This is a genomic window from Sphingobium sp. AP49, from assembly GCF_000281715.2.
In the GTDB taxonomy this organism is placed as follows: domain Bacteria; phylum Pseudomonadota; class Alphaproteobacteria; order Sphingomonadales; family Sphingomonadaceae; genus Sphingobium.
Map to the genome: position 1 here is coordinate 3,985,686 of NZ_CP124576.1, position 227,941 is coordinate 4,213,626.

213 protein-coding genes, 2 tRNA genes, 2 pseudogenes and 1 riboswitch (2 of these 218 only partly in view) are annotated in these 227,941 nt (G+C 64.4%); of the genes and pseudogenes, 103 read left to right on the forward strand and 114 right to left on the reverse strand.

Annotated features, from left to right (window positions below; all coding sequences use genetic code 11):
- The 3 genes in view from PMI04_RS18805 to PMI04_RS18815 are tightly spaced (at most 10 nt apart) and all read left to right on the forward strand, a layout consistent with a single transcriptional unit that may run on beyond the window.
- Positions 1 to 424, forward strand: partial view of a penicillin acylase family protein gene (locus PMI04_RS18805; protein WP_037486526.1) — the end only. Its footprint begins 1,751 nt before the window's first position; 424 of the gene's 2,175 nt are visible here — the last part of the coding sequence; its start codon lies beyond the left edge, outside the window; the stop codon is at positions 422 to 424.
- A 10-nt stretch (positions 425 to 434) separates the two neighbouring features.
- Positions 435 to 1,799, forward strand: a complete 1,365-nt coding sequence (locus PMI04_RS18810) for an amidohydrolase family protein (protein ID WP_007710583.1) — start codon at positions 435 to 437, stop codon at positions 1,797 to 1,799.
- Positions 1,796 to 2,920 carry a membrane dipeptidase gene (locus PMI04_RS18815; RefSeq protein WP_007710581.1) on the forward strand — a complete coding sequence of 375 codons (1,125 nt, stop codon included), beginning with the start codon at positions 1,796 to 1,798 and terminating at the stop codon, positions 2,918 to 2,920. The genes PMI04_RS18810 and PMI04_RS18815 overlap by 4 nt, the downstream gene beginning before the upstream one ends.
- Here PMI04_RS18815 and PMI04_RS18820 read toward each other — a convergent pair.
- Positions 2,893 to 3,801 carry a LysR substrate-binding domain-containing protein gene (locus PMI04_RS18820; RefSeq protein WP_007710580.1) on the reverse strand — a complete coding sequence of 303 codons (909 nt, stop codon included), beginning with the start codon at positions 3,799 to 3,801 and terminating at the stop codon, positions 2,893 to 2,895. The two genes, PMI04_RS18815 and PMI04_RS18820, sit on opposite strands and share 28 nt — an antisense overlap.
- Positions 3,802 to 4,121: 320 nt before the next feature.
- Here PMI04_RS18820 and PMI04_RS18825 point away from each other — a divergent pair, with 320 nt between their 5' ends.
- The 4 genes from PMI04_RS18825 to PMI04_RS18840 are packed head-to-tail and all read left to right on the forward strand — an operon-like array spanning position 4,122 to position 10,696.
- Positions 4,122 to 7,316, forward strand: coding sequence for an efflux RND transporter permease subunit (locus PMI04_RS18825; protein WP_007710579.1), 3,195 nt, complete (start codon positions 4,122 to 4,124; stop codon positions 7,314 to 7,316).
- Positions 7,309 to 8,514, forward strand: coding sequence for an efflux RND transporter periplasmic adaptor subunit (locus tag PMI04_RS18830; RefSeq protein ID WP_007710578.1), 1,206 nt, complete (start codon positions 7,309 to 7,311; stop codon positions 8,512 to 8,514). Before PMI04_RS18825 ends, PMI04_RS18830 begins: the two co-directional genes overlap by 8 nt.
- Positions 8,504 to 9,910, forward strand: coding sequence for an efflux transporter outer membrane subunit (locus tag PMI04_RS18835; RefSeq protein WP_007710577.1), 1,407 nt, complete (start codon positions 8,504 to 8,506; stop codon positions 9,908 to 9,910). Before PMI04_RS18830 ends, PMI04_RS18835 begins: the two co-directional genes overlap by 11 nt.
- Before the next feature lie 39 nt (positions 9,911 to 9,949).
- Positions 9,950 to 10,696 (forward strand): SDR family NAD(P)-dependent oxidoreductase, encoded by a 747-nt coding sequence (locus PMI04_RS18840; protein WP_007710576.1) that lies wholly within the window; start codon positions 9,950 to 9,952, stop codon positions 10,694 to 10,696.
- Here PMI04_RS18840 and PMI04_RS18845 read toward each other — a convergent pair.
- The 8 genes from PMI04_RS18845 to PMI04_RS18880 form a co-directional block, all read right to left on the reverse strand.
- The gene (locus PMI04_RS18845; RefSeq protein ID WP_007710575.1) at positions 10,693 to 11,745 is read right to left on the reverse strand and encodes a HoxN/HupN/NixA family nickel/cobalt transporter; all 1,053 of its coding nucleotides are present in this window, start codon (positions 11,743 to 11,745) and stop codon (positions 10,693 to 10,695) included. The two genes, PMI04_RS18840 and PMI04_RS18845, sit on opposite strands and share 4 nt — an antisense overlap.
- A complete protein-coding gene (locus tag PMI04_RS18850) occupies positions 11,742 to 13,241 on the reverse strand; it encodes a PepSY domain-containing protein (protein WP_007710574.1) in 1,500 nt (499 codons plus the stop codon). The genes PMI04_RS18845 and PMI04_RS18850 overlap by 4 nt, the downstream gene beginning before the upstream one ends.
- 2 nt (positions 13,242 to 13,243) lie before the next feature.
- Positions 13,244 to 15,232, reverse strand: a complete 1,989-nt coding sequence (locus tag PMI04_RS18855) for a TonB-dependent receptor (protein ID WP_037486566.1) — start codon at positions 15,230 to 15,232, stop codon at positions 13,244 to 13,246.
- 189 nt (positions 15,233 to 15,421) lie between these two features.
- A riboswitch (cobalamin riboswitch) is annotated at positions 15,422 to 15,667 on the reverse strand.
- Between the two features lie 62 nt (positions 15,668 to 15,729).
- Entirely contained in the window at positions 15,730 to 16,602 is an 873-nt protein-coding gene (locus tag PMI04_RS18860) for a copper resistance protein B (RefSeq protein ID WP_007710571.1), read from the reverse strand.
- On the reverse strand, positions 16,599 to 18,338 hold the full coding sequence (locus tag PMI04_RS18865; RefSeq protein WP_007710570.1) for a copper resistance system multicopper oxidase: 1,740 nt from the start codon (positions 18,336 to 18,338) through the stop codon (positions 16,599 to 16,601). Before PMI04_RS18865 ends, PMI04_RS18860 begins: the two co-directional genes overlap by 4 nt.
- A gap of 6 nt (positions 18,339 to 18,344) precedes the next feature.
- Positions 18,345 to 18,920, reverse strand: coding sequence for an RNA polymerase sigma factor (locus PMI04_RS18870; RefSeq protein WP_007710568.1), 576 nt, complete (start codon positions 18,918 to 18,920; stop codon positions 18,345 to 18,347).
- Positions 18,917 to 19,351: a periplasmic heavy metal sensor gene (locus PMI04_RS18875; protein ID WP_007710565.1), complete on the reverse strand. Its 435-nt coding sequence runs from the start codon at positions 19,349 to 19,351 to the stop codon at positions 18,917 to 18,919. Before PMI04_RS18875 ends, PMI04_RS18870 begins: the two co-directional genes overlap by 4 nt.
- 2 nt (positions 19,352 to 19,353) lie before the next feature.
- Positions 19,354 to 19,614, reverse strand: coding sequence for a hypothetical protein (locus PMI04_RS18880; RefSeq protein ID WP_007710562.1), 261 nt, complete (start codon positions 19,612 to 19,614; stop codon positions 19,354 to 19,356).
- Between the two features lie 134 nt (positions 19,615 to 19,748).
- On the opposite strand from PMI04_RS18880, the gene PMI04_RS18885 reads away from it, so the two are divergent.
- The 3 genes from PMI04_RS18885 to PMI04_RS18895 all read left to right on the forward strand — a co-directional run bounded on the left by PMI04_RS18885 (position 19,749) and on the right by PMI04_RS18895 (position 24,562).
- On the forward strand, positions 19,749 to 20,123 hold the full coding sequence (locus PMI04_RS18885) for a copper resistance protein CopC (RefSeq protein WP_007710561.1): 375 nt from the start codon (positions 19,749 to 19,751) through the stop codon (positions 20,121 to 20,123).
- 85 nt (positions 20,124 to 20,208) lie between these two features.
- Positions 20,209 to 21,228 carry a fatty acid desaturase family protein gene (locus PMI04_RS18890; RefSeq protein ID WP_007710559.1) on the forward strand — a complete coding sequence of 340 codons (1,020 nt, stop codon included), beginning with the start codon at positions 20,209 to 20,211 and terminating at the stop codon, positions 21,226 to 21,228.
- A 910-nt stretch (positions 21,229 to 22,138) separates the two neighbouring features.
- Positions 22,139 to 24,562 carry a glycoside hydrolase family 2 TIM barrel-domain containing protein gene (locus PMI04_RS18895; protein WP_007710557.1) on the forward strand — a complete coding sequence of 808 codons (2,424 nt, stop codon included), beginning with the start codon at positions 22,139 to 22,141 and terminating at the stop codon, positions 24,560 to 24,562.
- Here the strand turns inward: PMI04_RS18895 and PMI04_RS18900 are convergent.
- Entirely contained in the window at positions 24,559 to 24,762 is a 204-nt protein-coding gene (locus PMI04_RS18900; RefSeq protein WP_007710555.1) for a hypothetical protein, read from the reverse strand. The genes PMI04_RS18895 and PMI04_RS18900 overlap by 4 nt on opposite strands.
- A 91-nt stretch (positions 24,763 to 24,853) precedes the next feature.
- Positions 24,854 to 27,355 carry a TonB-dependent receptor gene (locus tag PMI04_RS18905; RefSeq protein ID WP_007710553.1) on the reverse strand — a complete coding sequence of 834 codons (2,502 nt, stop codon included), beginning with the start codon at positions 27,353 to 27,355 and terminating at the stop codon, positions 24,854 to 24,856.
- 426 nt (positions 27,356 to 27,781) lie between these two features.
- Between PMI04_RS18905 and PMI04_RS18910 the strand changes: the two genes are divergently transcribed.
- From PMI04_RS18910 to PMI04_RS18940, 7 genes are all read left to right on the forward strand, one after another.
- A complete protein-coding gene (locus PMI04_RS18910) occupies positions 27,782 to 28,744 on the forward strand; it encodes a LysR family transcriptional regulator (RefSeq protein WP_238535920.1) in 963 nt (320 codons plus the stop codon).
- 86 nt (positions 28,745 to 28,830) lie between these two features.
- Complete coding sequence (locus tag PMI04_RS18915) at positions 28,831 to 29,940, forward strand: ABC transporter substrate-binding protein (protein ID WP_007710549.1); 1,110 nt, start codon at positions 28,831 to 28,833, stop codon at positions 29,938 to 29,940.
- 64 nt (positions 29,941 to 30,004) lie between these two features.
- On the forward strand, positions 30,005 to 31,975 hold the full coding sequence (locus tag PMI04_RS18920) for a TonB-dependent receptor (protein ID WP_007710541.1): 1,971 nt from the start codon (positions 30,005 to 30,007) through the stop codon (positions 31,973 to 31,975).
- Positions 31,976 to 32,111: 136 nt separating this feature from the next.
- Positions 32,112 to 32,792, forward strand: coding sequence for a DUF3313 family protein (locus PMI04_RS18925; RefSeq protein ID WP_007710539.1), 681 nt, complete (start codon positions 32,112 to 32,114; stop codon positions 32,790 to 32,792).
- 168 nt (positions 32,793 to 32,960) lie between these two features.
- The gene (locus PMI04_RS18930) at positions 32,961 to 33,359 is read left to right on the forward strand and encodes a hypothetical protein (RefSeq protein WP_157178123.1); all 399 of its coding nucleotides are present in this window, start codon (positions 32,961 to 32,963) and stop codon (positions 33,357 to 33,359) included.
- A complete protein-coding gene (locus PMI04_RS18935) occupies positions 33,356 to 34,579 on the forward strand; it encodes a hypothetical protein (RefSeq protein WP_007710528.1) in 1,224 nt (407 codons plus the stop codon). The genes PMI04_RS18930 and PMI04_RS18935 overlap by 4 nt, the downstream gene beginning before the upstream one ends.
- Positions 34,580 to 34,592: 13 nt before the next feature.
- Positions 34,593 to 35,144 (forward strand): hypothetical protein, encoded by a 552-nt coding sequence (locus PMI04_RS18940; protein ID WP_007710525.1) that lies wholly within the window; start codon positions 34,593 to 34,595, stop codon positions 35,142 to 35,144.
- 94 nt (positions 35,145 to 35,238) lie between these two features.
- Here PMI04_RS18940 and PMI04_RS18945 read toward each other — a convergent pair whose 3' ends face one another.
- The 9 genes and pseudogenes from PMI04_RS18945 to PMI04_RS18985 all read right to left on the reverse strand — a co-directional run bounded on the left by PMI04_RS18945 (position 35,239) and on the right by PMI04_RS18985 (position 47,399).
- Positions 35,239 to 36,414, reverse strand: coding sequence for a molybdopterin molybdotransferase MoeA (locus PMI04_RS18945; protein ID WP_007710522.1), 1,176 nt, complete (start codon positions 36,412 to 36,414; stop codon positions 35,239 to 35,241).
- Positions 36,411 to 37,196, reverse strand: coding sequence for a uroporphyrinogen-III C-methyltransferase (gene cobA, locus PMI04_RS18950; RefSeq protein WP_007710511.1), 786 nt, complete (start codon positions 37,194 to 37,196; stop codon positions 36,411 to 36,413). Before cobA ends, PMI04_RS18945 begins: the two co-directional genes overlap by 4 nt.
- Positions 37,183 to 39,795: a nitrate reductase gene (locus PMI04_RS18955; protein WP_007710509.1), complete on the reverse strand. Its 2,613-nt coding sequence runs from the start codon at positions 39,793 to 39,795 to the stop codon at positions 37,183 to 37,185. Before PMI04_RS18955 ends, cobA begins: the two co-directional genes overlap by 14 nt.
- A complete protein-coding gene (gene nirD / locus PMI04_RS18960) occupies positions 39,792 to 40,133 on the reverse strand; it encodes a nitrite reductase small subunit NirD (protein ID WP_007710504.1) in 342 nt (113 codons plus the stop codon). Before nirD ends, PMI04_RS18955 begins: the two co-directional genes overlap by 4 nt.
- The gene (gene nirB, locus PMI04_RS18965; protein WP_007710502.1) at positions 40,130 to 42,658 is read right to left on the reverse strand and encodes a nitrite reductase large subunit NirB; all 2,529 of its coding nucleotides are present in this window, start codon (positions 42,656 to 42,658) and stop codon (positions 40,130 to 40,132) included. Before nirB ends, nirD begins: the two co-directional genes overlap by 4 nt.
- A gap of 207 nt (positions 42,659 to 42,865) precedes the next feature.
- On the reverse strand, positions 42,866 to 44,071 hold the full coding sequence (locus tag PMI04_RS18970) for a hypothetical protein (RefSeq protein ID WP_007710499.1): 1,206 nt from the start codon (positions 44,069 to 44,071) through the stop codon (positions 42,866 to 42,868).
- Between the two features lie 74 nt (positions 44,072 to 44,145).
- Positions 44,146 to 45,393, reverse strand: coding sequence for a nitrate/nitrite transporter (locus PMI04_RS18975; RefSeq protein ID WP_007710497.1), 1,248 nt, complete (start codon positions 45,391 to 45,393; stop codon positions 44,146 to 44,148).
- Positions 45,394 to 45,607: 214 nt separating this feature from the next.
- Positions 45,608 to 46,821: pseudogene (locus tag PMI04_RS18980) on the reverse strand (CmpA/NrtA family ABC transporter substrate-binding protein).
- The gene (locus tag PMI04_RS18985; protein ID WP_007710493.1) at positions 46,818 to 47,399 is read right to left on the reverse strand and encodes an ANTAR domain-containing protein; all 582 of its coding nucleotides are present in this window, start codon (positions 47,397 to 47,399) and stop codon (positions 46,818 to 46,820) included. The pseudogene PMI04_RS18980 and the gene PMI04_RS18985 overlap by 4 nt, the downstream one beginning before the upstream one ends.
- Positions 47,400 to 47,623: 224 nt before the next feature.
- On the opposite strand from PMI04_RS18985, the gene PMI04_RS18990 reads away from it, so the two are divergent.
- The 4 genes and pseudogenes from PMI04_RS18990 (at position 47,624) to PMI04_RS19005 (ending at position 51,895) form a co-directional block, all read left to right on the forward strand.
- Positions 47,624 to 49,243, forward strand: coding sequence for an ATP-binding protein (locus tag PMI04_RS18990; protein ID WP_007710492.1), 1,620 nt, complete (start codon positions 47,624 to 47,626; stop codon positions 49,241 to 49,243).
- Positions 49,240 to 49,820, forward strand: a pseudogene (locus PMI04_RS18995) (response regulator). Before PMI04_RS18990 ends, PMI04_RS18995 begins: the two are co-directional and overlap by 4 nt.
- Before the next feature lie 360 nt (positions 49,821 to 50,180).
- The gene (locus tag PMI04_RS19000; RefSeq protein WP_007710488.1) at positions 50,181 to 51,191 is read left to right on the forward strand and encodes a DUF1311 domain-containing protein; all 1,011 of its coding nucleotides are present in this window, start codon (positions 50,181 to 50,183) and stop codon (positions 51,189 to 51,191) included.
- 32 nt (positions 51,192 to 51,223) lie between these two features.
- The gene (locus PMI04_RS19005; protein WP_157178122.1) at positions 51,224 to 51,895 is read left to right on the forward strand and encodes a hypothetical protein; all 672 of its coding nucleotides are present in this window, start codon (positions 51,224 to 51,226) and stop codon (positions 51,893 to 51,895) included.
- Between the two features lie 107 nt (positions 51,896 to 52,002).
- Here PMI04_RS19005 and PMI04_RS19010 read toward each other — a convergent pair.
- Positions 52,003 to 52,092, reverse strand: a tRNA-Ser gene (locus PMI04_RS19010).
- 135 nt (positions 52,093 to 52,227) lie between these two features.
- Between PMI04_RS19010 and hspQ the strand changes: the two genes are divergently transcribed.
- The 6 genes from hspQ to PMI04_RS19040 all read left to right on the forward strand — a co-directional run bounded on the left by hspQ (position 52,228) and on the right by PMI04_RS19040 (position 60,892).
- A complete protein-coding gene (gene hspQ, locus PMI04_RS19015) occupies positions 52,228 to 52,599 on the forward strand; it encodes a heat shock protein HspQ (protein ID WP_007710481.1) in 372 nt (123 codons plus the stop codon).
- Entirely contained in the window at positions 52,556 to 53,332 is a 777-nt protein-coding gene (locus tag PMI04_RS19020; protein WP_037486511.1) for a GDSL-type esterase/lipase family protein, read from the forward strand. The genes hspQ and PMI04_RS19020 overlap by 44 nt, the downstream gene beginning before the upstream one ends.
- Before the next feature lie 90 nt (positions 53,333 to 53,422).
- Complete coding sequence (locus PMI04_RS19025) at positions 53,423 to 55,387, forward strand: oligopeptide transporter, OPT family (RefSeq protein ID WP_007710477.1); 1,965 nt, start codon at positions 53,423 to 53,425, stop codon at positions 55,385 to 55,387.
- A gap of 142 nt (positions 55,388 to 55,529) precedes the next feature.
- Entirely contained in the window at positions 55,530 to 58,334 is a 2,805-nt protein-coding gene (locus PMI04_RS19030) for a TonB-dependent receptor (protein ID WP_007710472.1), read from the forward strand.
- A 75-nt stretch (positions 58,335 to 58,409) separates the two neighbouring features.
- Positions 58,410 to 59,810, forward strand: a complete 1,401-nt coding sequence (locus PMI04_RS19035; protein ID WP_007710470.1) for a metallophosphoesterase family protein — start codon at positions 58,410 to 58,412, stop codon at positions 59,808 to 59,810.
- A gap of 8 nt (positions 59,811 to 59,818) precedes the next feature.
- The gene (locus PMI04_RS19040) at positions 59,819 to 60,892 is read left to right on the forward strand and encodes a phytase (protein WP_007710468.1); all 1,074 of its coding nucleotides are present in this window, start codon (positions 59,819 to 59,821) and stop codon (positions 60,890 to 60,892) included.
- 37 nt (positions 60,893 to 60,929) lie between these two features.
- Here the strand turns inward: PMI04_RS19040 and PMI04_RS19045 are convergent, their stop codons facing one another.
- The 3 genes from PMI04_RS19045 to queF form a co-directional block, all read right to left on the reverse strand.
- On the reverse strand, positions 60,930 to 61,337 hold the full coding sequence (locus PMI04_RS19045; RefSeq protein ID WP_007710466.1) for an NUDIX domain-containing protein: 408 nt from the start codon (positions 61,335 to 61,337) through the stop codon (positions 60,930 to 60,932).
- Between the two features lie 49 nt (positions 61,338 to 61,386).
- Entirely contained in the window at positions 61,387 to 64,035 is a 2,649-nt protein-coding gene (locus PMI04_RS19050) for a M1 family metallopeptidase (RefSeq protein WP_007710464.1), read from the reverse strand.
- A 182-nt stretch (positions 64,036 to 64,217) separates the two neighbouring features.
- Positions 64,218 to 64,670, reverse strand: coding sequence for a preQ(1) synthase (gene queF, locus PMI04_RS19055; RefSeq protein WP_007710462.1), 453 nt, complete (start codon positions 64,668 to 64,670; stop codon positions 64,218 to 64,220).
- A 109-nt stretch (positions 64,671 to 64,779) separates the two neighbouring features.
- Between queF and PMI04_RS19060 the strand changes: the two genes are divergently transcribed.
- The 6 genes from PMI04_RS19060 (at position 64,780) to PMI04_RS19085 (ending at position 71,095) form a co-directional block, all read left to right on the forward strand.
- Positions 64,780 to 66,105: a hypothetical protein gene (locus PMI04_RS19060; RefSeq protein ID WP_007710460.1), complete on the forward strand. Its 1,326-nt coding sequence runs from the start codon at positions 64,780 to 64,782 to the stop codon at positions 66,103 to 66,105.
- A 79-nt stretch (positions 66,106 to 66,184) separates the two neighbouring features.
- The gene (gene sseA, locus PMI04_RS19065; protein WP_007710456.1) at positions 66,185 to 67,033 is read left to right on the forward strand and encodes a 3-mercaptopyruvate sulfurtransferase; all 849 of its coding nucleotides are present in this window, start codon (positions 66,185 to 66,187) and stop codon (positions 67,031 to 67,033) included.
- On the forward strand, positions 67,030 to 68,238 hold the full coding sequence (gene metC, locus PMI04_RS19070; RefSeq protein ID WP_007710454.1) for a cystathionine beta-lyase: 1,209 nt from the start codon (positions 67,030 to 67,032) through the stop codon (positions 68,236 to 68,238). Before sseA ends, metC begins: the two co-directional genes overlap by 4 nt.
- Positions 68,235 to 69,488 carry a mechanosensitive ion channel domain-containing protein gene (locus PMI04_RS19075; protein WP_007710452.1) on the forward strand — a complete coding sequence of 418 codons (1,254 nt, stop codon included), beginning with the start codon at positions 68,235 to 68,237 and terminating at the stop codon, positions 69,486 to 69,488. Before metC ends, PMI04_RS19075 begins: the two co-directional genes overlap by 4 nt.
- 254 nt (positions 69,489 to 69,742) lie before the next feature.
- Complete coding sequence (locus tag PMI04_RS19080) at positions 69,743 to 70,504, forward strand: TorF family putative porin (RefSeq protein ID WP_007710451.1); 762 nt, start codon at positions 69,743 to 69,745, stop codon at positions 70,502 to 70,504.
- 93 nt (positions 70,505 to 70,597) lie between these two features.
- Complete coding sequence (locus PMI04_RS19085) at positions 70,598 to 71,095, forward strand: sterol desaturase family protein (RefSeq protein WP_007710449.1); 498 nt, start codon at positions 70,598 to 70,600, stop codon at positions 71,093 to 71,095.
- A 2-nt stretch (positions 71,096 to 71,097) separates the two neighbouring features.
- On the opposite strand, the gene PMI04_RS19090 is transcribed toward PMI04_RS19085, so the two are convergent.
- Genes PMI04_RS19090 through PMI04_RS19110 form a run of 5 tightly spaced genes read right to left on the reverse strand, consistent with a single transcriptional unit; the run spans position 71,098 to position 77,263 of the window.
- The gene (locus PMI04_RS19090; protein ID WP_007710447.1) at positions 71,098 to 72,744 is read right to left on the reverse strand and encodes a class I adenylate-forming enzyme family protein; all 1,647 of its coding nucleotides are present in this window, start codon (positions 72,742 to 72,744) and stop codon (positions 71,098 to 71,100) included.
- Complete coding sequence (locus PMI04_RS19095) at positions 72,741 to 73,934, reverse strand: MaoC family dehydratase N-terminal domain-containing protein (RefSeq protein WP_007710445.1); 1,194 nt, start codon at positions 73,932 to 73,934, stop codon at positions 72,741 to 72,743. Before PMI04_RS19095 ends, PMI04_RS19090 begins: the two co-directional genes overlap by 4 nt.
- A gap of 9 nt (positions 73,935 to 73,943) precedes the next feature.
- A complete protein-coding gene (locus PMI04_RS19100; RefSeq protein WP_007710443.1) occupies positions 73,944 to 75,269 on the reverse strand; it encodes an aromatic ring-hydroxylating dioxygenase subunit alpha in 1,326 nt (441 codons plus the stop codon).
- A gap of 13 nt (positions 75,270 to 75,282) precedes the next feature.
- Positions 75,283 to 76,269, reverse strand: a complete 987-nt coding sequence (locus PMI04_RS19105; RefSeq protein WP_007710441.1) for an AraC family transcriptional regulator — start codon at positions 76,267 to 76,269, stop codon at positions 75,283 to 75,285.
- Between the two features lie 13 nt (positions 76,270 to 76,282).
- Positions 76,283 to 77,263, reverse strand: coding sequence for an enoyl-CoA hydratase/isomerase family protein (locus PMI04_RS19110; protein WP_007710439.1), 981 nt, complete (start codon positions 77,261 to 77,263; stop codon positions 76,283 to 76,285).
- A 124-nt stretch (positions 77,264 to 77,387) separates the two neighbouring features.
- On the opposite strand from PMI04_RS19110, the gene PMI04_RS19115 reads away from it, so the two are divergent.
- Complete coding sequence (locus tag PMI04_RS19115; RefSeq protein WP_007710437.1) at positions 77,388 to 78,437, forward strand: AraC family transcriptional regulator; 1,050 nt, start codon at positions 77,388 to 77,390, stop codon at positions 78,435 to 78,437.
- Here PMI04_RS19115 and PMI04_RS19120 read toward each other — a convergent pair.
- The 8 genes from PMI04_RS19120 to PMI04_RS19155 form a co-directional block, all read right to left on the reverse strand.
- Positions 78,434 to 79,531 (reverse strand): glycosyltransferase, encoded by a 1,098-nt coding sequence (locus tag PMI04_RS19120; RefSeq protein ID WP_007710435.1) that lies wholly within the window; start codon positions 79,529 to 79,531, stop codon positions 78,434 to 78,436. The genes PMI04_RS19115 and PMI04_RS19120 overlap by 4 nt on opposite strands.
- The gene (locus PMI04_RS19125) at positions 79,528 to 80,619 is read right to left on the reverse strand and encodes a sugar-transfer associated ATP-grasp domain-containing protein (RefSeq protein WP_007710434.1); all 1,092 of its coding nucleotides are present in this window, start codon (positions 80,617 to 80,619) and stop codon (positions 79,528 to 79,530) included. Before PMI04_RS19125 ends, PMI04_RS19120 begins: the two co-directional genes overlap by 4 nt.
- A gap of 3 nt (positions 80,620 to 80,622) precedes the next feature.
- Complete coding sequence (locus PMI04_RS19130) at positions 80,623 to 81,429, reverse strand: NTP transferase domain-containing protein (RefSeq protein ID WP_007710433.1); 807 nt, start codon at positions 81,427 to 81,429, stop codon at positions 80,623 to 80,625.
- The gene (locus tag PMI04_RS19135) at positions 81,429 to 82,460 is read right to left on the reverse strand and encodes a phosphoribosylglycinamide synthetase (protein WP_007710432.1); all 1,032 of its coding nucleotides are present in this window, start codon (positions 82,458 to 82,460) and stop codon (positions 81,429 to 81,431) included. Before PMI04_RS19135 ends, PMI04_RS19130 begins: the two co-directional genes overlap by 1 nt.
- A gap of 118 nt (positions 82,461 to 82,578) precedes the next feature.
- Positions 82,579 to 84,201, reverse strand: a complete 1,623-nt coding sequence (locus tag PMI04_RS19140; RefSeq protein WP_007710431.1) for an NAD(P)/FAD-dependent oxidoreductase — start codon at positions 84,199 to 84,201, stop codon at positions 82,579 to 82,581.
- Between the two features lie 33 nt (positions 84,202 to 84,234).
- Entirely contained in the window at positions 84,235 to 85,518 is a 1,284-nt protein-coding gene (locus PMI04_RS19145) for a PepSY domain-containing protein (RefSeq protein WP_007710430.1), read from the reverse strand.
- Complete coding sequence (locus tag PMI04_RS19150) at positions 85,518 to 87,533, reverse strand: TonB-dependent receptor (RefSeq protein ID WP_007710429.1); 2,016 nt, start codon at positions 87,531 to 87,533, stop codon at positions 85,518 to 85,520. Before PMI04_RS19150 ends, PMI04_RS19145 begins: the two co-directional genes overlap by 1 nt.
- 68 nt (positions 87,534 to 87,601) lie before the next feature.
- Complete coding sequence (locus PMI04_RS19155) at positions 87,602 to 88,006, reverse strand: DUF2946 family protein (RefSeq protein ID WP_007710428.1); 405 nt, start codon at positions 88,004 to 88,006, stop codon at positions 87,602 to 87,604.
- Positions 88,007 to 88,114: 108 nt separating this feature from the next.
- On the opposite strand from PMI04_RS19155, the gene PMI04_RS19160 reads away from it, so the two are divergent.
- Both PMI04_RS19160 and PMI04_RS19165 read left to right on the forward strand, forming a co-directional pair.
- Positions 88,115 to 88,522, forward strand: coding sequence for a MerR family DNA-binding transcriptional regulator (locus PMI04_RS19160; RefSeq protein WP_007710427.1), 408 nt, complete (start codon positions 88,115 to 88,117; stop codon positions 88,520 to 88,522).
- A 57-nt stretch (positions 88,523 to 88,579) separates the two neighbouring features.
- The gene (locus PMI04_RS19165) at positions 88,580 to 90,382 is read left to right on the forward strand and encodes an acyl-CoA dehydrogenase C-terminal domain-containing protein (RefSeq protein WP_007710426.1); all 1,803 of its coding nucleotides are present in this window, start codon (positions 88,580 to 88,582) and stop codon (positions 90,380 to 90,382) included.
- 105 nt (positions 90,383 to 90,487) lie between these two features.
- Here the strand turns inward: PMI04_RS19165 and PMI04_RS19170 are convergent, their stop codons facing one another.
- A complete protein-coding gene (locus tag PMI04_RS19170) occupies positions 90,488 to 91,351 on the reverse strand; it encodes a DUF3617 family protein (protein WP_238535919.1) in 864 nt (287 codons plus the stop codon).
- 149 nt (positions 91,352 to 91,500) lie between these two features.
- Here PMI04_RS19170 and PMI04_RS19175 point away from each other — a divergent pair, with 149 nt between their 5' ends.
- On the forward strand, positions 91,501 to 92,799 hold the full coding sequence (locus tag PMI04_RS19175; RefSeq protein WP_007710411.1) for an amino acid permease: 1,299 nt from the start codon (positions 91,501 to 91,503) through the stop codon (positions 92,797 to 92,799).
- Between the two features lie 18 nt (positions 92,800 to 92,817).
- Here the strand turns inward: PMI04_RS19175 and dnaJ are convergent, their stop codons facing one another.
- Together dnaJ and dnaK are read right to left on the reverse strand one after the other, a co-directional pair.
- On the reverse strand, positions 92,818 to 93,951 hold the full coding sequence (gene dnaJ, locus PMI04_RS19180; protein ID WP_037486559.1) for a molecular chaperone DnaJ: 1,134 nt from the start codon (positions 93,949 to 93,951) through the stop codon (positions 92,818 to 92,820).
- Positions 93,952 to 94,054: 103 nt separating this feature from the next.
- Positions 94,055 to 95,953, reverse strand: a complete 1,899-nt coding sequence (gene dnaK, locus PMI04_RS19185; RefSeq protein ID WP_007710407.1) for a molecular chaperone DnaK — start codon at positions 95,951 to 95,953, stop codon at positions 94,055 to 94,057.
- Between the two features lie 174 nt (positions 95,954 to 96,127).
- Between dnaK and PMI04_RS19190 the strand changes: the two genes are divergently transcribed.
- The 4 genes from PMI04_RS19190 (at position 96,128) to PMI04_RS19205 (ending at position 99,087) form a co-directional block, all read left to right on the forward strand.
- A complete protein-coding gene (locus PMI04_RS19190; protein WP_007710405.1) occupies positions 96,128 to 96,604 on the forward strand; it encodes a copper chaperone PCu(A)C in 477 nt (158 codons plus the stop codon).
- A complete protein-coding gene (locus tag PMI04_RS19195) occupies positions 96,601 to 97,065 on the forward strand; it encodes a hypothetical protein (RefSeq protein ID WP_007710403.1) in 465 nt (154 codons plus the stop codon). Before PMI04_RS19190 ends, PMI04_RS19195 begins: the two co-directional genes overlap by 4 nt.
- An 89-nt stretch (positions 97,066 to 97,154) precedes the next feature.
- Positions 97,155 to 98,021: a prolipoprotein diacylglyceryl transferase gene (gene lgt / locus PMI04_RS19200; RefSeq protein WP_007710400.1), complete on the forward strand. Its 867-nt coding sequence runs from the start codon at positions 97,155 to 97,157 to the stop codon at positions 98,019 to 98,021.
- Entirely contained in the window at positions 98,011 to 99,087 is a 1,077-nt protein-coding gene (locus tag PMI04_RS19205) for an SAM-dependent methyltransferase (protein WP_007710398.1), read from the forward strand. Before lgt ends, PMI04_RS19205 begins: the two co-directional genes overlap by 11 nt.
- A gap of 10 nt (positions 99,088 to 99,097) precedes the next feature.
- Here the strand turns inward: PMI04_RS19205 and gmk are convergent, their stop codons facing one another.
- Positions 99,098 to 99,763 (reverse strand): guanylate kinase, encoded by a 666-nt coding sequence (gene gmk / locus PMI04_RS19210; protein WP_037486506.1) that lies wholly within the window; start codon positions 99,761 to 99,763, stop codon positions 99,098 to 99,100.
- A gap of 75 nt (positions 99,764 to 99,838) precedes the next feature.
- On the opposite strand from gmk, the gene PMI04_RS19215 reads away from it, so the two are divergent.
- Positions 99,839 to 100,390: a DUF2585 domain-containing protein gene (locus tag PMI04_RS19215; protein WP_037486504.1), complete on the forward strand. Its 552-nt coding sequence runs from the start codon at positions 99,839 to 99,841 to the stop codon at positions 100,388 to 100,390.
- Here PMI04_RS19215 and PMI04_RS19220 read toward each other — a convergent pair.
- Entirely contained in the window at positions 100,387 to 100,749 is a 363-nt protein-coding gene (locus tag PMI04_RS19220) for a hypothetical protein (protein WP_007710377.1), read from the reverse strand. The two genes, PMI04_RS19215 and PMI04_RS19220, sit on opposite strands and share 4 nt — an antisense overlap.
- Before the next feature lie 48 nt (positions 100,750 to 100,797).
- Positions 100,798 to 102,183: a class II fumarate hydratase gene (gene fumC, locus PMI04_RS19225; protein ID WP_007710364.1), complete on the reverse strand. Its 1,386-nt coding sequence runs from the start codon at positions 102,181 to 102,183 to the stop codon at positions 100,798 to 100,800.
- A gap of 137 nt (positions 102,184 to 102,320) precedes the next feature.
- Between fumC and PMI04_RS19230 the strand changes: the two genes are divergently transcribed.
- Entirely contained in the window at positions 102,321 to 102,683 is a 363-nt protein-coding gene (locus tag PMI04_RS19230) for a hypothetical protein (RefSeq protein WP_007710362.1), read from the forward strand.
- Positions 102,684 to 102,704: 21 nt separating this feature from the next.
- On the opposite strand, the gene PMI04_RS19235 is transcribed toward PMI04_RS19230, so the two are convergent.
- Complete coding sequence (locus tag PMI04_RS19235; RefSeq protein ID WP_007710361.1) at positions 102,705 to 103,181, reverse strand: ClpXP protease specificity-enhancing factor SspB; 477 nt, start codon at positions 103,179 to 103,181, stop codon at positions 102,705 to 102,707.
- 97 nt (positions 103,182 to 103,278) lie between these two features.
- Between PMI04_RS19235 and hisB the strand changes: the two genes are divergently transcribed.
- The 8 genes from hisB to PMI04_RS19275 all read left to right on the forward strand — a co-directional run bounded on the left by hisB (position 103,279) and on the right by PMI04_RS19275 (position 107,816).
- Positions 103,279 to 103,866: an imidazoleglycerol-phosphate dehydratase HisB gene (gene hisB, locus PMI04_RS19240; protein WP_007710360.1), complete on the forward strand. Its 588-nt coding sequence runs from the start codon at positions 103,279 to 103,281 to the stop codon at positions 103,864 to 103,866.
- A 28-nt stretch (positions 103,867 to 103,894) separates the two neighbouring features.
- Positions 103,895 to 104,182, forward strand: coding sequence for a YciI family protein (locus tag PMI04_RS19245; protein WP_007710359.1), 288 nt, complete (start codon positions 103,895 to 103,897; stop codon positions 104,180 to 104,182).
- The gene (gene hisH / locus PMI04_RS19250; protein WP_007710356.1) at positions 104,179 to 104,793 is read left to right on the forward strand and encodes an imidazole glycerol phosphate synthase subunit HisH; all 615 of its coding nucleotides are present in this window, start codon (positions 104,179 to 104,181) and stop codon (positions 104,791 to 104,793) included. The genes PMI04_RS19245 and hisH overlap by 4 nt, the downstream gene beginning before the upstream one ends.
- 28 nt (positions 104,794 to 104,821) lie before the next feature.
- Positions 104,822 to 105,559, forward strand: a complete 738-nt coding sequence (gene hisA / locus PMI04_RS19255) for a 1-(5-phosphoribosyl)-5-[(5-phosphoribosylamino)methylideneamino]imidazole-4-carboxamide isomerase (RefSeq protein WP_007710354.1) — start codon at positions 104,822 to 104,824, stop codon at positions 105,557 to 105,559.
- 37 nt (positions 105,560 to 105,596) lie between these two features.
- Positions 105,597 to 106,361 carry an imidazole glycerol phosphate synthase subunit HisF gene (hisF, locus tag PMI04_RS19260; RefSeq protein WP_007710352.1) on the forward strand — a complete coding sequence of 255 codons (765 nt, stop codon included), beginning with the start codon at positions 105,597 to 105,599 and terminating at the stop codon, positions 106,359 to 106,361.
- Between the two features lie 172 nt (positions 106,362 to 106,533).
- On the forward strand, positions 106,534 to 106,791 hold the full coding sequence (locus PMI04_RS19265; RefSeq protein ID WP_007710350.1) for a PEP-CTERM sorting domain-containing protein: 258 nt from the start codon (positions 106,534 to 106,536) through the stop codon (positions 106,789 to 106,791).
- A gap of 42 nt (positions 106,792 to 106,833) precedes the next feature.
- Positions 106,834 to 107,154 carry a phosphoribosyl-ATP diphosphatase gene (locus tag PMI04_RS19270; protein WP_007710348.1) on the forward strand — a complete coding sequence of 107 codons (321 nt, stop codon included), beginning with the start codon at positions 106,834 to 106,836 and terminating at the stop codon, positions 107,152 to 107,154.
- Between the two features lie 83 nt (positions 107,155 to 107,237).
- Positions 107,238 to 107,816 carry a hypothetical protein gene (locus PMI04_RS19275; RefSeq protein WP_007710347.1) on the forward strand — a complete coding sequence of 193 codons (579 nt, stop codon included), beginning with the start codon at positions 107,238 to 107,240 and terminating at the stop codon, positions 107,814 to 107,816.
- On the opposite strand, the gene PMI04_RS19280 is transcribed toward PMI04_RS19275, so the two are convergent.
- Entirely contained in the window at positions 107,817 to 108,716 is a 900-nt protein-coding gene (locus tag PMI04_RS19280; protein ID WP_007710345.1) for a histone deacetylase, read from the reverse strand.
- Positions 108,717 to 108,773: 57 nt separating this feature from the next.
- On the opposite strand from PMI04_RS19280, the gene PMI04_RS19285 reads away from it, so the two are divergent.
- Genes PMI04_RS19285 through PMI04_RS19295 form a run of 3 tightly spaced genes read left to right on the forward strand, consistent with a single transcriptional unit; the run spans position 108,774 to position 111,298 of the window.
- A complete protein-coding gene (locus PMI04_RS19285) occupies positions 108,774 to 110,234 on the forward strand; it encodes a L,D-transpeptidase family protein (protein ID WP_007710343.1) in 1,461 nt (486 codons plus the stop codon).
- Positions 110,235 to 110,238: 4 nt separating this feature from the next.
- Positions 110,239 to 110,562, forward strand: coding sequence for a hypothetical protein (locus tag PMI04_RS19290; protein ID WP_007710342.1), 324 nt, complete (start codon positions 110,239 to 110,241; stop codon positions 110,560 to 110,562).
- A 52-nt stretch (positions 110,563 to 110,614) separates the two neighbouring features.
- Positions 110,615 to 111,298, forward strand: a complete 684-nt coding sequence (locus PMI04_RS19295) for a murein L,D-transpeptidase catalytic domain family protein (RefSeq protein WP_007710339.1) — start codon at positions 110,615 to 110,617, stop codon at positions 111,296 to 111,298.
- Positions 111,299 to 111,339: 41 nt separating this feature from the next.
- Here the strand turns inward: PMI04_RS19295 and PMI04_RS19300 are convergent, their stop codons facing one another.
- From PMI04_RS19300 to PMI04_RS19330, 7 genes are all read right to left on the reverse strand, one after another.
- A complete protein-coding gene (locus PMI04_RS19300; RefSeq protein WP_007710338.1) occupies positions 111,340 to 112,065 on the reverse strand; it encodes a hypothetical protein in 726 nt (241 codons plus the stop codon).
- A gap of 98 nt (positions 112,066 to 112,163) precedes the next feature.
- Positions 112,164 to 112,859, reverse strand: a complete 696-nt coding sequence (locus tag PMI04_RS19305; RefSeq protein WP_007710336.1) for an ATP12 family protein — start codon at positions 112,857 to 112,859, stop codon at positions 112,164 to 112,166.
- Positions 112,856 to 113,110, reverse strand: a complete 255-nt coding sequence (locus tag PMI04_RS19310; RefSeq protein WP_007710334.1) for a hypothetical protein — start codon at positions 113,108 to 113,110, stop codon at positions 112,856 to 112,858. Before PMI04_RS19310 ends, PMI04_RS19305 begins: the two co-directional genes overlap by 4 nt.
- A complete protein-coding gene (locus tag PMI04_RS19315) occupies positions 113,107 to 113,766 on the reverse strand; it encodes an HAD-IA family hydrolase (RefSeq protein ID WP_007710333.1) in 660 nt (219 codons plus the stop codon). Before PMI04_RS19315 ends, PMI04_RS19310 begins: the two co-directional genes overlap by 4 nt.
- A 9-nt stretch (positions 113,767 to 113,775) precedes the next feature.
- Complete coding sequence (locus PMI04_RS19320; RefSeq protein WP_007710332.1) at positions 113,776 to 115,119, reverse strand: RluA family pseudouridine synthase; 1,344 nt, start codon at positions 115,117 to 115,119, stop codon at positions 113,776 to 113,778.
- The gene (crcB, locus tag PMI04_RS19325) at positions 115,116 to 115,502 is read right to left on the reverse strand and encodes a fluoride efflux transporter CrcB (protein WP_007710331.1); all 387 of its coding nucleotides are present in this window, start codon (positions 115,500 to 115,502) and stop codon (positions 115,116 to 115,118) included. The genes PMI04_RS19320 and crcB overlap by 4 nt, the downstream gene beginning before the upstream one ends.
- A 44-nt stretch (positions 115,503 to 115,546) precedes the next feature.
- Positions 115,547 to 116,509, reverse strand: a complete 963-nt coding sequence (locus tag PMI04_RS19330) for a DMT family transporter (RefSeq protein WP_007710330.1) — start codon at positions 116,507 to 116,509, stop codon at positions 115,547 to 115,549.
- Here PMI04_RS19330 and PMI04_RS19335 point away from each other — a divergent pair.
- Positions 116,508 to 117,089, forward strand: a complete 582-nt coding sequence (locus PMI04_RS19335) for an Lrp/AsnC family transcriptional regulator (protein WP_037486500.1) — start codon at positions 116,508 to 116,510, stop codon at positions 117,087 to 117,089. The two genes, PMI04_RS19330 and PMI04_RS19335, sit on opposite strands and share 2 nt — an antisense overlap.
- A 105-nt stretch (positions 117,090 to 117,194) precedes the next feature.
- Here PMI04_RS19335 and PMI04_RS19340 read toward each other — a convergent pair whose 3' ends face one another.
- From PMI04_RS19340 to PMI04_RS19360, 5 genes are all read right to left on the reverse strand, one after another.
- Complete coding sequence (locus tag PMI04_RS19340; protein ID WP_007710323.1) at positions 117,195 to 119,519, reverse strand: arylsulfatase; 2,325 nt, start codon at positions 119,517 to 119,519, stop codon at positions 117,195 to 117,197.
- 332 nt (positions 119,520 to 119,851) lie between these two features.
- Positions 119,852 to 120,766 (reverse strand): LysR substrate-binding domain-containing protein, encoded by a 915-nt coding sequence (locus PMI04_RS19345; RefSeq protein ID WP_007710317.1) that lies wholly within the window; start codon positions 120,764 to 120,766, stop codon positions 119,852 to 119,854.
- A gap of 86 nt (positions 120,767 to 120,852) precedes the next feature.
- Positions 120,853 to 121,107 (reverse strand): hypothetical protein, encoded by a 255-nt coding sequence (locus PMI04_RS19350; RefSeq protein ID WP_007710314.1) that lies wholly within the window; start codon positions 121,105 to 121,107, stop codon positions 120,853 to 120,855.
- Positions 121,097 to 121,462, reverse strand: a complete 366-nt coding sequence (locus tag PMI04_RS19355; RefSeq protein ID WP_007710312.1) for a hypothetical protein — start codon at positions 121,460 to 121,462, stop codon at positions 121,097 to 121,099. The genes PMI04_RS19350 and PMI04_RS19355 overlap by 11 nt, the downstream gene beginning before the upstream one ends.
- Before the next feature lie 142 nt (positions 121,463 to 121,604).
- Positions 121,605 to 122,351, reverse strand: coding sequence for a hypothetical protein (locus PMI04_RS19360; protein WP_007710309.1), 747 nt, complete (start codon positions 122,349 to 122,351; stop codon positions 121,605 to 121,607).
- A 161-nt stretch (positions 122,352 to 122,512) separates the two neighbouring features.
- Here PMI04_RS19360 and PMI04_RS19365 point away from each other — a divergent pair, with 161 nt between their 5' ends.
- Together PMI04_RS19365 and rarD are read left to right on the forward strand one after the other, a co-directional pair.
- Positions 122,513 to 122,734 carry a hypothetical protein gene (locus tag PMI04_RS19365; RefSeq protein WP_007710305.1) on the forward strand — a complete coding sequence of 74 codons (222 nt, stop codon included), beginning with the start codon at positions 122,513 to 122,515 and terminating at the stop codon, positions 122,732 to 122,734.
- A 44-nt stretch (positions 122,735 to 122,778) separates the two neighbouring features.
- The gene (rarD, locus tag PMI04_RS19370) at positions 122,779 to 123,645 is read left to right on the forward strand and encodes an EamA family transporter RarD (protein ID WP_037486554.1); all 867 of its coding nucleotides are present in this window, start codon (positions 122,779 to 122,781) and stop codon (positions 123,643 to 123,645) included.
- 6 nt (positions 123,646 to 123,651) lie between these two features.
- Here rarD and PMI04_RS19375 read toward each other — a convergent pair whose 3' ends face one another.
- On the reverse strand, positions 123,652 to 124,983 hold the full coding sequence (locus PMI04_RS19375; protein WP_007710299.1) for a dihydroorotase: 1,332 nt from the start codon (positions 124,981 to 124,983) through the stop codon (positions 123,652 to 123,654).
- Between the two features lie 69 nt (positions 124,984 to 125,052).
- On the opposite strand from PMI04_RS19375, the gene PMI04_RS19380 reads away from it, so the two are divergent.
- Positions 125,053 to 125,790, forward strand: a complete 738-nt coding sequence (locus PMI04_RS19380; RefSeq protein WP_007710296.1) for a folate-binding protein YgfZ — start codon at positions 125,053 to 125,055, stop codon at positions 125,788 to 125,790.
- Positions 125,787 to 126,533: a glutaminyl-peptide cyclotransferase gene (locus tag PMI04_RS19385; protein ID WP_007710293.1), complete on the forward strand. Its 747-nt coding sequence runs from the start codon at positions 125,787 to 125,789 to the stop codon at positions 126,531 to 126,533. The genes PMI04_RS19380 and PMI04_RS19385 overlap by 4 nt, the downstream gene beginning before the upstream one ends.
- Before the next feature lie 71 nt (positions 126,534 to 126,604).
- Here PMI04_RS19385 and PMI04_RS19390 read toward each other — a convergent pair whose 3' ends face one another.
- From PMI04_RS19390 to coxB, 11 genes are all read right to left on the reverse strand, one after another.
- Entirely contained in the window at positions 126,605 to 126,955 is a 351-nt protein-coding gene (locus PMI04_RS19390; RefSeq protein ID WP_007710283.1) for an endonuclease domain-containing protein, read from the reverse strand.
- Positions 126,956 to 127,047: 92 nt separating this feature from the next.
- On the reverse strand, positions 127,048 to 127,917 hold the full coding sequence (locus PMI04_RS19395) for a class I SAM-dependent methyltransferase (protein ID WP_007710282.1): 870 nt from the start codon (positions 127,915 to 127,917) through the stop codon (positions 127,048 to 127,050).
- 42 nt (positions 127,918 to 127,959) lie between these two features.
- On the reverse strand, positions 127,960 to 129,360 hold the full coding sequence (gene thrC / locus PMI04_RS19400; protein ID WP_007710279.1) for a threonine synthase: 1,401 nt from the start codon (positions 129,358 to 129,360) through the stop codon (positions 127,960 to 127,962).
- Positions 129,361 to 129,404: 44 nt separating this feature from the next.
- On the reverse strand, positions 129,405 to 130,046 hold the full coding sequence (locus tag PMI04_RS19405; RefSeq protein WP_007710277.1) for an SURF1 family protein: 642 nt from the start codon (positions 130,044 to 130,046) through the stop codon (positions 129,405 to 129,407).
- Complete coding sequence (locus PMI04_RS19410) at positions 130,043 to 130,426, reverse strand: DUF983 domain-containing protein (RefSeq protein WP_007710276.1); 384 nt, start codon at positions 130,424 to 130,426, stop codon at positions 130,043 to 130,045. The genes PMI04_RS19405 and PMI04_RS19410 overlap by 4 nt, the downstream gene beginning before the upstream one ends.
- A 10-nt stretch (positions 130,427 to 130,436) precedes the next feature.
- Complete coding sequence (locus PMI04_RS19415; RefSeq protein ID WP_007710260.1) at positions 130,437 to 131,267, reverse strand: cytochrome c oxidase subunit 3; 831 nt, start codon at positions 131,265 to 131,267, stop codon at positions 130,437 to 130,439.
- 43 nt (positions 131,268 to 131,310) lie between these two features.
- Complete coding sequence (locus PMI04_RS19420) at positions 131,311 to 131,886, reverse strand: cytochrome c oxidase assembly protein (RefSeq protein WP_007710258.1); 576 nt, start codon at positions 131,884 to 131,886, stop codon at positions 131,311 to 131,313.
- Complete coding sequence (locus tag PMI04_RS19425; RefSeq protein ID WP_007710257.1) at positions 131,886 to 132,029, reverse strand: hypothetical protein; 144 nt, start codon at positions 132,027 to 132,029, stop codon at positions 131,886 to 131,888. Before PMI04_RS19425 ends, PMI04_RS19420 begins: the two co-directional genes overlap by 1 nt.
- Complete coding sequence (locus tag PMI04_RS19430; protein WP_007710255.1) at positions 132,026 to 132,946, reverse strand: heme o synthase; 921 nt, start codon at positions 132,944 to 132,946, stop codon at positions 132,026 to 132,028. Before PMI04_RS19430 ends, PMI04_RS19425 begins: the two co-directional genes overlap by 4 nt.
- Before the next feature lie 130 nt (positions 132,947 to 133,076).
- Complete coding sequence (gene ctaD, locus PMI04_RS19435; protein WP_007710253.1) at positions 133,077 to 134,756, reverse strand: cytochrome c oxidase subunit I; 1,680 nt, start codon at positions 134,754 to 134,756, stop codon at positions 133,077 to 133,079.
- Between the two features lie 18 nt (positions 134,757 to 134,774).
- Entirely contained in the window at positions 134,775 to 135,782 is a 1,008-nt protein-coding gene (coxB, locus tag PMI04_RS19440; RefSeq protein WP_007710251.1) for a cytochrome c oxidase subunit II, read from the reverse strand.
- A 275-nt stretch (positions 135,783 to 136,057) separates the two neighbouring features.
- Between coxB and pyrE the strand changes: the two genes are divergently transcribed.
- The 6 genes from pyrE (at position 136,058) to PMI04_RS19470 (ending at position 140,219) form a co-directional block, all read left to right on the forward strand.
- A complete protein-coding gene (gene pyrE, locus PMI04_RS19445) occupies positions 136,058 to 136,639 on the forward strand; it encodes an orotate phosphoribosyltransferase (protein ID WP_007710249.1) in 582 nt (193 codons plus the stop codon).
- Positions 136,640 to 136,643: 4 nt separating this feature from the next.
- Positions 136,644 to 137,378: a pyridoxine 5'-phosphate synthase gene (locus PMI04_RS19450; protein ID WP_007710240.1), complete on the forward strand. Its 735-nt coding sequence runs from the start codon at positions 136,644 to 136,646 to the stop codon at positions 137,376 to 137,378.
- Positions 137,379 to 137,391: 13 nt separating this feature from the next.
- Positions 137,392 to 137,793 (forward strand): holo-ACP synthase, encoded by a 402-nt coding sequence (gene acpS, locus PMI04_RS19455; protein WP_007710239.1) that lies wholly within the window; start codon positions 137,392 to 137,394, stop codon positions 137,791 to 137,793.
- Positions 137,794 to 137,828: 35 nt separating this feature from the next.
- Positions 137,829 to 138,713: a signal peptidase I gene (gene lepB, locus PMI04_RS19460; protein ID WP_007710237.1), complete on the forward strand. Its 885-nt coding sequence runs from the start codon at positions 137,829 to 137,831 to the stop codon at positions 138,711 to 138,713.
- 29 nt (positions 138,714 to 138,742) lie between these two features.
- Positions 138,743 to 139,825, forward strand: a complete 1,083-nt coding sequence (locus PMI04_RS19465) for an AI-2E family transporter (protein WP_007710235.1) — start codon at positions 138,743 to 138,745, stop codon at positions 139,823 to 139,825.
- A gap of 67 nt (positions 139,826 to 139,892) precedes the next feature.
- Positions 139,893 to 140,219 (forward strand): hypothetical protein, encoded by a 327-nt coding sequence (locus tag PMI04_RS19470; protein WP_007710234.1) that lies wholly within the window; start codon positions 139,893 to 139,895, stop codon positions 140,217 to 140,219.
- Between the two features lie 57 nt (positions 140,220 to 140,276).
- On the opposite strand, the gene PMI04_RS19475 is transcribed toward PMI04_RS19470, so the two are convergent.
- Together PMI04_RS19475 and rpsU are read right to left on the reverse strand one after the other, a co-directional pair.
- Positions 140,277 to 140,858, reverse strand: coding sequence for an FKBP-type peptidyl-prolyl cis-trans isomerase (locus tag PMI04_RS19475; protein WP_007710229.1), 582 nt, complete (start codon positions 140,856 to 140,858; stop codon positions 140,277 to 140,279).
- Positions 140,859 to 140,941: 83 nt separating this feature from the next.
- On the reverse strand, positions 140,942 to 141,148 hold the full coding sequence (gene rpsU / locus PMI04_RS19480) for a 30S ribosomal protein S21 (protein WP_004208618.1): 207 nt from the start codon (positions 141,146 to 141,148) through the stop codon (positions 140,942 to 140,944).
- A 233-nt stretch (positions 141,149 to 141,381) separates the two neighbouring features.
- Here rpsU and PMI04_RS19485 point away from each other — a divergent pair, with 233 nt between their 5' ends.
- Positions 141,382 to 142,140 carry a class II aldolase/adducin family protein gene (locus tag PMI04_RS19485; RefSeq protein ID WP_007710228.1) on the forward strand — a complete coding sequence of 253 codons (759 nt, stop codon included), beginning with the start codon at positions 141,382 to 141,384 and terminating at the stop codon, positions 142,138 to 142,140.
- 48 nt (positions 142,141 to 142,188) lie between these two features.
- Here PMI04_RS19485 and PMI04_RS19490 read toward each other — a convergent pair whose 3' ends face one another.
- Positions 142,189 to 145,770, reverse strand: coding sequence for a hydantoinase B/oxoprolinase family protein (locus PMI04_RS19490; RefSeq protein ID WP_007710227.1), 3,582 nt, complete (start codon positions 145,768 to 145,770; stop codon positions 142,189 to 142,191).
- A 90-nt stretch (positions 145,771 to 145,860) separates the two neighbouring features.
- Between PMI04_RS19490 and PMI04_RS19495 the strand changes: the two genes are divergently transcribed.
- Positions 145,861 to 146,319, forward strand: a complete 459-nt coding sequence (locus PMI04_RS19495; RefSeq protein WP_157178120.1) for a hypothetical protein — start codon at positions 145,861 to 145,863, stop codon at positions 146,317 to 146,319.
- 7 nt (positions 146,320 to 146,326) lie between these two features.
- Here the strand turns inward: PMI04_RS19495 and PMI04_RS19500 are convergent, their stop codons facing one another.
- Positions 146,327 to 147,478, reverse strand: coding sequence for an FAD-dependent oxidoreductase (locus PMI04_RS19500; RefSeq protein ID WP_007710226.1), 1,152 nt, complete (start codon positions 147,476 to 147,478; stop codon positions 146,327 to 146,329).
- 129 nt (positions 147,479 to 147,607) lie between these two features.
- Here PMI04_RS19500 and PMI04_RS19505 point away from each other — a divergent pair, with 129 nt between their 5' ends.
- The 6 genes from PMI04_RS19505 (at position 147,608) to PMI04_RS19530 (ending at position 154,561) form a co-directional block, all read left to right on the forward strand.
- Positions 147,608 to 149,470 (forward strand): CHASE3 domain-containing protein, encoded by a 1,863-nt coding sequence (locus PMI04_RS19505; protein ID WP_007710225.1) that lies wholly within the window; start codon positions 147,608 to 147,610, stop codon positions 149,468 to 149,470.
- Positions 149,471 to 149,538: 68 nt separating this feature from the next.
- The gene (locus PMI04_RS19510) at positions 149,539 to 150,780 is read left to right on the forward strand and encodes a putative DNA modification/repair radical SAM protein (protein ID WP_007710222.1); all 1,242 of its coding nucleotides are present in this window, start codon (positions 149,539 to 149,541) and stop codon (positions 150,778 to 150,780) included.
- Positions 150,781 to 150,862: 82 nt separating this feature from the next.
- Positions 150,863 to 151,219 carry a hypothetical protein gene (locus PMI04_RS19515; RefSeq protein ID WP_007710219.1) on the forward strand — a complete coding sequence of 119 codons (357 nt, stop codon included), beginning with the start codon at positions 150,863 to 150,865 and terminating at the stop codon, positions 151,217 to 151,219.
- A gap of 61 nt (positions 151,220 to 151,280) precedes the next feature.
- Complete coding sequence (locus tag PMI04_RS19520) at positions 151,281 to 151,751, forward strand: hemerythrin domain-containing protein (protein WP_007710214.1); 471 nt, start codon at positions 151,281 to 151,283, stop codon at positions 151,749 to 151,751.
- A gap of 10 nt (positions 151,752 to 151,761) precedes the next feature.
- Entirely contained in the window at positions 151,762 to 153,168 is a 1,407-nt protein-coding gene (locus tag PMI04_RS19525) for a UdgX family uracil-DNA binding protein (protein WP_007710212.1), read from the forward strand.
- Between the two features lie 67 nt (positions 153,169 to 153,235).
- Positions 153,236 to 154,561, forward strand: a complete 1,326-nt coding sequence (locus PMI04_RS19530) for an amidohydrolase family protein (RefSeq protein ID WP_007710210.1) — start codon at positions 153,236 to 153,238, stop codon at positions 154,559 to 154,561.
- 18 nt (positions 154,562 to 154,579) lie between these two features.
- Here PMI04_RS19530 and PMI04_RS19535 read toward each other — a convergent pair whose 3' ends face one another.
- Together PMI04_RS19535 and mgtE are read right to left on the reverse strand one after the other, a co-directional pair.
- Positions 154,580 to 154,978, reverse strand: a complete 399-nt coding sequence (locus PMI04_RS19535) for a DUF1489 domain-containing protein (RefSeq protein ID WP_007710206.1) — start codon at positions 154,976 to 154,978, stop codon at positions 154,580 to 154,582.
- Positions 154,979 to 155,001: 23 nt separating this feature from the next.
- Positions 155,002 to 156,453, reverse strand: coding sequence for a magnesium transporter (gene mgtE, locus PMI04_RS19540; protein WP_007710203.1), 1,452 nt, complete (start codon positions 156,451 to 156,453; stop codon positions 155,002 to 155,004).
- Positions 156,454 to 156,636: 183 nt separating this feature from the next.
- Between mgtE and PMI04_RS19545 the strand changes: the two genes are divergently transcribed.
- Positions 156,637 to 157,089: a peptidylprolyl isomerase gene (locus tag PMI04_RS19545; RefSeq protein WP_004208636.1), complete on the forward strand. Its 453-nt coding sequence runs from the start codon at positions 156,637 to 156,639 to the stop codon at positions 157,087 to 157,089.
- Between the two features lie 89 nt (positions 157,090 to 157,178).
- On the opposite strand, the gene PMI04_RS19550 is transcribed toward PMI04_RS19545, so the two are convergent.
- Both PMI04_RS19550 and PMI04_RS19555 read right to left on the reverse strand, forming a co-directional pair.
- Positions 157,179 to 157,865 carry a hypothetical protein gene (locus PMI04_RS19550; protein ID WP_007710197.1) on the reverse strand — a complete coding sequence of 229 codons (687 nt, stop codon included), beginning with the start codon at positions 157,863 to 157,865 and terminating at the stop codon, positions 157,179 to 157,181.
- Positions 157,866 to 157,879: 14 nt separating this feature from the next.
- Positions 157,880 to 158,581, reverse strand: a complete 702-nt coding sequence (locus PMI04_RS19555; RefSeq protein ID WP_007710194.1) for a hypothetical protein — start codon at positions 158,579 to 158,581, stop codon at positions 157,880 to 157,882.
- Between the two features lie 313 nt (positions 158,582 to 158,894).
- Here PMI04_RS19555 and PMI04_RS19560 point away from each other — a divergent pair, with 313 nt between their 5' ends.
- Positions 158,895 to 159,449, forward strand: coding sequence for an outer membrane beta-barrel protein (locus tag PMI04_RS19560; protein ID WP_007710192.1), 555 nt, complete (start codon positions 158,895 to 158,897; stop codon positions 159,447 to 159,449).
- 113 nt (positions 159,450 to 159,562) lie between these two features.
- Here the strand turns inward: PMI04_RS19560 and adhP are convergent, their stop codons facing one another.
- A complete protein-coding gene (adhP, locus tag PMI04_RS19565; RefSeq protein WP_007710190.1) occupies positions 159,563 to 160,594 on the reverse strand; it encodes an alcohol dehydrogenase AdhP in 1,032 nt (343 codons plus the stop codon).
- Between the two features lie 458 nt (positions 160,595 to 161,052).
- On the reverse strand, positions 161,053 to 163,755 hold the full coding sequence (gene ppc / locus PMI04_RS19570; RefSeq protein ID WP_007710188.1) for a phosphoenolpyruvate carboxylase: 2,703 nt from the start codon (positions 163,753 to 163,755) through the stop codon (positions 161,053 to 161,055).
- A 114-nt stretch (positions 163,756 to 163,869) separates the two neighbouring features.
- On the opposite strand from ppc, the gene PMI04_RS19575 reads away from it, so the two are divergent.
- Together PMI04_RS19575 and PMI04_RS19580 are read left to right on the forward strand one after the other, a co-directional pair.
- Positions 163,870 to 165,318, forward strand: a complete 1,449-nt coding sequence (locus PMI04_RS19575; protein WP_007710185.1) for an ATP-binding protein — start codon at positions 163,870 to 163,872, stop codon at positions 165,316 to 165,318.
- Complete coding sequence (locus PMI04_RS19580) at positions 165,318 to 165,779, forward strand: low molecular weight protein-tyrosine-phosphatase (RefSeq protein WP_007710182.1); 462 nt, start codon at positions 165,318 to 165,320, stop codon at positions 165,777 to 165,779. The genes PMI04_RS19575 and PMI04_RS19580 overlap by 1 nt, the downstream gene beginning before the upstream one ends.
- Positions 165,780 to 165,791: 12 nt before the next feature.
- Here the strand turns inward: PMI04_RS19580 and PMI04_RS19585 are convergent, their stop codons facing one another.
- From PMI04_RS19585 to PMI04_RS19600, 4 genes are all read right to left on the reverse strand, one after another.
- The gene (locus PMI04_RS19585; RefSeq protein WP_007710179.1) at positions 165,792 to 166,172 is read right to left on the reverse strand and encodes an OsmC family protein; all 381 of its coding nucleotides are present in this window, start codon (positions 166,170 to 166,172) and stop codon (positions 165,792 to 165,794) included.
- Positions 166,173 to 166,183: 11 nt separating this feature from the next.
- Positions 166,184 to 167,080, reverse strand: a complete 897-nt coding sequence (locus PMI04_RS19590; protein WP_007710176.1) for a pirin family protein — start codon at positions 167,078 to 167,080, stop codon at positions 166,184 to 166,186.
- A 27-nt stretch (positions 167,081 to 167,107) separates the two neighbouring features.
- Positions 167,108 to 167,428, reverse strand: coding sequence for a hypothetical protein (locus PMI04_RS19595; protein ID WP_007710173.1), 321 nt, complete (start codon positions 167,426 to 167,428; stop codon positions 167,108 to 167,110).
- A gap of 145 nt (positions 167,429 to 167,573) precedes the next feature.
- On the reverse strand, positions 167,574 to 168,272 hold the full coding sequence (locus PMI04_RS19600; RefSeq protein WP_007710171.1) for a pirin family protein: 699 nt from the start codon (positions 168,270 to 168,272) through the stop codon (positions 167,574 to 167,576).
- A gap of 122 nt (positions 168,273 to 168,394) precedes the next feature.
- Here PMI04_RS19600 and PMI04_RS19605 point away from each other — a divergent pair, with 122 nt between their 5' ends.
- Positions 168,395 to 169,324 carry a LysR family transcriptional regulator gene (locus PMI04_RS19605; protein ID WP_007710168.1) on the forward strand — a complete coding sequence of 310 codons (930 nt, stop codon included), beginning with the start codon at positions 168,395 to 168,397 and terminating at the stop codon, positions 169,322 to 169,324.
- On the opposite strand, the gene PMI04_RS19610 is transcribed toward PMI04_RS19605, so the two are convergent.
- From PMI04_RS19610 to PMI04_RS19645, 8 genes are all read right to left on the reverse strand, one after another.
- On the reverse strand, positions 169,321 to 170,016 hold the full coding sequence (locus PMI04_RS19610) for a YoaK family protein (protein WP_283184818.1): 696 nt from the start codon (positions 170,014 to 170,016) through the stop codon (positions 169,321 to 169,323). The two genes, PMI04_RS19605 and PMI04_RS19610, sit on opposite strands and share 4 nt — an antisense overlap.
- Positions 170,017 to 170,050: 34 nt before the next feature.
- A complete protein-coding gene (locus PMI04_RS19615) occupies positions 170,051 to 171,409 on the reverse strand; it encodes an alginate export family protein (protein WP_007712948.1) in 1,359 nt (452 codons plus the stop codon).
- The gene (locus tag PMI04_RS19620) at positions 171,402 to 171,824 is read right to left on the reverse strand and encodes a DoxX family protein (RefSeq protein ID WP_007712950.1); all 423 of its coding nucleotides are present in this window, start codon (positions 171,822 to 171,824) and stop codon (positions 171,402 to 171,404) included. Before PMI04_RS19620 ends, PMI04_RS19615 begins: the two co-directional genes overlap by 8 nt.
- Positions 171,825 to 171,829: 5 nt before the next feature.
- On the reverse strand, positions 171,830 to 172,729 hold the full coding sequence (locus PMI04_RS19625) for a hypothetical protein (protein ID WP_007712952.1): 900 nt from the start codon (positions 172,727 to 172,729) through the stop codon (positions 171,830 to 171,832).
- Between the two features lie 129 nt (positions 172,730 to 172,858).
- Positions 172,859 to 174,784, reverse strand: coding sequence for an amidohydrolase (locus tag PMI04_RS19630; protein WP_007712954.1), 1,926 nt, complete (start codon positions 174,782 to 174,784; stop codon positions 172,859 to 172,861).
- The gene (locus PMI04_RS19635; RefSeq protein ID WP_007712956.1) at positions 174,781 to 175,029 is read right to left on the reverse strand and encodes a XapX domain-containing protein; all 249 of its coding nucleotides are present in this window, start codon (positions 175,027 to 175,029) and stop codon (positions 174,781 to 174,783) included. The genes PMI04_RS19630 and PMI04_RS19635 overlap by 4 nt, the downstream gene beginning before the upstream one ends.
- A 23-nt stretch (positions 175,030 to 175,052) precedes the next feature.
- On the reverse strand, positions 175,053 to 175,892 hold the full coding sequence (locus tag PMI04_RS19640; RefSeq protein WP_007712957.1) for an alpha/beta hydrolase: 840 nt from the start codon (positions 175,890 to 175,892) through the stop codon (positions 175,053 to 175,055).
- Between the two features lie 102 nt (positions 175,893 to 175,994).
- A complete protein-coding gene (locus PMI04_RS19645) occupies positions 175,995 to 176,654 on the reverse strand; it encodes a hydrolase (RefSeq protein ID WP_007712958.1) in 660 nt (219 codons plus the stop codon).
- Between the two features lie 162 nt (positions 176,655 to 176,816).
- Between PMI04_RS19645 and PMI04_RS19650 the strand changes: the two genes are divergently transcribed.
- Positions 176,817 to 178,322, forward strand: coding sequence for an AcvB/VirJ family lysyl-phosphatidylglycerol hydrolase (locus PMI04_RS19650; RefSeq protein WP_157178173.1), 1,506 nt, complete (start codon positions 176,817 to 176,819; stop codon positions 178,320 to 178,322).
- Positions 178,323 to 178,728: 406 nt separating this feature from the next.
- Here the strand turns inward: PMI04_RS19650 and PMI04_RS19655 are convergent.
- From PMI04_RS19655 to PMI04_RS19715, 13 genes are all read right to left on the reverse strand, one after another.
- Positions 178,729 to 178,804: transfer RNA gene (locus tag PMI04_RS19655), tRNA-Phe, on the reverse strand.
- A gap of 52 nt (positions 178,805 to 178,856) precedes the next feature.
- Complete coding sequence (yacG, locus tag PMI04_RS19660; RefSeq protein ID WP_037486940.1) at positions 178,857 to 179,051, reverse strand: DNA gyrase inhibitor YacG; 195 nt, start codon at positions 179,049 to 179,051, stop codon at positions 178,857 to 178,859.
- The gene (locus PMI04_RS19665) at positions 179,041 to 180,030 is read right to left on the reverse strand and encodes a hypothetical protein (protein WP_007712960.1); all 990 of its coding nucleotides are present in this window, start codon (positions 180,028 to 180,030) and stop codon (positions 179,041 to 179,043) included. The genes yacG and PMI04_RS19665 overlap by 11 nt, the downstream gene beginning before the upstream one ends.
- 109 nt (positions 180,031 to 180,139) lie before the next feature.
- A complete protein-coding gene (locus tag PMI04_RS19670) occupies positions 180,140 to 180,712 on the reverse strand; it encodes a nucleoside triphosphate pyrophosphatase (protein ID WP_007712961.1) in 573 nt (190 codons plus the stop codon).
- A gap of 13 nt (positions 180,713 to 180,725) precedes the next feature.
- Positions 180,726 to 180,944, reverse strand: a complete 219-nt coding sequence (gene infA, locus PMI04_RS19675; protein ID WP_003049127.1) for a translation initiation factor IF-1 — start codon at positions 180,942 to 180,944, stop codon at positions 180,726 to 180,728.
- Between the two features lie 58 nt (positions 180,945 to 181,002).
- Complete coding sequence (locus tag PMI04_RS19680) at positions 181,003 to 182,292, reverse strand: adenosylmethionine--8-amino-7-oxononanoate transaminase (protein ID WP_007712962.1); 1,290 nt, start codon at positions 182,290 to 182,292, stop codon at positions 181,003 to 181,005.
- A gap of 32 nt (positions 182,293 to 182,324) precedes the next feature.
- Entirely contained in the window at positions 182,325 to 182,948 is a 624-nt protein-coding gene (locus tag PMI04_RS19685; protein ID WP_007712963.1) for an OmpA family protein, read from the reverse strand.
- Positions 182,945 to 184,777, reverse strand: a complete 1,833-nt coding sequence (locus tag PMI04_RS19690) for a sodium:proton antiporter (protein ID WP_007712965.1) — start codon at positions 184,775 to 184,777, stop codon at positions 182,945 to 182,947. The genes PMI04_RS19685 and PMI04_RS19690 overlap by 4 nt, the downstream gene beginning before the upstream one ends.
- 114 nt (positions 184,778 to 184,891) lie before the next feature.
- Entirely contained in the window at positions 184,892 to 185,293 is a 402-nt protein-coding gene (locus PMI04_RS19695; RefSeq protein ID WP_007712971.1) for a DUF4168 domain-containing protein, read from the reverse strand.
- Positions 185,294 to 185,497: 204 nt separating this feature from the next.
- Positions 185,498 to 187,546: a M13-type metalloendopeptidase gene (locus tag PMI04_RS19700; RefSeq protein ID WP_007712973.1), complete on the reverse strand. Its 2,049-nt coding sequence runs from the start codon at positions 187,544 to 187,546 to the stop codon at positions 185,498 to 185,500.
- Between the two features lie 107 nt (positions 187,547 to 187,653).
- Positions 187,654 to 188,286 carry a dethiobiotin synthase gene (gene bioD / locus PMI04_RS19705; protein ID WP_007712975.1) on the reverse strand — a complete coding sequence of 211 codons (633 nt, stop codon included), beginning with the start codon at positions 188,284 to 188,286 and terminating at the stop codon, positions 187,654 to 187,656.
- Complete coding sequence (locus PMI04_RS19710; RefSeq protein ID WP_007712978.1) at positions 188,283 to 189,407, reverse strand: aminotransferase class I/II-fold pyridoxal phosphate-dependent enzyme; 1,125 nt, start codon at positions 189,405 to 189,407, stop codon at positions 188,283 to 188,285. Before PMI04_RS19710 ends, bioD begins: the two co-directional genes overlap by 4 nt.
- A gap of 168 nt (positions 189,408 to 189,575) precedes the next feature.
- Positions 189,576 to 190,250: a DUF2490 domain-containing protein gene (locus PMI04_RS19715; RefSeq protein WP_007712981.1), complete on the reverse strand. Its 675-nt coding sequence runs from the start codon at positions 190,248 to 190,250 to the stop codon at positions 189,576 to 189,578.
- Between the two features lie 271 nt (positions 190,251 to 190,521).
- Between PMI04_RS19715 and PMI04_RS19720 the strand changes: the two genes are divergently transcribed.
- Positions 190,522 to 192,636, forward strand: a complete 2,115-nt coding sequence (locus PMI04_RS19720; protein ID WP_007712983.1) for a TonB-dependent siderophore receptor — start codon at positions 190,522 to 190,524, stop codon at positions 192,634 to 192,636.
- A 24-nt stretch (positions 192,637 to 192,660) separates the two neighbouring features.
- Here the strand turns inward: PMI04_RS19720 and PMI04_RS19725 are convergent, their stop codons facing one another.
- The 7 genes from PMI04_RS19725 to mnmA all read right to left on the reverse strand — a co-directional run bounded on the left by PMI04_RS19725 (position 192,661) and on the right by mnmA (position 201,513).
- Positions 192,661 to 194,400, reverse strand: coding sequence for a site-specific DNA-methyltransferase (locus PMI04_RS19725; protein ID WP_007712985.1), 1,740 nt, complete (start codon positions 194,398 to 194,400; stop codon positions 192,661 to 192,663).
- 139 nt (positions 194,401 to 194,539) lie between these two features.
- On the reverse strand, positions 194,540 to 196,663 hold the full coding sequence (locus PMI04_RS19730; protein WP_007712987.1) for a sodium-translocating pyrophosphatase: 2,124 nt from the start codon (positions 196,661 to 196,663) through the stop codon (positions 194,540 to 194,542).
- A 227-nt stretch (positions 196,664 to 196,890) separates the two neighbouring features.
- Entirely contained in the window at positions 196,891 to 197,808 is a 918-nt protein-coding gene (gene thiL / locus PMI04_RS19735; RefSeq protein WP_007712991.1) for a thiamine-phosphate kinase, read from the reverse strand.
- A 71-nt stretch (positions 197,809 to 197,879) separates the two neighbouring features.
- A complete protein-coding gene (gene nusB, locus PMI04_RS19740) occupies positions 197,880 to 198,326 on the reverse strand; it encodes a transcription antitermination factor NusB (RefSeq protein ID WP_037486957.1) in 447 nt (148 codons plus the stop codon).
- A 100-nt stretch (positions 198,327 to 198,426) separates the two neighbouring features.
- Positions 198,427 to 199,713, reverse strand: a complete 1,287-nt coding sequence (hisD, locus tag PMI04_RS19745) for a histidinol dehydrogenase (protein WP_007712996.1) — start codon at positions 199,711 to 199,713, stop codon at positions 198,427 to 198,429.
- A complete protein-coding gene (hisG, locus tag PMI04_RS19750) occupies positions 199,703 to 200,365 on the reverse strand; it encodes an ATP phosphoribosyltransferase (RefSeq protein ID WP_007712999.1) in 663 nt (220 codons plus the stop codon). Before hisG ends, hisD begins: the two co-directional genes overlap by 11 nt.
- 41 nt (positions 200,366 to 200,406) lie before the next feature.
- The gene (gene mnmA / locus PMI04_RS19755) at positions 200,407 to 201,513 is read right to left on the reverse strand and encodes a tRNA 2-thiouridine(34) synthase MnmA (protein WP_007713002.1); all 1,107 of its coding nucleotides are present in this window, start codon (positions 201,511 to 201,513) and stop codon (positions 200,407 to 200,409) included.
- A gap of 126 nt (positions 201,514 to 201,639) precedes the next feature.
- Between mnmA and PMI04_RS19760 the strand changes: the two genes are divergently transcribed.
- The 3 genes from PMI04_RS19760 (at position 201,640) to PMI04_RS19770 (ending at position 202,801) form a co-directional block, all read left to right on the forward strand.
- On the forward strand, positions 201,640 to 201,936 hold the full coding sequence (locus tag PMI04_RS19760; protein WP_037486944.1) for a hypothetical protein: 297 nt from the start codon (positions 201,640 to 201,642) through the stop codon (positions 201,934 to 201,936).
- 107 nt (positions 201,937 to 202,043) lie between these two features.
- Complete coding sequence (locus PMI04_RS19765) at positions 202,044 to 202,343, forward strand: DUF1153 domain-containing protein (RefSeq protein ID WP_007687284.1); 300 nt, start codon at positions 202,044 to 202,046, stop codon at positions 202,341 to 202,343.
- 200 nt (positions 202,344 to 202,543) lie between these two features.
- Complete coding sequence (locus PMI04_RS19770; RefSeq protein ID WP_007713007.1) at positions 202,544 to 202,801, forward strand: GlsB/YeaQ/YmgE family stress response membrane protein; 258 nt, start codon at positions 202,544 to 202,546, stop codon at positions 202,799 to 202,801.
- A 68-nt stretch (positions 202,802 to 202,869) separates the two neighbouring features.
- Here the strand turns inward: PMI04_RS19770 and PMI04_RS19775 are convergent, their stop codons facing one another.
- Entirely contained in the window at positions 202,870 to 203,118 is a 249-nt protein-coding gene (locus tag PMI04_RS19775) for a GlsB/YeaQ/YmgE family stress response membrane protein (RefSeq protein WP_007713009.1), read from the reverse strand.
- A 220-nt stretch (positions 203,119 to 203,338) separates the two neighbouring features.
- Between PMI04_RS19775 and PMI04_RS19780 the strand changes: the two genes are divergently transcribed.
- The 3 genes from PMI04_RS19780 to PMI04_RS19790 all read left to right on the forward strand — a co-directional run bounded on the left by PMI04_RS19780 (position 203,339) and on the right by PMI04_RS19790 (position 209,100).
- The gene (locus PMI04_RS19780) at positions 203,339 to 204,511 is read left to right on the forward strand and encodes an efflux RND transporter periplasmic adaptor subunit (protein ID WP_007713012.1); all 1,173 of its coding nucleotides are present in this window, start codon (positions 203,339 to 203,341) and stop codon (positions 204,509 to 204,511) included.
- An 88-nt stretch (positions 204,512 to 204,599) separates the two neighbouring features.
- Positions 204,600 to 207,764 carry an efflux RND transporter permease subunit gene (locus tag PMI04_RS19785; RefSeq protein ID WP_007713015.1) on the forward strand — a complete coding sequence of 1,055 codons (3,165 nt, stop codon included), beginning with the start codon at positions 204,600 to 204,602 and terminating at the stop codon, positions 207,762 to 207,764.
- Positions 207,765 to 207,834: 70 nt separating this feature from the next.
- Positions 207,835 to 209,100: a DUF445 domain-containing protein gene (locus PMI04_RS19790; protein WP_007713018.1), complete on the forward strand. Its 1,266-nt coding sequence runs from the start codon at positions 207,835 to 207,837 to the stop codon at positions 209,098 to 209,100.
- Between the two features lie 107 nt (positions 209,101 to 209,207).
- Here PMI04_RS19790 and PMI04_RS19795 read toward each other — a convergent pair whose 3' ends face one another.
- A complete protein-coding gene (locus PMI04_RS19795) occupies positions 209,208 to 209,792 on the reverse strand; it encodes a hypothetical protein (RefSeq protein ID WP_007713032.1) in 585 nt (194 codons plus the stop codon).
- Between the two features lie 187 nt (positions 209,793 to 209,979).
- On the opposite strand from PMI04_RS19795, the gene PMI04_RS19800 reads away from it, so the two are divergent.
- From PMI04_RS19800 to ribH, 6 genes are all read left to right on the forward strand, one after another.
- Positions 209,980 to 210,669: an energy transducer TonB gene (locus tag PMI04_RS19800; protein WP_007713034.1), complete on the forward strand. Its 690-nt coding sequence runs from the start codon at positions 209,980 to 209,982 to the stop codon at positions 210,667 to 210,669.
- 60 nt (positions 210,670 to 210,729) lie between these two features.
- On the forward strand, positions 210,730 to 211,224 hold the full coding sequence (locus tag PMI04_RS19805; RefSeq protein ID WP_007713035.1) for a hypothetical protein: 495 nt from the start codon (positions 210,730 to 210,732) through the stop codon (positions 211,222 to 211,224).
- A 35-nt stretch (positions 211,225 to 211,259) separates the two neighbouring features.
- Positions 211,260 to 212,213 carry a bifunctional diaminohydroxyphosphoribosylaminopyrimidine deaminase/5-amino-6-(5-phosphoribosylamino)uracil reductase RibD gene (gene ribD, locus PMI04_RS19810; protein ID WP_052028098.1) on the forward strand — a complete coding sequence of 318 codons (954 nt, stop codon included), beginning with the start codon at positions 211,260 to 211,262 and terminating at the stop codon, positions 212,211 to 212,213.
- A gap of 36 nt (positions 212,214 to 212,249) precedes the next feature.
- Positions 212,250 to 212,858 carry a riboflavin synthase gene (locus tag PMI04_RS19815; RefSeq protein WP_007713038.1) on the forward strand — a complete coding sequence of 203 codons (609 nt, stop codon included), beginning with the start codon at positions 212,250 to 212,252 and terminating at the stop codon, positions 212,856 to 212,858.
- A gap of 73 nt (positions 212,859 to 212,931) precedes the next feature.
- Positions 212,932 to 214,212, forward strand: coding sequence for a 3,4-dihydroxy-2-butanone-4-phosphate synthase (gene ribB, locus PMI04_RS19820; protein ID WP_007713039.1), 1,281 nt, complete (start codon positions 212,932 to 212,934; stop codon positions 214,210 to 214,212).
- Between the two features lie 11 nt (positions 214,213 to 214,223).
- A complete protein-coding gene (ribH, locus tag PMI04_RS19825; RefSeq protein ID WP_007713040.1) occupies positions 214,224 to 214,646 on the forward strand; it encodes a 6,7-dimethyl-8-ribityllumazine synthase in 423 nt (140 codons plus the stop codon).
- A 76-nt stretch (positions 214,647 to 214,722) separates the two neighbouring features.
- Here ribH and PMI04_RS19830 read toward each other — a convergent pair whose 3' ends face one another.
- Positions 214,723 to 215,814 carry an alkene reductase gene (locus PMI04_RS19830; RefSeq protein WP_007713041.1) on the reverse strand — a complete coding sequence of 364 codons (1,092 nt, stop codon included), beginning with the start codon at positions 215,812 to 215,814 and terminating at the stop codon, positions 214,723 to 214,725.
- A gap of 68 nt (positions 215,815 to 215,882) precedes the next feature.
- Between PMI04_RS19830 and PMI04_RS19835 the strand changes: the two genes are divergently transcribed.
- The 11 genes from PMI04_RS19835 to PMI04_RS19885 form a co-directional block, all read left to right on the forward strand.
- Entirely contained in the window at positions 215,883 to 216,764 is an 882-nt protein-coding gene (locus tag PMI04_RS19835; protein WP_007713042.1) for a DMT family transporter, read from the forward strand.
- 9 nt (positions 216,765 to 216,773) lie between these two features.
- On the forward strand, positions 216,774 to 217,439 hold the full coding sequence (locus tag PMI04_RS19840) for a COQ9 family protein (protein WP_007713045.1): 666 nt from the start codon (positions 216,774 to 216,776) through the stop codon (positions 217,437 to 217,439).
- Positions 217,440 to 217,514: 75 nt separating this feature from the next.
- Positions 217,515 to 217,772 carry a FeoA family protein gene (locus tag PMI04_RS19845; protein ID WP_007713047.1) on the forward strand — a complete coding sequence of 86 codons (258 nt, stop codon included), beginning with the start codon at positions 217,515 to 217,517 and terminating at the stop codon, positions 217,770 to 217,772.
- A complete protein-coding gene (locus PMI04_RS19850; protein WP_007713050.1) occupies positions 217,769 to 219,625 on the forward strand; it encodes a ferrous iron transporter B in 1,857 nt (618 codons plus the stop codon). Before PMI04_RS19845 ends, PMI04_RS19850 begins: the two co-directional genes overlap by 4 nt.
- 87 nt (positions 219,626 to 219,712) lie before the next feature.
- The gene (gene ssb, locus PMI04_RS19855; RefSeq protein ID WP_007713052.1) at positions 219,713 to 220,312 is read left to right on the forward strand and encodes a single-stranded DNA-binding protein; all 600 of its coding nucleotides are present in this window, start codon (positions 219,713 to 219,715) and stop codon (positions 220,310 to 220,312) included.
- A 285-nt stretch (positions 220,313 to 220,597) separates the two neighbouring features.
- Complete coding sequence (locus PMI04_RS19860; RefSeq protein WP_007713053.1) at positions 220,598 to 222,676, forward strand: PQQ-dependent dehydrogenase, methanol/ethanol family; 2,079 nt, start codon at positions 220,598 to 220,600, stop codon at positions 222,674 to 222,676.
- Positions 222,677 to 222,746: 70 nt separating this feature from the next.
- Positions 222,747 to 223,454 (forward strand): carbon monoxide dehydrogenase subunit G, encoded by a 708-nt coding sequence (locus PMI04_RS19865; RefSeq protein ID WP_007713054.1) that lies wholly within the window; start codon positions 222,747 to 222,749, stop codon positions 223,452 to 223,454.
- Positions 223,451 to 224,320 (forward strand): FAD binding domain-containing protein, encoded by an 870-nt coding sequence (locus PMI04_RS19870; protein WP_007713055.1) that lies wholly within the window; start codon positions 223,451 to 223,453, stop codon positions 224,318 to 224,320. The genes PMI04_RS19865 and PMI04_RS19870 overlap by 4 nt, the downstream gene beginning before the upstream one ends.
- Positions 224,317 to 224,814, forward strand: a complete 498-nt coding sequence (locus tag PMI04_RS19875; protein WP_007713057.1) for a (2Fe-2S)-binding protein — start codon at positions 224,317 to 224,319, stop codon at positions 224,812 to 224,814. Before PMI04_RS19870 ends, PMI04_RS19875 begins: the two co-directional genes overlap by 4 nt.
- The gene (locus PMI04_RS19880) at positions 224,811 to 227,567 is read left to right on the forward strand and encodes a xanthine dehydrogenase family protein molybdopterin-binding subunit (RefSeq protein ID WP_007713058.1); all 2,757 of its coding nucleotides are present in this window, start codon (positions 224,811 to 224,813) and stop codon (positions 227,565 to 227,567) included. Before PMI04_RS19875 ends, PMI04_RS19880 begins: the two co-directional genes overlap by 4 nt.
- Before the next feature lie 66 nt (positions 227,568 to 227,633).
- A protein-coding gene (locus tag PMI04_RS19885) for an NAD(P)-dependent oxidoreductase (RefSeq protein WP_007713060.1) crosses the window boundary here: on the forward strand, positions 227,634 to 227,941 show its start. Its footprint extends 646 nt past the window's final position; only the first 308 of its 954 coding nucleotides appear in the window; the start codon lies at positions 227,634 to 227,636; the stop codon falls past the right edge of the window.

The following is a 227,941-nucleotide window of genomic DNA, read 5'->3' on the forward strand; positions in this document are numbered from 1 at the left end:
GCTGCGCGAGGCGGTCGAGCGGCTGACCGCCGATTTCGGCAGCATCGCCGTGCCCTGGGGCGAGATCAACCGCTACCAGCGCAATGACGGCGCGATCGTCCAGACGTTCGACGATGCCAAGCCCAGCACCCCCATCCCCTTTGCCTCGTCGCAATGGGGATCGCTCGCTGCCTTCGGCGCGGTGCGCTATCCGGGGACGAAGCGCTATTATGGCACGAAGGGCAACAGCTTCGTCGCGGCGGTCGAGTTCGGGCCGAAGGTCGTCGCCCGCGCGGTCAGCGCCGGCGGCGAGAGCGGCGATCCCAAGTCGCCCCATTTCGCCGACCAGGTCGACCTCTATGCCAGGGGCGATCTGCGCCCGGTCTATTTCTACCCCGAAGATATCAAGGCCCATGCCGTCCGCAGCTACCGGCCCGGCGAATAAGGACATGATGATGAAGACTGCCCGCCTTGCGGCGCTGATTGCCTGCACCCTGCCCTTCGCCGCGATGGCCCAGCCGCCCAAAGCGGCGGAGGAAGCCGTGCTCTACAGCGGCGCGACCATCATCGACGGCACCGGCGCGGCGCCGCGCGGCAATCAGGACATGCTGGTGCGCGGCGAGCGGATCGTCGCGCTGGCGCCGCATGGCAGCCTGCCCGCCGCCGATGTCGCGGGCGCGCGGCAGGTCGATCTGGCCGGCCGCTATGTCATCCCCGGCCTGATCGACAGCCATGTCCATATGGCAACCCCGCCCAACGCCACCCAAGCCAAGGCGATGCTGCGCCGCAATCTCTATGGCGGGGTGACGGCGGTGCGCGACATGGCCGACGATCTGCGCTCGGTCGGCGAACTGGCACGCGAGGCACGGATGGCGGAGATTCCTGCGCCCGACATCTATTATGCCGCGATCATGGCCGGCCGCCCCTTCTTCGCCGATCCGCGCGTCGCTGCCGCCAGCCAGGGGGTGACGCCGGGCACCGCGCCCTGGATGCAGGCGATCGACGACAAGACCGATCTCAAGGAAGCCATCACCCTGGCGCGCGGCACATCGGCCAGCGCGATCAAGGTCTATGCCGACCTCACCCCGCGCCAGGTGAAAGCCGTGACCGCCGCCGCCCATCGCCAGCATATGCTGGTCTGGGCGCATAGTGCAGTCTTCCCCACGCGCCCGGCCGACGTGATCGCCGCCGGGCCGGACGCGATCAGCCATGTCTGCTATCTCGCCTATCAGCGCGAGCCGGTGATGCTGGCGGCGTATGAGGACCGGACGCCGGTGCATGAAAATCTGCTGGCGCCGGGCGATGATGATCCGGTGATGGCCGACCTGTTCCGCGCGATGCTGAAACAGGGCACGATCCTCGACGCGACCGGCGCGCTGTTCGTGAAATATGAGGCGAAGCGCAAGGCCGATCCCAAGGCCAAGCCGCTGCGCTGCACCGGCGACCTCACCACCCGCCTCACCCGCCAGGCGTGGAAGATGGGCGTCCCCATCTCCACCGGCACCGATTTCGTCGGCGAGGTCGACGAGCAATGGCCGTCCGTCCATGAGGAACTGTTCTTCCTTGCCCGCAATGTCGGCATGCCGCCGGTCGAGGTTATCCGCGCCGCCACACTGGTCGGCGCGCAGGCCGCGGGTCAGGGCAAGGAGATGGGATCGATCGAGACGGGCAAGCTCGCCAATTTCGTGGTGCTGAAAAGCGATCCCATCGCCGACATCGCCAATATCCAGACGATCGAGACGGTGGTGAAGCGCGGCAAGGCCTATGCGCGCACCGCCTATGTACCGGTGACCAAGGAAGAAATGGGGGACGACGAATGAAGCTCGATCGGCGCAATTTCATGGGCGTGTCGGCCGCGATGCTGGCGGCGAGCGGCGCGCGCGCGACAGGCGCGGACGCCGACCCGATCAAGGACATGATCGTCATCAATGCGCTCGGTGGCCTGGGCGATCCCAACCAGCCCGCCGACACGCTGGTCCCGCAGTTCAGCCCGCGCGTGCTGGCGGAAGCCCATGCCTCCGGCCTGACCGCCGTCAACATCACCATCGGCTATGTCTCCGGATCGGACGACCCGTTCGTACAGAGCGTGCGCGAAGTCGCAGAAACCGATGCGCAGGTGCGCGCCAACAGCCGCGACCTCCTGAAGATCCTGACCGCCGCCGACATCCGCCGCGCCAAGGCGGAGGGCAAGGTCGGCCTGATCTATGGTTTCCAGAATGGCGCGATGATGGGCCAGGATGCCAGCCGGGTCGACATTTTCGCCAATCTGGGCGTGCGCATCTTCCAGCTAACCTACAATCCCGCCAACCAACTGGGCGACGGGTCAATGGCGCCGGGCAATCGCGGCCTCACCCCGTTCGGGCGCGAGGTCGTTGCGCGCTGCAATGCGCAGCGGGTGATGGTCGACCTGTCGCACAGCGGCGAGCAGACCTGCCTGGAGGCCGCACGCATTTCCAAACAGCCAATCTCGATCAATCACACCGGTTGCCGTGCGGTCACCAACCTGCCGCGCAACAAGACCGACGCGGAACTGAAACTGGTCGCCGATCGCGGCGGCTTCATCGGCATCTATTTCATGCCCTTCCTCGACCTGTCGGGCCATGCCCGTGCCGAGCATGTCGTCGCCCATATCGACCATGCAGTGAAGCTGTGCGGCGAAGATCATGTCGGCATCGGCACCGACGGCACTGTGACGCAGATCGATGACCTCAAGGCCTATGAGGCGGTGCTGGCCAAGGAGATTGCGCGGCGGCAGGCGGCCGGGATCAGCGCCAAGGGCGAACGGCCCGACACCTATCCCTTCGTCGTCGACCTGCGCGGCCCGGACCAGTTCCGCAAGCTCGCCGGGCTGCTGCGCGCCAAGGGCTATTCGACGGCCCGTATCGAGAAGATATTGGGCGGCAATTTCCTGACCTATGCCGAGACCATCTGGGGTAGCTGATCGTCCAGAACGGTCTTGCGAAAGACCTGCCCCGTCACCGACAACTCGCGATGATGGATCATCCATAGCGAGCTGGTGACGGGAGTGGTGAAGCGGCGGTTGACGACATTGTCGACATGCAGCCGCGCCATTGAGCGCGCGATCACCGTCGGGCCGAAACCGGCCGAGACGAGGCCCAGCAAGGTCGCCAGACTGCGCGCCTCATGCGCGATCCGCGGCACAAAACCGGCCGCTTCGCACTGGGCGAAAAAATGTTCGGTGAAGCCCGCCCCATTGGGCGCGCCGTAGAGGACCAGCGGCTCGCCGGCGAGGTCCGTGATGTTCGGGTCCTCCGTCCGCAGCGCCAACGGATGATCGTCGCGCAGCGCCAGCAGCATATCCTCGGTCAACAGACAGTGCGACACCATGTCTTCAGGCAGCGCTGGCGGCAGGAAATCGCGGACCAGGCCGATGTCTAGCTGGCGGTTGCGCACATTCTCGATCTGCTCGTCGCGTCCCTGTTCGCGCAGGATCAGCTCGACATGGGGATAGGCCTGGCGAAAGCGGTAGAGGGCGCTCGCGATCTGCGGTACGAACGGGCCGGATGCGGTGAAGCCCAAGCCCAGATGGCCGATCTCACCCCGTTGCGCCCGGCGCGCGGTCTGGCTGGCGCGATCGGCCTGCTGCAACGTCGCCCGTGCCTCCGGCTCGAACAGCCGCCCCGCTTCGGTCAGGCGGACGCGGCGGCTGGTGCGGTCGAACAGGCGCACGCCCAGTTCCTCCTCCAGCGACCGGATCTGCTGGCTGAGCGGCGGCTGCGAAATGCCCAGGCGCAGCGCGGCACGGCCGAAATGCATTTCCTCGGCAACGGTCAGGAAATAGCGGAGATGGCGGAGGTCCATTGATCCATTCGTTTGATGTATCGATCATGCCATATTATATATTAGACGCAGAATGTCCAAGGGCGCATGGCCCAGCGCGGATGTGGCGGTGGTCCTCATCGTCCCATGGCATTGTGCGCGGATTCGCCCCCGATCCCGCTGCGCAAACAGGCTTGCTGGATTGCCGTCACATTCATGAATGCCCTTCATAGGCTCATGCCGCCTGATGCTCTGGCAACCTGGCTGCAGAACCCGTAAACTAGGGGCATTCCTTCAGGAGAGGCGCTAAATTTTCGCACCCCCGGTATCGTTCCGCCGGGCGTTGCGCCCGGGAGTCGTGAATGATCGGTATCGTCAAGGTTGCCCTGCATCGCCCATTGACCTTCATTGTCATGGCGATCCTGATCGCGATCGTGGGCATCCTGTCCGCCGCGCGCACCCCGGTCGACATGTTCCCCAATATCCGCATCCCGGTGATCGCGGTCGCCTTCCAATATGCCGGCCTGTCGCCCGAAGACATGTCGACCCGGATCGTCGGCCCCTATGAGCGCGTGCTGACCACCACGGTCAACGATATCGAGCATATCGAAAGCCAGTCGCTGCAGGGCATTGGCGTCATCAAGATCTATTTCCAGCCCGGTGCCGACATCCGCACCGCCACCGCGCAGGTGACGTCGATCTCGCAGACCGTGCTGCGCCAGATGCCGCCGGGCGTCACCCCGCCGCTGATCCTGAACTATAGCGCATCGACGGTGCCGATCCTGCAGCTGGCGCTGTCGGGCAAGGGCCTGTCCGAACAGCAATTGTTCGACCTTGGCCAGAACCAGATCCGGCCGCAGCTGGTGACCATCCCGGGCCTTGCCATGCCCTTCCCCTCGGGCGGTAAGCAGCGTCAGGTGCAGATCGACCTCAACCCGCTGGCGCTCCAGTCCAAGGGGCTGTCGGCGCAGGATGTCGGCAACGCCATCGCCGCGCAGAACCAGATCAACCCCGCCGGCTTCGTCAAGATCGGCGCGACCCAATATAGCGTCCGCCTGAACAACGCACCGGAATCGATCGCCGCGCTCAACGACCTGCCGGTCAAGGTGGTGAACGGCGCGACCATCTACATGCGCGACGTCGCCTATGTCCGCGACGGCGCCGGCCCGCAGCAGAATATCGTCCATGTGGAAGGCAGCCGTTCGGCCCTGCTGACCGTGCTGAAAAATGGCAGCACCTCCACCCTCGCCATCGTCGATGGCGTGAAGCAGGCGCTGCCGAAGATTTCGGCCACCCTGCCAGACACGCTCAAGATCCTGCCGATCGGCGACCAGTCGCTGTTCGTGAAGGCCGCAGTCGAGGGCGTCATCCATGAAGGCGCGATCGCCGCCGCGCTCACCTCGCTGATGATCCTGCTATTCCTGGGTTCGTGGCGCTCGACCGTCATCATCGCGCTCTCGATCCCGCTCGCCATCCTGGCGGCGATCGCGGCACTGGCGATGTTCGGCCAGACCCTCAACGTCATGACGCTGGGCGGCCTCGCTTTGGCGGTCGGCATCCTGGTCGACGACGCGACCGTGACGATCGAGAATATCAACTGGCACCTGGAACAGGGCAAGGGCGTGATCGAGGCGATCCTGGACGGCGCGGCACAGATCGTGACGCCGGCCTTCGTCTCGCTGCTGTGCATCTGCATCGTGTTCGTGCCGATGTTCTTCCTGCCCGGTGTCGCCGGCTTCCTGTTCGTGCCGATGGCGCTGTCGGTGGTGTTCGCGATGATCGCGTCCTTCATCCTGTCGCGCACCCTGGTGCCGACCATGGCGATGTATCTGCTCAAGCCGCACCATGTCGGCGACGAGGACGAGCATCTGGCCGGCACGGCGACATCGAAAAACCCGTTCATCCGTTTCCAGCGCGGGTTCGAGTATCGGTTCGAGAAGATCCGTACCGCCTATGTCGGGCTGCTCCACCGGGCGCTGGGCGCGCGCAAGCCCTTCCTGCTGGGGTTCGTGGCGGTAGTGCTGCTGTCCTTCGGCCTGCTGCCGTTCCTGGGCAGCAATTTCTTCCCCTCGGTCGATTCCGGTCAAATCGCCATGCATATCCGCGTGCCGGTCGGCGCCCGGATCGAGGATACCGCCGCCCGTTTCGACCAGATCGGGCGGGAGGTGCGCAAGATCATCCCGGCCGGCGAGCTGGGTTCGATTACCGACAATATCGGCCTGCCGGTCAGCTCGATCAACACCGTCTACAACAACAGCGGCACCATCGGCCCGCAGGACGGCGACATGCTGATCGCACTCAACCATGGCCATCGGCCGACCGATGAATTCGTCTCGCAGCTGCGCCGCGAACTGCCGCGCCGCTTCCCCGGCACGACCTTCGCATTCCTGCCGGCCGACATCACCAGCCAGATCCTGAACTTCGGTGCGCCCGCGCCGATCGACATCCAGATCGCGGGCAAGGATGCGGAGGCGAACCGCGCCTATGCGCAGAAGCTGCTGGCCAAGATTACGACCATCCCCGGCCTCGCCGACGCCCGCATCCAGCAGCCCGGCCGATCGCCGCAGTTGGATGTCGATGTCGACCGCTCGCGCGTCGGCCAATATGGCCTCACCGAACGCGACGTCACCACCAGCCTCGCCAACTCGCTGGCCGGCACTTCTCAAACCGCGCCGGTCTTCTTCGTAAACCCGCAGAATGGCGTGCAATATCCGGTCGTCGCACAGGCACCCGAATATCTGGTGGGATCGATGAGCGACCTGTCCAACCTGCCGATATCGGGGGCGAACGCCAGTGCCGCGCAACAGCTGGGCGGCCTGGCCACCATCGTCCGGTCCAATACCGTACCGGTCGTATCGCACTATAATATCGCGCCGGTGCTCGACATCTTCGCGACCACCCAGGGCCGTGACCTGGGCGCGGTGGCGGGCGACATCGATCGGGCGATCAAGTCGCTGAAGGCGGAGGAGCCCAAGGGCGCCACCATCACCATTCGCGGCCAATATGCGACGATGAACACCGCCTTCTCTGGCCTGGGCTTTGGTCTCGCCGGCGCGATCGTGCTGATCTACCTGCTGATCGTCGTCAACTTCCAGAGCTGGGTCGACCCGTTCGTCATCATCACCGCCCTGCCTGCGGCGTTGGCCGGCATCGTCTGGATGCTGTTCATGACCGGCACCACCCTGTCGGTGCCGGCGCTGACCGGCGCGATCATGTGCATGGGCGTGGCGACGGCCAACTCGATCCTGGTCGTCAGCTTTGCCCGCGAACGGCTCGCCGAACTGGGCGATGCGACCAAGGCCGCGCTGGAGGCCGGCATGGTCCGCTTCCGTCCGGTGCTGATGACCGCGCTTGCCATGATCATCGGCATGGGGCCGATGGCACTGGGCCTGGGCGAAGGCGGCGAACAGAATGCCCCGCTGGGCCGCGCCGTCGTCGGCGGCCTGATCTGCGCCACCATCGCCACCCTCTTCTTCGTTCCCACCATCTTCGCCTTCGTCCACGGCCGCAAGGCGGGGAAGGCCAACACCATGGAAATGCAGCCGAGCCATGTCTGACCATAACAGCATCGAAAATCCCGAGCAGGCCGGCCCCGACAGCGGCACGCTGAAGAAGATCGGCATCGGCGCGGCCGTGGTCGCGCTCGTCGTGGTCGGCGTGGGCGTCGCGTCGCGCATCAGCGCCACCAACGAACTGCGCGAAACCGCCGCCGACGCATCGGTGCCGACCGTCGCGGTGGTGACGCCAACGGTGAATGGCGAGGGCAACGACCTGGTCCTGCCCGGCAATGTGCAGGCCTATAACAGCGCGGCCATCTATGCCCGCACCAATGGCTATGTCAGCCGCTGGCTGGCCGATATCGGCGACCGGGTGCGCGCGGGCCAGCCGCTCGCCATTCTCGATGCACCCGACCTCGACCAGCAGGTCGCCGCCGCACAGGCCGATTATCAGACCGCGCTGGCCAACCAGCGCCTCGCCGAAACCACCTCGAAGCGCTGGAGCGCGATGCTGGCGCAGGACGCCGTCTCGCGTCAGGAAGCCGACGAGAAGGCCGGCGACCTTGCCGCCCGCACCGCCGTCTCCAACGCCGCGCTCGCCAATGTGAAGCGGCTGAAGGCCCAGCAGGGCTTCACCCGCCTCGCCGCCCCGTTCGACGGCGTCGTCACCAGCCGATCGGCCCAGATCGGCGCGCTGGTGGTGTCCGGCAATGCCGCCGCCCAGCCTTTGTTCACCGTGTCCGACATCCATCGCATGCGCATCTATGTCCGCGTGCCGCAGGGCTATTCCGCCTCGGTCCGGCCGGGCATGGGCGCGACCCTGACCCTGCCCGAATATCCCGGCCGCAGCTTTACTGCGACGCTGACCAGCAGCTCGGGCGCGGTCGATGCGCAGTCCGGCGCGGTGCTGGTCCAGTTGCAGGCGGAAAATCCCGACGGCGCATTGAAGCCCGGCGCCTTCGCGCAGGTCAGCTTCAAGGTTGGCGCGGGCCAGGGCAATGGCATGACCCTGCCGGGCAGCGCGATCCTCTACAGCAATGACGGCCCCAGCGTCGCGGTGGTGGGCGCGGACAACCGCGTGACGCTGAAGTCGGTCGCCATCGCCCGCGACGAGGGTGCGACGGTGCAGATCGCCAGCGGCCTTGGCCCCAATGACCGGATCGTCGACACCCCGCCTGACGCGATCCGCACCGGCGACACGGTGAAGGTGCAGGCGACGGCGCCTGCTGCCGGGAAGGGCGCGACGCATGCGCGCTGACCGCCGGATCGGCGGCGCGGGCGTGACATTGGCGGCGGCCCTGCTGGCCGGCTGTTCCATGGCCCCCGCCTATCAGCCGCCCCAGACCAGCGCGCCCGCCGCCTACAAGGAAGTGGCGGGCTGGACCGCGGCCCAACCCGCCGACGCGACGCCGCGCGGCAATTGGTGGGAGGCGTTCAACGATCCCGTCCTTAATGACCTGGAGACCCGCGCCGCGCAGGCCAGCCCGACGCTGGCTGCTGCGCTCGCCCGCTATGACCAGGCGCTCGCTGCCGCACGGGTGGAAAATGCCGACCTGTTCCCGCAAGTGAGCGCAGGCGCCGATGCCGGCCGCCGCCGCGTGTCGGGCAACCGCTTCCAGGGCAATGGCAATGCCGTCACCTATAATGACTATGTGGTGGGCGGCAGCCTCGACTATGAACTCGACCTGTGGGGCCGCATCCGCAACAGCGTGAAGGCGGCGCGGGCCGACACCGACGCCAGCAACGCCGATCTCGCCTCCGCCCGGCTCAGCCTGCAGGCCGCCGTCGCCGACGCCTATGCGCGGCTGCGTGGGCTGGATGCGCAGGCCGAACTGCTCAATCAGACGGTCGAGGCATTCGGCAAGGCCTATGACCTGACCGACCGGCGCCACAAGGGCGGCGTGTCGTCGGGCATCGACGTCAATCGCGCCAAGACGGTGCTGGACAATGCGAAGGCGGATATCTCCGCCATCGCCAATGAACGCGCCGCGACCGAGCATGAGATCGCCGCGCTGGTCGGCGCGATCGCGTCGGACTTCAGCATCGCATCGCGCACGCAGGATCTGGCTGCGCCGGAAATGCCGACCGGCGCGCCCTCGCAACTGCTGGAACGGCGCCCCGACATCGCGGCGGCCGAACGGCGGATGTTCGCCGCCAATGCGCAGATCGGCGTCGCCAAGGCGGCCTTCTTCCCGTCACTGACGCTGGGCCTGACCGGCGGCTGGGAAACCACCCATGGCGACCTGTTCAGCGCGCCCACCAGCTTCTGGGGCCTTGGCCCGGCGTCGGCGCTGCTGACATTGTTCGATGCGGGCAAGCGCAACGCCCAGGTGAAGATGTCGCGCGCGCAATATGAGGAACTGGCCGCCGACTATCGCGACACGGTGCTGACCGCCTTCCGACAGGTGGAGGATGCGATCGCCGCCAGCCATCACCTGTCCGACCAGATCGGCCACCAGCGCAGCGCCGCCGATGCCGCGCAGCGCACCAGCGACCTGGCGCTGACCCGCTATCGCGACGGCGCGTCGGATTATCTGGAGGTGGTGACGGCCCAGACCGATGCACTCGATGCCCAGCGCGCGGTGCTGATCGCCCAGACCCAGCGGATGCGCGCCAGCGTCGCGCTGGTGAAGGCGCTGGGCGGAGCCGCCTGACCACGCTATTGGGCTGACGACAAAAGACAGGAGCGCCCCATGACCAAAACCGTCCTCATCACCGGCGCGACCGCCGGTATCGGCGAAGCCGCCGTCCGCGCCTTTGCCGCCGATGGCTGGCAGGTGATCGGCACCGGCCGCCGCGCCGACCGGCTCGAAAAGCTGGCCGCCGAAATCGGCGACGCCTTCTGCCCACTGGTATTCGACATGCGCGACGAAGCCGCGATCGATGCGGCGCTGGCCAGCCTGCCCGAAGCGTTCCGCGCGATCGACATGCTGGTCAACAATGCCGGCCTGGCGCTCGGCACCGCACCGGCCCAGTCGGCCGACCTCGCCCAGTGGCAACAGATGATCGAGACCAACATCACCGGCCTCGTCACCGTCACCCACAAGCTGTTGCCCGGCCTGGTCGCGCGCAAGGGCGGGATCATCAATCTGAGTTCGGTCGCGGCGACCTATCCCTATGCCGGTGGCAATGTCTATGGCGGCACCAAGGCGTTCGTGCATCAATTCTCGCTCGGCCTGCGGTCGGACCTGCACGGCACCGGGGTGCGCGTCACCTCGATCGAGCCGGGCATGGTCGAGACCGAATTCACGCTGGTCCGCACCGGCAGCCAGCAGGCGTCCGACACCCTCTATGGCAATGCCAATCCGATGACCGCGGACGACATCGCCGCCACTCTGCTGTGGGTCGCGAACCAGCCGCCGCATCTCAACATCAACACGCTGGAACTGATGCCGGTCAGCCAGTCCTTCGCCGGCTTCCAGGTCGCGCGCGAGGGTTAAGCCCGCACATCCCCGGCCGGGGCGAGTTCGATCGCGTCATAGCCCTTCCAGCGATAGAAGAGCGCGCTGGCGATCCAGCAGGCGATGAACAGGCCGATGATCGCGAAGCCGAGATCGTTGAAATGCTCGCCCAGCGTGGCGGCGACATCCCAGATGCCGCCGCTTAGCCCCAGCTTGTCGCCGAGCAGCGCCAGCGTTTCGATCGTGCCGATGCAGATCGCCACCGCCGCCGACAGGGCGGTGATGACGATGTTGTAGTAGAGCTTGCGCAGCGGCTTCACGAACGCCCATTGATAGGCGCCCATCATCAGCATGCCGTCGACCGTATCGACCAGCGCCATGCCGGCGGCAAACAGCAAGGGCAGCACCAGCACCGGCCCCAGCGCGAAGCCGTCGCTCGCTTGCGCGGCGGACAGGCCCAATATCGCCACTTCGGTCGCGGTGTCGAAGCCCAGGCCAAAGAGGAAGCCGAGCGGCGCCATCTGCCAGGGGCGCGAGATCAGGCGGAAGACCGGACGGAACAGGCGCGACAACGGCCCGCGCCCGCCAGTCAGCATGTCGAGATCCGCCTCCACATAGCTGCCACCCGCCTGCACCCGGCGGAAGGTGACCCAGACCTGGCGCAGGATCACCAGATTCATGATCGCGATGGCGAACAGGAAGGTAGCGGAAATCAGCGTCGCGACCACGCCGCCGGCAGCACGGAACCGCTCCAGCCCGGCGAGCGCACTGACCGCATAGGCAAGGCCCAGCGCGGCGACCAGCACGATCGCGCTATGGCCGATCGCGAACCACAGGCCCACGGTCAACGGCCGCTGCCCATCCTGCATCAGCTTGCGCGTCACATTGTCGATCGCGGCGATATGATCGGCATCTACCGCATGGCGCAGGCCGAGGCCCCAGGCGAGCAGGGCCGTGCCCATCATCACCGGCCGGTCGCCGAACAGGGCGAAGGCCCAGCCCCAGACCGCAAGATTGGCAAGGACGAGCGCCGCGATCAGCGGCACGCTGCGGCGCCGAAGAGACGCCTGCAAAGGGGTGGCGGTCATGCGGTTTCTCCGATCAGGGGCCGTAAAGCGCGGGCGCGCCGACGGCGATTGCGGACACGGCGCAGGTCGCGCCGCAGCTTGGAAAGGCCCATCCATGTCCCCGTCCCGCAGACGAGCGTGACCATGGCGAGCAGCGGCAGGACAATGATGTCCCACCAAGGGCGGGTGCGCAGCAGCGGAAAATCGAGCCGGTGCAGCCCGTCCTGCAGCCAGCGGAAGGCCCGGCCATTGCGGTCGAAGGCGCGGATCAGGCGGCCGGACGCGGGATCGACATAGAGGCGCGTCCTCTGGTCATCGGCCAGGATGACGCGCCACACCGGCAGGGCGACGCTGGCCTTGTGGCCATAATAATAAGCGTCTTCTTGGCGCAGCAGGTCGAGCGAGGCGATCGGTGGACCGTCACGCAGCGCGGCGCGCAGGCCCGCTTCGGACAAAGTGGCCGGTCGTCCAGCAGCGTCGAAGCGCTGCGCCTTGCCGGCGCGGTCGATCGCCACCAGATGGACGGCACCGGCAAAGGGTACCGCCTCCAGCCGGACGACGCCCGTCGGCAGGGTGGGCAGCGCCGTGATCGCCCGGCGCGCATCACCCCAGGCGAAGTCGCCGTTCAGCCGCTGGCGCTGCGTCATCATCGCCTCGCTGTCGAGCAGCCCCCAGGGGTTCATCGACAGCAGCCCGCTCGCCACCCAGCTCAGCGTCACTATGCCGAAGAACAGCCCGGCCATATGATGCCACCACCACAGGCCCCGATAGGGCGATCCGATGCTGCCGTCGCGGCGACGGCGCAACCGGGCGATGCCGACCCACAGGCCGGTGATGGTCAGGAAGCAGCCGATCAGCGAGGTCCAGATGACGACCTGGCTCCACAGCGCGCCATCCTGTCGCAGGATCGTGGGATAGAGCCAGTGCGGCACCGCGCCGAGCCAGCCCCAGAAGCGCTGGAAGCGGGTGGTCAGCTGCACCACCTCCCCGCTCCTGCCCGAGACATAGGCCTGCGTCCCCGCCGGATCGGCATAATCGACGCGGTAGAGCGGCGCATTGCGGCGCCAGGTCTGGACCGTCCACTGGTCCATCTCCGTCTGCGCTACCTGCCCGACCGGGCCGGCAATAGCGCTGTTGCGGCCGAACTCGTGCGCCACCCTGTGGATAAGGTCCGGATCGACCTGCTCGACCGGTTTCCCCGATGCCCAGTCATGGGTGCCGACGGACACCCGCATCTGCGGGATGGTCCGCGTCGGATCGAGCGCCGGGGTCACCCGCAGCACGGGGCGCCCGGCCATCATCTCGATCCGGGCGGCGGACAGCATCATGGCGTCGGACAGCGTCCCCGCCTGCCCCGGCGACAGCTTGAGTGGCGTGAGCCCCCCAAGCTGCGTGGCCGGTGTCAGGCGCGGATAGTCGACATAGAGCATCACGAAGCCGGACAGGCACCACAGCGTCATGACGGCGCCGATGATGATGCCCAGCCAGCGATGCAGCAGCAGGACCGGCCGCATCATCGTCAGAAGCTCAGGCCATAGCTGACCCGCAGCGTGCGCGGCACGCCCCGGTAGAAATAGAGGAAGCGGCTGTTGCTGCCGTCCAATACCCCCGCATCGCTGACCGCCGAGCGATAGCCGGTGGAGGCGTAATCGCGGTCGAACAGATTCTCGACATTGATGCCGAACCGGTTGCGCCGCGCCTGGTCCAGCCACAGATGGGCACCTGCATCGACCACGGCATAATTGCCATAGTTCATCCGGCCAAAGCCCGATGCGGTCGACCAGACATCGCCCACCCAATTGGCCGACAGATTGGCGCCGAAGCGGCCCGTTTCCGGCGCATAGACGATCGCGGCGCGGCCATATTGCTCCGGATTGCGATCCCGCTGCACCGAACTGCCCTGATTGCGGACACGCGAATAGGTGTAGCTGGCCGACAGGCCCCAGCCGCCGCTGAGGTTCGCATTCAGTTCCAGCTCGGCGCCCTTGGCCCGCACCTTGTCGCTGACGTTGATATAGGTGCCCTCGGGGAAGCCCGGATCATCATAGGTCGTGTCGATCAGGTCGGTGATGCGCCGGTTGAAATAGGTCGCCTTCCAGCGGATCGCACCGCCGGCCAACGCGCCACCCAGCGCGGCGTTGAGGTTCAGGCTCTCCTCTGGCTTCAGGTTCGGATTGCCGACCTCGCAACAGGGATCATTGCCATAGAGCTGCGAGGCGTCGGGCAGCACAAAGGAGGTGCCGCCATTGGCCTCCACGAACAAGGCGTCGCTGACATCATAGCGCCCCGAGACGTTCCAGATCGTCTTTTCCGATCCCTTCGCCTTGTTGTAGCGCAGGCCCGCGGCGATCCGCCCCTTGCTCGACAGGTCGTCATTGGTGCGCAGCTGGAAGATGCCGGCATGGACCTGTTCGTCGGTCGGCGCGATCAGCAGGACGTCGTCGCGGCCGTTGAAGCTCTGGAAATCATAGCCGATCAGCGTGTCGATGCCGCGCAGCATGTTGAGCTGCACCACCGCGCTGCCGCCATAATCCTGATAGCCCCAGAAGGTGCCGGCCGGGTAGATGATCTGCGGCGGTCCCGCCGGAATGGGATTGCGGATCTGGACATAGGCGGTCTTCCAGTCGTGGAAATAACCCTTGAGAAAGAATTGCACGCCATCCTCGCCGGTATAGTCGAGGCGCAGGCTGGCCACTTCCTCATTGCGGTCGTTGCGGCTCTCCTTCGTCCGCGTCGCGCTGATATTGTCGAGATCGGCCTTGGTGTGCTGGTAAAGCGCGCTCAGGCGCAGGTCCGGCGCGATATCATATTGATATTTGATGCCCGCCGACCAGAGATCATAGCCGCGCGCGCGATCGGTGGCGCTGGGCTGCATCACGTCATAGGGACGATAGCCGTCCGACTGGCTGCGATTGGCCCAGACCACGAAGCGATGTTGGCCGATCGCGCCGCGCAGATAGCCATCCAGGCTGGTGCCGGCATAGCTGTCGAGGCTGGCATTGACCTGGCCGCCCAGATCGTCGCTGAAATCGCGGGTGACGACATTGATGACACCGGCCGCCGCCTGGGTGCCGTAGAACAGGCTTTCGCCCCCTTTCAGCACCTCGATCCGCTCGATCATGCTGGCGGCCATGGTGTCGTTGGGTGACGTGCCGCCATAGAGACGGTTGTTGAGGCGGATACCGTCCATCGTCCACAGCACGTCCTTGGTGCGCGACCCCTGCAGCGCGATGTCGACATAGCTGAACGGCCCGGACTGCGACCGGATGAACAGGCCCGGCACCGCTTCGAGCGCGCGGGCGGTGTCGATCGCGGCGGCATCGCGGATCTGCGTGTCGGTGACGATCTCAATGGCATGGCCATAGCGCGACAGCTGCTGCGGCAGCGTCTCTTCCAGGCTGGTGCCGGTGACGGTGATGCTGTCGCCTTCGACTTCATCGGCAAATGCCGGCGATACGATGGCAAGCGAAAGGGCCAGAGCGGCCCGTGAAACGATATTGGACTTCATATATTCCCCCATCCGGCGCCGCGTTCGACGGGCGGGGGCAACCTTCACGAGCGGCACGCGCGCGAACGTCCGACACACGCGCCGGCCGGGCGCCCAAGGGCAACCGACGCGCGTCGTCGCAGCGGCCCCAGCCGCTCGTTCGTCGCTCAGACGGAAGTTACCGTGCCGCGGCCATCCCCTGGACCAAGGCAAGAGCGACCAGACGCCGGCAGGTCTCCTGGCTCACGGGTCATCGCTTGATGCACGGCCTTCCCAGGCCTCGCAGGATTTAGCGTCCGGCCCAGTGGCTGGCGGATCGGGCATTCTGCCGTCCGCACATGTACATCGCGCTCACCGCTTACAGTTGCAGGGACAGCTGCGGATTTGGACAGTCACCCGTCCGCACCGCATTCCCTATTAAGCCCCTTTCGGGACACCGGCGCGATCATGATCCCATGCCTTGCGGCGCGGGATCGGCGGGATCGATAATCGAATATCAGGCGGGCTGCAAGCCAGTCTCAAAACCAGGCGCGCAGGCCGATCACCAGGCTGGTGGCCGACGGCTTGTCGCCTGCGGCACGGGCATAATCGGCCGTATCGCCCAGCTTGCGCTCCCAATTGACGCCGACATAGGGCGCGAATTCGCGGGCAATCTCGTAGCGCAGCCGCAGCCCCAGCTCGATATCGGACGGACCGGCGCCGATTCCCAGTTCGGGCACATCCTGCGCCGCCAGATTGAACTCGGCGGCGGGCTGCAGGATCAGCCGCTGGGTGAGGCGCTGGTCATAGCTCGCCTCCAGCCGCAGATGGGCGTCGCCCCTGGTCGACAGGAAGGCTTCGGCCCCGACCTCGAACCAGTAGGGCGCCAGGCCGTCGATGCCGATCACCGCATAGCTGCGGTCCGGCCCTTCGCCGAAATCCTGCCGCACGCCCGCCTGCAGGTTGAACCAGGGATCGATCGCCCGGCTGTAGAGCGCCTGCACCTCGGCCCGTTCGAGCGATCCGCCAAACCTCCCCTCGCCCTCGCTCTTGACCGCGAAGCGGTTGATGTCGCCACCGATCCAGCCCTCGCCCTCCCAGGCATAGCCATCCGCGCCCTTGCCGGCGCGATATTCCAGCCGATCGAGCATCCATTGCGAATAGGTCATGCCGCCCCCTTCCGCGATCATCGCCGCGCGGGCGCGGGCCATGGCGGCGGGATCATAGAGCGCGTCGGCGGCATGATCGGTCGGCACTGGCGGTGGCGTGCCCTGCGGGATCGCGGCGTCGGCAGCCGGCGCCATTGGATTCTGGGCATGACCCATTGCCCCATGATCCATTTGGCTGTGATCGACAGTCTGGGCCTGCGCCGGCGCGGCGGCGGCGAGCAGCAGGAGCGCGATCAGCCTCATGCCGCGTCCTCCCCATGGCGGACCGTCACCACCCGCATCATCCCGGCATGCATGTGCATCAGCATATGGCAGTGGAAGGCCCAGTCGCCCAGCGCATCGGTGGTAAGGTCGAAGCTGAGCTTGCCGCCGGGCAGCACATTCACCGTATGCTTGCGCGGATTATGCGCCGCCTCGCCGGTCACCAGTTCGAAGAAATGGCCGTGCAGATGGATGGGATGCGGCATCATCGTGTCGTTGATGAGCGTCACGCGCACCCGCTCCATATGGCGGAAGGCGATCGGCTCGGCCCCTTCCGACAGCTTCACCCCGTCGAACGACCACATATAACGTTCCATGTTCGCGGTCAGGTGGATGTCGAGCGATCGGCTCGGCGGGCGCAGGTCGGCGTTCGGCGTCAGCGACCGCAGATCGGCATAGGTCAGCACGCGATGGTCGACATGCTCCAGCCCCGTCGGCCGGTCGGCGGTGCGATCGGCCGGCATCGGCGACAGGGTGGCGACGCCCGGCCCCATTTTCACGCCCGGCGCGACCGACTTGTCGCGCATCTTCATGCTGTGGCCGCTCATGGCGTCATTGGCTGGCTGACTGAGGTCGATCACGCCACCGTGGCCCATGTCCATGCCGCCCATGTCCATGCCCATGTCCTTCATGCCCAGCAGCGGCCGGGCGCGCCGGGCCGGCACGGGCGCGACCATGCCGAGCTGCGGCGCCAAGGTGGCGCGGACCAGGCCGGACCGGTCGATCGCCTCGGCAATCAGGGCATAGGGCCTCGCCTCGCCGGGCTGGACGATCACATCATAGGTTTCGGCAATGCCGATCTGGAACTCGTCGGTCTCGACCGGCTGGACATCCTGCCCGTCGCACTGGACGATAGTCATCGGCAGGCCGGGCAGGCGAACATTGAAATTGGTCATCGCCGACGCGTTGATGATGCGCAGCCGCACCCGCTCGCCCGGCACGAACAGACCGGTCCAGTTTTCGGCCGTGCCCATGCCGTTCACCAGATAGCTGTAGGTCGCGCCGGTGACGTCGGAAATATCGGTCGGGTCCATGCGCATCTCGCCCCAATCGATCCGGTCTTTGAGGGCCTGGTCCTTGCCCGCCAGCAACCCGGCCAGCGTCTGGCGCTGCATGTTGTAATAGCCGCCCGATTGCTTCAGCCTTTGCAGCAGCTTGTGCGGATGAACCGGGCTCCAGTCGGCGAGCAGGATCACATGCTCCCGGTCATAAGCCACCGGATCGGGATTGGCCGGATCGATGATGATCGGCCCATAAAGGCCCATCGCCTCCTGCATGCCCGAATGGCTGTGATACCAGTAGGTGCCGGCCTGCCGCACGGGGAAGCGATAGATGAAGGTTTCGCCCGGCGCGATACCGGGGAAGCTGATGCCCGGCACGCCGTCCATCTGGAAGGGCAGGATCAGCCCGTGCCAGTGGATCGAGCTATCCTCCTTCAGTCGATTGGTGACAGCGATGTTGACAGCCTGCCCCTCGCGCAGGCGGATGAGCGGCGCGGGCGTGCCGCCATTGACGCTGATCGCATGGGCCGATCGGCCACCGGTCGCAAAATGCCCGTCGCCGATGCTGAGCGCGATCGTCTCGCCCGACAGCGCGCCCTGCGCGGCGCCATGCGTGCCGGTGGCGGCCCAGCCGGGCAAGGTCTGGGCCATCGCGAGGGCGGCGCCACCCCGGATCAGGCTGCGGCGGTCGAGGGAGAAGCAGGGCGTATCGGTCATATCCGCTTATACGCGCGCCGCGTCGCTTTCCCTCAACATGTGCTGCAATTGCTTGCGGGCGCGATAGAGGCGGGTTTCCACCGCCTTTTCGCTGATGTCCAATATCGTCGCGACCTCGGCCTGGCTCATGCCCTCGATCCCGCGCAGCAAAACCACCTCGCGCAGCGCCACCGGCAGCGCCGCCACCGCCGCCCCGATCCGGGCGACCCCGGCGCGCGACTGCGCTGCCTGTTCGGGATCGGGCGCCGCGTCGGCGACATGGGCCGCATCCTCGATCGGCCGGGCGAAACTGAAGAAGCGGCGGACGGCACGGCGGCGCGCCCAGTCATGGCATTTGTTAATCGTGATCCGTGCGATCCAGCCGCGAAAGGGCCGGCGCCCATCATAGCGGGCGAGCGCGGCAAAGGCGGCGACGAAGCTTTCCTGCACGATGTCCATTGCCGCGTCGGCATCGCCGACATGGCCGCGCGCCAGCCGATAGACGGCATCGCGATGCCGCCGCATCAGCGCGCCATAGGCCGCCTGTCGCCCGGCCAGCGCCTGCGCCGCCAGCGTGGCATCATCGGGATCGTCGGCTATCACCCGACAGGCTGGGTCAGCGCCTTGACCACCGCCGCGTCGAACAGCGCGGCCTGATCGGGGCGCAGCACGCCACGCATCGCGAAGATGTGCTTCAATGTCTCCTTCTGCAATTCCCCCATCACCTGGTGCGACCGGTCGACCGCCCGGGCGACGCGCGGGCCATAGCCATGTTCGGCGGCGATCGCGGCGGCCAGCCGCTGATTATCGGCCCGCATCTCCGCGTCGAGCGCGGCCTTGCGCTGCGCGAAGGCGGCTTCCAGATCGGCGATGCGCTGCTTCTGCCCCGCGTCGAGCGTCAGCCGCTCATGCAACAAGGCATGCACCTCATTCTCCACCGGCGGCGCGGGCGCGAGCCAGATGCGCGCGACCAGCACGGCCGCCAGCGCCGCGGCAAAGGCGACCAGCGCCACCAGCCAATAGCGTCTGCCCATCCTTATCGTTCCAGCAGGCGCGAGGGCGCATAGTCGGACATGCCGATCAGCACGGGCGCGGCCTGCGCCGGCTGCGCGGGAACGGTGCTGCCGATCCAGCCGATGCCGATCGCCATCACGCCGGCCAGCATCAGGCTGCGCCGCGCGACGCTGCGTTCGCGGCGGCGGTCCAGCCCCTGCATCACCGCCTCCTCCAACCCGTCGAAGCGCGCCGTCGCCGGTGCATCGCGCAGCCCGGCCAGCCTGTCATCCAGATCGTCCATGGTCCCGTCCTTCCTGTCCTGCCTGACGATACGCATCGGGCCGGCCCATCCCTCAGACAAAATAGCGTGAGGAATGAGGGATGCGACAGGACAATGCGTATTCCTCTTCAAATGCGCCTTTTTCGGAGATGCCGATGTTCCGCCTGCCCCTGTTCGCCCTTGCCCTCGTCGCGTTGCCGGGTGCCGCGCTGGCCCAGCCTCAGCTCGTTGCCGCCAGCCCCGCCGCCAATGCCAGCGTCGCCAAGCCGATGAAGCTGACCCTCGCCTTCTCCGAAGCGCTGCAGGCCGATCATAGCAGCATCACCCTCACCATGACCGGCATGCCGGGCATGGCCGATCATCCGCCGATGCCGATCAAGGGCTTCACCACCGCCCCGGCCGCCGACGGGAAGGGGCTGGTCGTCACTCTGCCCCGCGCGCTGCCGAGCGGCAGCTATGACCTTAGCTGGAGCGTGATGGGCCATGACCATCAGACGGTCAGCGGCCAATATAGCTTCACGGTGCGATAGGTCACAGCGGGGCGATGCTTGACGCCGGTTCGCGCCAATCATAGCATTGGCGGCGGACTGGCGCGGCATTCGGAGACAGGTTTCCATGGTAGACACCGCCCAGGAGCGTGCGCCTGGCTATCGCTATTCGCGGCGCGGCACCCTGCCGCTGATCCGCGACCTGTCCGTCGTCCCCAACCGCCGCAACGCGCTGCTGCTGCTGTTCCAATGGATCGTGATGATCGCCGCCTGCGTGATCGCGATCCGGGTCGATCGGTGGCCGGTCTATCTGCTCGCCGGGGTCGTCATCGGCACGCGCATCCAGTGCCTGGCGGTGATGATGCACGAAGCCTGCCACAATATGCTGTTCAGCAATCGCCGCGCCAATGACCTGATCGGCGACCTGTTCGTCGCCTATCCGCTGGCGCTGAGCGTCGACCTGTATCGCGTCGCCCATATGGTGCACCATCGCCATACCAATACGGTCCGCGATTTCGACTATCGCGTCCAGCGCAAGGATCCCGACCAGCATTTCCCCAAGGACGGGCGCGGCATGCTCGTGCTGTTGCTGCGCAGCGTGACCGGTCTCAATTATTATCGCGTCGCCCGGGCCGGCCGGATCTGGGCGCCGATCGCCAATTTCCACAATCCGATGCGCTTCGGCTTCGACTATCGGCTGGCGCTGCGCATCCGGTACGTGGTCTGGGCCGTGCTGGTCTATGGCCTGGTCCTCTGGTCGCCCTGGCGCTGGCAGATATTGGGCCTGTTCCTGATCCCGCAATTCATCTGGGTCAATGTCTTCAACCGGATCCGGGCGGCGGCCGAACATAATGGCATCACCGACGAGAAGGAGATCAGCGGCACCCGCACGGTCATCCCGACCCTGCTCGACCGGGTGCTGATCGGCCCGTTCAATGTCAGCTATCATCTGGAACATCATCTGTTCCCGTCGGTGCCGGGGCATAATCTGCGCCGGTTGCACCTGCATCTGATGACCGACCCGACCTATGCGGCGGGCGCGCATATCACGCGGGGCTATTGGGGCGTGATCAGGGAACTGATGGCGCCGACCGAGGCCAGCACCGCCACCACCCCGCTCGCCGCCCGTTCCGAAGCACAGCCCTGACCGTTGGCAGGGCGGGTGATGGTGGGAGATTCGGCAATGGCCAGTTTTCTACCGTCATGCCAGCACAGGCTGGGATGACGGAGTTGGGTGGATTGCGGACTGCCTGCTAAAGGCTCCGTAGAGCGTGTTAGCCGACTTCCTCTAATTGAATGTATCGCTCAAAATGATCCAGTATGTGCCCCTGCGCATCAGGTCGCCATTGTAAGCGGATATGCCACTCAGATTTTCCATCCGGCGAAACGAAAAGTGATTGGCCATCGTCATAGGGTAGGTAGCTGGCACCAAGAAAGGTCCATGCCTCGCCTTCTCTGTGAACGTGTCCGTCAAAATCGACAAACTCTGAAACAACCATATATCGACGATTAGCTGCCAAGTGCTGGAGTGCTGACTTACAGCCTGCGCCTGTCCAATGTCCCAAGGGATGCGGTCCAATCATGAGGCTGAATTATGCTGCCGCGCCCATGTCCGCAATCGGGATTAGAACTGGATCGTCTAAGCGGCAACAAATGATCGCTTCCCGCCATAGCCTTTCCTACTCCGGCTTTCTCTGATCTACCCTGTCGGATGGCCCTGCCTCCCCCCTTGTCGCGTTACGGCAGCCCCACCGACGCTTCACTGTCGCTTCACTGTCGCTTGGCTGTCGCGTCGGCGGCGCGTCCGGACACGCGTCATCGTGACCCGACCGTCGCGTCGCTGTCGCGTGGCGGACGCGTCACCGGTGCGCGGACGGCGCATTTCGCCCAAATCGGCCGACGACACTGTGAACTTCGGGGTCGAATCTATTGTCGCGTCGCCCTGCCCCGCGCCCCATGCCAAATGGGCTTGGCATCAGCCTGTCGCTCCTGTAGCCAATGATCCACATATAATTACCAAGTTCCATATAGTGGGCATATTCAGGAGAGAGGCCGATATGGCGAGCGAACGGGGCAAGCGGGTTCGGGGTCTGATCGGGCGGAGCGCCGCAGGGCTCGCCCTGGCTCTGCTGATCGCGGTCGGTGGCCCGGTCGTCGCCTTCGCCCAGCCGACCGGCGCCGAGAATTTCGATGCCGGCTGGCGCTTCCATCAGGGCGATGTCGCGACCGCCGAGCAGCCCGGTTTTGCTGATACCGGCTGGCAGTCGGTCGACCTGCCGCATGACTGGGCGATTGCCGGGCCGTTCGACGAACATGCGCCCGCAACCGGATCGGGCGGCTTCCTGCCCACCGGCGTCGCCTGGTATCGCAAGCATTTCACCCTGCCGCCCGCCAGCGCCGGCCAGCGCGTCTTCGTCGAGTTCGACGGCGTGATGGAGCGGTCGGGGGTGTGGATCAACGGCCAGCATGTCGGCCATCGGCCGAGCGGCTACGCCAGCTTCCGCTACGAGATCACCCAACATCTGAAACCCGCTGGGCAGGAGAATGTGCTGGCCGTGCGGGCCGACACTTCCTCCCAGCCGGCCTCGCGCTGGTATGCGGGCGGCGGCATCTACCGCCATGTCCGCATCCTCACCCTGGGCGATGTCCATGCCGAAACATGGGGCAGCACTGTGCGTGTAGCAAAGCTGGACGCGAAGAGCGCCGACCTTGCCATCGGCAGCAGCGTGATGAACCAGGGCAGTGCCCCGGTCGAGGCGCGGCTGGAGGCGGTGATCGAGGGGCCGGATGGTCGCAGCCTCGCGACCTTCACCGGCCAGACGATCAGCCTGCCCGCCGGCCGCGCGACGCAGATGGATGTCGGCGGCACCCTCGCCGATCCACGCCGCTGGGATATTGGCGACCCGGCGATGCACCAGGCGCTGCTGCGCGTCCGCGCCACCGACGGCCGGCTGCTCTATGAGGAACGCGTCCCCTTCGGCATGCGCGACGCCCGGTTCGAGGCGGCGAGCGGTTTCTGGCTCAACGGCCGCAACATCAAGCTGAAGGGCGTGGCGATCCATGCCGATGGCGGGCCGTTCGGCATGGCGGTGCCGCTGGCCGTCTATGAACGGCGGCTCAAGGGGCTGATGGCGCTCGGCGTCAATGCGGTGCGCACTGCCCATCATCCTTTCTCGCCCGAATTTCTCGACCTGTGTGACCGGCTGGGCCTCATCGTCATGAACGAGGGCTTCGACATGTGGACGGTGGCGAAAAATCCGCAGGATTATCATCTCTATTTCACCGACTGGTCGTCGATCGATGCGCGCGATTTCGTGCGGCGCGATCGCAACCATCCCAGCATCGTGATCTGGTCGATCGGCAACGAGATTCACGACACGCCCTATCCGCTGGTAGCGCAGTCGATCATCACCCGCTTGCAGGATATCTTCCATGCGGAGGATCCGACCCGGCCGGTGACGATGGCGCTGTTCCGCCCCAACACCACCCATGATTATGAGAATGGCACTGCCGACCTGCTGGACGTGGTGGGCCAGAATTATCGCGAGAATGAACTGGCCAAGGCGCATGCCGACAAGCCCAGCCGCAAGATCATCGGCACCGAAAACAGCAAGAACCGGTCAAGCTGGCTCGTGGTGCGCGACGACCCGGCCTATGCCGGCATGTTCCTGTGGACCGGGGTCGACTATCTGGGTGAGGCGGACCGGGCCGGCTGGCCGGCGATCAGCAACCCGTCGGGCCTGGTCGACCGGGTCGACGGGGTGAAGCCGATCGGCTGGGAACGGGCGAGCTGGTGGTCAGAAAAACCGGTGGTGAAGCTGGCCCGGCGCGTAACCGAGGTGATCGACATCAGCGAAATGCCCACCATGGTCGGCATCGCCCTGCCCCAGCCCAAGGGGCCGGGCGCGCTGACCGACTGGTCGCCCGACAATCGCGCGGCGCACAAGGAAAAGGTCGAGGTCTACAGCAACAGCGACGAGGTCGAGCTGTTCCTCAACGGCAAGTCACTGGGACGCAAGCCGCGCAACGCAGACGACAGCGCGATCACATGGGATGTCGATTATGCGCCGGGCGAGTTGCGCGCGGTCGGCTATCGCGGCGGCGCCAGGATCGCGGAGGACGTGCTGCGCAGTGCCGGCGCGCCCGCCGCGATCCGGCTGGTGCCGGAGGCCAGGGCCGTCGGCGGCGGCTTTGACGATGTCGTCGCGGTGCGGGCCGAAGTGGTGGATGCCAAAGGCGTGCTGGTGCCCGGCGCGACGTCGATGCTGACCGCGACGATCTCCGGACCGGGCCGCGTGGTGGCGTTCGACAATGGCAGCGTCACCGATCACACTGCCTTTGGCGCGCTGCAGCGCGCAGCGATGGGCGGCAAGGCGGTCGCCTTCCTGCGTGGCACCGGCAAGGCGGGTGCGATAGACCTGCAGATCAGCGCGCCGGGGCTGAAACCCGGCCGCATCAGCCTGCAAGGCGAGAAGGATTAGGCCGGTCGTCGCCCGGTCGCGTCGATGCAGGGAACCGCGCCGCTGGACAGCGACAGGGCGCGGACCTTGTAGCGCAGCGCCAGTTCATTGTGCGCAGCAATCACGCACACCGCATCGCCGCGCGCACGGGCTTCGTCGGCTTTGCGCGTCTCGTCGCGCGACCGGCGAAACAGATAGGCAGCATCCGTGATCACGTCCATCGAACCGACTCCGCTTGATTGGCATGCAATCTACCAGCCGCCGGAAGCGCCGTCCTAGATCTGGATCAAATATCCCTTCGTCAGCGCTCGCTCATCCCCCAAAGCGGAATCGCACACGGGCACCGTACATTTGCGGCTCGCCCAGGGTTGCGGTCTCGAAGTTGACGCTCGGCGACCCGAGGCCCGCGACAAAGCTATAATATTTTTCCTTGGTGACGTTGGTCATGAAGAAGGACAGGTCGACCGGCGCACCAGCGACATTGTTCCAGCTGGCATTAAGGTTGAGCAGGTCCAGCGGCGCCAACGTGCTGAGCGCAGCAATCGCCGGATCGGGATTGGTCCGGTCGGTATAGTTGACCAGCATGCTGGATCGGTGGGTGAAATTGCCGCCAAAGGAAATCTGGCCGATACTTTCATCCAACGGCAGTGTGTAGGTCGCGCCGATCGTGAATTTATGCTTGGGCGACAGCACTTCGGGATCGCCCGGCTGGAACGGCGCGGCGAGATCGAAATTGGGATCGTTGAAGCTGGAAAAATCCGGCACCGATTTGATCTTCGTGCGCAGATAGGTGTAGCCGCCCTCCAGCACCATGCCCTTGAACAGCATCAGCGACGCATCGGCTTCCAGCCCCCAGATTTCCGACTTGCCGGCATTGACCGGCGCAGCGGTCGAGGCCTGGCCCGACAATGGCTTGGCATTGAAGCCGACCTGCAGTTGCTGGTTGCTGAAATCATTGTAGAAGCCGGCCAGGTTGAAGGTGCCCCGCACCGCTCCGCTGAAACTGGTCTTGAGACCGACTTCATAGCTGTCGACCTTTTCCGGCTTCACGATGTTGAGCGGCGCGGTGATGTTCGGCGCGATCGTACCGGCACGATAGCCCCGCGCATATTTCGCATAGAGCAGGACATCCTGAATGGGATTATAGTCGAGGTCGATCAGCCATGTCGGCTTTTCCGACGATTGATAATAATGTGACACGCAGTTGTTTGTCGCCGCCTGCGGATTGGTGCAGCGGAAGGGCTGGACTGGATTAAATGGCCCATAATTGGGCGGATAGGCGAGCAGATAGGTGCGCTGATCGCTGGTGTTGCGCGAATGATCCCAGGTATAGCGAAACCCGCCGGTCAGCTTGAACTGGTCGGTCAGTGCGTAGGTCGCCTGGGCATAGAGACCGACATTGTGGAAATTGGTCCGCCCCATCGTATAGTTCACCGTGCCGGCATGGATCGGCTTGGCCACCGCCGGGATGGTTGGGTCGAGATTCGACAGGAAACCGAGTGGGTCGGTGCACTGAAACATGCTGGAATCGATGCACGACGCCAGGAAGGGCGACTGGCTACCACTATAGCCGAGCGGTTCGCTGACCTCCAAATAGCCGCCGGCCTGCCAGCTCAGCTTGCCGTCGGACGAGCGCCCCTGCAACTGCAGTTCCTCGGTGAAAGTCGACTGGTTGGCGGTGTTGAGCCCGGCAATCGAGGTGACCGTGGTGAAGGGAAGATGGTAGGTGCCGAGCGGTGCGAGAAGCGGGTTGATCGCACCGAAATTCACCTCAAAATCGGTGCCGAACAACGGCGCATTCATCTTCTGCTTCAACTGGGCATAGCTCACGATATTCTTGATCGTCAGCGTATCGCTCGCCTGCCAGGTGGTGGTGTTGACCAGTTGCCATTGCTCCGTCCGCGAATAGGGCTGCGCGATCTGTTGCATGACATCATAGAAGCCCGTGCCCTGCCGCGAGAGCTGTTCAAGCGCCAGGCCGCCAAGACCGCCCTCGGTCGCGGCGACCAGCTTCTGGATCGGCCCGTTATTCTTTGATTTGGTGTAGGACGCGATGGTATAGTTTTCAAGGTCGGGCGTGAGGTCGACCACCAGGCTGGCGCGCAGCGCATAATAGTCCACATCGCCGAACCGATCGGGACCAATCCCGCTGCCGTTGCGCATATAGCCATCGCGCTTCTGCCGGTCGATGCCGATGCGCATCCGTGCACGGTCGCCCAGTGGCATGTTGAGCACGGCCTGCCCGCGCCACATGTCATAATTGCCCAGCGATCCCTCTACATAGCCGCCAAATTCCTCCGTTGGCCGCTGCGGCACCAACAGGATCGCACCGCCGGTCGTGTTGCGACCGAACAACGTACCCTGAGGCCCTTTGAGGACCTGAACATTCTGCAGGTCGAAAAAGGCACCAGGGCCGGCACCGTCGCCCGAAGGCAGACCATTGGAGGCGCCTCGGGGAGCGACGACGTCGGCGAAATAGACGCCCACCGACGGCGCGGTGCCAATATCCTGCGCAAAACCACGAATAGCAAAACTGCTGTTCTCGCTGCCGAAATTGCCATTGGCCGAGAGAGAAGGCGTATAGGCCGCAAGATCCTGGGCATTGACGACGTTGCGGTTGGCGAGTTGTTCCTGGTTGAACACGGTGATGGAGATCGGAACGTCCTGCAGCCTCTCTTCGGTCCGCCGCGCCGTGACGATAATATCCTGGGTGAGGCTGGGCGAGGCCTGTTGAGCAAAGGCAGGCGGTGCGGCCTGGACCGCAGCGCAAATCGACGAGGCGCAGAAAAGCGATGTCCGGAATCGGAACTTCATGGCATCCTCCCATTTTCCCGCGCAGCCTTGTGACTGTTATGCGCTGTCGCGGCCCTTGGATGCCCGGTGCCGGGCACCATATCTTGCCTTCCTTGTCCGCCATGTGTCCCGAGACACAATGCTCACAGCCGCACTATGGCTTGATCGCTGTTCCGCATCTGGACATCCTGGTATTCAAACCTGGTTTCCTGGCCAATCGACGCTTCAGCACCGCAACACATGAACGGGCCGAATACCGCCATCCAACCAGATATATGATATATACTAGTTCATAAATCTGCACAGATGCGCCTGTCAAGGCATGGATGCGCCAGCAACCCCGTCCTCTCTGCATCCTTTATTATCCTACTGAAACGCCTTGGAAACATAACTGATGTGGACGGGGATCAATCCAATTATTAAGAATGCGCCGCATTATCTTTTTATATGGCAGGACAGTTTTTGCTGGGCGGCGCGCATTTCGACCTCAATATGCTGGTGGTCCTTGGCCTGTTGCTACGCACCAAGAGCGTCACCCGTACAGCACAGCATCTGGGCGTCAGCCAGCCCTCGGTCAGTCGATCGCTGGCACAATTGCGTGCATTGCTGGGCGACCCCCTGCTGGTGCGCACGGCCGGGGGCATGGAACTGACCCGGCGGGCGGAAGAACTGGGGCCATCGCTGCAGGATTGGCTGGCGACCACCGCCGGGCTACTGGAGCCGCCGCGATTCGATCCGGCGACGCTGGAGCGGCGCTTTCGCGTTGCGTCCACCGATTTCGGCGTGGCAGCGGTGGTCGCGCCGACCCTAGCCGAGATCGCCCGGACGGCACCCGGCGCCGCGATCGATATCGAACCGCTTACCGGGGATATGGTAGCCCGGCTGACAGCGGGCGAGATCGACCTGATCATCAGCGGGCTCGATCCCGATCCGGCCCAGACTTATGAACGCTTTCTGTTTACCGAAACATTCAGTTGCGTTGTCGATCGCCACCATGCCCTGTCCCGCCATCCCGTCGATGAGCCGCTGTCCATCGAGGATTTCCTGTCTTGTCCGCATATCAGCTTTGTCGTGGGCGACAGCGGCTTCGACCGGATCGAGGTGCGGCTTGGCGACCGGGCGCCGCTCCGACGGGTCATCGCCCGCCTGCCCTATTTCCAGGCGGCGCCCCATATGATCCAGCAATCGGGCGCTCTGATGACATTGCCGACACGGGCGGCGCGGGCGATCGCACAGGCGCATGACCTCGCTTGCCTGCCCGCGCCCGATGTGATCGGCAGCTTTGGTTATCGATTGCTGTGGAACCAGCGGTCGCACCGCGACCCGGCGATCGCCTGGTTGTGCGACATGCTTGCGACCCATTGCGGCGCTGGCGAGACACCAGCCGCCGTGCATAGCAAAGCCGCATAACCCTTATCCAATATCGATATTTGGCGGCGACCAACGATTCTGACAATGGCCCACTGCAATTAACTATCGATTGCAAAAGAGGCCATATGACACGCCTGCTTTCCGCTCTGCTGGCGGCAACCACATTATTGGTCACCGCGCATTCGGCCTTGGCTGACACAACTGACGCCGCCGGGCGGCTCATTACCGCGCCTGCCCGGAAGCCGCAGCGCATCATCATTGGCTCTGGCCCACTCCTCCATGCCGTCATGGCGATCGAGGGCGCATCGGGCACCGATGATCGTGGAACCGGTCGCATTGTCGCTATCGGCGCCGATTTCAGCGCCCGTGACAAGGCAGGTGCTGCCCTGCTGACGATCCGCTATCCTGCCCTCGCCGCCGCGCAGGCGATCCAATTCGGGGAGATTGCAGGCCTCGACAAGGAGGCTGTGCTGGCGCTCAAACCTGACCTCGCCATCCTGGCGGGCAGCGACGCCGCACCGCGCAAGGATAGCCTGGCCAGCGCGCTGATCGCAGCGGGCGTGCCGGTGGTGTTGACCGATTTCCGCAGCCATCCCGGCCCCAACAGCCTGACCAGCCTGCGTGCGATCGCCGCGGCCCTGGGTCAGGATGCAGACCATAACGGCTTTGTGGCTTTCTATCGCCAGCAGATGGCGCGTGTCACCGACATTACCGCCAGCCTGACAGCCGAGCAGCGCCCCCGCGCCTTCATGGACATGCGCGCGAGCGCGGCGACACCATGCTGCGGCACACCAGGCAGGGGCAATTATGGCGAATTGATCGAAGCGGCCGGTGCGATCAATGTCGGCAGTGCGATCCATGACCAGCCGCTCGGGCGGGTGCGCGCTGATCAGATCCGTGCCGCCAACCCCGCCTTCTATGTCGCCGGATCAGCCAGTGGCGGCGTACCGCTGGGACGGGGCGTCGATGCCGCGACCGCCCGCCGGGCAATGGCGACCTTGACCGCCACACGCGAAGACCTGGTCGGCCTCCCTGCCTTGAGCAATGGCCGGGCGATGGCCGTATGGCACAATTTCTACAACCATCCCTTCAACGTGGCGGTGGTGCAGGCGATGGCCCGGCATTTCCATGCGGACCGCTTCGCCACCATCGATCCGGCCGATACGCTGGCACAGGCCTTTGGCTTCATCGGCATCGCACCCGGCGGCACCTACTGGGTCGAACAGCGGCCCTGAAGCCGAGCTTCGCCCACATCGCGCACGCTGCCGCGATCACGGTTTTCCAAAACAGGGGAATAAAATGTCATCCATCCACATGCTGCGCGCGAGCGCCGCGCTCATCGCCCTGACCATCGCGCAGAATATCGCCATGGCCGCAGAGGCCGACCAAGATTCCAGCCAGATTGTTGTGACCGCCGCGGGGCGCGAGCAGGAAGTGCGCGACGCACCAGCTTCGATCAGCGTCATTACCCGCGAGACTCTGGAAGCGATGCCCTATCGCGAAGTGACCGATGCGCTGATGGAGGTGCCTGGCGTCACCGTGACCCCGGGCGAGGGCAATAGCCGCGACATCTCCATTCGCGGCATGGCGCCCCAATATACGCTGATCCTGGTCGACGGGAAGCGGCTGTCATCGCGCGAATCCCGCACCAATGGAGGCAATATCAGTGAGGGCGGTCAGTTGCCGCCACTCGAGGCGATCGAACGGATCGAGATCGTCCGCGGCCCGATGTCATCGCTCTACGGATCGGATGCGATGGGCGGCGTCGTCAACATCATCACCCGCCGGATCAGCGACAAATGGCGCGGCAGCGCGCGGGTCAACGGTACGATGCAGTTGAGCAGCGACTATGGCAATGTCGGCGACGGCAATTTCTATCTGTCCGGGCCGGTAACGCAGGGCATCGGCGTGCAATTACAGGGATCGATGAGCCGACGCGAAGGCGACAAGGTCATTGGCGGCACGCCCGAGCGGCATGATGAAAGCTTGGCCGGCAAGGTCGGTTTCGCACTGAGCGCGAACCACGATATCCTGCTGGAGGCGGGCTATTATCGGCAGAAGGTGACGACCACCGCCGGCGAGACGGTGGAGGTGTCGGATACCGCGCCGCTGGGCCTTGAATCCTCGCAGACGCAAAAACGCAAGGTTGCCTCCGTCAGCCACAGCGGCAAATGGGGTTTCGCCAGTTCTGAATCCTATGTGCAATATGAGGATGCGGAGAATGTCGAATCCCAGAAGAAGGTCGAGAATATGGTCGCCCAAAGCCTGTGGGTGATCCCGCTGCCGTCGAACACGCTGACGGTAGGCGGCTTCTATCGTTACGAGGATCTGACCGACCTGACCGGCAACCGGCTATCGGGCTCCACCACCACCGGGACGACCCGCACATCCTGGGCCTTGTTCGCCGAAAATGAACTGAAACTGCTTGATGGACTGGCGCTGACCGGCGGCATTCGCATGGACAATGACGAACAATATGGCACGCACTGGACCCCGCGCGCCTATGCGGTATGGAACATCAATCGCCAGTTCACCCTGAAGGGCGGCTATTCCCAGGGTTTCCGCGCACCCGGCCTCCGCCAGACCTTGCCCGACTGGGGCCAGACCAGCCGCGGCGGCACCATCTATGGCAATCCCGACCTGGAAGCAGAAACCTCCAGAACGATCGAGGCAGCGCTGCTCTTTTCCAATGGCAACGGCCTCAACGCCAGCCTGACCGCCTATGACACCCGCTTCAATGACAAGATTACCCGCGTGACCTGTGAAGAGGCGGGGGCCTGGTGCGTCGACGAACCACTGAGCACGATCGGCCGCCCACCCACGACCTATGTCAATGTCGACAAGGCCAAGGTGCGCGGCATCGAATTGTCGGTGGACCTGCCGTTGACCCGGACGCTCAAGCTGAACGCAAGCGGCACCTTGACGGATTCCGAACAGCTATCGGGCGCCAATGTCGGCGCGGCGCTGAATGATACGCCCAAGCAGCAAGCGAGCGCCTCGCTCAACTGGCGACCTGACCAGCGGCTGTCGGCCTTTGTTCGCGCGGTCTATCGCGGCGAGGAAGCCGTGACCGAAGCGCAGATCAGCGGGGAATCGGTGGTTGCGCCCGATTATACGGTGGTGGACGTCGGCGTTTCCTACAAGATCAACCCCGCCTTCACCTTCCATGGCGGGGTGCAGAACCTGCTCGACAAGCGGCTGCACTATGACACCGCCGCCTATATGATCGATCCGGCCCGGATATGGATGGGTATCGGCGTGCGTTTCTGACACGGCGACGATGGGGCGTGCGCAATAGGCACGCCCCTCCCGTCCTCTTCCCAGGACAAACTGCGGGTTTGTCCCGATGGTTACGGGCGCGCAAGGCTACCACGATCATGCGATCGACTGCGCGGAGAAGATCGCCATGAAGAAAATTCTCGTCACAACTCTGGCGGCATGCGGCTTGGCCCTCGCCGTCCCGGTCATGGGCGCGGCACCCCCGGAAAATTGGGATGGGCTGGTCAAGGTCAAGGCCAAGAAGCTGCAGCTTGTCTATCTTCGACCAGGCGCCGACTTCCGCGTCTATACCAAGGTGATGCTGGACCCAACCGAGGTCAGCTTCCGCAAGAACTGGCAGCGCGATCATTCCGACATCAGCAACCGGGTCGATGATTCGGATGTCCGCCGCATCCTCGACGAAGCGCAGAAAGGCTTCCAGAAACTGTTCGTCGAAGCCTATACCAAGGCCGGCTATCAGGTTGTCACCACGCCCGGGCCGGACGTGCTAAGGCTGACCACGGGAATCGTGAATCTGGACGTCAACGCCCCCGACGCCATGACGGCCGGTCGCGTCTACACCTTCTCGCAGGACGCCGGCGAAGCCACGCTGGTACTGCAAGCCTATGATTCGGTCAGCGGATCATTGCTCGGCCGGGGCATCGATCGCCAGACGCTCGACGACCTGCATACCTATATCCGCAACAGCGTCACCAATAGCTCCGATTTCGAGCAGGCTTTTGCTCGCTGGGCGAAGGCCAGTGCAGAAGGGTTGACCGAACTGAAGAATATCTCCCCCGTGGATACAACCGGCATGCAGAAAAAATGATCTGATATCCAACACATATCTGTAATTTTACGAGATTATATCGGACATATTCCAGTATATGTCCGATATGAACAAGACAATCGGCTGAATCTATCGATTCCATGCCATGATCCCATGCAGATGAAATCGCTCTGACCAAGAGCATGACTGCATCAAATGGGGGCAGGCATGGCTATCATGACGGTTGATTTGGCTGGTGGACTTTTATCGGTAAGGATATCCGTCAGCCCGGTACAAAAGACCTTCTGGTCGGTCAGCACACGCGCGCCCAATCCCGGCGGAGGCTATGGCCCCTGGCAAAGGGTGGCGACATTCGATGATCAATCAGGCGGCACCGTTAATCAACTGATCGGGATCGGCGACTGCGCGGACCTGATCGGCAGGCAGATCGCCATCGTCTTTTTCGTCATGCGGGTGAATTTCGCGCAAGCCGATCCTTATAGCGTCAAGGCGAGATTCTCCTGCGCGAACGAGCTGCCCATCAGCGGCAGCCAGCGATCCGGAAACGGGACTGTGGACCAGCCCCATGTCCTGCAACAATTGGATTTCGAGGTGGAGGCATCATGACCGCCGCCGCCACCCTCGTATCCCGGCGCATTGCGGGCCGATATATGCTTGTCATCGGTACATTGGCGGCATCACAACCGATCGGCCTCCATGCACAGACGGTCCCGTCCAATAGCGGAGCAGAAACCGGGAATGCAGACGCCGCAGGAGCCAAGGACGCACCCGCATCCCCCAGCTTCGGCGCGATCGCCAAGGACATCATCAGCCCAGATGCCCCCGGCTTCGATGCGCTGGGTGTGACCAGCAGCCAGATATCCCATCCCGAAACGCTCAAAAAGCTCGGTGTAGGTATCCTCAATGGGATCGACCCGGCCGGCAACAGCCAGACGGGTTTCGCCGTACAATTTTCGCCCGCCAAGCTGTTTGCCCCTAGCTGGGTCAGCTATGACAACTATGTCTCCGACAGACTGGTCCGGACCGTCGCCCGTTTCGAGATCGCCACAGCGCTTACCAAGGGATCCGACAAGGACAAGTCCGCCAAGGCAACCCTTGGCTTCGTATGGCGCCTGATCGACACGTCCGATCCCTATGCCGACAGCAAACTCAATGATTGCCTGAACAAGGCCTTTGCTGCCGTACGTAACGAAGGGGATATATTGCGCCCGGCGGACGCCGGAGACACAGCCGCGATCGCCATGCGGGACCAACTGGCAAGGACCTATGATGCAGCTGCCGAAAAATGTGGCGAGCTGGCTGCACCACGCCTGACCAAGGGTACGACCGTACAGATCGGCTTTGCGCCACTTTTCGTCAGCGAAACCGGCAAGACCAACGATTTCAAGAGCAAGGGCTTCGTCGGCACGGCGCTGTTCTCGCAAGGGTTGGGAAACCTGTTCGGTGCGAAGCCCAGCGATATGAAGGCCGATAACCGGCTCATCATAGGCGCGACATATCGCCATCATGAATCGGTTGCCGATCCCAATGTAGATGGCGCCTTCCTGCGACGGAACCGGTGGAACGTGGGCGGCAGGCTGATTTCGGGAGCGTTCAACGGCGTCATCTTCGGCGCGGAAGCGGCCTATCAGCATGCCGACTACTCCTCCTCCGGCCGGGATGACTATGTCCTCTATGCCGCGACAGCCGATATCAAGATCGCCGACAAGGTCTGGCTGGGTGGCAGCATCGGCGGATCGAGCGGACAGCGGGTCGGCGGCAATGACGTGTCGGCCGGCATCAAACTGAAATGGGCCTTTCTTGAAAAGCCATCGATCGGCCAATGAAGGGAGAATGAGGATGATCTCTCACATCATGCTTTCGGCTGCAGCGCCGATCGCCAACTCCACAGGCATCGACTATACAGGCTATTATATCCAGCCCATCGCGGGACAGGCGATCGGGCTCGGCATCTATTGCCTGGCCACTCTCGTGGCGGTGGGCATCGCCCTCTACAAACATGCCTCGTTCAAGGATGTGCTGTCCGACAAGAGCATGCTACGCGCGATGCCCGGTGGCCTTGCCGATGACGAGAGCCTACCGACCAGCTTCAGCCGGCTGGCAGGGTTGATCGGGGTCGCCTATCTCACGGCCTTTCTATGGGGCATCGGCTTTTTCGTCCTGGCCTCCATTTGGGTGGCGCCCACCGCGATCGCGCAAGTTATTGCCGATTGCGGGCAGTTCCTGATGGCCGGATCGGCGCTGTTCGCGCCCTATGCCTTCAATCAGCTTGCGCAGATCTTCACCCCCAAGGCTGCGCCCACATCGTCGATCGTTGGTACGCCCACCCCATCGAACGGAGCCAAGCTGCGTTCCGCCGACATTGACCGGCTTCTAACCCCGCCGGACTGAATTTCGGACCATATCCGCCCCGGCCTGTCATCCGGCACGGGAGTATGAAAGGGCAAAGATTGGCATCGGTCAGTGGTGTGCCCACGCACGATTCCTACGCATGGATCGGTAGAAGCTGCGCCTGCCCTTGCGGGCGCTGCCGCAACAGCGCGTTGGCACCCAGTAGCGGACGCAGGGCGGCACTGTCGGACTGGCCCAGGGGTTCCACCTGCAACACACCCTGGCGGCTCCAGCCCATATGCGCGAACCGCACATGCTCGTGGCCAGCGACAACCGGCACGTCGGGCATCGCGACATCGATCCAGTCCGGCTGGGCAGGCAGGCCCTGCAATGCGCGTAGAGCCGGCACGACGAACAATTCCAGCGCGACCAAAGCCGCGACCGGATTGCCCGGTAATCCGAACAGGAAGCACCCCCTGGCGAGCCGTCCGAACCAGAAGGGCTTCCCCGGCCGCATGCCAACATGGGGCACCAATACTGACAGGCCGGCATCCGACAGAGCCGCGCGTACCCGGTCGTGCCGGCCACCGGATGCGCCCCCCACGACGAGGAACAGGGCCGCATCCGACGCGGCTATGCGATCGGCGATATCGCCATCGTCGTCCCGGGCGATGCCAAGATGCGTGGCCTGCGCGCCGAGTTGGGTCAATCGCGCCTGCAATGCGGGGGACAGGGCGTCATGATTGCCAAAAGCGTCGGGCGCCACGCCGACCGGGGTAATTTCATCACCGGTAGCCAGGATGGCTACTTGTGGTCGTTGCCAGACCGCCAGCCGATCGATCCCCGAGGCAGCCATACGCGCAAGATCGAGCGGATCAAGCCGCTTGCCCGCCGGCACGAGTAGGTCGCCGGCGTGGAAATCACACCCCCGCGGCCGAATATCGCGGCCCGATCGACAATCCTCCACCTGCAACATCTGCCCCGCAATCCGGCCCCGCTCGCGCCGCACCAGCGCCGTTGCACCGGCAGGCATCGGCGCGCCGGTAGAGATGCGCACGGCCTGCCCGGGCGCAAGCCTGTCGGCAAAGCCCCATCCCGCCCGGCTTTCGCCGACGATGTGATAGGCAGCGCCGGCGCCGGCACAGATCGCCCAACCATCCATCGCCGCCGCATCGAAGCGGGGCTGGGCGGCCGTGGCGAAAACCGCCGCCGCCGTGCAGCGGCCGGCCGCAGCGTCGAGCATCACCATTTCATGCGCGTTCGTTCCGGCGATGGTGCTGAGAATCAGGCCTTCGGCATCGTCGATCGAAAAGGCGGGAAGCGCGGTCATGCCGGAATCCCATCGGCACGGCTAAGAGCCGGCGCCTGGCCTGCAGGCGGCGCCACTGCCTCACCGATCAGCAACAGGGTCGGATCTTCGTCGCTGATCGCCCGCACCAGGAAGGCAAGCGCCCCGAGCTTACCCCGGATCAGCCTTTCGTTAGGCAAGGAGACATTGACGGCAACCAGAACGGGTGTGTCGGGATCGCGACCGGCCAGAATCAGGGAGCGGCTGATTTCACCGGCAGCGGCGCGTCCCATATAGATACCGAGGGTGCTGCCTGCGCTGGCAAGACTATTCCAATCGAGTTGGAGCGGCTCACCGGCCCGCAGATGGGCGGTCACCAGCGTCAGTCCGCGCGAAATCCCGCGCAGGGTGAGCGATGCGCGCCCACTGGCGGCCGCCGCGCTGGCGGTCGTTACGCCAGGGCAGATACTGACCCGGATTCCATTGGCGGTGAGGTGCGCCATCTCCTCCGCAGAGCGACCGAAGACCGAGGGATCGCCTCCCTTGAGCCGTACGACACGCTGGCCGGCCCTGGCCGCCGCGAGCAGCAGATCATTAATGCCATTCTGCGGCTTGCTATGGCGACCGGACCGCTTGCCGACGCCCACGCGCTCGACACCGGCGGGAATGAGATCAACTATGCCGGGGCCGACTAGCGCGTCGTAGAAGATGATATCTGCCGATCGGATCAATTGCTCGGCCTTGCGCGTCAGCAGATCGGGATCGCCCGGGCCGGCCCCCACCAGCCACACTTCACCCGAGGCAATGAGTTCATTCGGCAGCATGCGGGGTCTCCTGGCGAGCCTGGTCGAGAATCTTGGCAAGCGCGGGGCGGCACGATCCACAATTGGTGCCGGCCCCCAAGGCGGCGCCGATCGCCGGCACGTCAACCAGATTCTGGTCGCGGATGGCCGTAACGATCTGGTTGAGACCGATATCGAAGCAGATGCAAATAGTCGCGCCTTTGTCGGGCTGGCTACCCGGACCGCGCGCCGCCAGCACCGTTGCGCCTACCGCTGCCGCCTCAAGCTGGCCGATCAGCCAGTCGCGCGAGGGCAGCAGGCCGGTCCGTGTAACAAACAGCACACCCGCCAGCCGACCATCGCGCAGGATGGCCACACGGCGGCTACCGCGCGTCGTGTCGATCGCCTCGACCCGATCGCCCCGGGGCAAGCAGGCCTCCAGCCGCGCGGCATCGCCATTGCCCGCCAGTTCATAAAGCGCCCCGCCCGCAACGGTCACCCGCGTCGACCAGAGGCAAGGCGGCTGGACAGGATCATGACCACGCAGGATCAGAAAGCCCCTCCATTCGGTCGCGACCTTCTCTACGCGTGCGGGGGTCGACTTGAAGCCTGGCTGACCTGAATGGGGGTCAACCAGCGGACGTGGCAGCAGGCCTGTACGGCCGCCATTGCTGATCTGGTCGGTCCAGTGGATCGGGGCGAAGATTTCTCCGACCCGCTGCCCATCGCTGATCGCCACACGGAACAGGCTGGCCCCCTGGGCGGTCGAGACGCGGGCCAAGTCGCGGTCCGCCAGGCCTAGCGCCTGCGCATCATCGGCATGGATCTCGACCAGCGGCTCCTCGCGATGGCGAGCGAGCTTGGGTGCCAGACCCGTACGGGTCATCGTATGCCACTGATCGCGATAGCGACCGGTGTTGAGTGTCATCGGCCAGTCGCGCAGCGGTCCCTGAACATCCATCTGCCTGGTCAGCACCAGCCGCGCCTTGCCATCGACGGTCGGGAAACGACCATCGGCGAAGGGTGTGCCCCCCCAACGGAACGGCATCATGGCGTCATAGGCATCATTGCCGATCGCCGCCCAGGCGCGCAGATCGAGCAGGCGGCTTCCATTATTCCGGTAGGCGGTCAGGCGGGCATGTTCGCGCCAGATGTCGGCCGGGCGATCATAGGAGAAGGCGCTCTTCCATCCCATGCGCCGGGCGACCTCCTTGACGATCCACCAGTCCGGCCGCGCCTCGCCCGGCAAGGACAGGAACGGGCGCTGGCGGCTGATGGTGCGGTCCGAATTGGTGACGGTACCGTCCTTTTCGCCCCAGCCGGCCGCCGGCAGACGGATATGGGCATGGACGCTGGTGTCGGTGTCGGCGATGATGTCCGACACCACAACGAAGGGACAAGCCACCAGCGCCGCACGAACCCGCCCGGCATCCGGTAGCGAGACAGCCGGGTTGGTCGCCATCACCCACAACGCCTTGATGCGCCCCTCGTCGATCGCGCGAAACAGATCGACGGCCTTCAAACCGGGCTTGGTCGCCATGTGCGGCGCTGCCCAGAAACGCCCAACCCGCGCCACATTGTCCGGTGCGAAATCCATGTGCGCGGCCAGTGTCGAAGCCAGGCCGCCAACTTCGCGTCCACCCATTGCATTGGGCTGGCCGGTAATCGAGAAAGGCGCTGCGCCCGGCTTGCCGATCCGGCCAGTGGCAAGATGGACGTTGATGATCGCATTGACCTGATCGGTGCCACGGATCGACTGGTTGATACCCTGGCTGAAGAGGGTAACGGTGCGTGGCGTCGCGGCGAACAGCTCATAGAATTGCTGGAGCTGGGCGGGTGCGACATCGCAGGTCTTCGCCGTCGTCCAGAGATCATGGCCGGTTCGGACATGATCCCAAAAATCGTCGGGCGCGGTCACATGATCGGCAAGAAAGGCCCGATCAACGATTCCCTGAGCATCGCACCAGGCAAGCAGCCCCGTCATCAATGCGACGTCGGTCCCGGGCTTGACGGCCAGGTGCAGGTCGGCCCCCTCGCAGGTTTCAGTACGTCGCGGATCGATCACCACCAGCTTCGTCCCCCGTGCGCCACGTGCCGCCTGGATGCGCTGATAGACGATCGGATGACACCAGGCGGTGTTGGAGCCGACCAGAACAATCAAGTCCGCCTCATCGAGATCAGCATAGCTGGCAGGCACCACATCCTCGCCGAATGCTCGATTATGACCGGCCACCGCACTCGACATGCAAAGCCGCGAATTGGTGTCGATATTGGCCGAGCCGATGAACCCCTTCATCAACTTGTTGGCGACATAATAATCCTCGGTCAGCAACTGGCCCGAGACATAGAAGGCGACGCTGTCTGGGCCATGGCGATCGATCGTCTCGCGAAAGCGCTTTGCCACCAGGTCGAGGGCCTTGTCCCAGCTGGACCGGCGTTTGCCGATCATCGGATGCAACAGGCGTCCGGTAAGCCCTACCGTCTCACCCAGATGCGTGCCCTTGGAACACAGCCGCCCGGCATTGGCCGGATGGCTCGCATCGCCGCGGATATCGACCGACCGGCTGCCCGTCGGCGTCGCCACGATACCGCAGCCGACACCGCAATAGGCGCAGGTAGTGCGGATCGCGACGTCGCTCACGCCGCACGCTGCCCCATAACCGCCGAACGCAACAGAAAGATGCGCCCGGCGTCGACCTTGAGCGGGATGACCGGGACGCACCCCTTGTCTTCACCCAGGGCCTCGCCCGTCTTGAGCGATATGTGCCAGTTGTGCAGCGGACAAGTGACGACGCCGCCGTGCACGATGCCTTGAGAAAGCGGTCCATGCTTATGTGGACAGCGATTGACCAGTGCGTGGAATTCACCGGACTGGGTTCGGAAGATAGCGATCTCTTCCCCGCCTCGCACCGGCAGAGTGCGCGCATTGCCAGCGCTGATCTGATCCACCGGACCAATGTCGAGCCATTCTCCGATCATCCTACAATCTCCATCGGGCGTACTTCGGCGATATGCTGGTGCAATTCGGCATGGGCGCCGGCGGCACGCTCGGCCCAGGGATCGTCCTGACTAAAGCTCTGCGCATACAGGAAGCGCGCGCGCAGTGCCTCGCGACCGGCATCATCGGCGACGATGCGATCCCTGACATAGTCAACGCCGACCCGCACGATCCAGGGCGCTGTCCGTTCCAGATAGCGCGCCTCTTCGCGGTAGAGCTGGATGAAGGCGGCACAATAATCGAGCGCCTCCTGTTCGGTCGCAACCTTGCACAGCAGGTCGGTGGGCCGGACATGGATGCCGCCGTTGCCGCCAACATGCAGTTCATAGCCGCTGTCGACGCACACCACGCCGAAATCCTTGATCGTTGCCTCCGCACAGTTGCGTGGGCAACCCGAGGCAGCGATCTTGAACTTGTGCGGCATCCACGATCCCCAGGTCATCCGCTCGATCCTCACACCAAGGCCAGTCGAATCCTGGGTACCGAAACGGCACCATTCACTGCCGACGCAGGTTTTCACCGTTCGCAGCGACTTGCCATAGGCGTGGCCGGAAACCATGCCAGCGGCATTCAGGTCTGCCCAGACGGCAGGCAAATCCTCCTTCCGGATGCCGAAGATATCGAGCCGTTGCCCGCCGGTGACCTTCACCATAGGCGCATCATATTTCTCGACCACGTCCGCGATGGCCCGCAATTCGCGCGGGTTGGTAAGGCCACCCCACATGCGTGGCACCACCGAATAGGTGCCGTCCTTCTGGATATTGGCGTGCATGCGTTCATTGACGAAGCGGCTCTGCTGGTCATCGACATAGTCGCCGGGCAAAGCGCAGAGCAGATAATAGTTGAGCGCCGGGCGGCAGGAAGCACAGCCATCCGGGGTCAACCAATGAAGCTTCTGCATCACTTCGGGGATCGAGCGCATACCTTGCGCGACGATTTCGCGCCGCACATCATCATGACCAAAACTGGTACATTTGCAGAGCGTCTTGGGGCCGGATTGCACCGCCTCACCCAGAGTGGCCGCCAGAATTGTCTCGACCAGGCCGGTACAACTGCCGCAGCTGGCTGATGCCTTGCACGCGCCTCGGACGGCGTCGAGACTGCAGGCACCAGCTTCGATGCAGGCGACGACCTGTCCCTTGCTGACGCCGTTGCAGCCGCAAATCTCGGTATCGTCCGAGAGTGCTGCAACGGCCGCCTTAGGGTCCAGCGCGCCTCCTCCCGAGGCGAAGGCCTGACCGAAGATAAGCAGGTCGCGAATATCGCTGACATCCTCGCCCTTTTTCAAGAGGTCGAAATACCAACCGCCATCGACAGTATCGCCGTAGAGTACAGCCCCGATCAGCCGGTCGCCCTTGACGACAACGCGCTTGTAAACGCCCCGTGCTGCATCGCGCAGGACGATGTCCTCACACCCTTCCCCGCCGGAAAAATCCCCGGCAGAAAAAACGTCGAGCCCCGCGACCTTGAGTTTGGTCGAGGTCACCGACCCCCTATAGCCGCTGTGTTGGTCGGTAAGACCGTCGGCAAGACTGCGACACATGTCCCATAAAGGCGCTACCAGGCCATAGACATTGCCATCATGTTCGACGCATTCGCCCACGGCCAGAACGGCCGGGTCGCTGGTGACCATATGGTCGTCGACCTTGATACCGCGCCCGACATCCAGCCCCGCCTCACGGGCGAGCGTGACCGAGGGCCGGATACCCACGGCCATCACGACCAGACTGGCGGGAATGTCGCGCCCATCTTTCAGGCGCACCCCCTCGACCTTGCCTTCGCCATAGATTTCGGCCGTGTCCGCGCCAGTCAAAATGGTTTGGCCACGGCCTTCCAGCGCACTCTTCAGCAGCCAGGCAGCGGCCTCGTCCAATTGCCGCTCCATCAGCGTCGGCATGATGTGCAGCACCGTTACCTTCATGCCACGCAGGGTCAGGCCGTGAGCAGCCTCCAGCCCCAGCAGGCCGCCGCCGATCACCACGGCGCTGCCGCCGCCCAGGGCCTTGCCTGCTTCGGCCGCTGCCAGCATCGTGTCGACATCCTGCATGTCGCGGAAACTGATGACGCCGGGCAGATCCTTGCCGGGAACCGGGATGATGAAAGGATCGGATCCGGTTGCGATCAGCAGCCTGTCATAACTGACGGTACGGCTGCTGCGTGCAGTAACGGTCTTGGCGGCGCGATCGATCGTGATGATGGGATCGCCCACGACCAGTTCGATGTCATTGTCTTCATACCAGGCGCGTGGATTAATGACGATGTCTTCAAACGTCTTTTCCCCGGCGAGGACGGGCGAGAGCATGATGCGGTTGTAGTTCACATGCGGTTCGGCGCCAAAAATGGTGACGCGATAGCGTCCCGCATCGCGCGCCAGCAGTTCTTCGACCGCGCGGCATCCGGCCATGCCATTGCCCACCACCACCAGATGTTCACGCGGCGCATCGACAGAAGGAAATGCCTCTCCTTCGCCGCCTGCCGCCGGTTCAATCCCGTCCTGAAACTCCATCCCCGTGACTCCAGAAAAGAAAAAAGCCGCCATCCTGACCGCCGGCACAGAGACCGGGAGTCAGGATGGCGGCTTTGCCATCATATGGGCCTTGCCGGTCCTACCCTGGACCGCCGCAGCTATGTGAGCGGGACATCCTTGCCCCTTGCAGTGCAGCATAAGGAGGATCGCCCGATCACTCAAGCGATTCCTCCCATGGCTTTTCAATCAGATGGCCCAATCCGCCTGAAGCCATAATTTCTCTGTATCCGTGGCCAACGCCCTGGCTTCATAATGCGCATAGCGAATCGACAGAGCCGTTCGTCCAGCCCTCGCCGATGCAAGCAGATTCCATTCATCGCCATAATGCTGGCCCATCCGATCGCTGTCGAACCGGTGCCAGGTCGCAGCAAGAGTGACTGCCGACAACGGACCCAGGCGCTTCCAGCCATAGCCGCCACCCGCGTAGAAGTCGCGGACGCCATTGGCAGGCGTGGTCAATAGCTTGTCGGCCCACCCCTGGAATTTGAAATTGGTTCCGAGCGGCGTCTGGAAACTGGTGAGAGCAGTGCCATTATTGGCGCCCAGCACTTCGTAGCCGGCATTGAACTTCCACCCCCGAAGGTCCAGCGTCGCGTCGGCCAGCCAATAATCCGCACCATAATCATTGGGGTTGCGGTGCCAGTCTGCCTGACGCGCATAACTGAGTTGATAGGAGAGGCGGACCTCTTTCGACACTGCGCGGGTGCCCGCGATACGCACACCATAGGTCTGGCTCGACAGGCGATAGCCCTGCACCACCGCCTCATCCTGATCGACCAGATAGGCAAAGCCGGTGAGTGTCCCGATCGGCGTTGCATAGGAGAGATTGGCGAAGAGATTGGCGCCGCCAATCGCCTGTTGCCGTCCACCGGCGCCATCCATGCCCCAGATCGTCCGCACGCTCCAGGCATAGGCGAGATCCAGCTTGAGCCCCTTGGCGGGTACCAGTTCGGCTCGTACCGCATCAAAGGTCTGGCCATTGTCGCGAAAGCCGACATTGCCGACAAAGCGCTCGTCATCGAGCAGAATTTTCTGCCGGCCCGCCGTCAATACCGCCGCCTTCGCCCGGTATTGGATCTGGGCGACATAGAGTGCGACATTTTGGGGGTCAGCCACCAGCGGTCGTGCCGGGGTGCCGTGCAGGCCATCATAATAATCGTCGATCACGGCCAGTGTCCCTTGGCCCACGATCGTTGCCGACAATGCGCCGCTGCTGGCCGACAGGCCGGCACGGGCACGGACAGTCAGCGCATCGGCCGGCTGGACGATTCCATCCTGATCGACATGCTCGTAGCGCAGCCGGGCTTCCGCCACCGGCTTCAGCACGATCTGCTGGGCACAGGCCGGCCCGGCGACGGCCAGACCGGCCGCCGTTGCGAAAAGATATTTCATGGATACCGCCCCCTCGGACGCTGATAATTGGGATGACGGGCGCAGCCCCGCGTGGCCACCGCGCCCTTCCCCGCTCAGATGCGGGCGCCGCTGGTCCAGTTGGCGCGCCACTTGGCCTTGACCAGCACCACCCCCAGCAGCGCCAGCCCAGCCAGGCCTGCAAAGATCAGGAACCCGGGTGCGAAGCTGCCGGTCCATTGCCTGGCGATGCCCAGCGAACTGGCAAGATAGAAACCACCGATCCCCCCGGCCATGCCCACCAGCCCGGTCATGACCCCAATCTCAGCCTGGAAACGCTGCGGCACGAGCTGGAAGACTGACCCATTGCCGGTCCCCAATGCCAGCATGGCGAGGATGAACAGGCCAAGTGCGCCTGCCAGCGTTGTCGCCTGCGACACGCCCGCAAGGGCAATGGCAGCGACGATATAGACGATCATCAGCGTGCGGATCCCGCCGATCCGGTCGGCAAGGGCACCACCCATTGGCCGAACCAGCGATCCGGCGAAGACACAGCCGGCGGTGCAATAGCCTGCGATGATCGGGCTCAGACCGAACTGGTCGGTGAAATAGATGGGCAGCGAGGCGGCCAAGCCGACGAAGCCACCGAAAGTGACGGCGTAAAAGGCCATCAGCCACCAGGCATCGGCTGTCTTGAGCGGCTCGAAATAGTCGACCAGGCGCTTGGCCGGCGGGGCATTGGGCGCATCCTTGGCCATGATCATATAGGCAAGGAAGACAAGCGTCAGCGGGATGCACGCCAGGCCCAGCACCGCATTCCAGCCGAACAGCTTTGCCAGCATCGGCGCGAACAGCGACGCAAGAACGGTCCCAGAATTGCCCATGCCGGCAAGCCCCATCGCCTTGCCCTGATGTTCAGGCGGATACCAGCGACTGGCGAGCGGCAGCGCGATGGCGAAGCTCGCCCCGGCAAAGCCAAGGATCACGCCCAACGCAAGGGTACCGCCAAAGCTGTTCACGCCCAGCAGATAGGCGCTGAGCAGACCGGCGATCACGATGATCTGGCTGATCGCACCCGACTTCTTCGGCCCGATACGGTCGACCAGCAGTCCGTTGACCACGCGCAGCAAAGCGCCGGCCAGTGTCGGCGTTGCCACCATAAGGCCCTTTTCCGCCGGCGTCAGCGCAAGCGTCTTGGAAATGGCGGGGGCCAACGGCCCCAGCAGCACCCAGACCATGAAGGCCAGGTCGAAATAGAGGAAAGCGGCAATCAGGGTCGGCGCATGGCCGGCCTTCCAGAAGCTGGTCGCGACGGTGGCCGAAGCAGCCCCATCCTTGTCGCGATCCCAATAAGCAGTAGCCATGTGACGTCCCCCAACCAATGGAAATGGACATGAAAAAAGCCGCAGGCCGGACGCACTAAGGCATGGTCCGGTCAGCGGCTTTGCTGCGATATATGGATTGGAAGGGCGGTCCCGACCTTGGGAGAGCCCGTTCCTATGGATGCGCCTCGTCGCGCGATCGCTATCTTATCTCGCGATTCGCGTCATGTTGCAAGGCACAAATTCCGGCGGCTTTTCAGCGCAAGGACGCGAAGCCGGCGAGGAAATCCTCCATCCGTTCCGGATCGAAAATGCGGCCGTCGAAGAAACGGTCCGGCCCGAGTGTCAACTCGCCGCGCCGCGACCCCACCGCCAATGGGCCATCTAGCGCACCTTCGAGCTTCATGCTGGCGCCCGGCATCGGCACCGCGCTATCGGCCAGCGCACGACGGAAAATGTCAGGCCGGAACACGGCTGCCGCCTTTGCCGCCGTCGCCACATCATGATCGACCATGTTCCAGCGCACCAGTTGCGAATAAATCCACAACGCCTGACTGCGCCAGGGAAAGGGCGTGGCTTCACGGCCGAACAGCATGAAATCGGGATTGGCGATCGGCGCGCCTCCGGCACGTGCGACGATCCGCCCAGACAGCGCCCGCAGGATAAGCTCAGCGGGCTGATCGACATAGCGGGGATCGGACAGGCATTGCGCCAGCTCAGCATGATGCCCCGGATCGTCACACCAGGCGGCGGCCCGCGCCAGCGCCCGCAGCAGACGATCGACGCTGTCGGGATTGGCCTCCAGCCAGCTTTCGCGGAAGGCCAGGACCTTTTCGACGCCGCGCTGCCAGATGCGTTCCCCGACCGCGACCGTTTCGGCCAGTCCCGCTTCGATCGCAGCGCTGCCCCAGGGCTCGCCGGCAATGAAGCCGTCAATCTCGCCCCCCCGCATCGCCTCGACCGTCAGCGAGGGCGGCAGCACACGCAGCACCACGTCGCGATCCGGATCGATACCCGCACTCGCCAGCCAGTAGCGCAGCATGATCGCATGACTGGAAAACCGATGAACGACGCCAATCACCGGCTTGCGCCACCACAACCCAATCGCCATCGCGAAATCATGGGCCGTGCCCAGAGGATCGGCCAGCCGCCGGGCGATATCGGGTTCCAGTGCCCGGCGAAATCCGGTGCCATCACCAGCATATTGCCATTGACGTTGAGCTTGTATGGCGCGGCCAGCGCGGCCGGCTGCTGGCTAAGCCCCAGCGTCACCGCGACCGCCAGCGGTGCCAGCATCTGCGCGGCCTGAACCTGGCCATAGACCAGCCGATCCCGCAGCGTCGCCCAACTGGTGGTGCGCACCAGATCAAGCGCCAGCCCTTCCTCCTCGGCAAAGCCCTTATCCCGGGCGATCGCGAGCACCGCGACATCGGTCAAGGGCAGGAAGGCTATCCGCAGCGCTGTCGTCATAAGGCTCCTCCCAGCAGGTCGCTGGCGGTGATCAGCGCCTGCGCCATGTCCACGATCTTCTTGCCCTGATTCATCGCGCTCGACCGCAGCAGCGCATAGGCATCCTGTTCCGTCAGCCCTCGCTGGTTCATGAGGATCGACTTGGCGCGATCGATGACCTTGCGGTCCGACAGCGCGGTACGCGCTTCCTCCAACTCGGCCTGTATCTTCGCAAAGGCATTGAACCTGCGCACGGCCAGTTCCAGTACCGGCTTCACCCGTTCCTTGCGCAGGCCATCGACAACATAGGCGGATATTCCGGCGTCGATTGCCGCGCCGATCATCGCTTCGTCCGACTGATCGACGAACATGGCAATCGGCCGCGCAAGCGCGCGACTGACAGTCAGCATCTCCTCCAGTGTATCGCGGCTCGGGCTGCCCAGGTCCATCAGGACGACATCGGGCGCCATGCGTTCGAGGCGCGCGACGAAGGCGCCGCGCGGCGGGACAATATGAATATCGTCATATCCCGCCTCGCGCAGCCCCTCCTCGAGGACGGTCGCCCGCAATCCACTGTCATCAATGATGACGATTCGCATCCGTTCATGTCCACCACGCCGAGGATGACGCGGCATGACCAAGCTTCCAGCCCAGGTCAACGCCGCACCGTCGGGAAACCGCGTGGGCGTAGGGCGGAGTGCGGCCTGTCCGACACGCCATCATGGCTATCCCGCCACCATTGTCAGCAGGCGACGCAGGCAAACCGCCATTCCGGGTATTTTCCGGCTTTGATCAAATAGCCGCTGTTGCCACAAGGCAAGCGATGACGAGCCATGCCATTCCCGTTTCCGTTCCACCGCCGCAGTCCTCTCTCTGGTGCCTGATCCCGGATCGGCGTCAACTGTGGCTGCTCGGTGTCTATGCGATCGGGTTCGCCGCCGCACACTGGATCGCTTCCGCTTGGGGAGGCACCGGTTTTTATTCCTTATGGTACCCCGCCGCCGGCCTGCGCCTGGCCCTGCTGTGGTATGCCGGAGCTCAACTCACACCGGCCATCGCCATCATCGAAATCATGGTCAATATCGCCAAGGGCACCTTCCCAAGGGAATCGTCGGACTGGCCGATTATCCTGATCGGGATCGTACGCCCAGTTCTGGCCTATGGCGCGACGGTCGCGGCTATCCGGTGGCTTGCGAGCGGGTCCAGAGCCAGCGTGCTGATCCCGCCCATGCCGTTCAGTCTGGCAGCAGTGGCTGCTCCCAATGTCACATCCCTTGTGGCGTTGCCGGAGTCTCTCGGACGGCCAGACATCACCCGCGTGCAGAACATGCAGGACGTCATCACCTCGTTGTCGGCGTTTGCGGTGGGCGATTTGCTCGGCGTGCTCATTGTCGCCCCGCCGATTCTCTGGATCGCCGAACTCATGGCGCGACGCTCCCGTCCAAAACGATGGGAGGAGATCGATATCCGCTGGCCCGCGTTTGCGGAGAGCATGATCCTCTTGTTCGCCGGCATCATGATCACGGATGCGCTGCGCCGTATCGGCCTGGGCGCCCAGCCCATGCCAGCCATCCTCGCCGTCGCCTGGATCGGGCTGCGTTTCGGGCGGGCAGCAGCCTGGATATCGCTGGCGATCATGACTGGTCTCATGCTGCCGCATACGGCGCAGGACATGAGCACAGCCGACAGGCTGCAATTGCATCTGGGCCTCGCCACCATCGTCGTGGTCGGCTATCTGGCCGGGTCGTTCGCCGATGCCCAGCGGCAGGCACGCATCGATGTCGAGCGGCGCGACCGCATGCTGTTCCAGGCCGAACGGTTGAAGACGCTGCGGGCGATGTCGGTCGCGGTGATCCATGAAATCAGCCAACCGCTTTCGACTCTGGCGATCGAGGCAAAGCATTTGCATGAGATAATCGGCCACTCGGATCGGGAAATTGCGGAGAGCGTCGCCCTGATCGACCGCAAGGCTGCGGCTCTTTCCCATCTCGTACGACGACTGCGCCGCTATGGCGGACGGGCGGTCGATGAGCTCACACCACTACCCCTATCTGCCCTGGTGGAAAGCGTCATATCGCTCGCAGCACCCGAGGCGAGGAGCGAGGGCGTCACGATGAAGGTCGATCCGGTCGATCCCGACTTCGTCGTTCTGGCCCAGGAAGTCGAATTGGCGCAGGCCGTGATGAACCTGATCCGCAACGCCATACAGGCTGCGGGCGACGGGCAGGTACGGCTCAGTGTCGCCCGGTCCGGCAACCGGGTGCAGATCATCATAGCAAACCGCCTTTCGGCAGATATCCTGCCCAAGGCGGGGATGGGCGTTGGCACGCTGGTCGCCCGCGCCATCGTCGAGGCCCATGGCGGGACATTATCGCGGACCATATCGACGCATGGCGAGGTCAGGGCGTGCATTGCCCTGCCGATGACCGGAGAGCTGGCATGACGGACACATCATCGCGCATCTATATCGTGGACGATGATCGCGACCTGGGAGCCAGCGTCGCACGCCTGCTGCAGCGCCACGGCTTCGGCGCTGAACCCTTTCTCGATCCAATTCTGCTGCTTGATGTCTATGCCACGGCCCGGCCGACTGCATCGTGACCGATGTCATGATGGGCGACCTGGACGGATTCGCCTTCGCGGACAGGGTGCGAGCACTGGATCCGTCGGCTGCGATCATCTTCATGACAGCCTGGCCCACCACCGCCAATGCCGTGGATTCGGTGCGGCGCTATGGCGGCCTGGATTATCTGGAAAAGCCAATCGATGAAGAACGCCTGCTGGCGGCGGTGGCAGAAGGTGTCGGCTGGTCGCGCAACCGACGGCGCCAATTGTCCCGGACGGCTGCACTCACCCCAAGGGAGCGGCAAGTCTTTGAACTCCTTATCCAGGGACACAGCAACAAGGTGATTGCCGCCATCCTGGGCCTCAGCCCCAAGACTGTCGAAGACCATCGCGCGTCGGTGATGGCCAAGACCGGCGTGAACGGCCTGGCGCAGCTGATCGCGCTGAACAACTGACACCGGCGCCTCCTTTCCGGGAATTTCCCGGATACCCGACCGGTCCCAGCTTGGGGACAGCGTATCTGCCGCGTCCGAAAGGCGCGGCACCGGGCGGCGTTCTGCGACCCGCGCCGCCCGGCATTTCCGCCCAGCCGCCAAGGCGAGCAATCCCAACGCGCCACCCTTTGGCCAGATCGCACGGGCAGCATGCCCCCGACACGACGCCAGAAGACGCGTTAACCTTTTGGAAGACCGGATATTTCCCGGATCGACCTGACAGCATCGCTCATGCGACCGGTGCAGCGCAACCGGACAATCCTTCGGCGAATTTCAGGTCCGCGCCCCGGTCGTCCGCGCAACAACAGCAACGAGGTATGAATGGTGCCCAAATCTTCCTGGCTGATGGCTGCTGCCTGTCTCATGACGGGTTGCCAGGCACCATCGGGCAATGTTGCCGAACCGACGCACGAGGCGGACACAGCGATCCGGTCCTTCAGGGAATCCCTGTCACGCGCCTTCTCAAAGGATGCTTCTGACGATTTCACCAATGCGCCAATCATGGCGGCCGCCGCAACCGGCGGACTCGCGCGATCGATCGTCGCGACGACATGCGGCTTGTCCGATAACCCGGGCGGTGGCCTGTTGCTAGGAGACATGACCGCAGAACAACAGGATGCCTGCGCCATCTGGGGCATGGCAGCGACCACCATGGCCAAGGATGATCAGGGCGCCGTCATAGGCGCGACCGTTGACGGCGACATTGCAATCACCACCTTGTGGAGCGGCCAGGCGGCCAGCAAGGGGCGCACCCTGCCTGCTACCCTGCTGGAAGCACAGCTCAACATCGTCAATCCGCTGGATGGTTTTCGCGGATCGGTGTGCGTTCGCAAGCTGTCCGTGGTGGATGCGGAATTCAAGATGGAACGATCGATCATGTATCGATCCTGCGCCGCCAAGGACATGGGCAAGATCGGCGAAGCGATGAAGGGCGCCGGCATCACGGATGTTCCGCAGGAATATCGTGCTTCTGCCGAAACAACCGAGCCATCCGCCGCTGACGATCAGGCAACGGCGCCCGCAGCCGATCCCACTGCCGCTGCGGAGGAACAAAATCCTGCCCAGGAGCAATCCGCCCACGACCAGGCGGCCGCCGACAACAAATTGTCCACGCAAGGCATAACTGCCGCATGGAACGCGATCGATGTTTCCCGCCGGGCGGAAATCCTGCCGCTGCAACGCGCGTGGATCAAGGCCAAGGATGCCAATTGCAGCATCGACGCCGCATCCGCGTCACTGGATCAGGTGGAACAGGACACGGCGCGCCTGCGCTGCGACACGGCAGCGAATACGTCCCGCATCGACTGGTTGAAACAATATCTGCCGCAGTGACAGCCAGGTGCTGGACCGCCCTGCCGGGCTTCATGAATTTCGAGGCTCCCATGTATCGAAACAGATTTCTACACGTTGAGCTGTCAGCCATGCTGGCAATGTTGCTTTTGACCTGCACGCCGAGATCCGCATGGGCTGCCCCCGCCCCCTCCGACTCCTTGATCGGGCTGCTCGGCGCACTCGTCCAGGGCGCTTCGCAGGCCAAGGTCAGGAGCAGTTGGGACGGCGTTCCCATGGATACCCGCTCATGTGTCGATGCCGCGCTATCAGCCAAGAACAAGCGGATTGAGGATCTGATCGGCGCAGGCGTCAAGGCGAGCGATCAACGGATATCGGGAATCCTGAACTTCTGCCAGGCATTGGCGAGCCGCTCGCTCAGGGACAATTTCCCCTGCCGGACGATGAACGATGCCGGCCAGAATGTGGAGACGGCCTGCTACGAACAATTTGCTTCATCCGGCAACGGCGAACTCCGGCCAGTGGATCGTGATGCCTTCATCCGCCTTGCCGCTTCGGGCGGGAAAGTCGAAATCGCGACACTGGAACTGCCGGCAGCCAAGACGGCGCGACTGCAGGCGGAACGACATGCCCGGCAAGTGGCACAGGCGGAGAAGCAACGACTGGTACAGCTCAAAGCCGAGCAGGAACGCGTGCGCGCCGCCGAACTGGCCAGGAAGGAACTCGGCACCTTCCGTCCCTACTGATCCCGGGCAGGCTAGAAATCTGGTGCCCACCACTGGAGTAACGATTTACCGGCCATCATCCGAGAGTCAGGGATAAAGCCCTTTATCGCATATTATCATGGAAATATTGGCGGAGAGGGAGGGATTCGAACCCTCGGTACCCTCACGGGCACGCCGCATTTCGAGTGCGGTGCATTCGACCACTCTGCCACCTCTCCGCAGAAGACCGGAAGCATCGAAAATGCTGCACCGATCGGGTCGAGGGGCGGCCATTAGCGAATGATTCCTGGCTTGCCAAGCCGCCTATCCGGTATTTTTCTTGTCTCCCTGCGTCGCGCCCCTAAATTAGTCACATGAAAGTCACGATTCAGAATATTGGCACCGGCATTGCCGCCCCATCGATTGTCCATGCCCGCTTCAGCATCGGCGATGTGCTCAAGCATCGCAGCTTCGGCTTCCGCGGCGTGGTGTTCGATATCGACCCGGTCTTCGCCAATAGCGACGAGTGGTATGAATCGATTCCCGAACATGCCAGGCCTGATAAGGAGCAGCCTTTCTACCACCTGCTCGCCGAAAATGGCGAGAACAGCTACGTCGCCTATGTCAGCCAGCAGAATCTGGTGGCTGACGACAGCGAGGAACCGGTCGACCACCCGGCCATCATCGGCCTGTTCGGCGATTATGCGGATGGCAAATATCAGCTGCGCCCGCGCCACCGCCACTGAACGACGCAATCGGGCGGCGCTGGTCGCTGCCCTGTTGCTCGTCACAGCTGGGCCGCTGTACGCCGGACCGCCAGTGATGGAGGACAAGGTTGCAGCCCCCAATGCCGATCCGACCTTTCCCTTCTCCAACGAGATCGCCGCCTTTGCCCAGGCTGAAGCCGCCAGTCCCCCCGTCGCCGACGCCACCTTGTTCCTGGGTAGTTCCAGCATCCGCCTGTGGGACATCAAAAACAGCTTCAGCGATATCGGCACGGTCAATCGCGGCTTTGGCGGCGCGACCACGCCCGACGTGCTCCATTATTACAAGCGGCTGCTGCCCAAGGCCAAGCCACGCTCGATCATCGTCTATGTCGGCGAGAATGACCTGGCCGCCGGCGCCACCCCGGACAAGGTCGCAGGCGATGTGCTGACCCTGCTGCGCCAGTTGCGCGCCGACTATCCCAAGGCGCATATCGCCTATCTCTCGCTCAAGCCCAGCCCGATCCGCTGGACGCTCTGGCCCAAGATGGCGGCCGTCAACATGACCGTGGCTGCCCGCGGCAAGACCATGAAATTCGATTATCTCGACGTCAGTCGCCCGCTGCTGGCGGCGGACGGCCTGCCCGATGCCTCCCTGTTCCGTGCCGACGGTTTGCACATGAATCCACGCGGTTATGCGCGCTGGACGCAGTTGGTCGACACCTATCTCGATCGCGCCGTGCTGGCCGATGCCAGCATTGGCCGCGATTCCTGACCGTCCTGTCGGCCAGTTTAAGATTGATCCAATCGCCCGCAACATTATTACCGGCCGCTTGATTGATCGACTGGCGAAGGGAAAAGAGCAGTGACAACCGATTCGGCCAAGGCCGTGCCGATGGCGGAGCTGACGCTACGCGGCGTCATCCTGGGCGCGCTCATCACCCTGCTGTTCACCGCCGCCAACGTCTATCTGGGCCTCAAGATCGGCCTGACCTTCGCCACATCGATCCCCGCCGCGGTCATCTCCATGGCGGTGCTGCGCCTGTTCGCGACCGGCACGATCCTGGAAAATAATATCGTCCAGACCATTGCCTCGGCCGCCGGTACGCTGTCGGCGATCATCTTCGTGCTGCCGGGCCTGGTCATAATCGGCTGGTGGCAGGGCTTCCCCTATTGGCTGAGCGCCTTCACCATCGCACTGGGCGGCATATTGGGCGTGATGTATTCGGTGCCACTGCGCCGCGCGCTCGTCACCGGCTCCGACCTCCCCTATCCCGAAGGCGTTGCGGCTGCCGAAGTGCTCAAGGTTGGCGCGGGTTCGCGGGAGGGCCTGGAAGAGAATAAGCGGGGGCTAGCCGCCATCGTCATGAGTTCGCTCGCCGCCGCTGGCTTCTCGATCATCGCCAAGACCAAGCTCCTGGCCGAGGAGGCTGCCACCTTCTTCAAATTGGGCGCCGGCGCCAGCTCGGTCTCGACCAGCTTCTCTATGGCCCTGATCGGCGTCGGCCATCTGGTCGGCATTTCCGTCGGCGTCGCGATGTTCGTCGGCTTGCTGATCAGTTGGGTCGGTATCGTCCCCTATCTCACCAGCCCGCTGCCCACCGGCGTAGACCTTGCCGACCTGGTCGGCACCACCTTCCGCATGAAGGCGCGCTTCATCGGCGCAGGCACGATCGGCATCGCCGCGATCTGGACCCTGCTCAAGATCCTCGGCCCGATCATCAGCGGCATCCGTTCCGCCATGGCGGCCGCAAAAATCCGTAAATCGGGCGACGGCGGCCTGCTGGAGCTGACCGAACGCGATCTGCCCATCGGCATCGTCTTTGGTACCATCCTTGCTTCGTTGGTCCCGATCGCGATCCTGCTGTGGGTGTTTGCTCAGGGTGGTCCGATCGCCGCCAACCCGGTGCCGATCATCGCCCTGACCCTGGCCTATATCCTGGTCGCCGGCATCGTCATCGCTTCGGTCTGCGGTTATATGGCGGGCCTGATCGGGGCATCGAACAGCCCGATCTCCGGCGTCGGCATCCTCGCCGTGCTGGGTGCCTCGTTGATCCTGGCCGCCATCTACGGATCGGGCGGCAACCCGGAACAAAGTCAGGCGCTGATCGCCTATGCGCTGTTCACCACCGCCATCGTGTTCGGCGTCGCCACGATCTCGAACGATAATCTCCAGGATCTCAAGACCGGTCAGCTGGTCGGCGCCACCCCCTGGAAGCAGCAGATCGCGCTGATACTCGGCGTACTGTTCGGCGCTCTGGTCATTCCGCCGGTGCTCGATCTGCTCAATAGCGCCTTCGGCTTTGCCGGTGCGCCGGGCGCCGGCCCCAATGCCTTGCCCGCGCCGCAGGCGGCATTGATCTCGGCATTGGCAAAGGGCGTGCTGGGCGGAGATCTCGACTGGGGGCTGATCGGCTTCGGCGCCGGCATCGGCGTGGTCGTGGTCGCCATCGACGAACTGCTGGGCAAGGCCGGCAAGCTGCGCCTGCCTCCGCTCGCGGTTGGCATGGGCATCTACCTGCCGATGGCGCTCACCCTGCTGATCCCGGTCGGCGCGGTGATCGGCCATTTCTACAATCGCTGGTCGCTGCGCCAGGCGAATCCGGAATTTGCCGAGCGCATGGGCGTGCTGATGGCGACCGGCTTCATCGTCGGCGAAAGCCTGTTCGGCGTTGCCTTTGCCGGTATCGTCGCCTCGACCGACAGCGATGCACCGCTGGCGCTGGTCGGCGAAAGCCACTGGACGGTGCCGCTGTCGGTGCTGGTCTTCGCCGGCGTGATCGCGGCCCTCTATGCCCGACTGCGCCGCTGGGCGACCGCGCCGCTGTAATAGAGTGCAACAAATGCCTGTTTCATCGAACTGTCACGAAAATGGCATCACCTTGTAAGGAAACGCCGCCACTGGCCCCCTCAACCGGACGGGGCCAGTGACACGTCGCTGATCTCCCCGCCGATAACAGGGAGATTCCACTATGAACCGTCTTGTCCGTGGCGCGAGCCGCGTAGCCATCGCCCTTGCCATCGCGACACCGGCCGCCGCCCTGGCCGGCACCATCAGCGGTACCGTGTCGGACGGCACCGGCACCCGCGCGCTGCAGTCGACCCAGCTGCGCATCGTCGAAAATGGCCGCATCGCCGAAGCCGGCCGTGACGGTTCCTATCGCTTCCCTGACGTCGCGCCGGGCACCTACACGATCGAGGCGCGCTACACCGGCGCCGATCCGGTCCGCACCACCGTCGTCGTGCCCCAGACCGGTGACGTCGATGCCGACATCCGCATCGGTTCCAATGTCGACGCATCGATCATCGTCGTCGGCCAGGTTGCAAACCAGGCATCCGCCCTGTCGCGCCAGCGCGCCGCCGACGGTGTCGAAAGCGTCCTGACCCGTGACGCCATCGGCCAGTTCCCCGATCAGAATGTCGCCGAATCGCTGCGCCGCCTGCCCGGCATCAACGTGATGAACGACCAGGGCGAAGGCCGCTTCGTCTCGGTCCGCGGTCTCGACCCCGAACTCAATTCCTCGTCGGTCAACGGTGCCCGCCTGCCCGCACCCGAATCCGACGTCCGCTCGGTCGCGCTTGACGTTGTGCCGTCGGAACTGATCGAATCGATCGAAGTGAAGAAGTCGCTGACGCCCGACATGGACGCCGACACCATCGGCGCCTCGATCGAGATCAACACCACCAGCGCTTTCGACCGCAAGAAGGACCTTTATTCGGTCAAGCTGGAAGGCAGCTATAACGATTATGCCGATGCGGTGACACCCAAGGGCAGCTTCGACTTCTCGACCCGCCTGACCGACCGCTTCGGCATCTCGGGCGGCTTCAGCTATTACAAGCGCAAGTTCGAGACCGACAATATCGAGGCGGCGGACTGGACCACCGGGGGCGACGACGACATCGCCTATGCCGAGACGCTGGAATATCGCGACTATGACGTCACCCGCAAGCGCATGGGAGCCACGCTCAACTTCGACTGGATGCCCACCGACACGACCAAGCTCTATGCGCGCGGCATCTACAACCAGTTCGACGACCAGGAATATCGCCGCCGCCTGACCTTCGTCATGGATGAAGAGCCAGCGTCAGGCGATGCCGACAACGCCTTCTTCACCGACGAAGACGGCCGCATCGAAGTGCGCCGCGACCTCAAGGATCGTTTCGAGCGCCAGCGCATCAAATCGATTGTGCTGGGCGGCACCACCGAAACCGGCCCGTGGAAGCTGACCTATTCGGGTAGCTGGTCGGAATCGACCGAGCGGGAAAATGGGTCGATCGACCCCATCCGCTGGCGCGCCCGCTTCGACGGTGACGGCGTCGACGTGAACTTCAACTATGCCGATCCGCGCGTCCCGACCTTTGACGTGACCAGCGGTGCCGACCTGTTCAACGATCCCGACCAGTACAGCTTCAACCGCGTCGAACAGACCGCGCTGTCGGACTCGCGCGACCGCGAATATGCGCTGAAGGGCGATCTGGCGCGCAGCTTTGCCATGGATGGCGGCACCTTCACCGTGCAGGCCGGCATGAAAGCCCGCTGGCGCCAGAAGAGCTATAATTTCAACATGAACTATTATGACGACGGCGACCTGGACCTGGCCGATGTGCTGGGGCCGCAGACCTATCGCCTCGCCAATCTCGGCCCGGTGCCGGCCAAGGGCGCGGCAACCGACTATTTCTACGATAATATCGGCGAATTTGAACTCGATCCGATCACCAGCGCCTATGAATCGGCCGCGCAGGACTATAGCGCCAAGGAGGATATCCTGGCCACCTATCTGCTCGGTCGCTGGGACAGCAGCACGCTGCGCATCATCGGTGGCGTCCGCATGGAGCAGACCCGCAATGTGCTGCGCGGCAACATGACCGAATATGCGCTGGACGAGGATGGCGAGGCGACCGGCGTCGTCTCGACCCCCAATGTCTTCACCAAACATTATACCGACTGGCTGCCCAGCCTGACCGCCCGTTTCGAGCCGAGCGAGGGCATGGTGTTCCGCGCGGCGGGCTATAAGAGCTTGGTCCGTCCCAAGCTGTCGCAGATGGCGCCGCGCTTCATCCTGGACGAGGATTATGCGGCGGAATTCGGCAATCCGGACCTCAAGCCCTATCGCGCCTGGAACTTCGACGCGTCGGCCGAATGGTATTTCGCCAGCAATGGCGCATTGAGCGCCGGCATCTTCTACAAGACGATCAAGGACTATACCGCCCAGATTCGCGATTTCGACGACGGCACCTATAACGGCATCGATTACAGCGAAGCCGTCTATTATGTGAACGGCGACACCGCCAAGGTGAAGGGCGTCGAACTGTCCTACAGCCAGGTGATGAGCTTCCTGCCGGCGCCGTTCGACGGCCTGCTGGTGAACCTCAACTACACCTACACCGACGCCGACGGTAAGATCACCAGCTATGACGGCGACGACAATGCCTATACCCGTCGCATCGGCCTACCCAACGCATCGAAGCATACTGCCAACATGGTGCTGGGCTATGAAAAGGGTCCGATCTCGCTGCGCGCCGCCGGCACCTATCGCAGCAAATATCTGGACGAGGTCGGCGATGGTCCGGACACCGATCGCATGGTCGACAATCATTTCCAGCTCGACCTGAGCGCGAAGTACAAGATCCTGCCGGGCGTCCGCCTGTTCGCCGACTGGGTGAACGTCAACAACGCCAAATATTTCGCCTACCAGAATTTCGAGGGCAGCCGTCGCCTGCTGCAATATGAGGAATATAACTGGACCGTGAAGTTCGGCATCTCCGCCAGCTTCTGATCCTGTTCGATTTCCCCCGCTTGCCGGCCGTGTCCCTACGCGGCCGGCAAGTCCTGTTTTTCGGAAAGGACGATCATGTCCCGACTGTTCATTACCACCCTGCTGCTGGCATCAGCCGCGCCATCAATGGCCCAGCCCGCCCCTCAGCCGCCCGTGCCGCGTTCGGCCGGCACGCCCTATGCAGCCCGCACCCTGCCCGACCGGATCATGCTGACGCCCGCCGCCGATCCAGCCCATGGCATGGCGGTCGCCTATCGCACCGATGCAGCCCAGAGCGCCAGTGAAGCGCAGATCGCGATATCGGTCGACGGTCCGACGCTGGAGGAGAAGGCAAGGACAGTGACCGGCCCTGCCGGCACGGCCAAGGACAGCGCCAATGGCCCGGCCCTTTATCACCAGATCCGCTTCGACAATCTGACACCCGATACCGTCTATGCCTATCGCTTGAAGGGCAGCGCGGGCTGGAGCGAATGGCTGCAATTTCGCACGGCGGCGGCTGAGGCCAAACCCTTCCGCTTCCTCTATCTGGGTGACATCCAGAACGGCATCCTGACCTATGCCAGCCGTGTCATCCGCCAGGCCTTCCACGCCAATGGCGGGATCGAACTGGTCGCCCATGCCGGCGATCTTGCGGCCCAGCGCGACGACCTCGACCATGACGACGAATGGGGCGAGTTCAACCAGGCCGGCAGCTATAACTGGTCGATCGTCCCGCAACTGCCCGCGACCGGCAATCATGAATATGTCGATGTGGTGAAGCCCGACGGCAGCGAAAGCCGCACGCTCGGCCCCTATTTCCCGCTGCAATTCGCGCTGCCCGACAATGGCGTGCCGGGCCTCAGGACCACCTATTTTGTCGATTATCAGGGGGTTCGTTTCATCATCCTCGACGGCACGTCGGCGATCGACCTCGGGACTATGGCGCAGCAGACGAAGTGGCTCGATGCCACCCTCGCGTCCAGCAAGGCGAAATGGAATGTCGTGCTGTTCCACCAGCCCGTCTTCACCTGCGCCCGGCCGCAGGACACATCCGAGGTGAAGGCCGCATGGAAGCCGGTCTTCGACAAGCGCAAGGTCGATCTGGTGCTGCAGGGCCATGACCATTGCTACAGCCGCCTGACGTCCGAAGCGGGCCGCGAGGCATCGGCGCAGGCGCGGGCCAATGGCGCGATCCAGGGGCCGGTCTATCTCGTCTCGGTCACCGGCTCCAAAATGTATGGCCTCAATGACCGGGCCCGCACCCAGCCGGACAAGACCGCCGAAGCGACCGAACTATATCAGATCGTGGACGTGGATGGCGATCGTCTCAAATTCCGCACCTATACCGCGTCGGGCAAGCTCTATGACGGCTTCGATCTGGAGAAGCGGGCGGACGGCAATCACCTGACCGACACCAGCGAACCCACCATCGCGGTGCGCACCTGCACCGGCAACATTGGTCCCGACGGCGGCAAATGCGTTGCGCGCGGCAAGTGAGGACGATCATGATCAAACCCTTCGCTCTATCCTTCACCAGCCTGCTTGCACTGGCCGCCTGCACCACCGCGGAAAAGGAAGTGCCGGTCGCCGTCCGCATCGCCAATGCGACCCCGGCCGTAAATGTCACCGCACGCGGTGAAACCACCCCGGTCGGCACGCCCAATGCCGATGCGGCGGACGATCCGGCGATCTGGCGCAATACCGCCAATCCGGCCGCGAGCCTGATCGTCGGCACCGACAAGAAGGCCGGCCTCTATATCTATGGCCTGGACGGCAAGACGCGCGATTTCCTGGACGCCGGCCGGGTCAACAATGTCGACCTGCGCGATGGCGTGACGATCAATGGCCAGCCGGGCATCCTGGTGGTCGCATCCGACCGCAATGACGTTGCCAACGCCAAGCTCGCGCTGTTCCGCCTCGATAGCGTGACAGCGAAGTTGACAGCCCTGGGCAAGGTCGATGCCGGCAAGGGCGAGGCCTATGGCATCTGCATGTACAAGGCGCCGGAGGCGACCTACGCCTTCATCGTGCTGAAGGATGGCACGATCAACCAGGTCGCGCTCGATGCCTCCGGCGCGGCGCCGACCGGCAGGATCGTCCGCAGTATGAAGCTTGGCACCCAGTCGGAAGGCTGCGCCGTGGATGACCGCACCGGCATCCTTTATGTCGCGGAGGAAGATGTCGGCCTGTGGCGCTTCGACGCGCGCGCGACCGGCGCCACCGCGCCCACGAAGATCGCGGCGGCCGACGGCAAGAATCTGGTGATGGATGCCGAGGGCGTCGCCATCGCCCCGATCGGCGCAAAGGACGGCTATGTCCTCGTCTCCAGCCAGGGTGACAATGCCTATGTCGCCTATCGCATGTCCGACGACAGCTATGTCGGCCGCTTCCGTATTGTCGACGGCGCCATCGGCGGGTCGGAGGAAACCGACGGCATCGAGCTGATGCTGGGCGATTTCGGCCCGGCCTATCCCGGCGGGTTGTTCATCGCGCAGGATGGCCATAACGCAGCGGCCGCACAGAATTTCAAACTGGTTGCCTGGGACGATATCGCCAAGGCATTGAACCTGCCGAACTGACCGAAACCGGAAAGGGCGGCCGCGATGCCGCCCCTCCTTATTGTCGCGCCCGCAAGGCGGTCAGCGCCGCCCGTGTCGACAGGGTCAGCGGCTGCGGCAGCGCATCCAGCGCGAACCAGCCGCAGCCCGCCAGCGCGTCGGGCTCCTTCACCACCGGTTCGCCCTGCGCATCCTCGACCAGATAGACCGGCGCCACCCAGTGCGTGCCGCGCTCCGCATCGATCTGGTCGGTCAGGCACAGCAATTCACGCGCCCTGATCGTCAGCCCCAGTTCCTCGAAAATCTCGCGCTCGGTGGCGGCGGCCATGGTTTCCAGCAGGTCGACCTTGCCGCCCGGCAGGCCCCAATGTCCCGCTTCCGGTTCCCGCCGTCGCTGCACCAGCAGCAACTTGCCATCGCGCAGGATCGCCGCGCCGCATCCGACCCGCGGCTCCGTCTGGATCATGCTTCCCCCATGAGAGAAGGGCGGCGGATCGCTCCGCCGCCCCATGTCCTTATTTCTTCGCCGCGAACCAAGCCGCGGTCGGCGTCTTGAGGCGGCTGCGCGTCTCGATCCTAGTCTTGATCGCGGCGATCGAACGGTCGACCACCTTGCGCGATTCCGGCGTCAGATACTGGGTCGCATAGGCGTCCAGCTTGGTCACCATCGCCGGGTCGGCCGATCCGCCGCCCAGACGGGCCAGCGCCTGGCTACGCGCCGACACGTCGATCAGCGCCTCATATTGCGCCTTGTGGGCCAGCACATAGTCGACCGCCAGCATCGGATGGGCGACGCCCACCTGGCCAATGATCGCCGCGCTGGTGGTCTTGCCCGGCTCGTCGGTCAGGGCAAGATCCAAGGCCTGCTGGCCCAGCTTCTCGTCCTTCGCCTTGCCGAGCAGCGCGTAGAGCGTGCTCTTCTCCAGGTCGCTCTGCGCGCCCTTGGCCATGACGCGCAGCTTGTCCCAGGTCGCCTGATCGGCATTCTGGGCGATGATGCCCAGCCAGACATTGCGCAGCGGTCCGTCGAGCGCGGCCGGGTTGGTCGCCAGCGCAGCGAAGCGCTTGTTCGCTTCGGTCACCACGCCCTTGTCGCCCATGCTGCCCAGCGTCGAGACCAGGCTGGTGCGCAGCACCGGCACCTGCGGCCCTTCGCCGGCCTTGGCATCATAGCCGATGGCCGTCAGCGCCGGGGTCAGCTTGGTCGAGGCATAGGCGGCGACCTTCGCCTGGGCGGCGGCATCGCCCTCCAGCATGTCATAGCTGCTCTTCAAATAGCCGGGCACTTCGGCCAGCACGGCCGGGCTGCCATTGACCGGCACCGCGTCGACCAGATCGAGCGCCAGGCCGATCGGCTGATAACCACCCAGCGCCAGCTGGAAATTGTCCGCCATCAGGCCGGTCTGGTCCATGCTGGACAGCTGGCTGAAGCCCTTGGCCAGCGCCTGGATATTGGCGGCGGGATAGAGCGAGCGATAATAGCCGGTCTGGCCCGCATTGATGACATAGGCGCCACAGCCCGGCAGCGTGATCTGGCCATTGCCCTGCAGGATCAGGCGCTGCGCCTCGCCGGCCTGCACCTGCGCCTTGACCGGCACGTTCCACTTGAGCGGGGTCTTGTCCTTGGCGTCGCGGCTGAACTCGCCCTGGCTCAGCGTCAGGATGGTGTTGCCGCCCTGGCACTGGGCGCTCTCCACCTTGACCAGCGGGATGCCCGGCTGGCTGGTGAAATCATGCGCGATGCTGACCAGCCCCTTGGCGCCCGCGCCCTCCACCGCCTTCCACAGATCGTCGGTGACTGTGTTCCCGTAAGCGTGGCTCTTCATGTAGGACTGGATGCCCGCCTTCCACGCATCCTCGCCGGCATAGCCTTCGAGCATGGTGATGACCGCCTCGCCCTTCTGATAGGTGATGGCGTCGAAGGCCTGGTTCACCTGATCGACGGTGGTGATCTTCTGCACGACCGGGTGGGTGGTCTTGAGCGCGTCGAGGCTCATCGCCCGCTCGCGGCCATCGACGCGCGACAGCAGGGCTTCCCATTCCGGGTTCAGCTTGTCGGTGACCTTGGTCGCCATCCAGCTGGCGAAACCTTCGTTCAGCCACAGATCGTCCCACCAGGCCATGGTGACGAGATCGCCGAACCATTGGTGCGCCATTTCATGCGCGGCCACTTCATAGATGGCGCGCTTGGTCTCTTCGGAGGTGAAGCGCGGATCGACCAGCAGGGTGCGTTCGAAGGTGAAGATCGCACCCCAATTCTCCATCGCGCTGAAGAACTGGCTCTGGCCCGGACCCGCGACATTGTCGAGCTTGGGCAACGGGAAGGGCACGCCGAAATAGTCGTTATAATAAGGCAGGATCGCCGCCGACGCATCAAGCGCCAGTTGCGCCTTGCCAGTATTGCCCCGGCCGGTGATGACGCCGACTTCGGTATTGCCCGCCATCTTGGTCGCGCGGTCCAGTTCGCCCAGGCCGAAGAAGAGCAGGTAGGAGGACATTTTGGGGCTGGTGCCGAAGGTCACCAGCTTCTTGCCGCCGCCGATGTCCTTGGTCGCCTTGACCGGCATGTTGCCGACCGCCAGCTGGTCCGCCGGGACCACGGCGGAGAGATCGAACGTCGCCTTGTAGCTCGGCTCGTCGAAGCTCGGCACGAAGCGGCGGGCGTCGGGCGCCTCGAACTGGGTGAAAAGCGCGCGCTTCGCGGCGCCGGCATTGTCCGTATAGTCGAGCGCGAACAGGCCGTTCGCCTGCTGGTTGATGATGCCGGCATAGACCATGGTCAGCTTGTAGCTGCCCGGCTGGACCGGCTTGCCGAAGTCGAGGCTGACGGTCTGGGCGTCGGCATCCACCTTGGCCGTGCCGGTGATCGCCTTGCCCTTGGCCGGGGTCAGGGTGACGCTGGAGACGGTCAGGTCGGCCGCGTTGAGCACCAGCGCCGGCATGGCCGTGGCGACAGTGACGTCGATCGTCACCTTGCCGGTGAATTTGAGGTTCGCCGCATCGGGCGTCACTTCGATCGCATAATGGCTGGGCGCTGCACCACGGGGCAGCTGGGTGGTGACGCCGGCGGCGGGGCCGGCAGGTGCGGTCTGGGCCAGCGCGGGCGCGGCGATCGCCAGCGGCGCGGCCGCCATCAGGAACGGCAGAATTTTCGACAAGGGCATAGGGGAAGGAACTCCGATACGGCTTGGATGGCGCAATGAGACATAGTCACGCGCAACATGCAAACCGGATCGACCCTTTCCCCCCAGGGGTCAAGTGAACTATCCGCAAGAGAATGTCGTTGGTCGAAGCCTGTTATGCGTTCGTCCAACAACGAGGGAGGCGAACCTCCCCCTTTCAGGCTTCAGCCGCGGCCGCGATAGCCCGGCACGTCCTGCGGCGGCAGCCACATGCCGGCGGGCGGTTCGCCCGATTGCCAGAAGACGTCGATCGGGATGCCGCCGCGCGGATACCAATAGCCGCCGATGCGCAGCCAGATCGGCTGCATTTCGGCAAACAGCCGCTCGCCGATGCCAACGGTGCAATCCTCATGGAAGCCGGCATGGTTCCGGAAGCTGCCCAGGAACAGCTTGAGCGCCTTGGATTCGACGATCGTCGCGCCAGGCGCATAGTCGATCACCAGATGGGCGAAGTCGGGCTGGCCGGTCACCGGGCAGAGCGAGGTGAATTCGGGCGCGGTGAAGCGCACCAGATAGGGCTTGCCCGGACGGGGATTGGGGACATAGTCGAGGACGGCGTCCTCGGGCCGCTGCGGCAGGGTGCTGGCGCGGCCGAGATGGAGCGGGGTATCGGTCATGAGGGCGCATGTAGTCGATTACACGCAATTTGTCATCGGTCCGGCGCGCAAGGCCATCCGTTCATCTGGCATTCAGCAAAATTTCTGCCTTGGCAGGGCCATGGGGTCTATGCGTCTGTTCCTTTCCGCCCTGCCGCTGCTGGCAGTCACGCCCGCGCTGGCACAACAAGCCACCGGCAGCGATCCGGTCGTCAATCTGCAGCGCGCCGCGCCGCCGCCGCCGGCCGATGACCCGCGCCGTCAGGGGCCTGAACTGGATGTGTTCCGCAGCACCCCGACGCCAACGCCCACGCCGACCCCGTCACTGCCGCCGATCGTCGCGCCGACGGTGACCCCGGCACAGCGTGCACCGGCGCCGATCCAGCGGCCGCCAGCCGCAACGCCCGCGCCCCAGCGCCAGACACCGGCCCGCACGGAAACGCCAGCCGCGGAGCGATCGACGCCTGCGCCAAAGCCGGCCGACAGGCCCGCCGCGCGCGTGACGACGCCGACAGAGCCCAGCCCGCCGCCGATTGCCGCCGCGCCCGAACCCGACAATGCCGCCAATGCCGTGCAACCGCCGCCGGCCGCACTGCCCGCCCCAGAACCGGTTCCGGTCGATAACGGTACCGCCGTCGCCCCGGAGGCCGCACCCGTTCCAGAATCGGAGGGGCTGAGCTGGCCCTGGATCCTTGCCGCGATCGCGGCGATTGCGGTGATCGCCGGCGGCCTGCTGCTGCGCCGTCGTCGCGGACAAGCGGCGCCTCTACCCGAGCCGGCACCGCTTCCGGCCCCCATTCCCACCGCGACGGCGGCAGAGACACCGCCCGCGCCGGCCCAGCCGCGTCCCGAACCGATGCCCGCGCCTGCCCCACCGGCGCCGCCGGCCGCAGCGCCCACCCCGGACGCACCCCTGGCCGTCACAGACGACGGCGATCGCCCCTGGATCGACTTGGCGCTGGACATCGGCCTGGCCCGTTATTCGCTGATGGGCGTCACGATCGGCTATACGCTGGTGCTGCACAATCGCGGCAACCGCGTGGCACAGGACATATTGGTGCGCGGCATATTGGGGAATGCCGGAGCGCAACAGGAAGAATTGCTGCGCCATTTCTTCGCCGGCGAAACCGGCCTGCCCTTGCATTCGGTGGTGTCGCTGCCGGCAGGCGAGACGTTGCGCATCGCCAGCGAGCTGCGCCTGGGAACCGAGCAGATCCAGCCAGTCGAGATGAGCGGCCGGTCGCTGCTGATCCCGATCGCAGCCTTTGACGCCCATTATCGCTGGGCCGACGCCGACGACACCCCGCTTGGCGCCGGCCGCACCGGCCGAGCCTTCATTGTCGGGCAGGACAAGGACCCACCGGCCGACCGACTGGCCCCCTTCCGCCTGGATGAAGGGCCGCGTCAATATCGCCGCCCCGCCGCCCGTGCCGCCGCCGAAGTGCAGCCGACTTGAACCGCTCCTGCCATTAGCCCCTTTCCTGTCCTGCCGGCCGCTCCTAAGATGGCTGCCGGACAAGGTAAAAAGGGGTCGCATGGATATTCTCGTTTCCACCGAATGGCTGGCCGGCCAATTGGGTAGCGATGACCTCGTCATTCTCGATGCCAGCCTGTTCCTGCCCGGCACGCCACGCGACCCGCGCGCCGAGTTTACCGCCGCCCATATTCCCGGCGCCGCCTATATGGACCTGCCGAACCTCAGCGATCCCGCCGATCCGGTGCCGGGCCAGTTGCCGCCCGAAGCACTGATGACGCAGCGTATGCAGGCGCTGGGCGTCAACGCCGACAGCCGGATCGTCGTCTATGACAATAGCCCGACCCACAGCGCCGCGCGCGGCTGGTGGATGATGCGCGTCTATGGCCTGGGTGCCTCTGCCGCGATTCTCGACGGTGGCCTGCCCAAATGGGTTGCCGAAGGACGCCCGGTCGAAAGCGGCATGCCCGCCATCGCCCCCGGCAATGCCGTCGCCCGGCTCGACCGCACGCAGGTCCGCACCAAAGCGGACGTCCTCGCCAATCTCGACAGCGGCGCGGCGCAGCTGCTCGACGCACGCGGCGCCGGCCGCTTCACCGGCGCGGAGGCCGAACCGCGCCCCGGCATGGCGTCGGGCCATATTCCCGGCAGCCGCAACATCCCCTCCTCCGCCTTCTTCGCCGCCGACAACAGCCTGAAGCAGGGTGAGGAACTGCGCCGCCTGCTGCTCGACGCCGGCACCGATCTCGACCGGCCCATCATCACCACCTGCGGAAGCGGCGTGACCGCGGCGATCATCCTCGCGGCGCTCGAAACGCTCGGGAAGCGCGACGTCAGCCTCTATGATGGCAGCTGGTCCGAATGGGGGCTCGACCCCGCCACGCCCAAGGCGACCGGACCCGCCGCATGAGCGAGGACAGCAGAAGGCCGCTGACGAAGCTGGCGCAGGCCGGTCGCCGCGCCGACTGGACCGGCATGCCGGGGCAGCCCGGCGCGATCGTCAGCCCGGGCGTCTGGCGCGCCTCTACCATCCTCTATGACGATGTCGCCCATCTGCGGAAGGCGGCGGGCAGCAGCACGCACGAGCGGCTCTTTTACGGGCGCAAGGGTACGCCGACCAGTTGGAGCCTGGCAGATGCCCTGACCGAGATGGAGCCAGGCGCGGAGGGCACTATGCTTTTCCCTTCAGGCGTCGCAGCGGTAGCCTGTGCGCTGATGGCGGTGCTGCGGCCGGGCGACCAGTTGCTGATGGTAGACAGCGCCTATGACCCCACGCGCAATTTCTGCGAACAGGTGCTGAAGCCCTTCGGCGTCGAAACGGTCTATTATGATCCGACGATCGGCGCCGGCATCGCCGACCTCTTGACCGATCGCACCCGCGCCATCTTCCTGGAATGCCCGGGCAGCCTGACCTTCGAGGTGCAGGATGTGCCGGCGATCACCGCCATCGCCCGCGATCGCGGTATCGTCACCCTGCTCGACAATACCTGGGCCACGCCCCTCTTCTTCCCGGCGCTGGCCCATGGCGTGGACATCGCGATCCTAGCCTGTACCAAATATATTGTCGGCCATAGCGACGTGATGCTGGGGTCGGTCAGCGCGACCCCGGCGCTGTTCCCCAAGGTCCGCCAGTCCGCCTATCTGTTCGGCCAGATGACCAGCCCCGACGATGCCTGGCTCGCCAGTCGCGGCCTGCGCACGCTCGGCATCCGCCTCGCCCAGCATCAGACGAGCGCGCTTGAGATCGCGCGGTGGTTGAAGGACCAGCCCGATGTCGCCCGCGTCCTCCATCCCGCTTTGCCGGACTGTCCCGGCCACAACCTGTGGGCGCGCGACTTTTCCGGCTCCTCCGGCCTGTTCAGCTTCGTCCTGCAGGGCGGCGACGAGGCGGCCCGCGCCGCATTGATCGACGGCCTCGTCCATTTCGGCATCGGCTATAGCTGGGGCGGCTTTGAAAGCCTGGCCCTGCCGGTCGATCCCGCCCGCTATCGCACCGCCACCGCCTGGCAGGCGGAAGGGCCTGTCATCCGGCTGCAGATCGGGCTGGAGGATCCGGCCGACCTGATCGCCGACCTCGACGCGGGACTTACCCGTTTCCGGGCTGCGCGCGGATGAACCCGGTGGCGGCATGGCTCGACCGCTTGCCGGGCGATGCGGACATCACCCAGCCCGCCATTGCGCTCGGCGCGGCCCTTCTCCTCTACATGCTGGCCTATACGGTTGCACGGCCGATCGCGGCGCGGGTCCGCGCGGCCTTCCCTGCCCTCAACGACACCGTCGCTGTCCATGTCCGGCCGATGATCCGCCATGCCATCGCTGCACTGCTGCTCGGCATAACGGCCGCCGCCTGGCCCCAGGATTCGCTTGCTCATCTGGTCATCGGTATCTTCCTGGCCGCTTCCATCGCGCTGTTCGCCACCCATCTGCTCCACAGCCTCGCCATCCCCCGCTGGGCGATTGCGCCGCTCGCTCTGCTGTTGTTCGTCATGGTGGTGTCGGGCAGCAGCGGCGGCATCGCGCCGGTTGGCCAGATGCTGGATCAGGTCGGTGTCGACCTGGGCAAACGGCGGATCAGTTTGCTCGACATATTGTCGATGGCCGCAACGGTGGTCGCCCTGCTGGCGGGCATCCGCCTCGCCAACCGGCTGATCGGCCATAGCATCCAGAAAGCGCCGGATCTGGACCCGACGCAAAAGCTGCTCGGCCAAAAGCTCGCCAGCATCGCCGTCGTCATCACCGCCTTCTTCATCGGCGTCGATGTCCTGAGCATCGACCTCACTGCTTTCACCGTCTTTTCCGGCGCACTCGGCCTGGCCGTCGGCTTCGGCCTGCAAAAGACCGTCGGCAACCTGATCGCCGGCATCATCCTGCTGATGGACCGATCGATCAAGCCGGGCGATGTCATCGTCGTCGGCGACAGTTTCGGCTGGGTCAACAAGATCGGCGTGCGCGCCGTCTCCATCGTCACCCGCGATGGCAAGGAACATCTGATTCCCAACGAGAATCTGATGACCCAGGAGGTGGAGAACTGGTCCTATTCGGACCGCAATGTCCGCGTCCGCATTCCCGTCGGCATCAGCTATGCCAGTGATCGCAAACTGGCCCAGGAACTGATGCTGCAGGCCGCGCTGGAAAGCCCGCGCGTGCTGCGCAGCCCCCGTCCCAACGTCTGGCTGATAAACCTGGGCGAATATCGGCTGGACCATGAAATCCGCGTCTGGATCAGCGATCCGGAAAGCGGCATCGGCAATGTCACGCACGACGTGCTCGGCCGCGTGCTCGACAAGTTCCAGGCGCATGGAATCACCGTACCCTATCCGCATCGCGTCATCGAAATGCGGCCGGATTCGACGCACCCGCAATAAGACAGCAACAAAGGCAAAAGGGCACCAGAAGCGCGCAAAGGCGCGCCTTCACGCCATGATATTGCCAACGCTTGTTGCACTCTAGCAACATTTGCAGACGTAAAAGACATCAAACAGCAATAATATCTTGTGCGTCGCAGCGGGGACAGGCATGGCCGGACTCGTTGAGGCAAGCCAACCCATCCCTAGCGGAAATATAGAGGAAGGCGCCTGGACGCAGGCGGGACGATCGCAGAACCACTAAGGGGATTAAAATGCGTAAGTCCATTCTCGGCCTCTCGGCCGTTGCTCTTGCCGCACTGTCGGTTCCGGCCCTGGCCCAGGATGAACCCACCGAAGCGGTCAAGCTTTCCGGCAATGTGGGCCTCGTTTCCGATTATCGCTTCCGCGGCTTCACCCAGAATGGCGAAGACGCTGCAATTCAGGGCGGTATCACCGCCACCCATGAAAGCGGCCTCTATGCCTCGGTCTGGGGTTCGAGCATCAACTTCAACGGCCATACCGAAGTCGATCTGTCGGCCGGCTATTCCAAGGAAGTCGTGTCGGGCATCACCATCGACGGTGGCTTGCTCTATTATCTCTATCCCAAGCATGGCGACTATGCGACGGACTTCTTCGAGCCCTATCTGAACGTCATCGGCGCGGTCGGCCCGGTCACGGCCAAGGTCGGCGTCAACTATGCCTGGAAGCAGAGCGCGCTGGAAAGCCGCAACAACACCACGGGTGAGCTGACCGGCCACAAGTCGTCGTCCTTCTACGGCCATGTCGATCTGTCGAGCGCCATCCCCAACACCCCGCTGGGCGTCAACGCGCATGTCGGCTATGCGGCGAGCGACGCCTTCCCGGGCGGCTATACCCCGGGCGATCATGACGTGCTCGACTATTCGTTCGGCGCCACCGCCAGCTACAAGATGCTGACCTTCGGCGTGACCTACGTGAACACCGATGCCAAGGTGAACAAGGAAGAATATGGCGCCGACGGCGCTGTCATCTTCTCGCTGACCGCTGCTTTCTAAGCACGCCCAGCCTTACGGGAAAAGGGCTGCGATCCGACCGGGATCGCGGCCCTTTTCTTTGCCTCGGACAAGCTGCGGCGATATAGCAGCCCCATGCCTCCCATTGCCCTCCTGCTGCTCTTCGTCGTCACGATCGCGCTGATGGAAGGCTTTGCCTATGTCATGCACCGCTGGGTGATGCACGGGCCGGGCTGGTTCCTGCACGCCAGCCACCACCGTCCCCGGACCGGATTTTTCGAGGCCAACGACCTTTATTTCGTGATCTTCGCCCTGCCCTCGATCCTGCTTCTGTTGGGCGGGGTGCAATGGGGCTGGGGCCACTGGGCGACGGCGATCGGCGCCGGCATCGCCGCCTATGGCGCCATCTATCTGGGCTTTCACGACATCATCGTGCACCAGCGGATGCGACATCGCTATGTCGCCCGTTCACGCTATATGAAGCGCATCGTCCAGGCCCATCGCCTCCACCATGTGGTCGAAACGAAGGAGGGCACGGTGAGCTTCGGCTTCCTGATCGCCTCCCACCCCGCCGAACTCAAGCGCGAACTGGCCCGACGGAGCAATGCGGGGGTGCGTGCGGCGAAGGGATAGCGCTATCCGGTCGCTAATCTCGCTACCGCGACGGCCCGGATATCGGCGGCCTTCGCCTTCTCATTGCCGGTCAGGGCGAAATCCGCTTCATCAAGCAGCAGCACCCGGCGCGGCACCTTGAAACTGGCCATGCGCGCCTTGAGATGGGCGATCAGCTCGGCCTCCGCGACGGTCGCGCCATCGACCGGCACGATGCAGGCGACCACCATCTCGCCCAGCAGATCGTCGGGCACGCCGACCGTCTGGCTGCGCTTGACGCCGGGGAAGGAGGCGATCGCCGCGTCCACCTCCTCGGGCGCGACATTGGCGCCGCCGGTCTTGATCATGTCGGTAAGGCGCCCTTCCCAGAAGAAGCGGCCCTGTTCGTCCACCCGTCCGCCGTCGCCCGTGCGGTAATAGCCCTCCGGATCGAAGCAATCCTCCGGCGCCTTGCCAAGATAGCCCGACATCAAGGTCGGCCCCTTGATGCACATCTCCCCCGCCTGTCCCACCGGCAGGATCGCACGGGTCAGCGGGTCGACGATCTTCAGGCTGTTGCCCGGCAGCGGCGCGCCCGCGCTGCCGCCATAATCCGCCTCGGACGTGTCCGCATCGAAGGCGGTGCAGATCGTCATCGTCTCGGTCGTGCCGAACGCCCAGGGCGTGGTCCAGTCGGTATCGACCGTGGGATGCTCACCGATCAGCTCGCCCTTGGTCACATATTTGAGGCTGGAGAGGTCGGCGCGTGCCCAATTCTCCGCCGCCTGCACCCGCGCCCATTGATGCGGCCGACCGGTGAGGAAGGTGACGCACTCCTGCTCGATCACGTCGAGCGCCGCGGCGGCGTCAAACACCGGTTGCAGCACCGCCGTTCCCCCGGTCGAAAAAGCGGTGCCGATCACCAGGCTGATATTGCCTGACCAGAACAGGCCATTGCCGGTCCAGCCCACCACCGGCTCACGCATCGCGAACACGCGTGGCCAGCGCCACCACTGGATGCAGAAGGCGCGCTGGCTGTGGATGATGCCCTTGGGCAGGCTGGTGGTGCCGGACGAGAAGAAGATGCCGCCCGTGTCGGTCGGGGTCACGCTGGCGGCGCGCTGCGCCACGATGGCGTCGGGCACAGCATCGCCGCTGGCGAGGAAAGCATCCCAGCCTTCATCGCCCGGCGCCAGCGGCGCATCGTCGGTCACGCTGTCGAGTTGGACCAGCCGCCGCAGGAACGGCCCCTTGTCGATGCCCGCCAGCATCGCGGCAAAATCCTTCTTCAACACCCGCGTATCGAAGAGGAGGACATCGATCGCCGACGCCTGGATCAGATGCTCCAGTTCCTCGGGCGTGGAAAAGGTGCTGAGCGCCACCGTCACCCCACCCGCCATCGCAATGCCGAAGACGCTGGCCAGATATTCGGGCCGGTTCGCCATCAGCACACCGACCCGGCCATCCTTGCCCACGCCCGCCGCGATCAGCGCCCGGGCGACCGCGACCGACCGAGCATGGAGTTCGTCATAGCTCCAGCAGATGCGCCGATCCGCCGTCCGCATGATGACCGCGTCGCGCGCGCCATGGCGGGCGCGCACCGCATCCAGATAGGCTGGGATGGTCTGCGCACCCTGCCCCGACTCGTCGACCAAGGGCGGGCCATGGACCAGCGAGAGCAGCGCGCTCAATAGGGCAACTCCACCTGCGCCGTGCCCTTCAATATCTCCTCACCATCCTGGGTGGTCATCGTGGTGCGGACCTTCACCACCGGCATGCCGAAGGGCGAACGGTCGATCTTCTCCACCACCTCGCCATCGACCCAACTGACGTCGCCCTCGAAGGCGGGGGAGCGGAACTGGGTCTTGCTGTGCCAGACATAGCCGCCATGGCCGGCCCAATAGGCGACCGTGTCGAGATGCCAGGCATTCATCGACGCGCCATAGCCATAGGCGCCGCCCATGCCGACATTCTCCGCCTTCTCGGCATTGATATGGCCCGATGATGGCCCGTGATACAGGCCATCGCCCATGCGCGGATCGATCCTGCGCGCCTCATGGTCATAGCTCATGTCGGCGCCAAAGCCCGCATCCTCCTTGGCCGGATCATGCACCCCCTCGGGCGCGTTCCAGGCCCATGTGCCCCAGATATTCTGGCGGTGGGCGCGGCATTCATTGGCAAAGCTCACCACCGAATGCGGGCCGATCACCCGGCGCGGCAGGCGGTCGCCGACCTTCACATCCCCATAGGCGGGCGATCGGCCTTCGCGGTTGGACAGGATCCAGTCGTGGCGCGCCTTATGGATGGCGGCCAGTTCCGCCTTGGTCCAGCGCCGGGGGCTGCGCTTCTCCTTGGCATAGACGCCGCGCTTGTTCGCTTCCTCGACCAGATAGCGGATCGCGGTCGCCTGTTCCTTCGCCACCAGCGCGCCATGCTGGTTGCGGTGGATGGTGTCGCCGCGCGCGAACATGGTCGGGCCGGCAAAGCCGGTCTCCGCGATCGAATAGCCGTCGAAGCGGCGGCTCTGCACCAGCTTGTCGCCGGGGCGGACGGGGGTGCCGTAAAACCACCATTCCTCGCCCGCAAAGATCAGATGCGTGCCCGGCACCTTGCCGACGCAGGCCGGATGACAGCCATGGCCGTAGTCCATCGCCACGGTGAAGCTTTGCGGCGCGACGATCCCGCCAAAGCGCGAGGCGCGGGCAAATTGCTCGTCCCAATGAATCGGATTGGGATAGTCCATCGCCTGCACCCAGCGGCGAATGTCGGTCGCATTGCAGGGGTCCCACATCTCCGCGAAGATGACCGGCTTGCCGATCCACTGGTCGACGTCGCTGGTATCCAGCACGGCGCTGGCATTATGATGCTCCATGTCGGCCATTGAACGTCCCTATTCGATCGGTTGCGGCGCGCCGGTGCCCAGATAGTCGGCCAGCACGCGGTGAAAATTGATGATCGCCCGTTCCTCGACCGGGCTGGGCCGCAACCCGTCGCAGCCGCGCGAGCGCAGGCCGCGCTGCACCGCGCCCATGTTGGAGAAATCCTGGCACAACACCTTGCGCCAGCTTGCCTCGTCGATCTCGGGCCTGTGGAGATTGGCGGGGCGCGGCTCGCTGCCTTCGGGGAAGCGTTCGAGCGTATAGACCTCAAAGATGCAGCTGTCGGGATCATGGCCGTCGGGCCGCGCGCGATAGCAGAGCGCGAAGGTCGGCCCGTGGATGACCACCGTATTGGGAAAGATGTGCCAGACATTGCCCGCCGCCGCGAAATGGGCCGGGTCGATGCGCGGCCAGGCGACACCGCGCTTGGCGTCCTCCTCCACCGTGCGGCGCATCAGGTGCATCTGCACCTCGGCCGGCGGCGTGCCCTCGGGCAGCTCCTCGACCAGCAGATTGGCGACCCGCACCATCGTCTCGGTCGTGGTGCCGTTCACTTCCTCCCAGAGCTGGTTGAGCGAATCCGCCAATCCCTGGCGCATGTCGGCAGCGCCTGCTGCCCCCGCCGTGGCGCCACCCGTGCCCTCGCGCGCCTGCGATCCGAATACGCCATGGATGCCGCGCCCGTCGCTCCAGGTCGGCTTGGGCGAATATTTGGTCAGTTGCGGATGGGTGCCCGCGACATGATAGCCCTCGTTGAACGCCTCGATCGCGACCTTCCAGTTGCAGGGAAAATGCAGCCATTGGCGCCAGCGATAGCGCATCTGTTCCAGCTCGAACGGATCGAGCATCGATGCCGCCGGCTCCAGATAGTCGCGCAGCGATGGCGCATCGGGGTCCATGCAGACGAACACCCAGCCGCCCCATGTTTCAACGCGCACATCGCGCAGTCGCAGGTCGTCAGCGTTCAGCGCGTCGCCCCAGGCCTCCTTGCGGACCACGCCGACATTGTTGCCGTCCAGATCCCAGCTCCAGGCATGGAAGGGGCAGACCAGCCGCTTCGCATGGCCGCAGCCTTCGGTCAGTTGCCGGCCGCGATGGCGGCAGACGTTGAAATAGGCGGCGATCCGGTCGGGCGCGGCGCGAATGACGATGATCGAATCGTCGACAATGTCATAGGTGACATAGTCGCCGACATTGGGAATTTCCTCTTCGCGGCAGGCGACCTGCCAGACCTTGGGCCATAGTTTCGCGGCTTCGGCATCGGCGTAGGATTGCGAGACATAGGCCGTGTTGCCGATCAGGACCGGCGGTTGGGTGATGTTGCCCTGCATGGTCATGTGTCCCTCCCGCTCAATGCAGTGCAACCGGCGGCGGCGGAGCAGCCTCGGCCCGATAGTCGCTTGGGTTGCAGGCATAGACGCGCTTGAACATGCGGCTGAAATGGGCCGGGCTCTTGAAGCCGACGGCATAGGCGATCTCGCTGATCGAGATGCTGGCCGCATCCGATCGCGCCATCCACGCCCGCGCCTGCTCCAGCCGGCGCTGCCAGATCAGGTCGGAAAAGCTGGTGCCATTCTGCTTGAGCAGGGTGGTGAGATAGCGCGGCGAGATGCCGCACCCCTTTGCCGTCATGGCGGCGGATAGGCCCGGATCGGACAGATGTACCTCCACAAAACGACGCACATCGGCAAAGCGCTTCTCCGCGACGGAGGGACGCGGCGGCACGGCCCGCCCATCATGGCGCAGGCCCTGACCGATCACCGCCAGCGCCGCCTCCACCAGCGTGCGGGTGGTTTCCTCCCCAATATCGCCATCCTGCTGGAACAGGCCCGCCAATATGGTGTCGGCGATCGCCAGTTCCGCCCGCTGCATCGGCAGCAGCACCCCGGCCCCGGCATCGCAATCGACGAAGCCGCGCAACACATGGGTCGGCACCGTCACATGCAGCACCTCATGCACGCCCTGTGCATCGGGCTGGCATTCGATGAAGAAGGGGGCGGTCGACCGGGTCATCAGGAAGTCGCCATATTGGGCAGTTCGGCTGCCCAACTGATTGGAGAAGACCAGTCGGCCGCGCTTGACGAACCACAGCACGCTAAGGTCTGTGCCGTCCTCGCGAATATGCTGGCGGGTACGGCGGAAGAACAGCCGGCTATGGGCGCGCAACAGAATCGCCGCACTGGGGCCTGCAGGCTTGCGGCGCGCCTCCACATCGATGACCGCGCCGTCCTCCATCCAATAATCGCCGCGATAATATTCCTGCTCGCGCGCGCCACGGAACAGCTGCTGGCATTCACGATAATTGCCCCGGTCGAGGGCGAAGAGCGTTTCGATCATCGCTCTGCTCCCCTCAGCGCTGCTGTGCCCGCCCGGCGCGGCTCAGCCGCCACTCCGGGGGATAGTTGAGGTCGTTATTCTTGACGGTATGGGCGATGCCCTGGTCGAAGCCGCCGGCGCCCAGATTGATGTCGCCATCATGGTCGTTCTTCATCAGCGGCAGCATGCCTTCCAGCCAGCCGGTCATCAGGCTGCCCATATATTCGCCGCGATACTGCTTATACGCCTCGATGAAGGTCTTCTGCGCGACCACCACGTCCAGTGGCCGGGTGCGGGCGCAGGCATCGGCATATTTGTCGGTCTCCGCCTCCAGCGCGTCGCGCGGCACCACGCTGTTGACGAAGTTGCAGTCCATCATCTCGGCGGCGGTGAAGGGCCGGCCGGTGAACAGCATTTCGGAAAAGCGGCGGATGCCGACCATTTCCAGCCATTGCCACATGCGCGGCCCCCATCCGGCGTAGCGGAAGGAGGGATGGCCAAACAGCGCATCGTCGGACGAGACGATCAGGTCGGCGTCCGCGCACTGGTAGAAATGCCAGCCATAGCAATAGCCCTTGGCCTCGACGATGCTGATCTTCTTGAATTCCTGCAGCGGCCGGTTGCCGGCATAGCCCTTGGCATAATGGTCGGTCAGGCCGTGGAGGAAGCGATAGGAACCGGGCGGCGGATAACGCACATCGGGATCGTCAATCTCCAGGTCGGGCAGGAAATTATCCTCCTCGCCCGGGTTCAGATACATGTCGCCATGTTCGTTGATGTCGCCGCCCGATCCCAGATCCTGGCCCGCGCCACGGATCACCAGCACCTTCACATCATCGTCGATATTCGCCTTGTGCACGATCTCGCCGAACAGCAGCCGCATGCCGATCGTCGTCGTGTTCGCCTTGCCCGGCCGGTCGAAGGTGACGGTCGCGATCTTGCGCGCCCTGTCCTTCTCATAACGCACGAACTGCGCGGCTTCCCGCTTCAGCTCGGCGGCACTTGCCTTGGCCATGACACTCTCCAATTGCTCTGTTCTGCGGTGCAAGCTGCCACAGGATGGCGGGTCATTATTGGCATTAGGCGCAGCTTTTTCGATATGATACGCAAGGAAATCGGGACTGCGACAGGGACGCGCGATGGAGGAGCAGGATTATTTCTTCGGGCTGGAAGGCCCGCTGGAGGCGGTGCCCGCCGCCGGCCAGATGCGCGCCGCCAATCTGCGCGGCTTTTCCGACTATGTCCGCGCGCGCGGTGGCGCGCCGCGCCGTATCCTGGCTCAGCATGGGCTCGATCCGCTAGCCCTCGCCGACCCGGACGGGCATATTTCCTGCCAGCAGGTGGCGGCGATGTTTGAATATTGCAGCCTGTTGTTCGACGATCCGCTGTTCGGCCTGCATCTGGCCGCGACCCAGGATGCCGATGTGTTCGGCAGCGTTACCGCCGTGTGCCGCGCCGCGCCCGACCTGCGATCGGCGATCGCCAGCCTGATCCGCTATTTGCCCGTCGCCCATTCGCCCGAAGCCCAGCTCGATCTGGTCGAGCAGGACGGGATCGCCGAACTGCGCTGGGCAGTGCGGGCCGATGTCGGCTTCAACGACCAGGCCAATTATCAGGCGATGATGCTGATCCTGCTGCTGTTGCGCAACGTCAGCGGTCCTCGCTTCCGCCCCGCCTGGGTGCAATTTTCCGCCGATGCCAGCGCACACGAACTGGTCGAGATCGAAGCGCTGCTGGGCACCGCCGCCCGCCCCCGCGCACCCGGCAGCGCGATCGGCTTTTCCGCCGCACTGCTCGACCTGCCGATCGGCACCGCCAACCGGCTGACCTATCGGCTGGTCGGCGGCTATCTCGGGCGGCTGCGGCTGCTCAACCGCGCCGACATGGCGGAGCGCGCCCGATCCTATGTGCGCGGCGCGCTGCCAGCGGGCAGTTGCACGATCGAGCGTTGCGCGGATCGGCTGGGCCTGTCGGTGCGCACGCTGCAAAGCCGCCTTGCCGCCCATGACCTGCGCTTCGTCGATCTGGTCGAGGAACAGCGCGAACAACTGGCCCGCATCTATCTGCGCCAGACGCCGATGCCGATCGACGAGGTGGCCGAGCGCCTCGGCTATGCCGAACAGACCAGCTTCGGCCGTGCCTTCAAGCGCTGGACCGGGCAGACGCCGCGCCAGTTCCGCCGCCGCTAGCGCAACAAATCGATCCACGCGTCGGACAGACGATCCAGGCCAAAATGGTCAATCCGGTCACCCGGCCAGATCGCAGTAGCGCGATCCAGTTGCCGTGCCATCGCCCCCGCCATCGCCACTGCGTCGGCCGGATCGACCAGCAAGCCGTATCGCCCACCGTCGAGCAGATCAGCGGCATTGCCCGCGCTGCAGGAGGCAATGATCGGCACGTCGAGTGCCATCGCCTCCAGCAGCACATTGGGCGACCCTTCCCACCAGCTGGGCAGGACGAAGGCATCGGCATGGGCCAGCCAGGGAAAGACGTTGTCGACTGTGCCGGGCAGGTCGAGATCATCGGCCACGCCAAGCGCCATCGCTTGCGCGCGCAGGCTGTCGCAGGCCCGGTCCCGGCTTTCGCCCAGGATGATGAGCCGCGCGGGCCGCGTCCGCCGCAGGATCGCAAAGGCCTCCAGCAGCGTGCCGAAATTCTTTTGCGGCGCCAGTCGGCCGATCGCCAGGATCACCGGCGCTTCGCGCCCCAGCCAGCGATGCGGCACCGGCCCGTCGGCCAGAAAGCGGGCGGCATCGGCATCGATGCCATTGGGGATCACCGCCACCTTGCCCGCCCGCGCCGCGCTGGCAAAGGCCGGCGTATCCGCCAGCGTCGGCGACACCAGCACCAGATGATCGGCGTCATATGCCAGCAACCGCGCCATCGCCGTACGCCCCAGCCGCCTCACCCCACCGGACGGCGCGCCGGCAGCGCTGCGCATGATGTCGTTGCTGATGCGATAGATACGCCGCACATCTCGCAGACCCTGCGCCGCCGCCCAGGCGGTGACATGACCATGATTGCCGGCAGAGATTAAAGTCGCGCGCCGGCGCGTGCGCAAATGACGGCGCAACGCCATGATCGCCTTTATCTTCTCGCGCCGGCGCGACGGATGCGGGCCGGCCAGCAGCGCATGATGTGGCACACCGGTCACGCCCTCCCCGCCCGGCAGCGCCGTCACCAGCTCGACAGCCAGCCCCCGCGCCGCCAGTTCGGCGGCGAGGATGCGGACATTGCGCACCACACCGGTCGCGGCCAGCGCATGGACATAGAGGATGATCACGCCCGGCGTGCGTCCCGCTCGATCGCGCCCGCTGCCTGCCAGCGCCGCGACGGCAAATGACGCAGATGATGGCAATAAAGCGCCCCCAGACGGCTGTCGGCCAGGCCACGGCCGCTGACCAGTTGGACGATATCGGTGCCGGGATTCCAGTTGCCCTCGACCAGCACCGGGCCATCCGGTGTCAATCCGACATCCCAACCGATCACGGTAAAGCCCGATCGGAAGGCAAGATGTGCCCTGAGCGCCAGCGCCACGGCAGCATCAAGATCGGGCACCGGCCGGCCGCTGATCATCGCGCCGGTCAGCGGATGACGATCACAGCGGATCGGTGCGCCATCCGGCCCCGCCTGCCACACTGGACCGCAGCGCCCGTCGCCATCGATCGACAGCACAAGATTGCCGGCATTGAAATTATCCACAGGCTGCCCGCCCCCGGCCGACAAGCGCAGCGCCAGCGCGCAGGCCTCTGGCGTGCCGACCTCATCGAGGCAGGTGACCACCCGCAGGGTCGGCAACGCGCCAGGCGAAATATCCGCCAGTGCCCCATGAGTCGCCAGACAGTGCTGGATGACCCCGCCCGCCGCCCAGAGCGCCAGCAGGCGCAGTCGCAGCGCATCGTCGGCGATCGGACCTTCCGCCCCTTCCCAGCGCCCGCCCTTCTTCTCGAAACGCACCACGCCCTGGCCCTTGGAACAATAGCTGGGCTTGGCGATAATGACGCTCTGGCCGTGCAGCCAGGTGGTGATATCGCTCGCCTCCAGCGCGAAACTGTCGGGTACCGGCAGGCCGGCGGCAACGGCATGGCGGGCGAAAAGCTGCTTGTTCTTGAGCGGATTGGCTTCCGCCGGAAAGGCGCCGGGATTGAGCAGCCGATGCACGCCCTTGCGATCACGCATACTGAGCCCCTGCGCCCGCACCGTCTCGCACAACAACCGCCGTTCCGACCCGGCCCAGCCGCTGCGCCCGCTCGCCGCGATCAGCCGCGCGATCATGCGGCGGCCGACCGACCAGTGACGGCGCAACCCGTCATGATAGGCGGCCAGCAGCATATTGCCGTCTGCCGGGGGCAGCGCGCGCAACGTGAACAAGGGTCAGGCCGCCTCGACCCGAGTCAACCGCTGCTGCAGCAATTCACTCGCCACGCCATGACTGCGCGCGTTGTCGACGTCGATCGCGACCGCGCCGTCGCTCAGGATCACCGGCGCGATCACCATGCGGAACCGGCGAGAAAAGCGCGCGAAGGCCTGGCCCAGCGTGCCAATGCCGAAGCGGAAGCGGATAAGGTTTAGCAAGCCGAAGGCGCCAATGATGCGCATCGGATGCTTCACGAACTGCCCGCCCGAACGGAAGGTTTCGGCCGCCGCCAGCGCCTTGCCATCCTTTAGCCAATAGGTGTTGCAGTTGGAAAATTCGTCGTCGGCAAAGCGATAGAATTTGCGCTGCCCCTGCGGATGCGCCGCCAGCACCGAGGCCCGACGGGTGAAGGCGACACCCGCGCTGGCCCCCTGTGCGGCACAGCCGTCCAGCATCTCGGCCAGCGCATCGGGGGTCAGCAGCACATTGTCGGCGGTGGTGATGAGCAACGGGAAGCGTGCGCCATCGGCCGCCGCCAGCACGGAGTCGACCAGATTGGGTTGAGCCGGGATCGCGACCAGTCGGCCGGTATTGCGCAGGCCCCTCAGCTGCGGCAGCATGTCCAAAACCTCCACATCCTCGATCGCGACGCGGATCTCGCCGATGCGCGGGCTCGCAGCCAGCGCCTCGATCACATGGACCAGCATCGGCTGACCGACCACCGGAACCAGGCATTTATGAGTGACGCCCGCATCCAGCGCGAGCGGGTCGGTCGCACCGTCGCGTTTGCCGGCCAACACCAGCGCCGTTGCCGTGCCGGGCATCAGGCGGCCTCCCGCACCGGCATTTCGGTCAGCAGGCCATGCCGCGCCAGGCTGTGCGCGACGATGGTTTCGACCAGGCTCTGATGATCGACGCCGATCGAAGCGGCCGAGCGCGAGATCGTCTTCTTCGACCAGAGATTGCAGGACAGGTTCACTTCCATGAACAGCACATCGCCGCTCACAGGATCATAGCGATACTCGAACCGGCCATAGTCGAACGGCCAGAGCTCGGGCAGCAGACGGCTGGTCATATCCTCCAGCCGCACCCGCAGGTCATGGTCCTCGACCAGGATCAGCGGGTCGTCGCCGGCATCGATCAGGCCGCGCTTTTCCTCATAGCTGCGCTCGCGATGCGGGTCGGCCGGCACATACATCATCGGCGGCAGGATCCAGGGCTGGCCCCCGCTGCCGCCGACCACCGGCACGGCGACGTCGAGCAAGGGCGCCCAGGCCTCGACCAGCACATCATGGCCCAGGCCATGGAGATGATCGGCATGGGCATGCGCCTCGGCCCAGCTGTCGACCATGGCCAGGCCCCAGGAGGCGGAAGAGGCATTGGGCTTCACCACCAGCCGTTCGGCCTGAAATTCCGCGCCTGCGGGCATGGCGCCCCGGCGCAGTATCCGCGCGGGCATGGTCGGCACGCCATGGGCGCGGGCGATCAGCTTGGACAGATATTTGTCGTCCGACACGCCGCGCAGGATCGGGCTCGCCCCCAGAAAGGGCACGCCGCGCCAGGACAGGAGCAGCGGCGCCAGCATCTCGCTATTCTGGAAACCGCCGCGATTGAGCAGGGTGACGACGAAGTCGACATCGGGTCGATCGAACAGCGCATCATAGCTGTCGGCAACCGCGACATTGAGGCCGATCGCCTCAAGGGTCGACCGCATCTCATGATGGTAGACGGCATGATTTCCATCCACGCTGTCGGCACCACCGCCCTTGCAGGCATGCTTGGCCAGGAACAGGAGGCGCAACCGGGCCTTGTCGGCCGGGGAGATGCGCAGACAACGGTCGATCGGGTTCAGCATGACGGCGCTTTAGCATCCGCCCGTTACGCTGGATTGACGACGCGGTTACCGCCAGGGGACGAAGTCGGGTCAACCACGTGACGGGTTCATGACCCGGCGATGTCAAACCCGTCGCAGATCAGGACTGAATCATTTGCAGCGCCACCGCCTCGGCTACCTTGATGCCGTCGATCGCGGCCGACAGGATGCCCCCGGCATAGCCTGCGCCCTCGCCTGCCGGATAGAGGCCGGCGACGTTGAGGCTCTGGAAGTCCTTGCCCCGCGTAATCCGGATTGGCGAGGATGTGCGGGTTTCCACCCCGGTCATCACCGCATCGGGATCGTCATAGCGCGCAATCTGGCGGCCAAAGGCGGGCAACGCCTCATGGAAGGCCTCGATCACATAATCGGGCAGGCACAGCGACAGGTCGGTCGGCGTCACCCCCGGCTTGTAGGAGGGGATGACCGATCCCAGCTCGGTCGAAGGCCGGCGGGCGAGGAAGTCGCCGACCGTCTGCCCCGGCGCCCAGTAGGAGGCGCCGCCCGCGACATAGGCTAGGCTCTCCCAATGGCGCTGCAGTTCGATCCCGGCCAGCGGTCCGTCGGGAAAGTCGCGCGCCGGATCGATGCCGACGACCAGGCCCGAATTCGCGTTGAACTCGGCCCGGCTATATTGGCTCATGCCGTTGGTGACGACTCGCCCTTCCTCGGACGTCGCGGCGACCACCCGGCCGCCCGGGCACATGCAGAAGCTGTAGACGGTGCGGCCATTGGTGCAATGATGGGCCAGGCTATAGGCGGCCGCGCCCAGATCGGGATGCCCGGCGCAATTGCCATAGCGCGCCTTGTCGACCCAGCTTTGCGGATGCTCGATCCGCACGCCGATGGAAAAGGGCTTGGGTTCGATATGCACGCCCTTGCCATGCAGCATCTCGAAAGTCGGCCGTGCGCTGTGCCCCACCGCCAGGACGACATGATCCGCCTCGATCACGCTGCCGTCCTGCAACACCAGGCCGCGCAGCATCTGCGTACCGTCACCCTGGCGTTCCAGCACCAGATCATCGACGCGATGCTGCCAGCGATATTCACCGCCCAGCGATTCGATCTGCTTGCGCATCGCTTCCACCATCGAGACCAGGCGGAAGGTGCCGATATGGGGATGCGCCTCCCACAATATATCGTCGGGTGCGCCCGCCGCGACGAATTCCTCCAGCACCTTGCGCCCCAGGAAGCGGGGATCCTTCACCCGGCAATAGAGCTTGCCGTCGGAGAAGGTGCCCGCGCCGCCCTCGCCGAACTGGACGTTGCTGTCGGGGTTCAGCTCCGCGCGGCGCCACAGGCCCCAGGTGTCCTTGGTCCGCTCGCGCACCACCTTGCCGCGATCAAGGATGATCGGCTTGAACCCCATCTGCGCCAGGATGAGGCCCGCAAACAGCCCGCACGGTCCCGCGCCGATCACCACCGGCCGCTTGCCCTGCCAGCCATCGGGCACATGGGCGACGAACTTGTAGCTGGTGTCGGGCGTCGGCCGGACATCATGGTCGTTGGCGAAGCGTTCCAGCACCGCCGCCTCGTCCATGACATCGACATCGAGCGTATAGACGAGCTGAATCGCGCTGCGGCGGCGCGCATCATTGCCGCGCCGTACGACGCTGTGGCCCAGCAGTTGTTGCGGCGCCAGGCCCAAGCGTTCGCAGATGGCGAGGGGCATCGCCTCGGCCGGGTGGTCGAGGGGCAGTTTCAGGCCGGAAAGACGGATCATGGCCCTGCCCATAATCGCTAACGGCCCGAAATGCTATTCCCCGGCGCGCTTCAACCGGCCAGCAAGCCATTCACCCGCCAGCGCCGCCAGCATCGACAGGCCGGTGAGCGGGAACAGCAGGCCAATGACCAGCATCAGCCCCGCTACCGTCCGGCGCACAGCCGGGGTCGCATCAGGCGGGGCGCACAGCCGTCCATTTCGCCGCCGCTTCCACCACAATATCGGCGCGGTCAGACACAGCAGCAGCAGGCACAGGCACCCCGCCAGCATCAGCAGCCGATTGGCCTCGCCATATTCCTGCCCCTGATGCGTGGCGATGCCCCATTCGACCACGCGCGCACCACCGCCGAAATTGCGCCAGGCGATATCCTGCACCACCGCGCCTGATGCGGCATCGATGGTGATTGCGCGGGCATCCTGCGCCCGCTCGACCATGGTGGCGACTAGCCAGGGCGCGCCCGGCGTAGCGGGCAGGACCAGCGTATAGCCGCCGCTGACGCCGCGCTGCGCGACGATATCCGCCACCGCATCGATGCCAATGCCGCCAACGGCGCCCTTGGCCGCGCCGCCCTCGCGCAAGGCCCAGGGCAATGCTTCCTGCGCCGGTGCAGTCCATGGAATGACCGGCGCCCTGGGGCGACCCAGGTCATTCGCAGCGACCACCGCGCGCAGCCCCCCGCCCCAGACTTCGGTCCAAGGCATGCCGGTCACCGCCAGGAAAAGGATGACCAGCGCCGACGCAAAACCCAGCGTGCCATGTAGGTCGCGCCAGAACAGCCGCCCGCCTGGTCGCCCCCGCACCGCCAGCGCCGGCTGGCCGCGCCGGGGCCAGCGCAGATAGAGGCCGGTTATGCAGAGCAGGATCGCCCAGCCCGCCACCACCTCCACCAGCCGATTGCCGACCGCCCCGGTCAGCGCCAGGCTGTGCAGGTCCTTGATCACCTTCATAATGCCGCCGCCCTGCATGGTGCCCAGGATGCGACCGTCATGCGGATCGACGAACCAGGTGACGGCATCACCCCCTGTCGCCTTCGTCGTCACCCGCCAGCTTTCATCCCGCATTGCCGGCCGGACGATCTGGGTGACGCGCAGCCCGCTGGTCCGCTCCACGGCGGCGACCATTTGCGAAGGCGGCACACCGCCAGGTGCGGCGGCGATCCGCACCGGATAGACCAGCGCCTCGATCTCCGGCTTATAGAGATAGAGCGCACCGGTCACCGCCATCAGCGCCAGCACCGGCAGGACGATCAACCCGGCATAGAAATGCCACCGCCACATCGCCCGATAAAAGGCGCCACTGCCCATCGCCGCCGCCATCAGAAGCGCGCCTGGACGCCGCCATAAATGGCGCGCCGCTCGATCGGATAGAAGATCGCCTGCGCCGAGGGCGCCAGCGCGGAATAGTCGACCACCGCACCGATATCGCCGACGGCCGCCTCCGCAGTCAGGTTACGCGCATCGACGAACAGGGTGAGGCTATCGCGCAGTACCGCCTCCGCCCGCAGGTTCAGCGTCGCATAGCCACCGACCTGCTTGTTGTTGGCATAATCGACCCAGGCCCCCTGCGGCACCCATTCGACTGCAGGCGTCACATTGAACCGATCGGTGCCCAGCTTCACCTCCGCGCGGTAGACATGGCGCGGCACCACCGGCAGGCGATTGTCGCCGAATTGCACGTCGTCGCGGAAGCGGAAGTCGCTATATTGATAGACCTGCCGGAGTGTCGCCCAAGGGGCCAGTTCCAGGTCCAGCCCCGCCTCGATCCCCTGATGTCGGGTCTTGCTCGCATTGAAGGTAGCGGCCGGGATCGTGCCGGCGACCACATTATATTGCAGCATTTCACCCCGGATATCGGCGCGATAGAGGCTGACGTCCCAAGCCGCGATGCCGCGATGGCCGCGCGTGCCGATCTCCGCCGTCCACGCCTTTTGCGCGCCGACCGGCGTGAAGCCGGGCGCCCCGCCCGCCGGGGTCTGGCTCAGTTCGCCAAAGCCGGGCAGTTCGACCGAGCGGCTGTAATTGGCATAGACTTGGACAGTCTCCGCCGGTTCGTAGAGCAGGCCGAATTTCGGCGCGAAACTGTCGAAATCTGCGTCGCCGCTGCGCGCCGGGGCAAAGATATTGTCGATCTGCCGTTCGCCATGGGTGTAGATGCCTCCAGCGATCAGCCACAGACCCGCTACAGGCGCGATCCGCCCCTCGCCATAGCTGTTGATCGTTTCCGCCTTCTGGATCGCATAGGCCGTCGGCGCCCCCGGCTTGCCGGCGACATTGACGAACTGACGCGCGACCGTGCGGCCGAAGCGCGCCTGGCTGCCCAGCGTCAGTTCCGCCGCCATGCCGCCAATCTCGCCCGCCAGATCCAGGCTGGCGAACAGCCCGCGATCCTGGGACTTCTGGTCGATCACCTGATAGATGGGATGGTCGAGCTGCTTGGCATTATAATAGACGCCAAAGGCCAGCTCGCCTCCCCCGATCTGCACTATGGTCCGGTTCTGCAAGCGGATCGAATCGATGTTGCGCGCCTGATCACCCACAAAATTGCCTTTGGTCGGATCATGCAGCACATCCGCTTCGCTCAGCGCGCCGGATAGATCCTGCCGGATCGACTGGGCGCTGGCATAGAAGCGCGTTTCCACCGTCTCGCTGATCTTCAGTCCGACATTGCCGTTGAACCGCAGCGATTTGCGCGCGCCATGATCGCGGTCGCCATCGGATCGGTCGGCGGTGATCGCCGCCCAGCCATCGCCCCGATCATCGGCATAGCCATAGGCCGCCTTGCCCCGCAGCGTATTGAAGCTGCCGCCATCGATGCGAACCTCCGCGCCCGGCGCGCTGCGCCCGGTGGGCGTCACCGCATTGATCGCGCCGCCCAGCGTCGATCCGCCCAGCCGCAGCGCATTGGCACCGCGATAGACCTCGATATGCTGGAAGACTTGCGGGTCCAGTTCCTGGAAATCACCATTATCGTCGGCAGCGTTGATCGGGATGCCGTCCTGCAACAGGGTCAGGCCGCGCATATGATAGCCACGCGACAGGCCCGATCCGCGGATCGATATCCGTACCTCCTGCCCGAATCGCGGCTGGGTGTAGACGCCGGGCGAAAAGGCGAGCGCATCGCGCAGCGACACAGCCAGCTTGTCGCCATAGTCATCCGCCGCGACGACATCGATGCCGCCAGGCGTGCGTGCCACCCGGGCCGCGGCTTCCTCGATGATCGGGCTGGCGGTTACGATGATGCTGCCCGGATCGGGCGCTTCCTCCGCATGGAGGGGCAGGGAACAGGCAAGCGCACACAGCACCGCGCCGCGCGGGAGATGGGAAAGACGCATGAATTTTTGGACCTTAACTGAAAACAGCAGGGCGCTGGCCGGTTAGCGGCCACGCGCATGAACGGGTTTCAGGAAAGGCTGGGCGGTCCGGACGATGGTGGTGGTGGCGCGGCCAGCCGGGCGATGACGCCGGTGCGCAGCGCAAAGGCGATCGGACCGAAGGCCAGTTGCCAGGCCGGCAGTGGCAGGTCGGCCAGAATCAGCGGCGGCATGACCGGCTGGATCGAGGCCGCAAAGGGACAATGCTGGGTCTGTGGCGTGGCGTCGCCGGGATGCTTCTTGCCAGGCGCAATGTCGCGATCGACCACGACATTGACCGCGCCCTGGCCGGTACAAAGCGTCACGACGACGCCCCGTTCGGTCCGCATCGGCATGAAGCCGGCCGGCACCACCATCTGCATGGCCAGGACGAGCAGCGCCAGCGAAGCCAGCAGGCTCCGTGCCGCATATGATTCTCGTATGGCCCCCATCATCGGTCATGGCCTAGGTGGCCCAAACCCGTCTGTCACTAGGACAAAAGGCCATATCGCCGCGACATACTCACCTTGACGTAAACGTAAACCCGTTTTACACCCTTGGCCATGAGCACGCGCAGCAACATCGCCGGTATCGAACTGCCCGACGACCGGGACCAGCAGAGCTACACCATCACCGACCTGAGCGAGGAATTCGGGGTCACCGCACGCGCCCTGCGCTTCTATGAGGATGAAGGGTTGATCGCCCCCGAACGTCAGGGGCTGGCCCGCATCTATTCGCGTCGCGATCGCGCCCGCCTCGCCTGGATCCTGCGTGGCAAGCGCGTGGGCTTCAGCCTCAACGACATTCGCGAGATGATCGACCTGTATGACGCCGACGAAGGCCATGAGGAACAGCGTCGCGTCACGATCGACAAATGCCGTGCGCGCATCGACCTGCTGACCCGGCAGAAGGATGATATCGACGCCGCGATCGCTGAACTGGCGAGCTTCATCGGCTCGATCGAGAAATAAGCCGGAGCCGCACCGCCGGCTCCCCCGCTACAGAACAAAACCGACTGGAGAAGATTCATGCCCAGCTATACCGCCCCCGTTCGCGACACCCGCTTTGTGCTCGACCATGTCGTCGGGCTGGAGCGCTACGCCAATCTGCCCGGTTTCGAGAATGCGACCCCCGACCTGGTCGAGGCGATCCTGACCGAAGGCGGCAAGATCGCGTCGGAAGTGCTGTTCCCGATCAACGCCGTGGGCGACAAGGAAGGCTGCACCCGTCATGCCGACGGCAGCGTCACCACGCCGACCGGTTTCAAGGCGGCCTATGACCAGTTTGTCGAGGGCGGCTGGACCACGCTGCACGCGCCGATCGAATTTGGCGGCCAGGGCCTGCCCAATGTCATCGCCACCGCCGTCACCGAATATGTGCTGTCGGCCAACCAGGCGTTCGAAATGTATCATGGCCTGACCGCCGGCGCGATCGCCGCGCTGATCGCCAAGGGCAGCGACGAACAGAAGGCCACCTATCTGCCCAACATGGTGGCGGGCACCTGGACCGGCACGATGAACCTGACCGAGCCCCATGCCGGAACCGACCTGGGCCTCATCAAGACCAAGGCCGTGCCCAATGGCGATGGCAGCTTCGCGATCAGCGGCACCAAGATCTTCATCTCGGCCGGCGAACATGACCTGGCGGAGAATATCATCCACCTCGTCCTCGCCAAGACGCCCGGCGCGCCCGACAGCAGCAAGGGCATCTCGCTGTTCGTCGTGCCCAAGTTCATCGTCAATGAAGACGGCTCGCTGGGCGACCGCAACGCCGTGTCCTGTGGCTCGCTCGAACACAAGATGGGCATCCACGGCAACGCCACCTGCGTCATGAACTATGACGGCGCCACCGGCTGGCTGGTCGGCGAGGAAAATAAGGGCCTGGCCGCCATGTTCATCATGATGAACGCCGCGCGCCTGGGCGTCGGCCTGCAGGGCCTGGGCCAGGGCGAGATCGCGTTCCAGAACGCCGTCCATTACGCCAAGGACCGTCGCCAGGGCCGCGCGCTCACCGGTCCCAAGGAGCCGGAAGAAAAGGCCGACACGCTGTTCGTCCATGCCGATGTTCGCCGCATGCTGATGGAAGGCAAGGCGCTGACCGAAGGCCTGCGCGCGCTGATCCTGTGGGGCGCATTGCAGCATGACCTGTCGCACAGCGCCGCAACCGAGGAAGAGCGTCAGGCGGCCGACGACCTGCTGCAGTTGCTGACCCCGGTGATCAAGGGCTATGGCACCGACAAGGGCTTCGACGTTGCCGTTTCCAGCCAGCAGGTGTTCGGCGGCCATGGTTACATCTGGGAAAATGGCGTGGAACAGTATGTTCGCGACGCCCGCATCGCCCAGATCTATGAAGGCACCAATGGCGTGCAGGCGATGGATCTGGTCGGCCGCAAGCTGCCGATGAATGGCGGCCGCGCGCTCCAGGCCTTCCTCAAGATCCTGGCCACCGAAATCGCCGAGGCCAAGGGTAATGAGAAGCTGGCCAGCTTCGCCGATGCGCTCGAAAAGGCCAAGGGCCAGCTCGAAGCATCGACCATGTGGCTGATGCAGAACGCGATGAAGAACCCCGACAATGCCGGAGCCGGCGCGCATCATTACATGCACATCCTGGGCATCGTCGCCACCGGCCTGATGTGGCTGCGCATGGCCAAGGCCGCCACCGGCCTGCTCGACGCGGGCGAGGGCGATGCCGGCTTCCTGGAAGCCAAGCTGGTCACCGCCCGCTTCTTTGCCGAGCGCATCATGCCCGACGCCGGTTCGCTCCGCCGCAAGATCGAGGGCGGCGCCGACACGCTGATGGCGCTCGACCCGGACATGTTCCTGGCAGCCTAGAGCATCGTGCGCAAAAGCGGGAACCGGTTTTGCGCTTAAAACGATGCGACAACAAAAACTGAGAGCGCGCTGCGTCGGATATAACGCAGCGCGCTCTAAGCAAATCTAATCCCGCCCTGCCGCACCTTCGGGCCGGGAGGGCGGGCATTCGCCGATGCGCCGGCCGTTGAGCAGATATCGGTCCTCGGCTTGAAAACGCCCGGTGTCGGTTGTGCCAAGCATGATCCCTTCAATCCGCTCTGCCGCCAACTGCGCACTCAATCGCATGTCGATCGTACCATAGCGCGACGGACAGGAGCGGGTGACACTCAGCCGCCCCTCCTCCACCTCCATGCGCGCCATCATGCAGCCCTTGAGCCCCTCGCGCTCGAAATGATCATCGACAAATTGCTGCAGCGTCTCCGCATCACTGCGGCTGAGGCATAGCTGATAGCGATAGCCCGGTGGCGGCGGCGGCAGGCTGCTCTGCGGGCGGGCGCCAATCACCTTCCACCCTACCATCCGGCTGAACATTCGTCCCTTCTCGATCTCCCACAGACCCGGTCTGATCCGGTAGCGCGATCCGGTGACGAGAATACCGGCATCCTGCTCCACCGGCGGCAGGCTGATCTGGGGTCCGGGCAACACCACCGATTCGATCGGTTGTCGCGCCTGCGCCAGCGCGGCTGGACGGACGAGCACGACATCTTCCGCCTCCATCTCGGCATCGGCCAGCACCGCAATCCGTTCGCTGACGCAGGCCTGGGCATCGCGCCGGCGGCCATGGCCGTCAGCCACGCACAGGCGCACCAGTTCGCACATCGCCTGATCGACCCGATCCTCGCCGCTGGTCCGGGTGATGGTGCAGCGGATAAGGTCGCGCCCGCGCGCGTCATAGTCGATGCCGACCCTGCGCAGCTTGGCGGCGGTAACGATGATCGGTTCGTTCGCGTCGGCAGCGTCCGACGATGAGGACAAAGAAAGGAGCATGAACGCCCAAGCCGCGACCTGCCGCAAGTCCTGCCTCTCCCTCTATCTCCTGTCCTCAGCATCACCCGAAGCGCGCCGCCATGCAAGTCCGAACGAAGGCGCAACGATCCGCTCTGGCCCTGCCCCCTTTTCACCGATAGACAAGGATGATGGACAGCCCGCCGCCGGCACAGGATGTGATCCCCCACCGCCCGGTGCGGACGCTGGGGCTGGCCGCCTGCATCGCGCTGGTCATGGGCAATATGATCGGATCAGGGGTGTTCCTGCTGCCGGCCGCCCTCGCGCCCTTCGGCTGGGATGCGGTCGCCGCCTGGGTGTTCACCATCGCCGGCTCCTTGATCCTGGCCTTCGTCATCGCCCGGCTAACCGTCGCCATGCCCGACGCCAATGCCGCGCAGATGAGCGCGCGCGCCTATGGTCCGCTGGCCGGCTTTGCGATCGGCTGGATCTACTGGCTGTCGATCATCATCACCAATGTCACGATCGCGGTCGCGGCCACCGCCAACCTGTCCAGCCTGCTGCCGATTCTCAATCGGCCGGGGCTGGGCGCACTCTGCTCGATCGGCTTCATCTGGCTGACCACCGCGATCAACCTGCGCGGCGCCCGTGCCGCCGGCACGGCCCAACTGGTGACGACGATCATCAAGGTCGTGCCCATCCTGGTCGTCCTGGTGCTACTGGCGCTGACGATCGGGCGTGGCACGGCGGAAATCGTGCCCTTCCCGGCCCAGGGCTTTACCGGCAGCGGCATCACCGCCGCCGCCGCGCTCACCCTCTGGGCGCTGCTGGGCTTTGAATCCGCGTCGGTCGCTGCCGACAAGGTCAAGGATCCCGCCCGCACCGTACCGCGCGCGACGATGATTGGCACGGCCGTCACCGGCCTGCTCTATCTGTTGGTCTGTTCCGGCATCGCCCTCACCCTACCCGGCGCCGAAAGCCAGACCGGATCGCCCTTCGGTGCCTATGTCACCCATTATTGGTCGGCCGGCCCCGCCAGCCTGGTCGCGATGTTCGTGGTGATAAGTTGCCTGGGCGCGCTCAATGGCTGGACGCTGCTGCAGGGCGAAGTACCGCTGGCGATGGCGCGCGCAGGCGAATTGCCGGCGTGGCTGGCGGGCACCGATGCGCGCGGCACGCCGCTACGCGGACTGATATTGTCGAGCATCCTCGCCAGCCTGCTGCTGGTCGCCAACAGCCTGCAGGGGCTGGTCGCGCTGTTTACCGCGATGGCGCTGCTCGCGACATCGGCGACCCTGTGGCTCTATGTGGGATGCGCGCTGGCCGCGTTGCGGCTGCGGATCGCGGTGCCGGCGGCAGCGATAGGGCTTGCCTATGCCTGCTGGACGCTATGGGGCGCGGGCCTCATACCCAGCGGCGCCAGCTTCCTGCTGATGGCCGGTGGCCTGCCCTTCTACTGGTGGGCGCGGCGCACCGGCGCCACGCCCTGACCAGTCCTGTGGGGAGCCTCAGTCCCCCCACATTTCCTTGAGCTTGCCAAAGAAGCCGCTCGATTGCGGGCATTCCTCACCGGTCTCTGTCTCACGGAAAGCCTCCAGCAGTTCGCGCTGCTTGGCCGTCAGCTTGGTCGGCGTCTCGACATCGACCTGCACGACCAGGTCGCCCTGACCACGGCCATTCAGCACCGGCATGCCAGCGCCGCGTTGGCGGATCTGCTTGCCTGACTGGATACCGTTCGGGATCTTGATCTCGTGCCGCTGGCCATCAAGGCCAGGTACTTCGATCACCCCGCCCAGCGCGGCCGTCGTGATGCTGATTGGCGCGCGGCAGAACAGGGTCGTGCCGTCTCGCTCGAAGATGCTGTGCCGCTTCACATGCAGGAAGATGTAGAGATCGCCTGCGGGCGCGCCCCGCGCGCCGGCTTCGCCCTCGCCCGACAAGCGGATCCGGGTGCCTTCATCGACGCCCGCCGGGATATTGACCGACAGCGTCTTGGGCCGATCGACCCGGCCTTCGCCGCGACAGGATTTGCACGGGCTTTCAATCACCTGGCCCGCGCCATGGCAGCTGGGGCAGGTCCGCTCCACCACGAAAAAGCCCTGCTGCGCCCGCACCTGACCATGGCCCTGGCAGGTGCCGCAGGTCTTGACCCCGGTGCCCGGCTGAGCGCCCGAGCCTTCGCAGCTATCGCAGGCAGTCGAAACCTCGATCTCGATCTCGGTCTTCTTGCCGTGATAGGCCTCATCCAGCGTGATTTCGAGGTCATAGCGCAGGTCCGCGCCGCGACGCTGCTGCTGGCGTCCACCGCCACCGCCAAAGCCGGCCTGGCCAAAGATCGTCTCGAAAATATCGCCCAGATCGGAAAAACCGCCGGCGCCGCCGTGGAAACCACCGCCGCCACCTTCCTGCTGCTGCTTGAAAGCGGCATGGCCGAACCGGTCATAGGCCGCCCTCTTCTGCGGGTCCTTGAGGCATTCATACGCCTCGGACACCGCCTTGAATTTGGCCTCACCGTCCGTGCAGCCCCCGGTCTTGTCCGGGTGATATTTCATCGCCAGCTTGCGATAGGCGCTCTTGATCGCGGCCCCGTCGGCTGTGCGTTCTACTTCGAGCAGTTCGTAATAGTCGATTTCGGTCGTCATCTCGCCCTCGGCGCGCACGGTCCCCGGCCTCGCTCCGAACGGATGCACTGGTCAGAAACCAGTATGTCCGCCCGAAGCGAAGTCGAGGAGCGTTTCATGGGGCTTACGCCTTGTTGTCGTCCACTTCGGAGAATTCGGCATCGACGACGCCGTCATCGGCCTTCGGCGCTTCGGCCTCCGGCGAGGCTGCAGCAGCCTGCTCCTTCTCGTAGATCGCCTGGCCCAGCTTCATCGCGACGGTCGCCAGTTCCTGCGCCTTGGCCTTCATGGCTTCGGCATCACCGCCTTCGATCGCGCTCTTGGTTTCCGCGATCGCGGCTTCGATCTCGCCCTTCAGCGAGGCGTCGACCTTGTCGCCATGTTCGGCCAGCTGCGCCTCGGTCGTGTGGACCAGGCTTTCGGCGTTGTTCTTGGCTTCAGCCGCTTCACGACGCTTCTTGTCGTCTTCGGCAAAGCGTTCGGCATCCTTGACCATCTGGTCGATGTCGGAGTCGCTCAGGCCGCCCGACGCCTGGATGCGGATCTGCTGTTCCTTGCCGGTGCCCTTGTCCTTGGCGGACACATTGACCAGGCCGTTGGCGTCGATGTCGAAGGTGACTTCGATCTGCGGCACGCCGCGCGGTGCCGGCGGGATGCCGACCAGGTCGAACTGGCCGAGCAGCTTGTTGTCCGCCGCCATTTCACGCTCGCCCTGGAACACGCGGATGGTCACCGCCTGCTGATTGTCGTCGGCGGTCGAATAGACCTGCGACTTCTTGGCAGGGATGGTGGTGTTGCGGTCGATCATGCGGGTGAACACGCCACCCAGCGTCTCGATGCCGAGGCTCAGCGGGGTCACGTCGAGCAGCAGCACGTCCTTGACGTCGCCCTGCAGAACGCCGGCCTGAATGGCGGCGCCCATGGCGACGACTTCGTCCGGGTTCACGCCGGTGTGCGGTTCCTTGCCGAAGAATTCCTTCACGGCCTCGCGCACCTTGGGCATGCGGGTCATGCCGCCGACCAGGACGACTTCGCTGATCTCGCTGGCGGTCACGCCGGCGTCGGCCATCGCCTTCTTGCAGGGTTCCATCGTCCGCTTGATCAGGTCGGCGACCAGACGCTCCAGATCAGCGCGGGTGATCGTCTTCACCAGATGCTTGGGACCATTCTGGTCGGCGGTGATGAAGGGCAGGTTGACTTCGGTCGACTGGGCCGAGGACAGCTCGATCTTCGCCTTTTCAGCCGCTTCCTTCAGACGCTGGAGGGCCAGCTTGTCCTTGGTGAGGTCGATGCTTTCCGCCTTCTTGAAGTCGGCAGCCAGATATTCGACCAGCTTGGCGTCGAAATCTTCGCCGCCCAGGAAGGTGTCGCCATTGGTCGACTTCACTTCGAACACGCCATCGCCGATCTCCAGGATCGAGATGTCGAAGGTGCCGCCGCCAAGGTCATAGACCGCGATGGTCTTGCCGTCCTGCTTGTCGAGGCCATAGGCCAGCGCCGCCGCAGTCGGCTCGTTGATGATGCGCAGCACTTCGAGGCCCGCAATCTGGCCGGCGTCCTTGGTCGCCTGACGCTGGGCGTCGTTGAAGTAGGCGGGAACGGTGATGACCGCCTGGGTGACGGTTTCGCCCAGATAGCTCTCGGCGGTTTCCTTCATCTTCTGCAGGATGAAGGCGCTGATCTGCGACGGGCTGTAATCCTCGCCACCGGCCTTGACCCAGGCGTCGCCGTTCGGCCCCTTGGCGATGTCATAGGGGACGAGTTCCATGTCCTTCTTGGTCATGGGATCGTCGAAGCGGCGGCCGATCAGGCGCTTCACCGCGAAAATCGTATTGTCCGGATTGGTGACCGCCTGGCGCTTGGCCGGCTGGCCGATCAGACGTTCGCCATCCTTGGCGAAGGCGACGATCGACGGCGTGGTGCGCGCACCTTCCGCATTTTCGATAACCTTGGGCTTGCCGCCATCCATCACAGCAATGCAGCTGTTGGTCGTGCCAAGGTCGATACCGATAACTTTTGCCATTTGTGTCCTCTTTGAACCCCAAAATAAATTCAGCGGTTGACGGCCCAATACCTCACGTAAGCGCCAAGGCAAGGCCGGTTTGCACGGGGGATATAGGCGCGCTTTCGCTTGGCACAAGGATCGGGGGCGATTAGTCAGCTATTGACCGGAAACGAGACAGTCACGGAGCTTCCCATGCGCGCGCCCTTTGCCCTCCTTGTCCTTGCCGCGCCGCTGGCGCTCACCGCCTGTGGCGACCCCGCGCCCAGTTATGTCGATCAGGCCTGGGTCCGGCTGTCACCCAACAAGGATACGCCCTCGGCCGGCTATTTCGTGGCGCATGGCGGCGATGCCGGGGTGCAGTTGCGCGGGGTGATGACCGACTATGCGCTCAAGGTCGAAATGCACGAAAGCGTCGATGAGGGCGGTGTCATGAAGATGAAGCCGATCGACAGCGTCGATGTCCCGGCCAAGGGCACGGTCGCTTTCGCACCGGGCGGCAAGCATCTGATGATCTGGGGCATCAACGACACCGCGATCAGCCGGGGCAAGATGCAACTGACCTTCCTGATGTCGAACGGTGACCGGCTGCTGGTCGATGCGGTGATCCGCAAGCCGGGAAGCGATGCTCCGGCGGCAGGCGCTCCGATGGAAGAGCATAAGGCGCATTGACCAGCCGCCTTCTGACCACCGACGAGGCCGCGCTCGCCAGGACGATGTTCGGCGACGCGATCGCCTATGACAAGGTGCGTGTCCATAACCGCAAATATTGGCCCTTCCAGCCCCGAACGGTGACCATGGCACCCGACGGCGATCTGTGGCTCCATCCCGGGGGCGGCCTGTTCTGCGCCGATTTCTGTGCCAGCCCGCTTCATCTCCAGGGCCTCTTCATCCATGAGATGACCCATGTCTGGCAGGCGCAGCGGTCGGGCAAATATTGGCTGCCGCTGATGCGACACCCCTTCTGCCGTTATGACTATGTGGTCCTGCCGGGCAAACCCTTCACCCGTTACGGCATCGAACAACAGGCCGAGATCGTCCGCCACGCCTTTCTGCTACGCCGAGGCGCGACGCTGCCGGGTAAACCCGGCCTCGCCATCTATGATACATTGCTGCCCTTTCGGGATAGCTAACGCCGAAGACGGCAAATCCCCCTCCCCCCCTTCATCTTCCCCCCCGCTTGTTCTATGGCCGCAAGCCTAGTTGCCGAGGGAATGCCATTTTGATCCTGGACCTTGCCGCCGCCGCTTCAGGCGCCATCCGCTTCGACCAGCTGGGGCTTAGCCCCATCGCCCTGAACCTGGGCTTCTTCACGCTCAAATGGTATAGCCTCGCCTATCTGGCCGGCATCCTGATCGGCTATTGGTATCTGTTGAAGCTGATCGCCCAGCCCGGTTCGCCGATGGCGCGGCGCCATGCCGACGACATGATCTTCTATGCGACGCTGGGCATCATCATCGGCGGCCGGCTCGCCTATGTCTTCTTCTACCAGCCCGAAATCCTCCAGCATCCGCTCGACATCTTCAAGCTGTGGAATGGCGGCATGTCCTTCCATGGCGGGGCAGCCGGCGTGTCGCTCGGCATCCTCTACATGGCGCGCAAGGAGAAGCTGAGCTGGCTGCGCATCCACGACTATGTCGCCTGCGTCGTGCCCTTCGGCCTGTTCTTCGGCCGCCTCGCCAATTTCGTGAACGGCGAATTGTGGGGCAAGGAAACCGATGTGCCCTGGGCGATGATCTTCCCGACCGGCGGCCCCTTCGCCCGCCACCCAAGCCAGCTCTACGAAGCCTTTTTCGAGGGTATCATCCTCTTCTGCATCCTCGCCTTCGCTTTCTGGAAGACGCGCGCGCGCTACAAGCCCGGCATGCTCGTCGGCCTGTTCCTCTTCTTCTACGGCATCTTCCGCTTTGGCGTCGAATATTTCCGCGAGGCCGATGCCCAGTTGATGGAATTTGCCCAGAAGACCGGCCTGCATATGGGCCAGTGGCTGTGCGTGCCGATGATCCTGGGCGGGCTCTATCTGATCGTCACCGCCAAGGGCCGGCGCGTGCGCGTGGAACCGATCGCAGGCAGCGCGAGTGTCAGCTGATGCCCTGCCCAGCCAGTTGAGCCTCGCCGAGCGCCTGGCCCGCCAGATCGATTCGGGCGGACCGATCTCGATCGCCCATTATATGGGCGAGGCGAACCAGCATTATTATGCCACGCGCGACCCGCTGGGGCTGGAAGGCGACTTCACCACGGCGCCGGAAATCAGCCAGATGTTCGGCGAACTGATCGGCCTGTGCCTCGCCGATGTCTGGCTGCGCTCGGGCCGGCGCGCCGACCCGCTCTATGTCGAGTTGGGACCGGGACGCGGCACACTGGCGGCCGACGCGCTCCGCGCGATGGAGGGCGCGGCGGTAACCTCGCGCATCCATTTCGTCGAGACCAGCCCAACGCTGCGCGAACGGCAGCGCGCCCAGATTCCCCATGTCATTCATCATGACAATGTTGAAGGCCTGCCCGACCAGGCACCCATGCTGGTGGTCGCCAACGAGTTTTTCGATGCTCTCCCCGTGCGTCAGATGGTCCGCGTTGGCGATGAATGGCGCGAGCGCGTCGTGGTCCGGCGCGAGGAGGAAGGCCGTTTTCTGCCGGTACCCGGTTATCGTCGGATCGAATCGGGCCTGCCGCCGATGGCCGCACAGGCGCCCGAGGGCGCGATCATCGAAATGGCACAGGCCGGCGCGACCGCCGGTTATACCCTGGCCAGTCGCATCGCCCGCCAGGGCGGCGTCGCGCTCATCATCGACTATGGCTATGAAGGCCCGGCGCTCGGCGATACGCTACAGGCGGTCAAGAACCACCAGTTCACCGACCCTTTCACCGATCCGGGCGAAAGTGACCTCACCACCCATGTCGACTTCACCCTGCTCGGCAATGTCGCGCGCCAGGCCGGCCTGCGCGTCCATGGCCCGGTGACCCAGGGCCATTTTCTCCAGCATCTGGGAATCGACGTGCGTGCTTCCGTGCTTGCCAAGGGCAGCCCGGACCGTGCGGCCGACCTGGAGGCGCAGCGCCACCGCCTGACCGACGAGGCGGAGATGGGCACCTTGTTCAAGGTGATGGCCTGGTCTCACCCCGACTGGGCCGATCCGGCCGGGTTCGAGAAATAGGGCGCGGCCTTCAGTCTTCCTGGTGGTAGCGGCTGAGCTTGCGGATGAAGCCGATCAGGCCGGTCTGGCGACTGCGCTTCATCCGTTCGGCGTGCAGGATGGTGCGCACGCGCTCGAAACATTCCTCGACATCGACATTGCACAATACATAGTCATAGCCGTCCCAGTGGGCGATCTCGCCCGCCGCGCGCGCCATGCGCCCCTCGATCACTTCGTTGCTGTCGGTCGCCCGCCCGCGCAGGCGCTTTTCCAGTTCCTCCATCGAGGGCGGCAGGATGAAGATACGAACCACGTCGCCGCCCGCGATCTGATGCAACTGCTGCGCACCCTGCCAGTCGATGTCGAACAGCACATCCTTGCCGCTCTTGAGCATCGCCTCGACCGGCGCGCGCGGCGTGCCATAGCGCTGGCCAAAGACATGCGCCCATTCCAGGAACTCATGCTCATTCGCCATGCGGCGAAACTCTTCCAGGTCGACGAAATGATAATCCTTCCCGTCGACCTCGCCCGGCCGCATCGACCGCGTCGTCGCGGAAACCGACATCGACAGTTCCGGTTCGCTTGCCAGCAATTTGCGTGCGATCGTCGACTTGCCAGCGCCCGAGGGCGAGGACAGGACGAAGAGAACGCCACGGCGCTTGAAATCGGGAGTATCGGTGGGAATGTTGTCGGCCATGGCCGCTAGTGGCGTCGTGAACGGCATTTTGCAAGAGGTCGGGGGAGAAGGCGCTTGGCGCGATCGCGTAAAGGAATGAATCGGCAGGGCTTTATCCTCGCCCTGCTGATCGCGCTGGGCGCGGCCATGATCCTCTACCTGATGGGCCGCCCGCCGATCTGCACCTGTGGCACGGTCGAATTGTGGCACGGGCCGATCGACAGCGGCAACAGCCAGCATCTGTCCGACTGGTACAGCCTCAGCCACATCATCCACGGCTTCCTCTTCTATGGCGCGACCCATTTGCTGATGCACCGCAGGCCGCTGGGCTTCCGCCTGTCGGTGGCGGTGGCGATCGAGGCGGCGTGGGAAATCCTCGAAAACTCGCCGATCATCATCGACCGTTATCGCACGGCAACGATCGCGCTCGGCTATTCGGGCGATAGCATCCTCAATTCGATGAGCGACATCGGCATGATGGCGGCGGGCTTCCTGTTCGCATCGCGCGCGCCGGTCTGGTTGACGGTCGCCGTTGCGATCGGCTTCGAGCTATTAGCGCTCGCCGTGATTCGCGACAATCTAACGCTGAACGTCCTGATGCTCGCCTGGCCGATCGACACGATCAAGGCCTGGCAAGGCGCCCTCTAGCCCGCCTTCTTGCGGGCCGCGCGCGCCTCGTCGATCAGGATCGGCCTGGCGCTGGCATCGGTCAACAGCTTTGTCGCCATCTTGCGATCGGCTTCCCGCTTGGCCTCATAGAGCTTGCCCGCCAGATAGGCGCCGGTGACGACCATCGCGCCGACCGGATAGCGCATGATCAGCCGCTTGGCGCCGGCCCCGGCAATCAGGCCGATCACGCCCTTCTTCCCCGTGTCGGCCGCAACCCGGGCTGCGACCACCGTCGCGCCAAGGCGGGCAGCCTTCTTGAGCAGGCCCGCCTTGCGTCGCTTGGCATCTGCGGCGCCGAGAGGTGCCTTGGGCGGGGTCGGGGCAGGCGTTTTCTTCATATGGGATTAATGTATCGCACCCGCCCCGGTTCCGCCAGTTGATCTGGATCAGACCATATTTTCCGGCCGTACCAGTCGGTCGAAGGTGGCTTCGTCCACCAGCCCCAGATCGAGGCCCGCCTGCTTGAGCGTCAGCCCCTTCTTGTGCGCATGCTTGGCGATGGTCGCGGCATTGTCATAGCCGATCTCCGGCGCGAGTGCGGTCACCAGCATCAGCGAGCGTTCGACCAGTTCGGCGATCCGGCCCTCATTGGCCTGCATCCCCTCTACACAGCGTTCGGCGAAGCTTTCCATGCCGACGCTCAGCAGATGGATCGAGCGCAGCACATTCGCGCCGATCAGCGGCATGAAGACGTTGAGCTCGAAATGGCCCTGCATGCCACCGACGGTCACCGCCTGGTGATTGCCGATCACTTGCGCCGCCACCATGGTCAGCGATTCGCACTGGGTCGGGTTGACCTTGCCCGGCATGATCGAGCTCCCCGGCTCATTGGCGGGCAGGTCCAGCTCGCCCAGGCCCGAACGCGGCCCCGATCCCAGGAAGCGGATGTCATTGGCGATCTTGGTCAGCGCCACCGCCAGCGTATTGAGCGCGCCGGAGAAGAAGACGAGGCCATCCTTGGCGGCCAACTGCTCGAACTTGTTGGGCGCGCTTTCAAACGGCGTGCCGGCAATATCGCTGATCGCCGCCGTCATGTCGTCCGCCCAGCCATCGGGCGCGTTGAGACCGGTGCCGACCGCCGTGCCGCCGATCGCCAGCTTGCGGATATTGCCGTTCAATGCGCCTTCGATGCGCGCCTTGCTGCTGACCAGTTGGGCGGCATAGCCGGAAAATTCCTGGCCCAGCGTGAGCGGCGTCGCATCCTGCGTGTGGGTGCGGCCGATCTTGACGATATGCCCCCAGCCTTGCGCCTTGGCGGTGAGCGCGCCAGTCAGTTTCTCCAGCGCCGGAATCAACCGATCTCGGGTCGCCAGAACGGTCGCGACATGCAGCGCGGTCGGGAAGCTGTCGTTCGACGACTGGCTCATGTTCACATGGTCGTTGGGATGGACCGGACTCTTGCCGCCGCGCGTGCCGGCCAGCTGCTCATTGGCATAGCCGGCGATCACCTCATTGACGTTCATGTTGGTCTGGGTACCGCTGCCGGTCTGCCAGATGACGAGCGGAAACTGGTCGTCGAGCGCGCCCGAGACGATCTGCTGCGCGGCATCCTCGATTCCGGCAACGATCTTCGCATCCAGACCATGTTTCGCATTCACCCGCGCTGCGGCCTGCTTCACGATCGCCTGGGCATGGACGATGCCGATCGGCATCCGCTCAGTCGCGCCGAAGGGGAAATTTTCGATACTGCGCTGGGTCTGCGCCCCCCAATAGGCGTTGGCCGGCACTTCGATGGCGCCAATGCTGTCGGTTTCGGTACGGGTAGCAGACATTCAGGACTCCCAGTTAAGAATCGATCGCAAAACTGAGTTGGATGTAGGGAGAGGCGCGAGAAATCCAAGCGATAATTGGGTGGGAAAGCGTAGAATCGCGCAGAGGAGTCGGATCAAGAATCGAGAGGCAAGCTGGCATGTTCGGATGGTTCAAAAAGCGATCACAGCGGCTGGAAGCGGAAGCGCGCTGGGACGTCAGCATCGACGCGACACGCATCGCGGTGCGGGATGCGTCCGGCGAGGTCAAAATGGTCAACAGGGCTGAATTGTCCGGCATCCTGATAGAAACCAACGATAGCGGCCCGTGGGCTGCCGATGTCTGGTGGTTGCTTTTTGGCGCGGACGATCATGTCGCCTGCGCCTATCCCCAAGGCGCTACAGGCGAACCCGCCGTGCTGGATGCGCTGATGACACTGGAAGGATTCGACCATGCGCAAATGACCGCAGCAATGGGATCAACCGGAAACGCGATCTTCCCGGTTTGGCGCAAGCCGGCCTGAGGTGAAAGAAGCGAAAGCCGTTTATTTCTTCTTGCCGAAATCCACCGTCACGACGTTCGAGCCATCTTCGCTCGTAACTTGGGGAACATCATTTTCCGCCGCATCATGGGGTTCGGGCTCTTCATCCGCCTGAACCTGGAATTGCAGCGCGAAATTGACCGCCGGATCGACAAAGGCGGTGATGGCGCTGAAGGGAATGACCAGATGGGCGGCAACCTGGTTGAAGGTCAGGCTGACCTCGAAATGATGGTCGCTGACCTTCAGGTCCCAGAATTTATTCTGAAGGACGATGGTCATCTCGTCCGGGAAGCGTTCCGAGAGATGCTTGGGGATGTCGACCCCGGCGGCATGCGTCTTGAACGTGATGTAGAAATGATGGACGCCCGGCAGACCGCCGGTCTGCTGGACTTCGCCCAGCACGCGGCCAACGACCGCGCGCAGCGCCTCCTGCACGATTTCGTCATAGGGAATCAGGCTGTCGGGCAGGTCTTCGCTCATGGGGCACATGTCCTAACGACGGGAAAGCGTCGGTCAACCCCGTCCGGCATACGCATGATCAGATTGCATGACCGGCGCGACACGCTATAGGGCGGCCATGCGCACGGCCGAGATTCACCGCAACACTGCGGAAACGCAGATCGACGTGACCGTCAACCTCGACGGCACCGGTCTTTATACCGTCTCCACCGGGATCGGCTTCCTCGATCATATGATCGAGCAGCTCTCGCGTCACTCGCTGATCGACATGACCGTCAAGACCGTCGGCGACCTGCATGTCGACCAGCATCACACCACCGAGGACACGGCGATCGCGATTGGCGAGGCGCTGGCCAAGGCGCTGGGCGACAAGCGCGGCATCAGCCGTTACGGCAGCGTCTATTCGCCAATGGACGAGACGCTGAGCCGCGTCGCGCTCGATATTTCCGGCCGTCCCTGGCTGGTGTGCAAGCTGCCCTTCACCGTCACCAAGGTGGGCGAATGGGACACCGAGATGGTGGAGCATTTCTTCCACAGCCTGGCCCAGGCCGCCGGCATCACCCTGCACATCGAACTCCTCTATGGCAGCAATAATCACCATATCGTCGAAAGCGCGTTCAAGGGCCTGGCCCGCGCACTGCGCCAGGCGGTGGAGATCGACCCTCGCAAGGCCGACGCCATCCCCTCGACCAAGGGCATGCTGTAAGCATCACTTCCATAGAAAGGCCGACCCCATGTTCATCATTTCGCTGACCTATACGGCGCCGATCGATGTGCTGGACGGCCATCTGGCCGATCATCGGGCCTGGCTGGACCAGGGCATTGCCGATGGCTGGCTGCTGCTCGCCGGCCGGCGCGAACCGCGCACCGGTGGCATATTGCTGGCGCGCGGCGCGCGCGACGATATCGCGGCCAAGGCGGCGACCGATCCCTTCGTCGTCAACGGTGCGGCATCGTTCGAGCTGATCGAGTTTCTTCCCGCACGTGCCGCCAGCGTCAATCTTGACACGCTGCTGTCATGACCATTGCCCTGATCGACTATGGCGCGGGCAATCTCCACTCGGTCCACAATGCCCTGCGCAAGGCAGGCGCCGACAATGTGACCATCACCGCCGACGCCGATGTGGTGGCGAAGGCCGACCGCATCGTGCTGCCGGGCGTCGGCGCCTTCCGCGCCTGCCGCGACGCGCTGGTCGCGATTCCCGGCATGGTCGCCGCCATGAACGAAGCGGTGAACGCGCGCGGCACCCCCTTTTTGGGCGTGTGCGTCGGCATGCAGTTGCTGGCCGATGCAGGCGAGGAGTTCGGCCGGCACGAAGGGCTGGGCTGGATTCCCGGCACGGTGCGACTGATCGAACCGGCTGATGCGGCCGTCAAGGTGCCGCACATGGGCTGGAATGACGTGGTGCTGAACGGCCAGCCGCCCCTGATCGAGGCGGGCGAGGCCTATTTCCTGCACAGCTATCATTATGAGGCCGCCAACCCGGCCCATGTCGCCGCCATCACCGACCATGGTGGCCCGCTGGTCGCCGCCGTCGCGCGCGACACCATCATCGGATGCCAGTTCCACCCGGAAAAGAGCCAGCGCTACGGCCTGTCCTTCCTGTCCCGTTTTCTCGACTGGCGGCCGTAACGGCTCCGTTCGCGCAAAGGTTGATCCCATGTCCCTGATCGTCTTCCCCGCCATCGACCTCAAAGGGGGGCAGGTTGTCCGCCTTGCCGAGGGCGACATGGACCGCGCCACCGTCTATGGTGACGATCCCGCCGCGCAGGCGCTGATCTTTGCTGCGGCTGGCGCCCAGCATATCCATGTCGTCGATCTCGACGGCAGCTTTGCCGGTCATGCGGTCAATGCCGAAGCGGTCGAACGCATCGTCGAGACCTTTCCCGGCCATGTCCAACTGGGCGGCGGCATTCGCAACAGAGAGTCGGTGGAACGTTGGTTCGACCTTGGCGTATCGCGCATCGTGATCGGTACCGCCGCGCTGAAAGATCCCGCCTTCGTCAAGGCGGCCGCGCGCGATTTTCCCGGCGGCATCGTCGTTGCGGTCGATGCGCGCGACGGCTTCGTCGCCACGGACGGCTGGGCGGAAAAGAGCGACATGCCGGTGATCGACCTCGCCCGCCGGTTCGAGGATGCCGGCGTCGCGAGCCTGCTTTTCACCGACGTCGGACGCGACGGCATGCTCAAGGGCTGCAATATCGACGCCACCGTCGATCTCGCCCGCGCCACCGATATCCCCGTAATCGCCAGCGGCGGCGTGGCGGGAATCGCGGATATCCGTATTCTCAGCCTGCATGCCGATGACGGGATCGAAGGCGTGATCACCGGCCGCGCCATCTATGACGGCCGCCTCGACCTCAAGACCGCTCTGGCGGTCGCACAGGCGGCGACTTGATCCGACACGCCGCACACGGATTTGGGAGCCTTATTCGATGACCGTCCGCACCCGCGTCATTCCCTGCCTCGACGTCGCCAATGGCCGCGTGGTGAAAGGTGTCAACTTCGTCGACCTCAAGGACGCCGGCGATCCGGTCGAGCAGGCCAAGCTCTATGATGCGGCCGGGGCGGACGAACTCTGCTTCCTCGACATCACCGCCACCCATGAAGCGCGCGGCACCATATTGGACGTGGTCCGCCGCACCGCCGAAGTCTGCTTCATGCCCGTGACCGTCGGCGGCGGCGTGCGCACGCCGGAAGATGCGCGCGCGCTGCTGCTCGCCGGCGCGGACAAGGTCGCGGTCAACAGCGCGGCGGTCGCCCGGCCCGAGCTGGTCGCCGACATCGCCGACCGTTTCGGCGCGCAGTGCATCGTCGGGTCGGTCGATGCTCGCAAGGTCGGCGAAAATCGTTGGGAAATCTTCACCCATGGCGGCCGCAAGCCGACCGGCATCGACGCGCTGGAACATGCGCTGCGGTTGGCAGAACTAGGCGCCGGCGAACTGCTCGTCACCTCGATGGACGGTGACGGCACCAAACAGGGTTATGACCTGGCACTGACCCGCACGATCGCCGATGCAGTATCGATCCCGGTGATTGCGAGCGGTGGCGTCGGCACGCTCGATCACCTAGTCGAGGGCGTGGTCGAAGGCCATGCCAGCGCCGTGCTCGCCGCGTCCATCTTCCATTTCGGCCAACACACGATCGGCGAAGCCCATGCCGCGCTCGCCGCTGCCGGCGTGCCGGTGCGCGGAGCCTGATACCAGCGGGACCGTCGATTTACTTTACATTAACCACGACCAAGAAAGTGGTGTTAACCGTAATTTTCAGCGGAAATCCGCTATTCCCGAGAGATTGGCACGCCCCCTGCTTTAACCAGAACGGGTCGGATGCGACGAACAATCGTCTTCCACGAAATCAGGGGTTCTGAACATGAAGATCAATAAGCTTCTCCTTCTCGCCGGCGTCGCCGGCTTCATCGGTGCCGCAACGCCGGCGCAGGCAACCTGGTGCTGGTTCGGCAAGTGCGGCAGCACCAGCTCGGGCGGCACCCCCTCGTCGACGGGCGGCACGCCCAGCAGCAGCGGCGGCGCTACGCCGGTGCCGGAGCCCGAGCAGATGGCCCTGTTCGGCATGGGTGCTGCGGTTCTGGCCAGCCGCGTCTTCTTCGCGCGTCGCAAGCAGAAGTAAAATTCATTTGACGGGTCGCGCGCACGGCGCTTGATGCACCGCATGCGCGCGACCCTTCACAATCTCGAACAGACCATCGCCCAGCGGCGCGGTGCCGACCCGTCGCAATCCTATGTGGCGAAACTGGCCGCACGCGGCCGCGCGAAGATCGCGCAGAAAGTTGGCGAGGAAGCAGTCGAGGCGGTGATCGCCGCCATGGCCGACGATCGGGCCGGGCTGGTTGGCGAGAGCGCGGACATCTTCTTCCACCTGTTGATGCTGCTGGCCGATTGCGGCGTCAGCCTGGATCAGGTGCTGGACGAACTCGACCGGCGCGAAGGCCTGTCGGGTCTGGTCGAAAAGGCCGCCCGCCCGGCGGACTGAGTTCGCACGGAAAAACATTGCCATCCCGGCGTTTGTGGATCAGCCTTCTGCATCTGCGGAGAGCGATATAGGGAGGCATGGGCATGATGATGCGGACAATCCTGGGCGGCCTGCTGGGCGGCTTTGCCATGTATATCATCGGCTTTCTCTTCTGGGGCACGCCGCTGAGTGCCATCGCGCTCAGCCGCGCCGACGCGCAGGCCAGCGCCAATCTGCAGGCCGCGATGGCCCAGGCATTGACCCGCAGCGGCACCGGCGTTTACGTCATCCCCGATCCGGCGACGGCGCAGGGCACCATCCTCTATGGCAAGGGGCCGGTCGCGATGCTGTTCTACAATAATAGCGGCTTCCCGGTCGCCGACGGCGCCAGCCTGATCGGCGGATTGCTGCTCGCTCTCGTCACCGGCGTGCTGCTGGCCCTGGCGCTGCGGTTCGTGACGAGCGATTTCAACGCCCGCGTCCGGGTATCGCTGCTCTTCGCCTTGGCGGCCGTACTGTGGCTGCATGTCGGTCAGGCCGTGTTCAACCATGCGCCCTGGGGCTACAGCCTCTATCTGGGGCTGAGCGATTTCATCAGCCTGGCCGTGGCCGGCCTGATCGCCGCCAAGCTGATGGACGGCCGGTCGATCAAGCCCGCAGCGCCGGACGGCACGATGCACTGATCAGCGCGCCGCCTCCTCGGCTAGGCGCAGCATGCAGGCGACATGGCGCCGGGCGATGGCATCGCGGTCGGGACCATAGCCCCCGCCGACCGTACTGGCGAGCGGGATACGGCGTGCCCGGGCGGCCCGCATGACCATCCGATCGCGCGCGTCCAGCCCCGCATCGGTCAGCGCCAGCCGGCCCAGCCGATCGTCGACATGGCTGTCTATGCCAGCCTGGTATAGGATCAGGTCGGGCATGAAATCGTCCAGCACGCGGGGCAGGATGTCGGCCAGCGCCGCCAGATATTCGGCATCGCCGGTACCATCGGCCAATCCCAGGTCCAGCGTCGATCGCGCCTTGCGCACGGGGAAATTGCGTTCGGCATGGATCGACAAGGTGAAGACATCACCGCGCCCGGCCATCAGCGACGCCGTCCCGTCGCCCTGATGCACATCCAGGTCCAGGATCAGGATATGCGCTGCATCGCCCTCCGCGATCAGCCGGTTGGCGGCGATGGCCAGGTCGTTGAAGATGCAATAGCCCGCGCCCGTATCCGCCAGCGCATGGTGGCTGCCGCCGGCCCCGTTCGCAGCATAGCCATGAGTCAAAGCCAGCCGCGCCGCCATCCAGGTGCCGCCGGGCGACAATAGCGAACGCCGCATCACCGCTTCGGTTACCGGAAAGCCGATCCGCCTTTCCTTGTCCGGCGGGACGGCCAGCGCCAGCACCTCGTCGACATAGGCGGGATCATGCACCGCCGCGATCCAGTGGCGTGGCATCGGTTCGGGACGATGGACATGTTTCGGCACGGCCATGTCATGCACCATATCCATGATCAGGCCATATTTGTCGAAACGCGGCTGCTGGCCATCTGTGGCCGGCGAGACATAGGCGGGATGGTGAACAACGTGGAGCATCATCTTTTCCCGCTATCGCGATTTGATAGATGGCCGCTTTGCGCTATCTGGTCCAGCATGAACCGTCCCGATTTGATCCGTTTCCTCGCCCTGCCCCTGCTGGCCGCCGCCGCCATCCCGGCCGTCGCACAACCGCCGGCGGTGACACCGACCCAAAGCGCGCCACCAGCCGGCCAGGTCGTGCTGCCCCCGCCAATGGCCGTGATGCCGCCGCCAGTGCCACTGCCCGCACTGTCGCCCGCACAGGATGGCTGGGCCAATGAATGGCTCAAAACGGGCATGGCCGAAGGGCTGATGGCCCGCAGCAAACCCACCGCGCCGCTGCACGGCCAGGCGCTGTTGACGGCGATGCTGGATCGTGGCCGGGCGCTGAGCACCGGGCGTATCGAAGGCGCCGACTTCCTGGAGGTCTGGGCGCTCCGCCCAACGCCCTTCGATCCGCGCCCCTCGCTCGCCAAGGCAATCGCCGAAGACCGCCTGCCGCAATGGGCGGCCAGCCTGACGCCGCCCTATTCGGGCTATGACGGCCTGCGCAAAGGCCTGGCCGTCTATGAAAAAATCCGCGACACTGGCGGCTGGCCCAGCCTGTCGGCCGGCGCCTCGCCCGACGTCGTTCGCGCCCGCCTGGCGCTGGAGGACAAGAGCGTTACCGGCACCGAGCCGCTGACCGCCGCCCTGCAGCGCGCCCAGCGCCGCTATGGCCTCAACCCCACCGGCCTGCTCGACGCGCGCACCCTGACGGCGCTCAACGTCTCGGTCGATGACCGCATCGCCGCGATCATGGCCAATATGGAACGCTGGCGCTGGATGCCGCGCGAATTGCCGGTCAACCGCGTGCAGGTGAATATCGCCGCCGCTGTGCTGACCGTGTTCCAGGGTGACCAGCCGGTCACGTCGATGCGCGCCGTCACCGGCAGCCCGACCAACCAGACGCCGATGCTGTCGTCCAACATTCATTCCATCGTGGTCAATCCGCCATGGAATGTGCCGATGTCGATCGCCAACAAGGAACTGTTCCCCAAGGGCCGGGCGACCCTGGCCAAGCAGGGTTACAAGATCATCAAGACGCCCGAGGGTGGCGAACGCATCGTCCAACCGGCCGGCCCGAACAGCGCGCTGGGCCGGCTGAAGTTCGATTTCAACAATCCCTTTGCCGTCTATCTCCACGACACGCCTTCTCGCGGCAAATTCTCCAGCTATGACCGGCTGGCCAGCCATGGCTGCATTCGACTGGAAAAGCCGGTGTCCCTCGCCGAACTGATGGTCGCGAGCGACCCCAGCCTGTCGGGGCAGATCCAGACGCTGATCGACACGAACAAGACCCAGCGCGTGTCGCTGCCCAGCCAGGTCGCCGTCTATCTGCTCTACTGGACTGCCTTTTCCAGCGCGAACGGCACGATGAATTTTCGCGCCGATCCCTATGACTGGGACAAGCTGCTCGCTCAAAAAATCGAAGCCTCCAGCCGTCGCGCCGACCCCACCGCGGTCAATTCGACCGCCCCCGTATCGAAGGACTAAGCCCATGCGCGCCCTGCCCCGCACTCTCGCCTTCGCCGCCCTGTCCGGTGCCCTGTTCCTCGCCGCCTGCGGCAAGAAGGAAGAGGAAGCCGTGCCCGCGACCAATAATCTGGTCGAACCGCCGGTCGAAAATGTCATCATCGACGAGCCCGATGCGCCGATGCCCGAACCCAGCAATGATGCTGTTGCGACTCCAGCGCCGCCGCCCAGCATTTCGGAACAGCAGCAGATCCAGGACGATGCCGAAGCCAGCGGCATGACCTCGCGATTGCGCGAAAACGGTGAGGAGAGCCAGGCAACGGACGAGCCGGGCAATTCGAGCATGTGACAAGAGCCGCCCCCGTCTTGGAGCGGGGGCGTCGATTTGATATAGACGGCGCATGGATCGCCGCAATTTCACGAAGTTCGCTTTAAGCGGACTCGCTCTTTCGTTTTTGACCGACAGTGTAGGCAAGGCCGCACTACCGGTAGCGCCTGAACCAGCGAACCCGCTTCCGGTTCCCGCGCAGCCATCTGCTGCACCGATTTTCTCGCGCAAGCCCTATGCGCTGCTGCTGGAGGAGGCCAAGGCCGCGCTTGACCAGCATGCCGCCTCCTTCACCCTGCGTGATCGCATCGCGATCGCGGATTTCAACGCGCCGTCGAAGGAATTCCGTTTCCATCTCGTCGATCTGATCAGCGGTCAGGCCAGTTCCTATCTCGTCTCGCACGGGCGTGGATCAGACCCGGGCCATTCAGGCTGGCTGCAGAGCTTCTCCAACGAGCCCAATTCGCTCGCCAGTTCCTCCGGCGCCTACAAGACATTGACCGTCTATGACGGCCAGCATGGCCGGTCGATGCGTCTCGCCGGGCTCGACCTGCAGAATAACAATGCGGAAATGCGCGCGATCGTCATCCATGGCGCCGATTATGTCAGCGAGGATCATGTCGCCGCCTGGGGCAAGTGCGGCCGCAGCGAAGGCTGTTTCGCAGTCGCCCGCCACATGGTGCCGCAGGTGCTGGGCATGCTCGGCCCGGGCCGCATGGTCTATGCCAACAAGATCACCGGCATGATCGAAGCCTGATCGGATAGGCCTCGCCCGGATCAACGGGCGAGGCCATTCATTCAGCCGGCCTTGGCGCCGCCCAGCGCCTGGGCAGCGGGCTTGTTCGAGGCATCGACCGTGCCATCGGCCAGCATCGCCTTGCTCATCGCTACTGCTTCGGTCTGGAGTCCGGTGTCTCCGGTCGCCTGGCTGGCACCGATCAGGGCGGAGAGAAGAATATTCTTCGTCACCGGATCGGCCATGTTTTCACCAGCGGATTTGCGGGCCAGACTAAGCGCCTCCTGATAGAGTGGCGCAGATCCGGCCTTGTCCTGCGCACCCAGCTTCTGGTTGCCGAGCTGGATCAGGATGCCCGCCAGAATGTTGCGGCTGGCCGCATCGGCCGGCTTGGCCTCCACCAGCTTGCGCCAGTGCGGCAGGGATTCGCCATAAAGCGCAATCACCTGGTCCATCTTGCCCAGCGCGCCCTGCGCGGCGGCATCGGCATAAAGGGCATTGGCGAGGAAATTGACATTGTCGATCTTGCTCGGATCGACCTCGACTGCGGTGCGGATGGCCGGCAGGGCGGCTTCATATTTGGCGACGGCGGTGGCGTTGTCGCCGGCCTGCTGGGCGGTCTGGCCAGCCGTGAAATCGGTGACGGCCTGGTTGAAGGCCGTGATCTGCGCGGGGCTCATCTGGCCGGCGGCGGGGGCAGCGCTGGCTGCGGGGGCCGGTTGGGCGAGAGCCGGAACGGCCAGGGTGGAAAGGGCAATGAAGGCAGGAACCAAAAGGCGGGACTGCAAGGTCAGGGACTCCTCGGTCGTTGATCCGATGTGGCGAACGCAGGAAGGGCATCCGCCAACATGAGAATGAACGAACGAGCATCCTCGTTCCCAGCCCTTCAGGCTCGCGCCATCGCGCAAAAGGCTCGACCCGTGGCAAACTCGCCCGCGCGGTGCGCCGAACGGGCCAGCGCCTCGGCATCCTCGCCCCACTGTTCTGCCTGCCAGCGCTCGTCGATCTCGGTCGCTGCCCAAATGGTATCGACGTCGAATGCCCCTTCCAGCACGGCCAGGCCGCAGACCAGCGAGCCGCTGAGCGTCACCAGCCGCGACAGGCCGGCGAGCGTGAAGGGGTCGAACGCATCAACCACTGCCGACAGCCGCTCCAGCGTCTCATCAGGCTGGGCGACATGAATGATACCGCGCGTGGTGACGAAGGCCACATCATAACGCGTGCGCGCCCAGTCGAGCAGCGGATCCCAGGCCGCCGCCTGCCGCGCGACGAACACCTCCGGTCCTTCGGCGCGGTAGCAGAGCATGTCGGTGCCGCCATATTCGGCGATATCGGCTGCGAACTTGGCACGATTGTCGACGATATGATCAATCGCCGCATTGGCCAGGCCGGTAAAGGCCATGGTTGCGGGATCGACCGTCTCGCCCTGGTCGCGCCATTCCTGCGCCACCGCTTCGGCCAGCACCGCATTGGGCAGCGCCAGTTCAGCGCGGGCCGGCGTGCGCACCGCACGGCCATCCAGCCGGATCGCAAAACCAGCCTCGACCGGCTCGACGGTCACATCCTTGTAGAAACGCTTCATGGACGGCTCCGCTTGAACAGCGCCAGCATCAGGCGTGGCACGACCACGAACTGGAACAGGCCGACCAGCACCATGATGATGCCAAATGCCTTGGCCTTGTCGCCCTGCACCCAGGAAAAGCGCTGCATGATGGCGAGGAAGCCGAACATGACGAGGAAAGCGCCCGACAGGCGGAACAGCCCGATCGCGAAATGGCGCTGGCGTGCAATCTTTTCCGGATCGACCGGCGGGATGGGAGGCATGTCGTTCATGGCGCGTCGATATGACGGCGGAGTTGCGCGCTGTCCATCGCCACCGCATGGGCGCCCGCCTGCGCCAGTTCCGCGGGGGCATGATAGCCCCAGCCGACGCCGATCGTGCGCGTGCCGGCGGCCAATCCCATGTCGATGTCGAAATGGGTGTCACCGATCATCACGGTGGATTCCGGCACCGCGCCCGCCTCCGCCATCGCCTGCAACAGCATCGAGGGATGCGGCTTGGACGGGTGACGATCGGCGGTCTGCAGCGTCACGAAATGCTGCGCCAGATCATGATGGGCGAGGCACAGGTTGAGCCCGCGATCGGACTTGCCGGTGGCGACCCCCAGCAGCCAGCCGGCCGCATCCAGATCCCGCACCAGATCGGCGATGCCCGGGTAGAGCGGTTCGGACACGGCATTGGCGCTGCGCAGGGCGTGGAACGCCGCCTTGTAGCGATCGGTCAGCAGGTCGTGATAGTCCGACGCGGCATCGGGCAGCAGCCTGGCCATCGCATGGGGCAGCGACAAACCGACGATCGACAGGATCGCCAGCCGGTCGGGCGGCACCAGCTTCTCGCTCTCAAAGGCGCGGGCCATGGCAGTGCAGATGCTGTGCTGACTGTCGACCAGCGTGCCGTCGCAATCGAACACGGCCAGGCGGTTGCTCATGCCCCCGCCCTATTTCTCGCCCCGGCCGCGCCGTTCGCCACGCCGTTCCTTGCGGACCAGCTTGGCATGCGCCCTGGCAAATTTCTTCTCATCCTCGCGCGTCGGGGTGCGATCGATCTCGTCATCCAGCGGCATGTCGCCCAGCGACAGGTCGAAGCCTAGCGAGACGAGGCTGGCGAGGAAATGCTCGGGCAGCTCAGCCTTCACATCGATCCGTCCACCATCGGGATGATCGACGCGGATGCGGCGGGCATGAAGGTGCATCTTGCGGCTGATCGAACCGGAGAGGAAGCTCTCCTTGCCGCCATATTTGCCGTCGCCGACCAACGGGTGGCCGATGGCCGCCATATGGACGCGCAACTGGTGCGTACGGCCGGTGTAGGGCTGCAACTCGACCCAGGCGGCGCGATTACCGGCGCGCTCGATCACGCGATAGCGGGTACGTGCCGGCAGGCCTTCGGCCTCGTCCACATGCATCTTTTCGCCGCCGGTGCCCGGCTGCTTGGCGATCGGCAATTCGATCATCCCGTCGTTGATCGACGGCACCCCGATGACGATCGCCCAATAGACCTTGCGCGCGGTGCGACTGGAAAAGGCCTTGGCGAAATGGGCGGCCGAGCGGCTCGATCGGGCGATCAGCAGCGCGCCCGACGTATCCTTGTCGAGCCGGTGGACCAGCTTGGGCCGGGATTCGGCATCGAAGATCAGCCCGTCGAGCAGACGGTCGACATGCTCGTCCGTCTTGGTTCCGCCCTGGGTGGCGAGGCCCGGCGGCTTGTTGATGACGATCGCCTGCTTGTCGCGATGGATCACCATGTCCTGGACATAGGCGATCTCGTCCTCGGTCAGGTCGATCACCCGGACGCGCTTGGGCTTGTCCGCCGGCGCCGCCTTGGGCTCGGCCGGTGGCACGCGGATCATCTGGCCTTCGGCGATGCGATCGCCCGGTGCGGCGCGCGCGCCATCGACGCGCAACTGACCGGTGCGCGACCAGCGCGACACGATGTTGAAGCCGACATCGGGCAGATGCCGCTGGAACCAGCGGTCGAGGCGAATGCCGTCATCATCGGCCTGCACGCGATATTGCCGCACGTCGAGGCTGACGCCCTTGGCGGGGTTGGGCTTGGCTGCAACCGCTGGGGCCGGAGCGGCTGCCTTGGCCACGGGCGCCCGGGTGCGGGGCTTGGCCGCCGGCTTGAACGGCTTGTCGCCATCCTTCTTGCGCGCGCTCGCCGCCTTGGCGCCGCCGCGGGCACGACCGGGCGCCCCACTGCGGCCGCCGGGTTTCGTGGCACCGCCGGGCTTGCCACCGCGTGCCGGACCACCGGATTTGCCGGGAGGACGCCCCTTCATGCCATTGCACTCCGCATCATAGTAAGACCCAGCGCCAGCGCGGCCACCGCGCCAATCACCGAAAAGAGGGCATAGGCGAGCGCCATGCCGATCTGGCCGCGCTCGATCATCAGCATCGTCTCCAGGCTGAAGGAGGAAAAGGTGGTAAAGCCACCCATCAGGCCGACGCCCAGCAGCAGGCGCATCGGCTCGCCCGAGACGGCGCTGCCGCGCGCCAGCCAGCCGGCGAGCAGGCCCATGGCGAAACCGCCGATCAGATTGGCGGCAAAAGTGCCCCAGGGCCAGGCCGCACCGGGCGCCATCAGCCCGGCGAAACGGCCAAGCTGGTAGCGCAGCAGGCTGCCCATTGCGCCGCCGCCCATAACAAGAAAGATATTGGTCATGCTTTTCGCCCTATCGCGATTCCGCAAAAGGGGAAAGGACGCATTCAGGCAGCGATGCTGGCTTCCGCCGGGACCGGACGGCGATGGACGGCAATGCAACTGAGGACCGAGAGGATCACCAGGACGAAAGCGGCGCCTTCGAGCGGGGTCGGCAGGCGCGCTTCCCAGAGGAAAGCGTAGAGCAGCGCAAAGCCGGTCTCGAACAAAATCATCTGCCCCACCATGGTCAGCGGCAACAGCCGGGTCATATGGTTCCACAGCGCATTGCCGACGATCGAGGCGAACAGGGCCACGGCGATGACCACGGCGGCAAAGCGGCTCCAGTCGGCCACCGCATGCGGGCCGCCGCCCAGCACCGGCAACAGTGGCAGGAACAACAGCGCCTGCGCCCCGGTGGCAAGGCCGATCAGGAAATTCCAATCCTGAGAGCCGATCCCCTCCATCCGCCGCAGCCAATGGTTATTGCCGATTGCAAAGGCGGTCCAGGAGATGAGCGCGCCGACCGCGCAGGCAAAGCCGATGACCCGCGTCGCCACGGCGCCTCCACCGGGCAGGACGATCGCCTGCCAGCCGATGCACAAAGCTCCGGCAACGCAGAGCAGCAACGAGGGCGCCAACTGGCGCAGCGGCACGGCGCCCACCTGCCGGCTACCGACGATCGTGACGGCAACCGGCAGGAAGCCAACCACCAGCGACGTCATGGCAATGCCGCCCATCTGCACCGCGCTCACCAGCAGCACATAGTAAAAGAGGTTGCCCGCCAACGCGAGCCAGGCCAGCGCCCATAATATGCGCGGCGTCAGCAACGGCCGGATCGCGTGCCAGCGCGGCGCGACCAGCAGCGCAGACATCAGGCCATAGGCGAGGTATCGGCCGATCGCCTGTTCAAGCGGACTGAAACCGGGCACGATTTCGGGCGCCAGGAAAACGAGCCCCCAGAGCGCCCCCGCCCCTGCGCCGCAGAAGATACCGGCCAGGATCGTACCTGGCTGTCGTGACTGGTTCATGCCCGCATTCCGCCCGTCCAAAGTTCAGGCCATGGGAAATATCATCATAGAGGTGAGAAAGGCGCTCTTGATTGGCCAGCCAAATGCAACAATTACTCATATCATGGCTGAAACCATCCCCAAGCTCGACGATTTCGACCGGGCGATCCTACGCCTGGTCCAGCGCGACAACCGCATGCCCCAGCGCGCGATCGCCGAAGCGGTCAACCTGTCGACCGCCGCCTTGCAGCGCCGCATCGCCGCCATGGAGCGCAGCGGCGTGATCGTCCGCAACGTCGCGATCGTCGATCCCGATCAGGTGGGACTGGGCGTCACATCGATCGTCGAAGTCAATCTGGTCGATGAGAAGGCCGCCCGCGTCGACAAAGCCAAGCAGCTGTTCCGCGACGCCCCCGAAGTCCAGCAATGCTATTATGTCACCGGTGGCCGCAGCTTCATCATGCTGATCGTCGCGCCCGACATGCGCAGCTATGAAGCGATCACCCGCCGCCTGTTCGCGGAGAATGAATCGGTCGCCAGCTATCACAGCTATCTGGCGCTCAACCGGGTGAAGGCGGGTATGGAACTGGTCATCCCCTGAAGGTGGGGGCCATTTGCGGCATATGCCGACGTCGCCCCGCCGACGAGACGCAAAAAAGGGGAGGCCTCGCAACCGAGGCCTCCCTGATTTTATCCTGACGCAGGATCAGTCGACCGCGAAGGCGGCGGCCGCCAGCTTTTCGAGATCGAGATATTGCGCCTTCTCGACCGTGACGGCGACGCCCAAAATGCTGCCATTCTTGAACTCGCCGGGCGTCTTGTAGTCCTCGCTCACCGCATCGCCGCTGTCACGACCGATGCACAGGCCGTCGCCGGCCAGGGTGAACTTGCCGAACTGGGTCTTCATCGGCCCCTCGGCGACCACTTCCTCATTGACATAGAGGGTGGTTTTGCCGTGGGATTCGCCCTGTTCGCCGGCGCTTTCGCGGATGAACTCCATCCCCAGCGTATATTTGCCCGTGCCCAGCTTGCCGGAAACGAATTTCTGCTCCGGTTTGATACCCAGGAAATTGTAGGAATAATGGAGCTTGCCATCCTTGATGTAGAGGGCATGGCCGCCAAAGCGCGAGCCATGGGCGAAGATCACGCCCTCGCTCGTGTCGGTCAGTTCGACATCGGCGATGATCTTGTAGGACCGTCCCCGGACATTGACCGCCACGCCTTCAGGGACCGGCGCGGTGCCCGGATAATAGACATAGCGTTCACGCGGCGCCTCGGTGGTCGGACGCTCCAGGCCCAGCAATTCGGCGGCGGTGCGATCGTCCAGCGGCAGGACATTGTTCGCTTCCGCTTCCTCGAACCACGCGTCGATCAGTTCCTTGAGCTTTTCGGGGTGCTCCTTGGCCAGGTTGATGGTTTCGGACCGGTCCTTCTCGACATGATATAGTTCCCACTCATCCTTGTCGAAATGGCCCTGACTGGTCAGCGGGGCGTGGATCGCGGCGGCCTTCCAGCCGTCCATCCACATGCCGCGCGTGCCCAGCATGGCATAATATTGGCGCTGCTTCTGTGTTGGTCCGTCCGCCTCGAAGCTGTATTTCATCGACACGCCCGACAGCGGATGCTGTTTCACGCCGCGGAAGGAGTCCGGCATCTGGATGCCGATACATTCCAATATGGTCGGCACAAGGTCGACCGCATGATGATATTGGTTGCGCACCTCGCCCTTGGCCTTGATCCCCTTGGGCCAGGAAATGACCATCGGGCAGGCGGTGCCACCCGCATATTCCGAATAGCGCTTGAACATCTTGTAGGGGGCGGAGAAGGCCGCCGCCCAGCCGGTCGGATAATGATTATAGGTTTCCGGCCCGCCCAGCACATCGAGATATTTGAGATTTTCCTCAAGGCTGTCGGGATAGTTGTTGAAGAACTTGTTTTCGTTGACCGAACCGTTGGGACCGCCTTCGCCCGACGCGCCATTGTCGGAACAATACATGATGATCGTATTGTCGAACTGACCGCTACGTTCGAGATATTCGACAATCCGGCCGACCTGCTCGTCGGTATATTCCGACATGCCGGCATAGACCTCCGCCATGCGCGAGAAGAGCTTGCGCTCCTGCTCGTTCAGCTCTTCCCACGGACGGACATAGTCGCCCGCATTGGCGATGCCTTCGGGCAGGAAGTTGAAATCCTCGATCTGGGTGTCGGCGGGCAGCAGGCCCTTTTCGATCATCCGGGGGACGACCCATTTGCGATAGGCATCATAACCATCGTCGAACTTGCCCTTGTAGCGGTCGGCATATTCCTTGGGCGCATGGTGGGGTGCATGGTTGGCGCCCGGGCAGAACCACATGAACCAGGGCTTGGACGGATTGCTCGCTTTCTGATCGCGGATCATCTGTAGCGCCTGGTCTGCGAGATCCTTCGAGAGATGATAGCCTTTCTCGGGGCCATAGGGCTGGTCGATGAAGTGATTATCCTCGGTCAGGTCGGGGTACCAATTGTTGGTTTCACCACCCAGGAAGCCATAGAAGCGGTCGAAGCCCTGCTGCAGCGGCCATTCGGAGCGCACGCCGCCCCCGCAAATATCCTGCTCGGGGACATTATGTTCCTTGCCCAACCAGAAGGTGCTGTAGCCATTTTCCTGCAACATATAGCCGATGCTCATGCAGTTGTGCGGCAGGCGTCCACTCCAGCCCGGAAAACCATTGGCTCCTTCGGTGATGCAGGACATGCCATTGAGATGATGGTTGCGGCCGGTCAGGAAGCAGGACCGGGTCGGCGAGCAGAGCGCAGTCGTGTGCCACTGCGTGTAGGTCAGCCCATTGTCCGCCAGCTTCTGCAGGGTCGGCATGTTGATCCGGCCACCATAGGGCTGCCACGCTGCCTGGCCGGTGTCGTCATAAAGGATGATCAGGACGTTAGGCGCACCTTCCGGCGCGGCGGGCGGCAGGAACGGCGCCCAGTCGGGTTTGGAATCACGAATGTCGAGCTTGATGACTCCGTTGAAGGCTGGTTTCTCGCTCACGGCTTGCTCCGTTCCTATGGGCAGACTGATCGGCAAGGGACTCGGGGGATCCGGCGCCCGCGCCAGTGACGGAGCATCGCAGTTGGGTCGCGCTTGCCTATCAGGACAAACCCGAGGACCAGCGACACATTGCACTGAGTGCGAAAACAATGGGGCTAGAGCGACCTTAACGGCTTTTTAGGCGCCGCACGCCAGAAGCAATCCCGCTAATCGGTGGGGATCGGTTATGGTTGACTCAATTATCGAATTTTCCGTGCATATTGTGGCCCTGGGCCTGATCGTTGCAGGGCTTTATAGCCTTACCAAGGAAGCGCGCTACCGCTGAACGCGCGTCAAGCCGGCGCGCCGGCCGTCAGCGCCGGAAAGCTTTCCGCGACATAGTCGATAAATGCGCGCAGCGTCGGCGACATACCGGTGCGCGTGGTGAAGACGACATGGACGATGCCCTCGCTGGTCTTCCAGTCGGGCAGGATATGCACCAGCCGGCCCTGCTGCAGTTCGATCGAACAGGCCATGGAAGACAACAGTGCCACGCCCAGCCCGGCGACCGCAGCATCGCGCACCACCGCAGAATCATTGCTGCAAAAGCGTGGATGATGCGCCAGTGCGTACGGGTGCCCGCGCGCATCGACCAGCGGCCATTCGTCACGCTCGATATGCTCCCCGACACTGAGCGTCGGGAGAGTGGCCAGCGCCGCGATCGTGACCGCAGCCGCCTGCATCGCAAGGTCGGGTGCCGCCACCAGGATGCGGTCCAGCCTGCCCAGTTGGCGCATCGTCAATGTCTGGTCGTGGGTGGCATCGATATCCACACGAAAGGCCGCGTCGAACCTTTCCTGGATCAGGTCGACCCGCTGGCTGGTGATGTGCATTTCCAGATGGACATCGGGATAAAGCGTCAGAAACCGGGCGAAGACGTCGGTGCCGAGATAGCGGGCCAGGCCCGGCGGGCAACTGACGCGCAGATTGCCACTAACCTGCGACCGCGAGCGCGCGGCGATCGCCTCGGCCGCGTCGATGCTCTCGGCAATCGTCTCGCACTGGCGATAGATTTCGCGGCCGACATCGGTCACGCGCAGGTTGCGCGTCGATCGCTCGATCAGGCGGATACCCAACGCCTGTTCCAGCCGCGCAACCCTGCGGCTGAGCTTCGCCTTGCGTTCACCGGTGGCTCGCTCAGCCGCGCTGAAACCGCCATGGCGCACGACCTGGGCAAAGCTGCGCAAATCATCCAGATCCATTGCCATTGCAGCGCCCGGTCCGCTCTCCTGCCTCGTCGGATCGGTGCTACACGCTCCGACCCGGCTGCGCCAGCAAGCCGCGACGTCGACCGTCAACTGGTGCGACCACCCACCATCATCGGCAGGAACAGCAAGGATGCCGCCACCGTCGCAACAAAGGACACCAGCAGATCATCGACCATGCCGTTAATGCCCGTGAACAACAGCGTTTCGACGAACAGGATCAGGAACAACAGCGCCGTCCGGGTCACGACACCGGGATGGGCCAGGTGCAGCGCCCTTAATGCCGAAACCAGCTGCATCGGTTGGTGCGCCACGGCAGCGACGCGATAAGATTCAAGCTGCATGGACCGCCTCCCGCCGGGCATCGCCAGTCATGTAGAGGACCCGCAGCAGATCGCGCTGATCGCGGGAATAGCCGGCCGCTTCGAACGCATCCAGCTCTTCGCCGGTCAGCGGCCGCCCGGTGCGCAAGATGATCGCAGACCGGCGCAATGTTTCCAGTCGCGGGCTGGCCAAGGTGTAGCTTAGCTCCGGCCCGCGCAGGAAGCTGCGCAGACGACTCAATGGCGCGTGGACCGACGGCACCGAACTGGCCGGGTCGGTATCGGCCAGCCAGAGCACCTGGCGCTCCTGCGCGTCGAACGGCTCGAACCCATTGTCGTTGGCCGTATCGGCCCTGCTGATGACGGATAGCTGCATCGCTTCAATCCCACCTGTTGTTACAGGCCATGTAGCGATGCGCCGTTCGGGCTTGTAGCCGGCAAAAAGACGACAGATCGTTTCCAATTCGGAAACAAACTACACCGACGGACAAGGGCGAGGCCACAGCCCCGCCCGCTGCTCAACGTCCGTGGTCGGCGATGATGTCCACCCCGGTCTTGCCGCCGGGTGCGCTGGTAAAGACGATGAAATAGGCGCTGCCATCCCCCTTGCGGGTGCCACCCAGTACATTGTCGCCTTCGACGATGCGATGCTCGGCATCAAAGCCCGCCCGGCGGGCCTGGGTATAATAATAGTCGATCACGCCCTGCTTGGGCACCGGCGTCACGAAACTCGCCGCACGCAGGGTACAGCCATCCTTTTCCGCGCCCGCCGCTTCGGTCAGCTGTGCACCGGGGTAAAGGGTAAAGGGCTCGGGCATACGGCTGGCCCATTGCATGCCATAGACCAGCTTCTTGGCGCATCCGGCATTGCCGCCCCCGCCCAGTTGCGCCTGCTCGCGCGCCAGCGCACCCAGGGTCATGGGCGTCTCCTTGATCGGACCGGTGGTAGGCGCCGGGGCCGTCAGCAGCTTGCCGCCGACCAGCTTGATCGCTTCCGCCTGCGCCTTGCCCGCGTCGCCGGCCAACATGGGGATCGCACCATTGGCTGGCCGGTCGGCGGGGCGCAGTGCATTGCGGTTGGACTGCCCGACCAGCTTGGGATCGACGACGATATCATCGGCCAGCGCGCCCTTGAGCGCCGGATCGGCCGCATTATTGGTCAACCGATCGTCCAGCGCCGCCAGATTGCCGTCCTTCTCGCCCTTGCCGCACGCACTCAATGCCAGCAGCAGGACCATCACACCGACTTGTCTGGAAAACGCCATCGCCCTCACTCCTTCGTAAACAAGCGATGAAGATCAGGGGTTAATTTTCCGTTAGGGAAATTGGTGAATCCCCGTTCTTTTCCATCGCAGGGCCAATATATGCCGGGTGGCATCCTCCCTTTGTCTTGTTCCGGGACAGCAAAGCCGCCATCAGTCGGACTATGCTCAACCTTCTGTCAGCCCTGATCGGTCTTGTCACCCTTGTCCTGATGATCCCGGCGGTATTTCCGCTGCTGGGCGCGCTCAACTGGCTGCTGGTGCCGCTTGCCCTGTTCGGTGCCTTCATCGGCCTGATGTCGTCGAAGAAGGGCGGGCAGAATTTCTGCCTGATCGTCGCCGCCTTCGGCGCGCTGCGACTGTTCCTGGGCGGCGGCATCCTGTGAACGTCACCGGCGAAAGCGCGGACGCTGCATTGCGCAAGGGGTTGATGGCGGCTGTCGGCGCCTATGGCGTCTGGGGTCTGTTGCCGCTCTTCTTCCGCCTGCTTCACCATGTCGATCCGATCGAGATCGTGACCCAGCGCGTGATCTGGTCGGTCATATTGATCCTGGTCCTGCTGGCCGCGCGCAAAGGCCTTGCCCCCTTTGCCTCGGCACTGTGCAATCCACGGCTGATCCTGCCGCTGATGGCGTCGGCCGTGATGATCGCGATCAACTGGCTGGTCTATGTCTGGGCGGTCAATGACGGCCATGTCATCGCCTGTAGCCTGGGCTATTTCCTCAACCCACTGGTCAATGTCGCACTCGGTGTGCTGGTGCTCAAGGAAAGACTGCGGCGCGGGCAGATGATGGCCATCGCGATCGCCGCCGTCGGCGTCGCCATCCTCGCCGCCGCTGCGCTTACCACCTTGTGGATCAGCCTGGCGCTGGCGATCAGCTTCGCTTTCTATGGCCTGATCCGCAAGTTGACGCCAGTTCCGCCGATGACCGGCCTGGGCGTCGAAACCCTGCTCCTGGTTGCGCCGGCGATCGGCTATCTTTTCTGGCTGTCTGGCCATGGCGGCATCAGCTTTGGCCAGGATGTGACCACCACCGGCCTGCTGATCCTGGCCGGCGGCATCACCACCGTGCCGCTGGTGCTGTTCGCCACAGCCGCCCAGCGCCTGCCGCTGGCGACGCTGGGGCTGCTGCAATATCTGGCGCCGACGCTGCAATTCCTGTGCGGCGTGCTCCTGTTGGGCGAGACGCTGAGCCAGGGCCAGATGCTGAGCTTTGGCCTGATCTGGCTGGGTCTGATCCTGTTCGCCAGCGACAGCTATGCCGCCGCCCGCCGCAACCGGCTGGCGACGGCCTGATCCCGATCAGTTGAACTCGGTCGCCTCGAACCGGACCGGTTCGCCGACGGCCTGATTGGCCAGATTGTCTTCCCACATCACGCGGTTGCCGCGGATGATGGTGCCGATCGCCTTGCCGGTGAGGTCCATGCCATCGAACGGCGACCAGTCGCAGCGCGAGGCGAGCCAGTCCTTGCCGACCGTCCACTTCTTCTTGAGGTCGACCACGGTGAAGTCGGCATCATAGCCGAGCGCAATGCGGCCCTTGCAGGTCAGGCCAAACACGCGCTGCGGCCCCGACGAGGTCAGTTCGATGAAGCGGCGCAGCGTCAGCCGCCCCTCCGCCACATGGTTGAGCAGCAACGGCACCAAAGTCTGCACGCCCGGCATGCCGCTGGGCGAGGCAGGATAGGTCTTGGCCTTTTCCTCGATCGTGTGCGGCGCATGGTCGCTGCCCAGCACGTCCGGCACGCCCTGGTTGAGCCAGAACCACAGGCCATCGCGATGCGCCGCGCTGCGGATCGGCGGGTTCATCTGGGCATAGGTGCCCAGGCGCGGATAGGCGTCCTCCCCGGCAAGCGTCAGATGCTGCGGCGTGACTTCGCAGGTCGCGACATCCTTGTTCTGGCCGATATATTCCAGCTCCGCCGGGGTGGTGACGTGCAGGATATGGATGCGGCGACGCGCCTTGCGGGCCAGCGCGATGATCCGCTTCGTCGCGATCATCGCGCTTTCATCGTCGCGCCAGACCGGGTGGGAGGACGGATCGCCCTCGACCCGATAATCCTTGCGCGCGTTCATGCGCGTCTCGTCCTCGGCATGGATGGCGACGCGGCGGGTGCCCGACGCCAGCACGCGGGCCAGCGCATTGTCATCATCCACCAGCAGGCTGCCGGTCGATGCGCCCATGAAGATCTTGACGCCCGACGTGCCGGGAATCCGCTCCAGTTCCTTCAACTGCTCGGCATTTTCCGCCGTCGCGCCGACATAGAAGGCATGGTCGCACCACATGCGATGATGCGCGCGCTTCAGCTTGTCATGCACCCGCTCGGCAGTGTCGGTATTGGGATTGGTGTTGGGCATTTCGAACACGGCGGTGACGCCGCCCAGCACCGCGGCGCGGCTGCCCGATTCCAGATCCTCCTTATATTCCAGCCCCGGCTCGCGAAAATGCACCTGGCTGTCGATGCAGCCGGGCAGCACGTCGAGGCCGGTGCAGTCGATCACTTCGCCCGCATCGCCCAGGCTGGTGCCGATGGCGACGATCTTGCCGCCGCGCACGCCCACATCCACCTGCTCCGCGCCGCCCGGCGTATGGACGGTGCCGTTCTTGAGGATCATGTCGAAGGTCTGGGTCATGGCGATATTCCTGTCTGCTGTTCGCGCGAACCGCTTGGCGAAGTCGTGCCGCCGTCCTACCTAAAGCCGATGATCGATACCACCCTTACCGACCGCGCGGTGCTGCGCATTTCCGGCGAAGAGGCACGTCCCTTCCTGCAGGGGCTGCTGACCCGCGATGTGCTGACGCTCAAAGACGGCGAAGCGCGCTGGACCGCGCTGCTGACGCCACAGGGCAAGGCGTTGTTCGACTTCATCCTGTGGGGTGACGGCGAAGATGTCCTGATCGATTGCGAGGCGGCGCAGGCCGATGCGCTGGCGAAGCGGCTGACCCTCTATCGGCTGCGACGCAAGGTGGTGATTGCCCGCGACGAGTCGCTGGCGGTGCATTGGGCGATCGATGCCGCCGACAAACCCCGCGACCCGCGCCTGCCTGAACTGGGCGCGCGCTGGCTGGCGCCGGCCACCGATGGCGACGCCTCCGCCGCGTTCCGCGCGCATCGGCTGTCGCTCGGTGTGTTCGAGGGCGCGGCGGAACTGGGGCAGGACCAGACGCTGTGGCTGGAAACCAATGCCGAGGAACTGCACGGCGTCGATTATGACAAGGGCTGCTATGTCGGGCAGGAGAATACCGCGCGCATGCATTATCGCAACAAGGTGAACCGGCGGCTGGTCGCGGTGCCGCTGGAGCAGGCCGACGAGAAGCGCCAGCGCGCCGCGCTGCCCGACCTCAAGCTGTCGATCGAACTGCAGCGGGTCGAGGCGATCGATCCCGCCACCCTACCCCCCTGGCTCGCCACCGCGATCGCCGCGCAGGCCGCCGAATGAGGCAAGGGCTGCTGGCGCTTGCCTACGCCCTCACCCTGACCATGCCGGCCCGGGCGGAAACGCCCTGGACTTTGGTCAAGGCCTATCCGCATGACCCGGCGGCCTTTACCGAGGGCCTCTTCTACCTCGACGGCGCGCTTTATGAGAGCACCGGCCTGGAGGGCCAGTCGGAGATTCGCAAGGTCGCGCTCAAGACCGGCAAGGTCGAGCAGCGCCGCGTGGTCGAGCAGCCCTATTTCGGCGAGGGCATCGTCAACTGGAGCGACAAGCTGGTCAGCCTGACCTGGCGCCACCGCCAGGGCTTCGTCTGGAAGCTGGACGATTTCTCGCCCGTCTCGACCTTCCGCTATGAAGGCGAAGGCTGGGGCCTGACCCAGGATGGCCGGTCGATCATCATGAGCGACGGCAGCGCGCAACTGCGCTTCCTCGATCCCGAGACGCTGAGCGAACAGCGCCGCATCACCGTCACCTGGAACGGCCGGGCGGTCGATCGCCTGAACGAGCTGGAATGGGTCAAAGGCGAGATCTGGGCCAATGTCTGGTACGATACCAAGATCGCCCGGATCGACCCGCGCAGCGGCGGCGTGATCGACTGGATCGACGTCGCTCCCCTCCGCAAGCAGGCCGGCGTCACCGACAGCGAAGCCGTCGCCAACGGCATTGCCTATGACGCCAGGACCGACCGCGTCTTCATCACCGGCAAGAACTGGCCAAAGCTGTTCGAGATCAAGGTCGGGAAGTAGGGCGACGATCCCGCCTTAAAGCCCTCTCCCGCACGCGGGAGAGGGTTGGGTGAGGGTCTTCTTCTTTTCCTTTACCCCGCCCGAGCAGCAAGCAATTCCAGCCTGATCCGCTCCACCACACCGTCGAAATTTTCGACCACATCATGATTCCAGAACCGGTGGATCACATAGCCCGCCGATTGCAGTTGCGCCGTGCGCGACGCATCTGTTCGCTCATCATGCTGCCCGCCATCGATTTCGACGATGAAGCGACATTCGGCGCAGAGGAAATCGATCACGAACGGCCCGACCGTCGCCTGGCGCCGGAACTTGAAGCCTTCAAGCTGGCGATTGCGCAGGACGGCCCATAGCCGTTGCTCACATTCGGTTGCGTTGCGCCGCAGACGTGCGGCGTTGGGACTGGTCGGGCCGATGCTGGGCATCGGCAAAACCTAACATGAGGGCAGTTTTAGAAAAGCCCTCACCCAACCCTCTCCCGTAAACGGGAGAGGGCTTATAGGCGTCGCCCTCATGTTTATCGCTTCCAGCGCGCCCAGATGGCGGTGGGGAGCAGCAGGCCGCGCGCTTCCTCGCGCACGGTCAGTTCACCCGCCTCGACCTCGCCGGGCAGGTCGGCAAAGGCCTGGCGCAGCAATTCGCCGATCGCCAGCGCCGACATGCGCACCGCATAGACGGTGAGGAACAGGAAGCGGCTGTCGGCATCGAGCAACTGGCGGCAATTGGCGATGAGACCGGGCAGATCCTCCTCCAGCCGCCACACTTCGCCGTCGGGGCCGCGGCCATATTTGGGCGGGTCGAGCAATATGCCGTCATAGCGGCGGCCGCGCCGCACTTCGCGCGCGACGAACTTGGCCGCATCCTCGACGATCCAGCGGATCGGCCGATCACCCATGCCCGACAGGTCGGCATTGGCCCGCGCCTGCGCCACCGATTTCTTCGACGCATCGACATGGACCATCCGCGCGCCGGCCGCCGACATGCCGAGCGTGCCGACGCCGGTATAGCCGAACAGGTTCATGACCTCGGCCTCGGGCTTGTCGGCCGTGCTGGTCCGCATGAAATCCCACACCGGCGCCATGTCGGGGAAGAAGCCGAGATGACGGAAGGGGGTGCAGCTCGACTGGAAGGTCACTTCCTTCCAGTGCAGCGGCCAGCCCTCGGCGGGGACCGGCTTGTCATAATACCAGCGGCCGCCGCCATCCTCGTCAGAGCCGGGGATGAATTCGCCGTCGGCGCGCCAGTCTTCGGTCGCCGGCGCCCACATCGCCTGCGGTTCAGGGCGGATGAAGCGGAAACGGCCATAGCGTTCGAGCTTGCGGCCATTGCCCGAGTCGATCAGGCCATAGTCGGACCAGGGTTCGCCGATGAGAGTCTTGAGTTCCATGGGGGCCTCATCGTCTCTTGCGCCGCTCCTGTCGAGAGGGGATCAGCCGCGCGGCGTCGCCCGTTCCGCGACATAGGCGGTCACCGCCTCGAACGTGCCGGGCAGCTTGGCATAGCTTTCCTCGCGCGCGAACAGGTCGCCAACCCGCGCAGGCAGCGGCGGCCGGGTGCCGGTCGCCCGCTCGACCGCGTCGCGGAACTTGGCAGCATGGGCGGTGGCCAGCGTCACCACCGGGATCGACGGATCGAGGTCGACATCGCGCGCGGCGGCCAGGCCAATGGCGCTGTGCGGATCGATGATCTGACCGGCGGCGTCAAACGCCCAGCGCATTGCCATGGTCATGCCGTCGGCATCGATCCGGGCGGAGGTGAACAGGTTTGCCGCGCCTTCGCGCTGCGCATTGGTGAGGCGCATCGCCCGGTTCGCCTCGAAACCCTGCATCTGCTGGGCGAGCGCAACGCCGTCACGGCCGCCGGCATCGAACAGCAGCCGCTCGAAATTGGAGCTGACCTGAATGTCCATGCTGGGCGTCGCGGTCGGCACGACCTGGCCCTGACTATAGTCGCCCTCCGACAAGGCGCGGTGCAATATGTCGTTGACGTTGGTCGCAACGATCAGCTTGGCGACCGGCAGGCCCATTTTCGACGCGACATAGCCGGCGAAGACATCGCCGAAATTGCCGGTCGGTACCGAGAAGGCGACCGGGCGTTCGGGCGCGCCCAGGCGCACGGCGGCGTAGAAATAATAGACGACCTGCGCCATCAGCCGCGCCCAGTTGATGCTGTTCACCGCCGACAGGTTGAAACGCGCCTTAAAGTCGGCGTCGTTGAACATGCGCTTCACCAGCGCCTGCGCATCGTCGAAGCTGCCGTCGATCGCGATGTTATAGACATTGGGCGCCAGCACCGTGGTCATCTGGCGACGCTGCACGTCGGACACGCGGCCCTCGGGATGCAGCATGAAGATGTCGACCTTCTCGCGGCCAGCGACCGCGTCGATCGCGGCCGATCCGGTGTCGCCCGAAGTGGCGCCGACGATGGTCAGATGGTCGTCGCGGCGCGACAGGAAACGCTCGAACAACTGGCCCAGCAGCTGGAGTGCGACATCCTTGAACGCCAGCGTGGGGCCATGGAACAATTCCAGCATCCAGTGGCGATGGTCGAGCTGGACCAGCGGCGTCACCGCGTCATGGCTGAACCGGCCATAGGCGGCGGTGCACAGCTCGCGCAGCTCCTCTTCGCTCAGCGATCCGGCGACAAACGGCGCCATGACCCGCACCGCGGTTTCGACATAGGAGAGGCCGGCAAGGGCGCGAATGTCGGCAGCGGAAAATTGCGGCCAGCTCTCCGGCACGTACAGGCCACCGTCGGACGCCAGGCCCGCCAGCGTGACATCTTCAAAACCGAGCGCCGGTGCGCTGCCCCTGGTGCTGACATATTGCATAATGGGAAAGCGCGGTAGCGACGCGGGCGCGCCGGGGCAAGTCTTTACGAAGGCCTTGGCGGCTCCGCATTGCGCCGACGCAGGACAAGCAGATAGATTATTGCTGCCAGCGCGGCAAAAATGAACCATTGCACCGCATAGGCGAGATGATTGTTGGGCACGTCGGCGGTGCTGGGCGGTGCCATGGGTTTCAGGCCCGGCGGTGCTGTGCGCGCAACCAGCATCGGCCGCAGCGGCATGGTCTTGCCACCGGCGCGCGCGATCAGCGAGCGATGATCGGGTTCCTGCGAGATCCAGCCCTCGACCTGTCCACCGGTCCAGGCCGGCTTGTCATCCGGCTTCTGGCCGACGCCGACCGCGACCAACGCGCCCGGACCTTCCGCGCCGGTCGTGCATTGGGCGATATGGCGATAGCCGGTCGATCCATCGGCGGCGCGCCCGGCCTCCACCTGCCAGCCGACGACGCGCAGGCAATGGACCGAGGACGGGCGGAACAGCAGTTCGTCGGGCACCGGCGGCATTTTGGGGAAGGCGACGGCCGGGCGCGACACGTTGGTCGCCGCCAGCGCCAGCATCATTTCCTTCTCGCCCCGCCGCTGCAACTGCCAGATGCCAAGCGCGATCATGACAGCGATCGCGACACATACAAGGATGGTCGGCAAGATCGGGATGCGCCGCCCGTTCATTCGCTGTCCTTCTCCACGATCCGGCCTTCCCGCGCATTTTTGCGATATTCCACCGTCAGCAGCGCCCCCTTGGCGACACGCAGGCTGCCGACCACGGCACCGGCGGTCAGCGGCGTCCAGAGCAGCAGGTGCAGCCATAGCGGAGGATGGACGGTCAGTTCCAGTGTCAGCGCCAGCGCGACCATGATCGCGCCGATAATGAGCGTCAGGAAAGCCGCCGGCCCGTCACCGACATTATATTGGCCATAATCCAGCCCGCACTGGCGGCAGCGCGACGCAAAACGCACCGGCCCGTCGAACAGGGTCGGTGCGCTGCAACGCGGGCAAAGGCCGCAGGCGGAGGCGACGAGCAGGTCGATGCCTGTCGCTTTCGCTGTCATCTTACCCCGGTCAGCCGCCGTGGACCGGCGCGCCCCAACCACCCCAGACATAGATGGCGGCGAACAGGAACAGCCATACCACGTCGACGAAATGCCAGTACCAGGCCGCCGCCTCGAAACCGAAATGCTGGCGCGGGGTGAAGTCCCCCTTATAGGCGCGAACCAGGTTCACGATCAGGAAGATGGTGCCAATGATGACGTGGAAGCCGTGGAAGCCGGTCGCCATGTAGAAGGCCGAGCTATAGGGCGACCCGCCGAACGGGAAGGGTGCATGGGCATATTCATAGGCCTGGATCGACGAGAAGAGCAGGCCCAGGATCACGGTGCACCACAGGCCCTTCTTCAGCCCCTCACGGTCGCCATGGATCAGCGCATGGTGCGCCCAGGTGACGGTGGTACCCGAGCAGAGCAGGATCAGCGTATTGAGCAGTGGCAGCTCGAACGCGTTCATCACCTCGATGCCCTTGGAGGGGAACATTCCCTCGATCGGCGCGAGTTGGCTGGGGAAGAGCGAGAAGTCGAAGAAGGCCCAGAACCAGCCGACGAAGAACATGACTTCGGACGCGATGAACAGGATCATGCCATAGCGCAGATGCAGCTGGACCACCGGCGTGTGATCGCCGGCATGCGCCTCGGCAATCACATTGCTCCACCAACTGAACATGGTGAAGAGAACCCCGGCCACGCCGATCAGGAAGATCCAGCCACCACCGGCAGGCATCGCGTCGGGATGCATCCACATGATCGCTCCCAGCGCCATCACCAGTGCCGACATCGAACCGAACAGCGGCCAGATGCTGGGCGGAAGGATATGATAATCGTGGTTCTTGGCGCCTGCCATGATGCTCTCTCTTCCCTGTCTTATCGCGTTTATTGTTGCATGCTTAGCTTGGCTGCTTCCCCTGCTCAACAGGGTAGAAGGTGTAGCTGAGCGTAATCTGTTGCGTGTCCTTGTTGTCGGGATCCTGCAAAATCTTGGGATCGACATAATAGATCACCGGCATCCGCACTTCCTCGCCGGGCTGCAGCGTCTGCTGGGTGAAGCAGAAACACTGGATCTTGGTGAAATAAGCGCCCGCCTGGGTCGGCGTGACGTTGAAGCTCGCCGTGCCGGTCACCGGCTTGTCGGACAGGTTCTTGGCAATGAAAATCGCCATGTCGCGGGCGCCGATCGTCACCGTGTCGGTCGGATGTTCCGGCCGGAACTGCCAGGGCATGCCGGGCTGGACATTGGAATCGAAGCGGATCGACATGGTCCGCCCGGCGACTGGCGTCAGCTTGACGTCGGCTGCAGCACGTTGGGTCGTGCCACCGAAACCGGTCGCCTGACAGAAGATGCGATAGAGCGGAACCGACGCAAAGCCCAGGCCAAGCATCGCCAGACCGATCACTGCCATCGCCACCAGCGTCCACTGATTGCGACGGGCGCGATCGAAGGGAGACGGCGGCAGCGTCGCCATCAATGGCCGCCGCTGATCTTCGCGATCGTGATCGCGTAGAAGAGGATGACCAGTCCGGCAAGCAGCAGGCCGGTCACGATCGCCCGCGATTTCTGCCGCGCGCGCACCTGATCCTGATCCGGCCCCTTTTCTTCTGGCGTCATGCCAGCAACCAGCGGTCGACGACCACTGCCCCGAACAGCAGGAAGAGATAGAGGATCGAATATTTGAACAGCCGCTTTTCCGGCGCCATCCGGGCCGGATCGCTCTCACGCCGGCGATAGACCTGGAATGCCATGACGGCGAACAGCGCGGTGCCCAGCAGCGCAGTCGTGCCATAAATAGCCCCCGTCAGATGCAACAGCACCGGGGCCAGCGCGGCGGCGGCCATGATCGCGGTATAGAAGCAGATCTGGCGCCGGGTCGCGACCTCGCCCGAAACGACGGGCAGCATCGGGATACCGGCAGCGGCATAATCGGTCTTCACGAACAGCGCGAGCGCCCAGAAATGGGGTGGCGTCCAGAAGAAGATGAGCATGAACAGCGCCACCGGCAATGCGCTGATGTCGCCCGTCACCGCCGCCCAGCCGATCACCGGGGGGAAAGCCCCGGCTGCGCCGCCGATGACGATATTCTGCGCCGTCCGGGGCTTCAGCCAGATGGTGTAGATGAAAACATAGAAGAGGATCGAGACGGCGAGCACGGCTGCGGCCAGCCAGTTGGTCGCCATGCCCATCAGGATTACCGAGAAGAAGGACAGGCCGACGCCGAAATGCAGCGCCGTCTGCCGCTCCATCCGTCCGGCGGGCAGCGGCCGGTTGGCCGTGCGCTTCATCTTGGCGTCGATATCCGCTTCCCACCACTGGTTGAGCGCGGCGGCAGCGCCAGCACCCAACGCAATGCACAGGATCGCGGTAAAGCCCAGCACCGGATGGATATGACCGGGGGCGGCAAGCAGCCCGCACAGGCCGGTGAAGACGACCAGCGTCATCACCCGCGGCTTGGTCAGCGCGACGAAATCGCGCCAATGGGCAGGCAATGCGGGCACGACGGCCCCGGGCGTAAGCGGCGAACTGGCCATAATCTCCTCTTCGAGTCAGCCGGCGCCCCATACAGGCCCCGACCGATTCCGGCAAATGGACAGACGGTCCTACCCCCTGCCCCGCCTGAGAACGGCGCGCCCGGTGCGAACCGGGCGCCCGTCATGGCTATCAGTCGATGACCGGCAGGGTCTCGAACTGGTGATAGGGCGGCGGGCTGGTCAGCGTCCATTCCAGCGTCGTCGCGCCTTCGCCCCAGGGATTGCCGACCGCCTTCTTGCCGGCCGCCAGCGACCAGATCAGGTTGATGAAGAAGATCAGCATACCCGCTGCCATGATCTCATAGCCGTGGCTGGCGATCTTGTTCCAATAGGCGAAGGCTTCGGGATAATCAGGATAGCGGCGCGGCATGCCCGACAGACCCAGGAAGTGCATCGGGAAGAACAGCACGTTCACGCCCACGAAGAATACCCAGAAGTGCAGGTGGCCCAGGAATTCGTTGTACATCTTGCCCGACATTTTCGGGAACCAATAGTAGAAGCCGGCGAACAGGCCGAACACCGCGCCCAGCGACAGCACATAATGGAAGTGCGCCACGACATAATAGGTGTCGTGCAGCACGTCATCGACACCGCCATTGGCCAGCACGACGCCGGTCACGCCGCCTACGGTGAACAGGAAGATGAAGCCGAGCGCCCACATCATCGGAGTCTTGTAGCTGATCGAGCCACCCCAGATGGTGGCGATCCACGAGAAGATCTTGATGCCGGTCGGCACCGCGATGACCATCGTCGCGGCGGTGAAATACATCTTCACATTCACCGACATGCCGGTGGTGAACATGTGGTGCGCCCAGACGACGAAGCCGACCACGCCGATCGCGACCATGGCATAGGCCATGCCGAGATAGCCGAACACCGGCTTTTTCGAGAAGGTCGACACGATCTGACTGACGATGCCGAAGCCCGGCAGGATCATGATATAAACTTCGGGATGACCGAAGAACCAGAAGAGATGCTGGTAGAGTTCGGGATCGCCACCGCCGGCGGCATCATAGAAGGTCGTGCCGAAATTGCGGTCGGTCAGCAGCATGGTGATGGCGGCTGCCAGGACCGGCAGCGCCAGCAGCAGCAGGAAGGCGGTAACCAGCACCGACCAGACGAACAGCGGCATCTTGTGCAGGGTCATGCCCGGCGCACGCATGTTCAAGATGGTGGTGATGAAGTTGATCGCGCCCAGGATCGAGCTGGCGCCCGCGATATGCAGCGACAGGATCGCCATGTCGACGGCCGGCCCGGCCGAACCGCTGGTCGACAGCGGCGCATAGACGGTCCAGCCGGTGCCCGCACCATTGCCGGTGCCGCCGGGCACGAAGGTGCTCCCGAGCAGCAGGGCGAAGGCGGGGATCAGCAGCCAGAACGAGATATTGTTCATGCGCGGGAAGGCCATGTCCGGCGCGCCGATCATGATCGGCACGAACCAGTTGCCGAAGCCGCCGATCATCGCGGGCATCACCATGAAGAAGACCATGATCAGACCATGGGCGGTGATCAGCACGTTCCAAAGATGATAGGCTTGGTCCAGCGTCGCCGCGGGACCGTCGCTCCACTGTGCCCAGAGATGCAGATACTGGATGCCCGGCTGCGCCAGTTCGGCGCGCATCAGGCCCGAAATGCCACCGCCGATGATACCGGCGATGATCGCGAAGATCAGATAGAGGGTGCCGATGTCCTTGTGATTGGTGGACATGAACCAGCGCTGGAAGAAGGCCGGCTTGTGATCGGCGTCATGATGATCATGGGCGTGATCGCCATGATGATCGCCATGATGATCGGCTGTGATGGTGGTCATGACGTTCCTACCCCTCGATCAAATCTTTTTATCGGCCGTGGCGGGCGCGGCGTCAGCCGTCTTCTCCGCCGCAGCCCCCTGCAGCTTGCCGCCCTGCGAGAGCACCCACTGGTCGAACTGCGCCGGCGGCAGCGCCTCGATCGCGATCGGCATGAAGCCATGGCGCGCGCCGCACAGTTCCGAACATTGGCCATAATAGACGCCCGGCTTCTCGATGGTGAAGCTCTTCTCGTTAAGGCGTCCCGGAACGGCATCCATCTTCACCCAGAGCGAAGGCACCGCGAAGCTGTGAATGACGTCCGCGCCGGTGATGATCAGCTTGATCGGACGGCCGACCGGCAGCACCAGCCGATTGTCGGGCGACAGCAGATAGGGCTCGCCATTGGCGGCCGCCTGTTCCTTGGTCTGCATGTTCGACACGAATTCGGGAATGCCGGCGTCGGGATATTCATAACCCCAATACCATTGATAGCCGGTGACCTTGACCGTCAGCGCATCCTTGGGCGCGGGCTTATACTGGTCCGCCAGCAGGCCGATCGAGGGAATCGCGATCACCAGCAGGATAAGGACCGGCACCAGCGTCCAGATCACCTCGATCAGGGTGTTGTGCGACGTTTTCGACGGTACGGGGTTGGCGCTCGCGCGGAATTTCCACATCGCATAGAGCATCAGGAGCAGCACGAAAATGGAGATCGCGAAGATCAGCGGCAGCAGCATCTTGTCGTGCAGCCAGCGAGCGGTGTGGCCGGTGGAGGTAAATTGTTCCTGCAGCGTATATTCGCCAGGCTTGGGCATGCCGATGCCTTCGGTCGGCTTCATCCGCGGCGGCGCGGCGACCTTGGCCGCCGGGGCCGTTTCCGCGGCGGCGGGGGCGGCGGCGTTGGCGGGCGATTCGGCCGGAGCGGCGCCATTGTCTGCCGTCACGGCGGCAGCGGCATTATCCTGTGCCAGAGCAGGACCACTCATCGCCGTCGCTGGAGCCAATGCCAGCAAGCCGGCTAGAACGAGCGATTTCACCTTTTTCATAGCCTCATCTACCCCTAACCCCTTGTTGCCGCTGCAACGATCAACGTCCGCTTGTCGCGCCGTTCCCGCCCGTTCGATCTGTCGCGGCTTATAGGCATGGATTTTTCGTGCCTCAACCCATGATGGACCAGATTTTCTTCCTAGTTGCAACGCCCCCCGCTCCCGCCTATCTCGCTCTCCGCGCGCGAAAGCGCGATCATGGGCTTGTCATGCCCATGGGGTAGATGGGTTGGGGGATCGATTCCCCCCACAGCGCGTAATTGGAACAGGGTGGAATGACCGACGAAGAAGTATTGGCAGAATTTCGGGCAGCAGGTGCGCTGCTCGAAGGACATTTCATCCTGTCGTCGGGCCGCCGCAGCGCCAATTATCTCCAGTGCGCCCGCGTGCTGATGAATGCCGAGCGCGCTGGCAAGCTCGCCCGCGCAACCGTGCAGCAGTTGCCCCGCGAACTGCGCCAGGACATCGACCTGGTCGTCTCGCCGGCGATGGGTGGCCTGATCATCGGCCATGAAGTCGGCCGCGCGCTGGACAAGGATGCGGTGTTCCTGGAACGACCCGAGGGCGTGTTCGAGCTGCGTCGCGGCTTCAGCATATCGCCGGGGCAGAAAGTCCTCATGGTCGAAGACGTCGTCACCACCGGCCTGTCCTCGCGCCAGGCGATCGAAGCGGTCGAGAAGGAAGGCGGCATCGTCGTCGCGGAAGTCGCCTTGGTCGATCGTTCGGCCGGCGAAGTGGACCTGGGCGTCCCCTTCTTCCCGTTGGTGAGCATCAATTTCCCGGTCTATGATGCCGACGCATTGCCGCCCGAACTGGAAGCGGTGCCGGCAATCAAACCGGGCAGCCGGAAGGCCTGATCCCATGACCTCCCCCGTACCGCTGCGCCTGGGTGTCAACATCGATCATGTTGCGACCATCCGCAACGCGCGCGGGGGCGAACATCCCGATCCGGTCAAGGCCGCATTGCTTGCGGTGAAGGCCGGCGCCGACGGCATCACGGCCCATCTGCGCGAAGACCGTCGCCATATCCGCGATGCGGACATCGCGACATTGATGGCGGCCCTCAACGTCCCCCTGAACCTGGAAATGGCGGCAACGCAGGAGATGCTGGACATCGCGCTGCGGCATAGTCCACACGCTGCCTGCATCGTCCCGGAAAAGCGGGAGGAACGCACAACCGAGGGCGGCCTCAATGCGGCCGGCCAGTTCGATATGCTACGCCCGATCGTCGGCGCCCTGAATGACGCCGGCATTCGTGTCAGCCTGTTCATCGAGGCGGACGCTGCCCAGATCGACGCCGCGATCCAGCTTGGCGCGCCCGTGATCGAATTTCACACCGGCGCCTATGCCCATCTGACCGGCGAGGCCCGCGCGGTCGAGCTGCGCCGCATTGCCGACGCCGCCGCGCTCGCCGCCAAGAACGGCATCGAGCCGCATGCCGGCCATGGCCTGACCTTCGACAATGTCGCGCCGATCGCCGCCATCCCGCAGATCGCCGAACTCAATATCGGCCATTTCCTGATCGGCGAGGCGATCTTCGGCGGGCTGGAAGCCAGCATCCGCGAAATGCGCCGCCAGATGGACCTGGCGCGGTGAAGGCAACCAGGGCGTGATCATCGGCCTCGGCTCCGACCTCTGCAATATCGAGCGGATCCAGAATTCGCTTGATCGCTTCGGAGACCGGTTCGTCCAGCGCGTCTTCACCGATGTCGAGCGGGCCAAGGCTGAACGCCGCCCCTTCACCAAGGCGGGCACGCTGGCCAAGCGCTTCGCCGCCAAGGAAGCCTTTTCCAAGGCGGTCGGCACGGGCTTCAAGGCCGGAGTGTTCATGAAGGATATCGGCGTCGTCAACGCGCCTAGCGGCGCCCCCACTTTGGCGCTGACCGGCGGCGCAGCCGAACGGCTGGCGTCGATGGTGCCGGCAGGTTACAAGCCGGTCATTCACCTGACGCTCACGGACGATCATCCATGGGCGCAGGCCTTCGTCATCATCGAGGCGCTGCCGCTTTGAACGGGCCGCCCTCCCCATCCGAGCTTTCCCCATCCATGACGGCAGTCGACATGACCGAAACCGACCCCCTGCCCCCCGCCGCGCCCGAAACTGTAGCCGACAAGAGCGCGGTCAACTGGTGGCATGAGGTGAAGAGCATCGTCCTGCTCATCCTCGCCGTGCTGGCCTTCCACAGTTTCGTCGCCAAGCCCTTCTACATCCCATCGGAATCGATGATGCCGGTGCTGCTGAAGGGCGACCGGCTGGTGGTCAGCAAATTCCCCTATGGCTGGTCCTATGTCAGCCCCAGTTTCCATCCGCTGCCTTTCCTGAAGGGCCGTATCCTGGGTCATCTGCCCGAGCGTGGCGACATTGTTATCGTCAGCCCGCAGAATCGGCGCGAGGATTATATCAAGCGCGTCATCGGCCTGCCCGGCGACATCATCGAGGTGCGCGGCGGCCAGGTGATCCTGAACGGCGTGCCGGTGCCGCAGAAGGTGCTCAAGCCCCTGCGCATCCCGGTCGACGGCAATGCCCCCTGCCCGCCGATGCAGTTCCCCGGCGCGCTGGTGACCGACAAGGCCGGCAAAAGCTGGTGCGAACTGCCGGTGCGGCAGGAAGTGCTCCCCAACGGCAAGACCTATGTCACGATCGACATGGGGCCGAGCGCGCTCGACTGGTATGGCCCGGTCCGCGTGCCCGCCGACCATGTCTTCCTGATGGGCGACAATCGCGACAACAGCGCCGACAGCCGCGCCCCGCTGGAGGAAAATGGCCTGGGCGGCCCGGTGCCGTGGGAAGCCATCGGCGGCCGCGCCGAATTCATCACCTTCAGCCTAGACGGCGATTCGAGCTGGAATCCGATCAGCTGGCTCCATGCCTTCCGCGCCGGCCGCGCCGGGAACAGCCTGCGCCCACAGAGCGTTACCGAAGCGAAATAGTCCATAGTATCTAGCAGGGGGTTCCGGGTTTGAGCGACGCGCAGCAGCATATCGAGCAACCCGGCCCCAGCGAATTGCGCAGCCCGCTGGTCCAGCATGAGATGAAGCGGGCAGGCGTGTGGTTCGCGATGGCGATCGGCATTGCGTTGGTCGTGCTGCTAGCCCAACCGATCATGCTGATCCTGGGTGCACTGGTCTTCACCACCATGATGGACGGCGGCACCCGCCTGCTCGGCCGCGTGCTGCCGATCGGCCGGGGCTGGCGCCTGACGATCGTGCTGCTCGCCGTCGTCGCCTTCCTGGCCTATACCTTCTACCTTACCGGCTCCAGCCTCGCCGCACAGGCACAGGCCATGCGCACGATCGTGGAAGCGCAGGTGGAACGGGTCGGCGGCTGGATGCAGCAACTGGGTATCAGCACGACGCCCGAAGACCTCAAGAGCCTAGCCCAGCAGGCGATGAGCTCCATGGGGCGCGTCACCGCTGCGGTCGGCACCGCCGTCGGCGCCATCACCAGCGGGGTCATGATGCTGGTGCTGGCCATCTTCATTGCGGTCGAACCCAAACTCTATGAACGTGGCGTCGCCTGGATGCTGCCGATGAACAAGCGCGCCCAATTCTATACGGTCGCCGACAAGATGGCCTTCACATTGCGCCGGCTGATGTTCGGGCGGCTGATCGGCATGACCGTGGAGGGCGTGGGCGTATGGCTGCTGCTCTGGGTCGGCGGCGTGCCGATGGCAGGGCTGCTCGGCATTCTCACCGGCCTACTCGCCTTCCTTCCCAATATCGGGGCGATCATCTCGGGCGTGCTGATCATCCTGGTCGGCTTTTCCGGGGGCACCCATACCGGCCTCTATGCCTTTGGCGTCTATATGGCGGTGCAGATCATCGACGGCTATCTGATCGTGCCCATGGTCGCCAAGCGCGCGACCGACCTGGCGCCGGCGCTGGTGCTGGCGGCGCAGATCTTGCTCGGCGCCCTGTTCGGCATCATGGGCCTGTTCCTGGCCGATCCGATCGTCGCCATGATCAAGGTCTATCTGGAAGAACGGTCGAAAGCTCTAGCCGGGCAGACCATCCTGAAAAGCGACGATAAAAGCGACGATTGACGAATGCTTGCCGGAACGTAACGATCGTTCCTGCGCTTCTATCCTAAAAGCGAAAGGAGAGAATGGCATGACCGTGGCGATGGAGCAGCAGAAGAAGCTGCATTTCGAACTGACCAATGTCGGCATGCGGGCTCAGGCGACCGCCGCCGGGATGGTCCAGCTTTGCCGGGAACTGCATCGTGCCGGCATCCTCGACAATGATGCGCTGGAACGGATCAAATCGGCGATCGCCGACGATATCGATGTCGGTGCCCCGAGATCCGTGTCCTGCGCCGAATATCGGCGCGACGTGAAGGCGCGACTCGATCGCCTGTTCACCGGCGAGGAAAGGATTGGCAGCGCCGAAGGACTGGCCTTCCCGCCTTCAGCGTCCGGCGACCAGGCCAGCCTTTGACCGCACAAGAAAAAGGGCCTGGAAACCAGGCCCTTTTCTACTCTCGGATCGATCGGATCAGTTGCCCGGCATGCCCTGCGGGACGGCGCCCTGCGGCATGCCACCCTGCATCTGCTGCATCCGCTGCTGCATCTGCATGATTTCCGCGCGCGACTTGAAGTCGTGCAGCTGGACATCGAACACCAGCACCGAATTGGCCGGGATCGGCCCGGCGGCCTGTTCGCCATAGCCAAGCTGCGGCGGAATCCACAGGCGATATTTGCCGCCCTTCTTCATCTTCTGCAGGCCTTCCGAGAAGCCCGGCACGACGCCGTCGATCGGCATCGGCGTCTGCGGATTCTCGTCGAACACGGTGCCGTCAAGCAGTGTGCCCTTATAGCCCACCAGTGCAACGTCGGCGGTCGTCGGGCTCGGCCCGCTGCCTTCCTCCAGCACCTTGTATTGCAGGCCCGATTCGGTCGTCACCACGCCACTGGCATGGGCGTTCTGCGACAGGAAGGCCGCCGGCGATGCTTCCACGCCCTGCTGCCCGGCCCAGGCCAGCCCGCCGGCCGCCAAAGCGATCGCAGCGACACCGATCCAGAGACGCGTCAGCGACCCCTTGGCAATAGGACGAAGGGGGACAGCCGTCGTGGACATGGGCGAACGCCTCGCAATGAAGTCAGGAAAGTCAGCAGAAGGCCAGGACGACCGCAGACCGGTCGCCCTGGAAACAGCAGTCCTTAACGGACGCCGTCGCGCTCGGCGCGCTTGCGCTCCAGCTTGCGGGCGCGACGGACAGCAGCAGCCTTTTCGCGCGCACGCTTTTCCGAGGGCTTCTCGTAGTGACGACGCAGCTTCATTTCGCGATACACGCCTTCACGCTGCAGCTTCTTCTTGAGCGCGCGGAGGGCCTGGTCGACATTGTTGTCGCGAACGATGATCTGCATAAGTCCGTCAATCTCCAATCGAAAACGGGCGGATCGCCAGGAATGAAACCCTCCCGACGGGCCGACCGAATATAAAAATCCGTGAGTCGCCACAGGTCACCCTGAGGCATGTGGGGCGCGCCCTACCAGCAGAGTCGGGCAAATTCAACCCCTGCAGGGCTTTCCCGCCCTTTCCCTCGACAGAATGCGTCGAGCGGAGGATAGTGGTGTCCATAATATAAAGGAGGATGGCCATGGCAAGTGCCGCCAGACAGCCCGACATGTCGCCCGCCGAATGGGAGGCGCGCCAGCAGCTCGCCGCCTGCTACCGTATCTTCGACCATTTCGGCTGGTCGGAACTGATCTACAATCATATCACCCTGCGCGTGCCCGATGAGGATAATGCCTTCCTCATCAACCCGTTCGGCCTGCTTTACAGTGAAGTCAGGGCGTCCAACCTGGTCAAGATCGACATTGACGGCCATGTGCTGGACGGCAGCCCCTATCCGGTCAATCGCGCCGGCTTCACCCAGCATAGCGTCTTCCACCGGCACCTGCCCGACGCCCATTGCATCATCCACACCCATACGACGGCGGGCATGGCGGTCAGCGCCACGCAGGAGGGGTTGCGGCCGATCAATTTCTACGCCGCCGCCTTTGCCGGCCGGATCGCCTATCATGAATTTGAAGGCGTCACGATCCGGCCGGAGGAAGGGGAAAGGCTGATCGCCAATCTGGGCGCGCGGCGAATCATGATGCTGCGCAACCATGGCACGCTGGTGATGGCCAAGAGCCTGCCCGAAGCCTTCCTGATGCAATGGATGCTCCAGCGCGCCTGCGAGATTCAGGTCGCGGCCTGCGCCGCCGGTACGCCGGTGGAGATCCCGGCCGACGTCATCGCCGTGCATCAGCGCGATCTCGCCGGCGTGCAATTGCCGGTCGGCGTCGGCGTGCCGGATTTCCAGGCGATGGTCCGCCTGATCGACCGCACCGACAAGAGCTGGCGGGACTAGGCGCCCCGCCTTCCCCGCCTCTGTCCGCTTGCCGCGGACGAAGGCGGATCAGCCCTTGCCGAATCCCCCACCGCCGGGCGTCTCGATCACGAAGACGTCGCCCGGTGCCATCTCGGCCGATCCGGTCGCGCCCAGCATCTCGATCCGGCCATCGCCACGCTCGACCCAATTCCGCCCGAGGCCGCCGGGCGCGCCACCCTCCAGCCCGAAGGGCGGCACGCTGCGCCGGTTGGCGAGGATGCCGGCCGTCATATCCTCCAGGAAGCGGATGCGGCGCAGCCCGCCATTGCCGCCATGATGCGCGCCCGTGCCACCCGATCCGGCCCGGATGGAAAATTCCTCCAGCAGCACCGGGAATCGGCTTTCCAATATTTCGGGGTCGGTCAGGCGGCTGTTGGTCATGTGGGTCTGCACTACATCGGCGCCGTCGAAATCCGGCCCGGCGCCCGATCCGCCCGAGATCGTCTCATAATATTGGTGGCGCGCATTGCCGAAGGTGAAGTTGTTCATCGTCCCCTGCGCGCCCGCCATCACGCCCAGCGCGCCAAACAAGGCGTCGGTGACGACCTGGCTGGTCTCGACATTGCCGGCGACCACTGCCGCGGGATAGCGCGGCCGTAGCAGCGATCCCTCCGGCACCACCAAAGTCATGGGCTTGAGGCAACCGTCATTCATCGGCACGGCTTCGTCCACCAGCGTGCGCACGACATAGAGCAGGGCCGCGCGCGCGACCGACAAAGGCGCGTTGAAATTGCCCGGCAGCTGGTCCGACGTGCCGGTGAAATCCACCGTCGCGCCGCGCGCCGCCCGGTCGATCGTCACGCTGACGACCACCTCCGCCCCATTGTCCATCGCATAGCGATAGTGCCCGTCGGACAGGCGATCGATCAGCCGGCGCACCGCTGCCTCGGCCTGATCCTGCACATGGCCCATATAGGCGGCCACGACATCGGCACCATAATCGCCGCTGATCCGCTGCAACTCGGCCGCGCCCTTGGCACAGGCGGCGATCTGGGCGGACAGGTCGGCGATATTCTGGTCGACATTGCGCGAAGGCCAGCGGCCAGAACCCAGCAAGGCGCGCAGATCGCCCTCCAGGAAGCGGCCCTGATCCACCACCAATATATTGTCGAGGACGATGCCCTCTTCCTCGATGCTGCGGCTGTCGGGCGGCATCGAGCCGGGCGAGATGCCGCCAATATCGGCATGATGGCCGCGCGCCGCGACGTAGAAGGCGGGCGCGCCCGCCGTCTCATCGACGAACACCGGCATCACCACCGTCACGTCGGGCAGGTGCGTGCCGCCATCATAGGGGGCGTTGAGCGCATAGACGTCGCCCGGCAGCATGCCGCGCCCATCGATCGCCCGGCCATCGGCGCCGATCCCGCGCCGGCGCATGACCGCGCGGATGCTCTCCCCCATGCTGCCCAGATGAACCGGCATGTGCGGCGCATTGGCGACCAGATTGCCGACCGCGTCGAACAGGGCGCAGGAGAAATCCAGACGCTCGCGAATATTGACCGAGGAGGCGCTGTGCTGGAGCGCAGCACCCATTTCCTCGGCGATCGCCATGAACAGGCCGCCCATCACCTCCAGCCGGACCGGATCGACGGCGGTACCGTCATCGGCGGCGGGCGCCGGGCGCGGCGCATGGCGGGTCAGCACCAGATTGCCGATCACATCGAGCCGCGCGCGCCAGCCCGGCTCGACCACCGTGGTCGACACCGGATCGCTGATCAGCGCCGGGCCATCGACGACGCTGTCCAGCGTCAGTCCGGCCCGGTCGAACACCGGTGCCTGCGCGCGCGCCAGCATCACCTGCGCCAACGGCGCGGCCGCCTGGGTCGCGATGGTCGCCACCTTGCCCATATCCTCGGCGGTCGGCGCGATCGCCTCGACCCGCACCATGTCGACCAGCACCGTGCCGGTGCCGCCATAGCCGAAGCGGGCCTGATATTGTGCCTCGAAATCGGCCAGCATCGCCGCCCGATCACCCAGCATCACGTCGAACAGGCTGTCGGTGCCATCATAGCGCAGCCGCAGCACCGTCTCGCTCCGTTCCGCCTCCGGCAGGTCGGCGCGCGCCTGCGCCGCCAGCTCGGCGATCGCCGCCGCCAGCAGATCGGTGCCCGCATCGTCCAGCGGCAGCGCCAGCGTCCGCTCGCGCACCGCGCGCCGGTCGGCCAGGCCCATGCCATAGGCCGACAGGACGCCGCCCAGCGGATGGATCATCACCCGATCCATGCCCAAGGCATCAGCGACCAGACAGGCATGCTGCCCGCCCGCCCCGCCAAAGCTCGCAAGCGTATAGCGCGCCACATCATGACCGCGCGCGACCGAGATGCGTTTGATCGCATTGGCCATGCTGGCAACAGCAACGGCGATGAAGCCCTGCGCCGCCTCCTGCGCGCTCATCACCCGGCCGGTCTGTGCCTCCACCTGCGCACAGATGTCGGCAAAGCGCGCCTCGACTGCGGCCCGGTCGAGCGCCTGGTCGCCCTTGGGGCCGAACAGGCTGGGGAAGAAATCGGGCTGCACCTTGCCCAGCATGACATTGCAGTCGGTGATGGTCAGCGGCCCGCCGCGCCGGTAGCAGGCCGGTCCCGGCACCGCGCCAGCCGATTCCGGGCCGACGCGAAAACGCCCGTCGACCACCGAACAAATGGAGCCGCCGCCCGCCGCGATGGTATGAATACGCATCATCGGCGCGCGCAGCCGCACGCCCGCCACCCGCGCCTCATTGTCGCGTTCGTAGCTGCCGGCATAATGGGACACATCGGTCGACGTGCCGCCCATGTCGAAACCGATCACCTCACCAAAACCTGCCTGCTCGGCGGTGCGGGCCAGGCCGACGATGCCGCCGGCCGGGCCGGACAATACCGCATCCTTGCCGCGGAACAGGTCGCCCCGCGTCAGCCCGCCATTGGACTGCATGAACAGCATGTCGGCGTCCTCGCCGAGCGCAGCACCCAGCGCGTCGACATAGGCCCGCAGCACCGGCGAGAGATAGGCGTCGGCCAGCACCGTATCGCCCCGCCCGACCAGCTTGATCAGCGGCGCGACCTCATGGCTGACCGAGATCTGGGTAAAGCCGATCTGCCGCGCGATCCGCGCCAGCGCCTGCTCATGGGCAGGATAGCGATAGCCATGCATCAGCACGATCGCGACCGCGCGCAGCCCGGCATCATGGCCGCGCTGCAACGCCGCCTGCGCCGCTGCCTCGTCCAGCGGCGTCAGGATGGTACCATCCTGCATTACCCGCTCGTCCATCTCAACGACATCGGCATGGAGCGGCGGCAGCAGGTCGATCCGCCGCGCGAACAGGTCCGGCCGGTCCTGATAGCCGATGCGGATCGCGTCGCGGAAACCCTTGGTAATCGCCAGCAGCACCGGCTCGCCCTTGCGCTCCAGCAGCGCATTGGTGGCGATGGTCGTGCCGATCCGCAGCGTGCAGGGCGGGATCGGCCCGGCGCCCGCGCCGGTCAGCCGCCGGATCGCCTCGACCGCCGCGTCGGCATAGCGCTCGGGGTCGCTCGACAGCAGCTTGGCGGTGTGAAGAACCCCTTGCGGGTCGCGTGCCACCACATCGGTAAAAGTGCCGCCGCGGTCGATCCAGAATTGCCATTGCATGCCCCGCCTGATGGCCGCGCTACAAGTGGTTGGCAAGCCGCTTGGCGTCCATTGCCACGCTTGCCAACGTATCGCACAATTGCTGACATTATGATGGAACGTAATTGCTATGCGGCGGCAGATACGCCCCGCGCTATAATGGCGCTGCTTTTTCCCATCGCTGCTGTTCTTGCGGTGATATGGGACCTAGGCGCCAAAGGTTTCAGCGTTCGCGAATATCCTGAACTGTTGATTACGGGACACTTATCCTGGTTCAGACAAGGCGTCGGCTGGCTCGCCCTGCTCCTGTGGGTGCTGCGCTATTATCCACCCGCTTGGATTGCATTATGGCATGGTCGATGTCTTGTCACGGCCGACCAATCCACATTCTTCATTGCAGGATCGCCTCCCATCGACCGTGCGCAGATCATATCTGTTCGGTTGCGTCGCGGTCTTCTGAGAAAAGACCTTGAGATAAAAACCGCAGACCGTGCGGTTGCCATTTCCCAAATTTTTCTGCGCACAACATCCGAACTCCCACTAGACACGCTGATGCAGCAAAAATCATGAAGATCGCCTATTTCCAGAAGCTAGCCAGCTTGCGCACCGATGCCTCGGCAGCTTCGCGATCGGGCGTCTCGTTGGCATCGCCATAGCCGAACCAGTCGTCCTGCCCGACCTCCTGCACCACGATCCCGTCGCGCCGGGCCAGCATCGCCAGCTTGTCATGATAGACGCCATAGGTGGCGCCCGCCTGCGGGATGAGCCAGGCAATCTGGCCGCGCACCGGCACGATGCTCTCATCCCGCCACAACGCCCGCGCGCCATAGCCGGTGCAGTTGATGACGGTCTTTTGCTTCAGCCGCGTCACGTCGTTAGGTTCGTGGAGCTCCATTGGCACGATGCGGCCGCCGCCGATCAGGAAATCGTTGGTCAATTGATGGGCGAGGTCGGCGACATTGAAGGTCAGCGAACTGCTGCGCCGCGCCCGCTCGGTGCGGAAGGGATGCGTGCCCGGCGCCAGTTCGACCGATCGCGGCATGATGTCATGCAGTCGATCCTCCAGCCGGATGAAGCGATCGGGCCGCTCCGGCATCACCATCTCGACGGCGGGTGCGACGGCCGGGCCGTCCGACAGCATATAACGGTCGGTCCATTCCACCGGATCGCCCGGCAGACCGAGCAGCCCCTGATAGAAAGCAAAGGATCGCCGTGCCATCACCTCCCAGCGATCGCCAAAGCCGGCATCGACCCCGCCCGCCATCGCGATCCGGGAATCAGGCGACCAGGTGCCGGTTGCCCGCGCCGATCGGACATCGGGAAATTGCTCCTTGGCATAGATGGTCACCTTCGCGCCCGCCCGCTGGGCGGTGAGCGCGGTGGTAAGGCCGATCGCGCCAGCGCCGATCACGGCAATATCCGTCATCCCTTCCGCCAGCGCCAGGCCGACCGCGACTTCGGCCGATCCCCAGGACAAGGACCAGCCGCTGCCGCCATGGCCATAATGATGAACGACCCGCTTGCGCCCGACCGGCTCGATCGCGATGCGCGGGCCGGCCGCGCGGAAGGGCCGCAGGCAGACGGTGATGCGAAAGATGCGGTCGGGCGTCGCGCGGATCGGCTCCAGCCCGGCGAGAGGATCGAACAGGGCGGCCGCATCGGCGCCCGCCGCCAGCGACAAGGCCCCCATGCCACCCAGTCCGTGGGTAAGAAATCGCCGCCTATCCATGGCTTCCGCCTCTCCTTGTGCCGGCCTATTCGTTCCTGCCAACGAAAGAGCCAAGCATATCCTCAACGCATTGAGCCTGAACAGATATAGCGGCTTGCTCACGCCCGGCGATTTCCGCATTAAGCAGCGATGCCAGCCATACGCCCCGAACGTTCCATCGTCATATTGCTGCTGGCATTGATCATCGTCGTCATCGCCGTGAGCGGAACCTTCTGGCTCTATCGCAGCCAGCAAACCGGCATCGGCTGGGTGAACCACACATTGCGTGTGGAAAATCGCCTGTCAGTCATCCTTTCGCGCGTGCAGGCTGCCGAAAGTAGCCAGCGCGGCTATATGTTGACGCGTCAGGAGCCATTTCTGGCCCCGTTCGAGGATTTCAAGGCCGGGTGGCGCGGCGAGATCGCGAGCCTGCGTGTCGACGTGCGCGATAATCCCGTGCAGGTCCAGGCAGTGGACGCGCTGGGCGCTATGCTGGACCGACGGCTGACGCTGATGCAGGGCGGCGTAGATCTCCGGCGACGGGGTGGTGCAGTAGACCCCAACGCTTTTGCGCCCGGCCTGGCCGCCATGGCCCAGATTCGCGCCCAGATCGAACAGATGAAGCTGCGCGAGGAATTGCTGCTGCGTGTCCGCAGCATCGAGGCCAGCCGGCTCAACATCTGGGTGACCGCCAGTCTGGCCGTCAGCGCAGCATTCGTCATCATCCTGGGTATGCTTGCATTGCGAACCGCCCGGCGGCGGATGGAAGAAGCGCTGGAGAGCGAGCGGGCCTTGAGCGAAGCCAATGCGCGCCTGGTCGCGGAAGCCCAGGAACGCCAAGCCGTCGAAGCGCAAGTCCGACAGCTGCAAAAGATGGAATCGATCGGCCAGTTGACTGGCGGGATCGCACATGATTTCAACAATATGCTGGCGATCGTCATCGGGTCGCTCGACATGGTGCGGCGCCGGTTGACCCCCGACACCGATGCCCGAGTAGCGCGCGGCATCGACAATGCGACCGAGGGCGCGCAGCGCGCCGCCCAATTGACCTCCCGGCTACTTGCCTTTTCCCGCCAGCAGCCGCTCGACCCGCAACCGACCGACGTCAACAAGCTGGTCGGTGGCATGTCCGAAATGCTGCGCCGGACGATCGGCGAAACGGTGCGGGTGGAAACCGTGTTGGCCGGCGGCCTCTGGCGCGCCAGCATCGATTCGGGCCAGCTGGAAAGCGCCATCCTCAATCTGTGCGTCAATGCCCGCGACGCGATGCCGGGCGGCGGCCGGCTGACTGTCGAAACCGGCAACGCCCATCTGGACGATGCCTATGCCACCGCCCATGCCGAAGTGCTGGCCGGACAATATGTCATGGTATCGGTGACCGACAGCGGTACCGGTATGCCCGCCGAGGTGGTCGAGCGCGCCTTCGATCCCTTTTTCACCACCAAGGGCGTGGGCAAGGGCACCGGCCTCGGCCTCAGCCAGGTGTTCGGCTTCGTGAAACAGTCGCGCGGCCATGTGAAAATCTATTCCGAACCCGGCCAGGGGACGGTCATCAAAATCTATCTGCCGCGCCACTATGGCGCCGACATGATGGATGCCCCTGCCCGCACCGCACCAGTGGAACTGCCCCGCGCCCGGGGCGAGGAAATTATCCTGGTGGTGGAGGACGAAGAACGGGTCCGCCACATGTCAGTCGATTCCCTGCGCGAACTGGGTTATGTCATCGTCCAGGCGTCGGATGGCGAACAGGCGCTGGCGATGCTGGCAATCCAGCCGCGCATCGACCTGTTGTTCACCGATATCGTCATGCCCGGCATCAATGGTCGCATCCTGGCTGACCGCGCCCGTGAACAACGACCTGACCTCAAGGTCCTCTACACAACAGGCTATACCCGCAACGCCATCGTCCATAACGGCATGCTCGATCCAGGCGTTGCCTTTCTTGCCAAGCCCTTCACATTTGATCAGTTGGCCGCGAAGGTACGACAGGTGCTGGACGAAGGCACGATCTGACCATTTTCGGCCGCTTTGCCTGATCAAGATTATGGACGGCCGCCGCAAAAGAACATATCAGGAACGATATGTCGGCTGTATCCATCCCGCAAAAGCTCGAAATCCTTGCCGATGCCGCCAAATATGATGCGTCCTGCGCCTCGTCCGGCACGACCAAGCGGGATTCGCGCGACGGCAAGGGCATAGGCTCGACCGAAGGCATGGGCATTTGCCATGCCTATGCGCCCGACGGCCGCTGCATCTCGCTGCTGAAAATCCTGCTGACCAACAGCTGCATCTTCGACTGCCATTATTGCATCAATCGCCGGTCGAGCGATGTCCGTCGCGCCCGCTTCACCGCGCGCGAGGTGGTCGATCTCACGCTCAGCTTCTATCGCCGCAACTATATCGAGGGGCTGTTCCTCTCCTCCGGCATCATCCGCTCGTCCGACTATACGATGGAGCAGATGGTCGAGGTCGCCCGCAGCCTGCGCGAGGATCATGAGTTTCGCGGCTATATCCATTTGAAGACCATTCCCGACGCCGATCCGGAACTGCTGCGTCAGGCAGGGCTGCATGCCGACCGGCTGTCGATCAACGTCGAACTGCCGACCGAACCGGGCCTCAAGCGCCTGGCCCCCGAGAAGGACGGCGGCCGGATCGAGGACGCGATGGCGCAGATGCGCAGCCAGATGGACGATATGGGCGACGCCCGCCGCAAATATCGCCACGCCCCGCGCTTTGCCCCGGCCGGCCAGTCGACCCAGATGATCGTCGGCGCCGATGCCGCCGACGATCGCGCCATCATCCAGCGGGCGAGCAGCCTCTATGACCGGCACCAGCTGCGCCGCGTCTATTACAGCGCCTTCTCCCCCATCCCCTCGCCCAGCAGCGTGCTGCCGCTCCAGCGTCCGCCGCTGATGCGCGAACATCGGCTCTACCAGTCGGACTGGATGATGCGCTTCTACGGCTATTCCGCCACGGAGATCGCCGCCGCGACCGACAGGGACAGCGGCTGCCTGCCGCTCGACATCGATCCCAAGCTCGCCTGGGCGTTGCAGCATCGCGCCAGCTTCCCGGTCGACGTCAACCGCGCACCACGCGAACTGCTGCTGCGCGTGCCCGGCCTGGGGGTGAAGGCGGTCGACCGCATCCTTGCCAGCCGCCGCCATCGCCGGCTGCGGCTGGAGGATGTCGCGCGCCTGACCACATCGATCGTCAAGCTGCGCCCCTTCCTCATCACCGCCGACTGGCGCCCGGTCCAGTTGGCCGACCGAGTCGATCTGTCCGCGCAGTTGCGGCGTCCGGCCACGCAGATGGAACTTTTTTAAGGGGAAGCGAGGCAATTTTGCGGTTGATCGCAAGCACGGTTCATGAAACTCTTGTAACACGATCAGCAAGGGGATCGGGACTTTGGCGACACTTTTCGACATTCAGGCCACCGGGCGCAGCGGCACCGGCTTTGCCAAGCGGATCAGCACCCACCTTGCGGCCGCCCTTGTCGTCTTCTGCCTGCTTCAGATCTTCATCGTCGCCAAGATGGGCGGCTCGCTGGTCCTGCACCTCGGCGTCATCATCGCGATCGGCGGTTTCGCCATCGCCGCGCGCGCGCTCGAACATCGCTGGCAGATGCTCGACCATAGCGGCCTGTCCCATGCCGGGCTGCGCCTGCGCTTCCGGCGCGACCTGCTTCAGCTCTGGGCCACCAGCCTGTTGGGCGCGCTGCTCTGGATTCCGGTCGCGATCATCTTCCACGCGCTGTTCGGCTAGGCGCCGGACCCTTTCCGCCCAATTCTCGTTTCCTCCTTCATCGCTTGAAGGAGGATTGCCCGTGGCCGACGCCAATATCTTCGATCGCCTGAAACAGGATCATGACGCCCATCGCCAGCTGTTCGCCAAGATGGCGGAAGCCATGCGCGAAAAGGATGACGAACGACTGGAAAAGCTGTTCGACCAGTTCAAGGTCGAAGTGACCGCCCATGCCGCCGCCGAGGAGGAAACCCTCTACGCCACCATGCTCGCCCAGCCGGACCTGCGCGAGGACGCCCAGCACAGCGTGTCCGAGCATAAGGAAATCGACGATTATCTGGAGGAACTGGACGGCCTCAAATTCAACGGCGACGCCTGGCGCCGCACCTTCGACCAGCTCAAGAAACGCTATCTCCACCATATCGACGAGGAAGAGGAGGAGATGTTCCCGGCCGCGGCCAAGGAACTGAGCAAGGCCAAGGAGCAGGAACTGGCGAAGCTCTTCGCCAAGCGCAAGCCCGCCGAACTGGCCCGCGCCGAGGCGGAGGACTGACCGGACCACCATGTATCGGGTGACGCTGGCGGGGCCAGACGATTTTGAGGGCTGGCGCGACGCCGCCCGCACGCTGGCTCTCGCCACCGGTCCCGCCGACGCCATCCTGTGGGATGTTGCGGGCAGCGCTGCGCCCGACCTGTTCGGCAGCGATGCGACGCCCCTGCCCGCCACCCCGGCGAACGCAGCCTTTCCCGTGCCGCGCGCCTTCGTCGAACTGGCGCGCAGCGCGATCCTGCATCGCGATCCCGCCCGCTTCGCGCTGCTCTACAGCCTGTTGCTGGCGGTGCGTGCTCGGCCGGGCCGGATGGACGACCGCGCTGACCCGCTGCTGCGCCGGGTCGAGGATCTGGCCAAGGCGGTGCGGCGCGATATCCACAAGATGCGCGCCTTCGTCCGCTTCCGCGAACTGGATGAAGGCGACGGCCCGCGCTTCATCGCCTGGTTCGAGCCCGACCATCATATCGTCCGCGCCAATGCCGGCTTCTTCACCCGCCGCTTCGCGTCGATGCGCTGGTCGATCCTCACGCCGGAAATCAGCATCCATTGGGATGGCGAGACATTGACCGAGGGGCCGGGTGCGCAACGCGGCGACGCTCCGGCGGACGATCCCGTCGAGGATGTGTGGAAGGGCTATTATGCCGCCATCTTCAACCCCGCCCGGCTCAAGACCGGGGCGATGCTGTCGGAAATGCCGCGCAAATATTGGCGCAACCTGCCCGAAGCCGCCCTTATCCCCGATCTCGTCGCCAGCGCCCAGGCGCGCGAGGCGGCGATGATCGCCACCGCCCCGCGCCCCGCAGCCCGCACCGGCAATAGCCGCGCCGCCTGGCAGGCACTGCGCGACGAGGCCATGGCCTGCACCCGCTGCCCCTTACACGGGCCAGCCACGCAGACCGTGTTCGGCGAAGGCCCGCTTGACGCACCCCTGCTCTTCATCGGCGAACAGCCCGGCGATCAGGAGGATCTGGCCGGCCGCCCCTTTGTCGGCCCCGCCGGGCAATTGTTCGACGCGGCGCTGGCCGAGGCCGGTGTCGATCGAGCACGCGCCTATGTCACCAACGCCGTCAAGCATTTCAAATATGAACAGCGCGGCAAGCGCCGCATTCACCAGACGCCGGACGTGCCGGAGATCAAGGCCTGCCGCTGGTGGCTGGAGCAGGAACTGGACCTCATCCGCCCGCGCATCATCGTCGCCCTGGGCGCCACCGCCGCCCGCGCCCTGCTGGGGAAGCCGGTAACGATCAGTCAGATGCGCGGCCGCCCGATACCGCTCGATGATGGCGCCGAAGCCTGGATTACCGTCCACCCCAGCTATTTGCTGCGCTTGCCCGATCCCGATCGGCAGGCGCAGGAACAGGCGCGCTTCGTCGCCGATCTGCGACTCGTCGGCGAACGGCTTGCCGTCCGTGCCTGATATAAATGCGTTGACGGCCGGCTCGCTGCGCGCGACGCTGCCCCCATCAAATTAAACAGGGGGTTACATGATCTGGGGGAAGGCAGCGGCGCTGGCCGCATGCAGCATGGCGGCGCTGGTCGCGGTGTCGGCGCCGGCCGTAATGGCCAAGGATGTCGTGGTCCATGCCGGACGGATGATCGACGGCACCGGCGCCGCCGCGCGCGAGAAAGTGTCGATCCTGATCCATGACGATCGCATCACCGCGATCCAGTCCGGCTTCGTCACGCCCACCGGCGCGGAGGTGATCGACCTGTCGGCCAAGACCGTGCTGCCCGGCCTGATCGATACCCATGACCATATCACCGCCGGCTGGCACAGCGGCGACCCGATCCGCAACGCGGTGACGCGCAGCGCCTATGAGGATGCGATCGAGGCGACCGGCTTCGTGCGCAATACGCTGCTCGCCGGCTTCACCTCGGTCCGTGACTGCGGCGCCGATACCCAGGTGATCGTCGCGCTCAAGAAATCGATCGACGGCGCCGTCATCCCCGGCCCGCGCCTGTGGGTGGCAGGCACGCCGCTCGGCCCGACCGGCGGCCATGGCGACGCGGTCAACGGCCTGCGCGTCGAATTTGCCGACATTCCCCACATCAGCGACAATGTGATCGACAGCCCGGAAGCCGCCCGCATCGCCGTGCGCCGGCTGAAGCGCGAGGGCGCGGACCTTATCAAGATCATGCCCTCGGGCGGGGTCATGTCGATCGGCGATGATCCCAAGCATCAGTTGATGACCGACGAGGAGATCAAGGCGGTGATCGACACCGCCCATAGCCTGGGCATGAAGGTCGCGGCCCATGCCCATGGCAAGGAGGCGATCGACCACACGATAGCGCTGGGCGTCGATTCGATCGAGCATGGCTCCTATGCCGACGCCGGCAGCTACAAGATCTTCAAGCAATATGGCGCCTATCTGGTGCCGACCATGCTGGTGGGCGAGCGCGTCTATCAGCGCGCCAGGGAACATCCCGAACAGCTCAATCCCTCGACCGCCGAAAAGGCATTGGTGATCGGCCCGCTGCTACAGAAGAATCTGCGCGATGCCTATGCCGCCGGGGTCAAGATCGCCTTCGGCACCGACACGTTCGGCCTGTCCGACCATGGCGAAAATGCCCAGGAATTCGCGCTGATGGTGCGCGCGGGCATGCCGGCGATGGAGGCGATCAAGGCCGCCACCGCCAATGCCGCCGACCTGTTGGGCAGCGCCGATGTCGGCACGTTGCAGGCCGGCCGCTATGCCGACCTGATCGCGGTCGATGGTGACCCGCTGGCCGATGTCCGCCAGCTCGAAAAGGTCGGCTTCGTGATGAAGGGCGGCGCCGTGGTCAAGGCCGACGGCAAGCCGATGATCTGACCGGCCTTGGGGCTGGCGTCAGACCAGCCCCAGCCGCGCCAGTTCGTTCAGCATGGCGGGCGGCATCGCTTCCAGATCGTCCGCCTCGCCGCCGCCCAGATCGGGCGGCGCATCCTTGTCCTCCAGATAGCGCCAGCCCTGATGCGCGCGCTTGGGGGCCGTCCGCACCGGGATCAGCCGTGGCGCCAGCCGGATCCAGTAGCGCCCCTGCCCGGTCTCCTGAAAGCCCAGGATCGGACTGCGGCCGACCAGCGCATGGCCGTGAATCCAGTAGAGCGATCCGCCATCCATCTCCTCCAGCCGCTTGGGCAGATAGCGGGTGGTCAGGCGCGCCTCGTCCGCATGGCTTTCCAGCCAGGCCTTGAGGGTCGCGGGGCTTTCGCTCTGGAAGGCGATCTTGGTCAGGTGCAGCGGCATTGGCGTCTAGATGGGGCGGCGGTTCAGCCGGTCAATCCCGCCGCCGTGGCCAGCCCCAGAAAAGCGAAGAAGCCCATCGAGTCCGTGATCATGGTGACGAAGATGGAGGATGCCACCGCCGGGTCGAGGTTCATCCGGTCGAACGCCAACGGCACCGCTGCGCCGGCGAGGCCAGCGGTCACGATATTGGTCATCATCGCTGCGGCAATGACGCCGCCCAGCTGGACATTGTGGAACACCAGCCCCACGCCCAGTCCCAGCACCAGCGCCACGGTGCAGCCATTGAGCAATGCCACGCGAATTTCGCGCAATATGGTACGGCGGGCGTTCGATCCGGTAATCTGGTTGGTGGCAAGCGCGCGTACCGTCACCGCCATGGTCTGGCTGCCGGCATTACCGCCCACCCCCGCGACGATCGGCATCAGCGTCGCGAGCGCCACCATCTTCTCGATCGTATGCTCGAAAATGCCGATGATGGTCGACGCCACCAACGCGGTCAGCAAGTTGGTCAGCAGCCAGCGCACACGCGCGCGGTAGCTGTCCATCACCGGCTCGTTGATGTCGCCTTCGCCCGCACCCGACAGGCGGAGGATATCCTCGCCCGCTTCCTCGGAAATGATGTGGACGATGTCGTCGACCGTGATCATGCCGACCAGCCGGCCGCTGCCATCGACCACGGCGGCGGAGATCAGCGCATATTTCTGGAAGCGCAGCGCCACCTCTTCCTGGTCCATGTCGACCGGGATCAGCGTCTGCTCGCGCTTCATCAGGTCAGCCATGGCAATGTCGCGCGGACAGGTCAGTACCCAGCTCAGCTGACAGGTGCCGATCGGCTTATGGCCTTCATCGACGACGAAGATTTCCCAGAAGTCGCGGGTCAGGTCGCCATTGTCGCGCAGATAGTCGATCACCTGGCCGACCGTCATATGCTCGGGCACCGCGACCAGGTCGCGCTGCATCAGGCGACCGGCGGATTCTTCGGGATAAGCGAGCGCAGACTCGATCGCGGCGCGATCTTCCGGCTCCATCGCCTCCAGCACCGCCTGCTGGTCGGCTTCCTCCATGTCCTCAATAATCGCGACGGCATCGTCGGTATCGAGTTCGGAGGCGAATTCGGCGACCTGCTCGGGCGCCAGCGCGCCGATCAGGTCGTCGCGCACATAATCATTGAGTTCGGACAGAACCTCCGCGCCGACCAGGTCGCCCAGCGCAGCGGCCACTTCGCCACGCTGCTCGGCGGGCGTCAGTTCCAGAAGGTCGGCAATGTCGGCGGGATGCAGCGGCGAGACCAGCTCGCGCGCATGGTCGATGTCGCCTTCGTCCACCGCATCCAGCACGGCGGACAGGAATTCGGGCTTCAGCCGGTCATCCTCGTCCAGGCTCGACTCGACCTGCTCCATACCGGCCGAGATCAGACTCTCGTCAGCAAGTTCCTCGTGCGGCCGCGGCTCGGCCAAATCGCCACGTTCGGTCATGGCGCGCGCAACTGTCCGGTTCCTGTAACATTCCGATGCTTTCGCCGATGCACAATATAATTGCAATGGGCTTGGACGCGCTTTGGCAACAGATGGGGCAGGCTTTGCCAAACAGCTGCTTCCATCCCCATCGCAAGCCTCTATATGAGGCGATCAACGCCTTCCCCAATGAGAGGATCTTTCATGGCCGACGAAACCCTTACCCTTTCCCTCGACAGCGGCGGCGACGTCGTGATCAAGCTGCGCCCCGATCTGGCGCCCGGCCATGTCGAACGCATCACCACCCTCGCCAAGGACGGCTTCTATGACGGCGTGGTCTTCCACCGCGTCATCCCCGGCTTCATGGCGCAGGGCGGCGATCCGACCGGCACCGGCATGGGCGGTTCCAAGCTGCCCGACATCAAGGCCGAATTCAGCCGCGAACCGCATGTCCGCGGCGTGTGCTCGATGGCCCGCGCGATGAACCCGAACAGCGCCAACAGCCAGTTCTTCATCTGCTTCGACGACGCTACCTTCCTCGACGGCCAGTATACCGTCTGGGGCGAAGTCACCTCGGGCATGGAACATGTCGATGCGCTGCCCAAGGGCGAGCCGCCCAAGACGCCGGGCAAGATCGTCAAGGCGACCGTCGCCTAAGCGACATATAGCCCAAGCCGTCGCCAGTCCCTCATGGGCACTGGCCGCAGGCGCAGTCCCGACACCGGTGCGGCCCCGCCGCACCGGTGTCAGCGTTTCCGGGCAAGTCCGTCGGTGGCGGAAATCAGCTGCGCCGTCTGGGTTGCATTTTCCGCTTCATCGGCTGGCGGCGCGACATAGGCGCCGATCGATTCGATATGCCAGCGCCGTGCTGCCTCGCTCGCGCCCGGCACGTCATCGACCCGGCGCAGAACCACCTGGCGCAGCCGATACCAGGGCCTGCCGTTCGCCTTCAGCCGGCCATAGACCTGCACCGGCACCGTCACGAAGCTCGATCCTGCCGCACCTTCGGGTTCGGCCGGACTGCCAATATTGGCATGGATTTCGCCGAAGCCGCGAAAGCGCGCGGCGAAATGCGCATCATCCTGTGCCCCGATCGCGCTCTTCTCGTCCCACAAATCCTGCGCGTCGCTGAAGCGTTTTTCCTCCAGCAGACCATAATAGCCCTGTACCACCTGGGCAGCGCCCTGCGCGCTGTCGGGATCGATCGCGCCCTCCTCGGCCGGCGCCGGTTCCACCGGCAAACCGCCAGGCGTACCAGGCGCAGGCGGCGCCAGCGGCTCCATCAGCGCCTGTGCTTCGGCCCGGACATTATTCTCCACCTGGCTGGCATTGGCGCCATTGGCCAGATTGTCGATCGCACTCTCCTCCCGCCCGTCACAGGCGGTCAGACTCACCAGGCCCAGTAACAATGCGGCGCCAGCCATCCCCCTCATAAACGTCTCCCGCATCAATTGGGCCGGGTCCGAACCGGTTCGCGGCCACCGCCCCTTGTACCACCCTCCGCCCGCATGCGCGGCGCCGGTCGGGCACTGCCGCCCATGTCGCGCGGCGGGCGGCTTGCCTGGGGTGGGCGCTGACCGGGCTGCGGCACATAGCGCTGGTCTCCACCGCTGGCGCCTGGCGTCGGACGCCCGCGACCAGGCGTATCATTGCCGCGCGGCGGGCGTGGGCGGGTCCAATTGCCATCATTGGGACGACCATCGCCGCCATTCCAGCCCGGACGACCGCCACCGGGACGTCCGTCGCCCGGGCGATCGCCATCAGGACGTCCATCACCGGGCCGATCCCAGCCCGGTCGTCCATTGCCCGGTCGCCCGTCACCGGGACGACCATTGCCCGGACGCTCCTTGCGACGCGCCTCCCAATAACGACGCTGGCCGTCGTTCCAGCGATGCCGGGCGCCGCCACGATCGTACACATAATAACCGCTGCCCGGATAATAATAATCATTGTACCAGCCGCCATAGGCGCCCGGCGCATAGCCATAAGGCCCATAATAGCCATCGCCATAATAGCCGCCGCCGCCATAATAGCCGGTACCGACGCTCACGCCGCCATAGCCATAGCCGTCATCATAGGCGCAGCCCCCCAGGGCTATCACGCTCGCGAGACCAAGCGCAGCCAGGAATCGCGATCCAGTCCGCTTCATTGCCTGTCTCCTCATACCATTCATGCCCTTGGCTAACGCGTCCCGGTTGAATTGGTGGTGAATGAAAAACGGTTCAAGAGCAGGGGTTTATTCCCCGTTCAGAAAAGCACCTCTTCGTTCATTCCAGTGACAGAAACCGTGTCAATTCCAACACATAATCGCCACCTGACGAATATTTCGCATCTTGTTCAGGAAACCTTCCGGCGGGCCTGTTCATTGATTGCCCATGTCCTCGCAGACGCTTGCAGCGCCCAGGGCATACCGGCGGGTCCACACCCCGGTTATTTTTCAGAAACAGATAAAGGGTCACCCCATGAAGACACTGCTTCTCACGGCAGTTGCTGCCGCCGCTCTGTTGCCTGCCGCCGCGATGGCGCAGGACGACGCCGGCTCCACCCGCCGCATCGAACCCTATGTCGGCGTGATGGCGGGCGTGCATAATTATGACAGCGAGACCAGCAAGGAAGGCATTCCGCCTGTCGGTTACAAGGGCCGCATGGTCGAAGGCGTCGCAGGCGTGAACTACAATATTGCCGGCCCGGTCGTACTGGGTGTCGAGGGCACGGCATCCAAGGGCGTGAGCGGCGACATCGATTGGGAATATGGCGCGGCAGGCCGTGTCGGCGTGAAAGCTGGCAAGGACAGCATGTTCTTCGGCAAGGTCGGCTATCAGTGGACCAATTTCGATGCGCTGGGCAAGGATAGCCGCGACTATCACGGCATGACCTATGGCGCTGGCGTCGAACTGTCGCCGGCCGACCTGGGCAGTTCGGCCGCGCGCAGCAACGTCCGTCTGCGCGTCCAAGCCGACACCACCGGCAATTTCCATTCGATCCGCCCGATGGCGGGCATGGTCCTAAAATATTGACGCAATCGGGCCGCTGACGGAATTCCGCCAGCGGCCCGTCATGGCCACCTCTCCCGAGGGAGAGATGGGTGCGGGACGGTCGGAAGGACTGCAGGATCGTCCCGCACTATTCTTCAGGCCGTCATATCCAGGACGATCCGCCCCTCGATCTGGCCCTTGTGCATCCGCTCAAACACCTGGTTGATATCCTCCAGTCTTGCGGTCTCGATAGTCGCTCTGACCTTGCCTTCGGCCGCGAAGTCGATCGACTCCTGCAGGTCGAGCCGGGTGCCAACGATCGATCCGCGCACGGTGATGCCGTTCAGCACCATGCCGAAGATGTTGAGCGGAAAATCGCCGGGCGGCAGGCCGTTGAGCGACACCGTTCCCCCGCGCGCGACCATGCCGATCGCCTGCTCGAACGCCTTCTCGCTGACCGCCGTCACCAGCACGCCATTGACGCCGCCGCCGGTTTCCTTGCGGATCACCGCCGCCGGATCCTCGTTACGAGCATTCACCGTGACCGTCGCACCCAGCCGCCGGGCCAGATCGAGCTTGGCATCGTCGACGTCGACTGCCGCGACATTCAGGCCCATGGCAACGGCATATTGCACCGCCATATGGCCAAGGCCACCAATGCCGCTGATCGCGACGAAATCGCCCGGCTTGGTGTCGGTTACCTTGAGCCCCTTGTAGACGGTGACGCCTGCGCACAGCACCGGCGCAATTTCCTGGAAGCCCAGATTGGCCGGCAAATGGCCGACATAATTGGGGTCGGCGATCACATAGTCGGCAAAGCCGCCATTGACCGAATAACCGGTATTGAGCTGCTGCTCGCACAATGTCTCCCAGCCGCCCAGGCAATGCACGCAATGGCCGCAAGCGGTATAGAGCCAGGGCACGCCGACGCGGTCGCCTTCCTTCACATGCTTCACCCCGGCGCCCACCTGCGATACGAAGCCAACGCCCTCATGACCGGGAATGAAGGGAGGATTGGGCTTCACCGGCCAGTCACCCTCGGCCGCATGAAGATCGGTATGACAGACGCCCGACGCCTGGATCGCCACCTGGATCTGGCCCGGCCCGACTTCGGGGACCGGCACCTCGTCAATGGTGAGCGGCTTGCCGAATTCGCGCACCACGGCGGCTTTCATGGTCTTGGCCATCATTCACTCCTTGTACGAGAGGGGGAGGTCTCAACGGAGGCAGCAGGAATGGCGGAGGACGGATTGCAGATAGGGGGCATCGTCTCGCACGCCGGTTGGACGGAGGCTGTGGTTCGCCGAAGCGCCCAACCTTGCGGGCGTTTGCGCCGATCGACAATCGACTAGCGGGAGTTCCGACCGGTCCATGGCACCTCCAACGCGCACCATTGTCCTCGGTGAAAAGCTTGTCAAATGAGACCAAAGGCTTGGATGCTATGATGGACCCACTCTGGCATCCTTGGCCGACCAAATTACCCTATCGGATGCCCCATGTTAGAAGGCACGGCGCCGCACCGATTTATATTCGATAATGTCGACCCATTGACATAAAATGTCAAAATATACGGAAAATATGCGATATTAGCGGTGAAAATCTAACGGAGCGGCCGGTGCCCCCGCCCGCTCCGTGACATCGCCATTCAGCCGCTGTTGCGTAGCGCGGTCGCGATCGCGTTGATCGAAAGCTCGATGCCTTCCTTGATCCGGGCGTCATCCTCGCCGGCGCGATAGCGCTTGAGCAGTTCGACCTGCAACAGGTTGAGCGGCTCGATATAGGGCAGGCGCAGCCGGATCGACGTCTCGGTAGCAGGACTCTTTTCCAGCAGGCGCGACTGGCCGGTGGCGGCGAGCAGCCCATCATGGGTCAGCGACCAGCCTTCGCGGATGCGACCGAACAGCGTTTCCGCCTGTGCCTGGTCCTCGACCAGCGGCAGATAGCGTGCCGCGATGCCCAGGTCAGACTTGGCCAGCACCATCTCCAGATTGGCGAGCGCCGATTGCAGGAAAGACCAATGCTGCGCCATGTCGGCGAGCAGCGCCTTGTCCTCGAACGCGGCGATCGCATGGCCAAAGCCGTACCAACCCGGCAGCATGACGCGGGCCTGCGCCCAGCTGAACACCCAGGGAATGGCGCGCAGATCCTCGATCGCGGTGCTCTTGGTCCGGCTCGCCGGGCGCGATCCGATCTTGAGACCGGAAATTTCCTGGATTGGCGTCAGCTGACGGAAAAATTCCTTGAACCCCTCGGTCCCGTAAACCAGGTCGCGATAGGCGGTGAAGGCGTTTTTCGACAGTTCATCCATCGCCGCGGCAAAGCGGGCGGCATCCTTCGCCGACACGCCCTCGGGTTCCAGGCTGGCCAGCAGGGTCGCGCTGGTCATCGCTTCCAGATTGGTCATCGCCACGTCGCGCGTGCCGAACTTGGCGGCGATCACCTCGCCCTGTTCGGTGATGCGGATGCGCCCCTGAACACTGCCCTTGGGCTGGGCCTGAATCGCCTTGAAGGCCGATCCGCCGCCGCGCCCGACCGCACCGCCGCGCCCGTGGAACAACTGCATCGCCGCGCCGGCCTCGGCAAAGACCGGCTCCAACGCCTGGCTCGCCTTGTAGAGGCTCCAGGTCGAGGTGATGTAGCCGCCATCCTTGTTGCTGTCGGAATAGCCGATCATCACTTCCTGATGGCCACGCGCCTGCACGACCCCGGCGATTTCGGGCAGGCCGAAATAGGCAGTCATGATCTTGGGCGCAGCCTCAAGGTCGCCGATCGTCTCGAACAGCGGGATCGACATGATCGCCGCCTTGGCCGGGCTGCCATTTTCCGGCGCGCGCCACAGCCCCGCTTCCTTGAGCAGGATATTGACCTCCAGCATGTCGGACACGCTTTCGGCCTTGGAAATGATATAATGGGTGATGCACTGCGGCCCATAGGTCCGGTGCGCCTCCGCCGCGGCATGGACGATCGCCAGCTCCGACGCCGTCTCCTCCGAATATTCGGCAAAGCGCGTGCCGAGCGGCCGGTTGGTCGCCAGTTCCTTACGCAACAGGGCGATGCGGGCAAACTCGTCCAGCCCGGCATAATCGGCCTCGACACCGGCAACCTTCAGCAGTTCGGCAACGACGCGCTGATGCACGTCGCTATTCTGCCGCATGTCGAGCGTCGCGAGATGGAATCCGAAGGTTTCGACCGCGCGGATCAGCCGGCCGAGCGCGCCACCGGACGACAGCGCGCCATCGCCCTCGCTTGCCAGCCCCTGCGCCACGGTGACGAGATCGCGGCGGAAATCGCCCGGCGCAACATAGGCTTCGCCCTTCAGCGTCGCCGGACGCGGCGGCGCCTTGCCGATCAGCGCGGCATAAGTAGCCGCGAGCCGGGCATAAATACCGGAAATGGCCCGGCGATAGGGTTCGTCCTGTCGGCTGGGCGAGGCATCTCCGCTGGCTTCGGCCAGATCCAGCACCGCCTGCGGCACATGGGCCAGTTCGGTCGAGACCGACAATTCGCCACCCAGCGCGTGGATCGACTCCATATAATAGGCCAAAGCCGCCTCGCAGCCGCGGCCCAGCGCCGAACGTAGCTGCGGCGCCTGGACGAAGGGGTTTCCGTCGCGGTCGCCGCCGATCCAGTTGCCGACCCGCAGGAAGCTCTGCGGCCGTGCGCCCAGCACCCGTTCCCACCGGCCATAAAGCGCCGGCAGCGTCGGCAGGAAGATGTCGCGGAAATAGGTCAGGACATTGTCGATCTCGTCCTGCACGAACAGCTTTTCGCGGCGCAGCGGTCGCGTCTGCCACAGCAGCGCGATCTGGCGGAAAATCGCCTCGTCCAGATTTTCGCCATCGACCGTCTCGGTCCGCCCGGCATCCTTTAGCAGCATCAGGTCGGCGATGCGATTCTTGTGATCGATCATGCTCTTGCGCCGCACCTCGGTCGGGTGGGCGGTCAGCACCGGCACGATCAGGCTGTGCGACAGCAATTCCAGCACCGCATCCTTGCCGATGCCATGTGATTCGAGCTTGGCCACGGCGGAGGCGACATCGGCACCGGGTTCCGCCGCCACGCCCTGCCGATCCTCGGCCAGGTTGGCCAGCATCGAGAAGAGCATGAAGCCGCGGGTGAAGTTGAGCGTATCGTCGAGGCTAAGCGCATCGAGCCCCGTATCCGTCAGGTCCGCGCCCTGGAGGCCGCGCGCACGATCGACCGAGGCGGAACGGATATATTCGGTCTGCTTGTAGAGTTTTTCCCCGCCATAGGCCCGAATGACGTCACCCAGCAGTCGGCCAAGATAACGGATGTCGGGATTCTGCGTGATCGCAGGTGCGGAGGGGGAGGAAGCAAGAGTCGCCATGATCGATCGATGCTGCATCGCAACAATCAAACGGTCAAGGATTTACACCGCCAGCGTTGGCAAAGTGCGCGATACAGGTTGCGCGCAGGCCACAGGCTGGGCCAAAGGACGTTCGTGACCGCCAGCATCAGCATAGGAAATGACGGCACGGGCAATCCCGTGTTGGTCGATGTCGAGGAACTTCTTGCCACCCGTCTGCTCGTCCAGGGCAATTCAGGGTCCGGCAAGTCGCATCTCCTGCGCCGCCTGCTGGAGGAAAGCGCGCCGATGGTGCAGCAGGTGGTGATCGACCCGGAGGGCGACTTCGTCACCCTGGCCGACGAATATGGCCATGTCGTGATCGACGCGGGCGACTATAATGAGCGCGAGATCGTCAAGATGGCGGCCCGTATCCGCGAACATCGCGCGTCGGTGGTGCTGAGCCTCGAGTCGCTGGAGCTGGAAGCGCAGATGCGCTGCGCCGCGACCTTCCTGTCGACGCTGTTCGATGCGCCGCGCGACCATTGGTATCCCGCGCTGGTGGTGGTCGACGAGGCGCAGATGTTCGCCCCGGTCGCCGCCGGCGACGTGTCGGACGAGGCCCGGCGCCTGTCGCTTGCCGCCATGACCAACCTGATGTGTCGTGGCCGCAAGCGCGGCCTGGCCGGCGTCATCGCCACCCAGCGCCTGGCCAAGCTGGCCAAGAATGTCGCGGCCGAAGCCTCCAACTTCCTGATGGGCCGTACCTTCCTGGACATCGACATGGCCCGCGCCGCCGACCTGCTGGGCATGGAACGGCGGCAGGCGGAGCAGATCCGCGACCTGGAGCGTGGCCGTTTCCTGGGGCTCGGCCCGGCGATCGCGCGCCGCCCGGTGGCGGTGAAGATCGGTTCGGTCAAGACCGGCACGCGCGGTGGCACCCACAAGCTGATGCCGCCGCCGATCACTACCGGCGAGGATTTTCAGGAATTGCTGTTCGCGCGGGTCGAGGAAGAATCGATGCCGCCGCCCCCGCCCCGCGCCGAACCGCCTGCCCGGCCGGCCGAGGAGATCATGCGCCAACTGGCCGATGTGCCGTCGGCCAAGCCCGCCGCGCCGGAACTGGATTTCGGCGAGAATGAGCCGATCGTGATCGCCGTGCTGGACGAGATCGTCGCGGACCTGGGCGAAGCCGTCCCCAGCGTCGCTGCCCTGTTCCAGGATTTCGGCGTCCGCTGCCGGATGAAGGGGCTGCGCAAGCCGCCGCTCGACCTGCCCGCCTTCCGCAAGCGCTTCGCCATGGCGCTCGCCGGCATGAGCGATTCGGCCGACCCGCGCTGGGAAGAACCGATCCGCGCCGCCGATCCGGTGCCCGAAGATATGCTGGCGCCCTTCCTGTTGATCGCCCGCGCGGCGATGGAGGGCGAACCCTGCCCCGAGGACACCGTGCTGGCCCGTGCCTATGGCACCAGCTCCCCCGGCCGTGTGCGCAGGCTGATCGAATATATGGAGAAATTGGGCGTGATCGTGGCGCGCACCGATTTCGGTGGGCGCCGCTCGATCGGCATCCCGGCGCTCGGCCTCAGCACGGCGGCCGCCGAATGATGCAGGCGTCGGTCCTGTTCGTCTGCCTCGGCAATATCTGTCGCTCCCCGCTTGCCGAAGCCGCGCTGCGGGCGGAGGCCGAACAGGCCGGGCTGGACATAGTGGTGGATTCGGCCGGCACCGGCGACTGGCATGTCGGCGATGCGCCCGATCCGCGCGCGCAGGCGGTGGCGCGGCGCCATGGCATCGACATCAGCTTCTATCGCGGGCGGCAGGCGAAGCCGGTGGATTTCCACCGCTTCACCCATATCTTCGCGCTCGACAGCGACAATCTCGCCAATCTGCGCCGCATCCGCCCCGCCGACGGCACCGCCAGCCTGTCTTTGCTGATGGATCTGGTGCCGGGGCGTGAGGGCAGCGGCGTGACCGACCCCTATTATGGCAATGATGCCGGCTTCGACATCACCTGGGACGATGTCATCCGCGCAGCCAAGGCAATCGTGGCCGGGCTTCAGGCCTGACCACTGCCGTAATCAGGCCAGCGTCGTCGCGATCGGCAGGCCCTGCTTCAACGTCAATGTAACCGGCGTCCGCTCGGCAACATCGGCCAGTCGTGCCCGCTGTTCCGCGTCCAGCCCGACGATCGTCAGCGTCCGGTCGATCCGCTTTTCCTCCTTGCCCGACAGGCGCAGCGCGACATCGAGCGATTCAAGCGGCCAGCCCTTCTTCTCCGCATACATGCGCAGCGTAATTGCGGTGCACGCCCCCAGCGCCGCCAGCAGCAGGTCATAGGGCGCGGGGCCGAGATTGGCGCCGCCCAGCGTCTCCGGCTCGTCGGCGGTGATGGCATGACCGCCGACGATGATCTCCGTGCGATATCGGTCCTTGCCGATATGGGCGCTACCCTGGGCCATGATGCTGCTCCTTATACCGGGAGGGGGATGAATTCATGCTCTTCCGGCACCGGGGCGAAGCGCTGGGCCTGCCAGTCGGCCTTTGCCTGCTCGATCCGCTCGGGCGAGGAAGAAACGAAGTTCCAGAAGATATGGCGCTTCTCGGGCAGCGGCTCGCCGCCCATCAGCATCAGCCGGGTCGCCCCCTTGGCGCGCAGGATGATCTCCGCGCCGGGCTTGAACACGATCAGTTCGCCGGTCGCAAAGCCGCCGGTCTGACCGATCACCTCGACTGCGCCCTGCACCACATAGATGGCGCGTTCGACATGCTCGGCCTTGAGTTGGTAGCGGGCGCCGTCCTGCAGCGCGATATCGGCATAGACCATGTCGGAGAAGGTCTTGACCGGCGACACCAGACCGTCGGAGCTGCCGGCGATCAGGGTCAGGCGCGTGCCCGCATCCTCGATCGTCGGGATTTCGTCGGCCTTGTGATGGGCGAAACCCGGATCGACCTCCTCCGCCTGCGTCGGCAGCGCAACCCAGGTCTGCAGGCCAAACAGCTTGCCGCCCTTGGCGCGATTCTCGTCACTGGTGCGCTCGCTATGGACGATGCCGCTGCCCGCGGTCATCCAGTTGACCTCGCCGGGGCGGATCGACTGGACCGATCCGACGCTGTCGCGGTGTAGGATTTCGCCCTCCAGCAGATAGGTGACGGTGGCAAGACCGATATGCGGATGCGGACGCACATCCAGCCCCTCGCCGCTGTTGAAGGTCGCCTCGCCCATCTGGTCGAAGAAGATGAAGGGGCCGACCATGCGGCGATGCGCCGATGGCAGCGCGCGGCGGACCGAGAAGCCATCGCCCAGATCGCGGACCGGGGGCAGGATGACGAGATCGACGCCGTCGACCTCTGAAGTGCGGATGGACATGGGACGGATCCTTTCTGGCGGGTGCGATCAGGCGCCGAGCAGCGCCATCGCCTCGATCTGGGCACGGCTATAGCCTTGTGCGGACAGGGTGGGAATGTGACGTTCGGCGATCCGGCGGGTACGGCCGGATTCGCAGAGAAACTGGCGCACATCGTGCAGATGCGGGGCGAGCGTGACCGGCTGGGCCTTTTTCGGTCCCAGGATCGCGTCGAGCGCATGGCCGATCCGCGAACGGACCGGGCCGGCGGCGGCGGGCTCGCCACAGCCGCAATCGGCAACGGCGCTCAAGGTGGCCTTCACGTCCTGCCATTCGGCGGGGCTGAGGCGCGGGGTGGCGATGTTCAGCATGAGAGGGCTCCCTGTTCGTCTGGACCGTTTCGATGACTTCCTTCTAGCGCGGCGACGCTTTCAGGATCAGCCAGATAAAATCGGCCATTCTGTTCTACATTCTGGAAAAGAAGGAGCGTGTCATCGGCGCCCCTTCCCTTTATCATCAGGCCGCGTCGACCAGCACGATCTCACTATCCTCGATCGCCGTCACGCGGATCACGTCAAGATCGCTGATCGCCACGCCGTCGCGGGCATTGGCACGCACATCATCAATCTGAATCGCCCCGGTCGCCGGCACCAGATAGGCCTTGCGATCCTTGCCGATCGGATATTCGGCGCTCTCGCCGGCCTTCAGCGTCGCGGCAACCACGCGCGCATCGGTGCGGATCGGCAGTGCGTCATTGTCATTCTCATAGCCCGACGCCAGCGTCACGAACTGGCCGCTCCGCTCGCCCTTGGGGAAAGGCCGGGCACCCCAGCTCGGCGCTTCGCCGTCGCGGGTCGGGATGATCCAGATCTGGAAGATCTTCGTCGTCACATCCTCGCGATTATATTCCGAATGGGTGATGCCGGTGCCGGCCGACATGACCTGCACGTCGCCAGCCTCGGTCCGGCCCTTGTTGCCCAGATTATCCTGGTGGGTGATCGCCCCTTCGCGAACATAGGTGATGATTTCCATGTCGCGATGGGGGTGCGGCGGAAAGCCGGTATTGGGCGCGATCGCGTCGTCATTCCAGACACGCAGATTGCCCCAATGAACGCGGGCAGGATCATGATAGCCCGCGAACGAAAAATGATGCTTGGCATCCAGCCAGCCATGATTGGCGCCGCCCAGGCTGCCGAAGGGACGAAGTTCGATCATCTGATATCTCCTGCGGGCGGCACATCCAGGATGGGGCCGCCCTGTCGAAGATCCAGATAGCGCTTGAATGCTTTCCCGATCAGATGGATAAAATCCATCGAAACGTTCCAGGAAATCGAACATTGCATAATCCCGGCACCCCGACCTTCGACCAGCTCCGCATCTTCCTGACCATCGTCGACACCGGCAGTTTCGCCGCCGCGGGGCGCAAGCTCAACCGTGCCGTCTCGGTCATCAGCTATGGCATCGCCAATCTGGAGGCGCAGCTGGGCGTGATGCTGTTCGACCGGGAAGGCACCCGCAAGCCGCAGCTGACGGTCGCCGGCCGGGCGCTGCTGGCCGAAGCACGCAGCATCGCCCATGGCATGGACGGGCTGCGGGCCAAGGTGAAGGGCTTGCTCGACGGGCTGGAGGCGGAGGTCAATCTGGCCGTCGACGTGATGTTGCCGGCCGAACGGCTGGGCAAGGTGCTGCGCGCCTTCGCCAAGGAATTTCCGACGGTACAGTTGCGCCTCCATGCCGAAGCGCTGGGCGCGATCGTGGCGATGGTGCTGGACCGGGGCGCGGTGATCGGCCTGTCCGGGCCGCTGTCGGCCGGGGTCGAGGGAATCGAGAGCATGGCGGCCGGGCTAGTGCCGATGGTCCCTGTTGCTGCGCCCGACCATCCGCTCGGCCGGATGGAGGCGATCGCGCCGGGCGCCGGGCGCGATTATACCCAGTTGGTGCTGACCGACCGTTCGCGCTTTACCGAAGGCCGCGATTTCTCGGTCAGCAGCCCCAAGACCTGGCGCCTTGCCGATCTGGGTGCGAAACATGCGCTGCTGCGCGAGGGGATTGGGTGGGGCAATATGCCGCTGCCGATGATCGAGGCGGATCTGGTCGCCGGCACTTTGGTCCGGCTGGCCATGCCCGATCATCCCGGCGGCACCTATCGCTTCTCGGGCATCTGGCGCCGCGACACCCCGCCCGGCCCGGCCGCGTCCTGGCTGATCGACCAGTTCGTCGCCTTGGGCGCGGACGATCGCGAGGCGGCCGGGATGAGCGACGTCTAGGCGGGTTCGCGCGCGGCTGGATGCAGCGCGCAGGCGGCCGTACCGGCGAGGACCAGCGCACCGGCCAGAAGCAGCGGCGAAACCAGTCCGCCATGGGTGACCAGCGCCGCGCCGATGGCCGCGCCCAGGAAGATGGCGGCCACGCTGCCGATACGGCGGGCGATATTGGGATTGCTACCGCCAGCCAGACTGGAATCGGCCGCAATGCCCGTCAGGGTCAGGGTCAGCACCGTGGTGGTGAGGTCCGGCACCTTGAGCTGGCGAATGGTCGAATTGCGAAACCCCATGGCAAGGCCGGTGAGCGCGATGATCACATAGAGGCTGGTACCGGGCGATTGGGCGGGAATGTCGAAGCCGACAGCGACACCGGCGGCTATCCACAGCAGCGCCGCCTCGATCAGCGCAGCCAACATCAGCCAGCGACGCAGCGGCAGACCGGCATGCCCCTTCCCCACGCGCCCAGCGACCAGCGCGCCGATCAGGAACGCCGCAATCGCCACCAGATAGGGGGCGACGCGGAAGCCCGGCGTGCCCGCAGCGGCAAAGCCCAGAAAGACGATGTTGCCTGTCATGTTCGCCGTAAACACCTTGCCCAGGCCCAGCACGCTGATCGCGTCGACCAGGCCCGTGGTCACGGACAGGAGCAGTAGCAGCCAGGGCAATGGCGCGGTGGAGGCTTTGGTGGCGGTCATGGCACTATCCCTTGGTTCAATGTCAAAATGGCCGTCAGAAACGGAAATTGCTTTCAAGGCCCAGCATGGTGATCGTCTTGGCCGGGCCGGTGTCGCGGATGAAGGCGCCCGGCGCGAAGGCGGATAAGGAGGCGGACAATTCCCATTCGGCGCTGGCCTGCCAGGCGATCGTCGCCTCGGCCTCCTTGCCGATGAAGCGCGCGTCGCTGTCGCCCGGCGCGCGGATCAGATTGCCGGGAATGTCATAGACGCCGTCCCCCGTGGAGTAGCGCCAATAGGCCATGGCAGCGAGGCTGGCGGAGACGCCCTCGCCCAGATTGCCGCTGATCCGTGGATTGACGCTGATAATGTTGGTCGGGCCAACCGGCGACAATTCGCCGAAATATTTGCCCTTGGGGAACAGCGCATTGAAGGTGCCGAGCTGGCCGTCATCGGCTTTCTTGTCGCCACTGACGATGTTGACGCGCAGGGTCGCATCCGGCGCCAAGGGCAAAGCGGGGAATGTGCGGCCGATCTCGGTGCCCAACGTCCAGGCGGCGATACGCTGGCCATCATAGTCGCCGAACTGATAGACGCCCTCAACATTCCAGTGCCAGTCGCCCCGCACGCCATGGCTGCGCAGCCCCAGGCTGTGCCGCACTTCCCGCCCCTCGTCGCCGCCGAACCGGGCCGCACGGTTGCGATAGCCCAGATAATAGAGGTCGATCTCGGGCAGGCTCGCATAGGCCCCCCACAAGGCCTTGGTGTCGGATGTCGCATCGTCGAAACTGTGGAGGCCGGGTTGCACGGGCTTCACCGCCAGCAGACTGACCGTCGCGTTGCCAATCCGCATGTCGGCCCGTGCGCCGTCAAAGGCGAGGGGGACATTGGGACCATAGCGGGTGCCCACCAGCCGTTCGGTGCCAAGCGACAGCATCTGCCGCCCGGCACGCACGGTAACCGGTCCAAGATCCGCCTCGGCAAAGCCCTGTAGCAGATCGACGCGGCTTTGATCCACTGGCCCCGCAGAGGGCGCGACGCCGACGGCATAGGCGATCATCGGCTGGACAAAGGCGCGGACCTTGCCGACATGCAGATCGGCATAGGGCAAAGCCCGCAGCCAGAGATAGGCGTCGTCGCGCGCCTGTGCCCCACCCCAGAGATTATTGTCATAGCTTTCGACCCGGGCACGCAACTCGATGCCGGTCGACAACCAGGCATCGTCGCCCAGGGGGATATATTTGAACGGGCCGGTCCAGTGATGGCCACGCTTCTTGGCATCGGCGAGGTCAGACCAATCCTCCTCATAGCGGGTGATGCTGAGCGTCGGTGCCTGCCACGCCTCACGCGGCTGGGCAGCGGCCGGGAATGGCAGCGCCAGCAGCGCGAGGAAAGGCAGGCCATGCTTAGGCATCTGCGGCGCGCCGGTTAGCGATCATGGCGACCGCGATGAAACCGCCAATCAGGCCGATATGCTCGAAAAAGGCGTTGGTCGCCATGAAGCGGTCCTGCCCGGCCGGCATCGCCCAGAAGGCATTGGCGGTAAAAGCCGCCAGCAGGGTGAAGACGCCCAGCATCCCTGCTCCCAGCCAGACCAGGCGGCCGGTCAGGATCAGCACGGGGCCGACCAGTTCAAGGCCGATCGTCAACGCCGCCCACAGCGCTGGCGGGCTCATGCCGAAATGCGCCTGCTCGGCGACGGCACCCTGCCAGTCGGTCAGCTTGACGATACCGCCCAGCAGATAGGCACTGGTCAGCGCCAGCCGGGCGATGAACCAGGTCGGCCGCCAGTCCAGGATGGCGGCCACGAAACGGGGGGTGAACGCCATGTCCTTCACTCCCCAGCGACACTGTGAACTTCGGCGATATAGCCGCCGGGGAAGCGGACAATCGCGGCCTGGCGATCACCTTCTGCATGGGCCGGGACCAGCGTCTCGACGCCCGCCGCCTTAGCCTTGTCCAGCGTGACGGACAGGTTGGACACTGCATAGCCGGTCATATCACGGCCATAGGGCCAGGGCAGTTGCCCGTCCGACACGATGACGCTCATCTTGCCATAGCCCGACGTCAACCGAATGCGGCGATACGTCTTGCCCGGCTGGCCGATTTCCGCGCCGGGTGCTGCCTTGTCATCCGACGTCACCTTGGCATGGGCAAAGCCCGTCCACTGCTTGACGAACAGGTCGGCCGCATCAGCGGTCAGGTAGATGCGGTTTTCCGGCACGGTCGCCAGCGCCGGATAGCTGGGCTTGGTAGTATGCCAATAAAGCTGCATGTTCACGCCGCCGGCCCATTGCACCACGACGTCACGGCCGATCGGATCGGGGAAGCTCGTGATCAGGCGGGTTGCCCCATGCTTGACTGCGGACGCGACCGCACCGTCCATGTCGCTGACAAGATAGCCGGTCCGCTCCGCACCGAAGGGATAGGGAATGGGCGTCAGGAAACCGAAAACGGAAATGGTGCCGGCCGGCGTCAGTGCGAGCTGCGACTTGGTCTTGCTGGCGGTGGGCGTAACCTGAAACGCGCCCTGCTTGCTGGTGGTGCCGCCGAATGTGGCGGTGAAGCTGGCAACGAAGCGATCGAAATCCTCCGGCGCCACATAGACATGGGTGGTGTCATATTGCGGGCCGACGGAATAGTCGGCGGTCACGGGTGCGGTGGGTTTTGCAGGCGCGACGGCAGGGCTGATGGCGACCAGGGCAGTCGCCACCATCAGGGTGAAACGCTTCATGTCTGTTGCTCCGGTTGGAGAGGGCGAACCCTCTCGATCGATGTGGCAGAACCTGTTTAGGCAGAGGTCTAAAGACTAACGATCCGAATAATATAGACGATTATGTTCGATATTATAGAATGAACTGCGTCACACCGCCCAGCAGCCGCAGCCCAGCGTTCCCCAGAAGCTCTGCACATCGGCAGCGGGAACATTGGCGCCCAGCGCTGCGGCATGGTCATGGCCATGCACGCCACAGGCAGAGTGACAACCGCAGGCCGAAGCCAGCTTCTTCGCAGTTTCGTCCCGGCGGTAATAGCCGCCAAAGGTTGCGACCGGCGACCAGTCCGGCATCGCCTTGGGCGCGACCGGCGCCAGCGCGCCATAATCGCCCTCGCCATAGACGATCTTGCCACCCAGCATGGTCAGCACCGAACGGAGATGCGCGATCTCATCCTCCGGCACCGAGAAATAATCGTCCGACAGCAAGGCAAGATCGGCCAGTTGCCCGGCCTTGATCTGGCCCTTCTTGCCGACCTCGTTCGAGAACCAGGTGTTCTGCTCGGTCCACAGGCGCAGCGCGGTCTCGCGATCCAGGCGGTTGCGAACCGGATAGAGGGCCAACCCGCCGACCGTCTTCGACGTGACCAGCCAGCTGAGCGACACCCAGGGATTATAGCTCGCCACCCGGGTCGCATCCGTGCCGGCGCCCACCGGCAGGCCTGCCGCCATCATCCGCTTGATCGGCGGGGTGGCCTCAGCGGCCTTAGCGCCATAACGTTCGACGAAATATTCGCCCTGGAAGGCCATGCGATGCTGCACGGCGATACCGCCGCCCAGCGCCGCGATCCGGTCGATATTGCGCTCGCTGATCGTCTCGGCATGGTCGAAGAACCAGTTGAGGCCCTGCAGCGGGATATCGCGATTGACCTTCTCGAACACATCCAGGGCGCGGCCGATCGTCTGGTCGTAGGTCGCGTGCATGCGCCAGGGCCAGCGCCGTTCGGCAAGCAGGCGGATGACCGGCTCCAGATCGCCCTCCATCTGCGGCGGCATGTCGGGGCGGGCGACACGGAAATCCTCGAAGTCGGCCGCCGAATAGACCAGCATCTCGCCCGCGCCATTGTGGCGATAGCTATCATCGCCATCGCCCGGCTTGATCTTGGTCGACCAGGTGGCGAAGTCCTTCAGTTCTTCCTTCGGCTTCTGGGTAAAGAGATTATAGGCGATGCGCAGCGTCAGTTCGCCATCCTTGTGCAACTTGTCGATGACCTCATAATCGTCGGGATAATTTTGCGACCCGCCGCCCGCGTCGATCACGCTGGTAACGCCCAGGGAATTCAGCTCGCGCATGAAATGCTTCGTGCTGTTCACCTGATATTCCGGCGGTAGCTTCGGCCCCTTGGCAAGGGTCGCATAGAGGATCGTCGCATTAGGCTGAGCCAGCAGCAGGCCGGTCGGGTTGCCCTGCGCATCGCGGACGATCTCGCCACCCGGCGGATTGGGCGTATCCTTGGTATAGCCCACTGCCCGCAGCGCGGCGGCGTTCAGCAGGGCGCGGTCGTATAGGTGCAGGATGAAGACCGGAGTCTCGGGCGCGACGGCATTGATCTCCTCGATCGTGGGCAGGCGCTTCTCGGCAAACTGATGTTCAGTAAAGCCGCCCACGACGCGCACCCATTGCGGCGGCGGCGTATTTTCGGCCTGGCGCTTCAGCATCGCCATCGCCTCAGCCAGGCTCGGCACGCCTTCCCAGCGCAGTTCCATATTATAGTTGAGGCCACCCCGGATGACATGGATATGGCTGTCGATGAGGCCCGGGATCAGGCGACGCCCCTTGGCATCGATAACGATCGCGTCGGCGCCGGCGGCGGCGCGGACCTCACCCTCTGTCCCGACCGCCAGAAACTTGCCATCGCGGATCGCGACCGTGTCGGCGACCGGATTTTCCCGATCCAGCGTCGTGACCTTGGCATTGGTGATGAGGATATCCTTGCGGGTCATGGCGAAGCTTTCGGTGGCGGTGAGAAGAGCGGTGGTGGCAGCGCTGGCGAGCGCCTGGCGACGGGTGATCATGCGTCCTGCTTCCGGTTTGTCGGCAATTGCCCAAGGATGTGATGGGCGCAGTCGGTGGTGACGAAGGCGGTCAGTTCCGTGCGATCAAGCAGCCGCTTGGCGACCGGGACGATCTGCTCCCCGACCAGTATCCCGGCCAGCCCGATCAGGGCGATGACCGGCGGAGCGGGAGAACGGACGCCAAGCAGGCTGTAGACGATGCCGACCAGCAGCCCGGCGCCCAGCGAGAGAAGATAGGCTTTCATGGGTCCGTTCTCCCCGGTTTCGATCAGGCCTGGATGAAGGCGAGGATGTCGGCGTTCAGCACGTCGGCATTCACCGTCAGCATGCCATGCGAATAGCCCTCATAGATTTTGAGCGTCGCGTTCGGCAGGATTTCGGCCTGCAACACACCGGCATTCTTGTAGGGGACGACCTGGTCGTCATCGCCATGCAGAACCAGGGTCGGCACGGTGATTGCCGTGAGATCATCGGTCTGATCGGTTTCGGAGAAAGCCTTGATCCCCTCAGAATGAGCAAGCGCGCTGCCCATCATGCCCTGGCGCCACCAATTTTCGATGACGGCAGGCTTCACGTCAGCACCGTCGCGGTTGAAGCCATAGAAGGGGCCAGCCGCGACGTCATGGAAGAATTGCGCACGGTTGGCGGCCAAGCCGGCACGCAAACCGTCAAACACTTCGATCGGCAAGCCGCCCGGATAGCGATCGGTCTTCAGCATGATCGGCGGGACGGCGCTGACCAGCACTGCCTTGGCGACGCGCCCCTGCGGCAGGCCATGGCGGGCGACATAGGCCGCGACCTCGCCGCCGCCCGTCGAATGGCCGATATGGATGGCATTGCGCAGGTCGAGATGTTCGGCGACGGCGGCTGCGTCGGCGGCATAATGATCCATGTCATGACCGAAATCGACCTGGGCGGAACGGCCATGACCGCGGCGGTCATGGGCAATGACGCGATAGCCCTTCGACAGGAAGAACAGCATCTGCGCGTCCCAGTCGTCCGCCGACAGCGGCCAGCCATGGTGGAACATGATCGGCTGGGCATCCTTGCTGCCCCAATCCTTGTAGAAGATCTGGACGCCGTCCTTGGTGGTGACGAAATTGGTCATGGGAATATCCTTTCACGGGGCGGGAGAAAAAGAAGAAGAGAAAGACAGGTGAGGGAAGCGGCCGGGTCGGGAGATGTCGGCCCGGCCGCAGAATGGCGGGGCTTAGTGGCCGCCTTCCGATGCGCCGAACATGGTCTTGGCGTAGGTGATGCCCAAGCCATAGGCGCCGCCCCATTTGCGGGCGATACCGGTGGTCATGTCGTAGGTTTCGGTACGTGCCCAGTCGCGCTGAAGTTCCAGCAGATATTGCAGCGAGGTGATCGGACGGGCGCCCGCCTGGATCATGCGCTCGACGGCGCGTTCATGGGCTTCCTCGCTGATATCACCGCTGGCATCGGTGATGACATAGGCCTCGAACCCCTGTTCGATGGCCGACAGGACCGGACCGACGATGCAGACGCTGGTCCACAGACCGGCGAACACCAGACGTTCCTTGCCGATGCGGTTCACTTCCTCGATCACCGCAGCATCTTCCCAGGTGTTCATCGAGGTGCGATCGAGCATCGGCTGGTTGTTGAAGGCTTCGGTGATCTCGCTGAACATCGGGCCGGAAAAGCTCTTTTCAGCGACGGTGGTGAGGATGGTGGGGACATTGAAGCCGGCGGCGGCGTTGGAAACCAGCGCGGCATTGTTGCGCAGCAATTCAGGCGCGATCGACTTGGTGGCAAAAGCCATCTGCGACTGGAAATCGATGAGGACCAGGGCGTGGTTGCTGGGATTCAGCAGGGCCTTGGCAGGGGTCGGGGTGGCGGTGATCGACATGGGTAACTCCTCCTGAAACTCTGTGGCGCCCGGTGCGTCTGGGCTGAAAACAGGTCTATGGCGAAGCATCTTTGCGAAACAGGCGTATAAATTCGGCTATATCGTTCTATATTTCTGAAAAGCATATCTATGCGGGAATCACTGCCCTCTTGTGCAGGACGCATGGCCCGCGATAGCGATATCAGGAAGATGTCAGCCATCAAGCGAGGAGAAATCATGACGGTTCGTCAACGGCTCGCTGCCCTTGCCATGGTCGTTATGATCCTGCTGGCGCCAGCCTCCGATGCTGGCGAAGCACCGCTTCATCTGGTGGCTCATGAAAGCAGCTACAGCCTCGCGCCCCTCGGCGAAATCCATCTCCATCGGCCCGCTAGCGTCCCCCGCGCCATCGTCCTGCTGTTGTCCGACAAAAATGGTTGGGGTAGCGCTGAAACGGTCATGGCCCGCAGCTTGGCGAAACAGGGCTTTCTGGTCGCAGGTGCCTCTACGCCGTCGCTGGTCCAAAGGCTCGAAAAGGCACCTGGCAAGTGCATAAATCCCAATTACGCTCTGATTGCTCTGTCGCGCGATGTCCAGCATCGAGCAGAGGTCGATCGTTATCACAAGCCGATAGTGGCCGGGCTCGGCGCGGGTGCGACATTGGCGTTCGGCGCGCTCGCCCAATGGCCCGATGGCAGCTATCAAGGGGTAATATCGATCGATCCGGTACCCAGCCTTGCCGGTCGCAAGCCCTGGTGCGCGGCGCCCGGTTTCGCCGCCGGTCGCGTCACCGGTCCGCATGCCGGATGGCGCTTCGCCCCCAATCGCCACAATCGGATCGGCTGGATCGCGTTACAGTCGGCCGAACCGCCGAGCATCGCTCCGCAGCGTCTACTCCATTTCGTGGCCGCCGTGCCCGGCGCGCGTCTGATCCGCCTCCCCCGGCAAGGCGATAGTACCCAACCCCCGAACCAATTAAACGAGCAGGTGGGAAGCTCGATCCTGTCGCTGCTGCCCCGCCCGGCAGCGGCTCCGCTACCGGGACACATACCGCTCCCTGACATGCCACTTACTCTGGTTCCGGCAACCGGCAAAGGAGTCGATGACCTGATGGCGATCGCTTATTCCGGCGATGGCGGCTGGGTCGGCATCGACCGTGATCTTGCGACCCAACTGGCCGGCGCGGGCATACCCGTAGTCGGGATCGACAGCCTTGCCTATTTCTGGACCGCCCGAACACCACAAGGCGCTGGGCAGGATCTGGCACAGTTGATCCGGGCGTTCAGTCAGCGCTGGCAAAAGCGGCGCGTCTTGCTGATCGGCTATAGTTTCGGGGCAGATGTCATGCCTTATATGGTGGACAATCTGGACCTCGATGCACGCTCGCGCATCGATAGCGTGGCGTTGCTTGGCCTCAGTGCTACCGCCGACTTCCAGTTCCACCTGTCATCCTGGCTGGATATCGATTCCGCCAACGCGCGCCCTACACTCCCGGCAATCCAACGAATGAAAGGGATCCGGCTACTGTGCGTGCGCGGGCAGGTAGAAGCTGAGAGCGCTTGTGCTGCGATCCCGCCGGGGCAAGCGCAGCAATTCATCGTACCGGGCGATCATCACTTCAACCGCAATGCGGCGCTGCTTGCACGGATCATTCTTGGCCGCAGGAAGGCTGGATTCGTGGCGCGCTGAAGTTCGGGTAGTTCCAATCCGGATGGCTTCCAGCACTGTGCGCAGGGTCCGACCTGGGCCAAGTCACGGCGACCTATGAACATCTGACTGGCGAACTGACGCATCTACCGCGCCATCTCCAGATCACCCTTGCCCTCAACCCGGTATCAGCCGCGACAGCTCTCTGCCGCTCGGTTGGACCAACAAAAAAGCCTGCCCGCATCGCTCCTTTTATAGAGCCCATCATTTTTGATCGCTGCGTTAGTCAACACCAACATGAGGGTCTTTTCCATGTCGCCCGGGACCATGCGGGGACCAGGCTCTGCTCTGGTGCCCAAAATCTCCGGCCGTCGGCGAAAACCAGCCTTGAACATGGCAGATTCCCGGGCTTTGCAAACCCGTCAGTGAATATTGGCGAAAGGAGATGTGGTGCCCGGGGACGGATTCGAACCGCCGACACTGCGATTTTCAATCGCATGCTCTACCAACTGAGCTACCCGGGCATCGCCTGTCCGGGCAAAGGCTCCGGTTGGCTTGGAGGCGTGCCTATAGGCGTCAATCCGACTCCCTGTCCAGCCCATAATTGCCATTTTTTTGCATGTCTTCATCGGCCGGCGGACCGGCTACCCGATAGCCCTCGCCCAACCATCGCAGCAGGTCGCGATCACGGCAACGGGTGCTGCAAAATGGCCGAATTTCAGCCTGGGTGCGCTGGCCGCAGACCGGGCAGGCCCCCAAATCAGGCGACATGGCCGGCTGCCAAGGTCAGGGCCGCATCTGCGCGCAGCGTCACTTCGCCACCACGGCGGCGCGCCAGATGCTCGATCCAGTCAGACCGCTTGTGCAACATATCCACGATCGCAGACGCGGCAGTGATCGTCACCGCACCACCATTGCCGTACCGCTCGGCCTGGCGCAGAAGGGCCAGTGCGGCGGTCAGCACCGGATCCTCGCGCATCACCTCCATCAGGTTCGCGCGTTCGCGCTTGCGAATGATCTGGACAAAACCAAAACCGTTGACCGCCGTCCGTTCAAAGGGCAGCGGCAGATATTTGTCGATCTGCGCTGCGGCGACGATGCGTTCATCCTTGTTGTTCATGGTCGGCAGGTCAATGCCGATCGAACCAGCCAGACCCATGCGACGGATCGCCTGGGCAGACAGCTTGGCCCCCTTGGGACCGAGTTGCGCGGGTGGCAGGCTTCCGTCAATATCAATCAGGATCATGGCGGGCGTGAGGAAAATGCGGAGCGCGGCGTCCTCCCCTCCCACGTTGCCGGACATGGCCTCGTCCATCAGCTCGCTCCAGCCATGGGCTTCGAGCCGATCCTCCTCATGGGCGGGACAAGGTCGAACGGCGATATCGGTCGCGCGCAAGCGCTGCAACAGGCTGGCACCAGAATGCACCTTCGCGCCCGGCTGAGCGACCCGGCCCTTGGCGCGTTTTTCACGCCCTTCCTCGGCGATCGCCTCACGCAGAATCTCGACCAGGATATTAGCGCCTTCGGCGACCTTGGGGGGAATCGGCTCGACTAGCACTTCCTCACCGGAAATCAGCCGTGCAACGCCGCGTTTGCGCGGGATGATGCTCTGGATCAGACGTGCCTGCAGGACCGCGCCAGCCCGAGCGGCCGCGTCCTCCCGCTCGACTAGCGCCTCGACGATACGGCCCTTTTCGATCAGGGCGGCCCGCGCCTCGCCAATGCCTTCTTCATAGAGCCATTCGGCCATGTATGTTCCTAATCGCCTGTCCTTGCGGTCCATTCCGAATCAATCCGATCGGAATTAGCCCTTTTCTTGCTTATCGAGAGTATCGAGCAACCAAATGCACCACTCGAAATCAGTCTAATGGGTAACCCGCCGCCTTGAGCAACGTGCGAGTTTCATAGAGCGGCAGGCCCATGATAGCGCTGTGGCTCCCCTGAATGCTACGGATCAACCCGGCTGCACGACCCTGGATCGCATAGCCGCCCGCCTTGCCAAACCCTTCGCCGCTGGCAATATAACAGTCGATCTCGCTCCGCTCCAGCCGCTTGAAAATAACGATACTGGTAGAAAGGCGGTGCCGCACCACACCTGTCGCATCGATCAGCGTGATCGCGCTGTAAACGCGGTGCCGACGGCCCGACAATAGGTCAAGACAGGCGCGCACTTCCCCTTCGCTTTCCGCCTTGGGCAGGATGCGGCGGCCAGCGGCAACCACGGTATCGCCCGACAAGACCAGTGCACCCGGGTGACGGGCGGCAACCAGCGCGCCTTTTTCGGCCGCGACCCGCGCGGCATAGGCGGCCGGCAGCTCCGCCTTGCCCGGTGTTTCGTCGATATCGGCAGGATCAACGGCATCGGGGACGACACCTATCTGCCCCAGAAGATCATGCCGCCTGGGGGAAGCCGAAGCTAGAATGAGTCGCATCAAAAAATGCGGCTTATTTGAAGCGGTACGTGATCCGACCCTTGGTCAGGTCGTATGGCGTCAGTTCGACCAGCACTTCGTCACCGACCAGCACGCGGATGCGGTTCTTACGCATCTTGCCAGCAGTGTGACCGAGAATTTCATGATCATTCTCAAGGCGCACGCGGAACATGGCGTTGGGGAGAAGCTCCACAACCTGTCCGCGCATTTCAAGCAGTTCTTCTTTGGCCATAATATCCCAGAATCGAAAAAATCGCGCCGCCATAGCGCCAAATGATGGAAAATGAAAGTCAGGACGGCACGCCAAAGCGATCGCCGGCAGCGACGAGCGCCGCAAAGACGGCATCGAGCTGCTGCGCATCGATGCAATAGGGCGGCATGAGATAGATGGTGTTGCCGAGCGGCCTTAGCAAGATACCCCGTTCCAGAAAGAAGGCGCGCAGTCGCGGCGCAAGATCGGAGAGGTACCCCGCATCGGCCGTAACAAGATCGATCGCCATGATCGTGCCAATCTGGCGCAGGTTAGCAAAGGCCGGATGGCCGGCCAATATGGCCAGTCGATCGGCAAGGCCGCGCACCAGCGTATCGATCCGCCCCCGCACATCCTCCTCCCGCCATATCGCAAGATTTTCAGCGGCGGCGGCGCAGGCAATGGCGTTCGCGGTATAGCTGGACGAATGGTAGAAGAGCCGCGCCCGGTCAGTCGATCGATGCGCCTCGAAGATGCGCGAAGTCGCCAGCGTCGCAGCGAGCGGAATGGCACCCCCGGTAATGCCTTTGGCCACCGCCATGATGTCCGGCACCACCTCCGCCTGCTCGCAGGCGAACCGGGTGCCGGTGCGCCCCCAGCCGGTCATCACCTCATCGGCGATGAACAGCACGTCATGGCGCGCGCAGATATGAGCCATGGCCCGCAACACATGTGGCGGGTAGATCAGCATCCCCCCTGCCCCCAGGATTAGCGGCTCGACGATGAAGGCGGCTGGCCGGTCGGCGCACGCGGCTTCCAATGCGGCCAGCGTTTCCGGCTCGCGGCCCGGATGGGGGAAGGGAATAGTGCCGACATCGAACAGCAAAGGCGTCCAGGCGGCATTATAAACCCCGCGCTCGCCGATGGACATCGCCCCGATCGTGTCACCATGATAGCTGTGCTCCAGCACCAGGATGCGGCTGCGCGCATCGCCCAGCCCGTCGAGCGCACGATTATGCCAATAGCCGAGCGCCATCTTGAGCGCGACTTCCACCGCGGTCGACCCGCTGTCGGAAAAGAAGACATGGGCCAGCGGATCGCGGCCCCGCGCCTGCGGCATGATATCGACCAGGCCGCGCGCGACTGCCTCGGCCGGTTCATGGGTGTAACCCGCGAAGATCAACTGGTCGAGCTGTCCAGCCTGACGCGCGATGGCAGAGGCGATGCGCGGATGGCAATGACCATGAGTCGTGACCCACCAGCTGGAAATAGCATCGACGAGCGTGCTGCCATCAGCCAGATGCAGGGTCGCCCCCTCCGCCCGGACGACATGGGGAATAGGCTCGTTGAGGCCGTGCTGGGTGAAGGGGTGCCAGACAGGAGAGGTCATCGGCGTCCCCTACGCCCGATCGGCGGCCAAGGCTATGGCTTGTCCTTGCGGTCCACCGGCGAGATGCTGGGCAGCACGGCCGCTGTCGGCACGACGACCATGGGCACCGCGACATGGATATCGACCCGGCGATTCTTCGCCCGGCCTTCGGGATCGTCGCTGCCGTCCTCCTTTGCATTGGGGGACACCGGCCGGGTTTCGCCTAGCGCGATCAGGGTGATGCGATCCTTGGCGATGCCCTTTTCGAGCAGATAGGCCTCGACCGCTTCGGCCCGGATGCGGGAGGCTACGCGATTGTCGCCGTCATTGCCCTTGCTATCACTATGGCCGCGCAGCGTGATCGCTCCGCCCGTCTTGATCGCCGGCGTGTCAACCAGCGTATCGAGCGCGGCGCGGGCGGGATCGTCCAGCTTCAGTCCGGACGCGCCGAAGGCGATGGTGACGTCGAGCGGTTCGATCTTCGGCGCCTCGGGTTCGGCCACTTCGGGGCGCAGGATCGAGCGGACCGGCTCAGCGGCATTGTCAGCGCCATTGGCCGTCATGTCGTTCTCCACCGCATTGGCGGCGTTGGCGCCATTATCCACGGCATTGCCTGCCGGCCGATCACATGCGGCCAGCATGACGCAAAGGGCCAGCGCGGGGGCAAGGCTCCTCATTCCTCCTCTCCTTCCTGTTTCTTGCGGGTCTTATGGGTGGGCGGCACATAGGACAGGATCGTGTCGCCCGGCTGCGGCGTCGGTCGCGACGCATGGGTGAAGAAACGCATCGTCCCGTTTTTGCGCAACAGCAGCAGCATGTCCGCATCGATCGGCAGGTCCGCCTTGGCTGCCTCGAAACCAAACTGGTCGCTGATCCGCGTCTTGCGGAAGGTCCAGCCTGTATCCTCACGGATCATGATTTCCTCAACGCCCAGTCCAGAATCGAACAGGGCGCGGCCGCGCAGTGATTCCGGCAGCGCGCGCGGATCATGATCGTCGCTGGCGTCGCCAAGCTGATAGACATTGTCGCGGCCGACTTCCGGCGCAAACTCATTGCAGACGAGCGCGTTATAGGCCTCATTTTCCGACGTGGCCGCGAGCACCTGGAACTGGGTCAGGTCCAGCCGTTCCTCGGTCGCCTCCGCCAATATCTCGCCATGATAGGTCGGGATGCCGCCATGGCGGGCGGGGGCCAGACGCTGCCAGCTATTGTCGGCGATCATCACCGGCACCTCCAGCTGGCGCAACTGGGCGGCGAGGCTTAGGCTGAAGGGGGTTGCGCCGACCAGCAGCAGTCCCTTGTCCTGCGCGCCCGTGACCTTGAGCAGCCGGGCGACCGGCTTGATCGAGAAGCCGTGGAACAGGATGGTCGCGACCACGATCGAGAAGGACAGGGTGACGAGGATGGCGCCATCGCCATAGCCCAGCCGATCGAGCCGCAGCGCAAAGAGACCCGAAATGGCGACCGCGACGATACCGCGCGGCGCGATCCAGGCGACCAGCAGCCGCTCATTCCAGGGCACCGGCGAGAAGGCAAGGCTGAGCAGCACCGTCGCCGGGCGGACGACGAACAGCAGCACCAGCAGATAGGCCAGGAAGCGCCATTCAAACTGACGCAGCACATTGAGGTCGAGCGAGGCCGACAAGATCACAAACACGCCCGAGATCAGCAGGACGGTGACATTTTCCTTGAACGGCTGGATGTCGCGCAGGGAGTCGAACTTCATGTTGGCCAGCGCGACGCCCATCACCGTCACAGTGACAAGGCCGGTTTCCGCCTGGATGAGGTTGGACAGGACGAAAACGCCGATCACTGCGACGAGCAGGATCGGAGCTTTCAGATATTCGGGCACATGGCCGCGCTGGAACGCCCAGCCGATCGCGCGGGCGGCCAGCCAGCCGATCAGGCCAGCGATGATCGCGGCGGCGACCAGCGACAGGATGACCGCCGCCAGCGTGCTGCCCTCGCTCGACCGGCGCAGATATTCATAGGTAGCAAGGCCCAGCAGTGCGCCGACCGGATCGTTGACGATCGCTTCCCATTTGAGGATGGCGCGCGGGCGGGCGGCGACATTGGACTGGCGCAGCAGCGGCAGCACCACCGTTGGCCCGGTTACGACCAGGATGCCCGCGAACAGGATGGCCACCGGCCAGACGAGACCCGCGACATAATAGAGGGCGAACGCGCCCAACACCCATCCGATCGGTGCGCCCAGCACCACCAGCCGGGTGACAGCGCCGTCGGTCTTGCGCAATTCGCGGAAGTTCAGGCTGAGCCCGCCCTCAAACAGGATCAGGGCGACCGCCACCGAGACCATGGGTTCGAGCAGTTCGCCGAAGGTGAGCTTGGGATCGATAAGGCCGGTCACCGGGCCACCGATGACGCCGGCGGCGAGCATCAGGGCAATGGCGGGCCAGCCGGTGCGCCAGGCAATCCATTGAGCGCCAATGCCCAATATGCCGATCAGCGCAATTACAAGGGCCTGTTCATGCATGGCCGCAACCATAGACAGCCGGAGCCGCCATGGTCACCCCCTTTATTTTCAACAACCTGGGGAACCGGATCGCAGACCGGGAATGGCAGGCAGGGGAGAACCTGCCATTCCCATGTCAAAATCCGCTTATTGCTGCGGCGGGCTGGCCGGAGCGGCCGGACTAGCGGGCGCTGCCGGTGCCGATGCGCCAGCCGCTGCCTGGATGCGCTGCTGCAACGCCGGATCGGAGGCTGCAGCCTGGCCGATCTGGTTGAACTTTTCGGGCGGCATGCCCTTTGACTGGAGCGCAGCCAGCATCTTGGGCTGCTTGTCCGCAGCGGCGATGGCCGTGTCCGACTGAATCTTGGTCACTTCGACCGCAGCTGCCGCGAACTGCTGGATATCGGCATCACTGAAGCTGCTTGCGCCCGCAGCTGGGGCACCGGGCGCTGGCGCGGCCGGCGTCTGCGCAGAAACCGAATAAGCCGCCAGCAGCGCGACCGATGCGACACCGGTCTTGATGATTTTCGAGAGGTTGAGACCCGTCAACTTGCTTCTCCTTGCTTTGCTACCCCCAAAGCTGTGGACAAAACAGGCAAGGGAAAAGTCCGGACAGGATGAAGCGTGGCATTAGAAAGACGGTGGAAAAGTTCCCGTCCGCTTGTCGCGAAGAGGAAACGATCGGCCGATCATATCATTCCTACTGCGCAACAAAAAAGGGCCGCGCGATGGGCGGCCCTTTCCCGATTCTGCTTACCAGATCTTCACCCGATCCTTGGGATCGAGATAGATCTTGCCGCCCGGCGCTGGCTTGAACGCATCATACCAGGCGTCGAAATTGCGCACGATGTCGGCGCGATACTGCGACGGCGCGTGCGGATCGGTGACCAGGCGCTGGCGCAGATTGGCTTCGCGATAATTGCGGCGCCACACCTGCGCCCAGCCCAGGAAGAAGCGCTGGTCGCCGGTCATGCCGTCGATCACCGGCGCGGCCTTTCCGCCCAGCGAGGCATGATAGGCGTCGAGCGCGACGGCCAGGCCGCCCAGATCGCCGATATTCTCGCCCATGGTGAAGGCGCCCTTCACATGCGCGCCCGGGAAGGGCTCATAGGCGTCATATTGAGCGCCGAGCTTGGCGGTCAGCGCCTTGAAATTGGCGACGTCCTGATCGGTCCACCACTGGTTGAGCTTGCCGGTCTCGTCATATTTCGCGCCCTGGTCGTCGAAATGATGGCTGAGTTCATGGCCGATCACCGCGCCGATGCCGCCATAATTGACCGCCGGGTCGGCGTGGGGATCGAAGAAGGGCGGCTGCAGGATGGCGGCCGGAAAGACGATCTCGACCATGCCGAAATTGGCATAGGCATTGATCTCCATCGGGGTCATGCCCCATTCCCAGCGATAGATGGGCTTGCCCAGCTTGCCGATATTATAGTCGAAGTCGAACTGGTTCGACCGCATCGCATTGCCGAACAGGTCGCCCGACTTGATGGTCAGGCCGCTATAGTCGCGCCAGCGATCGGGATAGCCGATCTTGGGCGTGAAGGCGGCGAGCTTCTTGTGGGCACGGGCCTTGGCCTCGTCGCTCATCCACGGCAGGCCATCGATGCGGCGCCCCATGGCGGACAGGACATTCTTGACCAGCTGGTCCATCGCCGCCTTGGTTTCGGGCGGGAAATATTTGGCGACATAGACTTTGCCGACTTCCTCACCCAGCGAGTCCTTGAGGAAGGTGACGCCGCGCTTCCAGCGTTCCTCGCGCTCGGGCGTGCCCGACAGGGTGGTGCCATAGAAGGCGAAATCGGCGCTGGCGATAGTGTCCGGCAGATAGTCGGCATATTGATGCAGGCTGCGCAGCAGCAGGCTGTCCTTCAGCACGCCGATCGGCGTCTTGGCGATCAGCGCGGCCTCGCCGGTGACGGCCGACGGCTGAGCGACCAGCAGGTCCGCAGGCTTGAGACCAACGGCGCCGAAATAGGCGGCGAAGTCGAAACCGGGCGCGGCCTTCTGCAGCGCGGCGAGGCTCATCTTATTATAGGTCTTGTCCGCGTCGCGGCTGTCGACCTGGGTCCAGTGGACCTTGGCGATCTCGGTCTCGAACGCCATCAGCGCGGCAGCGCGGGCCTTGGCATCGGGTTCGCCCAGCAAAGTCAGCATCTGTTCGAGATGGGCGACATAGGCGGTGCGGATCGCCGCCATCTTCTCGCCCTGGTCGAGATAATAGTCGCGGTCGGGCAGGCCCAGGCCACCCTGCATCATCGAGAGGATGTAGGTTTCAGGATCCTTGTCGTCCTGGCCGACATAGAAGCGGAACGGGCCGCGCACGCCGGCGCGCGCCGCCTTGCCGGAGAGGGCGGCATAGGCCTTCAGATCCTTGACCGCGCCGATTTCGGCGAGCCAGGGCTTGATCGGAGCGAGGCCCTTCGCCTCGACCGCAGCCGAGTCCAGATAGGTCGCATAGGCGACGCCGATCTTGCTGTTGGGATCGGTCTTGGCGCCGTCCAAAATCTCGCGGGTGCGCTTCTGCGACAGTTCGTCCAGCACGGTGAAGGCGCCATAGTTGGACTTGTCCGCCGGGATCGGCGTGTTCTTCAGCCAGGTGCCATTGGCATAGTCGTAGAAATCGTCACCGGGCTTGACCGAGGTGTCCATGCCAGCGGTGTCGAAGCCGTAGGCGCCGTAGGTCGGCTTGGCGGTCGCAGTCGGGGCAGCGGCGGTCGAGGTGGCGGGCTGGTCGGCATAGGCTACGGTCGCGGCAAGCGCGAGGCCAGTGGCGGCAGCGCCCATCAGGAGGAACTTCATGAAGGCATTTCCCTTGCTTCGGCGGAATCGGACGTCGTTCGACTGGTCCGTTGTGCCGGGCAGTTGAACGCGCGTCAAAGAGCCATGTCCATGTCGTTGGTCGAAAATTATCGACCGTTGAAATTATCGGGAAGGTGGATATGCGCCTTGAAAGCCGCCGCCAGACTGTCCCGGTCGAGCGGATCGAGCAGCGGCAAACGGCCTAGACTGGGCACCCCGGCGATATGCGGGATGATCCGCTCATTCTCCTCATGCGCCTCGCCGATGAAGGCAATGCCGACGACATGGACGCCGCGCGCGCGTAGCGCTTCTATACTGAGCAGGCTGTGGTTGATCGTGCCAAGACCGGTGCGGGCACACAGGATTGCGGGCTGTCCCCAATAGGCAAACAGGTCCGCCATCAGCAGGCTTTCGCTGACCGGCACCAGCACGCCGCCGGCCCCTTCCACCACCAGCGGGCCATCCACCTTGGGCAGGGCCAGGCGGTCGAGCGAGATGTCGACGCCATCGATCCGCGCGGCGAGATGCGGCGAGGCCGGCGTGGCGAGACGATAGGCTTCGGGCAGGATGCGTTCGGGCGGCAGGCCGGACAGGGTGGCGACCCGTTCCTTGTCGCCCTGCGGATCGACGCCGGCCTGGATCGGCTTCCAATAATAAGCGCCGAGCGCCGCGGCGAGGCCGGCGGCGAAGACGGTCTTACCGATGTCGGTATCGGTGCCGGTGACGATCAGGCGGGTCATCGCGCGACCCGGCGCAACACGTCGCCGAGCGCAATCACATCGGCGCGCCCGACATTGAGCGAGAGCGAGATGCGCAACCGGCTGGTGCCGGCGGGCACGGTCGGCGGGCGGATGCCGCGCACATCGAAGCCAGCCTCCTGCAAGGCGGCAGCGGCGGCCATGGTGCGCGCATCCTCGCCCAGGATCAGCGGGATGATCTGGCTGCGCGGACGGGGCAGGCCGAGCGGCGCACAGATCGCTTCCATCGCATCCTGGCGCAGGGTCAGCAGCCGATCACGCCGGTTGTCCGCCGTCTCGATCCGGTCGATCGCCGCCGAGGCCGCGACCGCCATCAGCGGCGAGGGCGCAGTCGAGAAGATGAAGGGCCGGGCGCGGTTGATGAGATAGTCGATATGGATACGCGGACCGCAGATCAGCGCGCCCTCCACGCCCATCGCCTTGCCGCAGGTATGGAGCGTGATGACATTGTGCAGGCCATCGAGGCCGGCCGACAGACCCCGCCCGCCCGGCCCGAAGACGCCAGTGCCATGCGCCTCGTCCAGCAGCAACATCGCGTCATGGGTGGCGGCGAGCTTGGCCAGATCGGTGAGCGGCGCCATGTCGCCGTCCATCGAATAGAGCGTCTCGACCGCGATCCAGATCCGCCCCTTGCCACCCTCGGCACGGAAGGCGGTGATGAGATCGGCGAAGCTTTGCAGATCATTATGGCGCGCGAAGACGGCAGTGGCCTTGGACAGACGGATGCCGTCATGGACGCTGGCATGAATCAGTTCGTCCGCGACGATCAGGTCACCGCGCTGCGGCAGGGTGGCGAACAGCGCCATGTTGGCGAGAAAGCCATTGGCGAGGAACAGCGACGCCTGGGTACGGAAAAATTCCGCCGCCTTGGCCTCCAGCCCTTCATGCTCCGGCGCATTGCCGCGCAGCAAGCGCGAGCCCCCCGAGCCAACCGGTACGCCGCGGGCGACCGCATCGGCCACGGCCTGACCAATGATCGGATCGGACGCGAGGCCGAGATAATCGTTAGAGGCAAAATCGCGCCCGGCGCGGGGGATCAGATGCCGCAGCCGCCCCCTCGATTCAAGCGCGGCCAGTTGCGTACGGAAGGGTTCGCTGCTCATGATCGCGGGCTATAGGCCCCCGCCCCGAACCGGGCAAGCAAGCGCTTAACTTCGCATATTTCCCGTATATTTTGTCATATTCATTCAAATGGCGGAAATTTCGTTACAAGCGCAGCCCCATTACCTATGCCTGACAATATAGGGCCATAGCGCCTTGTAGGACAGCGATCAGAAGCTGAAGCTGAGGGACAGCGACGCGACATTATCATTGCTGTCGTCGGCGTCGGGGCGGAAGCCATGCTGGTGGAGATAGCCGATCTCCGCATTCACATTTTTCGCGAGCGGCGTGGTGATCGCAATCATATTGCGCATCCGCTCCTCGCCCTGGACCCGCTGAAAATTGGTCTTGTTGAAATCGATGAAGCTTTCATGACTGAGGACCAGCGCGGTCTTGCCCCCTTCCTTGAAGGGCAGGACATATTTGACATAGGGCCGCAGCCTCCAGGCGGTGCCGTCGATGCCTTCACGCCAGCGCTGTTCCAGCCGTAGCCGGGCGCTGAGTGTGCCCGGGCCGATCTTGACGATATTGTCGAACGTCACCTGTTCTCGGGCACGATGTTCCATCACGGTGAAGTCGCCACCATCATATTGTGGGTCATGGGTATAGCCGGCCCAGACCGTCACCTGTTTGCTGACCTTGTACCCCAGCAGCGTGTTGCTCTCGATTTCGTAAAGACCATCGCGGTCGTTGCTGAAGCGGGCGACAATTTCCTGGGACAGCCGCCAATGATCGGAGAGCTTCACCGTCGCGCTGGTCGTGGTCCAGAGTTGCTCATCCTCGCTGGCATGCGCCGTCGCGGGCAGCGCCAAAGCGGCAAGAAGATACAGGCATAGACGGCGCATCGGGCTTCGCTCTCCAACAGGAATTGTCGGGCGCTCTATGACGATTCGGTTACATAAGAGCGTCAGTTTGATTGCAGTTGTGTGACAATTGCTGTCCGCAATGTTGCCAGACCGCCGCACAGAGCGACGCGGATCCAAGTGAGCGCAAAACAAGGACAAATTGCATCGCAACATGTTGCAATAAACTCGCAATATCATTAGCGGGCGACATTCGGGAGAGGCCATCGGGAGCAACGGCTCCATCCTTCGTCATGTTTCCAGGATCGCCGCCTTGCCCAGCCTCCGCTTCTCGCGCCTTGCAGCCCTGCCCTTCCTGTTTGCGCCCTTGCCTGTCCTGGCCCAGGCGCCGCTCGCCATGATGGCCGAGGACAGCGACATATTGGTGACCGCGCGTGCGCAGAAACTCTATCGCGTCGAAGACAGCGAGATCGGCAAGATCCCCGCCGACCCGATGGACATTCCCCAGTCGGTCCAGGTCATCACCAGCGAGTTGATCCGCGACCAGGGCGCGCGCGACATCACCGATCTTTATCGCAATATCGCCGGCGTCAGCGCCAACCAATATGCCACCGTCACCTATCGCGGCTTCCGGCAGGAGGCGATGTTCTATGACGGGCTGCGCGGCGACCCGTTCCAGGGCTTCGCCGTGCCGAACCTGTTCAGCATCGACCGGGTCGAGTTTCTGAAGGGGCCGGTCGGCATGCTCTATGGCGCCAGTTCGCCCGGCGGCATGGTCAATTATGTGACGAAGAAGCCGCAGGACAAGTTCGCCGCATCGGTGCGCGCGGTGGTCGGCAATTATGACCGTTATGGCGCGTCGGGCGAGGTAACCGGGCCGATCGACGCGAATGGCGTGGTCGCGGGCCGGGCCGGAATTTTCTACGAGAGCTTCGACACGGTGCAGCGCTTTTCCGGCAGCCGCAGCCTGGTCGCGGATGCCGGGCTGAAATTCAACCTGGCGCCCGACACCAGCCTGACGGTGCAGGCGACCCGATATGACCAGAGCTTGCCCGGCAACCGGCTGCGCGGCGTGGCGATCGACGCGAACGGCAACTTCCTGGCTGACCGCAACTGGACCCATAATGAGAAGAATGACAAGCTGGACCTGAAAGGCACGGTGCTACAGGCACGGCTGGACAGCCGCCTGTCCGACGCGATCAGCATCAATGCGTCAGGCCGCTGGTTCCGCTATACCGAAGATCAGCGCTATCATGAGCCGCTGGGACCGATCGACACCGACGGCGACGGCATGGTCGACACCCAGCCGCGCGAATTCCGGTCGCAACATCGCACGATCGAGGGGGTGAGCCTGGCGAGCAATATGATCGCCAGGCTGGAGACCGGCGGGATCAAACATATATTGCTGGTTGGCGCCGACTGGTATCGCGAGACACAGGATTTCAGCGGCGTGACGATCAAGGGCGTGCCGGGCCTGTCGCTGAGCAATCCCGTCTATGGCCTGAGCAACCCCACCGAGGCGGACCTGGCGGGCCTGACGCCGGAAGTGAATGCGTCGCGCGCCCATCGCTATGGCGTCTACGCCCAGGAACAGGCTGATATCGGCGAGCATGTCATCCTGGTCGGCGGCGTGCGCCATGACTGGTTCGACGACAAGGACAAGATTGGCGGCGCCTATGCCGATGGCGGCCGCTGGAGCTGGCGCGTCGGCGGCATCTACAAGCCGGTAAAATCCGTCTCCCTCTATGGCAGCTATGCCCAGAGCTTCGAGCCGCAAAGCCCCGGCAACCAGAATCCGTCGGTCGGCGGTCCCTTCGCCCCGATCGCCAGCCGCCAGTTCGAGGTCGGCGCCAAGGGCGAACTGATGGAGGGCAAGCTGCAACCGACGATCGCGCTCTACCATATCGTGCGCAACGGCATCGTGCAGGTCGATCCTGATCTGGAGCCTATCAATGGGCTGGACCAGCTATCGCCGGTCGGCGAGGTCACCAGCAAGGGGATCGAACTGACGCTGGCCGCCGACCTCAGCAAGAATTGGGTGCTGACCGCCAATTACGCCTATAATGACGCGCGCATCACCGACAGTGCGGACGGCGCGACGATCGACAATGCGGTCGGCGGCCGTTTCCCCAATGCGCCGAATCATCAGGCCGGGCTCTGGTCCCGTTATCAGATCCCCGCCTGGGGCACGGCGCTGGCGCTGGGCGGCCAATATGTGTCCGGCCAGATCGACCGACGCGGCGCGCATATTCCCGGCTTCACCGTGTTCGACGGCAGCATCACCCAGAATCTGGGCTTTGCCGAGGCGATGATCCGGGTCGAGAATATCTTCGACAAGAGCTATGCCGTCGCCACCTTCGACGCGCGCAAGGGCGCCTTTGTCGGCCGGCCGCGCACGGTATTTCTGGAATTGCGGCGCGACTTCTGATCGTCCCGATTGTCACCGGGGCGATCAAAGATCGCCAAAATCCAGCCCGGCCTGCGCACCGGGCTGGTGCGAAACCCGTGTCTCGATCCGGGGCGCCTTGCGGTTGGGGCTGACCAGTGGCGGCAGGCGAGGATGCCGATCCACAAACAGTTCCGCGAGCGTGAAGATCTGAAGCGCCGGAAAGCGGCCGAATTCGGTCTGGACCAGGCCGTGGCTGTCCGCTTCCTGCTCCATGCCGCGTGTCGGCGCCGCTGCACAGACGAACAGGCCGATGCGATGGCCATCCCGCTGCATCACCCGTCCAAGATCGCGCACCATGGCCGGATTGACATTATGGCCGGCCTTGACGGAGATGACGCCAGTCCGGGTCTGGCCGCCCTCCCCGACATAATAGAAATAGCCGTCGACACCCTTGTCGCCGCCTTTCTTGCCGCCCATCCAGGGCCAACCGCCCAGCTTGAGCGTGATCCAGTGCTGAAACTGATGCGGATCATCTACGGCCAGGCGCTGGGCCGAAGCGAGGTCGCGCGGGCTGCCGATGGTTTCAAACCGCGCAGCATTCCCATAACCTTCGCGCAGCCGCTTTTCGATCAGGCCGATGGCGAGGTGCGTGATATCGATGCCGATCCAGCGGCGACCCAGCTTCTGCGCGGCATCCACCGCCGTGCCACAACCGCAGAAGGGATCGAGGATGACGTCGCCAGGGTTGGAGGAGGCGGCGATAATGCGTTCGAGCAGGCCGATCGGCTTCTGGGTCGGATAGCCCAGTTTCTCATCCTCGCTATCCAGCCATTTGACATCCGCGTCGATGCCCTCCTCCGTATCGATCAGGCAGCCATCCGTGCCCGGCTGATAGGCCCAGATATCCTGATAGACTGTCCCCTGCCCCAGCCGCTGCTTGTAAGTAGGTCGCCCGGATGCCGACAGCACAACCTCTCCGGCCTGGTGGAGCAGATCAAGCATCTGCTGCGGCGGAGCATCCTGCTGATCAAGCGGCAACAAGGCCTTGAGCGATGCGGGTATTGCCCAATGACGACTGCGCGCGGTGGGATCATAGCCCATCCATGGCAGGCCACTGGCCCCGGCGCGAATGCCCGCCCCTGTCAGTTCATTAAGTCGATAGGCGCCACGATCATCGCTATAGCGGAACGCGCCCGATATATATTTCCGCAGATGCGGCGTCCGGCCAGGATGAAAGATGATGTCCCGGCTGCGGGAATAGAAGAAAATGGTATCGTGGACCGGGCCGAACTGTGTCGACAATTTATTGTGCGACGATGTCCTGCGCCAGATGATCTCGCTACGGAAATTTTCCACGCCGAACACCGCGTCCAGTACCAGTTTCAGATAGTGGCTCGCGGTTGGATCGCAGTGGAGATAGAGGCTGCCGCTGGACTTGAGCACGCGATGCAGTTCCTGCAGGCGCACCGCCATCATGACCAGATAGGCCATCATGGCATTTTCGCCGATCGCCGTGCGCATCGCCTGCATCAACACATACAGCCGATGGTTGCCACTGTTGGTGATGTCCATCAGGGCGCCCGCAGCGGCCGGTCCCCAGCTCCATGTATCATCGAACGCCTCTATGCTGGCGTCCGCGCCAGTGCCGGCGGGGGACCGAAAGAGGATATTGTAGCTGGCATTGGAATTGAACGGCGGATCAAGATAGACGAGATCGACGCTCTCATCCGTAATATGTGCCCGCAATATGTCGAGATTGTCGCCATAATAGAGGCGATCGACCGTCCCGTTCCCTGATGCCATCGCGCTGTCCCCTCCATGGGCAGCTCAACAAAAGGGGGAGGGTTCTTCCACAGAAAGCCGGTCCATTTCGGCGCGGCCCTAGTCGGAAAGAAGGGCGCGCCGCCTGTTGGCGCGCCCTTCCCGTCCATTTCCGATGCAGTTACGCGCCGTGTGCCAACGCCGCCAGCAGCAGCAAGGCCACGATATTGGTGATCTTGATCATCGGGTTGACCGCCGGGCCAGCTGTGTCCTTGTAGGGATCACCGACCGTGTCACCAGTCACTGCGGCCTTGTGCGCCTCGCTGCCCTTGCCGCCATGATGGCCATCCTCGATATATTTCTTCGCATTGTCCCAGGCGCCACCACCCGACGTCATCGACAGGGCCACGAATAGCCCCGAGACGATGACGCCCAGCAGCAGTGCGCCCAGGGCGGCAAAGCCATTGGGCACGCCCGCGACCGCCGCAATGATGAAATAGACCGCGATCGGCGCCAGCACCGGCAGCAGCGAGGGGATGATCATCTCCTTGATCGCGGCGCGGGTGACGAGATCGACGGTGCGGGCATAATTGGGGCGCGACGTCCCTTCCATAATGCCCTTGTTGGTGGCGAACTGGTCACGCACATCCTTGACCACGTCGCCGGCCGCGCGGCCGACCGCCGTCATCCCCATGGCGCCGAACAGATAGGGCAACAGCGCGCCCAGCAGCAGGCCGACGATGACATAGGGGTTGGACAGGCTGAAATCGACCGGCTCGGTAAGACCCAGGGCCGAATTGTAGAATTTGAGGTCCTCCGTATAGGCGCCGAACAGCACCAGCGCGGCGAGGCCGGCCGAGCCGATGGCATAGCCCTTGGTCACCGCCTTGGTGGTGTTGCCGACCGCGTCGAGCGCATCGGTCTTCACCCGCACGCTGTCGTCGAGATGCGCCATTTCAGCGATGCCGCCGGCATTGTCTGTGACCGGGCCATAGGCATCCAATGCCACGACCATGCCGGCCAGTGCCAGCATCGCGGTGGCGGCAAAGGCAATGCCGATCAGGCCCGCCAGCTGATAGGCGACGATGATGCCGACCACGATCACGATCGTCGGCAGCGCAGTCGATTCCAGGCTGATCGCCAGCCCCTGGATGACATTGGTGCCATGGCCGGTTTCCGATGCCTTGGCGATCGAGCGGACCGGGCGATAATTGGTGCTGGTATAATATTCGGTGATGACGACCAGCAGACCGGTCACGGCCAGGCCGACCATCATCGACCAGAACAGCGCCATGCCGGTATAGCCGCCGACCCCGTCCAGATCGGTGCCGAACGGGGTGCGGATGTCGCCCAGCGTATATTGGGTGACAAAATAAAGCGCCGGAATCGACAGCATCGCAGTGGTCCAGAACCCCTTGTAGAGCGCCCCCATGATCGACTGACTGGCACCCAGGCGGACCATATAGGTACCGATGATCGAGGTGATGATGCATACGCCGCCGACGATCAGCGGCAACGACATGAGGCGCATCAGGAAGGCGTTATCGACGCCGGTCACCAGCAATGCGGTCAGCACCATGGTGGCGCCGACGGTGACGACATAGGTTTCAAACAGGTCGGCCGCCATGCCGGCACAGTCGCCGACATTGTCGCCGACATTGTCCGCGATCACGGCGGGGTTGCGCGGGTCATCCTCCGGAATGCCGGCCTCCACCTTGCCCACCAGATCGGCGCCGACATCGGCCGCCTTGGTGAAAATGCCGCCGCCAAGCCGCGCGAAGATGGAGATGAGGCTGGCGCCGAACGCGAGCGCGACCAGACTGTCGATCACCAGGCGGTCATCAGGCGCGTGGCCGGCCGGACCGGTCAGATACCAGAAAAAGGTGCTGATCGCGAGCAGGGCAAGCCCGGCCACCAGCATGCCGGTGATGGCCCCTGCGCGAAAAGCAACGGTCAGGCCATTCTGCAGGGTGCCGCGAGCGGCCTCCGCCGTGCGGACATTGGCACGCACCGAGATGTTCATGCCGATAAAGCCGGCCGCACCCGACAGGATCGCGCCAATCAGGAAGCCAACGGCACTGGTTATCCCCAGGAACAGGAAGACAAGGACGGCGACGACGACGCCGACCACCGCGATGGTGGTATATTGGCGGCCGAGATAGGCCTTCGCCCCTTCCTGAATCGCCCCCGCGATCGCCTGCATGGTTTCATTGCCCGCCGGCGCGGCGAGCACCTGGCGACTGGTGAAAAGCCCGTAGAGCACGGCCAGCAGGCCGCACCCTATGGCAATATAGACTATCTGCATGCTTGCTCCTCTCCCCCTATTGTTGCTGTCATCGATCGCTCCGCAGGGAATGACGGGCGGGCGAAGGGCGCAACAGCGGGCGGCCGAACGGGAAGGGTCCGGCATCGGGCACCGCGTCAATCAGCAACAGGGCGATGCGCATCGGGCGCTCCAACCGGCTGAGAATAGGCTGATCCGAAGCTACAGCTCAGGCAGCGCGCGTCAAGCCGGTAGCGGAATGCCCCTGATCAACCATGTTCCCAGCCGAGCCGTTCGGGCAGCGGCATGATCGCACCATCGATCCGCAGGGTAAGGCCCGCCCCTTCGGAGAGGTAGCCGATCGGAATCGCGCGGACAGGCGACGAAACGCCGGGTGGCAGGGCGAAGAGCAGTTCATAATCGTCGCCGGCGCGCGCGGCGGCGAGCTGGATCGCGGTGCTACCGCCGCGCACGCTTTCGAGCGCCGGCGAAAGCGGGACATGGTCGATAGTCACGGCAAGATTGCTGGCCGCCCCCATGCGCGCCGCGTCGATCAATAGCCCGTCCGACAGGTCCATCATCGCGGTCGCGACGCGGGCGAGCAAGGCTCCTTCAGCCAAACGCGGGCGCGGTCGGCGATAGGCCGCGACCAGCGGGCCGGATGTGTTGGGATCGACGCGCGCAAGATGGAGGCCGATGCCGGCATCGCCGACCGGCCCGGTGACATAGAGCCGGTCGCCTGCGCGCGCGCCGGCCCGGCTGGGCACCGGCTTGCTGGTCGCTTCGCCGATCGCGGTCAGGCTGTAACTGCGCGGAGCACCAACCGGCATGCTGACCGTGTCGCCGCCGAGCAACGGCATGGCATGCCGTTCCAGCGCCTCGCCCAGCCCTTCGAGGAAGGCTGCATCCCATCCATCATCGCCGGACAGGCTGTAATTGAGCAGGCAGCCGACCGGCCTTGCCCCCTTGGCGGCAAGGTCGGACAGATTCACCGCCGCCAGTTTCCAGCCGATGTCGGCCGGCGGATCAGTGGAGAGATAATGGACGTCCTCGACCATCGTGTCGCTGGTGAGGATCAGGCGCGTGCCGCCGACCGGCAGCACGGCAACATCATCCTGCAGTCCCTGCGCGGCGGGATCATGCGCCAGCAGGCGCAGCAGGGTGAGGAAGCGGGATTCGGCGGACATGATGTGAGCCTATCCCTCTTCCTCGACCGGTACAGTCCTGGCCGATCGTTTCTTGCGAACGGCCAGACCGCTTATTTGCGCGCGTCCTTGGCGACGGCGTCGAGCAGGCCATTGACGAAGCCGGCTTCGCGCTTGTCGTAAAAGGCGTGGGCGACGTCGACATATTCGCTGATGACGGTGCCCGTCGCGATATCCGCACGGGCAAGTAGCTCATAGGTGCCCGCGCGCAAAATCTGGCGCATCGGCTTGTCGAGGCGATCGAGGGTCCAGCCGCTCGACAGGCGGGCGGAAATCAACCCATCGATTTCGGCGCGGCGGCGATCGACGCCAGATACGATATCGTCGAAGAAATTCTGTTCGGCATCGGCATAGGTCACGTCCTCGATCGTCGCACCCAGGCGATGTTCGTGGAATTCGTGCAGCAGCAGATGGAGCGGCGTACCCTCCATTTCGAGCTGGTAAAGCGCCTGGACCGCGGCGAGGCGCGCGGCGGAGCGGGATTTGGAACGTTCGGTCATATCAATCTGTCCATAACCGTTCGGGCCGAGCTTGTCGAAGCCCATGACCGAACGCAGTGAGATGTCCGCCCTTCGACGTCGTTCAGGGCGAACGGAATTTCTAGAGCCGCAACGCGACCGATGCGGCATGGGCAGGCAGGCCTTCCGCCTCAGCCAATGCCACGGCGGCGGGACCGATCGCGCGTATCGCGTCGGGCGTTAGACCCAGGAAACTGGTGCGCTTCATGAAATCGAGCACCGAAAGGCCTGATGAGAAGCGCGCGCGACGGCCGGTCGGCAGCACATGGTTCGGCCCTGCGACATAATCGCCCACCGCCTCCGGCGTCATCCGGCCGAGGAAGACCGAGCCGGCATGACGGACCTGCCTGAAATAGCGGTCGGGATCATCCACCGCCAGTTCCAGATGCTCGGGCGCGAGCCGATCGACCAGCGGCATCGCCTCGTCAAGGTCGCGCACCAGAATGATCGCGCCATTGGCGGCCCAGCTGGTGGTGGCGACAGCCCTCGTCGTCAGCTTGGGAAGCTGCTGCTCGACCGCCTTTTCAACGGCATCGGCAAAGGCCGCATCATCAGTGAAGAGGATCGACTGGCTGGTCGGGTCATGTTCCGACTGGCTCAAGAGATCGGCCGCGATCCAGTCGGCGTCATTCCGGCCATCGGCGACGACGACGATTTCGGACGGGCCGGCGACCATGTCGATGCCGACCACGCCATAAAGCTGGCGCTTGGCTTCGGCGACCCAGGCATTGCCGGGACCGGTGATGACGTCGACCGGCTTGATGCGATCGGTGCCATAGGCGAGCGCCGCGACGGCCTGTGCCCCGCCGACGCGCCAGATTTCTTCGATTCCCGCGATCTGCGCAGCAGCCAGCACCAACGGGTTGATCTCGCCCTTCGGCGTCGGCGTGACCATGGCAATGCGGCGCACGCCCGCCACCTTGGCCGGGATGACATTCATCAGCAGCGAGCTGGGATAGGCGGCGCGGCCACCGGGCACATAGAGCCCGGCAGCGTCCACCGCCGTCCAGCGCGCGCCGAGGCGCACGCCGGCGCTGTCGATGCCGTCGCTGTCCACCGGCCTTTGCTTTTCATGATAGGTGGTGATGCGCGCGGCCGCGAGTTCGAGCGCGTCGCGCAGCTCGCTCGACAGGCCATCGAGCGCGGCACGACAGTCGGCCGGGTCGACCGCCCAGCCGCTGACGTCCAGATCATGATGGTCGAAGCGGCTGGTATAATCGGCGAGCGCGGTGTCGCCATGGGCACGCACAGCCTTCAGGATGGCGCTGACGTCGCGCGACACATCCTCGTCCGCCTCGCGCCGTGCATCGACCAGGGCTGTGAAATCGACCGCGAAGCCGGCGGCCTTGCTGTCGAGCCTAAGCGGCATTGCGCACCTCCACCGCCTTGCGAAACGCCTCCACCAGCGTGGTAAGATCGGCCGAGCGCATCTTGTAGGCGGCGCGATTGACGATCAGCCGCGCCGAGACCGGCATGATGATCGCGGTCTCCACCAGACCATTGGCCTTGAGCGTGGCGCCCGAGGACACAAGGTCGACAATGCGACGCGACAGGCCGAGCGAAGGCGCCAGTTCCATCGCGCCATTCAGCTTCACGCATTCGGCCTGAAGGCCCCGCGCCTCATAATATTTGCGGGTAAGATGCGGATATTTGGTGGCGACGCGGACATGGCTCATCGCTGCCTGATCCTCGTCGCCCGCATCCGCCGGTTCGGCAACCGACAGGCGGCAATGGCCGATATTGAGGTCGACGGGGGCGTAAAGTTCGGAATAGTCGAACTCGTCCACGACGTCGGAACCGACGATGCCGATCTGGGCTGCGCCATGGGCGACGAAGGTCGCAACATCGAAAGCGCGCACGCGGATGATCGACACGTCTGGCCGATTAGTGGCGAAACGCAGCGCCCGGCTCTTCTTGTCATGGAATTCCGCCTCCGGTTCGATACCGGCTTTGGCGAGCAGGGGTAGCGCCTCTTCGAGGATGCGCCCCTTGGGGATGGCGAAGGTGATCGGGCGAGTCATGACGCGCGGGCCTTACCGGCGACGCCCCGGAAACACAAGATTCAGGCGGCCTGTGCCAGCGCTGCCTGCGTGCTTGCGATCCAGCCGCCGCCCAGAACGCGATCGCCGGCGTAGAGCACGGCCGCTTGCCCCGGTGCGACGCCATATTCCGGCGCGTCGAAGACCAGACGATCGCCGTCGAGCCGCGCGGGCACCGGCTTGGCCATCGAACGGACCTTGGCGGTCAGGGGGCCGGTAAAATCACCGCCTAACCAGTTGATGTCGGTCAAGATCGCGCCCGCAACCGCCAGTGCCGCCTTTGGCCCGACAATCACGCGGCGCGCCTCTGCATCAAGACGCACGACATAGAGTGGATCGGGCTGGCCGCCGATTTCCAGCCCCTTGCGCTGCCCTACCGTATAATGAATCAAACCTTTGTGGCGACCGAGGATGCGACCGTCGACATGGACGATATCGCCCCCCTCGTCCGCATCGGGGCGCAGCTTGCGGACGATCTTGGCATAGTCGCCGTCCGGCACGAAGCAAATGTCCTGGCTGTCGGGCTTAAGCGCGACCGCCAGCCCCAGTTCGGCCGCGATTTCGCGGACCTGGGCCTTGGGCAGGCCACCTAGCGGGAAACGCAGATAATCGAGCTGCGCCTGAGTCGTGGCAAACAAAAAATAGCTCTGGTCACGGGCCGGATCGGCGGCACGGTGCAATTCGGCCCCCTGCGGCCCTTCGACGCGACGGACATAATGGCCGGTCGCAAGACAGTCCGCGCCCAGATCACGCGCGATCTGGAACAGGTCGGTGAATTTCACCCCCATATTGCATTTCACGCAGGGAATGGGGGTGCGCCCCGCCATATATTCATCGGCAAAGTCGGCTATCACCGAATCCCGAAACTGGCTTTCATAATCAAAGACATAGTGAGCGATACCGATACGATCGGCGACCGCGCGCGCGTCGCGGATATCCTGCCCTGCACAGCAGCTGCCGGTACGGCCGACGGCAGCGCCATGATCGTAAAGCTGAAGCGTCACACCGATCACTTCGGCGCCCGTCCGCGCGGCCAGCGCGGCGACGACGCTGCTGTCCACGCCACCGGACATGGCAACGACGATGCGCCGCTGCGAGAGCGGCTCGGAAAGCTGGAATTCAGGCTGCATGGCCGCCCATATAGTCGCAAGCCCTCCGGCGTTCCAGCGCGATCCTCGCTCCTTTTGTCGCTTCGACGCAGAAAGCGATCCGGGCATTTACCGGACCTTATCCATTACACCCCTAAACCCAACGGCATGGATCTGAGCTTCCTCCGAACCGGCGGATTAAAACCCGCCATTACCAAGCCAACCGGGCGGCCACGCGTGCCGGCCTGGCCCTTCCTGCGCGCGACATCTGCCGCGGCGCAGGCGGCCAGTCCGACCGCGCAAGCGGTGGCTGGCGTCCTGCGGGGGCAGGACGGGCTGACAGACTGGATCCAGGAACTGGCCGAGATTTTCGCGCCACGTTCCAGCGGCAAGATCGAAGCCGCTCGGCTCGCGGGAAGCTTTAACCCGTTGGTCGCGAGCCATTTAGGGGTGGGGCAAGGATGATGAAATCAGTGTTTACCTTTGGGCTTTAGCCGATCTTCAGGGCTGAGGTGCATAGACGGTTTCGCTGCTGAATTCGGCAACGCCAGTGCCGCTAATTGAGGGTAAGAATGATCGAGAACCAGAAAATCCGACCTGCACAGGTCGTCGGGCCGCTGGGAGAACCCCTGACGCTGGAAAGTCTGCCGCCCGTGGACACCACGCGCTGGGTGGTACGCCGGAAGGCCGAAGTGGTCGCCGCCGTCAATGGCGGACTGCTAACCGTGGACGAAGCGTGCGCGCGTTACAGCCTGACGCTGGAGGAATTTGCCAGCTGGCAGCGCGCGGTTGACCGCTCAGGCATGCACGGCCTGCGCGTAACCCGCATCCAATATTATAAATCCCTCTACGAGCGGCAGCAGAAATATTAAGCGATCGGATGCGGCCGCTGTCCGGCCGCAAAAACCGGGAAATCTGCCCAAGGGCCGCCGGACCTGTGTCCGACGGCCCTTATTCCTTTGTGCCACGGGGATGGTTTCCGAAGCGGAATCATTTTTTGCGGGAACGCGAAGCCGTCTGCCGGGTTGAACATGTCAGCCAACCCGCTGGGGGCGTGGTCAAGGAGAGTAATATGGGCATCATTTTGTGGCTTATCGTCGGCGGCGTGATCGGCTGGCTCGCAAGCATGATCATGCGCACCGATGCGCAGCAGGGCATTTTGCTGAATATCGTGGTCGGCATTGTCGGCGCCTTCATCGGCGGACTGATCTTCAGCGGCGGATCGATCAACAATGCTGGGCTGACATTGTACAGCTTCCTTGTCTCGTTGGTCGGCGCGGTCATTTTGCTGGCGATCGTCAACCTCGTCCGGCGCGGATCCGTACGCTAGAATAGCCAATCGACCCGCAAAAAGGCCGCGCCGTCGCAAAGACAGCGCGGCCTTTTTTTGTTGCGATTTCAGTGTCGTGCGCCAAACCAGCGATAGAGAATCAGCACCGCCATGGCCCCCAGCACAGCAGCGAGAAAGCTGGCCCGCTGACCGGGCAGGTAGAAACCCAGCAGCTGGCCAACATAGGCCGCCAGCAAGGCCCCCGCGATTCCCAACAAGATCGTGACGACGCAGCCGCCCGGGTCGCGTCCGGGCATGACCAGCCGCGCCAACGCACCAGCGAGCAGACCCGTCATGATCCATCCCAGCAATTCCATGGCACACTCCCTCCTGCCCGGCGGCTCGCAATCCATAGCGCGCATAGTCCGACTATTTTGGCAATAGACGCACCAAACGCTGTCCACCGCCATGTTCCGTCCCGGCACAGAATGCTTTGCGAATGCCGGACCAACCGTGATAATGGGACTTGAGGGCGGTGATATATTCATATAACACAGTGCCGAGTTTTGGCGGAACCGCCGGAGAGATGGAAACGGCATGAATTACGAAACCCAGCTGATGGGCGAATCGTCCTCGATCCTCGTCGATGAGGAAGAACGGAACCGCGGTCGGCGCCGGTTGCTGATCATTGGCGGCGTTGCCGCGATCGCCCTGATTGCCGTAGCGGCCGCGCTGTCGATGCGCGGCAAGAGCGCAGCAACGCCAGACGCCGTCCAACAGGCCCCGGTGGTAACCGTCGTGAGCCCTGGTCAAACGATGGTCGCACGCACCGTCAGCGCCACCGGATCGCTCGCCGCCCGAATAGACATGCCGGTCGGCGTCGTTGGCGAAGGCGGCATGGTGACCCGCGTGCTGGTGCAGCCGGGCGACTGGGTCCGGGCCGGGCAAGCGCTGGCCATCGTCGAACGGTCGGTCCAGAGCGAGCAGATCAACTCCCTAGCCGCACAAGTCGAGGTCCAGCGGGCCAACGCCAAGCTGGCACAGGCCCAGCTGGACCGCGCCAAGGCCCTGGTCGGGCGCGGTTTCATCAGCGCCGCCGACATCGATCAGCGTACCGCCACGCGCGATCAGGCCGTAGCCCAGGTCCGCGTGGCCGAGGCGCAGTTGGCCGAGCAGCGCGCCCGCACCGGGCGGCTCGACATCCGTGCGCCCGCAGCGGGCCTTGTCCTGACCCGGACTGTCGAGCCTGGGCAGATCGTGCAGGCCGGCAGCGGCGTGCTGTTCCGCATGGCCAAGGACGGCGAAATGGAAATGCTGGCGCAGGTCAGCGAAGGGGATTTGACCACGCTCCGCGCCGGCAATGGCGCTACGGTAACCCCGGTCGGCGGCAAGGACAGCTTTGCCGGGCGGGTGTGGCAGGTATCGCCGGTCGTCGACCCGCAGAGCCGCCAGGGCATCGCCCGTATCGCCTTGTCCTATAATCCTGCGATCCGGCCAGGTGGCTTTGCTACCGCGACGATTACCAGCGGTTCGGGCGAGGCACCTCTGCTGCCGGAATCGGCCGTCCAGAGCGATGCCAACGGCAATTATGTCTATATCGTCAACGCCAAGAACCAGGTCGAACGCCGCGAAGTGAAGGTCGGCCAAGTGTCGGATACCGGTGTTGCAATCGCCACCGGCCTGACCGGTGCCGAACGGATCGTCACGTCGGCCGGCGCTTTCCTGACCCCCGGGCAGAAGGTCAAGCCCGAGGCACGCAAGGCGCCATGAGCAGCATCGGGCAGGGTTTCTCCCCGCCCGCAACAGGCTGGACAGAGTTGGAAGCGGACGCCCGTGCGTCCGGTGAGGGATGCCCATCATGAGTTTTCGCAATATTTCCGCATGGGCGATCCGCAACCCGGTCCCCCCTCTGGTGCTGTTCGCCGCCCTGCTGCTGGCGGGCGTCGTCAGCTTCATGCGGATGGACGTCAACCAGAACCCGGATATCAGCTTCCCTGCGGTCAGTGTGACCGTAATCCAGCCCGGTGCCGCGCCGACCGAGCTGGAAACCCAGGTCACCCAGCGGATCGAGGCCGCCGTGCGCGGCATCAGCGGGGTGGAGGACATCACATCCTTCGCATCCGAGGGGCAATCGCTGACCAATGTCCAGTTCAAGATAGGCACGCCGGTTGACCGCGCGGTCAACGACGTCAAGAACGCCGTCGACCAGATCCGCAGCGATCTGCCCGATGGCATTCTAGAACCACAGGTTACCCGCATCGACGTCGACGGCGGCCCGATTGCCTATTTCAGCGCCGAAACCACGGACATGACGCTGGAAGAACTGTCCTGGTATGTCGACAATACCGTCGCCAAACGCCTGCTGGCCGTGAGCGGCATGGCGGCAGTCCGGCGCGGCGGCGGGGTCAGCCGCGAAATCCGCGTCATCCTGGATCCGGCCAAGCTGCAGGCTTATGGCGTCACCGCCGCACAAGTAAATGCCCAGCTGAGCCAGGTGAACCTGAACGCAGCCGGCGGCCGCACCGAAATCGCCGGCGCCGAACAGTCGATCCGCGTACTGGGCAACGCCCGCAACGCACGCGATCTGGGCGCCACCCAGATCGCCATTTCCGGCGCGCGCACGGTCAAACTGTCCGACATCGCCGACGTGCGCGACATGTATGCCGAACAGCGCAGCATGTCGCTGATGAACGGCCGCCAGGTCACCAGTTTCAGCCTGGAAAAAGCCAAGGGCTCGTCCGACGTGACCGTCTATGACGAAGCTATGAAGGTGCTGGACAAGCTGAAGAAGGAAAACCCCAAGGTCCAGTTCAAGCAGCTCTACACCAGCGTCGACTATACCAAGGGCCAGTATCACAGCGCCATGTCGGCGATGATCGAAGGTGCCGTGCTGGCGGTCGTCATCGTCTTCCTGTTCTTGCGCGACTGGCGCGCGACCATGATTTCTGCCCTTGCGATCCCGCTGTCGGCGATCCCGTCCTTCTGGTTCATGGAAATGCTGGGCTTTACGCTGAATGGCATTTCGCTGCTGGCATTGAGCCTGGTGGCTGGCGTGTTGGTCGACGACGCCATCGTGGAAATCGAGAATATCGTCCGCCATATGCGCATGGGCAAATCCGCCTATCAGGCGTCGATCGACGCGGCGGACGAAATCGGCCTCGCCGTGCTGGCGACCACCATGGCGATCGTCGCCGTATTCCTGCCGGTTGCACTGATGCCGGGCATTTCCGGCCAGTTCTTCATCCAGTTCGGCATGACCGTGGTCGTATCGGTGCTGATGAGCCTCGCCGTCGCGCGCCTCATCACGCCGATGATCGCCGCCTATTTCCTCAAGGCTCATGGCGAGGAAAGCCATGGCGAAGGCTGGCTGATGGACCGCTACATGAGCGTGCTCCACTGGTCGCTCGAAGACCGCAAGGCCAAGGCGCGCCGCGCGCGCGGTGGCTTCGGCAACCGGTTCGTCGCCTTCTTCATCGACCATCGTGTCTGGACGCTGGGTGCAGGCATCCTGGCCTTCATCGCCACCCTGTTCGCCTTCGGTACTCTGCCGATGACCTTCCAGCCAACAATCAACACCGATTTCAGCCAGGTGAAGATCGAGACCGTGCCGGGCAGCACGCTGGAACAGACCACCGCCATCACCCGCAAGGTCGCCGATATGCTGGCCGCGGACAAGGATGTCGTGGAAGCCGCCTTTGCCGATATCGAACCGACCAGCGCCAGCATCTTCCTGACGCTCAAGAAGGATCGCCCGATCTCGTCGGTAGAATGGGAACGCAAGGTTGCACCCAAGTTCCAGACCGTTGCCGACGCGCGGGTGAATTTCCAGTCGCAGTCGGGCGGCGGCTTTGGCCGTGACATCATCATGATGTTCGGTTCGGATGATCCGGTACTGCTGGAGAAGACCGCGAACCAGCTGGTGCACGACATGGCCGGCATTCCCGAACTGCGTGCACCGCGTGTGCAAGGTGACATGCAGCGGCCGGAAATCATCATCAAGCCGCGTCTCGACCTGGCCGCCAGCATGGGCGTAACCACGGCCGCGCTCAGCCAGTCGATCCGGATCGCGACCATCGGCGACATCGACCAGAATGTGGCAAAATTCTCGCTATCCGATCGCCAGATACCGATCCGCGTGTCCCTGGCCGAGGAAAGCCGTAAGGATATCGCGACGATCGAGAATATGCCCGTGCCGACCGTCAACGGTGGCTCTGTTCCACTCAAGGTCGTTGCCGACATCAGCTTTGGCGCAGGCCCGACGCAGATCCGCCGCTATAATCAGATCCGCCGTGTCGTCGTCGGCGCCGATCTGGCACCCGGCGTGGTTACCAGCCAAGCGACGCAGAAAATCAATGCCCTGCCACTGATGAAGGCGATCAACGAAGGTCGTGTCCAGGGCGTGCAGAAGATCAATGCCGGCGACAGCAAGTTCCAGGCCGAGATGCTGACCAACTTCGTGATCGCAGTCGCCTCCGGCATCCTGCTGGTGCTGGCGGTACTGACCCTGCTCTATAAGCGGATCATGCCGCCGTTCGTGAACCTGGGATCGCTGTTGCTGGCGCCGCTAGGCGGGGCGATTGCACTGCATATTGCTGGCCAGCCCATGTCTCTGCCGGTGTTCATCGGCCTGCTGATGCTGCTGGGGATCGTCGCCAAGAATTCGATCCTTGTCATCGATTTCGCGCTGGAAGAGATGGAGAAGGGCGTACCCAAGCAAGCCGCGATCATCGACGCTGGCCACAAGCGCGCCCAGCCGATCGTCATGACCACGGTCGCAATGGTCGCGGGCATGGTGCCAACCGCCTTGTCGCTGTCTGGCGACTCTGCATGGCGCGCACCGATGGGCATTACCGTGATCGGCGGGTTGCTGCTGTCGACGGTGCTGACATTGGTGATCGTGCCGGCCGTGTTCAGCCTGGCGCTGGGCGTGGAGCAATGGGTCGGACCGCGGCTCAGTCGCCGTTTCCTTACCCATAAGCAGGACGGCCTGCATCCTGGCGGCCATAGCCAGCCGGCGGAATAAGAGGAACACGGCCGCCGTGTCAAAATATGCGCTTGTCTGAACGAAACGGGCGCGTAACCGTTTCACCGTCATGAAGCTGCTGCGCATGCCCCGTTCGCCCCTCGACGCCGCCGCCCATCCCGCGCGGCGCATGCGGTTGGTGGCGACGGGGATGCTACTGGCGATGGCGGCGATCTTCATCACAGCGCGCGTCACCGTCCACCTCCACCCCGCCATCGGTTTCGTCCAGGCCTTTGCCGAGGCGGCAATGGTGGGCGGCCTGGCAGACTGGTTCGCGGTCACGGCCCTGTTCCGTCATCCGTTGGGTCTGCCGATCCCGCACACGGCGATCATCCCGCGCAACAAGGACCGGATCGGCGACACGCTGGCAGTCTTCCTGCGCGACAATTTCCTGATTCCCGCTGTAGTGGCGCGCCGGATGCGCGGCATGGACGTGGCAGGCGCAGCCGGGCGCTTCCTGGCCAGCCCCTCGGGCGGCGATGGACGGCTGCGCGTCGGCGCCTCCCGACTGCTGGCAGACATGCTGGAAGCACTGGATCAGGAGCGGCTGGGCGGCATGGTCAAGAGCGCGATCGGCCAGCGGATGCGCGCGATCAATGTCGGCCCGCTAATCGGCCAGGCGATCGAAGCGGCGATGCGCGACGGCCGTCATGCGCCGGTGATGGACAGTATCATTCGATGGGCGGACAAGGCGCTGGAGGCCAATGACCATTTGATCCGCCAGATGGTGCAGGAGCGCGCCGGCAAGGTATTGCGCTGGACTGGGCTGGACGAGAATCTGGCCAATGCGATCCTCAACGGCCTGCGCAAGTTGCTGGCCGACATGGCCGCCGATCCCGATCACAGCCTGCGCCTCAAGGCTGAGGAAGGCATGGCAAAGCTGGCCTTTGACCTGCAGTTCGACCTGGAAATGCAAGCGAAGGCAGCGACGATACGCGATGAGATTCTCGACAATCCGGCAATGCAGCGCTGGATTGAGGGGATGTGGGAACAGGCGCGCGCCGGCCTGCTGCGCGCGGTACGCGATCCAGGCAAGGCGATGGCCGGGCGACTGGGCGAGGCGCTGCAGCAGCTGGGTGGCACGCTGCAGGAAGATGCCCGGCTGAAGTTGGTGATCAACCGCTTCGTACGTCGCGCCGCAGTCGGCGCCACGGCGACCTATGGCGATTCGATCGTCACGCTGGTGAGCGAGACGGTGCGCGGCTGGGATGCTGGCACGGTCACCACCCGACTGGAGAATGCCGTCGGGCGCGATTTGCAATATATCCGTATCAACGGAACCTTGGTCGGCGGCCTGGTCGGCCTCGCCATCCACGCCATCGACACCTTCCTATAAGGGTGGCCGGCCTATAGGGGTGGTCGGGGCGCATCGGGCCAAAACGACACGCCCCGACCGGAACCGGTCGCACAGAGGAGAGGCCCCCGGTTCCTGACTGAAGAAGATTAATCGTCGGCACCACCTTTGGCGTGCGACGGAGGCAATGGCAGTTCGTCCGCGCTCAGCAAACCGTCGCCATTGCGGTCGAGATCATGGAACATGGCGAGTGAAGGCGCCGAAAATTCGGCTCGATCGATCATGCCATCATCATTGCCGTCCTCGGGATAGGGCATGGCGCGGCCTGGCGGTGGAGGTGTCGCAGCCTCGCGGCGTGAACCTGGCGACGGGCCGCCGGGCAGAGGGCCGTCGGCATCGCCGGGGCCTCCGGGACCGCCACGGCCATGCCGACGCTCGCCCTGCCCTTCTTGGCGGGGGCCGCGCTGGTGCCCCAGCATCTGCTGCATCGCTTCGGCCGAGATCGCGCCATCACCGTCTGAATCCATCGCGGAAAAGCGACGATCGAGCCAGGCCTGCATCTCTTCCCCCGTGATCCGGCCATTTCCGTCGGAATCGGCTGCCCAAGGGCCATCAGGCCGTGCCCCATCACCTTGCGGTCCGTCCGTCCGGGCGGCCAAGTCGGCCGACTGCTGAGCGAACAGCGGCACCGGCAGCAACAGAGTCGACAATAGCAGCATCTTGGGAAGGCACATCGGGGCTCCTGGATTGGCGTTGTCGCAATTCCTCGCACCGCCGCTTTGCCCCGATATGTCCCAAGGCGGCGCGAATATTTCAGGCGAGATGCGTCGTTGAAAATTGATGTTGCAACATATCATTATTTGATGTTGTATCATTTCACGAGCGCCGGAGGGACGGTGCCGCGAGAGGAGGGTGCAGTCCATGTATATGACGATGCAACCGGCAAATGATGCGCCCCGGTCGGGCTATGCCGCGCGACGCAAATCGCCGATCGGGATAGGCGGCGCGATTGCCGTCCATGCGGTGGTGGTCGGCGCCTTCCTGCTGATGCCCAAAGAAGTCATCGACTGGGTGCACCCGACGAAACCGATCATCGGCTATCCCGTGCCGCTGCCCCCGCCGCCCGAGCCCACACCGCCGGAGCCGAACAAGCAAACGGTCCAGACCGACCCCCTGCCCCAGCGACCGACAACTGTCGACCCCTTTGTCCTGCCACCCGTTCCCACGGGACCGACCGTTGAAGGCGGCCCATCCTCACCTTTCAACGGCACCGGAACCGGCACGATTGCCGATCCGCCACTGCCCCCGCCGCATGTCCCGATATTGGTCGATTCGACCATCGCGCCCAACGCGCTGAGCAGCTTTCAGCCCGACTATCCCGGCGCGATGATCCGCCAGGGGCTGGACGGCAGCGTCACGGTGCGCGTCATCATCAGCCCGGAAGGGCGCGTAACCGACATCGTCAAGATTTCCGCGACCGATGAGGCTTTCTGGCTGGCAACCCAGCGCCATGCGCTGCGCAAATGGCGGTTCCGGCCGGCGACACGCGATGGTGTGGCGGTGGAGAGCAGCAAGACACTGACAGTGCGTTTCACCCTGACGGATCGATGAGGATGCAGAACGGTGCGGGCGGGACATTCTCGCTCGCGCCTCTTTCATGGAGGCACCCCGATGGATCATTTTGCATCCGCGCCCGCCCTGCCCTATAAGAGCAGCATGGCGATATTTCCCCGTCCCGTTTCTCCCAAGAGCGCGCTTGGCGACTTCTGGGGTTATTTCAAACAACAGCGGCAGCATAAATGGCCGCTGCTCGGCGTGTCCGCGGCCTTCACCTATGTGATCGTCTGGGCCTTCATCGTCGACGCCAATACGAATACGATGCCGACCCGCAACAAGATCATCTATGTGCAGAGTTGGGACGCGAACCGATCCGATGCGGCGGTGATCCTGCAACAGAAGATCGACTTCGCCAAGCGCGAGGCCGCACTGCAGAAGCAGCAGAAGAAGATGCAGGGCTTTGCCGATGCTTTCGGCATCGAATGGCGTGAGGAAGAGGCGCGCAACACCGCCAAGCGCAAGGAAGCCGTCCGTCAGATCAATGGCTTATTGGACGAGCGATTGGCCAAGGCCGAAGCCAAGGCTGCGTCGGCAACCGCGCAACCCTGACCATGGTGGCCGACATAGCCGCCGATCGTCGCTACATGGCGGCGGCGATTGCCCTGTCGGAACGTGGCCGGGGCCTGTCCACGCCCAACCCCAATGTCGGCTGCCTGATCGTGAAAGACGGCCATGTCGTTGGCCGCGGCTGGACCCAGAAGGGCGGCCGTCCCCATGCCGAGGCGCAAGCGCTGGACGAGGCAATGGACCGCGCCCATGGCGCCACCGCCTATGTGACGCTGGAGCCCTGTTTTCACCTGAGCCCACGCGGGCCGCGCTGTGCCGACCTGATGGCGCGCGCCGGCGTCGCCCGAGTCGTGATCGCCCTACGCGATCCTGATCCACGTACCGATGGCCAAGGGGCCGAATGGCTGCGCGAACGCGGCGTGACGGTAGAGATGGGGCTGATGGCAACCGAAGCCGCCGAAGCGATGCGCGGCTTCGTGCTGCGCCAGACGCTGGGCCGGCCGGCGGTGACGCTGAAGCTGGGCCTCTCGCTCGACGGGCGCATTGCCCTCGCCGATGGGTCGAGCCGCTGGATCACCGGGCCGGATGCCCGCGCCCACGCCCATCTGGAACGGGCACGGCATGACGCCATCCTGGTCGGCGGCGGCACGCTGCGCGCCGATGCGCCTAGCCTGGACGTACGCTTGCCGGGGCTGGAGGATCGATCGCCCCGCCGGCTGCTGTTGAGCTGCGGCGCCGCACCCGAGGGCTGGAGCGCGATCGCCGATCCGCAGGATATCGCGACGCTCGACCGAGTCGACCATCTGATGGTCGAGGGCGGCGCCGAGACCGCCGCCGCCTTCCTGCGCGCCGATCTGGTCGACCGGCTGCTGCTCTATCGCGCGCCGATCCTGATCGGGTCGGGCCTGGCCGGGATCGGCGATATCGGCCTGATCGACCTGGCCGAGGCGCATGGCCGCTGGCGCCAGACCGACCAACGCCGGTTCGGCCCGGACCGGCTGGAGGTTTACGCGCGGACGCGCAGCGCCTAGATCAGCGCAAATTTCTTTCCCAAGGATCTGGGCACCATGTTCACCGGCATCATCACCGACATCGGCACCATCCGCACCCATGAGCAGCGCGGCGACCTGCGCCTGATCATCGAGAGCGGCTATGACATGGAGACGGTCGCGATCGGCGCATCGATCGCCTGTTCGGGCGCCTGCCTGACGGTGGTGGAAAAGGGGCCTGGCTGGTTCGCGGTCGACCTGTCGGCCGAAACCGTCGCCCGCACCGCGCCGGGCCTGTGGGCACAGGGCGGCAGGCTGAACCTGGAACGCGCATTGAAGGTCGGCGACGAACTGGGCGGCCATATCGTCACCGGCCATGTCGATGGCATCGGCCATCTGGTGTCGGCCAGCCGCGAGGGCGATTCGATCCGTCTGGTCATCAGCGCGCCGGCGGAACTGGCCGCCGCGCTGGCTGCCAAGGGGTCGATCACATTGGACGGCATCTCGCTGACCGTGAACAGCGTCGAGGACCAGCCCGACGGCAGCGTGCATTTCGGCCTCAACATCATCCCACACACCGCGATCGCAACCACGTTGGACAGCCTGCCCGAAGGCCGAGCGTTCAATCTGGAGATCGATGTGCTGGCCCGTTATCTCGACCGGATGCAGAGCCTTCGCAGCAAATGATGTGATTTCACCCTTGAAGAAATCACATTGTAGTGTGATATGGCCCTCATCCCCGATCCGGGAAGGAGTGTTTATGTCGTCCTCGCTTATCGATTCCGTCCGCGCCCTCGTCACCGATGGTGGCATGTCCCGATCGGGCCTGGCGCGCGCCGCCGGCCTGCACGCCAACAGCTTGCGCAAGCTGGGTGAAGGCGACTGGAACCCGACCGCGGAAACGCTGGGCAAGCTGGAGGCCTATCTGTTGAAGCGCGAGGGCGGCACCGCGCTCGCCAGCCCCGAGGAAATCATCAACGAGGCCCGCAACGGCCGCATGTTCATCCTGGTCGATGACGAGGATCGCGAAAATGAAGGCGATCTGGTCATCCCCGCCCAGATGGCGACCCCCGACGCGATCAACTTCATGGCCACCCATGGCCGCGGCCTCATCTGCCTGGCGCTGACCAAGAGCCGGGTCGAGGAATTGGGCCTGGACCTGATGAGCCGCAACAACGGCACCCGTCACGAAACCGCCTTCACCGTGTCGATCGAGGCGCGCGAAGGCGTCACCACCGGCATCAGCGCCGCCGACCGTGCCCGTACCGTTTCGGTCGCGATCGATTCCGGCAAGAGCAAGCAGGACATCGTCACGCCGGGCCATATCTTTCCGCTGATCGCCAAGGATGGTGGCGTGCTGGTGCGCACCGGCCATACCGAAGCAGCCGTCGATGTCGCGCGCCTCGCCGGCCTCAACCCGTCCGGCGTCATCTGCGAGGTGATGAAGGATGACGGCACGATGGCGCGGCTCGACGACCTCATCCCCTTCGCTGCCAAGCACAAGATGAAGATCGGCACGATCCGCGACCTGATCGCCTATCGCCGCCGCCACGACCATGTCGTCGAGCGCCGCGCTGAGACGGCCTTTGAAAGCAAGTGGGGCGGTGAGTGGAAGGCGATCACCTTCTTCAACAAGGCCACCAAGTCGGAACAGCTGGTACTGCAGAAGGGCAAGGTCGACCCCGACCAGCCGACCCTGGTGCGGATGCATCAACTCGCCCCGCTGAGCGACATTTTTGGCGGCGAAGGGCCGCGTGGCGACGTGCTGGCGCGGTCGATGGACATCATCGCCAAGGAAGGCGCTGGCGTGGTCGTGCTGCTGCGTGACGGCGAACCCGACATGCTGACTCGCATGATCCAGGCCCATGCCGGCAAGCAGCCCGGCGGCATGGACGAATTGCGCGACTATGGCGTGGGCGCCCAGATCCTGGCGGAACTGGGCGTGCATGACATGATCCTGCTCAGCAACACCCAGCACAGCCTGATCGCCCTTGACGGCTATGACCTGGCCGTGGTTGGGCAGCGTCCGATCGAGCTCTGAAGGATATTCGCATGGCCAAGTTTCTTATCGTCGAAGCCCGCTTCTACGACCATCTCAACGACCTGCTGATCGAAGGCGCGAAGGCTGCGCTGGACGAAGCCGGCCACAAATATGAGGTGGTGACCGTACCGGGCGCGCTGGAAATCCCCGGCGCGATCGCGCTGGCAGCCGAGACCGGCCGTTATGACGGCTTCGTCGCGATCGGCGTCGTGATCCGCGGCGAGACCTATCATTTCGAGGTGGTGTCGAACGAAAGCGCACGCGGCCTGATGGCTCTGAGCATGGATGCGATCGCGATCGGCAACGGCATTCTGACCGTCGAGAATGAGGAGCAGGCCCTGGTCCGCGCCCGTCCCGACCAGAAGGACAAGGGCGGCGAAGCCGCAAAGGCTGCGATCGCCATGCTGGCCCTGCGCGAGCGTTTCACGAACTGATCCGGGGCCTTTTTGGCAGACACAAGGAAGGGCGCGCTCCGCGAGGAACGCGCCCTTCTGCATTGGTAAGGAAGAATCAGGCGGCCGCCTTTTCCTCGGCCAGGGTCGGATAGTCGATATAGCCTTCCGCGCCCTGGCTGTAGAAGGTCGCCATCTGCGCCTGGGTCAGCGGCGCACCGTCGCGCAGGCGATCGACCAGATCGGGATTGGCGAGGAAGGGACGACCGAAGCTGATCGCGTCCGCCAGGCCCGAGGCGAGATCGGCCTGGGCGCGGCCCAGTCCATAATCGCTGTTGAGGACCAGCGGCCCCTTGAAATGCTGGCGGATCAGCGGCGACAGGCGCGGCACGTCGGTGGCGCCGAAGGTGCCGTCCGGGCCGGGCTCGCGCAGTTCGAGGAAGGCGATGCCGATCTGGTTCAGCACATCGGCAGCGGCGGCGAACAGCGGCTCAGGATCGCTGTCATTGACGCCCTGGGTATCGCCATTGGGCGACAGACGCACGGACACGCGATCGGCGCCGATCGCATCGACCACCGCCTGCGTCACTTCGCGCAACAGCCGAACGCGATTTTCGATGCTGCCACCATAGATGTCATCGCGGAAATTGCTGTTGTCGCGCAGAAACTGGTCGATCAGATAGCCGTTCGCGGCATGAATCTGCACCCCGTCGAAGCCGGCGGCGATCGCATTGTTGGCCGCCTTCACATAGTCGGCGATGATGCCGGGAATTTCGTCGATCGCCAGCGGACGGGCGACCTCATAGGGCTTCTTGCCCTCATAGGTATGGGCGTCGCCCGGCGTTGCCGTGGCGCTCGACGAGACCGGCTGCTCGCCGGTAACGGCCGAATGAACGGCGCGGCCCATATGCCAGAGCTGGGCGACGATCAGCCCGCCCTTGTCATGCACGGCCTGGGTGATCGGCTTCCAGGCGACAACCTGCTCGTCCGACCAAAGGCCAGGCGCATAGGGCCAACCCAGGCCCTGGTGCGAAATGCCGGTCGCTTCGCTGATGATGAGGCCGGCCGAGGCGCGCTGCGCATAATAATCGACCATGATCGGGGTCGGGACATGATCGCGGGTGGCGCGGCCACGGGTGAGCGGCGCCATGATGGCACGGTTGGCGGCGGTGTCGGCGCCGAGCTTGATCGGATCGAAGATAGTGGTCATGAAACCTCCCTCATGAACGTTGCAATTTGCAACGGGACTTGATGCCGAAAGCCAGCTAGGGAGCCGCCATGGCCGCTTCAACCCCCATGGCGCATGTCGCATCGCCCAAACTCGCTTTTCCCGCGCTGATCCTGGCCAATATTATTTTAGCGCTGGGACCGGTGCTGGTTCGGCTGGCCGATGTCGGGCCAGTCGCAGCGGCCTTCTGGCGGCTCGCGATCGCCATGCCTTTCCTGTTCATCCTGGCATTGCCGAAGCTGCGCAAGAGCCGATTGTCGCGCGGCCAATGGACAATCATGATCCTCGCCGGGATCTGCTTTGCCGCCGACCTGGCCGCCTGGCATCTGGGCATCGGTCATACCAAGGTCGCCAATGCCACGCTGTTCGGCAATGTCAGCGCACTGATGCTGCCGCTCTGGGGGCTGCTGGTGCTACGCGAGCATGTGTCGAAGCTACAGATCGGCGCGCTTGTTTTGGCTGCAATTGGCGCCAGCATCTTGATGGGCAGCAGCTATGAACTCTCCCCCGCCAACCTGAAAGGCGATCTGCTCTGCCTGCTCGCGGGGTTGCTCTACACCACCTATCTTCTGCTGATCCAGGATGCCCGCAAGCGGCTGAACAGCTGGTCGGTGCTGGCGATCGTCAGCGCGGTCGGCGCGCTGCCGCTGCTGGTCGCCGCCAATGTCATGGGCGAGGCGGTGATGCCGCAGGACTGGACGCCACTGGTCATCCTTGCCCTGTCCAGCCAGATTGTCGGCCAGGGGCTGCTGACCTATGCGCTCGGCTGTTTTTCGCCGCTGGTGTTGGGGCTCAGCCTGTTGCTGCAACCCGCCGTCGCCGCGCTGGCCGGATGGCTGCTGTTCGGCGAGACATTGAGTGCGACCGACATTGTCGGCGGCCTGGCCGTGGCGGTCGCCCTGGTGCTTGTGCGCCTGCCCCGACGGGCCTAGGTTAGGACCATGACCGACCAGACCCAAGACCTGACCCTGGACGAAATCCGCGCATTGCTGGCGCCGATCCTGCCGCGCCACGCCGCCTTTGACGGCTGGCGGCCCGAAGCGGTGGCGATGGCAGCGGCGGAAAAGAACATCGATGCCGATGTCGCCGCGCTGGCCTTCGACGGCGGCGCGATGGGCATGGTCGAGGCCTGGTTCGCCAGCATCGACGCGCGGATGCTGGAGGCGTTGCCAATCGAAAAGCTGGCCACCATGTCGATCCGCAAAAAGATCACCGCGCTGATCGAGACGCGCCTGACCCTGCTGGCGCCCGACCGCGAGGCACTGCGCCGGGCGCAAGCGATCCTGGCGATGCCGACCAATGCCGTGCGCGCCGCCAAGCTGGGCTGGCACGCCGCCGACATCATGTGGCGGGCGGCGGGCGACACCGCCACCGACCTCAACCACTATAGCAAGCGCGCGACGCTGGGCAGCATCTATGCCGCAACCCTGCTGACCTTCGTCAATGACGAGAGCGAGGATCATGCCGACAGCCGCGCCTTCCTGGCACGGCGGATCGAGGGGATCATGCGCTTCGAGAAGGTGAAGGCCCGGTTCAAGGGCGTGGGCGATGGCGAACATCTCAGCCTGTCGCGCTTCATCGGCCGGCTGCGCTACCCGGCGGTGTGAAGTTCGGGCTGGCCTTCGCCAGACGTAATTGATAGTCAGTCGCAAATCCGATTTCTGGTTAAGAGTCCATCCTCCTTGCGCCTGACCGATCTGCCCCTGCGCCAACCCGCTTTTGTTGAAACCATCGACTGGGATTCGCTGTCGTCCGTGGAAGGACAGCGACTGCGCGAGTTCGGCCTGTGCGAAGGCGCCAGTGTCGAGGCACTGCATCATGGCGGGCTGCTGGGTCGCGGACCGCTGGCGGTCAAGATCGGGCGGATGACGGTGGCGATGCGCCGCAACCACGCCGCCGCCGTGGAGGTCAGCACCGGCCCGCAGGAGGCGCAGGCATGAGCGCCCTTCCCCTCGTCGCGCTGGTCGGCAATCCCAATGCGGGCAAGTCCGCCCTGTTCAACGCGTTGACCGGCGCGCGGCAGAAGCTGGGCAACTATCCCGGCGTCACGGTGGAGCGCAAGGCGGGCCGCCTGTCGCTGGCCGACGGTCGGCCGGTCGAACTGGTCGACCTGCCCGGCACCTACAGCCTGTCGCCGGCCAGCCCCGACGAGCAGGTGACGCGCGACTTCGTGCTGGGCAAGCAGACCGGCGAGAAGCTGCCCGACGCGCTGGTGATCGTGGTCGATGCGTCGAACCTCGACAATCATCTGCGCTTTGCGCTGGAACTGATCGCGCTGGGCCTGCCCACCGTGGTCGCGCTCAACATGGTCGACCTCGCCACCCGCGACGGGCTGGAGCTGGACGCCAATGTACTGGCGCGCGAACTGGGCGTGCCGGTCGTCTCCACCGTGGCGGTGCGCAAGCGCGGCCTGGATCATCTCAAGACCGAACTGGAGACGCTGCTGGGCGCCCAGATGGGCATGCTGCGCCCCTCGGCCGGCGAACCCGATTTCGACGCCGTGCGCCGCGAGGCGCGCCGGATCGCCCGTGCCGCGATCGTGCGCGAAACCCCGTCGCGCCGGCTGACGGCGGCGGTCGACCGGGTCGCGCTGCACCCTGTGCTGGGCCTCGCCCTGCTGTTGGGTCTGTTGTTCGTGATGTTCCAGGCGGTCTTTTCCTGGGCATCGGTGCCCGCCGACATGCTGGAAGGCTGGGTCACGGCGCTGGGCGAGGCGGTGACCAATACCCTGCCACCGGGCATCATCCATGACTTCCTGCTGCAGGGCGTGGTCGGTGGCGTCGGCGCGGTGATCGTGTTCCTGCCGCAGATCCTGATCCTCTTCTTCTTCATCCTGATGCTGGAGGCGACCGGCTATATGGCCCGTGCCGCCTTCCTGATGGACGGCATCATGGCCAAGGTCGGCCTGTCGGGCCGCGCCTTCATCCCGCTCCTGTCCTCCTTCGCCTGCGCGGTCCCGGGCATCATGGCGACGCGCACGATCAGCGATCCCAAGGACCGGCTGACCACGATCCTGATCGCGCCGCTGATGACCTGTTCGGCGCGGCTGCCGGTCTATGGCCTGATCATCGCCGCCTTCATCCCCGCACGCAGCGTCGGGCCGGGCATCGGCCTGCAGGGGCTGGTGCTGTTCCTTCTCTATGTCGCCGGCATCGTCGGCGCCATGCTGGCCGCCTGGGCGCTGCGCCTGACCGTGGCCAAGGGCCGCAGCGGCGGCTTCCTGATGGAAATGCCGAAATATCAGTGGCCCCGGCCACAGGATATTTTGATCGGCCTGTGGCAGCGCGGCGTCATCTTCCTGAAGCGCGCCGGCACCATCATCCTGGCCACCAATATCGTGCTGTGGGTGCTGGCCAGCTTCCCCCATGCGCCCGAAGGCGTGCGCCAGAGCGAATATTCGATCGCCGGACGGATCGCGGGCGGCATCAACGTGCTGGTCGAGCCGATCGGCTTCAACCGCGACATTTCGCTGGCCCTGCTGCCGAGCATGGCCGCGCGCGAGGTCGCGGTGTCCGCCATCGCCACCGTCTATGCGATCGACGCCGAGGATGATGCCGAGGCGCTGGAACAGGGTTTGGGCGACCGACTGGCCGGCCGCTGGAGCCTGGCCACCGCGCTCGCCTTCCTGGCCTGGTTCGTGTTCGCGCCGCAGTGCATTTCCACCATCGCCGTCACGCGGCGCGAGACCAATGGCTGGAAATGGCCTTTGTTCATGATCTTCTATCTGTTCGTGCTGGCCTATGCCGCGGCGGGCCTAACCTATTGGACGGCCGTCGCAATGGGGCTGGGCTGAACCGATCAGCCGATTTTGGCCTAGCTTTGTTCTTTACCGCCAAGGCCAGCCTTCTATAACGGCGCCTTTAGTGCTTTCGGAGGAATCATGGCAGGCTCGGTCAACAAGGTCATTCTCGTCGGGAATCTGGGGGCCGACCCGGAAGTGAAGAGCTTCCAGAATGGCGGCAAGATCTGCAATCTGCGGATCGCCACGTCGGAAAGCTGGAAGGACCGCATGTCGGGGGAGCGCAAGGAGCGCACCGAATGGCATAATGTCGTCATCAATTCCGAAGGCCTGGTCGGCGTCGCCGAACGCTTCCTGCGCAAGGGATCGAAGATCTACATCGAGGGCCAGTTGCGCACCCGCAAGTGGCAGGACCAGTCGGGCAACGACCGCTATACGACCGAGGTCGCCCTGTCCGGCCCGGGCGCGGTGCTGACCATGCTCGACGGTGCGCCGGGCGGTGGCGGCCAGGGTGGCGGCGGCTTTGGCAGTGGGCGCTCGGGCGGCGGCAACCAGGGCGTCAGCGACTGGAGCGGCGGCAGCAGCGGCTTTGGCGGCGGCGACTATGATGATTTCGGCGGTGGCAACAGTGGCGGCGGCCGGTCCAGCGGTGGCCAGAGCAGTGGCGGCTTTGGCGGCAGTCGCGGCGGCCAGGGCGGCCCGAACTTCGACAACGACCTGGACGACGAAGTCCCGTTCTGAGTGCACCCCACCGTTTCGGCTGGCGCATAGCAGGCAACGCCTGATTGGCAGCCCCGCTTCCCATTCCTGCAAGACCCCCCGGCTGCCAGATGCAGCCGGGGGGTCTTTTTTGATCTGGCGTCCATCGCCGAAGCGATGGACGCCAGATTCCTGTCCTGCGCGAATGCCGATGGATCAACGCGCCCTCTCCCGGCTTGACCATCCCCCTCTCGAAATACTAAACATATGTTCAGTCACTGGAGGACGCAGCCGATACACTCCGGGATGCACTTGGGGGAGAGCATTATGAGGATGCCGTTCTTGGGGAGCGCCATGGCGCTGGTTCTTGCCAGTTCGGCGGTGTCGCTCGTGGCGCAGCGATCGCAGGTCGGGGAAGGTGCAAACATCGACTGGCCGGGCGTAGGGGGAAGCGCCGATGAAAGCGGCTTCAGCCAACTGACGACCATCTCCACCGCCAATATCGACAAATTGGGTCTCGCCTGGTCGCTCGACCTGGACGGTGAAGTGTCATTGGAAGCGACCCCCCTGGCCGTGGGCGGCATCCTCTATTTCAGCGGCAGCTATGGTGCGGTCTATGCTGTCGATGGCGCCACCGGCAAACTGATCTGGAAATATGATCCGGAGATATGGAAAGTCAGCCCGGCGCGCCAGGCCATGGGCATGGGCGTCAACCGTGGCGTCGCCTATGATGATGGCCGGGTCTTCATCGGCGTACTCGACGGGCGCCTGATCGCCCTGGATGCAAAGACAGGGACGGTCGAATGGACCGTCAATACCCTGCCTCCGGGCACGATGCACAGCCTGACCGGTGCCCCGCGCACCTTCAAGGGCAAGGTCATTATCGGCAATGGCGGGGCCGATATCGGCCAGCGCGGCTTCGTCACCGCCTATGACCAGAAGACCGGCGCGCAAGCCTGGCGCTTCTGGACCGTGCCGGGCAGTCCCGAACAGAATGCAGGCGACCCGACCATGGACATGGCGGCCCGGACCTGGAACGGACAATATTGGAAGACCGGAACCGGCGGCACGGTATGGAACGGCATGACGTTCGACCCGGAATTGAACCGCATCTATCTGGGTGTCGGCAATGCCGGACCCTATGATCCGGAGAAGCGCAGCCCGGGCGGCGGCGACAATCTGTTCGTTGCATCCATCGTCGCGCTGGATGCCGATAGCGGCAAATATATCTGGCACTATCAGCAGAACCCACGGGAAAGCTGGGATTATAAGGCGGTGGCCAACATGATCGCGGCCACCATTCCCATCGACGGCAAGCCGCGCAAGGTGCTGATGCAGCAACCGACCAACGGCTTTTTCTATGTGCTTGACCGCGAGACCGGCAAACTCATCTCTGCCGAGAAGGTCGGCAAGGTCACCTGGGCAAGCCATATCGACATGGCGACCGGACGGCCCGTAGAGACGATCAATGCCCATTATCAGGAGGGGCCGGTCGATATCTATCCCAGCACATTGGGCAGCCATAACTGGCAGGCAATGAGCTACAGTCCGAAGACCGGTCTCGTCTACATTCCCTACATGCAGGCCGGCGCGCGCTATGGAAAAGCCGACAAGGGCTTCCTTGCCAGCATCACCGGCGCGAGCGCGACCTTCATCACCGAAAAGCGCGACAAGGACGATCTGACCGGTGCGTTGCTGGCATGGGACCCGGTGGCGCATAAGGCCCGCTGGCGCATGCCGCGCCCCTTTTTGTGGAACGGCGGCACGCTGGCGACGGCGGGCAATCTGGTGTTCCAGGGAACGGCCGACGGCTATTTCCGTGCCCATGATGCCATGAGTGGCAAGGAATTATGGACATTCAATGCGGGCCTGGGGATCATTGGCGCACCGATGAGCTATGCGATCGGCGACACCCAATATGTCGCGGTGCTGGTCGGCTGGGGCGGCACGACGGCAGCGGCCAGCGAGGTGCTGAATGTAGGCTGGAAATATGGCCAGCAGCCCCGACGCCTGCTGAGCTTCGCGATCGGCGGCAGAGCAAAGCTGCCTCCTTCCCCGCCGCGCGACATGCAGGTTCATGCGCTGGATGACCCGGCGATCCTGCTGGACGAAAAGGCGATCGCCGCGGGGCGAGAGATGTCGTTCATCTGTGGCGCCTGCCATGGCATGGCATTCAAAGGGGCGGGCGCGCCTGGCCCGGACCTGCGGGAATCCGCCCTGTCCCTGTCGGAAGACAGCTTTTTCCAGGTTGTACAGGACGGCGCCCTGGCGGAACGCGGCATGCCCCGCTTCCCGCTGGGCAAGGCGCAGATCCACAACATCTGGTCCTATCTGCGTGCCACGTCGCGCGAGGCGCTGGGCACCCGCAAACCCGATCCCGATGCCCCAACCGCAACCCGCTTCTGAGCGTGCAACGGGCAACGGGCAACGCCATGATCCAGCGTGAACAAGCCATCAGAGGAAAGGGGCCGATCCGATGCGGATGACCGGAGAGGAGCGGATCGCGGCGCCCCGCCAGCAGGTCTGGGCCGCACTGAACGATCCGGCGATATTGCGCCGGTCCATTCCCGGCTGCCAGTCGCTTGAGAAGGACGGCGCCGACCGGCTGCGCGCGACCGTGGAAATCAAGATCGGACCGATCGGCGCCCGATTTAATGGGCTGGTCCTGCTGTCGGATATCGATCCGCCCAACGGCTACACCATCACCGGCGAAGGCCAGGGCGGAACCGTCGGCCATGCCAAGGGTGGGGCCAGGGTCGCGCTGACCGACGATGGCGATGGCTGCTTGCTGACATATGAGGTTCACGCCGAAGTGGGGGGGCGGCTGGCCCAACTGGGCGGACCAATCATCGACGCCACAGCCAAGCAACTGGCAGCCAAGTTTTTCGCGACATTCGGCGCGATCACAAGCGGCACGGAGATATCGGCCGCAAGCGGCGTCGGGATATCATCCGACACCGGGACAATGGGAGGGCGCCTCCCCGCCCCAGCCACACCAATGCCCAGCGACGCCGCCCCGCCTTTCCCCTGGGGCTGGATCATCTGCCTGATCCTGGCCATTCTGACCGGTTTCCTGATGGGTCGGACAATGCCGACCGGCTGGTGGGCGCCGGCCGTGATAATCCTGGTCATCGCAGCGGCGAGCGCAGGTTTCGAGGCCGGCCAGCGCCGGAGGCGCGGATGAAACCTGCACCTTTCGACTATGTTCGGCCGTCGAGCATGGAGGAAGCCTGCGCCATCCTGGCCGAGGCAGGGGGCGGCGCCCAGCTACTGGCCGGCGGCCAGACGCTGATGCCGCTGCTGGCGCTGCGGATGAGCCAGCCCTTCATCCTGGTGGACATCACCCATATCGCCGCCTTGCGGGGCGTAACATCGACGGGGAGCAAGACCCGGATTGGCGCGATCACACGACAGAATGAGGCGCTGGCGGATCCGATATTGCACCGCGATCTGCCGCCCCTGATCGCGGCACTGGGACAGGTCGGGCATCATCAGACGCGCAACCGGGGCACGATCGGCGGATCCATTGCCCTGGGCGAGCCGGCTGCCGAAATGCCGGCCGTGGCGGTGGCACTCGGCGCGGAAATCGCGCTGCAGTCGGTGCGTGGCCAGAGGATGGTGCGGGCAGAGGATTTCTATCATGGCCCCTATGCCACGGCGATCGACCCGGATGAGATCATCACCGCCATCCACTATCCCGCCTGGCCCGCCCACAGCATCACCCTGTTCCGCGAAGTCGCCCGACGCCCCGGCGATTTCGCGCTGGTGGGGCTGGTCGGCGCGCTGGTGGTGGAAGAGGGCATCATCGTCCGCGCCGGGATCGCATGGTTCGGCATGGGCGCGACGCCGATCCGGGCACGGCAGGTCGAAGCCGCATTGACCGGTGCCCGTACCGATGCGTTGAACCTGCAAGAGCTGGCCGGGCTGGCAATCGCCGATACCGCTCCATTCGACGATCATCACGCAACCGCCGATTATCGACGCACGGTCGGGCGCAACATCTTCATTTCCACCCTCAGCGCGGCGGCCATGGCGAGGCAGATGGCATGAGCGAGCATCGGATCGCGTTGACCGTCAACGGGCGGCAGCACCGGGCGCTGGTTGAAAGCCGGCTCACCCTTGCCGATTATCTGCGCGGCGACGCCGGCTGTACCGGCGTCCATGTCGGCTGCGAGCATGGGGTATGCGGTGCATGCACGGTAATCGTCGACGGACTTGCCGTACGGGCATGCCTGATGCTGGCCGTGCAGGCCGATGGCTGCACGCTCACCACCGTCGAGGGGATGGCGGCATCCGACGGAACATTGCATCCCGTCCAGCAGGCCCTGAAGGACTGTCACGGCCTGCAATGCGGGTTCTGCACGCCCGGCATCATCATGACGCTGGCGGCGCTGACCGCAGACAGGACACCCGACGCGGCACAAATGACTGCCGCCCTGTCGGGCCATATCTGTCGCTGCACCGGCTATCAGGGCATTCGTCGGGCGGTGCGCCAACTGGCCGATGCACCAAAGGTGCCCCATGAACTGGAGCCGCCGGCATGAGCGAGGCCACCATGCTACGCGGCCAGCGCTTCATCGGCCAGCGCCTGCCGCGCAAGGAGGATGCACGCCTGCTGACGGGCAAGGGCAGTTTCGTCGACGATATCGTCCTGCCCGGCATGCTGCATGTCGCCTTTGTCCGCAGTCCTATCGCGCGTGGCCGTATCCTGTCGATCGACCGGACCGTGGCACGCGAACAGCCCGGCGTACAGGCGGTGCTGACCCAGGCGGATCTGGCCCGGTTCGATGTGACCATGATGACCTATTTCATGGGACCCGCCGAAGTGGCCATGACGCCGCTGGCCGGCGATCATGTTGCCTATGTCGGCCATCCCGTGGCCATGGTCGTGGCCGACGACCGCTATCTTGCCGAGGATGCCGCCAGCCTCGTGCAGGTCGACTATGCGGAGGAACCTGCGGTCGTCACCATCGCCGATGCCCGCCATGGCCCGCCGGTCCATCCCGACACCGATGACAATGTTGCCGCGCTGATGGGCGAGGAGGATGCGAATGCGGAACTGGAAGAGCAGTTGCGCCACGCCACGCATCTGGTCACCCGGTCCGTCACACATCAACGGGTTGCCCAGTCGCCGATGGAGACGCGGGGCGTGGTGGCCGCCCTGCAGGGCGAGGAGGAATTGCTGGTCCACATCACCTGCGCCAGTCCGCATCTGGTCCAGCGCTGGCTGACGCTGGCGCTGGGCGTCCCGCAGATGAGCATACGCGTGGTCGCAAAGGATGTCGGAGGTTCCTTCGGCCTCAAGAACCACCCCTGGCTGGAGGAAGTATCTGCCATCCTCGCCGCCATGATCCTGCGCCGGCCGGTCAAGTGGATCGAGGACAGAATCGAGAATCTGACCGCATCGAACCAGGCCCGAGAGCAGGAAATAACCATGCGCGTCGGCTTCGACGCTAACGGCCGGCTGGTCGCCGGCCATGCCGATTACAGCCTCAACAATGGCGCCTATCCGATGGGTGCCGATGCGAACATCGCCGTCCATATGTTCATGTGGGCGGCCTACAACATGCCGGCCTACAGCTTTATTTCGCGCGGCTTCTACAGCAATACGCAAGGGCTGGCGGCCTATCGCGGCCCCTGGGCAATCGAGACATTGGCGCGCGAGACGCTGCTGGATGCGGCCGCCCGCCAGATCGGCATCGACCCGATCGAGATACGCCGCCGCAATCTGTGCACGGCTGCGGATCAGCCATCGGTGACGGCGCTGGGCATCCCGCGCGAGGACATCACCCCGGCGCAATGCCTCGACGCGCTGCTGGAGGTGGTGGATATCCGTGCCTTTCGGCGGGAACAGGCGGCCGCCCGAACCGAGGGGCGCCACCTGGGCATTGGCTTTGCCGCCTATATCGAACCCACGGGCGCAGCCGGCAGCATTGGGGTGATGACCGGCGAACTGGCGCAGGTGCGCGTCGATCCCGTCGGCAGGATCATCGCGACGATGAGCGTCCATTCCCAGGGCCATGGTACCCAGACAACCATGGCGCAGTGCATCGCCGAAGCCGTCGGGGTCCGCTTTGAGGACGTCACCATATTCGATGGCGACAGCGCGCGCGGTGGCTTTAGCCCAGGCGCGGGCGGCAGCCGCCAGGGCGTGATCGGCGGAGGCGCTGCGATCCGGGCCGGTCGACTGCTGGCCGACAAGATCAGGATGATCGCCGCCCATCTTCTCAATGCCAGCCCGGCCGACATCGTGATCGAGGACGGCATTGTCCACGTGACCGGGGCGCCCGCGATGACACGGTCGCTGCGCGAGATCGCGGAGATCGCCTATGGCGAGCCATCGCGGCTACCGCCCGGCATGGAGAGCGGGCTGGAGGTGCAATATCGCTATGACCCGCCGCCCATGACCTTCACCAGCGCGGCCCATGCCTGCATCGTCGAGGTCGATGTCGAGACCGGCTTCGTGACGATCAGGCGATGGGTGTCGAGCGAGGATTGCGGCGTGATGATCAACCCGGCGGTGGTGGAAGGCCAGATTGCCGGCGGCCTGGCCCAGGCGATCGGCAGCGTCCTGCTGGAGGAGGCGGGCTATGATGCGCGGGGCAATCCGATCGCCGCGACCTTCAAGGATTATCTGCTGCCCACGATATTCGATGTCCCCGACATCGAATATGTCCATGCCAATACCCCCTCTCAGGCGGAAGGCGGCTTTCGCGGCGTCGGCGAGGGCGGCTGCATCATCGGGCCGCCGACCCTGGTCAATGCGATCGCCGATGCGCTGACCCCCTTTGGCGACGTGCCGGTCGACCTGCCGCTGACCCCATCCAAGATCCTGGCGATCGTCGAGGGCCAGGCATGGCCCGAGCGGCCGCTGAGCCGCTTCCACCCCGACTGGGTCGATCCCGGTGCCCCGAGCACATCGCGAAGCAGCACAGCGAACGGAGCTGAAGCGGCCCCCACGACAACTGCCCCACCATCGCCGACACAGCCGGCGTCGATCCCGGTCGGCATTGATGGGGCGTGGCGTTTGACCCTCGCCACGCCGATGGGACCGCAATCGATGATGGCCCATTTCCACAGCGATGGCCTGGCGGTCCACGGTCGGCTGGAGAGCGATCAGGGCGGACAGGATTTTGCCGGCAGCATCAGTGGCAACCAGGTCAAATGGGAGATGAAGGTCACCAAGCCGATGTCGATCACCCTGAAATATGATCTGCTGTTCGACGGCGACAGCGTACGTGGCAAGTGCAAGATGGGGATATTCGGCACCGCCAAGGTGAGCGGCACGCGGGCCTGAGGCAGCGGCGCCATCCTGCCCATCCCATCCTTGATCTGTCGGCTGACGCGCCATATCGCCTTGCCAATGCGTATATTGCTAACCGGATCATCGGGCTGGCTGGGCCGTTTTCTGGCCCCGATGCTGCGCGCGGCCGGACATGGTGTCACCGGGCTGGACATTGCGCCAGGGGCCGAGACCGACATTATCGGATCGGTCGCCGACCGTACCCTGATCGACCGCCTGTTTGCCGAGCGCGGCATCGAGGCGGTGATCCACAGCGGCGCGCTGCACAAGCCGGACATCGTGCGATATCCCGCCCGCAGCTTCATCGACGTCAATGTCACCGGCACCCTCAATCTGCTGGAAGCGGCGGTGGCGGCCGGACATGACCG

Bases quoted from the DNA above. Each gene is read 5' to 3' on its own strand.
- PMI04_RS19085 (WP_007710449.1), top strand. From the start codon at position 70,598: ATGCCTCCCATTGCCCTCCTGCTGCTCTTCGTCGTCACGATCGCGCTG.
- PMI04_RS19160 (WP_007710427.1), top strand. From the start codon at position 88,115: ATGAGCACGCGCAGCAACATCGCCGGTATCGAACTGCCCGACGACCGG.
- PMI04_RS19840 (WP_007713045.1), top strand. From the start codon at position 216,774: ATGACCGACCAGACCCAAGACCTGACCCTGGACGAAATCCGCGCATTG.
- PMI04_RS19725 (WP_007712985.1), bottom strand. From the start codon at position 194,400: ATGGCATCAGGGAACGGGACGGTCGATCGCCTCTATTATGGCGACAAT.
- PMI04_RS19115 (WP_007710437.1), top strand. From the start codon at position 77,388: ATGGAGGAGCAGGATTATTTCTTCGGGCTGGAAGGCCCGCTGGAGGCG.
- PMI04_RS19410 (WP_007710276.1), bottom strand. From the start codon at position 130,426: ATGACAGCGAAAGCGACAGGCATCGACCTGCTCGTCGCCTCCGCCTGC.
- PMI04_RS19835 (WP_007713042.1), top strand. From the start codon at position 215,883: ATGGCCGCTTCAACCCCCATGGCGCATGTCGCATCGCCCAAACTCGCT.
- PMI04_RS19800 (WP_007713034.1), top strand. From the start codon at position 209,980: ATGTATATGACGATGCAACCGGCAAATGATGCGCCCCGGTCGGGCTAT.
- PMI04_RS19165 (WP_007710426.1), top strand. From the start codon at position 88,580: ATGCCCAGCTATACCGCCCCCGTTCGCGACACCCGCTTTGTGCTCGAC.
- mgtE (WP_007710203.1), bottom strand. From the start codon at position 156,453: ATGACCGAACGTGGCGATTTGGCCGAGCCGCGGCCGCACGAGGAACTT.
- PMI04_RS19135 (WP_007710432.1), bottom strand. From the start codon at position 82,460: ATGCTGAACCCGATCGACCGTTGTCTGCGCATCTCCCCGGCCGACAAG.
- PMI04_RS19635 (WP_007712956.1), bottom strand. From the start codon at position 175,029: ATGAAAGCCTATCTTCTCTCGCTGGGCGCCGGGCTGCTGGTCGGCATC.
- hspQ (WP_007710481.1), top strand. From the start codon at position 52,228: ATGAAAGTCACGATTCAGAATATTGGCACCGGCATTGCCGCCCCATCG.
- PMI04_RS19880 (WP_007713058.1), top strand. From the start codon at position 224,811: ATGAGCGAGGCCACCATGCTACGCGGCCAGCGCTTCATCGGCCAGCGC.
- bioD (WP_007712975.1), bottom strand. From the start codon at position 188,286: ATGACCCGCCTGATCGTCACCGGCACCGATACCGACATCGGTAAGACC.
- PMI04_RS18875 (WP_007710565.1), bottom strand. From the start codon at position 19,351: ATGGGCAGACGCTATTGGCTGGTGGCGCTGGTCGCCTTTGCCGCGGCG.
- PMI04_RS19450 (WP_007710240.1), top strand. From the start codon at position 136,644: ATGACCTCCCCCGTACCGCTGCGCCTGGGTGTCAACATCGATCATGTT.
- PMI04_RS18920 (WP_007710541.1), top strand. From the start codon at position 30,005: ATGTCATCCATCCACATGCTGCGCGCGAGCGCCGCGCTCATCGCCCTG.
- PMI04_RS18865 (WP_007710570.1), bottom strand. From the start codon at position 18,338: ATGACCGATACGCCCTGCTTCTCCCTCGACCGCCGCAGCCTGATCCGG.
- PMI04_RS19775 (WP_007713009.1), bottom strand. From the start codon at position 203,118: ATGGAATTGCTGGGATGGATCATGACGGGTCTGCTCGCTGGTGCGTTG.
- hisH (WP_007710356.1), top strand. From the start codon at position 104,179: ATGACCATTGCCCTGATCGACTATGGCGCGGGCAATCTCCACTCGGTC.
- PMI04_RS18910 (WP_238535920.1), top strand. From the start codon at position 27,782: ATGGCAGGACAGTTTTTGCTGGGCGGCGCGCATTTCGACCTCAATATG.
- pyrE (WP_007710249.1), top strand. From the start codon at position 136,058: ATGACCGACGAAGAAGTATTGGCAGAATTTCGGGCAGCAGGTGCGCTG.
- PMI04_RS18970 (WP_007710499.1), bottom strand. From the start codon at position 44,071: ATGAAATATCTTTTCGCAACGGCGGCCGGTCTGGCCGTCGCCGGGCCG.
- PMI04_RS19500 (WP_007710226.1), bottom strand. From the start codon at position 147,478: ATGGATAGGCGGCGATTTCTTACCCACGGACTGGGTGGCATGGGGGCC.
- PMI04_RS18815 (WP_007710581.1), top strand. From the start codon at position 1,796: ATGAAGCTCGATCGGCGCAATTTCATGGGCGTGTCGGCCGCGATGCTG.
- PMI04_RS19295 (WP_007710339.1), top strand. From the start codon at position 110,615: ATGGATCGCCGCAATTTCACGAAGTTCGCTTTAAGCGGACTCGCTCTT.
- PMI04_RS19105 (WP_007710441.1), bottom strand. From the start codon at position 76,269: ATGATCGAAACGCTCTTCGCCCTCGACCGGGGCAATTATCGTGAATGC.
- PMI04_RS18925 (WP_007710539.1), top strand. From the start codon at position 32,112: ATGAAGAAAATTCTCGTCACAACTCTGGCGGCATGCGGCTTGGCCCTC.
- PMI04_RS19860 (WP_007713053.1), top strand. From the start codon at position 220,598: ATGAGGATGCCGTTCTTGGGGAGCGCCATGGCGCTGGTTCTTGCCAGT.
- PMI04_RS19580 (WP_007710182.1), top strand. From the start codon at position 165,318: ATGCAGGCGTCGGTCCTGTTCGTCTGCCTCGGCAATATCTGTCGCTCC.
- PMI04_RS19590 (WP_007710176.1), bottom strand. From the start codon at position 167,080: ATGTCCATCCGCACTTCAGAGGTCGACGGCGTCGATCTCGTCATCCTG.
- lepB (WP_007710237.1), top strand. From the start codon at position 137,829: ATGACGGCAGTCGACATGACCGAAACCGACCCCCTGCCCCCCGCCGCG.
- PMI04_RS19050 (WP_007710464.1), bottom strand. From the start codon at position 64,035: ATGCCCTTGTCGAAAATTCTGCCGTTCCTGATGGCGGCCGCGCCGCTG.
- PMI04_RS19365 (WP_007710305.1), top strand. From the start codon at position 122,513: ATGCTCAACCTTCTGTCAGCCCTGATCGGTCTTGTCACCCTTGTCCTG.
- PMI04_RS19155 (WP_007710428.1), bottom strand. From the start codon at position 88,006: ATGATGGGGGCCATACGAGAATCATATGCGGCACGGAGCCTGCTGGCT.
- ppc (WP_007710188.1), bottom strand. From the start codon at position 163,755: ATGGCGACTCTTGCTTCCTCCCCCTCCGCACCTGCGATCACGCAGAAT.
- PMI04_RS19385 (WP_007710293.1), top strand. From the start codon at position 125,787: ATGAGGCAAGGGCTGCTGGCGCTTGCCTACGCCCTCACCCTGACCATG.
- ribB (WP_007713039.1), top strand. From the start codon at position 212,932: ATGTCGTCCTCGCTTATCGATTCCGTCCGCGCCCTCGTCACCGATGGT.
- PMI04_RS19525 (WP_007710212.1), top strand. From the start codon at position 151,762: ATGTATCGGGTGACGCTGGCGGGGCCAGACGATTTTGAGGGCTGGCGC.
- PMI04_RS19870 (WP_007713055.1), top strand. From the start codon at position 223,451: ATGAAACCTGCACCTTTCGACTATGTTCGGCCGTCGAGCATGGAGGAA.
- rarD (WP_037486554.1), top strand. From the start codon at position 122,779: ATGGCGGCTGTCGGCGCCTATGGCGTCTGGGGTCTGTTGCCGCTCTTC.
- hisG (WP_007712999.1), bottom strand. From the start codon at position 200,365: ATGACTCGCCCGATCACCTTCGCCATCCCCAAGGGGCGCATCCTCGAA.
- PMI04_RS19535 (WP_007710206.1), bottom strand. From the start codon at position 154,978: ATGCCGCTGCACCTGACCAAGATCGCCTTCCAGAGCGAAAGCCCCGCG.
- PMI04_RS19875 (WP_007713057.1), top strand. From the start codon at position 224,317: ATGAGCGAGCATCGGATCGCGTTGACCGTCAACGGGCGGCAGCACCGG.
- PMI04_RS19285 (WP_007710343.1), top strand. From the start codon at position 108,774: ATGAACCGTCCCGATTTGATCCGTTTCCTCGCCCTGCCCCTGCTGGCC.
- ctaD (WP_007710253.1), bottom strand. From the start codon at position 134,756: ATGACCACCATCACAGCCGATCATCATGGCGATCATCATGGCGATCAC.
- PMI04_RS19690 (WP_007712965.1), bottom strand. From the start codon at position 184,777: ATGGTTGCGGCCATGCATGAACAGGCCCTTGTAATTGCGCTGATCGGC.
- ssb (WP_007713052.1), top strand. From the start codon at position 219,713: ATGGCAGGCTCGGTCAACAAGGTCATTCTCGTCGGGAATCTGGGGGCC.
- PMI04_RS19190 (WP_007710405.1), top strand. From the start codon at position 96,128: ATGCGCGCGCCCTTTGCCCTCCTTGTCCTTGCCGCGCCGCTGGCGCTC.
- PMI04_RS19380 (WP_007710296.1), top strand. From the start codon at position 125,053: ATGATCGATACCACCCTTACCGACCGCGCGGTGCTGCGCATTTCCGGC.
- fumC (WP_007710364.1), bottom strand. From the start codon at position 102,183: ATGTCTGCTACCCGTACCGAAACCGACAGCATTGGCGCCATCGAAGTG.
- PMI04_RS19685 (WP_007712963.1), bottom strand. From the start codon at position 182,948: ATGAGGAGCCTTGCCCCCGCGCTGGCCCTTTGCGTCATGCTGGCCGCA.
- PMI04_RS19040 (WP_007710468.1), top strand. From the start codon at position 59,819: ATGATCAAACCCTTCGCTCTATCCTTCACCAGCCTGCTTGCACTGGCC.
- PMI04_RS19235 (WP_007710361.1), bottom strand. From the start codon at position 103,181: ATGAGCGAAGACCTGCCCGACAGCCTGATTCCCTATGACGAAATCGTG.
- rpsU (WP_004208618.1), bottom strand. From the start codon at position 141,148: ATGCAGATCATCGTTCGCGACAACAATGTCGACCAGGCCCTCCGCGCG.
- PMI04_RS19795 (WP_007713032.1), bottom strand. From the start codon at position 209,792: ATGTGCCTTCCCAAGATGCTGCTATTGTCGACTCTGTTGCTGCCGGTG.
- PMI04_RS19305 (WP_007710336.1), bottom strand. From the start codon at position 112,859: ATGAAGCGTTTCTACAAGGATGTGACCGTCGAGCCGGTCGAGGCTGGT.
- PMI04_RS19315 (WP_007710333.1), bottom strand. From the start codon at position 113,766: ATGAGCAACCGCCTGGCCGTGTTCGATTGCGACGGCACGCTGGTCGAC.
- PMI04_RS19595 (WP_007710173.1), bottom strand. From the start codon at position 167,428: ATGCTGAACATCGCCACCCCGCGCCTCAGCCCCGCCGAATGGCAGGAC.
- PMI04_RS19415 (WP_007710260.1), bottom strand. From the start codon at position 131,267: ATGGCAGGCGCCAAGAACCACGATTATCATATCCTTCCGCCCAGCATC.
- PMI04_RS19000 (WP_007710488.1), top strand. From the start codon at position 50,181: ATGGTGCCCAAATCTTCCTGGCTGATGGCTGCTGCCTGTCTCATGACG.
- PMI04_RS19710 (WP_007712978.1), bottom strand. From the start codon at position 189,407: ATGAGCAGCGAACCCTTCCGTACGCAACTGGCCGCGCTTGAATCGAGG.
- PMI04_RS19790 (WP_007713018.1), top strand. From the start codon at position 207,835: ATGAAGCTGCTGCGCATGCCCCGTTCGCCCCTCGACGCCGCCGCCCAT.
- infA (WP_003049127.1), bottom strand. From the start codon at position 180,944: ATGGCCAAAGAAGAACTGCTTGAAATGCGCGGACAGGTTGTGGAGCTT.
- PMI04_RS19110 (WP_007710439.1), bottom strand. From the start codon at position 77,263: ATGGCCAAGGCAAGTGCCGCCGAGCTGAAGCGGGAAGCCGCGCAGTTC.
- PMI04_RS19310 (WP_007710334.1), bottom strand. From the start codon at position 113,110: ATGAACGACATGCCTCCCATCCCGCCGGTCGATCCGGAAAAGATTGCA.
- PMI04_RS19320 (WP_007710332.1), bottom strand. From the start codon at position 115,119: ATGAAGGGGCGTCCTCCCGGCAAATCCGGTGGTCCGGCACGCGGTGGC.
- PMI04_RS19430 (WP_007710255.1), bottom strand. From the start codon at position 132,946: ATGGCCAGTTCGCCGCTTACGCCCGGGGCCGTCGTGCCCGCATTGCCT.
- PMI04_RS18840 (WP_007710576.1), top strand. From the start codon at position 9,950: ATGACCAAAACCGTCCTCATCACCGGCGCGACCGCCGGTATCGGCGAA.
- queF (WP_007710462.1), bottom strand. From the start codon at position 64,670: ATGACCGATACCCCGCTCCATCTCGGCCGCGCCAGCACCCTGCCGCAG.
- PMI04_RS19245 (WP_007710359.1), top strand. From the start codon at position 103,895: ATGTTCATCATTTCGCTGACCTATACGGCGCCGATCGATGTGCTGGAC.
- PMI04_RS19645 (WP_007712958.1), bottom strand. From the start codon at position 176,654: ATGTCGATCACCGCCACCCCGACCCCTGCCAAGGCCCTGCTGAATCCC.
- PMI04_RS19490 (WP_007710227.1), bottom strand. From the start codon at position 145,770: ATGCAATGGCAATTCTGGATCGACCGCGGCGGCACTTTTACCGATGTG.
- sseA (WP_007710456.1), top strand. From the start codon at position 66,185: ATGGATATTCTCGTTTCCACCGAATGGCTGGCCGGCCAATTGGGTAGC.
- PMI04_RS19060 (WP_007710460.1), top strand. From the start codon at position 64,780: ATGCGTCTGTTCCTTTCCGCCCTGCCGCTGCTGGCAGTCACGCCCGCG.
- PMI04_RS18835 (WP_007710577.1), top strand. From the start codon at position 8,504: ATGCGCGCTGACCGCCGGATCGGCGGCGCGGGCGTGACATTGGCGGCG.
- crcB (WP_007710331.1), bottom strand. From the start codon at position 115,502: ATGACCAATATCTTTCTTGTTATGGGCGGCGGCGCAATGGGCAGCCTG.
- PMI04_RS19080 (WP_007710451.1), top strand. From the start codon at position 69,743: ATGCGTAAGTCCATTCTCGGCCTCTCGGCCGTTGCTCTTGCCGCACTG.
- PMI04_RS19030 (WP_007710472.1), top strand. From the start codon at position 55,530: ATGAACCGTCTTGTCCGTGGCGCGAGCCGCGTAGCCATCGCCCTTGCC.
- PMI04_RS19670 (WP_007712961.1), bottom strand. From the start codon at position 180,712: ATGCGACTCATTCTAGCTTCGGCTTCCCCCAGGCGGCATGATCTTCTG.
- PMI04_RS18895 (WP_007710557.1), top strand. From the start codon at position 22,139: ATGGCGAGCGAACGGGGCAAGCGGGTTCGGGGTCTGATCGGGCGGAGC.
- PMI04_RS19730 (WP_007712987.1), bottom strand. From the start codon at position 196,663: ATGCAGATAGTCTATATTGCCATAGGGTGCGGCCTGCTGGCCGTGCTC.
- PMI04_RS19330 (WP_007710330.1), bottom strand. From the start codon at position 116,509: ATGAACCAGTCACGACAGCCAGGTACGATCCTGGCCGGTATCTTCTGC.
- PMI04_RS19785 (WP_007713015.1), top strand. From the start codon at position 204,600: ATGAGTTTTCGCAATATTTCCGCATGGGCGATCCGCAACCCGGTCCCC.
- mnmA (WP_007713002.1), bottom strand. From the start codon at position 201,513: ATGCAGCCTGAATTCCAGCTTTCCGAGCCGCTCTCGCAGCGGCGCATC.
- PMI04_RS19220 (WP_007710377.1), bottom strand. From the start codon at position 100,749: ATGAAGAAAACGCCTGCCCCGACCCCGCCCAAGGCACCTCTCGGCGCC.
- PMI04_RS18915 (WP_007710549.1), top strand. From the start codon at position 28,831: ATGACACGCCTGCTTTCCGCTCTGCTGGCGGCAACCACATTATTGGTC.
- PMI04_RS19475 (WP_007710229.1), bottom strand. From the start codon at position 140,858: ATGTCCACGACGGCTGTCCCCCTTCGTCCTATTGCCAAGGGGTCGCTG.
- PMI04_RS19700 (WP_007712973.1), bottom strand. From the start codon at position 187,546: ATGAAGTTCCTCCTGATGGGCGCTGCCGCCACTGGCCTCGCGCTTGCC.
- PMI04_RS19555 (WP_007710194.1), bottom strand. From the start codon at position 158,581: ATGAAGCGGACTGGATCGCGATTCCTGGCTGCGCTTGGTCTCGCGAGC.
- PMI04_RS19390 (WP_007710283.1), bottom strand. From the start codon at position 126,955: ATGCCCAGCATCGGCCCGACCAGTCCCAACGCCGCACGTCTGCGGCGC.
- PMI04_RS18905 (WP_007710553.1), bottom strand. From the start codon at position 27,355: ATGAAGTTCCGATTCCGGACATCGCTTTTCTGCGCCTCGTCGATTTGC.
- PMI04_RS19350 (WP_007710314.1), bottom strand. From the start codon at position 121,107: ATGCAGCTTGAATCTTATCGCGTCGCTGCCGTGGCGCACCAACCGATG.
- gmk (WP_037486506.1), bottom strand. From the start codon at position 99,763: ATGGCCGACAACATTCCCACCGATACTCCCGATTTCAAGCGCCGTGGC.
- PMI04_RS19355 (WP_007710312.1), bottom strand. From the start codon at position 121,462: ATGCAGCTATCCGTCATCAGCAGGGCCGATACGGCCAACGACAATGGG.
- PMI04_RS19270 (WP_007710348.1), top strand. From the start codon at position 106,834: ATGCGCGCGACCCTTCACAATCTCGAACAGACCATCGCCCAGCGGCGC.
- PMI04_RS19780 (WP_007713012.1), top strand. From the start codon at position 203,339: ATGAATTACGAAACCCAGCTGATGGGCGAATCGTCCTCGATCCTCGTC.
- coxB (WP_007710251.1), bottom strand. From the start codon at position 135,782: ATGAAAAAGGTGAAATCGCTCGTTCTAGCCGGCTTGCTGGCATTGGCT.
- PMI04_RS19640 (WP_007712957.1), bottom strand. From the start codon at position 175,892: ATGACCAATTTCGTCACCACCAAGGACGGCGTCCAGATCTTCTACAAG.
- PMI04_RS19140 (WP_007710431.1), bottom strand. From the start codon at position 84,201: ATGATCCGTCTTTCCGGCCTGAAACTGCCCCTCGACCACCCGGCCGAG.
- PMI04_RS18845 (WP_007710575.1), bottom strand. From the start codon at position 11,745: ATGACCGCCACCCCTTTGCAGGCGTCTCTTCGGCGCCGCAGCGTGCCG.
- ribH (WP_007713040.1), top strand. From the start codon at position 214,224: ATGGCCAAGTTTCTTATCGTCGAAGCCCGCTTCTACGACCATCTCAAC.
- PMI04_RS19770 (WP_007713007.1), top strand. From the start codon at position 202,544: ATGGGCATCATTTTGTGGCTTATCGTCGGCGGCGTGATCGGCTGGCTC.
- hisA (WP_007710354.1), top strand. From the start codon at position 104,822: ATGTCCCTGATCGTCTTCCCCGCCATCGACCTCAAAGGGGGGCAGGTT.
- yacG (WP_037486940.1), bottom strand. From the start codon at position 179,051: ATGTCGCCTGATTTGGGGGCCTGCCCGGTCTGCGGCCAGCGCACCCAG.
- PMI04_RS19530 (WP_007710210.1), top strand. From the start codon at position 153,236: ATGATCTGGGGGAAGGCAGCGGCGCTGGCCGCATGCAGCATGGCGGCG.
- ribD (WP_052028098.1), top strand. From the start codon at position 211,260: ATGGCGGCGGCGATTGCCCTGTCGGAACGTGGCCGGGGCCTGTCCACG.
- PMI04_RS19425 (WP_007710257.1), bottom strand. From the start codon at position 132,029: ATGACGCCAGAAGAAAAGGGGCCGGATCAGGATCAGGTGCGCGCGCGG.
- PMI04_RS19375 (WP_007710299.1), bottom strand. From the start codon at position 124,983: ATGACCCAGACCTTCGACATGATCCTCAAGAACGGCACCGTCCATACG.
- cobA (WP_007710511.1), bottom strand. From the start codon at position 37,196: ATGCTGCCGAATGAACTCATTGCCTCGGGTGAAGTGTGGCTGGTGGGG.
- PMI04_RS18850 (WP_007710574.1), bottom strand. From the start codon at position 13,241: ATGATGCGGCCGGTCCTGCTGCTGCATCGCTGGCTGGGCATCATCATC.
- PMI04_RS19215 (WP_037486504.1), top strand. From the start codon at position 99,839: ATGAATCGGCAGGGCTTTATCCTCGCCCTGCTGATCGCGCTGGGCGCG.
- PMI04_RS19615 (WP_007712948.1), bottom strand. From the start codon at position 171,409: ATGCCTAAGCATGGCCTGCCTTTCCTCGCGCTGCTGGCGCTGCCATTC.
- PMI04_RS19345 (WP_007710317.1), bottom strand. From the start codon at position 120,766: ATGGCAATGGATCTGGATGATTTGCGCAGCTTTGCCCAGGTCGTGCGC.
- dnaK (WP_007710407.1), bottom strand. From the start codon at position 95,953: ATGGCAAAAGTTATCGGTATCGACCTTGGCACGACCAACAGCTGCATT.
- PMI04_RS18890 (WP_007710559.1), top strand. From the start codon at position 20,209: ATGGTAGACACCGCCCAGGAGCGTGCGCCTGGCTATCGCTATTCGCGG.
- PMI04_RS18935 (WP_007710528.1), top strand. From the start codon at position 33,356: ATGACCGCCGCCGCCACCCTCGTATCCCGGCGCATTGCGGGCCGATAT.
- hisB (WP_007710360.1), top strand. From the start codon at position 103,279: ATGCGCACGGCCGAGATTCACCGCAACACTGCGGAAACGCAGATCGAC.
- PMI04_RS19405 (WP_007710277.1), bottom strand. From the start codon at position 130,046: ATGAACGGGCGGCGCATCCCGATCTTGCCGACCATCCTTGTATGTGTC.
- thiL (WP_007712991.1), bottom strand. From the start codon at position 197,808: ATGTCCGCCGAATCCCGCTTCCTCACCCTGCTGCGCCTGCTGGCGCAT.
- PMI04_RS19545 (WP_004208636.1), top strand. From the start codon at position 156,637: ATGGCCGACGAAACCCTTACCCTTTCCCTCGACAGCGGCGGCGACGTC.
- PMI04_RS18900 (WP_007710555.1), bottom strand. From the start codon at position 24,762: ATGGACGTGATCACGGATGCTGCCTATCTGTTTCGCCGGTCGCGCGAC.
- PMI04_RS19630 (WP_007712954.1), bottom strand. From the start codon at position 174,784: ATGATCACCCGTCGCCAGGCGCTCGCCAGCGCTGCCACCACCGCTCTT.
- PMI04_RS19610 (WP_283184818.1), bottom strand. From the start codon at position 170,016: ATGACCGCCACCAAAGCCTCCACCGCGCCATTGCCCTGGCTGCTACTG.
- PMI04_RS18885 (WP_007710561.1), top strand. From the start codon at position 19,749: ATGTTCCGCCTGCCCCTGTTCGCCCTTGCCCTCGTCGCGTTGCCGGGT.
- PMI04_RS19265 (WP_007710350.1), top strand. From the start codon at position 106,534: ATGAAGATCAATAAGCTTCTCCTTCTCGCCGGCGTCGCCGGCTTCATC.
- PMI04_RS18830 (WP_007710578.1), top strand. From the start codon at position 7,309: ATGTCTGACCATAACAGCATCGAAAATCCCGAGCAGGCCGGCCCCGAC.
- PMI04_RS19175 (WP_007710411.1), top strand. From the start codon at position 91,501: ATGGACAGCCCGCCGCCGGCACAGGATGTGATCCCCCACCGCCCGGTG.
- PMI04_RS19035 (WP_007710470.1), top strand. From the start codon at position 58,410: ATGTCCCGACTGTTCATTACCACCCTGCTGCTGGCATCAGCCGCGCCA.
- nirB (WP_007710502.1), bottom strand. From the start codon at position 42,658: ATGGAGTTTCAGGACGGGATTGAACCGGCGGCAGGCGGCGAAGGAGAG.
- hisF (WP_007710352.1), top strand. From the start codon at position 105,597: ATGACCGTCCGCACCCGCGTCATTCCCTGCCTCGACGTCGCCAATGGC.
- PMI04_RS19075 (WP_007710452.1), top strand. From the start codon at position 68,235: ATGAACCCGGTGGCGGCATGGCTCGACCGCTTGCCGGGCGATGCGGAC.
- PMI04_RS18975 (WP_007710497.1), bottom strand. From the start codon at position 45,393: ATGGCTACTGCTTATTGGGATCGCGACAAGGATGGGGCTGCTTCGGCC.
- PMI04_RS19620 (WP_007712950.1), bottom strand. From the start codon at position 171,824: ATGGCGTTCACCCCCCGTTTCGTGGCCGCCATCCTGGACTGGCGGCCG.
- PMI04_RS18810 (WP_007710583.1), top strand. From the start codon at position 435: ATGAAGACTGCCCGCCTTGCGGCGCTGATTGCCTGCACCCTGCCCTTC.
- PMI04_RS19765 (WP_007687284.1), top strand. From the start codon at position 202,044: ATGATCGAGAACCAGAAAATCCGACCTGCACAGGTCGTCGGGCCGCTG.
- PMI04_RS19420 (WP_007710258.1), bottom strand. From the start codon at position 131,886: ATGGCGACGCTGCCGCCGTCTCCCTTCGATCGCGCCCGTCGCAATCAG.
- PMI04_RS19145 (WP_007710430.1), bottom strand. From the start codon at position 85,518: ATGGCGGCGGCGATGGGCAGTGGCGCCTTTTATCGGGCGATGTGGCGG.
- PMI04_RS18990 (WP_007710492.1), top strand. From the start codon at position 47,624: ATGACGAGCCATGCCATTCCCGTTTCCGTTCCACCGCCGCAGTCCTCT.
- PMI04_RS19650 (WP_157178173.1), top strand. From the start codon at position 176,817: ATGGCCCGCGATAGCGATATCAGGAAGATGTCAGCCATCAAGCGAGGA.
- PMI04_RS18860 (WP_007710571.1), bottom strand. From the start codon at position 16,602: ATGAGGCTGATCGCGCTCCTGCTGCTCGCCGCCGCCGCGCCGGCGCAG.
- dnaJ (WP_037486559.1), bottom strand. From the start codon at position 93,951: ATGACGACCGAAATCGACTATTACGAACTGCTCGAAGTAGAACGCACA.
- PMI04_RS19560 (WP_007710192.1), top strand. From the start codon at position 158,895: ATGAAGACACTGCTTCTCACGGCAGTTGCTGCCGCCGCTCTGTTGCCT.
- PMI04_RS18945 (WP_007710522.1), bottom strand. From the start codon at position 36,414: ATGACCGCGCTTCCCGCCTTTTCGATCGACGATGCCGAAGGCCTGATT.
- adhP (WP_007710190.1), bottom strand. From the start codon at position 160,594: ATGGCCAAGACCATGAAAGCCGCCGTGGTGCGCGAATTCGGCAAGCCG.
- thrC (WP_007710279.1), bottom strand. From the start codon at position 129,360: ATGCAATATGTCAGCACCAGGGGCAGCGCACCGGCGCTCGGTTTTGAA.
- PMI04_RS19815 (WP_007713038.1), top strand. From the start codon at position 212,250: ATGTTCACCGGCATCATCACCGACATCGGCACCATCCGCACCCATGAG.
- PMI04_RS19600 (WP_007710171.1), bottom strand. From the start codon at position 168,272: ATGATCGAACTTCGTCCCTTCGGCAGCCTGGGCGGCGCCAATCATGGC.
- PMI04_RS19360 (WP_007710309.1), bottom strand. From the start codon at position 122,351: ATGGCGTTTTCCAGACAAGTCGGTGTGATGGTCCTGCTGCTGGCATTG.
- PMI04_RS19715 (WP_007712981.1), bottom strand. From the start codon at position 190,250: ATGCGCCGTCTATGCCTGTATCTTCTTGCCGCTTTGGCGCTGCCCGCG.
- PMI04_RS19020 (WP_037486511.1), top strand. From the start codon at position 52,556: ATGCGGATGGCAAATATCAGCTGCGCCCGCGCCACCGCCACTGAACGA.
- nusB (WP_037486957.1), bottom strand. From the start codon at position 198,326: ATGACCGAACGTTCCAAATCCCGCTCCGCCGCGCGCCTCGCCGCGGTC.
- PMI04_RS18855 (WP_037486566.1), bottom strand. From the start codon at position 15,232: ATGAAGTCCAATATCGTTTCACGGGCCGCTCTGGCCCTTTCGCTTGCC.
- PMI04_RS19290 (WP_007710342.1), top strand. From the start codon at position 110,239: ATGCGCGCCCTGCCCCGCACTCTCGCCTTCGCCGCCCTGTCCGGTGCC.
- PMI04_RS19095 (WP_007710445.1), bottom strand. From the start codon at position 73,934: ATGGCCGACATGGAGCATCATAATGCCAGCGCCGTGCTGGATACCAGC.
- PMI04_RS19150 (WP_007710429.1), bottom strand. From the start codon at position 87,533: ATGCGTCTTTCCCATCTCCCGCGCGGCGCGGTGCTGTGTGCGCTTGCC.
- PMI04_RS19760 (WP_037486944.1), top strand. From the start codon at position 201,640: ATGGATCTGAGCTTCCTCCGAACCGGCGGATTAAAACCCGCCATTACC.
- PMI04_RS19280 (WP_007710345.1), bottom strand. From the start codon at position 108,716: ATGCTCCACGTTGTTCACCATCCCGCCTATGTCTCGCCGGCCACAGAT.
- PMI04_RS19830 (WP_007713041.1), bottom strand. From the start codon at position 215,814: ATGACCACTATCTTCGATCCGATCAAGCTCGGCGCCGACACCGCCGCC.
- PMI04_RS19850 (WP_007713050.1), top strand. From the start codon at position 217,769: ATGAGCGCCCTTCCCCTCGTCGCGCTGGTCGGCAATCCCAATGCGGGC.
- PMI04_RS19485 (WP_007710228.1), top strand. From the start codon at position 141,382: ATGGCAAGTGCCGCCAGACAGCCCGACATGTCGCCCGCCGAATGGGAG.
- PMI04_RS18825 (WP_007710579.1), top strand. From the start codon at position 4,122: ATGATCGGTATCGTCAAGGTTGCCCTGCATCGCCCATTGACCTTCATT.
- PMI04_RS18930 (WP_157178123.1), top strand. From the start codon at position 32,961: ATGGCTATCATGACGGTTGATTTGGCTGGTGGACTTTTATCGGTAAGG.
- PMI04_RS19680 (WP_007712962.1), bottom strand. From the start codon at position 182,292: ATGACCTCTCCTGTCTGGCACCCCTTCACCCAGCACGGCCTCAACGAG.
- PMI04_RS19505 (WP_007710225.1), top strand. From the start codon at position 147,608: ATGCCAGCCATACGCCCCGAACGTTCCATCGTCATATTGCTGCTGGCA.
- PMI04_RS19275 (WP_007710347.1), top strand. From the start codon at position 107,238: ATGATGATGCGGACAATCCTGGGCGGCCTGCTGGGCGGCTTTGCCATG.
- PMI04_RS19170 (WP_238535919.1), bottom strand. From the start codon at position 91,351: ATGCTCCTTTCTTTGTCCTCATCGTCGGACGCTGCCGACGCGAACGAA.
- PMI04_RS19865 (WP_007713054.1), top strand. From the start codon at position 222,747: ATGCGGATGACCGGAGAGGAGCGGATCGCGGCGCCCCGCCAGCAGGTC.
- PMI04_RS19550 (WP_007710197.1), bottom strand. From the start codon at position 157,865: ATGAGGGGGATGGCTGGCGCCGCATTGTTACTGGGCCTGGTGAGTCTG.
- metC (WP_007710454.1), top strand. From the start codon at position 67,030: ATGAGCGAGGACAGCAGAAGGCCGCTGACGAAGCTGGCGCAGGCCGGT.
- PMI04_RS18880 (WP_007710562.1), bottom strand. From the start codon at position 19,614: ATGGACGATCTGGATGACAGGCTGGCCGGGCTGCGCGATGCACCGGCG.
- PMI04_RS18985 (WP_007710493.1), bottom strand. From the start codon at position 47,399: ATGCGAATCGTCATCATTGATGACAGTGGATTGCGGGCGACCGTCCTC.
- PMI04_RS19625 (WP_007712952.1), bottom strand. From the start codon at position 172,729: ATGAAGCGTTTCACCCTGATGGTGGCGACTGCCCTGGTCGCCATCAGC.
- PMI04_RS19230 (WP_007710362.1), top strand. From the start codon at position 102,321: ATGTTCGGATGGTTCAAAAAGCGATCACAGCGGCTGGAAGCGGAAGCG.
- PMI04_RS19045 (WP_007710466.1), bottom strand. From the start codon at position 61,337: ATGATCCAGACGGAGCCGCGGGTCGGATGCGGCGCGGCGATCCTGCGC.
- PMI04_RS19470 (WP_007710234.1), top strand. From the start codon at position 139,893: ATGACCGTGGCGATGGAGCAGCAGAAGAAGCTGCATTTCGAACTGACC.
- PMI04_RS19005 (WP_157178122.1), top strand. From the start codon at position 51,224: ATGAATTTCGAGGCTCCCATGTATCGAAACAGATTTCTACACGTTGAG.
- PMI04_RS19100 (WP_007710443.1), bottom strand. From the start codon at position 75,269: ATGACCATGCAGGGCAACATCACCCAACCGCCGGTCCTGATCGGCAAC.
- PMI04_RS19335 (WP_037486500.1), top strand. From the start codon at position 116,508: ATGCCCGCATTCCGCCCGTCCAAAGTTCAGGCCATGGGAAATATCATC.
- hisD (WP_007712996.1), bottom strand. From the start codon at position 199,713: ATGCCGCTTAGGCTCGACAGCAAGGCCGCCGGCTTCGCGGTCGATTTC.
- PMI04_RS19495 (WP_157178120.1), top strand. From the start codon at position 145,861: ATGATGGAACGTAATTGCTATGCGGCGGCAGATACGCCCCGCGCTATA.
- PMI04_RS18820 (WP_007710580.1), bottom strand. From the start codon at position 3,801: ATGGACCTCCGCCATCTCCGCTATTTCCTGACCGTTGCCGAGGAAATG.
- PMI04_RS19585 (WP_007710179.1), bottom strand. From the start codon at position 166,172: ATGGCCCAGGGTAGCGCCCATATCGGCAAGGACCGATATCGCACGGAG.
- nirD (WP_007710504.1), bottom strand. From the start codon at position 40,133: ATGATCGGAGAATGGCTCGACATTGGTCCGGTGGATCAGATCAGCGCT.
- PMI04_RS19130 (WP_007710433.1), bottom strand. From the start codon at position 81,429: ATGCCCGGCACGGCAACGGCGCTGGTGTTGGCCGGCAAACGCGACGGT.
- PMI04_RS19665 (WP_007712960.1), bottom strand. From the start codon at position 180,030: ATGGCCGAATGGCTCTATGAAGAAGGCATTGGCGAGGCGCGGGCCGCC.
- PMI04_RS18940 (WP_007710525.1), top strand. From the start codon at position 34,593: ATGATCTCTCACATCATGCTTTCGGCTGCAGCGCCGATCGCCAACTCC.
- PMI04_RS19395 (WP_007710282.1), bottom strand. From the start codon at position 127,917: ATGGAACTCAAGACTCTCATCGGCGAACCCTGGTCCGACTATGGCCTG.
- PMI04_RS19510 (WP_007710222.1), top strand. From the start codon at position 149,539: ATGTCGGCTGTATCCATCCCGCAAAAGCTCGAAATCCTTGCCGATGCC.
- PMI04_RS19805 (WP_007713035.1), top strand. From the start codon at position 210,730: ATGGATCATTTTGCATCCGCGCCCGCCCTGCCCTATAAGAGCAGCATG.